Origin of the sequence: Pedobacter sp. AW31-3R, from assembly GCF_052180285.1 — a bacterium.
Classification (GTDB): domain Bacteria; phylum Bacteroidota; class Bacteroidia; order Sphingobacteriales; family Sphingobacteriaceae; genus Pedobacter.
Genome location: NZ_CP197475.1, coordinates 3171934 through 3402619 on the forward strand (window position 1 = coordinate 3171934; position 230686 = coordinate 3402619).

General features: G+C 43.1%; 216 protein-coding genes, 2 tRNA genes and 1 riboswitch (1 of these 219 cut by a window edge). Of the genes, 136 read left to right on the forward strand and 82 right to left on the reverse strand.

What is annotated here, in order from left to right; genetic code table 11:
- Both nrdE and nrdF read left to right on the forward strand, forming a co-directional pair.
- Window positions 1-1697, forward strand: the 3' portion of a protein-coding gene (nrdE, locus tag ACSBL2_RS12945; protein WP_442592120.1) for a class 1b ribonucleoside-diphosphate reductase subunit alpha. It extends 394 nt beyond the left edge of the window; 1697 of the gene's 2091 nt are visible here — the last part of the coding sequence; the start codon falls outside the window, past its left edge; its stop codon occupies window positions 1695-1697.
- A gap of 29 nt (window positions 1698-1726) precedes the next feature.
- A complete protein-coding gene (gene nrdF, locus ACSBL2_RS12950; RefSeq protein ID WP_442592121.1) occupies window positions 1727-2713 on the forward strand; it encodes a class 1b ribonucleoside-diphosphate reductase subunit beta in 987 nt (328 codons plus the stop codon).
- Window positions 2714-2769: 56 nt separating this feature from the next.
- Here nrdF and ACSBL2_RS12955 read toward each other — a convergent pair whose 3' ends face one another.
- Window positions 2770-3402 carry a hypothetical protein gene (locus tag ACSBL2_RS12955; protein ID WP_442592122.1) on the reverse strand — a complete coding sequence of 211 codons (633 nt, stop codon included), beginning with the start codon at window positions 3400-3402 and terminating at the stop codon, window positions 2770-2772.
- A 351-nt stretch (window positions 3403-3753) separates the two neighbouring features.
- Window positions 3754-4005: a hypothetical protein gene (locus tag ACSBL2_RS12960; protein WP_442592123.1), complete on the reverse strand. Its 252-nt coding sequence runs from the start codon at window positions 4003-4005 to the stop codon at window positions 3754-3756.
- Window positions 4006-4131: 126 nt separating this feature from the next.
- Between ACSBL2_RS12960 and ACSBL2_RS12965 the strand changes: the two genes are divergently transcribed.
- The 18 genes from ACSBL2_RS12965 (at window position 4132) to ACSBL2_RS13050 (ending at window position 20880) form a co-directional block, all read left to right on the forward strand.
- A complete protein-coding gene (locus ACSBL2_RS12965; protein WP_442592124.1) occupies window positions 4132-4608 on the forward strand; it encodes a GAF domain-containing protein in 477 nt (158 codons plus the stop codon).
- A 95-nt stretch (window positions 4609-4703) separates the two neighbouring features.
- The gene (kynU, locus tag ACSBL2_RS12970) at window positions 4704-5993 is read left to right on the forward strand and encodes a kynureninase (protein ID WP_442592125.1); all 1290 of its coding nucleotides are present in this window, start codon (window positions 4704-4706) and stop codon (window positions 5991-5993) included.
- Window positions 5990-6850 (forward strand): bestrophin family protein, encoded by an 861-nt coding sequence (locus ACSBL2_RS12975; protein WP_442592126.1) that lies wholly within the window; start codon window positions 5990-5992, stop codon window positions 6848-6850. Before kynU ends, ACSBL2_RS12975 begins: the two co-directional genes overlap by 4 nt.
- Window positions 6850-7755 carry a histone deacetylase family protein gene (locus ACSBL2_RS12980; protein ID WP_442592127.1) on the forward strand — a complete coding sequence of 302 codons (906 nt, stop codon included), beginning with the start codon at window positions 6850-6852 and terminating at the stop codon, window positions 7753-7755. The genes ACSBL2_RS12975 and ACSBL2_RS12980 overlap by 1 nt, the downstream gene beginning before the upstream one ends.
- A gap of 107 nt (window positions 7756-7862) precedes the next feature.
- A complete protein-coding gene (locus ACSBL2_RS12985; RefSeq protein ID WP_442592128.1) occupies window positions 7863-9722 on the forward strand; it encodes a DNA topoisomerase in 1860 nt (619 codons plus the stop codon).
- 186 nt (window positions 9723-9908) lie between these two features.
- The gene (locus ACSBL2_RS12990) at window positions 9909-10601 is read left to right on the forward strand and encodes an HAD family hydrolase (protein WP_442592129.1); all 693 of its coding nucleotides are present in this window, start codon (window positions 9909-9911) and stop codon (window positions 10599-10601) included.
- The gene (locus tag ACSBL2_RS12995; RefSeq protein WP_442592130.1) at window positions 10598-11437 is read left to right on the forward strand and encodes a phosphoribosyltransferase family protein; all 840 of its coding nucleotides are present in this window, start codon (window positions 10598-10600) and stop codon (window positions 11435-11437) included. The genes ACSBL2_RS12990 and ACSBL2_RS12995 overlap by 4 nt, the downstream gene beginning before the upstream one ends.
- Before the next feature lies 1 nt (window position 11438).
- Window positions 11439-11993 carry a TerD family protein gene (locus ACSBL2_RS13000; RefSeq protein WP_442592131.1) on the forward strand — a complete coding sequence of 185 codons (555 nt, stop codon included), beginning with the start codon at window positions 11439-11441 and terminating at the stop codon, window positions 11991-11993.
- Window positions 11994-11997: 4 nt separating this feature from the next.
- Window positions 11998-12612: a TerD family protein gene (locus ACSBL2_RS13005; RefSeq protein WP_442592132.1), complete on the forward strand. Its 615-nt coding sequence runs from the start codon at window positions 11998-12000 to the stop codon at window positions 12610-12612.
- A 10-nt stretch (window positions 12613-12622) separates the two neighbouring features.
- Complete coding sequence (locus ACSBL2_RS13010) at window positions 12623-13717, forward strand: toxic anion resistance protein (RefSeq protein ID WP_442592133.1); 1095 nt, start codon at window positions 12623-12625, stop codon at window positions 13715-13717.
- An 8-nt stretch (window positions 13718-13725) separates the two neighbouring features.
- Entirely contained in the window at window positions 13726-14688 is a 963-nt protein-coding gene (locus ACSBL2_RS13015) for a hypothetical protein (protein ID WP_442592134.1), read from the forward strand.
- Window positions 14689-14712: 24 nt separating this feature from the next.
- On the forward strand, window positions 14713-15732 hold the full coding sequence (locus tag ACSBL2_RS13020; RefSeq protein WP_442592135.1) for a TerC/Alx family metal homeostasis membrane protein: 1020 nt from the start codon (window positions 14713-14715) through the stop codon (window positions 15730-15732).
- 189 nt (window positions 15733-15921) lie between these two features.
- Complete coding sequence (locus tag ACSBL2_RS13025; protein WP_442592136.1) at window positions 15922-16254, forward strand: hypothetical protein; 333 nt, start codon at window positions 15922-15924, stop codon at window positions 16252-16254.
- Complete coding sequence (locus ACSBL2_RS13030) at window positions 16245-17093, forward strand: hypothetical protein (protein ID WP_442592137.1); 849 nt, start codon at window positions 16245-16247, stop codon at window positions 17091-17093. The genes ACSBL2_RS13025 and ACSBL2_RS13030 overlap by 10 nt, the downstream gene beginning before the upstream one ends.
- Window positions 17094-18035, forward strand: coding sequence for a tRNA (adenosine(37)-N6)-dimethylallyltransferase MiaA (gene miaA / locus ACSBL2_RS13035; protein ID WP_442592138.1), 942 nt, complete (start codon window positions 17094-17096; stop codon window positions 18033-18035). It abuts the gene before it with no gap.
- 278 nt (window positions 18036-18313) lie between these two features.
- On the forward strand, window positions 18314-18844 hold the full coding sequence (locus tag ACSBL2_RS13040) for a hypothetical protein (protein ID WP_442592139.1): 531 nt from the start codon (window positions 18314-18316) through the stop codon (window positions 18842-18844).
- A 95-nt stretch (window positions 18845-18939) separates the two neighbouring features.
- On the forward strand, window positions 18940-19479 hold the full coding sequence (locus ACSBL2_RS13045; RefSeq protein WP_442592140.1) for a DUF3347 domain-containing protein: 540 nt from the start codon (window positions 18940-18942) through the stop codon (window positions 19477-19479).
- 114 nt (window positions 19480-19593) lie between these two features.
- A complete protein-coding gene (locus tag ACSBL2_RS13050) occupies window positions 19594-20880 on the forward strand; it encodes a citrate synthase (RefSeq protein WP_442592141.1) in 1287 nt (428 codons plus the stop codon).
- 120 nt (window positions 20881-21000) lie between these two features.
- Here ACSBL2_RS13050 and ACSBL2_RS13055 read toward each other — a convergent pair whose 3' ends face one another.
- From ACSBL2_RS13055 to ACSBL2_RS13070, 4 genes are all read right to left on the reverse strand, one after another.
- Complete coding sequence (locus ACSBL2_RS13055) at window positions 21001-22266, reverse strand: NupC/NupG family nucleoside CNT transporter (protein ID WP_442592142.1); 1266 nt, start codon at window positions 22264-22266, stop codon at window positions 21001-21003.
- Between the two features lie 67 nt (window positions 22267-22333).
- The gene (locus tag ACSBL2_RS13060; protein ID WP_442592143.1) at window positions 22334-22951 is read right to left on the reverse strand and encodes a bifunctional nuclease domain-containing protein; all 618 of its coding nucleotides are present in this window, start codon (window positions 22949-22951) and stop codon (window positions 22334-22336) included.
- A 48-nt stretch (window positions 22952-22999) separates the two neighbouring features.
- On the reverse strand, window positions 23000-23971 hold the full coding sequence (locus ACSBL2_RS13065; RefSeq protein ID WP_442592144.1) for an electron transfer flavoprotein subunit alpha/FixB family protein: 972 nt from the start codon (window positions 23969-23971) through the stop codon (window positions 23000-23002).
- A gap of 43 nt (window positions 23972-24014) precedes the next feature.
- Complete coding sequence (locus tag ACSBL2_RS13070) at window positions 24015-24752, reverse strand: electron transfer flavoprotein subunit beta/FixA family protein (protein ID WP_442592145.1); 738 nt, start codon at window positions 24750-24752, stop codon at window positions 24015-24017.
- A 46-nt stretch (window positions 24753-24798) separates the two neighbouring features.
- Between ACSBL2_RS13070 and ACSBL2_RS13075 the strand changes: the two genes are divergently transcribed.
- Both ACSBL2_RS13075 and chrA read left to right on the forward strand, forming a co-directional pair.
- Window positions 24799-25134, forward strand: a complete 336-nt coding sequence (locus tag ACSBL2_RS13075; protein ID WP_442592146.1) for a tetratricopeptide repeat protein — start codon at window positions 24799-24801, stop codon at window positions 25132-25134.
- Between the two features lie 11 nt (window positions 25135-25145).
- Entirely contained in the window at window positions 25146-26345 is a 1200-nt protein-coding gene (chrA, locus tag ACSBL2_RS13080) for a chromate efflux transporter (protein ID WP_442592147.1), read from the forward strand.
- Window positions 26346-26475: 130 nt separating this feature from the next.
- Here the strand turns inward: chrA and dnaB are convergent, their stop codons facing one another.
- Both dnaB and ACSBL2_RS13090 read right to left on the reverse strand, forming a co-directional pair.
- The gene (gene dnaB, locus ACSBL2_RS13085) at window positions 26476-28047 is read right to left on the reverse strand and encodes a replicative DNA helicase (protein ID WP_442592236.1); all 1572 of its coding nucleotides are present in this window, start codon (window positions 28045-28047) and stop codon (window positions 26476-26478) included.
- Between the two features lie 92 nt (window positions 28048-28139).
- Entirely contained in the window at window positions 28140-28526 is a 387-nt protein-coding gene (locus ACSBL2_RS13090) for a hypothetical protein (RefSeq protein WP_442592148.1), read from the reverse strand.
- A gap of 81 nt (window positions 28527-28607) precedes the next feature.
- On the opposite strand from ACSBL2_RS13090, the gene rlmB reads away from it, so the two are divergent.
- Window positions 28608-29378: a 23S rRNA (guanosine(2251)-2'-O)-methyltransferase RlmB gene (gene rlmB / locus ACSBL2_RS13095; protein WP_442592149.1), complete on the forward strand. Its 771-nt coding sequence runs from the start codon at window positions 28608-28610 to the stop codon at window positions 29376-29378.
- A 14-nt stretch (window positions 29379-29392) separates the two neighbouring features.
- Here rlmB and ACSBL2_RS13100 read toward each other — a convergent pair whose 3' ends face one another.
- Both ACSBL2_RS13100 and ACSBL2_RS13105 read right to left on the reverse strand, forming a co-directional pair.
- Window positions 29393-30484 (reverse strand): mannose-1-phosphate guanylyltransferase, encoded by a 1092-nt coding sequence (locus tag ACSBL2_RS13100; protein WP_442592150.1) that lies wholly within the window; start codon window positions 30482-30484, stop codon window positions 29393-29395.
- A gap of 18 nt (window positions 30485-30502) precedes the next feature.
- Entirely contained in the window at window positions 30503-31468 is a 966-nt protein-coding gene (locus tag ACSBL2_RS13105) for a KpsF/GutQ family sugar-phosphate isomerase (protein WP_442592151.1), read from the reverse strand.
- A gap of 88 nt (window positions 31469-31556) precedes the next feature.
- Between ACSBL2_RS13105 and recQ the strand changes: the two genes are divergently transcribed.
- Together recQ and kdsA are read left to right on the forward strand one after the other, a co-directional pair.
- On the forward strand, window positions 31557-33749 hold the full coding sequence (recQ, locus tag ACSBL2_RS13110) for a DNA helicase RecQ (RefSeq protein ID WP_442592237.1): 2193 nt from the start codon (window positions 31557-31559) through the stop codon (window positions 33747-33749).
- An 8-nt stretch (window positions 33750-33757) separates the two neighbouring features.
- Entirely contained in the window at window positions 33758-34573 is an 816-nt protein-coding gene (gene kdsA, locus ACSBL2_RS13115; protein ID WP_442592152.1) for a 3-deoxy-8-phosphooctulonate synthase, read from the forward strand.
- 48 nt (window positions 34574-34621) lie between these two features.
- Here kdsA and ACSBL2_RS13120 read toward each other — a convergent pair whose 3' ends face one another.
- The gene (locus ACSBL2_RS13120) at window positions 34622-36517 is read right to left on the reverse strand and encodes an OmpA family protein (protein ID WP_442592153.1); all 1896 of its coding nucleotides are present in this window, start codon (window positions 36515-36517) and stop codon (window positions 34622-34624) included.
- 146 nt (window positions 36518-36663) lie between these two features.
- Window positions 36664-37287 carry a 7-carboxy-7-deazaguanine synthase QueE gene (locus ACSBL2_RS13125; RefSeq protein WP_442592154.1) on the reverse strand — a complete coding sequence of 208 codons (624 nt, stop codon included), beginning with the start codon at window positions 37285-37287 and terminating at the stop codon, window positions 36664-36666.
- 79 nt (window positions 37288-37366) lie between these two features.
- Between ACSBL2_RS13125 and ACSBL2_RS13130 the strand changes: the two genes are divergently transcribed.
- Window positions 37367-37729 carry a Rieske (2Fe-2S) protein gene (locus ACSBL2_RS13130; protein WP_442592155.1) on the forward strand — a complete coding sequence of 121 codons (363 nt, stop codon included), beginning with the start codon at window positions 37367-37369 and terminating at the stop codon, window positions 37727-37729.
- A 5-nt stretch (window positions 37730-37734) separates the two neighbouring features.
- On the opposite strand, the gene ACSBL2_RS13135 is transcribed toward ACSBL2_RS13130, so the two are convergent.
- The 8 genes from ACSBL2_RS13135 to ACSBL2_RS13170 all read right to left on the reverse strand — a co-directional run bounded on the left by ACSBL2_RS13135 (window position 37735) and on the right by ACSBL2_RS13170 (window position 45280).
- On the reverse strand, window positions 37735-38148 hold the full coding sequence (locus ACSBL2_RS13135) for a helix-turn-helix domain-containing protein (protein WP_442592156.1): 414 nt from the start codon (window positions 38146-38148) through the stop codon (window positions 37735-37737).
- Window positions 38135-38482 (reverse strand): type II toxin-antitoxin system HigB family toxin, encoded by a 348-nt coding sequence (locus ACSBL2_RS13140; protein ID WP_442592157.1) that lies wholly within the window; start codon window positions 38480-38482, stop codon window positions 38135-38137. The genes ACSBL2_RS13135 and ACSBL2_RS13140 overlap by 14 nt, the downstream gene beginning before the upstream one ends.
- Before the next feature lie 257 nt (window positions 38483-38739).
- Window positions 38740-39618, reverse strand: coding sequence for a bifunctional 5,10-methylenetetrahydrofolate dehydrogenase/5,10-methenyltetrahydrofolate cyclohydrolase (locus tag ACSBL2_RS13145; RefSeq protein WP_442592158.1), 879 nt, complete (start codon window positions 39616-39618; stop codon window positions 38740-38742).
- 23 nt (window positions 39619-39641) lie between these two features.
- Complete coding sequence (gene lepA, locus ACSBL2_RS13150) at window positions 39642-41429, reverse strand: translation elongation factor 4 (protein ID WP_442592159.1); 1788 nt, start codon at window positions 41427-41429, stop codon at window positions 39642-39644.
- Between the two features lie 30 nt (window positions 41430-41459).
- On the reverse strand, window positions 41460-42200 hold the full coding sequence (locus tag ACSBL2_RS13155) for a copper homeostasis protein CutC (protein WP_442592160.1): 741 nt from the start codon (window positions 42198-42200) through the stop codon (window positions 41460-41462).
- 70 nt (window positions 42201-42270) lie between these two features.
- Window positions 42271-43305 (reverse strand): N(4)-(beta-N-acetylglucosaminyl)-L-asparaginase, encoded by a 1035-nt coding sequence (locus tag ACSBL2_RS13160; protein ID WP_442592161.1) that lies wholly within the window; start codon window positions 43303-43305, stop codon window positions 42271-42273.
- A 7-nt stretch (window positions 43306-43312) separates the two neighbouring features.
- Window positions 43313-44104 carry a nitrilase family protein gene (locus ACSBL2_RS13165; RefSeq protein WP_442592162.1) on the reverse strand — a complete coding sequence of 264 codons (792 nt, stop codon included), beginning with the start codon at window positions 44102-44104 and terminating at the stop codon, window positions 43313-43315.
- A 30-nt stretch (window positions 44105-44134) separates the two neighbouring features.
- Window positions 44135-45280 carry a methionine aminotransferase gene (locus ACSBL2_RS13170; protein ID WP_442592163.1) on the reverse strand — a complete coding sequence of 382 codons (1146 nt, stop codon included), beginning with the start codon at window positions 45278-45280 and terminating at the stop codon, window positions 44135-44137.
- A gap of 69 nt (window positions 45281-45349) precedes the next feature.
- On the opposite strand from ACSBL2_RS13170, the gene ACSBL2_RS13175 reads away from it, so the two are divergent.
- The 4 genes from ACSBL2_RS13175 to eutC are packed head-to-tail and all read left to right on the forward strand — an operon-like array spanning window position 45350 to window position 49244.
- Window positions 45350-46120 (forward strand): queuosine precursor transporter, encoded by a 771-nt coding sequence (locus ACSBL2_RS13175; RefSeq protein ID WP_442592164.1) that lies wholly within the window; start codon window positions 45350-45352, stop codon window positions 46118-46120.
- Window positions 46121-46178: 58 nt separating this feature from the next.
- Window positions 46179-47075 (forward strand): alpha/beta hydrolase, encoded by an 897-nt coding sequence (locus tag ACSBL2_RS13180; protein WP_442592165.1) that lies wholly within the window; start codon window positions 46179-46181, stop codon window positions 47073-47075.
- Between the two features lie 40 nt (window positions 47076-47115).
- Window positions 47116-48507, forward strand: a complete 1392-nt coding sequence (locus ACSBL2_RS13185) for an ethanolamine ammonia-lyase subunit EutB (protein ID WP_442592166.1) — start codon at window positions 47116-47118, stop codon at window positions 48505-48507.
- Window positions 48492-49244 (forward strand): ethanolamine ammonia-lyase subunit EutC, encoded by a 753-nt coding sequence (gene eutC, locus ACSBL2_RS13190; RefSeq protein ID WP_442592167.1) that lies wholly within the window; start codon window positions 48492-48494, stop codon window positions 49242-49244. Before ACSBL2_RS13185 ends, eutC begins: the two co-directional genes overlap by 16 nt.
- A 34-nt stretch (window positions 49245-49278) precedes the next feature.
- On the opposite strand, the gene ACSBL2_RS13195 is transcribed toward eutC, so the two are convergent.
- Entirely contained in the window at window positions 49279-49860 is a 582-nt protein-coding gene (locus ACSBL2_RS13195) for a PhnA domain-containing protein (RefSeq protein WP_442592168.1), read from the reverse strand.
- 122 nt (window positions 49861-49982) lie between these two features.
- Here ACSBL2_RS13195 and ACSBL2_RS13200 point away from each other — a divergent pair, with 122 nt between their 5' ends.
- On the forward strand, window positions 49983-51863 hold the full coding sequence (locus ACSBL2_RS13200) for a gamma-glutamyltransferase family protein (RefSeq protein WP_442592169.1): 1881 nt from the start codon (window positions 49983-49985) through the stop codon (window positions 51861-51863).
- A 20-nt stretch (window positions 51864-51883) separates the two neighbouring features.
- Here ACSBL2_RS13200 and ACSBL2_RS13205 read toward each other — a convergent pair whose 3' ends face one another.
- The 6 genes from ACSBL2_RS13205 to ACSBL2_RS13230 form a co-directional block, all read right to left on the reverse strand.
- The gene (locus tag ACSBL2_RS13205; RefSeq protein ID WP_442592170.1) at window positions 51884-52492 is read right to left on the reverse strand and encodes a DUF1684 domain-containing protein; all 609 of its coding nucleotides are present in this window, start codon (window positions 52490-52492) and stop codon (window positions 51884-51886) included.
- A gap of 172 nt (window positions 52493-52664) precedes the next feature.
- Entirely contained in the window at window positions 52665-53825 is a 1161-nt protein-coding gene (locus ACSBL2_RS13210; protein WP_442592171.1) for an iron-containing alcohol dehydrogenase, read from the reverse strand.
- 65 nt (window positions 53826-53890) lie between these two features.
- Window positions 53891-54889 (reverse strand): NADP-dependent oxidoreductase, encoded by a 999-nt coding sequence (locus ACSBL2_RS13215; protein ID WP_442592172.1) that lies wholly within the window; start codon window positions 54887-54889, stop codon window positions 53891-53893.
- A gap of 53 nt (window positions 54890-54942) precedes the next feature.
- Window positions 54943-55380 (reverse strand): MarR family winged helix-turn-helix transcriptional regulator, encoded by a 438-nt coding sequence (locus ACSBL2_RS13220; protein ID WP_442592173.1) that lies wholly within the window; start codon window positions 55378-55380, stop codon window positions 54943-54945.
- 167 nt (window positions 55381-55547) lie between these two features.
- Window positions 55548-56588: an aldo/keto reductase gene (locus ACSBL2_RS13225; protein ID WP_442592174.1), complete on the reverse strand. Its 1041-nt coding sequence runs from the start codon at window positions 56586-56588 to the stop codon at window positions 55548-55550.
- Window positions 56589-56602: 14 nt separating this feature from the next.
- On the reverse strand, window positions 56603-57976 hold the full coding sequence (locus ACSBL2_RS13230) for an amidohydrolase family protein (RefSeq protein ID WP_442592175.1): 1374 nt from the start codon (window positions 57974-57976) through the stop codon (window positions 56603-56605).
- A gap of 230 nt (window positions 57977-58206) precedes the next feature.
- On the opposite strand from ACSBL2_RS13230, the gene ACSBL2_RS13235 reads away from it, so the two are divergent.
- Window positions 58207-59046 (forward strand): helix-turn-helix domain-containing protein, encoded by an 840-nt coding sequence (locus ACSBL2_RS13235; RefSeq protein ID WP_442592176.1) that lies wholly within the window; start codon window positions 58207-58209, stop codon window positions 59044-59046.
- On the opposite strand, the gene ACSBL2_RS13240 is transcribed toward ACSBL2_RS13235, so the two are convergent.
- A complete protein-coding gene (locus ACSBL2_RS13240; RefSeq protein WP_442592177.1) occupies window positions 59032-59484 on the reverse strand; it encodes a DUF6265 family protein in 453 nt (150 codons plus the stop codon). The genes ACSBL2_RS13235 and ACSBL2_RS13240 overlap by 15 nt on opposite strands.
- Before the next feature lie 248 nt (window positions 59485-59732).
- Between ACSBL2_RS13240 and ACSBL2_RS13245 the strand changes: the two genes are divergently transcribed.
- From ACSBL2_RS13245 to ACSBL2_RS13255, 3 genes are all read left to right on the forward strand, one after another.
- Window positions 59733-61211: a PQQ-dependent sugar dehydrogenase gene (locus ACSBL2_RS13245; protein ID WP_442592178.1), complete on the forward strand. Its 1479-nt coding sequence runs from the start codon at window positions 59733-59735 to the stop codon at window positions 61209-61211.
- Between the two features lie 45 nt (window positions 61212-61256).
- Window positions 61257-61781, forward strand: coding sequence for a protease (locus ACSBL2_RS13250; RefSeq protein WP_442592179.1), 525 nt, complete (start codon window positions 61257-61259; stop codon window positions 61779-61781).
- A gap of 315 nt (window positions 61782-62096) precedes the next feature.
- Entirely contained in the window at window positions 62097-64301 is a 2205-nt protein-coding gene (locus ACSBL2_RS13255) for a glycoside hydrolase family 3 C-terminal domain-containing protein (protein ID WP_442592180.1), read from the forward strand.
- Window positions 64302-64448: 147 nt separating this feature from the next.
- On the opposite strand, the gene ACSBL2_RS13260 is transcribed toward ACSBL2_RS13255, so the two are convergent.
- Window positions 64449-64985, reverse strand: coding sequence for a pyridoxamine 5'-phosphate oxidase family protein (locus ACSBL2_RS13260; RefSeq protein ID WP_442592181.1), 537 nt, complete (start codon window positions 64983-64985; stop codon window positions 64449-64451).
- Between the two features lie 316 nt (window positions 64986-65301).
- On the opposite strand from ACSBL2_RS13260, the gene ACSBL2_RS13265 reads away from it, so the two are divergent.
- On the forward strand, window positions 65302-66387 hold the full coding sequence (locus ACSBL2_RS13265) for a carbohydrate-binding family 9-like protein (RefSeq protein WP_442592182.1): 1086 nt from the start codon (window positions 65302-65304) through the stop codon (window positions 66385-66387).
- The gene (locus ACSBL2_RS13270; RefSeq protein WP_442592183.1) at window positions 66384-67472 is read left to right on the forward strand and encodes a family 10 glycosylhydrolase; all 1089 of its coding nucleotides are present in this window, start codon (window positions 66384-66386) and stop codon (window positions 67470-67472) included. The genes ACSBL2_RS13265 and ACSBL2_RS13270 overlap by 4 nt, the downstream gene beginning before the upstream one ends.
- Before the next feature lie 111 nt (window positions 67473-67583).
- Here the strand turns inward: ACSBL2_RS13270 and ACSBL2_RS13275 are convergent, their stop codons facing one another.
- Both ACSBL2_RS13275 and ACSBL2_RS13280 read right to left on the reverse strand, forming a co-directional pair.
- Window positions 67584-68426 carry a VOC family protein gene (locus tag ACSBL2_RS13275; RefSeq protein WP_442592184.1) on the reverse strand — a complete coding sequence of 281 codons (843 nt, stop codon included), beginning with the start codon at window positions 68424-68426 and terminating at the stop codon, window positions 67584-67586.
- 32 nt (window positions 68427-68458) lie between these two features.
- Window positions 68459-68929, reverse strand: coding sequence for a hypothetical protein (locus tag ACSBL2_RS13280; RefSeq protein WP_442592185.1), 471 nt, complete (start codon window positions 68927-68929; stop codon window positions 68459-68461).
- A gap of 127 nt (window positions 68930-69056) precedes the next feature.
- On the opposite strand from ACSBL2_RS13280, the gene ACSBL2_RS13285 reads away from it, so the two are divergent.
- A complete protein-coding gene (locus ACSBL2_RS13285; protein WP_442592186.1) occupies window positions 69057-70199 on the forward strand; it encodes an isoaspartyl peptidase/L-asparaginase family protein in 1143 nt (380 codons plus the stop codon).
- On the opposite strand, the gene ACSBL2_RS13290 is transcribed toward ACSBL2_RS13285, so the two are convergent.
- The 3 genes from ACSBL2_RS13290 to ACSBL2_RS13300 all read right to left on the reverse strand — a co-directional run bounded on the left by ACSBL2_RS13290 (window position 70196) and on the right by ACSBL2_RS13300 (window position 74353).
- Window positions 70196-72109: an ATP-dependent DNA helicase gene (locus tag ACSBL2_RS13290; RefSeq protein WP_442592187.1), complete on the reverse strand. Its 1914-nt coding sequence runs from the start codon at window positions 72107-72109 to the stop codon at window positions 70196-70198. The two genes, ACSBL2_RS13285 and ACSBL2_RS13290, sit on opposite strands and share 4 nt — an antisense overlap.
- Window positions 72110-72125: 16 nt before the next feature.
- Window positions 72126-72626: a DinB family protein gene (locus tag ACSBL2_RS13295; RefSeq protein WP_442592188.1), complete on the reverse strand. Its 501-nt coding sequence runs from the start codon at window positions 72624-72626 to the stop codon at window positions 72126-72128.
- Window positions 72627-72793: 167 nt separating this feature from the next.
- A complete protein-coding gene (locus ACSBL2_RS13300) occupies window positions 72794-74353 on the reverse strand; it encodes a carboxylesterase/lipase family protein (RefSeq protein ID WP_442592189.1) in 1560 nt (519 codons plus the stop codon).
- Between the two features lie 231 nt (window positions 74354-74584).
- Between ACSBL2_RS13300 and ACSBL2_RS13305 the strand changes: the two genes are divergently transcribed.
- The 10 genes from ACSBL2_RS13305 (at window position 74585) to ACSBL2_RS13350 (ending at window position 87823) form a co-directional block, all read left to right on the forward strand.
- The gene (locus tag ACSBL2_RS13305; protein WP_442592190.1) at window positions 74585-75112 is read left to right on the forward strand and encodes a DUF2911 domain-containing protein; all 528 of its coding nucleotides are present in this window, start codon (window positions 74585-74587) and stop codon (window positions 75110-75112) included.
- Window positions 75113-75430: 318 nt separating this feature from the next.
- Complete coding sequence (locus ACSBL2_RS13310; protein ID WP_442592191.1) at window positions 75431-75988, forward strand: RNA polymerase sigma factor; 558 nt, start codon at window positions 75431-75433, stop codon at window positions 75986-75988.
- Window positions 75989-76132: 144 nt separating this feature from the next.
- Window positions 76133-77332: a FecR family protein gene (locus ACSBL2_RS13315; protein ID WP_442592192.1), complete on the forward strand. Its 1200-nt coding sequence runs from the start codon at window positions 76133-76135 to the stop codon at window positions 77330-77332.
- Window positions 77333-77532: 200 nt separating this feature from the next.
- A complete protein-coding gene (locus tag ACSBL2_RS13320) occupies window positions 77533-80769 on the forward strand; it encodes a SusC/RagA family TonB-linked outer membrane protein (protein ID WP_442592193.1) in 3237 nt (1078 codons plus the stop codon).
- A 9-nt stretch (window positions 80770-80778) separates the two neighbouring features.
- Window positions 80779-82413 carry a RagB/SusD family nutrient uptake outer membrane protein gene (locus ACSBL2_RS13325; RefSeq protein ID WP_442592194.1) on the forward strand — a complete coding sequence of 545 codons (1635 nt, stop codon included), beginning with the start codon at window positions 80779-80781 and terminating at the stop codon, window positions 82411-82413.
- Window positions 82414-82454: 41 nt separating this feature from the next.
- A complete protein-coding gene (locus ACSBL2_RS13330) occupies window positions 82455-84293 on the forward strand; it encodes a hypothetical protein (RefSeq protein ID WP_442592195.1) in 1839 nt (612 codons plus the stop codon).
- 17 nt (window positions 84294-84310) lie between these two features.
- Complete coding sequence (locus tag ACSBL2_RS13335) at window positions 84311-84718, forward strand: hypothetical protein (protein ID WP_442592196.1); 408 nt, start codon at window positions 84311-84313, stop codon at window positions 84716-84718.
- Window positions 84719-84729: 11 nt separating this feature from the next.
- On the forward strand, window positions 84730-84879 hold the full coding sequence (locus tag ACSBL2_RS13340; RefSeq protein ID WP_442592197.1) for a DUF5989 family protein: 150 nt from the start codon (window positions 84730-84732) through the stop codon (window positions 84877-84879).
- Window positions 84880-84891: 12 nt separating this feature from the next.
- Window positions 84892-86634 (forward strand): carbamoyltransferase family protein, encoded by a 1743-nt coding sequence (locus ACSBL2_RS13345; protein WP_442592198.1) that lies wholly within the window; start codon window positions 84892-84894, stop codon window positions 86632-86634.
- A gap of 157 nt (window positions 86635-86791) precedes the next feature.
- Window positions 86792-87823: an acyltransferase family protein gene (locus ACSBL2_RS13350; RefSeq protein ID WP_442592199.1), complete on the forward strand. Its 1032-nt coding sequence runs from the start codon at window positions 86792-86794 to the stop codon at window positions 87821-87823.
- Here the strand turns inward: ACSBL2_RS13350 and ACSBL2_RS13355 are convergent.
- A complete protein-coding gene (locus ACSBL2_RS13355) occupies window positions 87793-88131 on the reverse strand; it encodes a hypothetical protein (RefSeq protein ID WP_442592200.1) in 339 nt (112 codons plus the stop codon). The genes ACSBL2_RS13350 and ACSBL2_RS13355 overlap by 31 nt on opposite strands.
- A gap of 269 nt (window positions 88132-88400) precedes the next feature.
- On the opposite strand from ACSBL2_RS13355, the gene ACSBL2_RS13360 reads away from it, so the two are divergent.
- The 5 genes from ACSBL2_RS13360 to ACSBL2_RS13380 all read left to right on the forward strand — a co-directional run bounded on the left by ACSBL2_RS13360 (window position 88401) and on the right by ACSBL2_RS13380 (window position 94652).
- Window positions 88401-90560 (forward strand): FUSC family membrane protein, encoded by a 2160-nt coding sequence (locus tag ACSBL2_RS13360; protein ID WP_442592201.1) that lies wholly within the window; start codon window positions 88401-88403, stop codon window positions 90558-90560.
- 30 nt (window positions 90561-90590) lie between these two features.
- Entirely contained in the window at window positions 90591-91148 is a 558-nt protein-coding gene (locus tag ACSBL2_RS13365; protein WP_442592202.1) for a YeeE/YedE family protein, read from the forward strand.
- Between the two features lie 10 nt (window positions 91149-91158).
- Entirely contained in the window at window positions 91159-91572 is a 414-nt protein-coding gene (locus tag ACSBL2_RS13370; RefSeq protein WP_442592203.1) for a DUF6691 family protein, read from the forward strand.
- A gap of 223 nt (window positions 91573-91795) precedes the next feature.
- On the forward strand, window positions 91796-93181 hold the full coding sequence (locus tag ACSBL2_RS13375; RefSeq protein ID WP_442592204.1) for an arylsulfatase: 1386 nt from the start codon (window positions 91796-91798) through the stop codon (window positions 93179-93181).
- Window positions 93182-93194: 13 nt separating this feature from the next.
- On the forward strand, window positions 93195-94652 hold the full coding sequence (locus ACSBL2_RS13380; protein WP_442592205.1) for a TPM domain-containing protein: 1458 nt from the start codon (window positions 93195-93197) through the stop codon (window positions 94650-94652).
- Here ACSBL2_RS13380 and ACSBL2_RS13385 read toward each other — a convergent pair.
- Window positions 94596-95519 carry a DMT family transporter gene (locus ACSBL2_RS13385; protein ID WP_442592206.1) on the reverse strand — a complete coding sequence of 308 codons (924 nt, stop codon included), beginning with the start codon at window positions 95517-95519 and terminating at the stop codon, window positions 94596-94598. The genes ACSBL2_RS13380 and ACSBL2_RS13385 overlap by 57 nt on opposite strands.
- 536 nt (window positions 95520-96055) lie before the next feature.
- On the opposite strand from ACSBL2_RS13385, the gene ACSBL2_RS13390 reads away from it, so the two are divergent.
- The 3 genes from ACSBL2_RS13390 (at window position 96056) to ACSBL2_RS13400 (ending at window position 100344) form a co-directional block, all read left to right on the forward strand.
- Window positions 96056-98428, forward strand: coding sequence for an ABC transporter permease (locus ACSBL2_RS13390; RefSeq protein WP_442592207.1), 2373 nt, complete (start codon window positions 96056-96058; stop codon window positions 98426-98428).
- A 131-nt stretch (window positions 98429-98559) separates the two neighbouring features.
- Window positions 98560-99369 carry an SDR family oxidoreductase gene (locus tag ACSBL2_RS13395; RefSeq protein ID WP_442592208.1) on the forward strand — a complete coding sequence of 270 codons (810 nt, stop codon included), beginning with the start codon at window positions 98560-98562 and terminating at the stop codon, window positions 99367-99369.
- Window positions 99370-100344 carry a helix-turn-helix domain-containing protein gene (locus ACSBL2_RS13400; protein WP_442592209.1) on the forward strand — a complete coding sequence of 325 codons (975 nt, stop codon included), beginning with the start codon at window positions 99370-99372 and terminating at the stop codon, window positions 100342-100344.
- A gap of 75 nt (window positions 100345-100419) precedes the next feature.
- On the opposite strand, the gene ACSBL2_RS13405 is transcribed toward ACSBL2_RS13400, so the two are convergent.
- A complete protein-coding gene (locus tag ACSBL2_RS13405; RefSeq protein ID WP_442592210.1) occupies window positions 100420-100542 on the reverse strand; it encodes a helix-turn-helix domain-containing protein in 123 nt (40 codons plus the stop codon).
- Between the two features lie 113 nt (window positions 100543-100655).
- Here ACSBL2_RS13405 and ACSBL2_RS13410 point away from each other — a divergent pair, with 113 nt between their 5' ends.
- From ACSBL2_RS13410 to ACSBL2_RS13435, 6 genes are all read left to right on the forward strand, one after another.
- Entirely contained in the window at window positions 100656-101162 is a 507-nt protein-coding gene (locus tag ACSBL2_RS13410; RefSeq protein ID WP_442592211.1) for an SMI1/KNR4 family protein, read from the forward strand.
- A 232-nt stretch (window positions 101163-101394) separates the two neighbouring features.
- Complete coding sequence (locus ACSBL2_RS13415) at window positions 101395-101844, forward strand: PA2169 family four-helix-bundle protein (protein WP_442592212.1); 450 nt, start codon at window positions 101395-101397, stop codon at window positions 101842-101844.
- 283 nt (window positions 101845-102127) lie between these two features.
- Entirely contained in the window at window positions 102128-103618 is a 1491-nt protein-coding gene (locus ACSBL2_RS13420; RefSeq protein ID WP_442592213.1) for a serine hydrolase, read from the forward strand.
- 241 nt (window positions 103619-103859) lie between these two features.
- Complete coding sequence (locus ACSBL2_RS13425; protein ID WP_442592214.1) at window positions 103860-104903, forward strand: SDR family oxidoreductase; 1044 nt, start codon at window positions 103860-103862, stop codon at window positions 104901-104903.
- Window positions 104904-104914: 11 nt separating this feature from the next.
- Window positions 104915-105250 carry a hypothetical protein gene (locus tag ACSBL2_RS13430; RefSeq protein WP_442592215.1) on the forward strand — a complete coding sequence of 112 codons (336 nt, stop codon included), beginning with the start codon at window positions 104915-104917 and terminating at the stop codon, window positions 105248-105250.
- A gap of 35 nt (window positions 105251-105285) precedes the next feature.
- On the forward strand, window positions 105286-106068 hold the full coding sequence (locus tag ACSBL2_RS13435) for a helix-turn-helix domain-containing protein (RefSeq protein WP_442592216.1): 783 nt from the start codon (window positions 105286-105288) through the stop codon (window positions 106066-106068).
- Between the two features lie 206 nt (window positions 106069-106274).
- Here ACSBL2_RS13435 and ACSBL2_RS13440 read toward each other — a convergent pair whose 3' ends face one another.
- Entirely contained in the window at window positions 106275-106619 is a 345-nt protein-coding gene (locus ACSBL2_RS13440) for an EthD domain-containing protein (protein ID WP_442592217.1), read from the reverse strand.
- Window positions 106620-106721: 102 nt separating this feature from the next.
- Here ACSBL2_RS13440 and ACSBL2_RS13445 point away from each other — a divergent pair, with 102 nt between their 5' ends.
- Complete coding sequence (locus ACSBL2_RS13445) at window positions 106722-107072, forward strand: winged helix-turn-helix transcriptional regulator (RefSeq protein WP_442592218.1); 351 nt, start codon at window positions 106722-106724, stop codon at window positions 107070-107072.
- Between the two features lie 190 nt (window positions 107073-107262).
- On the opposite strand, the gene ACSBL2_RS13450 is transcribed toward ACSBL2_RS13445, so the two are convergent.
- Window positions 107263-107622: a winged helix-turn-helix transcriptional regulator gene (locus ACSBL2_RS13450; protein WP_442592219.1), complete on the reverse strand. Its 360-nt coding sequence runs from the start codon at window positions 107620-107622 to the stop codon at window positions 107263-107265.
- A 100-nt stretch (window positions 107623-107722) separates the two neighbouring features.
- On the opposite strand from ACSBL2_RS13450, the gene ACSBL2_RS13455 reads away from it, so the two are divergent.
- From ACSBL2_RS13455 to ACSBL2_RS13485, 7 genes are all read left to right on the forward strand, one after another.
- Window positions 107723-108910, forward strand: a complete 1188-nt coding sequence (locus tag ACSBL2_RS13455) for an MFS transporter (RefSeq protein ID WP_442592220.1) — start codon at window positions 107723-107725, stop codon at window positions 108908-108910.
- 204 nt (window positions 108911-109114) lie between these two features.
- Window positions 109115-111928: a DUF5695 domain-containing protein gene (locus ACSBL2_RS13460; protein WP_442592221.1), complete on the forward strand. Its 2814-nt coding sequence runs from the start codon at window positions 109115-109117 to the stop codon at window positions 111926-111928.
- 475 nt (window positions 111929-112403) lie between these two features.
- Window positions 112404-112781: a hypothetical protein gene (locus ACSBL2_RS13465; RefSeq protein WP_442587049.1), complete on the forward strand. Its 378-nt coding sequence runs from the start codon at window positions 112404-112406 to the stop codon at window positions 112779-112781.
- A 207-nt stretch (window positions 112782-112988) separates the two neighbouring features.
- Complete coding sequence (locus ACSBL2_RS13470; protein ID WP_442587050.1) at window positions 112989-113882, forward strand: helix-turn-helix domain-containing protein; 894 nt, start codon at window positions 112989-112991, stop codon at window positions 113880-113882.
- Between the two features lie 78 nt (window positions 113883-113960).
- Window positions 113961-114947, forward strand: coding sequence for an aldo/keto reductase (locus ACSBL2_RS13475; protein WP_442587051.1), 987 nt, complete (start codon window positions 113961-113963; stop codon window positions 114945-114947).
- A gap of 863 nt (window positions 114948-115810) precedes the next feature.
- Window positions 115811-116281 carry a response regulator transcription factor gene (locus ACSBL2_RS13480; protein WP_442587052.1) on the forward strand — a complete coding sequence of 157 codons (471 nt, stop codon included), beginning with the start codon at window positions 115811-115813 and terminating at the stop codon, window positions 116279-116281.
- Window positions 116282-116386: 105 nt separating this feature from the next.
- Window positions 116387-116911, forward strand: coding sequence for a DUF4199 domain-containing protein (locus ACSBL2_RS13485; RefSeq protein ID WP_442587053.1), 525 nt, complete (start codon window positions 116387-116389; stop codon window positions 116909-116911).
- Between the two features lie 942 nt (window positions 116912-117853).
- On the opposite strand, the gene ACSBL2_RS13490 is transcribed toward ACSBL2_RS13485, so the two are convergent.
- On the reverse strand, window positions 117854-118291 hold the full coding sequence (locus ACSBL2_RS13490; RefSeq protein ID WP_442587054.1) for a winged helix-turn-helix transcriptional regulator: 438 nt from the start codon (window positions 118289-118291) through the stop codon (window positions 117854-117856).
- Window positions 118292-118540: 249 nt separating this feature from the next.
- On the opposite strand from ACSBL2_RS13490, the gene ACSBL2_RS13495 reads away from it, so the two are divergent.
- Both ACSBL2_RS13495 and ACSBL2_RS13500 read left to right on the forward strand, forming a co-directional pair.
- On the forward strand, window positions 118541-119521 hold the full coding sequence (locus ACSBL2_RS13495) for a zinc-dependent alcohol dehydrogenase family protein (RefSeq protein ID WP_442587055.1): 981 nt from the start codon (window positions 118541-118543) through the stop codon (window positions 119519-119521).
- A 10-nt stretch (window positions 119522-119531) separates the two neighbouring features.
- Complete coding sequence (locus ACSBL2_RS13500; RefSeq protein ID WP_442587056.1) at window positions 119532-120347, forward strand: SDR family NAD(P)-dependent oxidoreductase; 816 nt, start codon at window positions 119532-119534, stop codon at window positions 120345-120347.
- Window positions 120348-120523: 176 nt separating this feature from the next.
- Here ACSBL2_RS13500 and ACSBL2_RS13505 read toward each other — a convergent pair whose 3' ends face one another.
- The 3 genes from ACSBL2_RS13505 to ACSBL2_RS13515 form a co-directional block, all read right to left on the reverse strand.
- Entirely contained in the window at window positions 120524-120733 is a 210-nt protein-coding gene (locus tag ACSBL2_RS13505) for a SymE family type I addiction module toxin (RefSeq protein ID WP_442587057.1), read from the reverse strand.
- A gap of 346 nt (window positions 120734-121079) precedes the next feature.
- Window positions 121080-121655 carry a hypothetical protein gene (locus ACSBL2_RS13510; RefSeq protein ID WP_442587058.1) on the reverse strand — a complete coding sequence of 192 codons (576 nt, stop codon included), beginning with the start codon at window positions 121653-121655 and terminating at the stop codon, window positions 121080-121082.
- Between the two features lie 56 nt (window positions 121656-121711).
- Window positions 121712-122080, reverse strand: coding sequence for a winged helix-turn-helix transcriptional regulator (locus tag ACSBL2_RS13515; RefSeq protein ID WP_442587059.1), 369 nt, complete (start codon window positions 122078-122080; stop codon window positions 121712-121714).
- Between the two features lie 111 nt (window positions 122081-122191).
- Here ACSBL2_RS13515 and ACSBL2_RS13520 point away from each other — a divergent pair, with 111 nt between their 5' ends.
- On the forward strand, window positions 122192-122488 hold the full coding sequence (locus tag ACSBL2_RS13520; protein ID WP_442587060.1) for a hypothetical protein: 297 nt from the start codon (window positions 122192-122194) through the stop codon (window positions 122486-122488).
- Window positions 122489-122723: 235 nt separating this feature from the next.
- Entirely contained in the window at window positions 122724-123737 is a 1014-nt protein-coding gene (locus tag ACSBL2_RS13525) for an NAD-dependent epimerase/dehydratase family protein (protein ID WP_442587061.1), read from the forward strand.
- A 324-nt stretch (window positions 123738-124061) separates the two neighbouring features.
- Here the strand turns inward: ACSBL2_RS13525 and ACSBL2_RS13530 are convergent, their stop codons facing one another.
- From ACSBL2_RS13530 to ACSBL2_RS13545, 4 genes are all read right to left on the reverse strand, one after another.
- The gene (locus ACSBL2_RS13530; RefSeq protein ID WP_442587062.1) at window positions 124062-124589 is read right to left on the reverse strand and encodes a DUF892 family protein; all 528 of its coding nucleotides are present in this window, start codon (window positions 124587-124589) and stop codon (window positions 124062-124064) included.
- Window positions 124590-124605: 16 nt separating this feature from the next.
- Complete coding sequence (locus ACSBL2_RS13535) at window positions 124606-124968, reverse strand: response regulator (protein WP_442587063.1); 363 nt, start codon at window positions 124966-124968, stop codon at window positions 124606-124608.
- 67 nt (window positions 124969-125035) lie between these two features.
- A complete protein-coding gene (locus ACSBL2_RS13540) occupies window positions 125036-125872 on the reverse strand; it encodes a PAS domain S-box protein (RefSeq protein ID WP_442587064.1) in 837 nt (278 codons plus the stop codon).
- A 273-nt stretch (window positions 125873-126145) separates the two neighbouring features.
- Window positions 126146-126517: a hypothetical protein gene (locus tag ACSBL2_RS13545; RefSeq protein ID WP_442587065.1), complete on the reverse strand. Its 372-nt coding sequence runs from the start codon at window positions 126515-126517 to the stop codon at window positions 126146-126148.
- Between the two features lie 538 nt (window positions 126518-127055).
- Here ACSBL2_RS13545 and ACSBL2_RS13550 point away from each other — a divergent pair.
- Complete coding sequence (locus tag ACSBL2_RS13550) at window positions 127056-127286, forward strand: hypothetical protein (RefSeq protein WP_442587066.1); 231 nt, start codon at window positions 127056-127058, stop codon at window positions 127284-127286.
- Between the two features lie 31 nt (window positions 127287-127317).
- Here ACSBL2_RS13550 and ACSBL2_RS13555 read toward each other — a convergent pair.
- The 4 genes from ACSBL2_RS13555 to ACSBL2_RS13570 all read right to left on the reverse strand — a co-directional run bounded on the left by ACSBL2_RS13555 (window position 127318) and on the right by ACSBL2_RS13570 (window position 130953).
- Window positions 127318-127407: transfer RNA gene (locus ACSBL2_RS13555), tRNA-Ser, on the reverse strand.
- 206 nt (window positions 127408-127613) lie between these two features.
- Window positions 127614-129464, reverse strand: a complete 1851-nt coding sequence (locus tag ACSBL2_RS13560) for an MASE3 domain-containing protein (protein ID WP_442587067.1) — start codon at window positions 129462-129464, stop codon at window positions 127614-127616.
- 315 nt (window positions 129465-129779) lie between these two features.
- Window positions 129780-130034, reverse strand: coding sequence for a hypothetical protein (locus ACSBL2_RS13565; protein ID WP_442587068.1), 255 nt, complete (start codon window positions 130032-130034; stop codon window positions 129780-129782).
- Window positions 130035-130419: 385 nt separating this feature from the next.
- The gene (locus tag ACSBL2_RS13570; protein WP_442587069.1) at window positions 130420-130953 is read right to left on the reverse strand and encodes an RNA polymerase sigma factor; all 534 of its coding nucleotides are present in this window, start codon (window positions 130951-130953) and stop codon (window positions 130420-130422) included.
- A 635-nt stretch (window positions 130954-131588) separates the two neighbouring features.
- Window positions 131589-131690, forward strand: a riboswitch (SAM riboswitch).
- A 317-nt stretch (window positions 131691-132007) separates the two neighbouring features.
- Here ACSBL2_RS13570 and ACSBL2_RS13575 point away from each other — a divergent pair.
- The 15 genes from ACSBL2_RS13575 to ACSBL2_RS13645 all read left to right on the forward strand — a co-directional run bounded on the left by ACSBL2_RS13575 (window position 132008) and on the right by ACSBL2_RS13645 (window position 151409).
- A complete protein-coding gene (locus tag ACSBL2_RS13575; RefSeq protein ID WP_442587070.1) occupies window positions 132008-135217 on the forward strand; it encodes a SusC/RagA family TonB-linked outer membrane protein in 3210 nt (1069 codons plus the stop codon).
- A gap of 11 nt (window positions 135218-135228) precedes the next feature.
- Window positions 135229-136662 carry a SusD/RagB family nutrient-binding outer membrane lipoprotein gene (locus tag ACSBL2_RS13580; RefSeq protein ID WP_442587071.1) on the forward strand — a complete coding sequence of 478 codons (1434 nt, stop codon included), beginning with the start codon at window positions 135229-135231 and terminating at the stop codon, window positions 136660-136662.
- 186 nt (window positions 136663-136848) lie between these two features.
- A complete protein-coding gene (locus ACSBL2_RS13585; RefSeq protein WP_442587072.1) occupies window positions 136849-137445 on the forward strand; it encodes an RNA polymerase sigma factor in 597 nt (198 codons plus the stop codon).
- Window positions 137446-137528: 83 nt separating this feature from the next.
- Window positions 137529-138719: a FecR domain-containing protein gene (locus ACSBL2_RS13590; protein WP_442587073.1), complete on the forward strand. Its 1191-nt coding sequence runs from the start codon at window positions 137529-137531 to the stop codon at window positions 138717-138719.
- Between the two features lie 192 nt (window positions 138720-138911).
- On the forward strand, window positions 138912-142334 hold the full coding sequence (locus tag ACSBL2_RS13595) for a SusC/RagA family TonB-linked outer membrane protein (RefSeq protein WP_442587074.1): 3423 nt from the start codon (window positions 138912-138914) through the stop codon (window positions 142332-142334).
- 10 nt (window positions 142335-142344) lie between these two features.
- Complete coding sequence (locus ACSBL2_RS13600; protein ID WP_442587075.1) at window positions 142345-143859, forward strand: SusD/RagB family nutrient-binding outer membrane lipoprotein; 1515 nt, start codon at window positions 142345-142347, stop codon at window positions 143857-143859.
- A 5-nt stretch (window positions 143860-143864) separates the two neighbouring features.
- The gene (locus tag ACSBL2_RS13605; RefSeq protein ID WP_442587076.1) at window positions 143865-145790 is read left to right on the forward strand and encodes a DUF5689 domain-containing protein; all 1926 of its coding nucleotides are present in this window, start codon (window positions 143865-143867) and stop codon (window positions 145788-145790) included.
- A gap of 99 nt (window positions 145791-145889) precedes the next feature.
- The gene (locus tag ACSBL2_RS13610; protein ID WP_442587077.1) at window positions 145890-146480 is read left to right on the forward strand and encodes a hypothetical protein; all 591 of its coding nucleotides are present in this window, start codon (window positions 145890-145892) and stop codon (window positions 146478-146480) included.
- Window positions 146480-147298 (forward strand): endonuclease/exonuclease/phosphatase family protein, encoded by an 819-nt coding sequence (locus tag ACSBL2_RS13615; protein WP_442587078.1) that lies wholly within the window; start codon window positions 146480-146482, stop codon window positions 147296-147298. The genes ACSBL2_RS13610 and ACSBL2_RS13615 overlap by 1 nt, the downstream gene beginning before the upstream one ends.
- Window positions 147298-148686, forward strand: coding sequence for a sialate O-acetylesterase (locus ACSBL2_RS13620; protein ID WP_442587079.1), 1389 nt, complete (start codon window positions 147298-147300; stop codon window positions 148684-148686). The genes ACSBL2_RS13615 and ACSBL2_RS13620 overlap by 1 nt, the downstream gene beginning before the upstream one ends.
- A gap of 101 nt (window positions 148687-148787) precedes the next feature.
- Entirely contained in the window at window positions 148788-149159 is a 372-nt protein-coding gene (locus tag ACSBL2_RS13625) for a hypothetical protein (protein ID WP_442587080.1), read from the forward strand.
- The gene (locus ACSBL2_RS13630; protein ID WP_442587081.1) at window positions 149087-149476 is read left to right on the forward strand and encodes a hypothetical protein; all 390 of its coding nucleotides are present in this window, start codon (window positions 149087-149089) and stop codon (window positions 149474-149476) included. Before ACSBL2_RS13625 ends, ACSBL2_RS13630 begins: the two co-directional genes overlap by 73 nt.
- Window positions 149433-150482, forward strand: a complete 1050-nt coding sequence (locus ACSBL2_RS13635; RefSeq protein ID WP_442587082.1) for a sensor histidine kinase — start codon at window positions 149433-149435, stop codon at window positions 150480-150482. Before ACSBL2_RS13630 ends, ACSBL2_RS13635 begins: the two co-directional genes overlap by 44 nt.
- A complete protein-coding gene (locus ACSBL2_RS13640) occupies window positions 150451-151224 on the forward strand; it encodes a LytR/AlgR family response regulator transcription factor (protein ID WP_442587083.1) in 774 nt (257 codons plus the stop codon). Before ACSBL2_RS13635 ends, ACSBL2_RS13640 begins: the two co-directional genes overlap by 32 nt.
- Before the next feature lie 44 nt (window positions 151225-151268).
- Complete coding sequence (locus ACSBL2_RS13645; protein ID WP_442587084.1) at window positions 151269-151409, forward strand: hypothetical protein; 141 nt, start codon at window positions 151269-151271, stop codon at window positions 151407-151409.
- 16 nt (window positions 151410-151425) lie between these two features.
- Here the strand turns inward: ACSBL2_RS13645 and ACSBL2_RS13650 are convergent, their stop codons facing one another.
- Together ACSBL2_RS13650 and ACSBL2_RS13655 are read right to left on the reverse strand one after the other, a co-directional pair.
- Window positions 151426-151785 carry a hypothetical protein gene (locus tag ACSBL2_RS13650; protein WP_442587085.1) on the reverse strand — a complete coding sequence of 120 codons (360 nt, stop codon included), beginning with the start codon at window positions 151783-151785 and terminating at the stop codon, window positions 151426-151428.
- Between the two features lie 198 nt (window positions 151786-151983).
- Window positions 151984-153489: a hypothetical protein gene (locus ACSBL2_RS13655; protein WP_442587086.1), complete on the reverse strand. Its 1506-nt coding sequence runs from the start codon at window positions 153487-153489 to the stop codon at window positions 151984-151986.
- A gap of 132 nt (window positions 153490-153621) precedes the next feature.
- On the opposite strand from ACSBL2_RS13655, the gene yiaA reads away from it, so the two are divergent.
- The gene (yiaA, locus tag ACSBL2_RS13660) at window positions 153622-154089 is read left to right on the forward strand and encodes an inner membrane protein YiaA (protein WP_442587087.1); all 468 of its coding nucleotides are present in this window, start codon (window positions 153622-153624) and stop codon (window positions 154087-154089) included.
- 243 nt (window positions 154090-154332) lie between these two features.
- Window positions 154333-155502, forward strand: coding sequence for a retropepsin-like aspartic protease (locus ACSBL2_RS13665; RefSeq protein ID WP_442587088.1), 1170 nt, complete (start codon window positions 154333-154335; stop codon window positions 155500-155502).
- Window positions 155503-155678: 176 nt separating this feature from the next.
- Here the strand turns inward: ACSBL2_RS13665 and ACSBL2_RS13670 are convergent, their stop codons facing one another.
- Window positions 155679-155963, reverse strand: a complete 285-nt coding sequence (locus ACSBL2_RS13670; protein ID WP_442587089.1) for a winged helix-turn-helix transcriptional regulator — start codon at window positions 155961-155963, stop codon at window positions 155679-155681.
- 137 nt (window positions 155964-156100) lie between these two features.
- Here ACSBL2_RS13670 and ACSBL2_RS13675 point away from each other — a divergent pair, with 137 nt between their 5' ends.
- Window positions 156101-157042, forward strand: a complete 942-nt coding sequence (locus tag ACSBL2_RS13675) for an MBL fold metallo-hydrolase (RefSeq protein WP_442587090.1) — start codon at window positions 156101-156103, stop codon at window positions 157040-157042.
- 403 nt (window positions 157043-157445) lie between these two features.
- Here ACSBL2_RS13675 and ACSBL2_RS13680 read toward each other — a convergent pair whose 3' ends face one another.
- A complete protein-coding gene (locus ACSBL2_RS13680; RefSeq protein ID WP_442587091.1) occupies window positions 157446-158399 on the reverse strand; it encodes an aldo/keto reductase in 954 nt (317 codons plus the stop codon).
- A 112-nt stretch (window positions 158400-158511) separates the two neighbouring features.
- Between ACSBL2_RS13680 and ACSBL2_RS13685 the strand changes: the two genes are divergently transcribed.
- The 5 genes from ACSBL2_RS13685 (at window position 158512) to ACSBL2_RS13705 (ending at window position 160628) form a co-directional block, all read left to right on the forward strand.
- A complete protein-coding gene (locus ACSBL2_RS13685) occupies window positions 158512-158871 on the forward strand; it encodes a winged helix-turn-helix transcriptional regulator (protein ID WP_442587092.1) in 360 nt (119 codons plus the stop codon).
- Between the two features lie 289 nt (window positions 158872-159160).
- The gene (locus ACSBL2_RS13690) at window positions 159161-159517 is read left to right on the forward strand and encodes a hypothetical protein (RefSeq protein ID WP_442587093.1); all 357 of its coding nucleotides are present in this window, start codon (window positions 159161-159163) and stop codon (window positions 159515-159517) included.
- A gap of 108 nt (window positions 159518-159625) precedes the next feature.
- Window positions 159626-159850 carry a hypothetical protein gene (locus ACSBL2_RS13695; RefSeq protein WP_442587094.1) on the forward strand — a complete coding sequence of 75 codons (225 nt, stop codon included), beginning with the start codon at window positions 159626-159628 and terminating at the stop codon, window positions 159848-159850.
- Window positions 159850-160152 (forward strand): type II toxin-antitoxin system RelE/ParE family toxin, encoded by a 303-nt coding sequence (locus ACSBL2_RS13700; RefSeq protein ID WP_442587095.1) that lies wholly within the window; start codon window positions 159850-159852, stop codon window positions 160150-160152. The genes ACSBL2_RS13695 and ACSBL2_RS13700 overlap by 1 nt, the downstream gene beginning before the upstream one ends.
- 11 nt (window positions 160153-160163) lie before the next feature.
- Entirely contained in the window at window positions 160164-160628 is a 465-nt protein-coding gene (locus tag ACSBL2_RS13705) for an SRPBCC family protein (protein ID WP_442587096.1), read from the forward strand.
- A gap of 147 nt (window positions 160629-160775) precedes the next feature.
- Here the strand turns inward: ACSBL2_RS13705 and ACSBL2_RS13710 are convergent.
- The 5 genes from ACSBL2_RS13710 to ACSBL2_RS13730 form a co-directional block, all read right to left on the reverse strand.
- Window positions 160776-160862: transfer RNA gene (locus ACSBL2_RS13710), tRNA-Ser, on the reverse strand.
- Window positions 160863-160958: 96 nt separating this feature from the next.
- Window positions 160959-161948 (reverse strand): YihY/virulence factor BrkB family protein, encoded by a 990-nt coding sequence (locus ACSBL2_RS13715; RefSeq protein ID WP_442587097.1) that lies wholly within the window; start codon window positions 161946-161948, stop codon window positions 160959-160961.
- Window positions 161949-162045: 97 nt separating this feature from the next.
- Entirely contained in the window at window positions 162046-162453 is a 408-nt protein-coding gene (locus ACSBL2_RS13720; RefSeq protein WP_442587098.1) for an acyl-CoA thioesterase, read from the reverse strand.
- A 1-nt stretch (window position 162454) separates the two neighbouring features.
- Window positions 162455-163510, reverse strand: coding sequence for an endolytic transglycosylase MltG (gene mltG / locus ACSBL2_RS13725; RefSeq protein ID WP_442587099.1), 1056 nt, complete (start codon window positions 163508-163510; stop codon window positions 162455-162457).
- Window positions 163511-163529: 19 nt separating this feature from the next.
- Window positions 163530-164303: a PASTA domain-containing protein gene (locus ACSBL2_RS13730; RefSeq protein ID WP_442587100.1), complete on the reverse strand. Its 774-nt coding sequence runs from the start codon at window positions 164301-164303 to the stop codon at window positions 163530-163532.
- A gap of 121 nt (window positions 164304-164424) precedes the next feature.
- Here ACSBL2_RS13730 and ACSBL2_RS13735 point away from each other — a divergent pair, with 121 nt between their 5' ends.
- Window positions 164425-165411 carry a D-alanine--D-alanine ligase gene (locus tag ACSBL2_RS13735; protein WP_442587101.1) on the forward strand — a complete coding sequence of 329 codons (987 nt, stop codon included), beginning with the start codon at window positions 164425-164427 and terminating at the stop codon, window positions 165409-165411.
- A gap of 178 nt (window positions 165412-165589) precedes the next feature.
- Here ACSBL2_RS13735 and ACSBL2_RS13740 read toward each other — a convergent pair whose 3' ends face one another.
- The 3 genes from ACSBL2_RS13740 to ACSBL2_RS13750 form a co-directional block, all read right to left on the reverse strand.
- Window positions 165590-166384: a DUF3575 domain-containing protein gene (locus tag ACSBL2_RS13740; protein ID WP_442587102.1), complete on the reverse strand. Its 795-nt coding sequence runs from the start codon at window positions 166382-166384 to the stop codon at window positions 165590-165592.
- A gap of 297 nt (window positions 166385-166681) precedes the next feature.
- On the reverse strand, window positions 166682-168109 hold the full coding sequence (locus ACSBL2_RS13745; protein WP_442587103.1) for an MATE family efflux transporter: 1428 nt from the start codon (window positions 168107-168109) through the stop codon (window positions 166682-166684).
- Window positions 168110-168210: 101 nt separating this feature from the next.
- Window positions 168211-168630 (reverse strand): acyl-CoA thioesterase, encoded by a 420-nt coding sequence (locus ACSBL2_RS13750; protein WP_442587104.1) that lies wholly within the window; start codon window positions 168628-168630, stop codon window positions 168211-168213.
- 118 nt (window positions 168631-168748) lie between these two features.
- On the opposite strand from ACSBL2_RS13750, the gene ACSBL2_RS13755 reads away from it, so the two are divergent.
- From ACSBL2_RS13755 to ACSBL2_RS13770, 4 genes are all read left to right on the forward strand, one after another.
- Window positions 168749-169624, forward strand: coding sequence for a helix-turn-helix domain-containing protein (locus ACSBL2_RS13755; protein WP_442587105.1), 876 nt, complete (start codon window positions 168749-168751; stop codon window positions 169622-169624).
- A gap of 212 nt (window positions 169625-169836) precedes the next feature.
- Complete coding sequence (locus ACSBL2_RS13760; protein ID WP_442587106.1) at window positions 169837-171141, forward strand: TolC family protein; 1305 nt, start codon at window positions 169837-169839, stop codon at window positions 171139-171141.
- Between the two features lie 48 nt (window positions 171142-171189).
- Window positions 171190-172233, forward strand: a complete 1044-nt coding sequence (locus ACSBL2_RS13765) for an HlyD family secretion protein (protein ID WP_442587107.1) — start codon at window positions 171190-171192, stop codon at window positions 172231-172233.
- 12 nt (window positions 172234-172245) lie between these two features.
- Entirely contained in the window at window positions 172246-173844 is a 1599-nt protein-coding gene (locus ACSBL2_RS13770) for an MFS transporter (protein WP_442587108.1), read from the forward strand.
- 3 nt (window positions 173845-173847) lie between these two features.
- On the opposite strand, the gene ACSBL2_RS13775 is transcribed toward ACSBL2_RS13770, so the two are convergent.
- A complete protein-coding gene (locus ACSBL2_RS13775) occupies window positions 173848-174183 on the reverse strand; it encodes a cupin domain-containing protein (RefSeq protein ID WP_442587109.1) in 336 nt (111 codons plus the stop codon).
- 91 nt (window positions 174184-174274) lie between these two features.
- Complete coding sequence (locus tag ACSBL2_RS13780) at window positions 174275-174733, reverse strand: GNAT family N-acetyltransferase (protein WP_442587110.1); 459 nt, start codon at window positions 174731-174733, stop codon at window positions 174275-174277.
- Window positions 174734-174888: 155 nt separating this feature from the next.
- Here ACSBL2_RS13780 and modA point away from each other — a divergent pair, with 155 nt between their 5' ends.
- From modA to map, 4 genes are read left to right on the forward strand one after another with little or no spacing between them, the layout of a single operon-like run.
- Window positions 174889-175641: a molybdate ABC transporter substrate-binding protein gene (gene modA, locus ACSBL2_RS13785; protein ID WP_442587111.1), complete on the forward strand. Its 753-nt coding sequence runs from the start codon at window positions 174889-174891 to the stop codon at window positions 175639-175641.
- 27 nt (window positions 175642-175668) lie between these two features.
- The gene (gene modB / locus ACSBL2_RS13790) at window positions 175669-176340 is read left to right on the forward strand and encodes a molybdate ABC transporter permease subunit (protein ID WP_442587112.1); all 672 of its coding nucleotides are present in this window, start codon (window positions 175669-175671) and stop codon (window positions 176338-176340) included.
- The gene (locus ACSBL2_RS13795) at window positions 176337-176960 is read left to right on the forward strand and encodes an ATP-binding cassette domain-containing protein (protein WP_442587113.1); all 624 of its coding nucleotides are present in this window, start codon (window positions 176337-176339) and stop codon (window positions 176958-176960) included. Before modB ends, ACSBL2_RS13795 begins: the two co-directional genes overlap by 4 nt.
- A gap of 48 nt (window positions 176961-177008) precedes the next feature.
- Window positions 177009-177815, forward strand: coding sequence for a type I methionyl aminopeptidase (gene map, locus ACSBL2_RS13800; protein WP_442587114.1), 807 nt, complete (start codon window positions 177009-177011; stop codon window positions 177813-177815).
- Between the two features lie 147 nt (window positions 177816-177962).
- On the opposite strand, the gene ACSBL2_RS13805 is transcribed toward map, so the two are convergent.
- Complete coding sequence (locus ACSBL2_RS13805) at window positions 177963-178961, reverse strand: cation diffusion facilitator family transporter (RefSeq protein WP_442587115.1); 999 nt, start codon at window positions 178959-178961, stop codon at window positions 177963-177965.
- A gap of 110 nt (window positions 178962-179071) precedes the next feature.
- Between ACSBL2_RS13805 and ACSBL2_RS13810 the strand changes: the two genes are divergently transcribed.
- The 5 genes from ACSBL2_RS13810 to ACSBL2_RS13830 all read left to right on the forward strand — a co-directional run bounded on the left by ACSBL2_RS13810 (window position 179072) and on the right by ACSBL2_RS13830 (window position 187048).
- The gene (locus ACSBL2_RS13810; RefSeq protein ID WP_442587116.1) at window positions 179072-181666 is read left to right on the forward strand and encodes a phosphatidylglycerol lysyltransferase domain-containing protein; all 2595 of its coding nucleotides are present in this window, start codon (window positions 179072-179074) and stop codon (window positions 181664-181666) included.
- A gap of 37 nt (window positions 181667-181703) precedes the next feature.
- Window positions 181704-183131 carry an AcvB/VirJ family lysyl-phosphatidylglycerol hydrolase gene (locus tag ACSBL2_RS13815; protein ID WP_442587117.1) on the forward strand — a complete coding sequence of 476 codons (1428 nt, stop codon included), beginning with the start codon at window positions 181704-181706 and terminating at the stop codon, window positions 183129-183131.
- Window positions 183132-183167: 36 nt separating this feature from the next.
- Entirely contained in the window at window positions 183168-184361 is a 1194-nt protein-coding gene (locus ACSBL2_RS13820) for an anhydro-N-acetylmuramic acid kinase (protein WP_442587118.1), read from the forward strand.
- Window positions 184362-184478: 117 nt separating this feature from the next.
- Window positions 184479-185774 (forward strand): NAD(P)/FAD-dependent oxidoreductase, encoded by a 1296-nt coding sequence (locus tag ACSBL2_RS13825; RefSeq protein WP_442587119.1) that lies wholly within the window; start codon window positions 184479-184481, stop codon window positions 185772-185774.
- Window positions 185775-185863: 89 nt separating this feature from the next.
- Window positions 185864-187048, forward strand: a complete 1185-nt coding sequence (locus ACSBL2_RS13830) for an aspartate aminotransferase family protein (protein WP_442587120.1) — start codon at window positions 185864-185866, stop codon at window positions 187046-187048.
- A gap of 11 nt (window positions 187049-187059) precedes the next feature.
- On the opposite strand, the gene ACSBL2_RS13835 is transcribed toward ACSBL2_RS13830, so the two are convergent.
- A complete protein-coding gene (locus ACSBL2_RS13835) occupies window positions 187060-187422 on the reverse strand; it encodes a response regulator (RefSeq protein ID WP_442587121.1) in 363 nt (120 codons plus the stop codon).
- 347 nt (window positions 187423-187769) lie between these two features.
- Between ACSBL2_RS13835 and cls the strand changes: the two genes are divergently transcribed.
- A complete protein-coding gene (cls, locus tag ACSBL2_RS13840; RefSeq protein WP_442587122.1) occupies window positions 187770-189230 on the forward strand; it encodes a cardiolipin synthase in 1461 nt (486 codons plus the stop codon).
- Between the two features lie 84 nt (window positions 189231-189314).
- Here the strand turns inward: cls and ACSBL2_RS13845 are convergent, their stop codons facing one another.
- Window positions 189315-189515, reverse strand: a complete 201-nt coding sequence (locus tag ACSBL2_RS13845) for a hypothetical protein (RefSeq protein ID WP_442587123.1) — start codon at window positions 189513-189515, stop codon at window positions 189315-189317.
- Window positions 189512-189685 (reverse strand): DUF3606 domain-containing protein, encoded by a 174-nt coding sequence (locus ACSBL2_RS13850; protein WP_442587124.1) that lies wholly within the window; start codon window positions 189683-189685, stop codon window positions 189512-189514. The genes ACSBL2_RS13845 and ACSBL2_RS13850 overlap by 4 nt, the downstream gene beginning before the upstream one ends.
- A gap of 383 nt (window positions 189686-190068) precedes the next feature.
- Here ACSBL2_RS13850 and ACSBL2_RS13855 point away from each other — a divergent pair, with 383 nt between their 5' ends.
- On the forward strand, window positions 190069-191253 hold the full coding sequence (locus ACSBL2_RS13855) for an esterase-like activity of phytase family protein (protein ID WP_442587125.1): 1185 nt from the start codon (window positions 190069-190071) through the stop codon (window positions 191251-191253).
- A 66-nt stretch (window positions 191254-191319) separates the two neighbouring features.
- Here the strand turns inward: ACSBL2_RS13855 and dinB are convergent, their stop codons facing one another.
- Window positions 191320-192420 carry a DNA polymerase IV gene (gene dinB / locus ACSBL2_RS13860; protein WP_442587126.1) on the reverse strand — a complete coding sequence of 367 codons (1101 nt, stop codon included), beginning with the start codon at window positions 192418-192420 and terminating at the stop codon, window positions 191320-191322.
- A gap of 288 nt (window positions 192421-192708) precedes the next feature.
- Between dinB and ACSBL2_RS13865 the strand changes: the two genes are divergently transcribed.
- Window positions 192709-193044, forward strand: coding sequence for a hypothetical protein (locus ACSBL2_RS13865; protein WP_442587127.1), 336 nt, complete (start codon window positions 192709-192711; stop codon window positions 193042-193044).
- Between the two features lie 198 nt (window positions 193045-193242).
- On the opposite strand, the gene ACSBL2_RS13870 is transcribed toward ACSBL2_RS13865, so the two are convergent.
- The 7 genes from ACSBL2_RS13870 to ACSBL2_RS13900 form a co-directional block, all read right to left on the reverse strand.
- Window positions 193243-194433 (reverse strand): metallophosphoesterase, encoded by a 1191-nt coding sequence (locus ACSBL2_RS13870; protein WP_442587128.1) that lies wholly within the window; start codon window positions 194431-194433, stop codon window positions 193243-193245.
- A 104-nt stretch (window positions 194434-194537) separates the two neighbouring features.
- Window positions 194538-195122 carry an RNA polymerase sigma factor gene (locus tag ACSBL2_RS13875; protein ID WP_442587129.1) on the reverse strand — a complete coding sequence of 195 codons (585 nt, stop codon included), beginning with the start codon at window positions 195120-195122 and terminating at the stop codon, window positions 194538-194540.
- A 93-nt stretch (window positions 195123-195215) separates the two neighbouring features.
- Entirely contained in the window at window positions 195216-196589 is a 1374-nt protein-coding gene (locus ACSBL2_RS13880; protein WP_442587130.1) for an MATE family efflux transporter, read from the reverse strand.
- Window positions 196590-196620: 31 nt separating this feature from the next.
- On the reverse strand, window positions 196621-197253 hold the full coding sequence (locus tag ACSBL2_RS13885) for an AlbA family DNA-binding domain-containing protein (protein WP_442587131.1): 633 nt from the start codon (window positions 197251-197253) through the stop codon (window positions 196621-196623).
- 28 nt (window positions 197254-197281) lie between these two features.
- Window positions 197282-197767, reverse strand: coding sequence for a DUF4442 domain-containing protein (locus ACSBL2_RS13890; protein ID WP_442587132.1), 486 nt, complete (start codon window positions 197765-197767; stop codon window positions 197282-197284).
- A gap of 72 nt (window positions 197768-197839) precedes the next feature.
- Window positions 197840-199099, reverse strand: a complete 1260-nt coding sequence (locus tag ACSBL2_RS13895) for a sensor histidine kinase (RefSeq protein WP_442587133.1) — start codon at window positions 199097-199099, stop codon at window positions 197840-197842.
- Window positions 199099-199773 carry a response regulator transcription factor gene (locus ACSBL2_RS13900; RefSeq protein WP_442587134.1) on the reverse strand — a complete coding sequence of 225 codons (675 nt, stop codon included), beginning with the start codon at window positions 199771-199773 and terminating at the stop codon, window positions 199099-199101. Before ACSBL2_RS13900 ends, ACSBL2_RS13895 begins: the two co-directional genes overlap by 1 nt.
- Before the next feature lie 143 nt (window positions 199774-199916).
- Between ACSBL2_RS13900 and ACSBL2_RS13905 the strand changes: the two genes are divergently transcribed.
- The 14 genes from ACSBL2_RS13905 to ACSBL2_RS13970 all read left to right on the forward strand — a co-directional run bounded on the left by ACSBL2_RS13905 (window position 199917) and on the right by ACSBL2_RS13970 (window position 219224).
- Window positions 199917-201020, forward strand: coding sequence for a DUF4856 domain-containing protein (locus ACSBL2_RS13905; protein WP_442587135.1), 1104 nt, complete (start codon window positions 199917-199919; stop codon window positions 201018-201020).
- A 79-nt stretch (window positions 201021-201099) separates the two neighbouring features.
- A complete protein-coding gene (locus tag ACSBL2_RS13910; protein ID WP_442587136.1) occupies window positions 201100-202200 on the forward strand; it encodes an imelysin family protein in 1101 nt (366 codons plus the stop codon).
- On the forward strand, window positions 202187-203527 hold the full coding sequence (locus tag ACSBL2_RS13915) for an HTTM domain-containing protein (RefSeq protein ID WP_442587137.1): 1341 nt from the start codon (window positions 202187-202189) through the stop codon (window positions 203525-203527). Before ACSBL2_RS13910 ends, ACSBL2_RS13915 begins: the two co-directional genes overlap by 14 nt.
- A gap of 4 nt (window positions 203528-203531) precedes the next feature.
- Entirely contained in the window at window positions 203532-205922 is a 2391-nt protein-coding gene (locus ACSBL2_RS13920) for a TonB-dependent receptor domain-containing protein (RefSeq protein ID WP_442587138.1), read from the forward strand.
- A 141-nt stretch (window positions 205923-206063) separates the two neighbouring features.
- Window positions 206064-206750 (forward strand): response regulator transcription factor, encoded by a 687-nt coding sequence (locus ACSBL2_RS13925; RefSeq protein ID WP_442587139.1) that lies wholly within the window; start codon window positions 206064-206066, stop codon window positions 206748-206750.
- A gap of 2 nt (window positions 206751-206752) precedes the next feature.
- Window positions 206753-208009 carry a sensor histidine kinase gene (locus ACSBL2_RS13930; protein WP_442587140.1) on the forward strand — a complete coding sequence of 419 codons (1257 nt, stop codon included), beginning with the start codon at window positions 206753-206755 and terminating at the stop codon, window positions 208007-208009.
- 249 nt (window positions 208010-208258) lie between these two features.
- Window positions 208259-208753 (forward strand): fasciclin domain-containing protein, encoded by a 495-nt coding sequence (locus tag ACSBL2_RS13935; protein ID WP_442592238.1) that lies wholly within the window; start codon window positions 208259-208261, stop codon window positions 208751-208753.
- A 286-nt stretch (window positions 208754-209039) separates the two neighbouring features.
- Window positions 209040-209933, forward strand: a complete 894-nt coding sequence (hemF, locus tag ACSBL2_RS13940; protein WP_442592239.1) for an oxygen-dependent coproporphyrinogen oxidase — start codon at window positions 209040-209042, stop codon at window positions 209931-209933.
- A gap of 96 nt (window positions 209934-210029) precedes the next feature.
- Window positions 210030-212666, forward strand: a complete 2637-nt coding sequence (gene gyrA, locus ACSBL2_RS13945; protein ID WP_442587141.1) for a DNA gyrase subunit A — start codon at window positions 210030-210032, stop codon at window positions 212664-212666.
- 29 nt (window positions 212667-212695) lie between these two features.
- Window positions 212696-213778, forward strand: a complete 1083-nt coding sequence (locus ACSBL2_RS13950; protein WP_442587142.1) for a tetratricopeptide repeat protein — start codon at window positions 212696-212698, stop codon at window positions 213776-213778.
- Between the two features lie 89 nt (window positions 213779-213867).
- Window positions 213868-215016 (forward strand): tetratricopeptide repeat protein, encoded by a 1149-nt coding sequence (locus ACSBL2_RS13955; protein WP_442587143.1) that lies wholly within the window; start codon window positions 213868-213870, stop codon window positions 215014-215016.
- Window positions 215017-215321: 305 nt separating this feature from the next.
- Window positions 215322-216536: a TCR/Tet family MFS transporter gene (locus ACSBL2_RS13960; RefSeq protein ID WP_442587144.1), complete on the forward strand. Its 1215-nt coding sequence runs from the start codon at window positions 215322-215324 to the stop codon at window positions 216534-216536.
- A 71-nt stretch (window positions 216537-216607) separates the two neighbouring features.
- Entirely contained in the window at window positions 216608-218767 is a 2160-nt protein-coding gene (locus ACSBL2_RS13965; RefSeq protein WP_442587145.1) for an FUSC family membrane protein, read from the forward strand.
- Between the two features lie 46 nt (window positions 218768-218813).
- Window positions 218814-219224, forward strand: a complete 411-nt coding sequence (locus ACSBL2_RS13970) for an organic hydroperoxide resistance protein (RefSeq protein ID WP_442587146.1) — start codon at window positions 218814-218816, stop codon at window positions 219222-219224.
- A gap of 92 nt (window positions 219225-219316) precedes the next feature.
- Here ACSBL2_RS13970 and mgtE read toward each other — a convergent pair whose 3' ends face one another.
- Genes mgtE through ACSBL2_RS13985 form a run of 3 tightly spaced genes read right to left on the reverse strand, consistent with a single transcriptional unit; the run spans window position 219317 to window position 222438 of the window.
- On the reverse strand, window positions 219317-220666 hold the full coding sequence (gene mgtE / locus ACSBL2_RS13975; protein WP_442587147.1) for a magnesium transporter: 1350 nt from the start codon (window positions 220664-220666) through the stop codon (window positions 219317-219319).
- A gap of 44 nt (window positions 220667-220710) precedes the next feature.
- Window positions 220711-221823 (reverse strand): magnesium/cobalt transporter CorA, encoded by a 1113-nt coding sequence (corA, locus tag ACSBL2_RS13980; protein WP_442587148.1) that lies wholly within the window; start codon window positions 221821-221823, stop codon window positions 220711-220713.
- A 3-nt stretch (window positions 221824-221826) separates the two neighbouring features.
- Window positions 221827-222438, reverse strand: coding sequence for a WbqC family protein (locus tag ACSBL2_RS13985; RefSeq protein ID WP_442587149.1), 612 nt, complete (start codon window positions 222436-222438; stop codon window positions 221827-221829).
- Window positions 222439-222503: 65 nt separating this feature from the next.
- Between ACSBL2_RS13985 and ACSBL2_RS13990 the strand changes: the two genes are divergently transcribed.
- On the forward strand, window positions 222504-223544 hold the full coding sequence (locus ACSBL2_RS13990; protein ID WP_442587150.1) for a glycosyltransferase family 2 protein: 1041 nt from the start codon (window positions 222504-222506) through the stop codon (window positions 223542-223544).
- On the opposite strand, the gene aroQ is transcribed toward ACSBL2_RS13990, so the two are convergent.
- A complete protein-coding gene (aroQ, locus tag ACSBL2_RS13995; protein ID WP_442587151.1) occupies window positions 223534-223953 on the reverse strand; it encodes a type II 3-dehydroquinate dehydratase in 420 nt (139 codons plus the stop codon). The two genes, ACSBL2_RS13990 and aroQ, sit on opposite strands and share 11 nt — an antisense overlap.
- Window positions 223954-223996: 43 nt before the next feature.
- Between aroQ and xerD the strand changes: the two genes are divergently transcribed.
- Complete coding sequence (gene xerD / locus ACSBL2_RS14000; RefSeq protein WP_442587152.1) at window positions 223997-224896, forward strand: site-specific tyrosine recombinase XerD; 900 nt, start codon at window positions 223997-223999, stop codon at window positions 224894-224896.
- A 29-nt stretch (window positions 224897-224925) separates the two neighbouring features.
- On the opposite strand, the gene prmC is transcribed toward xerD, so the two are convergent.
- Window positions 224926-225792, reverse strand: a complete 867-nt coding sequence (gene prmC, locus ACSBL2_RS14005; protein ID WP_442587153.1) for a peptide chain release factor N(5)-glutamine methyltransferase — start codon at window positions 225790-225792, stop codon at window positions 224926-224928.
- Window positions 225793-225947: 155 nt separating this feature from the next.
- Here prmC and ribD point away from each other — a divergent pair, with 155 nt between their 5' ends.
- Genes ribD through ACSBL2_RS14030 form a run of 5 tightly spaced genes read left to right on the forward strand, consistent with a single transcriptional unit; the run spans window position 225948 to window position 230644 of the window.
- Window positions 225948-227000, forward strand: coding sequence for a bifunctional diaminohydroxyphosphoribosylaminopyrimidine deaminase/5-amino-6-(5-phosphoribosylamino)uracil reductase RibD (ribD, locus tag ACSBL2_RS14010; RefSeq protein WP_442592240.1), 1053 nt, complete (start codon window positions 225948-225950; stop codon window positions 226998-227000).
- Window positions 227000-227866, forward strand: a complete 867-nt coding sequence (locus tag ACSBL2_RS14015; RefSeq protein WP_442587154.1) for an EamA family transporter — start codon at window positions 227000-227002, stop codon at window positions 227864-227866. The genes ribD and ACSBL2_RS14015 overlap by 1 nt, the downstream gene beginning before the upstream one ends.
- Window positions 227856-228470 carry an IMPACT family protein gene (locus ACSBL2_RS14020; protein WP_442587155.1) on the forward strand — a complete coding sequence of 205 codons (615 nt, stop codon included), beginning with the start codon at window positions 227856-227858 and terminating at the stop codon, window positions 228468-228470. Before ACSBL2_RS14015 ends, ACSBL2_RS14020 begins: the two co-directional genes overlap by 11 nt.
- 34 nt (window positions 228471-228504) lie before the next feature.
- Window positions 228505-229380, forward strand: coding sequence for a nucleoside phosphorylase (locus ACSBL2_RS14025; RefSeq protein WP_442587156.1), 876 nt, complete (start codon window positions 228505-228507; stop codon window positions 229378-229380).
- A gap of 34 nt (window positions 229381-229414) precedes the next feature.
- Window positions 229415-230644, forward strand: a complete 1230-nt coding sequence (locus ACSBL2_RS14030; RefSeq protein ID WP_442587157.1) for a multidrug effflux MFS transporter — start codon at window positions 229415-229417, stop codon at window positions 230642-230644.
- Window positions 230645-230686 lie beyond the last annotated feature (42 nt).

Genomic DNA, 230686 nt, shown 5'->3' on the forward strand with positions numbered 1-230686 from the left:
AGGCGAAGGATTATGCATTGATGCTGATCAACCAGGAGTACCAGCCTGCAACACCTACCTTCTTAAATTCGGGTAAAAAGCGTTCAGGGGAACTGGTGTCCTGCTTCCTTGATGAAATCGGTGATAACCTGAATGGTATCGGATATGCAATTGATTCTGCCATGAAATTATCTTCCATTGGCGGAGGGGTATCTTTTAATATTTCAAAGATCCGTGCCAGGGGGGAATCGATTAAAGATGTGGAAGGACGTGCCGGTGGGGTACTGCCGATCATGAAGATTCTGGAAGATACGTTCTCTTATGCGAACCAGCTTGGACAACGTCCCGGTGCAGGTGCCGTTTACCTGAATGTGTTCCATACCGATATCGAAGAATTCCTGGATTGTAAAAAAATCAATGTGGATGAGAAGGTGAGGATCAAGTCTCTTTCTATTGGTGTGGTCGTTCCGGATAAATTTATGGAACTGGCAGAAAAAGATGAAGCCTGTTACCTGTTCTATCCGCATACGGTGTTAAAGGAATATGGTATCTATCTGGATGAGATGGATATGGACCTGATGTATGAGGAACTGGTGACAAACTCCAATGTCAAAAAGAAAAAAATCAATGCCCGTCACCTGATGGTGAAAATTGCACAGACACAGAAGGAAAGTGGTTACCCGTATTTGTTTTTCAAAGGAAATGCCAACAGGAGTCATGCCCTGAAAGAGGTAGGAAATGTGAAGTTCTCTAACTTGTGTACAGAAATCATGCAGGTGTCTGAAGTATCTGATATCCAGATTTATGGCAAGGAAGATACCATTCGTTACGGAATTTCCTGTAACCTGGGTTCATTGAATATTGCTACGGTAATGGATAACAAAAGGATCAAGGAAGCGGTGAAAACAGCAATGCGCTCTCTGACGATTGTTTCCGATATCACCAATATCGCCATGGTGCCTTCTGTACAGAAAGCGAACAGAGAGTTGCATAGCGTGGGTTTGGGGGCAATGAATTTACATGGCTTCCTGGCCAAGAATTTCATTATGTATGAAAGTAAGGAAGCGCTCGATTTCTGTAATGTATTTTTCATGATGGTGAATTTCTATTCTATCCAGAGTTCTATGGAAATTGCGCGTGAAAGATCAGAAGCTTTCGTAGGTTTCGAAAAATCGGAGTATGCCAACGGGAATTATTTTGCACCTTACCTCCTGAAAGATATTGAACCGCAGAATGCCAAAGTGGAAAAACTGTTTGAAGGAATGTCTATTCCTACAGTGGCAGACTGGACTACATTGATGAATGAGGTGAAAGAGTTTGGTCTGTACCATGCGTACCGTCTGGCTATTGCGCCAAACCAGTCGACTTCTTATATCATGAATGCTACTGCATCCGTGATGCCGGTAGTGGACGTGATTGAAGTAAGGGAGTATGGCGACAGTACCACTTATTATCCGATGCCTTACCTGGACAATGACAATTACTTTTTCTATAAGTCTGCATACGATATGGACCAGAAGAATGTATTGCGCCTGATTTCTGTGATTCAGAAACATGTGGACCAGGGGATTTCAACGATCCTGCATACCAATACGAAGGACAATACACGTGATATTGCGAAATACTATATCTATGCCCATAAAATGGGACTGAAGTCGCTTTATTATACCCGTACCCGCAAAGCATCGATTGATGAATGTGTGTCCTGCTCGGTTTAACCAATTCCCGTTTTTTAAAGAAATTATAAATGTCACAACAATATAAAGCAGTAAACTGGAATACCCCGGAAAATGACTATGCCGGAATGTTCTGGGAACAAAATTTACGTCAGTTCTGGATTGATACGGAATATATTCCTTCAAAAGATATTGACAGCTGGAAATCCCTTCCACCGGAAATCCAGGAAGTGTATAAGAAGGCACTGGGTGGCCTGACTTTGTTGGATACCCTGCAGAGCCATACCGGTATGCCCAAGCTGCTGGACCATATCGATGGTCTGCAGAATAAGGCAGTATTGTCTTTTATGTGTATGATGGAATCCATCCACGCAAAGTCTTATTCTACCATTTTCACTACGGTAACGAGTACGCCCGATATCAATGAGCTGTTTGAATGGGTGGAGTCCAATAAACTGCTCCAGTACAAAGCAGCGACGATAGATAAGTATTACAGACAACTGGATGCACAACAGGTTTCTGATGAAGTGTTGTTTATGGGGCTGGCGGCTTCGGTTTTGTTGGAGACCTTCCTGTTTTACAGCGGCTTCTTTATGCCACTTTGGTTATCCGGACAGGGGCAGATGGTGGCCAGTGCCGATATCATCAAAAAGATCGTGGCCGATGAGTCTATCCACGGTGTTTTTGTAGGTTTACTGGCGCAGGATGTATACAGGAAATTGCCTGATCCTGAAAAATCAAAAGCAGAGCTGGTGTCCTTGCTGATGGAGTTGTATGAAAATGAACTGAAATATACCGATGAGCTGTATACGGAAGTGGGGCTGACTGCCGATGTGAAGGATTATATTCGTTACAATGCCAATAAAGCAATGATGAACCTCGGTTTTGAAGAGATCTTCGAAGTGAAACCGATCAATTCAATTGTATTGAACGGCTTGAATGGCGACACAACACAGCATGACTTTTTCTCTAAGAAGTCTACCAACTACGAGAAAAGCACCGAAGTGATCTACCTGAGGGATGAAGATTTCCAGATGGACGCAGATCCGGTATTTTAAGCTTCCTTAAGCCTTATCAAAGCCCGTTAACTGTTGTGTTGACGGGCTTTTTGTTTTTAGTTGAATAAGCGGCTTAAATTGGGCTTTATGCCAAAGGCAATGGGGATGGCATTGAAGGAGCGCTGCTGGATTTTCCCCAGTCCATGCATGTAACTGCTCTCTATAAATAGGTTGGCACCCCCGATATTGTATTCAATGCCCAGTCCGGGTTCAATGATTCCCATATGGTTGGTTTTGTTGTTTAACAGGACCACGTTTTCTTTTGCGCCGTCCAATATTCTTGGTGTAAGCACGAATCCACCCCCGCCTCCTATGAAGCCATAGAATGAAAATTTATTGAATATTTTTCTGTACCCCACTGCTACGTTCAGCAGGTAGGTGGTGGATCTTCCCCTTTCTAAAATTGCGGAAGTTCCCGTCTCGGAACTGAGTTCATCATAGCCAAAAACATGGAGGCTGATCTTGGGATACAGGAACAGATGTTCTTTTCCCAGTCCGAAGTTTGCACCAATGGTCGTGGAGAATTTGGGACGCATAAAGTCGCCCGTTTCTCCAACCGGAAGGGAGAGGCCAACACCACTCATCGAGTAAAATTTATCTTTTCGGCCAGTACTGTTCTGGGCTTTGCAAAGCTGATTAAAACTTAAAATCAGAAATAACGGGAGGGAGCTGAGTAGGTGGTTTTTCATGTATGGGCTTGAGTTGCTAATGTACAATAACATCTGTTAGGAATACCTATGTTTAAACATTCCTTTAGGTTGTACAGGAGCTTTTGTATGCGGATGGATGGTTTCCTGAATTCGGTTGTGTGAAACTGTTTTTTGTGAAAACAGTATATTATTTGGCTGTTTTGACTGGCAGAATAATATACTGTTGATTCTTTTATTTATTTGTTGATCAGTGTAGTTAAGTATTTTTGTATGAAGTGTATGTTTTTCTTAGGCAGTGTTTTTGGTTTAGAAAACCTTTTTTTTACAGAATTAAATTCTGAATTGATCTTCAAGTATCTTTTCTACAGTGATTTATGACTTTCATTTGAATCAATACTGTTGCCTTTGGTAGGCGGTCGAAAAATCAGCCCGCATCGTCTTGAATCTTTCTATAACAGTGGAGATGAATTCCTCATCAAGGATCTGGAATATCTCATTTGCACCGCCACCGCTCAGGTCCAGTTCTGATAGTTTGTAGCTTTGCTCCAGTGTTCCTTGTTCAAATTTCACGATATATTTCTGGTTCATATTGAATAGCGTGATCTTACATTCCGGGTGTGGTAATTCTGCGAGTACTCTCATGTGTGTTGTATGTTCTAATGTATGGGTGTTAAATTGTCAAACTTACTCATTTTATTCACGCTTTTACAGCATCATGGTGGCAATGAAATTCCAATTCCTTATTTTCGCTGTGTATAAAACTGAATTATGGCAGAAGATCTGAATATTATAACAGGGGAGAGCAAAGAGAAACAATACCAATCGCTCGTTCCCCAGATAAAAGCATTGGTTACCGGAGAAGAAGACCTGATCGCCAACCTGGCGAATGTCTGTGCAGCCCTCAAGGAGCAGTTTGGCTGGTTGTGGGTAGGTTTCTACCTGGTGAAAGAGGAGGAGCTGGTTCTTGGGCCATTTCAGGGGCCTGTTGCCTGTACGCGTATACGAAAAGGTAAAGGGGTGTGCGGTGCAGCCTGGTTACAGGCGCGAACATTGATTGTGGATGATGTGGAGACTTTCCCGGGGCATATTGCCTGCAGTTCGGCCTCGCGTTCTGAAATTGTTCTGCCAGTGATTAAGAATGGGGTAGTTGTTGGTGTGCTCGATGTGGACAGTGAGCAGCTGGCGCAATTTGACCAGACTGATGAACTGTACCTGAATGAGGTGATACAATTGCTGCTGTCCTGATTCTTTTCTTTTGGCGTATGGCCTTGCTGGGCTTGCGGTACTTTCTATGGTAGGCCAGTATGGCGTGGCTGCCTTTTTTTTATATTTGACATGATATGATTTTTAAGAATAAATTGACATTTGCTGCTGCACTGGATGAGCAGGATCCTTTACAACAATTCAGAAGCAGTTTCTTCTTTCCTGTACTGGATGGAAAGGAGTTTATCTATCTGTGTGGTAATTCTTTGGGATTGCAACCTAAATCTGCACGTGAAGTGATGGAGTTGCAGATGAACAACTGGCAAAACCTTGCGGTTGAAGGCTGGTTTGAGGGGGAAGAGCCCTGGATGTTTTACCACAAGGAGCTTAAAAAGTTAATGGCGCCTATAGTAGGTGCCAGTGCATCAGAGGTTTGCCCAATGAATACACTGACGGTAAACCTGCATTTACTGATGGTGAGTTTTTACAGGCCGGAAGGAAAAAGGTTTAAGATTGTAATGGAGGCCGGCGCCTTTCCTTCAGATCAGTATGCCATTGAGTCGCAGCTGCGTTTCCATGGTTATGATCCCCTTGAAGCGATTATTGAGATTGCGCCAAGGGAGGGTGAATATACACTGCGGACCGGGGATATAGAGAAGGTGATTGCAGACCATGCAGAGGATGTTGCATTGGTACTGTTTGCTGGGGTGAATTATTTTACCGGGCAGTGGTTCGATATGCAGGCCATTACGGTTGCCGGACATGCTGCGGGAGCGGTGGTGGGGTTTGACCTCGCCCATGCTGCGGGGAATGTCCCTTTGTCGCTGCATGACTGGGGAGTGGATTTTGCCTGCTGGTGCTCCTATAAATACCAGAACGGTGGTCCTGGTGGTATAAGCGGGATTTTTGTGCATGAGAAACATTTTTCCGATACTACTTTGAACCGCTTTGCGGGTTGGTGGGGTTATAAAGAGGAGCAGCGGTTCAAAATGGAAAAAGGATTTGTACCGGAGTCCGGAGCGGATGGCTGGCAGATCAGCTGTACGCAGGTGATGCCAATGGCCTTGTATTATGCTTCCCTGAAAATATTCGAAGAGGCAGGTTTTATTCCTGCCCTCCGTACTAAAAGTGAAACTTTAACTTCTTATCTTATTTTTATTGTGAATGAGGTGAATAAAGAGTTAGGTGAAGAGCTTTTCAGGGTGATTACCCCTGAAAAAGCAGCAGACCGCGGAGCACAGGTGTCTATTATTGCCAATGCACATGCGAAGCTGATTTTTGAAAAACTGGTGGAGAACCAGGTGTTGGGCGACTGGCGGGAACCCAACGTCATCCGCTTGAGTCCGGTGCCTTTGTATAATTCCTTTACGGATGTTTTCCGTACCGGAGCGTTGTTGTTGCAGGTCAGCAGGGAGGTTACAGGATGATAAATTATAACCCTAAAGATTGGATCACCTTTATATTTCATAGTCATAAGTCAGATACAATAAGGAAGTTATGGCCATTGATGTTGAGTGTTTCTGTGTATTCAGGAATCATTGCTTTTTTGGAACTCCACTTCCTGAAAATGTCCGATTCCAATTATGTGAAGAATATTGGCATGATGCATAACCTCCTTGGTTTTGTGATTTCCATGTTGCTGGTCTTTCGTACCAATACCTCATACGACAGGTGGTGGGAAGGCCGCAGAATGCTGGGGGCGCTGACCAACGTGAGCAGAAATTTTGCGATTAAACTGAAATCCCTGAAGCTTCCTGCAAGCGAAATTGAATTTTTTACTTATGCTATCCCGAAGTATGCCTTCGCGCTGAAAGAGCACCTGCGGGAAAAACAGTATTTTGGAAAGAACAGCTTGCTGATTGCGGTCGACGGCGGGAAGCATATTCCCAACCAGGTGGCGGCAAGTATTTCTTCCAGGGTTTATGAGCTGGCTGCTGCGGGAAAGATTTCCCAGGAACAGCTGATTATCCTGAGTGGCGATGTGAACCAGTTTACGGAAATTTGCGGAGGCTGCGAGCGGATTAAGAATACACCAATTCCGTATTCCTACAGTGCCTTTATCAAGAAGTTTATCTTTGTATATGTGATTACTCTTCCTTTTGGATGGGTCTTTAGTCTGAGTTATTTCGTCATTCCTATCGTGCCCTTTATTTTGTATGTCCTGGCCAGTCTGGAATTGCTTGCAGAGGAAATTGAAAATCCTTTCGGGTATGATGCCAACGATTTGCCGGTAGAGGAGATCTGTAACAATATTGAAAAACATGTGGGGGAGATTTTAGGCTGATGCTGAAGATTGCCTGGCATCCGCTTTATGCGCATCCTTTACCTGAGGGGCATCGTTTCCCGATGCTGAAGTATGAGCTGATCCCGGAGCAGCTAATGTATGAGGGGCTGATTACCCAAGCTAATCTTTTTGCGCCGGAGAAGCTGGAGGAAGAGGTGATTTTATGGTCGCATGATGCCACTTACTGGGCGCAGCTGCGTGACCTTACCTTGTCTGCCAAAGACCAGCGCCGGACGGGACTTCCGCTTTCAGCACAACTGATCGAACGGGAACTGCGGATTGCCCAAGGGACTATTTATGCCGCTGTGCATGCAAAAGTCTTTGGTATTGCTTTTAATGTTGCCGGCGGTACGCACCATGCGGGGTCCGATTGGGCGGAAGGATTCTGTCTTTTGAACGATCAGGCGATAGCAGCTAATTATTTATTACATAAAAAGTTAGCTGATCGTATATTAATTATTGATTTAGATGTGCATCAGGGCAATGGCACGGCAGAAATCCTGTCTGCTGAACCGCGTGTATTTACCTTTTCCATGCATGGGGAGAAAAACTTCCCTTTCAGGAAGGAGGTGTCCGATCTGGATATCGGCCTCGATGACGGCACCGGTGATGCGGCTTACCTGTCCATCCTGGAAAAGCAGCTTCCTGAGCTGGTCCGTATGCACCGCCCGGATTTTGTCTTTTACCTGTCGGGTGTGGATGTACTGGCCAGTGACAGGTTAGGGAAACTGTCCTTGAGCAGGGAAGGCTGCCGCGAAAGGGACAGGCTGGTGCTGCAATGCTGTAAAGACAATGGCTTGCCGGTACAGGTGAGTATGGGTGGTGGGTATTCTCCGGTCATCAGGGATATTGTAGATGCCCATTGCAATACGTTTAAATTGGGGATCGATCTTTTTGCAGGCTAGGGACTTAAAGCGGTGCAGGCCGGCCTGGAATAATCAAATGTCTTTTTTTTTGCCCGATTACAGATAATTATGATGAAATTTATCGGTTCTACAACCCAGGATATTTGATGAAGATTGTAATTGCAGAAAAGCCATCCGTTGCACGTGAATTAGCGAAAGTATTCGGAGCCACCACTAAAAAAGATGGATATATTGAAGGAAAAGGATACTCTTTTACCTGGGCATTCGGACACCTGCTGCAATTGGCTCCACCACAGGAATATGGATTTATTGGCTGGAGAAGACAGCATTTGCCAATGCTTCCCGAGAAATTCAAACTCGCTATCCGTAAGATCAAAACAAAGGATGGACTGGTAGAAGACCCTGGTGTTCGAAAACAGCTGGATATTATAAAAATGCTGTTTGATGAAGCGACAGAGATTATTGTGGCGACGGATGCGGGGCGGGAAGGGGAACTGATTTTCCGTTATATCTACTATTTTCTGAAATGCAAAAAACCTTTTAAAAGGCTTTGGATCTCTTCGCAGACTGATGAAGCCATAAAAGATGGATTCCGGAATCTAAAACCGGGTACAGATTATGATACCCTCTTCAATTCTGCCCATTGCAGGTCGGAATCGGATTGGCTGGTCGGCATGAATGCTACCCAGGCCCTGAGTATTTCTGCAGGTGCAAGATCAGTCTTGTCCCTGGGCAGGGTGCAGACCCCTACACTGGCGATGATTTGTTCCCGCTTCCTGGAGATCAAAAATTTTGTTCCCCAGTTGTACTACCAGTTGGGAATACAGCTCGATAAAGACGGAGCCTTGTTTAAGGCTGTTTCCAACGTGAATTTTAATGTGAAGGAAGAGGCACAGGTCCTGTTCGATAAAATTGAAGATGTGCCCTCCGGCTTTCCCAATGGGGGAAGGATTCTGGATGTGGAAGCCAAGCCCAGAAAAGAACCACCTCCGCTGTTGCATGACCTGAGCAGCCTGCAACAGGAGGCCAATAAACGGAAAGGATATACGGCCGACCAGACACTGAATATCTTGCAGAATCTGTATGAAAGTAAACTGGTTTCCTATCCAAGGACCGGCAGCAGGTATATCGGGGATGATGTCTTTGCGGGTGTGCCTGCGCTGATCGCGCAGCTGGCCACCCATCCTGATTTTGGCAAACAGGCAGAATTCCTGCAGACGGTACCCCTGAATAAAAGGAGTGTGAATGCCAAAAAAGTAACCGATCACCATGCCATTTTACCAACGGGTGTGGCGCCGTATCATTTGGGCAGCGATAAGCAGGCGGTATATGATATGGTCGTGGGACGCATGCTGGAGGCTTTCCACCAGGAATGTGTGAAGGAAGTCACTAAAATTACCATCGAATCCGGTTCTGTATTTATTGCCAATGGTACTGTCATCCGCTCTGCCGGCTGGCGCTCCGTATTGAACGATAAGGAGGAGGACAAAAAGGATGAGGATAATCCTTCCTTGCCAAAAGTGAAAAAAGGAGAGGAACTGCCCATTGTTCGAAAAGCTTTACTGGAGAAACAAACCAAGCCCAAAGCTTTATACAATGAAGCATCACTGTTAAAGGCACTCGAAACTTCAGGTAAAGAAATTGAAGATGAAGAATTGCGTTATGCAATGAAAGACAGTGGTTTGGGTACTCCAGCTACACGGGCAGCTATTATTGAAACCCTGATCACCAGGGAATATATCCTGCGGGAAAAACGGAATCTTGTTCCTACGTTTAAAGGACTGGCGGTGTACGATGTGGTGAAGGACCAGAAAATTGCACAGGCAGAACTCACCGGCTCATGGGAGAAAAGGTTGGAAGAAATCCGCTCCGGAGCATCAGTGACGGAATTCAAGGCAGAAATTTCTGAATATACCCGGTCGATCACGAATGAGTTGCTGGCTGCCGGATCAGGCCTGGCAGAGAAGCTGAATCCGAAGAAAGAAGAGCTTCCGGTTAATAACTGAGCCTCAGTTTGATAGTCCTGAACCCCGTTTATCCCTTTATTTGTGTAACTTACATGTTACCTGAGATAGCCGGATATTGTTGTCCGTAAAGAATTTATGTTTCTTTTTTTGCTATTTTGCCATTTGTGGATAATTTGCTATCTTATTGTTAAGGAAATGAGATCGTTTATCTGTTAAATTTTGTAAATGGAGCCATATAAACATTATTCTTTTGATCTCTGGTTAACCTTAATCAGGTCGAATCCCCAGTTTAAGCTGGAAAGGGCCAGGATCTTCCATTCCCGATTCAATACTTTTCATAAATCTTTTGAAGAAGTTGCAACAATTTTCCGTCAGGTTGATCTAATGGTAAATGGGATCAATGAAAAAACAGGCAAAAATATAGATGCAGACGAGATGTACCTGATGGTGATCAGTGTGATCAATAACTACCAGCCTGTTTTTACAGATATAGATATGGAAGAGCTCTGCGCGGAAATGGATGCCCTGCTTTTTAATTACCAGCCACTGCTGTATGGTGGGGAGACCAGGGAGCTGCTTGTCCGCTTAAAGGAATCAGGCAGGTCTACGGTAAGCCTGCTGAGCAATACCGGTTTTATCAAAGGAGTGGCCCTGAGAAAAGTGCTGCAAAACCTGGAACTGGACAGCTTGCTGGACTTTCAGCTGTATTCTGATGAAGTGAGGTTATCTAAACCGAATGTGAAGTTCTTCGAGCTGATGATCCGTACGATAGACCGAAATATACACAAGGAAATCGGCCTTCATGAGATTGTGCACATTGGTGACAATCCTGTGGCCGACATCATGGGCGCTGAGGCTGCTGGCATCAAGAGTGTCTTAATCAATTCCAATCACCAAACTATAAACTGCCTGATATGAACTTTTATAAATCATACGCCTTACACCAGATCGATAATGTAGAAGAGTTTGGATTTGATCCGGACGATTACAGCCGCTTTAAATTCGGAGATGACCTGGTTGCCCGTGAGTTTGGTGAACAGCTGGCAGATGGTTTTATTGAAGGTTACCTGGCCCAAAATTATATAGAAGAGCAGATGGTGGTGATCTCCAGTCCCTATTCTTTTATTCCCACTGCGACCTTTGCGATGAAAAATTATTTCATGCACCAGCTTAACCGCTGGCTGGTGGAGAACGGGGGATTGGTGGTGCAGGAAGCTAAAGTGCACCGGACGGTGACCTACAAGGAAGATTATGGAGCCTTATCGGCTGCCGACCGCCTGAAACTGATCGGAAATGATTCTTTTCATATTGATAAACACTTTCTGGAAGGAAAGACGTTATTGTTTCTGGATGATATCCGGATTACGGGCAGTCACGAAAGGATGATTTTGAAAATGGTGGAACAATACGGATTGAAAAATGATTTTCATATGCTCTATTTTGCAGAACTGGTGGATAAAAATATTCATCCCAGCATAGAAAATATACTGAATTACCACCAGGTAAAATCGGTTTTCGACCTGGATGATATCGTGAAAAGTGGGTTTTTCTGTTTCAATACGCGGATAGTGAAGTACATCCTGAATAGCGATACCGGCAGCTTTTCTATTTTCATCAAGAACCAAACAGATGATTTTATAAATATGTTATATAACCTGGCTATAGGAAATGGTTACCATACCATTGAAGCCTATGCCGGCAATCTGAATTTTATTAAAAAACATTTTACAACAACAACATATAAACTCATATAATATGGCTATTAACTTGCAAAAAGGGCAGCGTGAAAATATCGATGCCCCGAAATTTACGATTGGGTTGGGCTGGGATACCAACAGCTCCTCCACAGGTAGTGCTTTTGACCTTGATGCTTCATTATTTCTTTTAGGTGATAGCAAAAAAATCGTATCTGACGACCACTTTATATTTTATAATAACCTGGTTTCTCCAGATGGTGCCGTAGAGCATACCGGTGATAACCTGACCGGAGATGGTGCCGGAGATGATGAACAGGTGAAGATTGATCTTTCTAAAATTGATGCCAAAGTACAGGAAATCTGTGTAGTGGTGACCATTCATGAGGCAGAAAGCAGAAGGCAGAATTTCGGACAGGTGAGGAATTCATTTATTCGTATTTTTGATTCGGCAAGCAACCAGGAAATTCTTAAATATGAACTGGAAGAGGACTTCTCTATTGAAACAGCAGTGGAATTCGGAAGGATTTACAAACGCGAAGGCAAATGGAAGTTTGAAGCCGTAGGCGTAGGAATGAAAGGTGGTTTACAGGATTATTTAAATAAATATCAATAGAACGATGGCAATTAATCTTCAAAAAGGACAGCGGATCAGTCTTGAAAAAAGTAATGGCAGTAAACTGCAAAATATCTGCGTAGGCATAAACTGGGGTGCTATTGTGAAAAAAGGCCTTTTTGGTCTGGGTTCCTCAAAAGTAGCAGTCGACCTGGATGCCAGCTGTGCGGTATACAATGAGAACAAACAGCTGATTGAAGTGGTTTATTTTGGTAACCTTGGATCGAAAGACGGTGCGGTAAAACACAGTGGCGATGACAGGACAGGGGATACCGGCGGTGATGACGGACTGGACAATGAGGTGATTACCCTTGATTTTTCCCGTTTAACTCCAAATGCAAGTTATGTGGCCTTTGTGCTGAACAGCTTCCAGGGTCAGGATTTTGCGACCATTCCTTTTGCTTCCATCCGCATTTATGAAGGTACCCCAAAAAGGGTGAATGAGGTATTCGCCACCTATGATATTGCCAACGGTGCTGGTTTTGCCGGTCACGTTTCTATGGTACTGGGGGTATTCTACAAGAAGAACGGAGAATGGAAGTTCAATGCCATTGGTGAGCCCACCAAAGACCGTAAACTGGAGCAAACGGTGCAAACTGTCACACAAAATTACCTTTAACCTGTAATTTATGGAAACTAACGCTGAAAGTAATGCCCTAACGCCGGTTAAACTGGATAAGGAAGGGAATGTCGATCTATCGGTGATCTCTGCGGCAGAGAAACTGAAATATACAGAAATGAGTAAGTCGCTCGACCCTGCTGATGTGAATTCTATCCTGAATTATGGGGTGGAAGCACAGAATTCAATGGAAAAGTACAGCAATGACTTCCTGACTTCTGTGCGTACCTATAACAGTGGTGAGGTTGGGGGATTGATCAATGAATTGCTTACGGAGCTGAATTATATTGATGTGGATGAGTTGAACCAGAGCGGTTTTACCTCTTTTATCTCAAAGATTCCTTTCCTTAAGAATTTGGTGGTCGATGTGAAAAAGCTGTTCCAGAAATATGATGTGGTGGTCAATAACATCGACAAAATTACCAATAAGGTAAAGGCAGGCCGTCTGAACTCTATAAAGGATAACAGTTCTTTGCAGACCATGTTCGATAATAATGTGGGCTACATCAAACAGATGGAGGAACTCATTATTTCCGGTCAGCTGAAATTTGAGGAGCTTAGTGTTAAACTGGCCGAGATGGAAGGCCGTCCTGCAGATTATGAGGATTATGAGATTGCCGATCTGCGCGATTTTATCAGCCGCCTGGATAAAAGGCTGGCAGATATGAAGATCGTCCGTTTCATCATGCTGCAGTCGCTCGCTCAAATCCGTGTGGTACAGAATAACAATACTTCCATTGCGGAAAAAGCACAGTCGATTATTTCTACCACTATTCCGGTATGGAAAAATCAGCTGACCCTCGCTGTTGCCCTGCAAAGGCAGAAGGCGAATGTGGAGATGCAGAAAAAAATCTCTGATACCACAAATACCATTCTGCAGAAAAATGCGGATATGCTGAAACAGAACAGTATTGATGTAGCGAAAGAAAATGAAAAAACAGTGGTCTCCATTGATACCCTGAAAAAAACGACCCAGTCGCTGATTGAAACCCTGACAGAAGTGAAGAAAATTCATGAAGAAGGAGAGAAAAGCAGGAGAGTATTGGACGGTGAATTAAAAACCCTGGAGTCGGAGTTGAAGAAAAACGTGACGCGGGTGAATTAAGTTAAACAATGGATGAACATATTGCGGGTGTTTTAGCAGAGTCAAACAGGATAATCAACAGATTACAACTTCTTTCTGTGTTTTTCCAGGAAGAAGTTGTGCTTAAAATTTACCTGAGGAGCAAGGTGATCCACCAGCTCTTTGAGAATAATACGGAGTTGTCTATCGATAAACTCGAGCTTTTCCACCTGCAGTTTACTTCTAGTGTGATTGAATTGCTGAGAAAGATCAAGAAGAACAATGAGAAAAATGTGACGCTGATCTATGATGAAATTCAGTTGAATAAAGAGGTTATCGCCAAACTGAATGATACCGTGCTCAATGAGAAGAATTTCCTTGAAGGGAAGAAAAGTCAGTCACTGAAAGTCAATATCTCCCTCAGGAACTTATTTGAAGAACTGTCCGGCCACTCCACAGACTTTCCTTTTGTCAAGAACATTACCCGCCTGAGCGCCCGTTATGCGAAAGATTTTTATTATACCATTACTGCAGATAACCTGGCGGAACTTATTAATTATGAGGAGTCAGAAGTGTATATCAGTACGTATGGGGTCATCGAAAAAAAGCTGATGGGCCTGCTCTGTAAACTTGACTTTAAGACGGAGTTTGTCTATGGACTGAAATCCGGAATGCTGATTATTGAAATCTATAAATTCGTTGAAACCGAGCAGCATTTCCTGTTTTTTCCCAGCCGGAACCTGTTCCTGTTTTGCAATGCTGACGATCTCGCGGGCATTGGGATCTCAACGAATGTATCAGAAAAAGGACGACTCATACAGGAGTTGTCGTATCAGAATGATAAGCTGGAAAGCAATGCCGCAAGCGTAAAAACATATATTCCTGCAGAGATCATCAGTTTGCTGGAAGATAATTATACCAAAATATCTGACCTCAATTTCCTTAACCACCTGAACAATTTTGATGTGCAGGCCAATATCTTAAAGGCAATGTTGAATACAGACCTGATGTAAATAAATTTTTAAAATGTTGTTATTATGGATAATATGATGAATCACCCGGGACTGATAGCGAGCTTTGCCGTATTGGTTACCGTGATGTTACTGCTGGACCTCGGCGTTTTTAACCGGAAGACACACGCTGTGTCGACCAAGGAAGCCGCCATCTGGTCGGTGGTGTGGATTTCGCTCTCCATGGGCTTCAGTGCGGTTATTTATTACTTTGCCGGTTTTGAGAAGTTTACCCAGTTCCAATCGGCCTATTGGATTGAAAAAGCCTTGTCGGTGGACAACCTGTTTGTCTTTATCCTGGTGTTCGGCTTCTTCAATGTGCCCAAAGAGTTGCACCATAAAGTGCTTTTCTGGGGCATTATAGGTGCTTTGGTGTTCAGGGCCATCTTCATCTTTTCCGGTGTAGGACTGATTAACCTGACCTACCTGCCGGAAATGGAAATGTTCGGACATGCGATCAGGATCAATGTTGTTTTGCTGGCTTTCGGGATTTTTCTCATCTATGCCGGAATTAAATCGGGCCTGGGCAGTGATGATGATGACGAGAACAAAGATTTCACGAAAAGTGCAGGGGCAAGGCTGGTGTATAAGTTTTTCAAGGTCAGCAAGGACTTTGATGGAGATAAATTTTTCACGGTAGAGAATGGTATTAAGCTGGCTACGCCACTTTTGGTTGTGGTAGGGGTGATTGAGTTCACCGATTTACTTTTTGCGGTAGATTCGATCCCTGCGATTTTTGCCATTGCTCCGGATGACCCAATGATACTGTATACCTCCAATATATTTGCGATCCTGGGTTTAAGGGCTTTGTATTTCTTGCTGGCGAACTTTATCCATATGTTCAGTTACCTGAAATACGGACTGGCGATTATCCTGACTTTTATCGGAGTGAAAATGGTGATTTCACCGGTTTACCATATCTCTTCTCCCTTGTCGCTGTCGGTAGTCGGCGGGGTACTGGTACTTTCCGTGATTGCTTCTATTGCATTTTCGGCCAAGGAAGAGGAGGCTAAGCCAGAGCCGCCCCAGAATACATTTAAAGACTAAAATAATACCTGGTTGGCCAACCAGTATTGATGTGGTCATTTAAAACTGCTTTTATCATTTAAAAATAGCCGGTATCCGATTCATCAGATACCGGCTATTTGTTCAAATCGGCCGATTTTAATTTCTGGTATTAATACGCGTTCGACACAAAATGACGCTACATTTGTTATCCTTAAAAAAACTCATTTTATGAAAACGGATCCTATAGAAATATTTCAAACCATCAGAGCTGTCCTGCAGCCTTATGCAACGCTTGGCTTTAGCAATAAAACAAACAGTGACGCTGTGTATGATCTCTGGTCGGATAAAAATGCCCTGATTGACGGGGAAAAATATACCGAAGTATTTTTTTGCAGCCTGGAGATTCAATCTGGCCATGTGGAACTCGATATTTTGCCGGATTTCCTTCCGCAGCATGAATCCCCCCTGTTGATTAAGGAACTGGATGAGGTGTACCTGAACCAGATTGAAGGGAAGGTGGCTGCCGGATATAAAGTATTTAAAGAAAACGAGTGGATCTAGAAAACTCCCGCTGGAAAGAAGATTTTTTCGGCAGTCTGAAACATCAGGGAATAAACAGCACTGTAGTGTCCTTTCAGTCGGTCGAACTGGTCAGGCTGAATGAAAATGAAAAACTGCTGATCCATTTGATATCAGTCAGTCAGGTAGTTCTTCCTGAAGAGTTAATAGAGATACAGGAGGAGGGAAAGAAAAGAGGGGTACAGGTCATCCACCTTTGGGAGGATGTCTGGCTGAGCAGGCCTGAACAGGTATTGGGCAGGCTCTCTTCCGTACTCGGACTAAACAAGACCGTTCATGGGCGCAAGACAAAAATTGTGGAAGTCCGCCAGGAGACCGCAAATTCCTTTTTTAAGCAGTACCATTTGCAGGGCACTGCAGGCTGCAAATTTAGGTACGGACTTGAACTGGATCAGCGCCTGGTGGCTGTTGCAGGATTCAGCGCCAAGAGGCCGATGCACCATACCCCAGGATATACCTCGGCAGAGCTGATTCGTTTTGCAACAGTGAATGGGTTTACGGTAACAGGCGGGCTGAGTAAACTGATCCGGCATTTCATCAAGACGGCCGCACCCAATGATATCATGAGTTATGCCGATATGGACTGGTCGGATGGCAATGGTTATACCCGGCTGGGCTTTACAGCGGTGGCAAGGACTCCGCCAATGCACATTCTCCTGCACAGCCCTTCACTCCGGCGCTTTCTTCCACATCGATTGCCTGTTGTCGTCAGGGATAAATTATCTGTTATTGAAGAAGATAGCAGGTTAATCTATCTTAAAACTATACATTATACCCCGGTATATAACTCCGGGAATATCAAATACATTTTATATTTATAAATGGATACACATCCTCTCCTGGTTATCCTGGGGCCTACGGCTTCGGGAAAGACAAAATTGGCGGTTCGTATGGCCGACCACCTGAATACAGAAATTATCAGTGCCGATAGCCGGCAGGTGTTTAAAGGGATGGATATCGGTACAGGGAAGGACCTGCAGGAATACCGTTTGGAGGAGCGGACTGTTCCCCATCACCTGATCAATATCAGGGAGGCGGGCGACAATTACAATGTAAATGAGTTTAAGGACGGTTTTTACGAGGTTTTTGAGCAGCTTACCGCAATGCATAAGTTGCCGGTATTGTGTGGCGGGACCGGAATGTATATCCATAGTATATTACAGCACCAGCCATTTACTGCTATACCGGTAAATATGGAACTGAGGGCAGGTCTCCCAGGCAAGGATATCCTTGCGCTGAGAAGGATTCTTGCTAAATATCCCACTTCCAATACTTCACATGCTGACCTGTCTTCTGCCAAAAGGATTGTCAGGGCCATTGAGATTGCAGACTATTTAAGCAGGCATACCTTTGTGGAAACGAAAAGAGCCCCAATTACCCCACTGGTGATAGGTCTGCGCAGCGATGTGCCTTCCAGAAGGGAGCGTATTCTTCAGCGCCTAATTGAGCGCTTTGACCAGGGATTGATTGAAGAGGTAGAAGCCTTGCTGACCCAGGGGATTGCCGCTGAAATGCTTACTTTTTACGGTCTGGAGTATAAATTCATTACCGCTTACCTCCATAAAGAGCATACTTTACAGGAATTAAAGGAAAAACTGTACATCGCCATTTGCCAGTTTTCCAAAAGGCAGATGACCTTTTTCAGAAAAATGGAGAAAGATGGCATTAAAATTCATTGGCTAGAGGTTGGGGAAGATCCGGAAAATCATCAAAAAGATATCCTCAAACTATTTCCTGGTTATTTGCCCTCATACCAGCTATAATTGCCTGTGATTAAATCGTATATCGCAGATTACCTAAATCACCTCAATTGTGTTTAAGTTAATAGAATAAGGTGTTTGTTAATTGTTACGATACTTGTTGTGAAGGTGTTTTAGCAATTGTTTTGATAAATTATATCATAGTAAAGCTGGTAATGGCATACAATTTGTAAATGACCAATCAATTCATAGATTGATCCTGGGTGGGTAACATTAAGATGTAACATTCGGATAGGTTGAATGGCCCTGAAGGATCTGAACAATTGATAAAATAAATACAAATGAAAAAGTCTACAAAATTTCTTGCTTCAGCAGTAGCTGCCGTAGCAATATTCTTTACAACAAATGCAAGTGCACAAAAAGTAGGTATAGGAGCTAACCTTGGGATACCCACAAGCGATCTTTATAGTTTTGCTGCAGGGGTAGACCTGCGTGTGCAATTTGACGTTACCAAACAGTTATCGGTACCGATTGCCACAGGGTATAACCATTTCTTTGCTAAGGATGACAATATCGGTTATCCAGGTAGCGGAGAACTTCCTGATTACGGATATATCCCGGTAAAAACAGGTTTAAAGTATTTCATTAACCCAAGCGGTTCCGGATTATATGCAATGGGTGAGGTGGGTGCTGCAATTGGTGTTTCTGACCATGCAAAAACCACTTTCCTTTATGCACCTACTTTAGGATACTCCTGGAGCAATGGCCTTGACCTGGGCGTTAAGTATGAGAATGCCGGTAAGGGTGTTGACTTCCTTGGCAATGAATCGGGCCAGGTTGCCTTACGTATTGCATATGGCTTCAAATTATAATATTATTGTGATATAATCACAAAAGCCTCCGATTTGTCGGGGGCTTTTTTATTTATTTAAAATTAAAATAGTATTTTGACCACAAAACCAAATACATGAAGAAATATATTGGCATAGCGGTTTTGTCCACCTTCATTGCCTGCACAAATTCGCAGCAGCAGCAATCTGCAGAGACGGACACGACCTCTACAAAAACAGCGGCAGCAACCACTCCGGTTGAATTGGCCGATCCGGAAATTGAAAATATCTATAATGGATACATCAGCTTAAAAAATGCGCTGGTGAATTCCAACCCCGCAGCGTCGAAAACGGCTGCAGCAGCATTGGTCAAAAGTCTCAATAGCCATGAAGGCTGTGAGAATACCGCATTGATTGCAGAAAAAATTGCAGGGACAGATGACCTGAAATCACAACGGAAGGATTTTACGGCGCTTAGTTCGGACGTGATTGCCTTATTCAAGCATGCCGACCTGAAAGCAGGAAAGATCTATGTTCAGCATTGCCCAATGGCCAATAATGGCGATGGGGGCGACTGGCTGTCTTCAGAAGCGAAGATCCGTAATCCCTATTACGGCGATGAGATGATGGAATGCGGAAATGTGCTGGAAGAAATTCAGACAGCCGCAGTGAAATAATCCCTGGATGGATATAACCAGCCACTTAACAATAGTTTAACAGCATTGTTATCTTTGTTGTGGGGCGATTAAGAATAGAATAGTTATTTTTGTTATTTATAAATTAGAAGATATATGTCAGATATTGCAGAAATTAAGATTGATGGTAAAGTATATGAGTTTCCCATTATAACTGGAACAGAAGGAGAAAAGTCAATTGATATTTCGAAATTGAGAGAATTAACAGGTCACATTACTTTGGATTTGGGCTATAAAAACACCGGATCTACCAAGAGTGCGATTACGTTTTTAGACGGGGAAAAAGGAATCCTGAAATACAGGGGATATCCTATAGAGCAACTTGCCGAAAAATCAAACTTTCTTGAGGTTGCGTATTTGCTTATTTACGGAGATTTACCTACAGAAGAACAGATTGTTACTTTTCAATCCAAAATAACGAAACAAACGCTGATCCATGAGGATATGAAAAAGTTCCTTGACGGATATCCTTCACGAGCACATCCTATGGCACAGCTGGCTTCCCTGGTCTGTTCCTTGTCCTCGTTCTATCCGGAATCTATCAATGCAAATTCTTCTCCGGAAGCAATGGATCATACGATCATTAAATTACTGGCTAAACTTCCGACTATTGTATCTTTTATTTACAAGAAAGGCCTGGGCCATCCGCTGATCTATCCGAAGAACAAATTTGATTATGTCAGCAACTACCTGCATATGACATTCGGACAAAGGACTGAGGAAGTTGAAATTGATCCGGTTGTGGTTAAAGCGATGAATACCCTGCTGATCCTGCACGCTGATCACGAACAGAACTGTTCTGCATCAACAGTACGAATGGTAGGTTCTTCAGATTGTAATTTATTTGCATCTGTTTCAGCAGGTATTGATGCTTTATGGGGCCCACTGCATGGTGGAGCAAACCAGGCCGTGATTGAAATGCTGGAAACTATCAAAGAAGATGGTGGTGATACAGAAAAATGGATCAATAAAGCAAAAGATAAAAATGATCCTTTCCGTATGATGGGCTTTGGACACAGGGTGTACAAAAACTTTGACCCGCGTGCCAAGATCATCAAGAAAGCCTGTGATGATATCCTGGATAAATTAGGCATCAATGACCCAGTATTGGAAATCGCTAAAAAACTGGAAGAAGCTGCTTTAAGCGATCCATACTTTGTGGAACGTAAGTTATATCCTAACGTAGATTTTTACTCAGGTATTATTTACAGGGCTTTAGGTTTCCCTACAGATATGTTCACCGTATTGTTTGCCCTGGGCCGTTTACCAGGATGGATTGCACAATGGAAAGAAATGCATACCAACAAAGAGCCTATCGGCCGTCCGCGCCAGGTATATGTTGGCCATACCAACAGGGAATTTGTTGAAATTGAGCAACGTTAATTATTGCCTCAGCTCATTATAAAAAACAAGCTTAAACAAGAAAGCCGGAGAAATTAATTTCTCCGGCTTTCTTGTTTAAAGTATATCCATCCTGAATGGTATTCAAGGATGTGCTTTCTTTTACATTAATATACCGGCAATGGAAGCGGAAAGGTAAGAGGCCAATGTTCCGCACATTAGGGCTTTTAACCCTAATTTGGCAAGATCTGCCCTTCTTTCGGGAGCAAGCTCACCGATTCCACCAATCTGCATGCCTACACTGCTGAAATTCGCAAAACCACAGATCGCAATACTGATGATCAGTACACCTTTTTCTGTCACGATCGGAACGGCTTTGGTGGTTAGATTTTTAAAAGCTAAAAATTCATTTACCGTCAGCTTCTGGCCCAGAAGGGTAGCCGCATTGCTCACATCGGCTTCAGGGACACCCATAGCCCATGCAAACGGATAGAATATCTTGCCGAAGATCCAGTCGAGCGACAAATTGAAGTTCGGGTTAAACAGGTGGCCGATGTTGACTAATGTGTAATCCAGCAGGGCAATCAGTGCAATAAAGCCGATCAGCATGGCAATCACGTTCATCGCGATCTTAAAACCTTCACCGGCACCATGGGAAATGGCATCGATAAGATTGGTATACTCGCTTTTTACTTCCAGTTTCACTTTTCCCATGGTCTGGGAAACTTCGGTCTCAGGAAATACGATCTTGGAAATGATCAATGCACCGGGAGCAGCCATTAAACTGGCCATAATCAGTTTAGGAGCCAGGTTCATCCCTGCCTGGGCACCCATATTGGCATATACAATGAGGATACCCCCTGCAATACAGGCTAAACTTCCACTCATGGAAGCCAGCAACTCACTTTTGGTCATCCCTTTTAGATAAGGTTTAATCATGACCTGTGCCTCTACCTGGCCTACAAAAGCACTGGCTACGTTACTCAGTGCCTCAGCACCACTCACACGCATGATAAAGTTCATTCCCTTGGCAATTACAGCAACAATACGCTGCATGATTCCAAAATGATAAAATATGGCGACCAATACACATACCAGGATAATGGTTGCCGTGACATTAAAGGCGAAAACAAAACTGTCTGGTGCAGCATAAGATTTGGGTTGTCCGTCGTAGCCAATGACTGCTACACCCCCATAAACAAAATCGACCCCCTTTTTAGCAAATTCCTCGATTTTCTGCATGCCCTTACCCAGGGCTTCAAAAAAGTGTTGCACAGGGCTAACGCGTAAGATTAAAATGGCAATGATGAATTGAAGCGTAAGACCACTCAGGACGAGTCGGTAATTGATCCTTTTCTTGTTATTTGAAAATAGATAAGCGAGGCCCAAAATAAAAATGATGCCCAAAATTCCGTGAAAACGCTCCATAAAAGTACTCCGATAAAGGTTTAGAATAGAAAAATCTAAAGATGTGTAATAATAAATTAATAAAAGGTTATTGAGATGAATTTCTTTTGTTCAGTTCATCCCTTATTCTTGCAGCTTTTTCATAGGCTTCTTCTGCAATAGCCTCTTGTAATTTGTGATTTAACTCTTCTAAGCTTAAAGAACCGTAATTGGAGGCAGGAATTGAGGTTCCTATGTCTTCCTGGCCTTCTTCTTTACTCATATTGTCCATATTCTGCAGAAATAAAAGATCATTTCCTTCGATCACAATGCCTGCAGAGGATAAAATAAATTCATAAGTATAAATTGCAGCATTGAAACGTACTGCAAGTGCAATCGCGTCAGAGGTCCTGGCATCGATTTCTTCTGTCTGCTCGCCATTGGTGCAGATTAATTTGGCGAAAAATACACCGTCTACCAGGTTATAAATCAGGATCTCCTTGATTTCAATTTTATAGGTTTGGGCAAATGTCTTGAACAGGTCGTGTGTTAAAGGCCTGCTGGGTGTCATCTTCTCAATCTCGATGGCAATGGCCTGAGCTTCAAATGCACCAATGATGATAGGCAAACGTCTTCTGCCGTTTACTTCTCCAAGAACCAGGGCATACGCACCTGATTGGGTTTGGCTATAGGATAGACCAACAATATCTAGTTTTACTTTTTTCATATGAAAGAATATCTGGCAAAGAGGTTTTCTCTCTGCCAGATATTATATTTAAGCCTTGTGTGCTTTTAATGCTTCTATTAATTGGGGAACAACCTCGAAGGCATCACCAACGATACCATAATCGGCCACCTTGAAGAAAGGTGCTTCCGGGTCTTTATTGATCACAACGATCACTTTGGATGAGCTTACGCCCGCCAGGTGCTGTATCGCACCAGAGATTCCTATAGCAATATATAAATTTGGGCTGATGGTAATACCGGTTTGGCCAACATGCTCTGCATGTGGTCTCCAGTCTGCATCCGATACCGGTTTGGAACAAGCTGTCGCCGCACCCAGCAAACCTGCCAGCTCTTCAATCATTCCCCAGTTTTCAGGTCCTTTTAATCCCCTTCCTGCAGAAACAACTACCTCTGCATCCGGAAGGGATACTTTATCGGTTGCCCTTACAATTTCTTTCACAATGGCAGTCAGGTCGGTTGCCTTTAAGGCAGGACTGAAGCTGCTGATGCTCAGTTCAACCGGGTTTTCTTTTAGTCCAAAAGCATTCGGGTTTAAGGCGATTACCTTAATGGCTGAAGTCAGTTCAGTTACGGCAAAAGCTTTTCCGGAAAAAGCAGTTTTTTTCACCCTAAAAGTTCCACCCTGCAGGTCAGGCAATTCAATTGCACCGTCTGCTAAACCTGCTTTTAATTTCACGGCTACACGTGGTGCAAGCCCTTTTCCTGAGAAGGAGTTGGATAAAACCACTACCGATGCATTTTCTTTCTCCGCTGCTTCAGCAATTACTGAAGCGTAAGCCTGGTTGACAAAGTTTTTTAATTCTGCGGCAGTGACACTGAGAACAGCTGAAGCACCATATTTACCCAATGCATTCAACTCAGCCTCTTCAACACTTCCTATTGAAATAGCGGAAAGTGTGGTACTCAGTTGATCTGCTATGGCTTTAGCATAAGAAACTGCTTCAAATACAGATTTCTTAAACTTGCCTTCAACTTGTTCTACATATACTAAAACTGACATAATCTCTTTTCTTAAATTTAAATAATTATAAGTTGAAGAGGGCTTAGATAACTTTAGCCTCTTCGTGCAACAAGCTGATTAATTTTTCTGTTTCTTCCGCTGGTACCAGTTTCACGGTACCGCGTGGGGCAGGGGTTTCAAAAGAAATGATCTTTGCTACCTCTTCCAGTGCAGTTGCTTCAACGACCTGCAAGGGTTTGGTTCTTGCGGACATGATCCCTCTCATGTTCGGTATTTTGGCTTCAGCAGTACCTTCAGAGCAACTGGCAATGAATTTACCGGTGATGGAGATGACTTCTTTTCCACCTTCAATTTCACGCTCTATCGTGGCAGTGCTGCCATCATAACTTAAATTCTTAATGATAGAAACCGAAGGGATGTCCAGGAACTCTGCAATCATTGCCGGTACCTGTGCGCCATTATAATCAATCGACTCGCGGCCACATAGGATGATGTCGAAATCTGTTGTTTTTGCATATTCAGCGATCTGGTAGGCAGTGAAATAGGCATCACGTGGTGCTGCATTGATTCTCACCGCATCATCAGCACCAATAGCCAATGCTTTACGTATCGTAGGGTCTGTCGTGCTTTCGCCAACATTCACTACGGTTATGGTACCCTTACCACCTTCGCATAACTCAATCGCTTTTGATAAGGCAATCTCGTCATACGGGTTAACTATAAATTGAACTCCTGACGTATTGAATTGTGTATTATCATTAGTAAAAGTTATTTTTGTCGTTGTGTCGGGCACATTACTGATACAAACTAATATTTTCATAATAATTGTCTTTTTGCAAATCTAATTAAAAAAGCAGGGATTTAAAATGCAAAGTACCCGATTAACCAAGTTATTAAATTTTTTAGCAACTCAACCGAATGATCCATTTATTTTATATGCTTTAGCTACTGAATATAACTCATTAAATGATACGAAAGAGGCTTTTTATTACTACCTGAAGTTGGTAGAAGAACATCCTTCCTATATAGGTACGTATTATCACCTGGGGAAGTTGTATGAAAAAGAACAACAGGCGGAGAAAGCGATTGCGATTTACCAGACAGGGATGCAGCGGGCACGTGAAAAAGGCGACAGGCATGCATTTTCTGAACTTCAGGGTGCCTATCATATAGCTGCCGGAACGGATTATGAGGACGATTAAGCGCATGGTAAATGGCAAAAAGACAGCTATTATTCATTAAGGATGTTTTTCTTTTTACTTTAACCGCATTTGGCGGTGCACAGGCACACATTTCCCTGCTGCTGAAGTATTTCGTTAAGAATAACCATTATATTTCCGAAGAAGATTTACTGGAACTGAATGCCCTGGCACAGGTTCTTCCCGGTCCGGCCTCAACGCAGACCCTGGTGGGGATTGGGTATAAGGTCGGGGGATTGAAACTTGCGATCCTGACTTTCCTGATCTGGATTGTTCCCTCTGCTGCGGTGATGACTTTTGCCGCGATCAGTTTTGCCGGACTGGACCAGAAGGCACAGTTTGGCGTGATCTTAAAATATATCCAGCCTATTGCCCTGGGAATTGTAGCCTTTGGTGCCTTTAATCTCGCAAGGAAGGTGCTGATTACCCAGGTGTCCGTATTCCTGGCGGTTTCTGCAGTCGTCGCTACCCTGGTCCTCAGAAATGCCTATGTTTTTCCGATGGCTATACTGATTGGCGGGATGATCTCCTCCTCCCTGGAAACTCCCGGCGAGGAAAGTGAAATCAGGGTGAAGCTCTTCTCCAATATCAACCGCAACAAGCTGATCTATTATCTGGGGGTATTGATGGTGCTGGCCTTATTGGGAGCCATTATCAACAGGACTTCGCCCTTCAGTCTGCCCATCAGGCTTTTTGAGAACTTTTACAGGAACGGTATTTTTATTTTTGGAGGGGGACAGGTACTGGTCCCGCTGATGTTTACTGAATTTGTCCAGATGAAACATTACCTCAGTTCGCAGGAGTTCCTTTCCGGGTTTGCCCTGCAACAGGCTATTCCAGGGCCTACATTCTCTTTTACCAGTTACCTGGGCACATTAAGCATGAAAAACTTTGGCCATGGCCTTGGGGGGCAGATTGTAGGTGGGATTGTCGGCGTGCTGGGGATTAATCTTCCGGGACTGATCCTGGTTCTTTTTATTGTTCCTTTCTGGGATGACCTGAAAAAAATTACACGCATCAAACATTCGCTGTCGGGCATCAATGCCGTGAGTATCGGTTTTATCATTGCTGCATTTTTCCTGCTGCTGAAACCTGTGGGACTTGATTTTTTGTCTGTCTCACTCATCATTGGTACTTTCCTTATCCTGAATTTCACCAGGATTAGTCCACCCTTTATTGTGCTTGCCGGAATTTTACTGGGTTATTTTATTTAGTGAAAGTACATCTGGACATGCCACTATGGCAAAGCGATATTTATACATCACAAAGCCCCCGAATTTTTAATTCCGGGGGCTTTGTAGCTGAGGACTCAGCCTGTATTTTTTATTTAATTTCTGTTTCTAATTAAAAAGGAGCATCATCATCCTGCATATCATCCATACGGGAGGGCTTGATGATCACATTTCCTGATGGCCTGTCGAAGTCAGCCGAAGGCATCATTCCGGCACTCGGACTGTCCATAGAGAAACTGTTCGGTGGCATAAAATCTTCTTCAAGGTCGGCAAACTTCACATATTTACCAATAAAGCGCAAGGGCACAATACCGGTTTCACCATTCCTGTGTTTGGCGATAATCACCTCACCAACACCGGCCTGTGAACGTCCGTTTTCATCCTCTGTAATTCCGTAATACTCCGGACGGTAAAGGAACAATACCATATCCGCATCCTGCTCAATGGAACCAGACTCCCTCAAATCGGACAGCAATGGCCGTTTACCATTTACTCCCGGTCTGTTTTCTACCGCACGGCTCAACTGGGAGAGTGCCAGTACAGGTACATTCAGTTCTTTGGCCACCGACTTCAGTGCCCTGGATATACTACCGATCTCCTGTTCACGGTTACCGCCGCCACTTTGTCCTTCTCCCTTACCATGCATGAGTTGGAGGTAATCGATGATGACCATCTGGATATCGTATTGTGATTTGAGCCTCCTGCATTTTGCGCGGAACTCAAAAATATTCAGTGCCGGGGTATCATCAATCAGCAAGGGCGCTTCTGTAAGCGTACTGATCTTACTGTGGAGCTGCTGCCATTCCCATTCGGCTAAATTCCCTTTCCTGATTTTCTCCTGTTCAATTTCCGTTTCTCCGGAAATCAGACGATTGACCAGCTGTACGGAAGACATCTCCAGAGAGAACACTACTGTTGGTTTTTTAAATTCTACCGAAGCATTTCTCGCACAGGTCAGTACAAAAGCCGTTTTACCCATGGCGGGCCTTGCAGCGATGATCACCAGATCGGATGGCTGCCATCCGCCGGTAATCCTGTCTAATGCGGTGAACCCGGAAGGTACACCGGTCAGTCCGTCAGATTTTGTCCTGAGTTCCTCCAGTGTGGCGAGCGACTGCTTGATGATCTCGTCCATCTTCTGGGTATCTCTGCGCAGGTTATTCTGGGCAATATCAAATAACCCTTTTTCTGCGGTATCCAGCAAGTCGAAGATATCTGTGGTATCTTCATAGGCATTCTGAATAATCTCTGAAGAGATCCTGATCAGTTCGCGCTGTATATATTTCTGGGAAATGATACGTGCATGGTATTCAATATTTGCTGCTGAGGCTACCCGGTTGGTCAAGTTGGTCACGTAATAAGCTCCGCCAACCATTTCAAGTGTACCCAGTGTCCTCAGCTCAGAGGTTACTGTTAGAATATCCACCGGTTTTGATTTCTGGAAGAGGAGGGCGATCGCCTCAAATATTTTCTTGTGTGCTTCTGCATAAAAGACATCCGGTTTTAGGATGTCGATAACTGTAGATAAGGCATCCTTTTCCAGCATCAGTGCACCCAGCACTGCTTCTTCAAGGTCAATTGCCTGCGGGGGGATTTTTCCACCCTGCACCATCGTTGTATTTAACCTGTTTTTTCTTGATGAGGTGTAATTCTGTTTATCCTGCCCCTGTGTGCCGTTATCCATATTCATAGTCTACAAAAATAAAGAAAAAAACACTCTGATGAAGATTTCTTTATAAACATTCGGCAGTGATTCGGGGATCTTTAGATCCCCGCTTAATTCATCGTTGGCCCAACCATAATTACTATAGCGACCAACCCTGCTACAAATAAACCCGCGGCTGTACCCAAGCCTACCAACACATAATGTCCTGCGGTACGCCGGTGCCTGTTTCTTTTAAAAGCCGCCTTGCGATAGGCCATTACGAATACCGAATCGCTGAGCAGCGTCGTGTTTTTGACATTATTTTCCCGGGGTTTGAAGTAATCGGAAGTGTAAGGCGGCTGACGGCGGTACTTTTTCCATATGATATCGTCCAGCCTGAAGTTTTTAGCCTCATTGCGGGCGGCTCTGATTAGGCTGTCACGGTGTTCTTTTGGCTGGCCTGAAACTGTAGATAGACAGGCAGACAGCAGCAGCAATAGTAAGGTTGTTTTCAGCATTTTATGTAGTAAAACGCAAAAATAACAAACTACAGTCCATATTCTCATAATTTCGCCTATTTTTGCAGGCTAATTAAAACAATGGAAAATTTTAGAAGATCGTCCAGGCCTAAAGAAAATAATGAGTTTGTATTCGGTATTCGTGCGGTCATAGAAGCGATCAAAGCGGGTAAAGATATTGAAAGTATATATATACAAAGAGGATTAACAGGGGAGATTATTCCTGAACTGAAAGGTTTACTCAGGGAAACCGATATCCCTGTTCATAATGTTCCTGTGGAAAAATTAAACAGGATGACCCTCAAAAACCACCAGGGTGTAATTGCCGTAATTTCGGCCATTACCTTCCAGAAAATCGAGGATATTATTCCTGCGATCTATGAGAAAGGTGAAACACCGCTCATATTGATTCTTGATGGGATCACAGATGTAAGGAATATGGGAGCCATTGCACGGACAGCAGCCTGTACCGGTGTACATGCAATCGTTGTTCCAGCTAAAAATTCTGCACAGATAAATGCGGATGCCATAAAGACTTCTGCGGGTGCTCTGTTTAGCATTCCGGTTTGCCGTCACCAGAATTTACACAAAACGGCTTTATACCTGCAGGAATGTGGATTGCAGATTGTAGCCTGTACTGAAAAAACGAATGACCTGATTTATGCCCCGGATTATACTGCTCCGACAGCGATTGTTATGGGAGCGGAGGATGAAGGGATTTCCAATGAAATCATGCGGATGGCCAACTATTTGGCGAAAATCCCGATGTTCGGGGAAATAGGTTCCTTAAATGTATCGGTTTCTACCGGAGTAATATTGTACGAAGCCATCAGGCAACGTACAATATCATAAGCTGAACGGCAACCCTAGATAAACCGGGTGCCGAAATTAGATTTTACATCTGCAACAATCTGTTTTACACTCTGTTCTTCTGTCCTCGGACAGATCAGCAGGGTGTTATTGGATTCCACCACGATGTAATCGTGCAGGCCCTGAAGGATAACCAGTTTGTCCTCAGGGACATTCACCATACAATTGGAGGAGTTGAACATCATGACCTGTTCCGATGGGATCACTGCATTACCCACGTAATCCTTATCAGCCATATCATAGATAGACGCCCAGGTACCTAAATCTGACCAGCCAAAGTCGGTCGGCAGCACATATACATTGTCCGCTTTTTCCATGATGGCAAAATCGATCGATATATTGGTACACTGCAGATAGGCATTGCTGATGAACCCTTTCTCATCTGTGGTATTGTAGGCAGAAACGCCCAGGTGAAAAATATCATACATATCGGGCAGGTATTTGCTGAAAGCATCATTGATAGCCCTGGCCGACCAGATAAAGATTCCTGCATTCCAGAGGAAGTCGCCGCTCTGTACAAATGACTTTGCCAGTTCAAGATTTGGCTTCTCGGTAAATATTTTCACTTTGTGGATCTGGTCATCGGCAGGCAGGGTTTTTTCCATATACTGGATATACCCATAACCGGTATCAGGCCTGCTTGGCTTAATTCCCAGGGTAATCAGGCAGTCGTTCTCTGCTGCAGCCTCAAGCGATTGTGTTATAGCAGCAATAAAACCGTCCATGTTAGAGATCGTATGGTCTGACGGAGCCACCACAATGTTCGCATTGGGATTAATTTCCGCTATTTTCATGGAACCATAAGCAATACAGGGTGCGGTATTGCGCATAATCGGTTCCGCAAGAATCTGGTTGGGGTCTAAATCAGGTAATTGCTCTGTGATCAGGTCAGCATAGATCTCATTCGTGACAATAAAAATATTCTCCGGGGGACATATTTTCAGAAAGCGGTCATACGTGCTTTGTATCAATGTCCGTCCAACGCCAAAGAAGTCAATGAATTGTTTGGGATGTTCTACTCTGCTTACCGGCCAAAAGCGGCTACCAACGCCACCAGCCATAATTAATGCATAATTGTCTTTATTCATCTTAGAATTTGAAATAAATTAAATTAAACCTTCCTGAAGGAGGTCGTGTAAATGGACAATGCCATAATATTTATTGGCATCTGTCACCAGTAACTGTGTAATGTTGAATTTTTTGATCACTTCAAAAGCCGAGGAGGCCAGCACTTCTTTGTCTACAGTCTTGGGTGTTTGATTCATAATATCTTTAGCTGTGATACCGGTTAAAACAGGGTGCTTTTCCAGCATCCTCCTGATATCACCATCAGTAATTATTCCCAATATCAGATCACCTTGAGTAACAACTACGGCGCCTAAACGGTTTTTACTAATTGCAATTATAACGTCTTTTACGGATGAATCTGATGCAATGGATGGTTTTAAATTTTTTTCTGCAATTTCAGACACTTTCAGGTAAAGTTTTTTACCGAGTGAACCACCAGGATGGTAACGGGCAAAGTCCTGTGCATTGAAATCACGTGTATAAAGTAAGCTGACGGCAAGGGCATCACCCATGGCCAGTTGTGCTGTCGTGCTGGTAGTAGGGGCAAGGTTATTGGGGCAGGCTTCCATATCCACCGTGGTATTCAGGATCAGGTCGGCCTGCCGTCCGAGTTCGGATTCCAGCTGGCCTACCATTCCGATCAGGACATTACCAGATTGTTTGAGCAGGGGAAGGAGGACCTTGATCTCAGGGGTATTTCCGCTCTTTGAAATGCAGATAATAATGTCGTTTTGCTGGACCATTCCCAGGTCGCCATGCACGGCATCGGAGGCATGCATAAAGAAACTCGGTGTGCCCGTAGAATTAAAAGTTGCAGCAATTTTCTGCGCAATAATGGCGCTTTTGCCAATTCCAGTGATAATCACGCGGCCGCTTCCGGCGATAATAAGCTCCACAATCTTCGCAAAATCATCATTCATATGATCAATTAAGCCCAGTACCGCTTGTGATTCCAAACGTAAAGTGTTGATTCCGGCGGCTATAATAGATTTTTTACTTTTCAAAGAGAATTTTTTAGTATATTGATGCTTTAATTGGTGCAAAATTATGTTATTTTGAATGAAAAATAGCACTGAATATTTTATACAAAAAATGGATGTGAAAAAGTCGTTGTTTGACAACTTGCAAACCTTTTTCGGGTTTGACAATTTTAAGGGTGATCAGGAATCAATTATAACCAATATTCTTGAGCGAAAAAATACCTTCGTTATCATGCCAACAGGGGGAGGAAAGTCTATTTGCTACCAGCTGCCGGCATTAATGAATGAAGGTACTGCCATTGTAATTTCCCCGTTGATCGCCCTGATGAAAAATCAGGTAGATCAGTTGCGTGCCTTCGGGGGAAATGACAGTATCGCTCACTTCATGAATTCTTCATTGAATAAATCTGAATTGGCTCAGGTAAAAAGCGATTTGCTGAGCGGTCATACCAAATTACTCTATGTAGCACCGGAATCTCTGTCTAAAGCAGACAATATCGATTTCCTTAGGCTCATCAATATTTCTTTTGTCGCCGTTGACGAAGCACACTGTATTTCTGAGTGGGGGCATGACTTCCGTCCTGAATACCGTAAGATACGTCAGGTCATCAGTGGCCTCGGGGCAAATATTCCGATCATTGCCTTGACTGCTACGGCAACACCAAAAGTACAGCAGGATATCATCAAGAACCTGCAGATGTCTGACGCCACCTTATATAAATCGTCTTTTAACCGGCCGAACTTATTTTATGAGATCCGCCCCAAAAGGGATGTGCTGAAGGAGATGATCCGCTTTATCAAACAGAATACCGGTAAATCAGGTATTATTTATTGCCTGAGCAGGAAGAAGGTGGAAGAAGTTGCAGAAGCACTGAACCTGAACGGTATAAAGGCATTGCCTTACCATGCCGGGCTCGAGCCCAAGGTAAGGGCGGAAACCCAGGATAAGTTCCTGATGGAAGATGTGGAAGTAATTGTGGCAACCATTGCCTTTGGAATGGGGATCGATAAACCGGATGTGAGGTTCGTGATTCACCATGATATCCCTAAGAGCATGGAAGGATACTACCAGGAAACCGGCAGGGCAGGAAGAGATGGCGGTGAAGGTGTCTGCATTGCTTTCTATGCACAGAAAGATGTAGAGAAGCTGGCCAAGTTTATGAAAGATAAACCTGTGGCAGAACGTGAGATCGGTACACAGATCCTTAAAGAGGTGATTGACTACGCAGAATCCGGCGTATGTCGCAGAAAGCAGATCCTGCATTACTTTGGAGAGAACTTTAATGAAACCGGCTGTAACTGCATGTGTGATAACTGTAAAAAGCCTAAGAAGCTGTTTGAAGCAGAAGACCAATTGAAAACATTGCTTTCACTGATCAAAAATGCAGGCGAGAAGTTTGATGACAGCCATATCCTGAATATCCTGACTGGTAGCGAAACCGCACAGACCATTGCCTATGAACACAGTAAATTACCTGAGTTCGGCATTGGTAAGGTGGAAAACGGAGAGAACCTTTGGAAATCACTGATCAGGCAGGCGGTATTGAATAATTTCCTGTCTAAAGATATTGACAATTACGGCTTGCTGAGGCTGACGAATTCCGGACATGATTTTATTGAAAATCCGTATGCCCTGAAGTTCATCATGAATGAACCTATTGAAAGTGCAGCCGATGATGATGAGGACGATGTAAAACATGGAACTGGTGCACTCGATAACCAGTTGTTATTGCTGCTGAAGGATTTACGGAAGAAAATCGCCAAGCAAAAAAATGTGCCTCCCTTTGTGGTCTTCCAGGATCCTTCACTGGAAGAAATGTGTACACATTACCCAATCTCTATGGAGGAACTGAAACAGATTTCCGGGGTAGGAAATGGTAAAGCGGCAAAATTCGGCAGCCCTTTTCTGGAGCTGATCAAGAAATATGTGACCGATAATGATATTGAACGTCCGATTGACCTGATTATTAAAACCCAGGCAAACAAGTCGCAGCTGAAAGTATCGATTATTCAGAACGTGGACCGCCAGATTGGCCTGGAGGATATTGCCAAATCCAAAGGAATTACCTATTTCGAAATCCTGAAAGAAATAGAAGCGATTGTCAACTCCGGGACTAAACTGAACCTCAATTACTTTGTGGATGAGATCCTGGATGACGACCGCCAGGATGAGGTGTTTGATTATTTTCGTTCTGCAGAGAACGACTCTATTGATGAGGCGCTGAAAGACCTGGGAGAAACCGATTATACCCGCGAAGAAATACAGTTAATGCGAATCAAGTTCATGTCTGAACTTGGAAACTAACCTTTAGAATGATCAATTTCGAATTAGAAAAATTAAAACATACCCAGTCCGGAAATTTCTTTTTAATGGCCGGACCCTGTGCCATTGAAGGCGAGGAAATTGCCCTCCGCATTGCTGAAAAACTAGTGGCAATTACCGATAAACTGGAGATCCCTTTTATCTTTAAAGGATCCTACCGCAAGGCGAACCGTTCCAAAGGCGATTCCTTTACCGGAATAGGGGATGAAAAAGCGCTGAAGATACTGGAAAAAGTAGGGAAGACTTTTGGTGTACCTACCGTAACGGATATCCATGAAAGCACAGAGGCCGCTATGGCTGCAGCGTATGTGGACGTGTTGCAAATCCCTGCATTTCTATGCAGGCAGACCGACCTGCTGATTGCTGCTGCCCAGACGGGAAAAGTGGTGAATATCAAGAAAGGACAGTTCCTTTCTGCGGGATCCATGAAGTTTGCAGTGGAAAAAGTAAATGAAGCAGGAAATGCAAAGGTGATCCTGACAGACAGGGGAAATACTTTCGGCTACCAGGACCTGATTGTAGATTACAGGGGGCTTCCTGAAATGCAGGGTTTTGGTGTTCCTGTGGTAATGGATGTGACACACTCCCTGCAGCAGCCGAACCAGAGTTCAGGCGTAACCGGAGGAAAACCTCAGCTGATTGAAACTATTGCCAAAGCAGCCATTGCTGTAGGTGCTGATGGACTGTTTATTGAAACCCATCCGGATCCTGCAAATGCAAAATCTGATGGTGCCAATATGCTTCACCTGGATTTAATTGAAGATTTACTGGTTAAACTGATCAGGGTAAGACAAGCCGTCATATAAACTGACTTACTGAAAAGACCTCACCAACCGGCGGACTTTATTTAAGCATTACAGCTTGGTAATGATAAATGAAGTCCGCCGGTTTTGTTTTCTGCCCGCTGCCGTATCATTTGTCGCCAGTGGTTTTGTTGCGCCAAATCCCTTGAAAGTCAGCCGCTCGGCCGCAATGTTTTTCGCAATTAAGTAATCATAAACAGATTTCGACCGAAGTACAGATAATTTCTGGTTGTCTGCCACATTCCCCACATTATCGGTATGGCCCTGTATTTCTATGGTGGCCGATTTATTCTGCCGTAACAATTGTATCAGTTTGTTCAGCTCGGAGCTTGAGGCCTGCAGGAGTTCGAACTTATTGGTATCAAAGAAAATGTTCTTCAGGACGACGTTTACGCCTGGTTTTAATTTCTGGAGCAAAATCTCCAGCACATAGGGCTTTCCACCTTCCGTTTTATTCAGCTCAAAGTTGTCGGAATAAAAAAGGTATCCATCGGCTTCTGCATTAAAGGCATAGGTACTTCCAATGGGCATCACCGCCAGAAACTCCCCATCTTCCACAGAGGTATAGTCATTGAATTTGATTTTCCCGGTTTTCAGGTCGACCACCTGCACGGTTGCCTCCAGAAACAGGCGGCTTTCTGCATCGCGTACTATTCCTTTGACATAGGTGATCGGCAGGGGCCTGGCTTTGGCCGGCATGGTAAAACTATAGATGTCCATATCACCGAATCCCTCTTTCAGCACCGAAGAGAATAGTCCTTCAGTGCCATCGGGACTAACGATTAAACCTGTTTCTTCATTGCTGGTATTGATAGGATAACCAATGTTTTCAGGTTTTCCCCATTTTCCGTTGTCCTGCATTCTGCTGTAGAAAATGTCCATACTGCCCATTCCCGGCCATCCGTCAGAAGAAAAGTATAGTGTTGTCCCGTCAGGATGGACAAAAGGCGTATTTTCATTATATATGGTGTTAATGTCCGGCCCCAGATTTTCAGGTTTACCCCAGTTTCCATCCTCAGCCAGGGTGGTTTTCCATAGGTCGTATCCACCAAAACCACCGGGGCGGTTGCTCACAAAATAGAGGGTATTGCCATCGGGACTGACCGCCGGCTGGGAATCCCAGGAAGAAGAGTTTACACTTTCCCCAAGATTGAAAGGGGGATCCCAGTTCTTCCCATTTTTATGGCTGACGTACAGGTCGCAGCTGCCCATTCCGTCGGGCCTGTTGCAGCCTGTAAAAAAGAGGTACATCCCATCGGGGGAAATGGACTGTGCACCCTCATTGTAGCTGGTATTGATCTGCTCACTTAATGGCTTCGCCGTGCTCCAGGTATTCTTTACCTTGTGTGCGACATAAAAATCTTCATTGCCATTGACGGTACGGCTGAAAATCAGGCTGTTTCCATCTGCTGTCAGTGCAGGGAAATATTCCCTGTCTTTCGTGTTGATGGCAGCACCGAGGTTAACAGGTTTGAATTCCAGGGGATTTGTCAGGGCAACTGCGGCAAATTCACAGTCCTTGATATATTTATCGGCTTTCACGACCATTGCCTGGTCCCCACCTTTATATTTTTCTTTGAACAGGAGGAAGTTTTTTCTCGCCTGGGCATAGGAATTGTTGTTCATGAGGGCATCGGCATAAGAAAAGTAGATTCTTGGTGCCGGAATCGGAGAAGGAATCGCCAGGGCTTTGCTGTAATTGAGGCAAGCTCCGGTATAATTTTTCTTTAGCTTATTTATGTCTGCCAGCTGGATAAAAGCGGCCTGAAAGGCAGGATCTGCGGCTACTGCATCTTCCAGCAATTTTGATGCGGCATCATAATCCCTGTTCTGCAAGGATTTCTGTGCATATTCAAAATTTGCCTGGGCTTTCCTGTTGGCCGATTCCTGTGCCTGAAGACGGCCCAAAAATATCATGCATAAAACCAGTAATAATATCCTTCTCATAGATGGCATTCCTTAAGTTGAGTCAGGCCCTTTACGGTATAACCTGTATAAACTTAAGGAAAGCTGGATGATCTTACAACAATATCTGCTTAAAAATCCTATGCGCTAAAGGAGTCGTACGAATTGCAGGAGGGGGATGAAGACCTCTAAGGGATATTCAGATATTTATGTGTCTGCAAAGAAATTTCCCATTTCGGATTGGCCATGACATAATCAATAATCATAGGGGTAATCTCCTTGGATTTCGACCATTCCGGTTGCAGGTAAAGTTTGCAGGAAGGAGAAACCGTTTCTGCATATTTCTCTGCCCATTCAAAATCACTTTTATTAAAAACGATCACCTTCAGTTCATTAGCGAAAGGTGTGATGTCAGGGCGTGGTGCTTTAAACTTTTTAGGGGAAAGGCAAATCCAGTCCCAGGTACCTGATAGTGGATAGGCACCGGAAGTTTCAATAAAGGTAAGGATATTCCTTTCCTGTAACTTTTTGGTCAGGTAATCCATATTATAGATCAGGGGCTCTCCGCCGGTAATCACCACCGCTTTACCGGGAAAAGTATCTGCTTTTTCAACGATAGCATCAGCTGTGGTTAAAGGATGCAGTTCTGCATCCCAGCTTTCTTTGACATCACACCAGTGACAGCCGACATCACATCCCCCCAAGCGAATAAAATAGGCTGCTTTGCCTGTATTGAAACCTTCACCCTGTATAGTGTAAAACTCTTCCATCAAAGGAAGTAATGTGCCGTCTGCCGGAATGTTGTGTGCCATATAATAATTAGCAAAGGTAAAAAAATATGCATGGTAAATGGGATTATATGTATATTGATCAGTCATAAATGACCAATCTATGAATAACGGGGATAACAATGGCCGATTTCATTGGCATAAGATTGATGGAGAAATTCCTGAAGGTGATTTTATCAGGCAGGTTACTGTTGCCGGAAAAAAACTGTGTCTATTGAGGCATGCCCAAAAACTCCATCTTGTGCAAAATAGTTGTCCCCATGCTGGAGGAACCCTCAGTGGGGGATGGTGTGAGAGGGGAATGCTTATCTGTCCCATACACCGCTACAGCTACCATCTGGAAAACGGAAGAGGAGCAGAGGGACAGGGAGATTACATCAATACTTACCCCTTGCAGGAAAGGCCCGATGGTTTATATGCAGGATTCCGGCAAACGCTGTTCAGCCGATTCTTTGGAAGGGCATAAGTCGCTTACCCTGCGTTCATTAAAGTCTCTTTCATCACAGACCGCAATGGATAAGGCCTGTTGAAGGCATCCTGTCTTACTTTGAAGTGTTCGGCCAATTTCCTGATCACCTCTTTTGACAGGCCTTTTTTATAATTCAGTATATCCGATACATAACCTTTACTTACGCCAAGAAGATGGGCAAGGGCAGAGGCTGTTAGCTGTTGGTCTGTCATGAAAGAGCGCAGCAGACTTATTGGGTCCAGTGAGTTAAAGGTGCTGTGTTCCTCATCATAGCTTTCAATTAACAGGGTGAGCAAATCAATTTCATCTGCTGTATGCGTATCAGGTGCTGCAATATCAGTTAATGTTTCCAGAAGGTCGCAATAGCGGTCATATTGCTCATCATTTTTGATTACGGTATATTTAAGTGTTTCCATATGAATAATTATTTATTGTGTATTGCCTCAATTGTCCATTTAACCGGGTATAATCTGCGTGTGTACCTAACCAGCAAATAAACAAATGAACCTGTTTTGATCCAAATGCATATTTACAGATCATTCTGTATTTGTTTCCTCCTAAATTAAAAACTACTTTATGACTGCTTTTCCCTAATAAATCGGCAGAATTGTAAGTTTTCATGATATCTGCAGGTTGCTCCCAATCTGCGTTTTTTATTTTATCTAACCATTCTTCTATGGCAGCCCTGCTTTGTGCATTTGACAGGATAAAATTTTCAAGAGTCTTCGCCTTTATTAAATGAATTCTCATATCAATGGTTCAAAGGTAAGTAATGGTTCTCTAATTGTGAACATTAATATGTTTTTTTATTTTTTTCTGATAATCGTGATTGTGTTTCTTTATTGACTAATGTAATGCTGTCAGAATTAATGCAGGTAATTTATTTTTTGAAATTCCTATAAAGTTTGGCTGGTCTGCAACAGCCTGCTTTTTTTAAAAATAACCGTATACGCAAAAAGCCTGCAGAAACTAATCCGCAGGCTTTACGTTATGATTTTTTTAGGTTACTAATAGATTTCTTTCTTTGCCGAGGCCAAAGTGTTTTTCAATAATCCAACAATAGTCATCAGTCCCACCCCACCTGGTACCGGAGTGATCCATGAGGCCAAAGGAGCAACATTTTCAAAGTCCACATCACCATAGAGTTTATATCCCGATTTTGTGGTTGCTGAAGTTTCCCTGTTGATGCCTACATCAATGATCACCGCACCTGGCTTCACCATATCTGCGGTAACAAAATTCTTTTTACCGATTGCGGCCACAATAATATCTGCCTGTAAAGCCAGTTCTTTAAGGTTGGCTGTTTTACTGTGGGTAAGGGTAACGGTACAATTTCCTGGATTGGCATTGCGTGCCATTAAGATGCTCATCGGACTTCCGACAATATTACTGCGTCCGACCACCACACAGTGTTTACCGGTAGTATCAATCTCATAGGCCTTCAGCAGCAGCAATATTCCGTAAGGGGTAGCAGGAATAAAACATGGAAGGTTACGCATCATACGGCCCAGGTTTACGGGATGGAAACCATCCACATCCTTGGGGTAATCAATCGCTTCGGTAACTTTTTCAGGATCAATATGTTTAGGCAGGGGAAGCTGTACAATCAGTCCGTCCACACCTTCATCACCATTGATTTCTGCGATTTTCTGCAGTAATTCTTCTTCAGTTACGTTGACATCATAGCGGACCAGTGAAGATTTGAAACCTACTTTCTCGCAGTTTTTCATTTTGCTGGCCACATAAGTCTCACTGCCACCATCATTGCCGACCAGGATAGCCAGCAGGTGAGGCTGGCGACCACTTGTTGCCAGGAATTCCGCTGCTTCAGCAGCAATTTCCAATTTTATTTTTTCCGATGCGAATTTGCCGTCGAGTAATTGCATGTAAATACGATTTGAGCTAAAAATTAATCCAATTTCAATACTGCCATAAATGCGGTCTGTGGAATTTCCACATTACCCACCTGGCGCATACGTTTCTTACCTTTCTTCTGTTTTTCCAGTAACTTACGTTTACGGGAAATATCACCTCCATAACATTTGGCGGTTACATCCTTACGTAAGGCTTTTACCGTTTCCCTGGCGATGATCTTGGCACCGATAGAGGCTTGTACAATAATCTCAAATTGCTGGCGCGGGATCAGTTCACGTAATTTCTCACAGATCTTTTTTCCAAAATCATAGGAGTTACTGCGGTGGATCAGGGAAGAAAGGGCATCCACAGGTTCTGAATTCAGTAGGATATCCAGACGGACCAGGTCAGACTTGCGGTAACCAATCTGGTGGTAATCGAATGAAGCATACCCTTTGGAAATGGTTTTCAGCCGGTCATAGAAATCGAATACAATCTCTCCCATAGGCATTTCAAAAACCAACTCCACACGGTCGGATGTTAGGTACGACTGATTGGCAATAATTCCCCTTTTCTGAATACAAAGGGACATCACCGGTCCTACAAATTCCGATTTCGTAATGATATTTGCCTTGATATAAGGTTCTTCAACATATTGCATTTTGCTTGGATCCGGAAGGTCTGAAGGATTATTCACAATAATCAGTTCTTCCTTGGTCGTCATGGCCTGATAAGATACGTTGGGAACAGTGGTAATCACGGTCATGTCAAACTCGCGCTCCAGACGCTCCTGGATAATTTCCATGTGTAACATGCCAAGGAATCCGCAGCGGAATCCAAAACCCAGCGCTGCTGAAGATTCAGGTTCAAAAACAATGGAAGCATCATTCAGCTGCAGCTTGTGCATTGCCTCTCTCAGGTCTTCGAACTCATCGGTATCTACAGGGTAAATACCTGCGAATACCATTGGTTTAACCTCTTCAAAACCTTTAATTGGCTCTAAACTTGGTCTGTCTTTATGGGTAATGGTATCTCCGACTTTTACTTCCCTGGCTTCTTTGATGCCCGAGATGATATAACCTACATCACCGGTTTTTATGACGTCTTTAGGCGATTGTTTCAGTTTTAGGGTTCCTACTTCCTCCGCAATATATTCTTTACCTGTCGCTACAAATTTCACCCGGTCTTTCTTGCGGATTTCTCCATTAAGGATTTTAAAGTAGGCCACAATTCCACGGAAGGAATCGAATACTGAATCGAAGATGAGTGCCTGAAGTTCACCCTCAGGATTTCCCTGTGGGGCAGGAACACGGTCAACAATGGCACGCAGGATATCGTGTACCCCTAAGCCTGTTTTACCGGATGCCGGGATAATATCTTCCCTTTTACAACCGATAAGCTCAATAATCTGGTCTTTCACTTCCTCCGGCATTGCCCCGGGCAGGTCCATTTTATTCAGGATCGGGATAATCTCCAGGTCATGTTCCAGCGCCAAATAAAGGTTGGAGATCGTTTGTGCCTGGATACCCTGAGAGGCGTCAACAATTAATAATGCACCTTCACAGGCTGCAATAGAACGGGATACTTCGTAAGAAAAATCCACGTGTCCCGGCGTATCAATGAGGTTGAATATATAGGGTTGTCCATCCTGAACATAGTCCATCTGGATGGCATGACTTTTAATGGTTATCCCACGTTCACGTTCCAAATCCATATCATCCAGCAGCTGAGCCTGGGACTCACGCTGCGTGATCGTGTTCGTGTATTCTAATAAACGGTCGGCTAAAGTGCTCTTACCGTGATCAATATGTGCAATTATGCAAAAATTACGTATGTGCTTCATCAGTGCCGCAAATATATAGTTTTAGCTTGATTATTCAGCAAGATTGGCCAGCTCAATCAAATTTTTGACAAGTTGGGCATCTGTAAGCAGGTAACTGTACTCATCATCACCATTGCCCATACTGAGGTTTTCATTCCTGAAGGCCATGTGGCTCTGCACTTTGTGCCTTGCAGATGCATGGAATTCCTTCGCTCCGGTCTGACTGATCAGTGCCGCTATATTTTGTGCATTTACTCCCGCACCAGGCATAATAGTGATGCGGTTCCCGGCCTGACGGATCAGCCGCTCAATCACCGCAGCCCCTTCAATGGCCGAGGCTTTGCCTCCGGAAGTCAGGATGCGTACTGCACCAAGTTCAATCACATCCTCCAGGGCTTCCTCCAGGTTGCTGGTCATGTCGAATGCACGGTGAAAGGAAAACTCCATTGGTTTGGCCAGTTCAATCAGTTCGGCACAACGGACTTTATCCACTTTACCTGCTGCGGTAAGGATACCGCTCACAATGCCTTCACAATTCAACGCCTTACAAATCCTGATTTCTTCCTTCATCAGTTCAAACTCCATATCGGAATACAAAAAATCTCCTCCGCGGGGCCTGATAATCGGGAACACGGCTAATCCGGGTATTTGTTTTGCCAGTGCGATCTGGGCATAACTCGGCGTCGTCCCGCCATCGGCAAGGTTGGCACAAAGTTCAACGCGTATGGCACCACCTTTTTGTGCTTCTGCAGCAGAGGCAGCAGAGTTGGCACAGACTTCCATATGGATCATAATTGCTAGCTGTTAAATGATGAAAGCTATGCTGAGCAGCTACTCAGGCAGCATATCCCATCTTTTGGGTTTAATAATAACTTTTTCCGGGAATCAGTTTATCCTGGTCTTCAGCATTGCAAACGGCATAACTGAATCCCTGTTGTATGGCATAGGCACCGTATTCACCTTTTTTATTGAGGGCAAGGAAACCTACCTGTATCTTTTTTGCAGTTTCAGGTTTCTTTCTGATGATGCGCATGACCGCCTCTTTACAGGCCGCCTCCGGGGAATACCCCTGGCGCATCAGTTCCACTACCAGAAAACTTCCCACATTACGGATCACCTCTTCCCCAACACCGGTAGAGGTGGCACCACCAACCTCATTGTCGACATACAGACCGGCACCGATAATTGGGCTGTCACCCACACGGCCATGTAATTTAAAAGCCATGCCACTTGTGGTACATGCCCCGGAAATATTTCCTTTGGCATCAAGGGCCAGCATGCCTATGGTATCGTGGTTGTACTGGTTCCCCGGAAGTTTTTTGGGTGCAGCCTTGTCATACAGTTTGTTTTCTATATTCATGACAGGCTCATATTTGGCAGTTTTCAGCCATTCCTTCCATGCTTTCTCACTGGCCGGAGTGAGCAGGTTGGTTTTTTCAAAGCCATTCTCCAGGGCAAACTGTAAAGCACCATCGCCGACAAGCATGACATGCGGGGTTTTCTCCATGACCATCCTGGCTACAGAAATGGGGTGTACGATATGTTCCAGTCCCGCAACGGATCCGCAGTTGCCCTGCTCATCCATGATACAGGCATCCAGGGTGACTTTGCCATCCCTGTCGGGCATACCACCGTAACCGACCGACTGGTTATTCGGATCCGATTCCGGAACCTGGACACCTTTCTCCACGGCATCCAATGCACGTCCGCCAGCAGCCAGTACTTTCCAGGCATCATGATTGGCCGCAATACCGAAGTCCCAGGTAGAAATCACAATGGGTTTTGCTGCCTTTGAAGATTTCGGATCGGGCAGGACGGCGGCTATTCCGGATTGATCAATAGCCAGCAGGGAAGCAGAAAGAGCAGAACATTTAATGAATTTTCTACGGTCGAACATAGGGTTTTTAAGGGTTTAGGGTAAAGTGATCTGCATCTCTGAGAAATGGGAATCCGCGGCGGACTTTCACCAGTTCTTCGTAGCTGATGCTGAAGGTATAGAGGTCTTCATCCTCAGGTTTATAGTATACCGTACTTCCATAGGCATCAATGCACATGGAATGGCCGCTGTAATATACTTCATGGCCATCATGGCCTACACGGTTGGCAGCAATCACATAACTCTGGTTTTCTATGGCCCTGGCAGGGATCAGTGTTTTCCAGTGCGGAATACGTTTGTCAGGCCAGCTGGCAATCACCAGCAGGATATCATACCCGGAGTCATGGTTGCGCAGCCATACCGGGAAACGGAGGTCATAGCAAACTGCCAGCCTGATCTTCCAGCCTTTGAGGTCTACAATCACCTGTGCTGTTCCGGCGGTATAGGTTTGGTCTTCTTCACCCATTCCAAACAGGTGTTTTTTATCATAGTACTGGAAATCCCCCGAAGGAAGCATCCAGATCATGCGGTTATAATACTTGTCATTTTCCCTGATCATCAAACTTCCGGTGATCACACAGTCATATTTGATGGCAGCCTGTGCCATCCAGGACATGGTTTTACCATTCATCTCCTCAGCAAGGGATGAGGCATTCATGCTAAAACCTGTATTGAACATTTCCGGCAGAATGATCAGGTCTGTTTTTTCCTTAATCCCTGATGATAAACGTAAAGCCAGGTTCTGCAGGTTTTTATCAATATTTTCCCAGAATAAATAAGCCTGGAAAATAGTGATTTTGAGGTTTTGGGGTTGTTCCATAGGGTAATCTTATTAAGAGAAGCGTTCAGGTTAAATTTTCATTAATCTTTCAACGGCTTTTTTCAGCGTATCTTGCTTTTTGGCAAAACAAAAGCGTAACACGTGGTGATCCGTATTGCGGATATAAAATGCAGATACAGGAATGCTTGCGACTCCATATTCAGCAATCAACCGCCGTGCAATCGTAATATCAGCTTCATCGCTGATATCTTCATACGTGACACATTGGAAATACGATCCATTACAAGGTAATAATTTAAATTTTGTCTCTGCCATTAAGGAGCGGAACAGATCTCTTTTTTCCTCGAAATAACCGGATAATCCACTGTAAGTACTGGCATCTTCCAGGTAATTTGCAATTCCTACCTGCATTGGCGTGTTCACACTGAACACGTTAAACTGATGGACTTTTCTGAATTCCTTCATCAGGTAATCGGGTGCCAGGCAATAACCTACTTTCCATCCTGTCGTGTGCAGCAGTTTCCCGAAAGAGGCCACAATAAAGGCACGCTCCCGAAGCTCCGGGTATAAAGCAACCGAACGGTGTGTTTCCCCGTCATAGACCAGGTGCTCGTATACCTCATCACTCAGGATGATGATATCGGAGTCCTTTGTCAGTTTAATCAGTGCCTGGATGTCCTTTTCCCGGAGAATGGTACCTGTGGGGTTATGGGGACTATTTAAAATGATCATTTTGGTATTCGCAGTAAATAGTTTTTTTACCATTTCCCAGTCAATATCATAATCGGGTGGAGCCATTTCATAAGGTTTAACGAGTCCGCCCAGCATTTTAATGGTCGGGGCATAACTGTCATAGGCCGGTTCAAAGATAATCACTTCATCACCGGCACTGATATAAGCACTCAATGCTGTAAATATGGCCTGTGTGCCACCGGCAGTGATGGTAACTTCAGTTGCAGGATCATACTTGGCATCATATAAATGACTCACCTTGGCTGCAACCAGCTCCCTCAGTGCAGGGATTCCGGTCATGGGAGCATATTGGTTATGCCCGTCCTTCATAGCCCTGGCAACAAATTCTATCAGTTTAGGGTCGCATTCATAATCCGGAAATCCCTGGGATAGGTTAATCGCATTATGTTCTGCCGCTAATTGGGACATCACTGTAAATATAGTAGTGGCTGTCCCTGGTAATTTCGAGTAGTTAGGTATCATGTAATGCCGAAAATAGAAATTATTTCAATCTTAATGTAATTCCGAATATATTTAATAATTTCAACACGTATGACTTTTAAAACAAAAGAGAGCAAACTACTACTCGTTTTAGGTACGTTTTTCGTGGCCAATGCCATCTTATCTGAGTTTATCGGGGTAAAAATCTTCAGTGTGGAGGCTACCCTCGGCATGAAGAATTTTGACATTAACCTGTTGGGTGTGCCTAATTTATCCTTTAATATGTCTGCAGGGGTACTGACCTGGCCCGTGATCTTTATCATGACAGATATTATCAATGAATACTATGGGATCAAGCAGGTGCGGGTTTTGTCCATGATTACCTCGGTGCTGATCGCCTATGCCTTTTTAATTGTATGGGGAGCGATGGGCCTTTCGGCGTCTGACTTCTGGGTGAACCAGACCATTAACGGGGAGAAAACCAATATGAACAATGCCTTCTCCGCGATCTTCGGCCAGGGAATGTGGATTATTGTCGGCTCCATCGTTGCATTTTTAGTGGGGCAGATCGCCGATGTGATGATCTTCCACAAAATAAAAAAGATCACTGGCGAGCGGGCATTATGGCTGCGCTCCACAGGCTCTACGCTGGTCTCACAATTTATAGACAGCTTTGTGGTGATTTTTATCGCTTTTTATTTAAACCCCCAATACCACTGGAGCTGGCAGATGGTTGCCGCTATCGGACTGGTAAATTATACCTATAAGTTTATTGTAGCCATTTTAATGACCCCTGTTCTATATGTCGTCCATGCAATTATTGACCGTTACCTGGGAAAAGACTTAGCCGGAAGAATGACAAAAATGGCAGGAAGGCGATAAGTAAAAACCAAATTTTAACCGTATGAAGTGTAAACCGATCCTTTTAACTGTTGTTGTCATGAGCTTAATCCAGCAGTTTGCTGACGCGCAAACCACCTATCCGCTGTACAAAGGGAAGATCCCCAATTCCAAACCAAATACAGTGCTGGAAACTCCGGTGGACAGGCCCTCCAAAAGAACTTTCATCAGCAATACCACCCAGCCGAGGTTAATTGCTTTCCTTCCGGAAAAAAATGCCACAGGCACGGCAGTGATTATTTGTCCGGGTGGGGGATATTCAGGCATGGCCATCCAGCATGAAGGGGAGGATGTCGCCCGGGAATTTCAAAAAATAGGTGTCGCCGCATTTGTCCTGTTTTACCGTACCCCACTGGACGCAACAATGAACGATAAAAGTATTGGTCCGCTCCAGGATGCCCAGCAGGCCATTAAAATGGTAAGGGAAAGGGCTGCAGCATGGCATATTGATGCCCATAAGATTGGCATCATGGGATTTTCTGCCGGCGGTCACCTCGCTTCCACACTGGGTACACATTACGAGGTGTCCCTAGTCGATAATCAGGAGAATACCAGCCTGCGTCCGGATTTTATGCTGCTAATTTACCCAGTAATCAGCCTTTCCGACCGTCTTGCACATATGGGCTCCAGGGTAAACCTGATTGGTAAAAATCCTGAACAGCAACAGATCGATCTGTACAGCAATGAATTACAGGTCACCAAAGATACACCCATTACCTTCCTGGTACATGCCGGGGATGATAAAGCCGTTCCTGTGGGAAACAGCCTTGCTTTTTATCAGGCACTGCAACAGCAGGAAGTTCCTGCCGGTGTCGTGATCTACCCTAAAGGTGGGCATGGCTTTGGTCTGGTGAATCCGACAACGCCTGATAAATGGTTTGACCATGCAGTGAACTGGCTCAGCAGCAACAAACTGCTGCCAGAATACAATAAATAAAGTCCTTTGTCTTATCCGGGATATTTTAAACCGATTCTTTATGTCCTATCAGCATACCATCCGCGGAAAAGTTTATTCTTTTGATAGTTTGCGCGTGTTGCTGGCCAAAGCATCACCTTTCCGTACCGGAGATGCTCTGGCTGGTTTAAGTGCCGCTACCTATGAAGAACGTGTGGCCGCCCAACTGACACTTTCTGATGTTCCCTTACGGGATTTCTTACAGGAAGCAGTGGTTCCTTATGAAGAGGATGAAGTGACCAGGCTGATCATCGATGCACACGACCAGCAACAGTTTGCGCCGGTGAGTTCATTTACGGTTGGCGAACTGCGTGACTGGCTCTTAAAAGAAGAAACAGATACTGCCGTACTCCAGCAGCTGGAAGCAGGCCTCACGCCTGAAATGGTAGCCGCAGTGTCTAAACTCATGCGGAACCAGGACCTTATTGCCGTTGCCCGCAAATGTGAAGTGGTCACCCGCTTCCGGAATACGGTAGGACTGAAGGGGAGGTTTTCCACGCGCTTACAACCGAACCATCCCACCGATGATCCGCGTGGAGTGGCTGCCAGTATTATTGATGGCCTGCGCTATGGGAGCGGTGATGCGGTGATTGGAATTAATCCCGCAACGGATAGTCCTGCAGCGGTGACGAAACTCCTGGTGCTGATCGATACCTTAAGGCAGCAGTTTGATATTCCCACCCAATCCTGCGTACTCAGTCATGTCACCACCAGTATCGCACTGATCAATAACAATGTACCGCTGGATCTTTGTTTCCAGTCTATTGCGGGTACGGAAAAAGCCAATACCAGCTTCGGTGTCAATCTGGCTTTGCTGGAGGAAGCTTACCAGGCCACCTTATCTTTAAACAGGGGAACGGTTGGGAACAATGTCATGTATTTTGAAACTGGACAGGGTTCAGAATTGTCTGCAAATGCGCACCACGGCGTCGACCAGCAGACCTGTGAAGCCAGAACCTATGCCGTAGCCAGAAAATATAAGCCCTTCCTGGTAAATTCAGTGGTCGGTTTTATCGGTCCTGAATATTTGTATGATGGAAAACAGATCATCAGGGCAGCCCTGGAAGACCACTTTTGTGCAAAACTGCTTGGTCTGCCCATGGGGATGGATGTCTGTTATACGAATCATGCAGAGGCAGACCAGGATGATATGGATAATCTGCTGACCCTTCTGGGGGTGGCAGGGTGTAACTTTATCATGGGAATCCCTGGATCTGATGATATTATGCTCAACTATCAGTCGACTTCATTCCATGATGCCTTGTATGTCAGAAAAGTATTGGGACTTCAACCGGCACCGGAATTTGAACAATGGCTGATCAGGCAGGGAATAACGGATTCAATGGGTAATCTTTCCGGAACAACTCCCGGAATGCTCCTTCATCAAACCAACGCATTATGGCTGAAATCGTAACCTCTGCAGAAAATGACCCACTGAAATTCCTGAAAGACTTTACTTCGGCACGTATTGCCATTGGACATGCAGGGACCAGTATTCCAATAAAAGAATCGCTGGAATTCAAGCTGGCCCACGCCCATGCCCGGGATGCGGTTTATTCGGCCATGGATACAGACACCATCCTGGGGCAGCTGCGCCAGTTTAACCTGCCTGTTTTAACGCTGCAGAGCAGGGCGGAAAGCCGTGCTGTTTATTTACAGCGTCCTGATTTTGGGCGTGTGCTTAAGCAGGAATCTGCTGACATATTGGAGCATCAGGTTCAGGGGGCCGACATCGCTATTGTTGCTGCCGATGGCCTGTCAGCGATCGCTGTTGAGCATCACCTGGCTGAGCTGCTGTCCTTATTGCTGCCCAAATTACAGGAGGCAGGATTCAGCATCGGCCCCATCTGTCTGGTTCAACAGGGAAGGGTAGCCATAGCCGATGATATTGGGGATAAGTTAAAAGCGGGACTATCGCTGATCTTCATCGGGGAGCGTCCCGGGCTGAGTGCTGCTGACAGTATGGGGGCTTACCTCACTTACCGGCCAAGACCCGGACTGACTGACGACTCCAGGAACTGTATTTCCAACATACGGTCCGGAGGGCTGGACAAGGATGCCGCCGTTTCCAAAATATTCTATTTGATCCAGGAATCGTTCCGGCGCAAACTTTCCGGTGTCATGCTGAAGGACAATGCAGGCTTGCTGTAAGCACAAATGCCGGAGCAGCAAGCCTTACAGCCAATTAGTTTTGTTTTCTCACATATTTGGTCAGGATCACAATCACCTGGCCTTCAATTCTTCCTTCTATCTGGTCGGTATTGTTCTCCACTAAACGGATATTTTTAACCACGGTTCCGAGTTTTGCACTTAAAGAAGAACCTTTTACATCCAGTGTTTTGGTCAGTACCACGGAATCTCCGGCTGTAAGCACACTTCCCAGGCTATCTTTATGCACTTCTTCAGGTCCGTCATTCTCGTCCTCAGCAACTGCTTTTGCCCAGGCCAGTGTTTCTTCATCCAGGTACAGCATATCCAGGTTATCCAACGCCCAGTCCTCATTTTTCAGTCGGTTCAGCATACGCCATGAAATCACCTGTATCCCCGGAACTTCACTCCACATACTTGCGGTGAGGCAACGCCAATGGTTAGGGTTCATTTCTTCTTTCTTTTCAATCTGGGCAGCACAGGTATCACAGATCATGAAACAGTTATCGTCATTGTTTCCAGTTTGCTGAAGTACGTCATATTGGCTTAAAGTTCCTTCAGACTGGCATAATTCACATTTATTTTCGCTTCTTTTAAGTAGTTGTTCCTGCAGTTTCATATCTTTTAGTTAAAATGGAAAGCGCGAAGGTAATTATTTTAACGCTTATAGTATTCACATTGTGACAAGGCAATATAATTCCGGGGTTTTATGGTGCTGTTATTTTAACTATTTTAGCTCATATGAAATGTATCCTGTCCGCTTTATTGCTATTTACCCTACATACCCTGCCTGCAGCAGCCCAGAAAACACAAAAACCGGTATTACACGGCCGGAACTGGATGGCCATTACAGGAAAACCTTTGGCGGCAACAGCAGGGGCAATGATTTTTCAGCAGGGGGGGAACGCCGTTGATGCTTCCTGTGCCATGCTCGCTGCCACCTGTACCATGTGGGATACACTGAGCTGGGGCGGTGAAACCCAGGTGCTGATCTATAATCCGAAAACAAAAAAAGTAATTGCCCTCAATGCCATGGGCGTAGCTCCAACTGGGGCAACAACGGCCTTCTTTAAAAGTAAGGGATATAACTTCCCTCCGGAATATGGTCCCCTGGCAGCCACAACGCCCGGTACCCCTGGGGGACTGATCTACATGCTGATCCATTATGGGACAATGCGCCTTGAACAGGTCCTGGCACCCGCCATGGAGATGGCTGCCGGATATCCGATTGAAGCACAGGCGGCAAATACCATCGAACGTGGTAAATCCCTGCTGAAACAATGGCCATACAGCAAAAAGGTTTTTCTTACCCATGCGGGTGAAACCAGGGAAGCTCCGGAGGCTGGTGAAATATTTGTACAGAAAGACCTATTGCTTACCCTCCAAAAAATGGTGGAGGCAGAAAAGAATGCACTTCAGCAGGGGAAAAGTCGTGAAGAAGCATTAATGGCAGCATACGACCGTTTTTATAAAGGTGATATTGCTGCGGAATTTGTACGGGGAAGTAAAGAACAGGGCGGATTGATAACCATGGAAGACCTGGCTAACTGGAAACCCCTGATCGAAGAGCCCCTGATGGTCAACTACAAAGGAACTGAAGTCTACAAAATGCAGCAATGGACACAGGGGCCGGCCATGCTGCAGTCGCTCAATATCCTGGAGAACTTTAACCTGAAGGCTATGGGTTACAATAGCCCGGAATATATCCATACGGTATACCAGGCGATGAACCTTGCTTTTGCCGACCGTGATTTTTATTATGGCGACCCTTATACCACGCCAGTAACCCCCATAAAAGGTTTATTGAGCAAGGATTATGCGAAGGAAAGGGCGAAACTGATCAATAAGGACAGAAACAGTCCTGACATTGGCCCCGGAGATCCCTATCCTTTTGAAGGAAAGAAAAACCCTTACCTGAAGCTGTTGAAAAAACGGACTGAGCTGGACGATACCACCAGGAGGAACTTTGCTCCTAAACATGATTTGGGCCTGAATAGTGAGGAAGCCTATCAGGACCGGTTATGGCGGGGCACCACTTCTGTAGAAGCTGCGGATAAAGAAGGCTGGGTGGTATCGATAACCCCAAGCGGGGGATGGCTGCCTGCCTGTATTGCAGGAAATACGGGAATAGGAATGAGCCAGCGGATGCAAAGTTTTGTTCTTGATGCGGCCATCAATCCTTTCAATGTGGTTCAACCCGGAAAGAGACCGAGGGTGACCTTATCTCCCTCACTTGCTTTAAAAGATGGCAAACCTTTCTTGTCTTCCGCAGTGCAGGGGGGCGATACCCAAGACCAGAACCTGCTGCAATTCTTTTTGAATGTGGAAGAGTTTGGAATGAACGTACAACAGGCAGCAGAGGCATCAAATTTCAATACCAATCAATTATGGCTTTCCCTGGGAGGAACAAAAACGGCAGACCGAAAGCCTAAACCTGGCCAGCTGCTCTTAAATCAGGATAGCCCGAAAGTGCTGCGTGAACAACTGACAAAGATGGGATATATCCTGAGTTTTGGGGAGCGGACCAGCGGGCCAATTAATGCCATCTATTTCGATTGGAAACATGGAAGCCTCTGGGGAGGATCGAGCAACAATGGAGAGGATTATGGGATAGGTTGGTAAAAAACATGCCAGGTAATGGCTTAGTCCAGCTGTTTTCTGGTACCGCCGTATTTCTTCTCCCCAGCATTAACTTTCAGGTTCAAATGATTTTCTTCCGGTGGTTTGGGACATTGGTAACCATCACTATAGGCGCAGTAAGGGTTGTAAGCTTTATTGAAATCAATCATTACATCATTTTCAGTCATATCTTTTGCGTTCAGGTCAATATAGCGGCCACCGCCATAAGTGTCTGAACCATTACTCTCGTCCGTAAAAGGCAGGAAGAGGTAATCTTTATACGTCAATATCTTGGAGAGCGCGATGCTTTTATACACCGTCAGTTGCTGTGGTTGACCACCCAGTGTGAATTTCAGGATAGCATAACGCACATATTCCTTACTGTCACCACTATAGGTAGGCATCTGGAATGATTTTTCGTCGATCAGGAAAGCAATATTTGCCTTAACCGCATAACTGCTGTCCGCCTCAAAAAAATGAAGGTCCGCCAGGTTTTCCTTTTTCAGGGGGGATCGGGTATTGGTTATAAAATCTTGCTTATAGTGTTCGCGGTGACTGGCGATGACAGATGGATAGTCTTGTGCGAAACTTCTTAAACTGAACAGGGCAAATAGGACAAACAAATATTTCATAACGGAAGGATAAGCTCAGATAATTAATGATATAAAGATATTATTTTATAAACAAATGCAGGGTAATTACATCTTAATTAAATTGCCTGTAACCCTGCAAATAGAGGAAGGAAATAAAAAAGAGACCAGCCATCATTGATGACATGGTCTCTTTCTAAGGGGGGTATTTCAATTAATAACTCATTTCAATAATCTGCTGTACTTTAGCGGGACTAAGGTCCTTATGTTCTCCTAAACCAAGCCATCCGCGTTCTGTAAACCTGGCGGCTATTTTTTCTGCTGTACCTTTATAATCCGGTGTATATTCAGACAGCGTGGTTGGGATATCCAGCGAGTGAAAGAAAGCTTCCGTTTTCACAATCGCTTCTTTCGCAATGGCATCAATATCATCACCCTTTATGCCCCATACACGTTTGCCATACTGCGCCAGTTTTTCTTTTTTTGCTTCAAAGTTCAGTCGGTAGTGGCTTGGCGCTACGATAGCCAGCGTTCTTGCATGGTCTATACCGAACAGGGCAGTCAATTCATGGCCCATCATGTGTACTGCCCAGTCGCCCGGCACACCTTTCTGGATCAATCCGTTCAGTGCCATTGTACAGCTCCACATAAAATTGGCAGCAGCTTCATAATCTCTCGGATCCTTAATGATTTCAGGGGCTACTTCAACCAGGGTCTGCATAATACTTTCAGCAAACCTGTCCTGTAAATGCCCGCCAACAGGATAAGTCATATATTGTTCAAGGACATGCGTAAAGGCATCGGTAATCCCATTGGCCAGCTGGCGTTGTGGAATGGATGCCACCACCTGCGGATCCAGGATAGAAAATACAGGGAATAAACCGGGGCCACCCATAGAAAATTTCTCCTGGGTTTCTGCACGGGTGATTACTGCACCGGAATTCATCTCTGAAGCTGTAGCCGGTAAAGTCAGTACCGTTCCGAAAGGCATGCCTTTAGTTGTCGGGATCTTGTTGATCAGGATATCCCATGGACTGTCTCCTTCATACAATGCCGCCGCAGAAAGAAATTTGGTTCCATCAATTACGGATCCTCCGCCTACGGCAAGCAAATACGTAATGTTTTCTTCTTTGATCACCTTTAAGGCTTTCAATAATACCTCATACTCCGGGTTTGCGGGAATACCCCCAAATTCGATAAATTCGTGCCCTTGTAATGCAGCAGTAACCTGCTCATAAATGCCATTCTTCTTGATGCTTCCACCACCATACAACAGGAGGATTTTAGCGTCTTTCGGTAATTCCTTGCCCAGATTTTCGATCTGACCTTTACCAAATATAATTTTTGTGGGATTTTTTAATTCGAAATTTAACATGTTCTTTTTATTATAATTTAAGATGCGAGCGTATTTTTTTGATGGTGTTTTGTGATGGCCTGTCCTTATATTTTCACGATCATCTTTCCTTCATTTTTACCTTCAAAAAGATCTAAAAATGCCTGTGGAATCTGGTCAAAACCGTTAACAATGGTTTCCGAACTGATTAATTTTCCTTCCTGGTACCAGGCTGTCAGTTGTTGTATACCTTCAGGGAACTGGTCTGCATAATTCCCGACAATAAAACCTGTCATGGACGCGCTATTGATCACCAATTTACCTTCCACTCTGGGTGCCAGGGCAGGTTCAGTATCATTGTATAGTGAAATCGCACCACAAATGATAATGCGTGATTTGAATTTGATATTGGCCAGTACGGCATCTGACACTTCGCCGCCAACATTATCAAAATAGATATCCACTCCATCCGGACAGGCCTCTTTGATGGCCAGACTCAGGTTTTCCGTAGTCTTGTAATTGATCCCCTGATCGTATTTGAACTTATTTTTCAGGGTCTCTATTTTTTCATCTGTACCGGCAAGCCCCAGCACTTTCAGTCCCATAAGTTTTGCAATTTGCCCTACAACGTTTCCAACGGCTCCTGCAGCACCGGATACCACTATCGTTTCGCCCGGTTTGGGTAAACCTATTTCTTTTAGTCCGAGATAAGCGGTAAGCCCGGTCATGCCCAGCACGCCCAGATAGGTGCTCAGGCTGGCCGCATTTCCGTCGACTTTCATCAGGCCTTTGCCATCTGAAATCTGGTATTCCTTCCAGTCCAGGTATCCAAACAGGAAGTCTCCTTTCTGGAAATCGGTATTCCCGGAGGAGATCACTTCCGTTACCAAACCGGAGGTAATGGGTTTACCCAGTTCAAAAGGAGGGACATAAGATTTCGTATCGCGCATTCTTCCCCTTAAGTAGGGATCTACAGAAACGTATAAGGTTTTTAGCAGCAACTCACCTTCAGCAGGTACGGGCATTTCTTCTTCAATAAATTTGAAATCGGTCAGTGCCGGTTTTCCTACTGGTCTTTTGTCTAATAAGATGGCTTTATTCATCATGATCTGTTTTTTATAGAATTAACATCCATGGATGTTAATTGGTCAAATTTTTTTTACTTTCTGATTTTCTCCAGCAGCTCATTCAACAGGTCTGCTTCCACATCACTCAGTTCAATAATTCTGTTGTCAATAATAATTCTTCCCTGTTTTTTTAATTCAAGTCCCGCAGGCGTTAATTTCACATACACCACGCGCTGGTCTGATGCATTCCGTTCTTTCGCTATCAGCCCTTTTTCCAGCAATTTATTCACCAGTCTGGATACGTTGGGCATCCTGTCAATTAAGCGGTCTTTGATCAGGTTAACGGTTGCCGTGTGCCTGGGTTGCCCATGGAGAATACTGAGCACATTAAATTGCTGCAGGGATAAACCTGTCGGTTTTAAGGCGACAGCTATCCTGTTTAAAATCCAGTTGGAGGTAAAAATGATATTTGTGAACGCACGCTGCTGCGGGTTCATAAAATGATGTTTTAACTCTTCTTCAATTTTCATATCCAAAATTAGCATCCATGGATGATATTATCAACTGACATTGCCCTTTCAATGTCATATTCAGAAGAGTTGGTGAGGATGGAAGGGCAATTATGACATTCAAATTAAAAGCAGCAGCAGGTTCCGGCCTTCATGAACCTGCTGCTGTTGTTGATATTGTTCCTGGTCTAGTAAAAATCAGGCAATGGATTCAGCGTGGTATTCTGGCGTTGGTGCCAGTAGGGATAAATGGTAGGTACCTCGCTTGCGGCATCTAATTTCTTCACCTGTTCCAGGGTTAAATTCCAGCCTACGGCTTCCAGGTTTTGTTTCAGCTGTTCTTCATTCCTTGCGCCAATAATGATACTCGACACGGTTGGGCGTTGCAAGAGCCAGTTCAATGCCACCTGGGCAACTGTCTTTCCGGTTTCTTCCGCAACTTCATATAAGGCATCTACGGTATTATAGAAGATATCTTCTTTAACCACCATTTCGGGAACCGGACTTCCTCCCTGAGCCACACGGCTATCTGTTGGCAGGGGTTGATTGCGGCGGTATTTTCCTCCCAGTCTGCCTGCAGAAAGGGGAGACCATACAATGGCGCCCACCTTCTGGTCCAATGCCAGGGGCATCAGTTCCCATTCATATTCCCTGTTGGCCAGGGAATAATACACCTGGTGTGCGATGTATTTGTTCCAGGAATTTCTTTCCGAAACAGAAAGTGATTTCATCAGGTGCCATCCTGAAAAATTTGAAGCGGCGATATACCTTACTTTACCACTCTGGATCAGATCGTCCAGTGTGCGCAGCGTTTCTTCAACAGGGGTATTCCCGTCAAATCCATGCATATGGTAAACATCTATATAATCTGTTCCCAGTCGTTTCAAGCTTCCTTCCACCTGTTTCAGCAGGTGAAGCCTCGATGAACCCTGGTTGTTTTGCCCTTCGCCAAAGGTAAATGTTGCTTTGGTGGACAGGATCAGCCGGTCGCGTTGTTTGCCCGCAATGGCCTTACCCAAAACTTCTTCTGCCATGCCATCCGAGTAGATGTCAGCCGTATCAAAGAAGTTTACGCCCGATTCAAGGCAGATATCTATCAGGCGTGTGGCTTCATCTGCCTGAGTACTTCCCCAGGCTTTAAAGAAGTCATTGCTTCCACCAAATGTTGCTGTTCCAAAGCTCAATACAGGTACATGTAGTCCTGATGCGCCCAGTTGTCTGTATTCCATAGTCTATTTTTATTTTAATTGTCTCTATTTAATGGGCCTTTACTGATCTCTTTGCCATCTTTATATACTGAAATGATGCTGCGGGTATTCTTGATATCCTTTGCAGGATTGGCATTCAGAATGATAAAGTCGGCCGTTTTTCCTTTTTCCAGTGTCCCGAATTTTTTGTCTATTTTCAGTACGGCAGCTGAATTTTGTGTCGCCACGCGAATCGCTTCAAGGGGAGTCAGTCCTGCCTGAACCATCAATTCCAGTTCAAGGTGTTCGCTAAATCCCTGGGCACGCAAGGGCATTGCTCCTGAATCGGTACCCATAGAGATCAGGATACCGGCATCAAATAATTTTTTGAGGTTTTTCAGTGCAATGTCAAAAGCCCTGATGTTTTTGGCATAGGCAGGAGAGTTTTTCAGCTCATCCTGGTACTTTGGAGAGGTAATCATTTCATACACTCCTGGTTCGAGGGAATTCTTAAAGAAAGGATCATTGATCCATTCCGGTTTGCGGGCATAGATATAGGCAAATTCATCCAGGGAAAGGGTAGGGATGTAGACCACGTTCTTGGCTTTCATCTCTTTCAGCAGGACATCATCGATTACACTGTCGCGGATACTGTGTCCGATCACATCTACACCATAGGCCACCAGTTTCCTGGCATCAGAAAGGTAGTAGGCATGGGAAGCAACCCTCAGCTTGCGCTGGTGTGCTTCCTCAATGATGGCTTTGTAAATTGCCGGATCCATCTTTTTGAATTTACCCCCGAAATCGTCCAGCCACATTTTCACCATTTCCGGTTTTATTTTCAGGAGACTGTCCATTTCAGCAGGTACCTGACTGGCATTATCCGGGCGAAAAACATTGTCCATGCCAAAAGCTATGGGTGGGGCAGCATTTTTTACACCAAAACCATATCCCGCCGAGTACATCCGTGCCCCCGGTAGCAGCCCCTTTCTGGAAGAATCCAATAATCCGCTTTCCGATAACATCGGTCTGTCGGTGCCCATGATCAGGATATTTCCTACGCCATAATCCCCGTATTTTTTGGTCTGCGACAGGATATTTTCACGGGTATAATTCTCCGCTTTTGTCGTGGTGCCCTTCAGGGTCCCAATGTGTACGTGGGTGCTGATCAGTGCAGGCATGATGGTCTTGCCCTCAAGATGGATGACTGTCCTGTTGGTACTGTCCAGTTGATGTCCGATTTCAGCAATACTATCGCCCTGGACCAGGATGTCGGTATGTTCTTCAGGCTGACCACCCTTACCATCGATCAGGGTGACATCCCTGAATAAAATGCCATGGCCGGTGTTATCCTTTTTCTGCTGTGTACAAGCTATCGTCAGACTGATAGCCGTGATCACGGGAATGATGTACCTGATGTTGTTCTTCATTGCTGTATATATTAAAAATGATATTTATTTTGGTATAAATTGATGAACCTAAATTCGTTCAGCCATAAGTAAAAAGACATCCCTCCGGTTAAGCTATGTAATCAACCGTTATCGATTTCGCATTGTTTGCCGCTTCCAACAATTACTGAAACAAATGTCTTTTACAAAACTGTGCAAATGGATTTTGTACTGGCTTGTAGTATTCTTGTGTTTTATTGTAGATTTACACTATGAAAAGAACACAGTTTGAGCCGCTGGTGATCCATGATTACGAAGAAAGTGTATTTCATTTGCCAGCACACAGCCATACCTATTATGAGATGATCTATATCGTAAAGGGTAAGGGCATACACCGGATCAACAGCAATTTGCTGCCCTATCAGGAGGGCGACCTGTTTTTGATTTCCCCGGAAGATGAACATCATTTTGAGATTGGGGAACCCACACATTTTACCTTCATCAAATTCACTGACAGCTATTTCAGCAGGAAGAACCACCTTGCTCCGGATGCTTTTCTGACCACTTCGCCGGAGGAAATGATGCGCAACAAACTGCTCAAGGAAGTGAAGCTGGTGATGAATGAACCCTGCACGTCTATTCTCCGGAATACGATTGCCAACCTGGTCGCCTACAATTGCAGAAAAGATATCGCCACTTCGCCACTGGTATACTATCAGCTGCTGTCCGTTTTCGGGTTGGTCAAGGAAGCAGCTGCCAAGCTAAAGGTCAGGATAGACAACGGGCAGCCCGACAAGGAAGAGTTGATTTCTTATATCCACCAGCATGTATATGAACCTCAGCTGATCCAGATAAAAAATATTGCTGCTTATTTCAATATTGGCCTGAACTACTTCAGCAATTACTTCAGGAATAATTTTGAGATGAGCTACAGGGATTATGTCAATACCTATAAAACGCAGCTGATTGAAAAACGGATTCTCTCGGGGGCAGTGACCATGAAGGAAATTGCCGGGGAATTTGGGTTTACTGACGAAAGCCACCTGTCGAACTTCTTTAAAAGCAGGAAGAATATCTCTCCCGGAGCTTACCGAAAGTTATCTGCGAAATAGAAAATCCATATGCTGTCCATCTCCCGAGATGGTCGCTTTCATTTTGCCCTGCTGTAACCGGTAGGCTATTTTTTTAGGGAAATCATGCTGAGGGTTTTCGCAGACAAAACTGCTGTCGGTGATACTGGTGAACCTGAAATAAACAGGTGCAGCTTCTGCCGCTGCCCTGACCACATAGAAAAGGTCTTTTCCCCTGAGGGCAATAGACAGCTGTTCCAAGAATACCGTGTCTTTCCCTGCCAGTGTAAAGCCTTTTCCTTTTAAGCCCTCTGCATGGAAAGTCCAGCTTTCCATCCCCGTTTGTCCCTGCTTGTTATTGGTACGAACCCAATTGCCGGATAACCATTTTAATTTTTTGATATCGGGTTGAAGGATAGTCTGGCTGTATCCGCACAAGACCATGCAGGTCATCAACATCGCGAATAGGAATTTTTTCATAACAAATCGATTATCTGTGTGAACCCTGTAAAACCTGATCATTCAGCATATTGCCCTAAGCATTTCAGCTACCCAAATATATTCATTCTTCTCTCCAAAGAAAAACATTTTTCCGGGAACAGGTGTTGTCAGTCATGACCCGCGCCAGCCCGCAGCATAGAAGAGATGGCGGAGAGATGGAAGGAAACAGAAAATTAATGACCAAATGATATCATCTGACTTAATGTTATAATCCGGCCTACACACTTATGATGAAAAAATATATCCCTGTATACCTTTCTGTTATTCTGCTGTTTACACTTTCCCTTTCCAGCCGTAATGCAGTTGCGATTGATGACGATAATTTTGATATCCGTATTGTGGCCGATAAACTCAGTGATCCCTGGGAGGTCACCTATGGTCCTGATGGTTTTCTGTGGATCACGGAGGCAAAAGGATACCGTATCCTTCGCATCAATCCCAGGAACAATAAACGGCAGGTACTTGCCGATCTGAGTGGTCTGCGTGAATTTCCGCGTTACGATAAAATCCCTGACCAGCAGGATGGAGGAAAACCATGGCCACAGGGCGGACTGATGGGGCTCGCCCTTCATCCGGATTTATTGAAGGACAAGCCTTATGTATATGCCGCATATGTGTATCGCTTTCATGGCGCATCATTGCCCGGGGATGGAAAAGAGGGCGATGGGTATCATTTTTCCACCCGAATTGTCAGGTTTACCTACCAGCCTGAAGAAGGGAAATTAAGGGATGCAATGGTCCTTTGTGATACCATTCCCGGCAGTAACGACCATAATGGGGGAAGATTGGTGATTGCCCCGGTCAATGGTAAGCCTTACTTGTTTTACAGTGTTGGGGATATGGGCGCAGGGCAGTACATGAACGGGGGAAGAACCAATAAAGCCCAGCAGGCTTCAAGTTATGAAGGAAAGATACTGAGGTTCAATCTGGAGCCTGATGCGGATCGAAATGAAGGTGACCGGCATATTCCTGATGACAATCCTTTTAATGGGGAGGGGCAGAGTGCAGTCTGGAGTACAGGACATCGGAATCCGCAGGGACTGGCCTATGGCACTATTCAGGGGAAGGCCATCCTGTACGCGACAGAACATGGTGCCTATTCTGACGATGAAATCAACAGGATAGATGCAGGAGGCAATTATGGTCATCCCCTGGTGATGGGCTACGACGATGGAAACTATGACGGACTAGCGGCTTCGGTATCGGATAAACAGGAATACCCAGGCATCTGGCATAGCAGTTATCCTTTGATAAAAAATGAGAAACAACATGCGGCGGCAATTGGGAAAAGCTACAGGAATCCTATCAAAAGCTTTTATCCCACCAGCAATTCCATACTGTCTGCCCTGTACGAAAATATCAGGAATAAAAAAGAAGTCCATTGGCAATCCTTTGCACCATCCGGCTTAACCTTTTACCAGTCGGATGCCATACCGGGATGGAATAATTCCTTGCTGATCCCCACCCTCAAAGGACAGCGGTTATTGCGGTTAAAACTTGACAAGGATGGGAATATTGCTGATGATACCCTTCATGAATATGTAAAGGGGAATGTCCGCTACCGTGATGTCGCCGTATCAGCCGATGGGCTGCGTATTTATCTGGCGGTTGACAGTTCAGCGGTAAGCTCCGGCCCTTCGAAAGAAAAACCCAGGGATATATCTTACCGTGGATGTATCCTGGAGCTGAAATATAAGCAACGTTAACATTTTGACCATCCCAAATAAATAAAAAAAGAATACTTTTACCCTATGAAAAACTTAAAATTAATACTGCCTGTTGCGCTATTGGCTTTTTCTTCCTGTAGCCAGAATACACGCCATACGGAGAACGATAGTACCAAAACAGATACAGCCATTGTTGAAAGCCCTGAAATCCAGGAGACGAAAGGTCTGTATGCTACCCTGTATGTGAAAGACACCATCAAAATGGGTGATCCTGTAGAACTAAAATTCACAGTGTACAATAACGCAGATACGGCAATGAAATTTTGCAAATGGCATACTCCTTTTGAACCATTGCTAAGCAAGTACCTCGATGTGAAAGACGAAAATGGGCTGGAAGCAGATTACAAAGGCGCTATGGCCAAAAGAATAATGCCACCTCCGGCGAGCAGTTACACCACGGTCAATGCCAAAGACAGTATTTCGGTAAACATGGATGTCCTGAAAGGGTATAACATCAATAAGCCAGGGAAGTATACCCTTATCTACAACAGTCAGGCTGTAAGTGGCCTTGCCGTAAAGGATAGTGTTTCTTTTGTATATATCAAATAATAATACTGCTCAGACCGCAGCAGGAATACCTGCGCCATATTTGCTGAAAATACAATGCTAAAGGTGGTTCATTTATGGGCCACCTTTTTTTTGCCTTCCATTTAACAGGAGCGTGGCATGGCCTGCACCGGAATCCTGAGTTTACATTCAGGGACCCAACTGTTAACAAAACAGTACCCCGCCGAATCCATTCCCGCTGTAATTTTACGAAAGATATCCATAGGGGTTGACATTCATGGGAATATCAGCATGTTCATCCTCAAAGGTGCTATCTGACTATTAAAAAAATGTAACCAAATATTCAAACCCTTATCAATGAAACCAAATATTCTTCTCTGTTCTCTGCTGATGCTTGCAGGTGCAGTAAAGCTGCAGGCGCAATCCTTATTCAACAAGACCACAGAAAACAAAATCACCACGCTGATCCGACAGATGACGCTCGATGAAAAGCTTAGCCTCTTACATGCCAACTCTTCCTTTACTTCAGCCGGAATAAAACGGCTGGGGATTCCCGAAATCGTTACCTCCGACGGACCGCATGGGGTAAGGCCAGAACATGGGCGGGATTGGGTACTGGATGAAGGAGTGGAAGATGCCGGAACGTACCTTCCGACAGGAAATACCCTTGCTGCCTCCTGGAATCCTCAGCTGGGATATCGCTATGGTGCGGTGCTGGGTAGTGAAGCCAGTTACCGTGGCAAAGACATTATCCTTGGTCCCGGAATCAACATCATCAGAAGTCCGCTCAATGGAAGGAACTTCGAGTACCTGAGTGAAGACCCTTTCCTGATTTCAAAAATGGTGGTAGGTTATATCAAAGGGGTACAGGACCAGGGGGTCTCTGCCTGTGTCAAACACTATGCAGCAAATAATGAGGAAGCTGACCGTGGTACGGTAAACGTGATGATGTCTGAACGTGCACTCCGGGAATTATATCTTCCGGGCTTTAAAGCTGCGGTACAGGAGGCCCGGGTAAATGCCGTTATGGGTTCTTATAACAAGTTCAGGGGGCAGTATGCTACACACCACAAATACCTGATCAACGATATCCTGAAAGGGGAATGGGGCTTCAGGGGACTAGTGATGAGCGACTGGGGATCTGTGCATGATACCAAAGAAGCTTTACTGTACGGAACAGACCTGGAAATGGGTACAGATCTGATGTTGATGTACAATACGGTATCACAGACGGCTGCCAGTGGAGGGCCTGCAAAGACAGATTATTACAGCCAGTTTTTTATGGCTGATCCCGCGAAGAAAATGATCCTGGATAAAGAAATAGGGGTGGCTGTGATTGATGAAAAGGTAAGACGGATCCTGAGGGTGATGTTTGCGACGCACATGATCGATGGAAAAAGGAAAAAAGGGAGTTACCATACGGAAAGCCATCAGCAGACCGCCTTGCAGGTGGCAGAAGAAGGTATTGTCCTGTTAAAAAATCAGTCGGGCCTGTTGCCCCTTTCTGTTTCCGGTATCAGGTCACTGGCCGTCATCGGCGAAAATGCTACCCGGGAGAATGCAATGGGGGGCGGAAGCTCACAGGTAAAGGCTAAATATGAGATCACCCCACTCCAGGGACTGAAAAATTATGCCGGTAAAGAAACTGAAATACGATATGCCAGGGGATACAAAATCGCAAAAGACCAGCAGGCCGACCAGACCATGATCGCAGAAGCTGTGGCAGCGGCAGCTAAGGCCGATGCGGCCATTATTTTTTGTGGCTGGACCCATGGATATGACTATAGTAAATGGGACAACAATGCTTATGATGCCGAAGGGGTGGATAAACCAGATATGGATATGCCATTTGGACAAAATGAGCTGATCAGGGCCGTGCTGAAAGCGAATCCCAAAACGGTAATTGTTTTGATGGGAGGGGGACCCCTGGATATGTCTGCCTGGATTGATGAAGCACCTGCAGTCATTGAGGGGTGGTATCCCGGTATGGAGGGCGGAAATGCACTGGCGAAGATTATTTACGGACAGGTGAATCCCTCAGGCAAACTGCCCCTTACCTTCCCGAAAAAACTGGAGGACAGCCCTGCCCATAAATTTGGGGAATTCCCTGGACTGAACGGAGTCGTCCATTATAAAGAAGATATTTTCGTTGGCTACCGTTATTTTGATACCTATAAGGTAAAACCCCAGTTCGCCTTCGGACATGGGTTATCTTATACCACTTTTGCCTATTCAGGCATGTCGGTTCAACCGGCTGCCAAAGGCGTGATACTGAAAGCCAATGTGAAAAATAGCGGAACAAGGGATGGTGCTGAAGTCGTACAGGTCTATGTCAAACAAAACCAGTCGAAAATCAGGAAAGCCGAAAAAGAACTCAAAGGCTTCAAAAAGGTATTTCTTAAAGCTGGTGAAGAACAGCAAATAGAGGTCTTGCTGGATTCGGATGCATTCAAATATTATGATGAAGGGAAAAAGGGCTGGTTAACTGCTCCCGGCAGTTTTACCATTATGGCAGGCAGTTCTTCTGATGACATCAGGGGGGAACGGACCATTTCATTGTAAAGAACCTACTGGCTATCAGCTCCCGCTGAGCGCGTAAAACCTGCAGGCAATCCTATTCTGGTGATTGCCTGCAGGTTTTTGTTCTTTTTTATCTTATTCCTACCTGTTGCTGAACTTCCATCCGTCTTTTGCTGAAATAGGGGATGTTCAGACTTTCAGGTCTCCTTCAATAGAATCGTCAAGGGTTTTGCCAAGAACGGCACCAATGACCATTTTCACGCCGGCTACCATATTTCCATGTTTATTATCCCAGTAATACCCATCTGCCGGAGAAACTTTAATTAACGCGATACGGGGGTCATCCTCACCCTCAGTAAACCATGTTTTCATCACAGGCTCCCAGAGTTCTTTGATTTTTTCCTTATCCGCCGATAAAGCAGCCGTACCAGTAAGATATAAAAAGTCTGAATGCGAGGATCCCTGGAAATACAGTTTCACTTCGGGATCTGCACTGATTTCTTTATAGGTATAGCTATCATTGGAGACAAGGAACCACAAGGCCCCGGCTTCATCTACCTGCTGTACACTCATGGGACGTGTACCTTTAGAGGGAGATGCTCCTGCGTTTGTTGACAGGAAGCAGGTTTTAGCAATATCTGTCAGTTCCCTGATTTTTTCTATTGCACTTTCATTGCTCAGGTCCTGTCTGTTTTCTTCTTCCTGATGTTGATTGATACTGTTCATAGGTAAATGTTTTTATAATAGATGTACTAATTACAATCGGCCCAGCTGTTTTGTTTAGGATTTAAGTAGGTTTCCCGCTCCTCATGACCAAGTGTTTTGTCGCCGCTTTAAACACCAGCGGATTACCAAATTATCAAGCTTAAACAGTTTTTTGTGCCATTTAATCAAAAAAATGCTGTTTTTATGGTGATAATAGCTATTTTACGGACTCAAAAATCAGTCGTTGCTGATTTTATGAATGATTAAAGGTTAGGTTTAATTATATATTCAGCTCATTTATCAATTGAAAGTTTTAAAACACCTCAAAAGGCCCGCGATGATAGCAGGATGGTGTCCTTTTCTATTTTTATCATCTCCTTTGAATGCCCAAAATCCATTTAAAGGTTTGGAACACCTGTTTGTTCAGCCCTTACAGTATACGGCGGGTTATACGGCAAAACCACCGTTTATCGATGGAGACATTGAAACCGGGGAATGGGCAAAGGTCCCCTGGAGTACTTTGTTTACCGACATTGAAGGGGAGAAGCGAGTTGCACCAAAGTTTCAAACCCGTTTTAAAATGCAATGGGATAAGGATTTTTTATATATCGCTGCGGACATGCAGGAACCACATGTTTGGGCCTATCTGGACCAGCATGATCAGGTGGTATTCAATGACAATGATTTTGAGGTCTTCATCGATCCGGATAACAATACCCACCAATATTTTGAGATAGAGGTAAATGCGCTGAACAATGTGTTTGATCTGTTTTTAAGCAAACCCTACCGTAACCATTCCGCTCCGCTCATTAGCTGGGATGCACCCGGTATGCGCTCGGCCGTTAAAGTCTATGGTACCTTAAACGATCCTTCGGATACAGACCGGGGATGGACGGTGGAGATGGCCATTCCTTATGCAGCGGTGAGCGTAGGCAACCATCCCAATATCCCTAAGGAAGGGGATTTCTGGCGGATTAATTTTTCCAGGGTGGAATGGGAAACTGATCTGAGCAATGGCCGCTATGTCCGCAGGAAAGATAGCCTGGGTAAACAGTTGCCGGAACACAACTGGGTATGGTCGCCCCAGGGGGTGATTGATATGCACCGTCCCGAAAGATGGGGATACCTCCGGTTTGCTGCGGCAGATGAAGCAGAAAGTAGCTTTGAACTGCCCTTTGCAGAACAGCAGAAAAAATACCTTTGGCTTGTGTACTATAAACAGAAGGCCTATTTTGAACAGCACCGGTGTTACGCTTCCTCATTGAGGAAACTGGGCATTCCCAAAAAGATCAGGATACAGAAAATCTTACATACACTGGAAATGGACGCGGGTAAACACCAGTTTGATGTCCGGCTAACAGCAGATCAACAACAGACAGTATATATCAACCAGGACGGCTTAGTCCAAACTTTAAACCAATGAACAACAGAAGGAACTTTGTAAAATCGGGACTCATCAGCGGTCTTGCTGTAGCCCTGCTGCCTGTTTCAGGCATGGCCTCGGTACTGGAAAGTGCGGAAGAAAAACAGAAATTTAAACATTGGGTATGGATCAATCCCAAACATGAGGATAAAGAGAAAGACCTGGTTCTGCTTTACAGGAAATATTATGATGCCGGTGTCCGCGGGATTTTTTTTGAAGAAGACAGTGAGAAACATTTCCGCGCAGCAAAAAGTCAGGGACTGGAAGCGCACCGCTGGATGTGGACGATGAACAGGAGAGTGGAGGAGATCATGAAAAACCATCCGGAATGGTATGCGGTCAACCGTAAGGGAGAAAGTTGTGTCAACCATCCGCCTTATGTAGACTATTACCGCTGGTTATGTCCCTCAAGACCGGAAGTACAGCAATACCTCGAAAATGAAGTGAATGAAATCCTGAAAAAGGATTATGTAGATGGCATACACCTGGATTATGTGCGGTATTGTGATGTCATTCTACCGGTAAACCTTTGGGAGAATTACAAGATTGAGCAAACCAAAGAATTGCCCGAATATGATTATTGTTACTGCAAGGTTTGTCAGGAGAAATTCAAAGCTTTCCGGGGACAGGATTTGAAATCCATCACTTTCCCGGAGGCCAGCCTTTCCTGGAGACAGTTCCGTTACAATGCCATTACGAACATCGTCAACAAACTGGCGGAAGTTGCTGCAACACATAAAAAAGACATCACTGCAGCTGTTTTTCCCACGCCTGAAGTTGCGCGGAGGAATGTGCGTCAGGATTGGACGAAATGGAACCTGAGCGGGGTATGTCCGATGATCTACCATGGTTTTTATAAAGAACCGGTGGAATGGATCGGGGATGCCGTAGCCGAGGGTGTTGGATTTTTAGACGGTAAATTTCCTTTATATGCAGGTTTATATATTCCTGATTTTAAGTCTGGTAAAGAAATAGAGCAGGGGATGAAATATGCCTTACAGCATGGGGCAAAAGGGATCTCCCTGTTTGGAGATGTCAACGACCAGATTCTGGCTGCATTGAAGTCGGTTTCTGCGAATGCTTAACCTCCTGTAGCTTTGGAATCACCCGGCAGCAGCGGTCATGACGGCCATCTGTCGCCGGGTGATTTTTTTAATGAAGGGGTGATCGTCTCTATGCCGTACACCCGAAATCTGTTAAGCCTGTTCCAGATCTGAAATTATCAGTTTTTTCATCTGCATCATTACCGGTATAACCCGTGTTGCACGTTCCGGATCACTCATTAGTTTTCCTAGTATCCGCGGGACAATCTGCCAGCTGAGCCCATATTTATCCTGGAGCCAGCCACAGGCAATTTCTCTGCCGCCAGCTGTACTCAGCTCGTCCCAGTAAGCATCAATTTCTGCTTGTGTATCACATTCTACCACCAAAGAAAAGGCATCGTTGAAATTAAAGCCAAATTCAGCCGAACTGTCCATCGCCATCAGTACGTAGTCCTTGATCTTAAATTGAGCATGTTTGATGTAGTCCGGGCGGTCTCCTTCGCCTTCCCCATACTTTAATATCCCCTCTATACCAGATTGGGGAAATACCTTCATATAAAAGTCGATGGCTTCAGTGGCTTTACCGGCATTCTCCTCAATAAACATCAGTGTCGGATTGTACTTTTGGCTGAAATCATTGTCTGTAACCGTATAGAGCTGCCAGGAAACACCGTATTTATCGGCTATCCAGCCATATTTGCTGCTCCATTCATAACTATCCAGCGGCATCATCACCTTACCACCTTCCAGTAATTTCATCCAGTACTGCGTGGTCTGTTCATGGCTTTCGCACATCACCATAAATGAAACCGCTGGATTAGGCAATGACTCAGGTCCTTCATTTAGCAGCATTAATTTCTGTCCGCTAAGCTCGATCTGTACCACAAAAGGGGAGCTGGCAATAATTTTTCCTTCTCCAAAAATGTCCATATAAAAATCAGCCGCTTCTGCGGCTTTACCTTTAAGGGTAAGGCATGGATAAATTGAATTGTTCATAAACTTTTAGTTTTTGATCTGTTGGTTTTTGTTTATTCTGATTTGATGTTCAGGTATTTCTCTGTAATTGTCCGGTTTATTCCGGCTTCCTCTACTTTCTCTACCCCGGTCTGGATCAGGGTATCTTGATGGATCTTCAGCTTGAAATGAAAGGTCTTGCCTTCCCAGTTGGGATCCCCATAATAGTCAAGGTGTTCCGTATAGTCTTCTCCCCTGAGGGTATACCTTCCTCCGCCTGCATCAAAGTTATTCTTGCCCTCCTTATTTACTTTTACATCATGACGGAGAAAACTGAAATGTGTGGCATTGATAATTTTAATCATGCGCTGGTCTTTCGTGAAATCCGTCAGGGTGGTTTTGCCGTTTTCAACGGTGCTGGAAGACAATAATTTCCAGGTGCCCTGAATTGGAATGCCCGGTTTTTCGGTGGAAGGAGGCACAGGCTTGCAGGAGCACAACCATATTGCCGGGAGTAGGAATACGTAAGGTGTTTTAAAGTTCATGTCAGCTGAGATTTGATATCATGGTTCATATTTGGGTTTTGGTGCAATTGTTTCCGGGAGAATACAGCAAAAAAATTGGGGAAGCAGATGAAATCAGAAAAAGGCAATTTGAAGTTAATTGAATTCTATGGAAAAACAGCATATTCAGCTCTTTAATTATTTGCAGGTACAGTCTTTAGAAATATATCATAGCTTAGTGGGATTAAACCGCAACACAAACCTTATCTATATGTTCAGCCACCTGAAAATTACCACAGCCCTTCTTTTATGTTTCAGCACTGTTGCTTCTTTTGCACAGCATCCGGACACTAAATATGTCATGGTCATCCATGGGGGTGCGGGAACGCTGATGAAGAAAAATATGAGTCCGGAGAAGGAAAAAGCCTACCGAGATGCCTTGATTTTAGCTTTACAAACGGGATATAAGGAAATAAAAGCCGGTAAATCCAGTCTGGATGCGGTAGAAGCAACCATCCACACCCTGGAAGACAATCCCTTGTTCAATGCAGGTAAGGGAGCGGTATTCACCCATGATGGGAAAAATGAAATGGATGCCGCGATCATGGATGGCAGCACCCTGATGGCCGGCGCTGTTGCGGGGGTAACCACTATCAAAAATCCGATTTCTGCCGCACGCGCAGTCATGGAGAAATCTGAGCATGTCATGATGGTGGGGTCGGGAGCTGAAGCATTCGCCAGACAAGCCGGTTTAACCCTGGTCAGCCCGAAATACTTTTACACGAAAGAAAGATGGGAAGGACTGCAGCGTGCTTTAAAGGAAGACACCACTAAAGCGGTCCTGGACCATGGGAGCAAGAAAACCATGAAAATGGGGACCGTCAACTATGATCATAAATTTGGCACAGTGGGTGCGGTTGCGCTGGACCGGGCGGGAAACCTGGCTGCCGGAACCTCGACTGGAGGGATGACCAATAAAAAATATGGCAGGGTGGGTGATTCCCCGATTATCGGGGCAGGAACCTATGCCAACAATGCTACCGCTGGAATCTCCTGTACCGGATGGGGAGAATTTTATATCAGAAACGTGGTGGCATATGATATTTCTGCCATGATGGAATACAAAAATATGGATGTAAATGCCGCTGCCAGGGCCGCATTGGAGAAAGTTGGTGCCATGGGCGGTGACGGTGGACTGATTGCACTGGATGCGAAAGGACATGCCGCCATGCCCTTCAATACAGAAGGGATGTACCGGGGTACAGTGACCGAAGATGGTAAAATTGAAGTGCTGATTTTTAAGGAAGATTAAAACAACTGCAGGTTCACGGATTGCTGGCTTCCAGTTTGGGAATCCGGCTTCAGCCTGATTTGTGCCTTGTTTTTAATTATCCAGGTGGTATAGTCGGCCGGCTGAATAGGATCCTTCAGTAAGGATGCCGCAAACTGCAGGAGCGAAAGCCTGTTTTCAATTACCTGCCTGTATTTCTGGAACAAATGCTGTATCTGCTGTTGTACTTTATTTTTGGGTTTGATCCTGATGTTCTTGTTCACTGTATTCAGTACTGACATAGTGATTTCCTTCGTGAAATAGGCCGCAGCAGATTCGATCCGGGTTTGTATCACCTGCTGGTCACTGAAGCCATTTGTTTTATGGATGTTTCTTACCTGGGTCTGAAAGCGTTCAGCCAGGGCCATCAGGTCAGTAATCGCTTTATTGAGCTGAACCATAAGGGTCTTAAATTCAGGGTTATTCGCTTTAATAACTTCAGGGTAGGAAATGATCTGGTCGAGCCCGGTCAGCAAGCGGTGGAAAGAAAAATGACCCAGCACTTGCTGCAGCATGTAACGTTCCTGTTCCTTTATCAGGAGTTGTCCCAGTTCTTCTTCTTTTACCGGGCGCATATAGTTGATCACTTCTGTGTTCGACCTTAAGCTTTCTGTACTGATCTTCGACCTTAAAACAAGACCATTCAGTGTCCTGACGCGGCTGAGGGCTACGTACACCTGTCCCGCGATAAAAGACTTCCCTGCATCAATAATTGCATGGTCAAAGGTCAAACCCTGACTTTTATGGATGGTAACTGCCCAGGCAAGCTTGATGGGGTATTGAGAAAATTCACCCACCTGCTGTTGTACAATAGCTTCTTCCGGATCTGTTTTATACTCAAACGACTGCCAGGACATTTTTTCCAGCAGCAGGTCTTCCTCCTCTGGAAAAGAAATGTAAATTTCGTTGTCTTTCACCGACTTCACTTTACCAATCTTGCCATTGTAGAATTTACGGTCATCACCGCTGTCATTCTTGATGAACATCACCTGTGCACCTTCCTTTAACTTCAGGCTTTGTTCGGCCTGAATGCCGGTATCCCTGAATTCCCCGCTGATTTCTCCGTCAAATGTAAATGCTGTGCCCGGCAGCTCATCCAGTTTGGCCTGGTTGATGGCATTGGCTTCCGCATTGTGCGAAGTGATCACAATTGGATTTAGTCCCTCAGCAGGAATATATTCCGGTTCGTACCGCTTGTTCAGCACGCTCAGGTCATGTGTACTGATCTGGTTATTGCGTATGGAATTCAGGATATTGATAAATTCAGGTTCTGTCTGACGGAAAACCCTGGTCAGCTCAATCTGCAATAAGGGATTATTGCGGATCACATGCCCATCAAAGAAATAAGGTGAAAGATAGGCTCTGCTTAAAAAAGCCCAGTCCTCTCTTTTGGTTACCGGTGGGAGCTGGTATAAATCGCCTATCAGCAGCAATTGTACACCACCGAAAGGCAGGGTGTTTTTCCTGACCGAACGAAGGACCGCATCAATCACATCCATTAAATCACAACGTACCATGGAAACCTCATCAATAATGAGCAGCTCCAGTTCCTGCATGAGGTTGATTTTTTCCCGGTTATAACTCAGTTCCGATACCATCGACTGTATCGACATGATTCCCGACTGCAGGTTTTCCAGGCTGATATCTCCCGGAAAAAAGGAGCCCGTAGGCAACTGGAAAAAGGAATTGATGGTGGTGCCTTTTGCATTCATGGCGGCCACACCGGTAGGGGCGACCACCACTAATTTTTTTGAACATTCCTCCTTGATCCGTTTAAGCAGCGTTGTTTTACCTGTGCCAGCTTTTCCGGTAAGAAAAATATTCTGATTGGTATAGTCTATAAAAGATAAGATTTTGTCGAAAATTGAATCCGCAGTGCCCCCGTTACCCATGCTGCGAATTTAAGGATTATTCCATTGCCGGCAAGCCCATTTCTATCCATTCTTCTCTTGAAGGGCCATAAAGACCCGGAACAGGCAGGCCAAGTAACCTCATGATCACTGTCATTTGTCCCCTGTGGTGGGTCTGATGGGTTAAGATCACATGTAAAATTTTACCTTTCATCCATTCCTCTCCATACATAGGCACCAGATCAGCCAAGGCTGAATCCATCCATTTTAACTGCAGGGCATTACACAGGAGGTCAGAATTGGAGGTGTAAACTTCACAGATTTCAGCCATGGTAGCGGGAATAGCAGAATTTTCCGTTAAATCTTCCGGTAAGATCCCGGCAGCTTTGCCCATTTCCGTAATGGTTTGCGTCAGGTGCCAGGCCAACCGGTCTAACGTACGGACATATTCATGAATTTGTTTGTCTTTGACGTCATCTGTAATTACTTTAAAAATCTTTAAGGTAAGTTCTTCTTCAACTTTCCAGTCTTTCAGGAAATCATCAATGCTGCGGTACATGTCTTTCAGGTTTTTTCTGAGTTAAAAATGATAAAGATATTGTTCATTACCAAGTTTTATTTTGGAAGATTGTTACCGTCAATTGCTATCCTGTTTGAAATCAAACCTATAGCTGATGTACTGTAAATATCCGGTATAAATGTACTCAGGTCATATCATCCAATTATTTATTGGCCTGTAATGGAATACAGCAGGTCCAGCTGTAGCTGGTCGGGTACAGCCCTGGCGGAAGAACTGGTGTCAAACCACATCAATTTCTTTTGTGCAGGGTCATATGCCGGCCAGTCAGGCAGGTTTTTTCCATTGGGATGGCCATATTTTACAAAATTTATCCAGTAAGCAGACATCAGTCCGGCAAGTTGCTGATCTTCTTTTTTCCAGGGACGGTTTACAAATTTGAGGTTGTCAAAAACATAGGGAACTTCGCCGGTATGGAAAGCCCCGTATTTTGCATATTCGCCTTCTCCGGGAACTTTTCTGGCGAAGCGGTATAGGTATACCTGGCCGCTGTTTTGTCCTTTTATCCTGGCATCAGCCGCTATATTCGCCCAGGTATAATTCGGAAGGCCAAACATCAGGTCTCTGGCAAGGTCAAGCTGGGACTTTGTGGCTTCCTGCTCGGAAGATGCCGGATAATACGTTAACAACTGCTCAGCCATCGCGCCATATTGGGCTTCCAGCTGTTTTTTATATTCAGCAGCATTTTTTAGGGATCCCATCAACAAGCCTTCTTCCTCGTTCCAGCCCGTTAACAGGCTAACAGGATTTTGTCGATGGGAAGCGAAGATATTTTTCAGTTGATCAGGCAGCACATATCCGTCAATGATGGGGCCGCGTAAGTCCTGTGCTTTTTGCAGGAGCTCTTCGGCAGGCAGATTCCGCAGCTCCTGAAGAGAGCTGATGCCCATGGACTGTACGATTTTAGCGCCTTCTTTTTCTGCCTGCTGCAAGGTCAGCATTCCCCTTGAAAATCCGGCACCACTTTCTGCAATGGCCTTGCCGAATAAGCCGGAAGCCAGCGGAGAAGCCACAAGGTAACTGACACTCATGGAGCCGGCCGACTGCCCGGCAATGGTCACCTGTTCAGGGTCACCACCAAATGCCGCTATGTTATTTTTAACCCATTTCAGTGCGGCAATCTGGTCCATCAGGCCATAATTACCGGAACTTTTATAGGGCGACTCTTTACTCAATTCCGGATGCACGAAAAATCCGAATGGACCAACACGGTAATTGATGCTGACCACAACCACGCCTTTCCCGGCCATGGCTTCTCCGTCGTAAATGGGTACTCCACTGCCGCCACTTACAAATCCGCCGCCATAAATCCATACCAGTACCGGTCTTTTTTCAGTGGCTTTTTTTGCCGCTGTCCATACATTCAGGTAAAGGCAATCTTCGCTGATGGGTGTTTTGGGAATCAGGAACTCTGCACTCCACATACTAAAGGGCAGGGGTTCCGATTGTACCGGACTGGGTCCGAACTGTTCACAATGGCGAATTCCATTCCAGGGCTTCACTGGCTGTGGAGCTTTCCAGCGGAGTGCTGCAACCGGTGGTGCAGCAAATGGGATTCCCTTGAAGATGGCAATCCCCTGGTGGGCCGTCCCTGATATTTTGCCGCCTTCAACAAGGGGCTGGCTGACCTGGGCATGGACAGGACTGGAAATGACCAGCACTGCCATGAGGAGGAATAGGAAACAGGAGTTGTATATATTTTTCATCATTGAATATTTTCTTTTTAAAGGTGATGAAGCGATCATGTGCCTATTCATCGCTGTTTGTAAGCGGTAGGCTGATGAGGGTTTCATGAGGTAGATTTTTTTTTCTGTCAAAAATAGAAAATTGCAGACTTGTAAAAGAAGTGATACAAACTATTTGAGGGACATATTTATGAATTGTTCTTTTGTGGCGTATGATAAAATGCATAGCTTTAATTTAATTATAAAAAACGAAATATGAACAGTAAAAAATTAAAGGCGGGCATGCTGACCATGGTATTGCTGCTAACTTCTACAGTAATGTGGGCACAGGCACCTAAGGCAAGTCCTGCAGCAACAGCAAAAGGGACCATCAATGGTGCAAATATCAGCATCAGCTACAGTAGTCCGGCAGTAAAAGGGCGTAAAATTTATGGGGAACTTGTCCCGTTTGATAAAGTGTGGAGAGCCGGAGCCAATGAAGCAACCGTATTTACGACCGACAAAAAAGTCATGATAGGCAAAACTCCACTGGAAGCAGGATCTTACAGCATTTATGTAATTCCTGGAGAGAAAACATGGAAAGTGATTTTCAATTCACAGACCGGACAGTGGGGAAGTACCCATGGTGGCGAATCCACCCGTGTTCCGGAGAAAGATGTGGTCAGTATTCTTGTAAAACCGTCTAAAACTGCGGCATTGGAAGAACGCCTGAAATACGAAGTTACCCCTAAAGGATTTATTCTGGCCTGGGAAAACCAGTCGGTACTTGTTCCAGTAAAATAAATACCGGTACAAAGACATACCCATTGAAGGCCCCGTATTTTCCCCCTGGGAGGGAAGAATACGGGGCTTTTTCATTCCCAAAACTCCCAATAACCCACCAATAAACGTACTTCTGACGTTAAATCCTTACGAATTATTTTTTTTATAAAAAATCTGTTGCTACATTAGACCAGCCATTTATAAAATCTTTAACGGATACTGTCCTGATTCATACACTCCTGTTGATGAATACTGATCAGTCATAAATTAACCATGCCTTTCCAGGCTATACAATTTAAGCGTTGTTTTTATTGCGGCTTTATCATTTAACTAAATTGTATGAGCAGTCAATTGGATGAACGGCAATTACTGATGAATATGGGGAATGACGATCGTGAAGCTTTCAATGAGCTTTACAGGAGACATATGTCCAATGTATACAATTATGTCCACCTGATGTGTAAATCCAAAGAGGTCACTGAGGAGGTGGTTCAGGATCTTTTTGTGAAAGTATGGCTGAACAGGTACCATCTTTATAAAGTGCAGTTTTTTAAATCTTATATTTTCAGGTGTGCCCAGAATTTACTGCTCGACCAGATCCGCAAACAGCAACTGGAGTCCAGGACCATTGAAAAGGTAAAACTTCCAGAAGCGGAGGACTCAGAAAAATCCGACAGCACCCTCATTTGCAAAGAGTTCAGGAAGCATACAAAAGATGCGATCGATAAATTACCGGAAAAAAGAAAACGTATTGTGGAATTGCGTACGCATGATGAGCTTTCTCTCGACGAGATTGCCGAGCAGCTGAGTATCTCTAAATCAGTAGTTAAAAAACAGCTTTACAGCGGACTTCACTTTGTTCGGGAATATCTCCATAAAGTCGATAATATCGGCTGATGCCAGTCGCAACCGAAGCTTAGGAGGGAACCGGATAAAAAATAAAAAACATTTTATAGCTGATTATCAGTATATTGTGGAAATTTTAAAAAATATGATTACTCCGGTGGGGCTTTTTTCTTTTGCCATACGTCCCTCTGGTATATGGATGAGAAAGCACTAAATATTCTTCTTTCAAAATTTACGGCCAATGTTCTGACGGAAAAGGAACATCAGGAGTTTATTGATTGGCTGCATCAGCTGCCGGAAGACAGGGCGGAAGAAGTACTGGAAAAATATGCTTCCCATTTTGAACAGCTTCCCGAGAATAATTCCATTCCACACCCGGAACTTATGGACCGTATACAGGCAGAGATCGATCAGCATGAAGGTGTTTACCTCTTGTCAGACCATACCCCAACCGCAGAGCAGGAGCAAGTTTATCCCCTGTGGAGATATGCTGGTGTTGCCGTAGCCCTATTGTTCATGTGCAGCATCGCTTTTTATTTCCTGCAACCTGCGGCCAATTCTTCCTCCCTGGTAAAAGATAACCATCCCATCGTGCAGATTATTCCGGGGAGTGACAAGGCCACCTTAACCACAGGAAATGGGGAGAAAATGATACTGAGCAGATCCAGCAATGCAGCATTGGCCGGGAATCCTCAACTGGGCATTGATCAGGTGAGTGACGGGGAGCTCATCTATGGTCAGGCAAACCCACAGTCTTCATCTTCCCCTGCAATGAACGTACTCAGTACGCCAAGGGGAGGCAAATATAAAGTTACCCTGCCAGACGGTACAAAGGTCTGGTTAAATGCCGGAACGGTATTAAAGTATCCTTCCGCATTTACCGGGAAGAAACGTCTCGTGGAGCTCATTGGTGAAGCTTACTTTGAAGTCGCAAAAAATAAATCAATGCCTTTTGTGGTCAATGTGAACCACACACAGGTAACTGTTCTTGGTACCCATTTCAATGTGATGGCCTATGCGGATGAACCTGCGGTACAAACCACCTTGCTGGAGGGCTCCGTGCATATATCTGATGGTCAATCAGGTAAATTAATTGTACCCGGTGAGCAGGCGATAGTGATGCAGGGAATAAAAGTAATTGTGGTAGATACCGCACAAGTCATTGGATGGAAAAACGGGAATTTCACTTTCTATCATGAAGATATCCGCACCGTGATGAATAAAATTGCGAGGTGGTATGATGTCGATATCGAATACCGCGGCAATATCACTAAAGAACAGTTCGTTGGGGTGATACCAAGATCCAAAGACCTGTCGGCTGTATTGCATACACTGGAATTAACCGGACTTATACACTTTAAAATCAATGAAAGGAGAATCGTCGTTATGGAATAAACCTACCTTCCACAAAAATGGTGAATCCATAAAAGCATAAGCCAGAGTGCTGCGAACACCCTGACTTACTATTTGGATTTTACCGATATCATTAAGCAATAACAACAACCAATTATAAACCCAAACTGTACAAAGATATGAACTTTTATGCTCTTACAGGGTATAGGCTGCAGGCCTGTATTCTAAAATACCTGCTGGTTATGAAACTTACCTTTGTTTTACTGATCACCGTACTTCTCCAGGTCTCCCTGGCGAGTAATGGTCAAAACATAACCCTTTCCGTAAGGAATGCTCCTGTTGAAAAAATTTTTAAAGCCATAGAGCGCCAGACCGGCTACCAGTTCCTCTATACCAGTCAGATGCTGGCCGATACGAAGGCCGTCAACCTCCGCCTGAACAATGCCACGCTTCAGGATGCGCTTGAAATGTGCTTTAAAGGACAGCCTTTAACCTATAAGGTGGACAACAGCGTAGTGGTGATCCAGCGAAAGAAAACAATCCCTGAACCGGATGCTGAGGTCGCCATCCAGCAGTTGATGATCAATGGAACGGTAACCGACGAACAAAATTCCCCGATGCCCGGCGTGAGTGTGCTGGTGAAGGGAACAAAAAATGGAACACAGACCGATGGAAACGGAAAGTACTCCCTTAAAGTAACCGACGCAAATGTTGTCCTCGTCTTTTCATCTGTAGGATTTGTAACAGCAGAAATCCCTGCAGCGGGGAAAAACCTGATCAATGTGCAGCTGAAAAATAATCCGCAATCCCTCGATGATGTCGTGGTGATCGGTTATGGGCAGCAAAGGAAAGGAGATGTGACCAGTTCCGTTGCCACCATCAAGGCAGAGAATTTCGTCAAAGCGCCTGTGCTGGATGCAGGACAGCTGATCCAGGGAAAAGTTGCCGGACTCTCCATTTCTGCACCCAGTGGTGATCCAACCTCGGGCAGCCAGATTTTGTTGAGGGGAAGCACTACACTGATCGGAGCGAATTCAGATCCGCTGATCCTGGTAGACGGGGTACCAAGTTCCTTAAAAACCGTAGCCCCGGAAGATATCGAATCCATCGATGTACTGAAAGACGGTTCTGCGGCTGCCATCTATGGTGTGCGTGGAACCAACGGGGTAATTATCATTACCACCAAAAGGGCCAGCGGCAAATTTATCAATACGGTGGAATACAGCGGTTCTGTGAGTACCCAATCTGCCGTCAGGACACCGGAAATGCTGACTGCGGCGGATTACAGGCAACAGATTGCAGATGGGATAAGGGATAAATCGTATGACCTTGGGGCGTCGGTGGACTGGCTGGATGAAATTACAAATGCCACACCCATTACCAGTGTCCATAATTTAACCTTCAGGGGAGGCAACAGCAAAACCAATTACCTGGCCACAGTGAATTACAGGTCCCTGAACGGGATATTCAAAAAATCTGATAACCAGACCCTCACCGCCCGTACCGACATTAACCATTACATGCTGGATGATAAGCTGAAAGTCAATGTCGGCATTCTGGTGCAACAAAATAAGTTTACACAGACCGCAGACGGAGGTAGTTTTAATGGCTATGTCTATCGCCAGGCACTGATCAGGAATCCAACCTCTCCATTAAGAGACGATAACGGTCATTATTTTGAGGAACCCAATAATTTTGAATATGATAATCCCGTTGGAAGGCTGTTTGAAAGTGACGGAAGGAACCAGAATACCACACAGCGTTTAACCACACAGCTGACCTACACCCCAGTTACGGGCCTGAAGTTAAATGCCCTGGGTTCTTACACCCGTTATAACCTGAACAGTGGGTATTCGGAATCCAAATACCATATCTCAAACATCAGGGACAAAAGAAACGGTTATGCCAGTATCGGCAGTAACCAGAGTATTGACAGGCTGATGGAATTTACAGCCCAATATGATAAGGCCCTTGGCGATCATAGGCTCTCGCTCCTTGGCGGATACAGTTACCAGGAGAATGAGACACTTGCTTTTTATGAACGCAACTATGATTTCCCTACAGATATTTTCAGTTATTACAATATCGGACTTGGACGTGCTGCAGGCCGTGGATTGGGTACGCTCTACAGCAATTATTCCAATACCAACCTGGTGAGTTTATTCAGCAGGCTGACCTACAACTACAAAGACAGGTATCTGTTGCTGGCCAGTTTAAGAAGGGAAGGTGCCAGTCAGCTTTATGGCGCGAAATCTCCTTTCGGTAATTTCCCTGCCGTACAGGTAGGATGGAGAATTACCCAGGAGAAATTTATGGAAGACCAGCAGATTTTTGATGACCTTAAATTGCGTGCCGGTTATGGTATCACAGGGAATCAGCCGATCAATGGCTTCGGGGCTGTTGCCTTATTGGGATATGGAAATTTTGTTCTGTCCAACGGGCAATGGATCCAGATTTTGGAGCCCTCCCAAAATCCAAATCCGGACCTGAGATGGGAAGAAAAACATGAAACTGATATCGGTTTGGACTTTAGCCTGTTAAAAGGAAGGGTGACCGGTTCGGTAGACTTATACGATAGAAAAATCAAAGGCCTGTTGTACAATTTCCAGGTTCCCAGTCCCCCGAATTTATACCGTACCACGCAGGCGAATGTGGGCGTAATGCAAAACAAAGGGATTGAAGTCTTATTAAACATCACCCCCGTACGTACCAAAGATTTTGAATGGACCACCAGCTTCAACTTTTCTACGAATGCCAACAAACTCGTGAGCCTGTCCAACGATCTGTACCAGACCACAACAGATTACTTCACCACAGGCTCTACCGGTCCCCCGGTAACCACATTCACTAATATTGTCCGCATTGGCGAGAAAATCGGTGATTTTTATGGCTTTAAAGTCAAAGGCGTATCAGCAGATGGAAAATGGATTTATGAAGGGATCAATGGCGAAGATGTGGCCTATGATGACTTTAACCATTCTTTCGAAGAAAAGAAGGTTTTGGGCAATGGCGTACCGAAATACTATGCAGGATGGAACAATAACTTCCGCTATAAAAACTGGGACCTTGCCATCACCATGCGCGGTGCTTTTGGTTACCAGATCCTGAATTTTCAGCGCATGTATTATGAAAATACAGGGGTACAGAACTACAACCGTTTAAAATCCGCCTACGACCCGGTATTTGGCACTGCGGTATTAAATAAAAACATGGCCACAGAATTAAACAGCTATTACGTAGAAGACGGCGATTTCTGGAAAGTGGACAACATTACCCTGGGTTATACTTTCAACAACCTGAAATCGAAGTTCATCCATAACCCAAGGGTATATGCCTCAACGCTGAACACCTTTATGATTACCGGTTATAAAGGTGTTGATCCGGAAGTGGACAGGGGAGGCCTGGCTCCGGGAAATGACAGCCGTGACAAATACCCAACGGCAAGGACATTCACCATTGGTTTTTCTACAAACTTTTAAACGAATCTTATGAAAACGAGATATATAATCATTCGCCTGTTTTTTAGCTTAACGGTTCTATTCCTGGTCACTTCCTGCACGAAGCTGAAGGACCAGAACTACAGTACAATTATCACCGATCAGTTTAACCCAACGGCAGATGATGTGGATGCCCTGGTTGGTGCAGGGTATACCTACTGGCGCCCACTGATGCTGGGACGTAGCAGCAATTCTATTTTCCGGACCAATGAAATCTCCAGTGACGAAGCTGTAATTCCTGCAAGGCCAAACGGCTGGGTAGACGGAGGAGTCTACCGTCGTGTACATGAGCACCGCTGGACTTCCGATGAAGACAATACGTATCAGATCTGGAACAATGCCTTTTCCGGTATCACCACCTGCAACCGTATTCTCTATCAGATTGAAAGCGGACAGATTCCTATTGCCACAGGTAAAGAGGCCACTATTGCGGAATTAAGGGTACTCAGGGCCTCATTCTACTACGCCTTGTGCGATTTTTTCGGCAACGTACCTATTGTAGATAAATTTGACCTTCCAAAAGGATTTCTTCCTACACAAAACACCCGCAAGGAAGTGTACGACTTCATCGTCAAGGAAATTACAGAAAGTTTGCCAAACCTCACCAAAGTCAATACCCAGGCAACTTACGGACGTTTCAATTACTGGGCTGCGAATGCCCTGCTGGCGAAGATTTATATCAATGCCCAGGTATATACCGGAACGGCAGCCTGGGCGGATTGTGTGGCGGCCTGTAATGAAATTATTAACTCCAATACCTTTTTACTGGAAACCAACCAGAAAAACATCTTCCTGACACAGAATGAAAACTCCAGGGAAATCATTTTTTCCATTCCTTTCGATGAGCAGTATACCGCAGACGGGAATAACGGTTTTACTTTACATATGGAAACCCTTCAGCCTGAAAATCAGCAAACTTATGATTTCCTGAATTCTCCCTGGGGTGGAATCTGTGCAACTCCGCAGTTTGTCAACACTTTCGATCCGGAAGACAACAGGCTACAGGATAACTATATCCAGGGTACACAATACACCTCCAGCGGGTCAGTACTCAATTGTACCTTTGGTGCATTTAATGGACAGCCCCTGAAATACATCAATGAAGTGCCGGGGGTAGATTCCTCAGAAGAAGTACATGGTTACCGTCTCGGTAAATTTGAATTCAAGAAAGGTGCACTGGTAGGAATGAGCAATGATTTTCCTTTGCTGCGCTATGCAGATGTACTGATGATGAAAGCGGAATGCCTGCTAAGGACAGGTGACGCCGCTGGTGCTGCGGCATTGGTTACCCAGGTAAGGCAGCGATCCTTTACCAACAATCCGCAAAAGGCAACAGTGACTGCTGCCCAGCTGGTGCAGGGAAGCGTGTACAGCTATGGATTGAGGAACCATATCCGGAGCACGCAGGAAGGCGGCTCAGATATCGTTTACGGACGCTTTCTGGATGAGCTGGGTTGGGAATTCAATACGGAAGGACGGAGGCGACAGGATTTAATCCGCTTTGGTGTGTATACCAGGAAATCCTGGTTCTCCCATTCACCGAACGGGGAATACCGTACGCTCTTACCCATTCCCAGAAATGAAATTGCCAATAATCCCAACCTCAAACAAAATACCGGGTATTGATCGTTCCGGGTTTCTATTCTATCATTTAAATTTTGCAACAGTTGAAACTGAACAAAATATTCTGGTTTAAAACAATAGCCATCGTGCTACCCATAGTCATCTTGTGCCTGGCAGAGGTGCTGCTCCGGCTATGCGGCTATGGGTATAACACGGATTTATTCATTCAGGATCCTGATGACAGAAGCAGTACGGTAATGAACCGTACTGCCTCACGTAAATTCTTTCCCGATACCGCCAATGCCACCAAAGGCAACCAGGACCGCTTTAAAACGGTTAAACAGCCGGGTACCCTCAGGATCTTTGTGCTGGGGGAATCTACCACAGCGGGTTATCCTTACATGCACAATGGTTCCTTTCCCCGCTGGCTGCAATACCGTTTGCTGCATACTTTTCCCGACCGGAATTTCGAAATCATTAACCTGTCCCTGAACGCAGTTAACTCCTATACTGTGCTGGATTTCGGTCAGCAAATCTTGCCTTATCATCCGGATGCGGTGCTGATCTATACCGGGCACAATGAGTATTACGGTGCCCTGGGAGTAGGGTCGACAAGCCTGATCAGCGGGAGCAGGTGGTGGATCCATACCGTGCTTGTCTTAAGGAAATGCCGTCTGGTACAACTGGTGGAGAGTCTATGGCTCAATATTGGCAAACTATCCGGCAGCAAATCTGTCGATACACGGGATAACCTGATGAAAAGAATGGCTGCCAATCAGCAAATCGCCTATGGTTCTGACGCTTACCAAAGGGGAATCTATCAGTTTCAACAGAACATGGGGGAATTGTGTAAATTATTTTCCGATGCACACATACCTGTATTCCTGGGTACTTTAGTCAGCAACGAAAAAGACCTGAAACCCTTTGTCAGTCAGCCGGGTAAATACGCTGCCAATGCTGTTTATGACCAGGCCCGGCATGCTTTGGCCAACGGTCATGTGGAAGAAGCAAAAGCCTTATACAGAAAAACCCGGGAATATGATGCCTTAAGGTTCCGGGCTCCTGAGGCGATGAATGCGGCCATCAGGAAGTTGGTTAAGCTTTATCCCGGGCTATACCTTGCGGATAGCCAGAAATTCTTTGAAGCGCATTCCGCAAATGGGATTGTCGGAAAAGAGACCCTACTGGAACATGTACATCCCAACCTGTTTGGCTATGCCCTCATGAGCGAGGCCTTTTACTCGGCAATGAAGCAGGCACATTTCCTCAGCCCTGATGCTGAAAAGGAAATATCTTTTCCGGAATTATGGAAACAGATGCCGGTAACCCGAGTAGATTCCCTTTTTGGGGCCTATCAGATCATGATGTTAAAAACCGGGTGGCCTTTCAATATTCCCATCGAAAAGAGCTTCAGGAGAGGGGACAGTATGGAAGAAAAAATTGCCGGGGCACTTGCCGTAGAAAGAATTACCTGGATGAATGCCATGGATGAATTATTTAAATACAGCATGAAAAACGGAGATAAGGCCAGTGCATTGAGAGCCACTGAAGCGGTGCTGCTGGAAAAACCCTACAATATTCCCTATTATACCTATGCGGGACGCCTGGCATTTGAAACGGGTAAGGGGAAAAATGCGGCAGTCTATTTCAATAAGGCGTACCAGCTGAGTCCCACAAGGGAAAACCTTGAAAATATATACCTGTTATACCTTAAACAGGACCTGCCGGAACTGGCCATGGTACAATTAAACAAACTTCAGGAATACAGTGATCAGGCCCCGCAGCTAAGCAGGGCAAAGTTGAAGTTAGAGGAGATCATCAAACTCAAAGACAGCCTCAAAAACGGTGCTTTAAACCCAGTTGTTCAGCGGCAGATTGCTCAGGATTATGCCGAACTGAATGCAGCGGAAGCGGCAAAGAAGTATACCATAACAGGAAAATAACAATAAAAATAGCGCAGATGAATCCAGGTAAAACAGACATGAATGCAGATACGGTAAGCAACCGGAAATTTGGAATACTGGTAGGTAGCCTTTTCCTGCTGCTGGCCCTGTATCATCTTTTTTTTAAAGACCAGTTTGTGCCGGTATGGTTTGTCCTGTCGGCTGTGCTGATCATTCCGGCATTCCTCTTACCTGCGCTGTTAACACCCATCCATACCGGATGGATGAAGTTGGCTGGCTGGATGGGGATAATCAACACCTGGCTGATCCTGTTTCTTCTTTATTACCTGGTCCTGACCCCTATAGGAAGGTTCCGTGCTCTTTTTGGCCGGGCATTAAGGAAACAGAAAGCAGCTGGTCAGGCCATAAGTTATTGGGAGAAGAGTTCCGTTGGGGAAGGAAGCTCCGTGAAAACACAATTTTAAAGTAAACAAAGATGAGTATACTAATGGAATTTTGTATCTTTTTAAAAAGCAGAAAGAAATATTGGTTATGGCCGTTGTTTATCATTCTGCTTATCCTGAGCCTGGTTATTGTGCTGGCACAGGGTTCTGTTCTGGGGCCATTTATCTATTCCATATTCTAATCTATACCGGCCGTGTTCATCCTTGGGATTTCTGCTTATTTCCATGACAGTGCAGCCTGTTTGTTAAAAGACGGGCAAATTATTGCTGCGGCCCAGGAGGAACGTTTTACGCGCCTAAAAAATGAGGCCTCATTTCCTGCTTGTGCCATCCGTTTTTGTCTGGAATTTGCCGGGATAACACTTGCTGAGGTTGACCATATTGTTTTCTATGAAAAACCCTTTCTCAAGTTCGAGCGCCTGCTGGAGACCTACCTGAGTGATGCGCCTAAGGGCCTGCGATCATTCCTGAAAGCAATGCCTTTATGGCTGAACGACAAACTCTTTTTAAAAAAGCGGATGCAGGGGGAGCTGAAAAAAATTCAGTCTTCTGGGAGCGGAAACAGGGAAATTCTGTTTACGGAACACCACCATTCCCATGCAGCTTCCGCATTTTTTGCTTCTCCTTTTAGCGAAGCAGTGATCCTCACGGTTGACGGTGTAGGAGAATGGGCTACAACGACTGTTTCCATAGGAAGGGATAAGAAAATAGACATGGTACAGGAGATTAAATTCCCCCATTCCCTGGGATTACTCTATGCGGCTTTTACAGCTTACCTGGGTTTTAAGGTAAATTCAGACGAATATAAGGTCATGGGCCTGGCAGCCTATGGAACTCCGCGTTATTGTTCCCTTATCTACGAGCATTTGCTAGCTGTTAAAGCTGATGGTTCATTCTATATGAACATGGACTATTTTAATTATTGCACGGGTCTAACCATGACCAATAAAAAGTTCGACAGGTTATTCGGTGCTGCCCCAAGAAAACCGGGGGAGGAACTTACTGCTTTCCATAAAGACATTGCTGCCTCCATACAACAGGTCACGACCACAGTGTTATTGCAGCTGGCCAGCCACCTGCAGCAGCAGTTTGGGATGGACAATTTATGTATGGCAGGAGGGGTGGCATTAAACTGTGTGGCCAACAGCCAGCTAGTGGAAAAATCGGGATTTAGGAAGATCTGGATTCAGCCTGCAGCAGGAGATGCGGGTGGGGCAGTAGGTGCTGCATTGGCCATATACCATGAATATCTGGGGAAAGAAAGGGCTGTCCCGGTAGGAAAAGATCTGATGCAGAATGCCTTGCTGGGTCCATCATTTCCTGAAGCTCTTGTTGAGGAAATCTTAGTCGCCCATCACTTGTCCTTCCAAAAAACCGCGCCGGAAGATTTTCATGCCCGTGTAGCCCAGTATATTGCCGATGGGAAAGTGGTGGGTTATTTCAATGGACGTATGGAATTTGGTCCGCGTGCATTGGGTTCCCGAAGTATCCTGGCTGATCCCAGGAACCCGGATATGCAATCTATTCTCAACCGGAAGATCAAATTCCGTGAAGGCTTTAGGCCTTTCGCCCCGGCGGTACTGGAAGAATTTGCTGAAGCCTATTTTGGTTTAAAAGCTGAAAGTCCCTACATGCTTTTTGTTGGCCGGACCAGCTTTGATGATCTTCCTGCCATCACGCATCTTGATGGTACGGCACGGGTGCAAACGGTCAATGCTGCGGAACACCAGGATTTCTACCAGCTCATCCATACGTTTTACCGGCTGACGGGTTGCCCGCTGCTGATCAATACTTCATTCAATGTGATGGATGAACCCATTGTCTGTACACCTGCTGATGCCATACGTTGTTTTCAGCATACCCATATGGATGTGCTGGCCATTGAAGGGTACCTTGTCCTGAAGGCCGACCAGGAACAGCATGGGGCAGCCATTTAATATCTTTTCCAATCTCCCATTATTCACTATCTTTGCCGCCCTTACACCATGGCAAATGCACAGATTTCTTTTTATTGTCTTAAGTCCCGGAGATACTATCCGGCCCTTTTTGTATTCAGTGAGGCATATCTCCCATAGTTTGCGCTAGGACAGACCAATGAAGGGAAAATTACAAAAGCTGGAGGCCATCCGGGGATTTGCGGCGCTATATATCGTATTGTGCCACCTGGGCATTCACAAATGGAAAATAGCGGGTCATGACCTCAGTTTCCTGTTGAAATCCGGACAGGAAGCCGTGATGTTATTCTTTATTCTATCGGGTTTTGTGATTCATTATTCCTTCCAGCGTTCGGCCGACAAAAGCTTCATTGGTTTCTTTAAAAAGCGGTTTTATAGAATTTACATCCCGCTGGGCATAGTTTTTTTAACCAGTTATGTCCTGTATGCGGCTTACAGCAAGCCACTCGAAACTGATATTTTGCAACAGCTGTTTGGCAATCTATTCATGCTTCAGGACCTGGAAGAGGTGAGGCCACGTGTCCTATGTGCGCCCTTTCTCAACAATAACCCGCTCTGGTCCCTTTCTTTTGAATGGTGGTTTTATATGATTTATTTTGTGGTTCAGAAATACTACAAAGAAAAAGCATTTTTTGTAGTTTCCGTGTTATCCATAGCAGCCACGGCTTCCTACCTGATCTATCCTTTTTTCGTCAACCGCATTTTTATGTACCTGATCCTTTGGTGGGCTGGTGTAGAAATGGCGGACTTATATGGAAATGGCAAACAGATCAATTTCAGGAATCTGCGTAACCTGTACCTGGTGCTCGGCAGCTGCAGCCTGTTGCTGCTGATCAATTGTAGGGGATATTTCGGCGATATTGAAATTGGGAAGTATCCTTTTCTGGAAGTACGGCATTTCATATTTACCCTGCTGGCCATCACTATCGCTTTGTTATGGAAAAAAGCCCATTGGCTGCTGTTTGATTATACGCTGGGATTATTTGCCTTTTTGGCACCGGTATCATTTGTACTGTATATCTCGCATTGGTTCCTGGTGATCCGGCCGGACTACCTGGATTTTATGGGCGATCTTAAACTGCAGGTCATGGCAGGGATACCGATCTGCCTTCTTTACTCATTCCTCGTAGAGATGAAAATCTATCCCTTTCTGAGAAAGTGGTTGAACTGATTTTTAGGGGCCACATTAGCGGTATTCAGGCTCAGGTCGTCCTCATCATCATGGTTTAAACCAGGATATTCTTCCGCTGCGGTCTCTGTTCTCACTGGATCTGCCCCATGGTTTTCCTCGTCAATGCCTTCTCCGTCAAGAAGGTCCTCATTTTCTTCCGGAAGTTCCGGATCTGGTATTGCTGATGATGCATAAAATGAAGAAGATAATTCATCTGTCTCTGCGGTAGCTGATGAATCGATGATGACGGTCTGCTTTCCTGTTCCCGTTATTTTTTCCTGCTGATAATTTTCCTGTTCAGTTTTCATAGCTTTTTTCAGTTTATCAAATACATATAATGAATAACAGCATGTGTTAAAAGAAGTTCTTTAAAAAGAAAAACAAAATGAAGATATATGTATTTATACTAAGGAGAGCGCAGCTCAAAAAATTGGAAGCGCCAATGGAAACAATAGAAGCTACAGCCTGTCAGAAATATACACGAACATGTTGCTCTCCTGATTTTTTGTTAAATTTGTAGCTGTAAAATCAGGATTGCAGGTTTAAAGGATCCGGATTATCATTATAAACAAACTGAATGCGATCAAGCACTGGATATTTTCGATTATTTTTTAGGAATACACGTCATCTTTTCAGAAGTGAATACTTTCTGGACGCTTTGCGGATCACATTAAGTATCATTATTCCGTTTGGTGTATTTTATTACTTCAGGGATTCCCATACCGCCATTGCAGTGGGAGTGGGGGCACTGCTGATCAGTCTGACCGATTCACCGGGTACCTTAAAGGACAAGCTGATCATGTGCGTATACAGTTTATGCATATTCTTTGTCATATCGCTGGTCACGGCTCTTCTCATCAAAAACATCATCCTTTCGGGTTTGCTGATCCTGATTTGCTGTATTATATTTTCCCTTTTCACGGCCTTCGGAAAGCGTTATGCCTTACTGGGCACTATGGCCTTAATCCTGATGTCTTTCGTACAGGGACTGAAACCCGTAAATCCTTTATCATTCAGCCTCTACATAGCTTTTGGCGGATTGTGGTATTATATCATCAGTCTGGTACAGACCCGGTTATGGCCACTCAGTTCGGTGCGTCATGCCCTGGGCGAGTGTCTCATGTCTACCTCAGACTTCCTGCGGGCCAAGGCCAGTTTTTATGAGCCGGGAAAAGATCTGGAAGAAAGTTACCTCAGGGTCATTAAACTCCACAACAAAGTGAGTGAGAAACAGGAGCAGGTGCGGGACCTATTGTTAAGGAATAAGCAACTCATGCATGAAGATCATGTTCAGGGGCAGCGCCACCTGCTGGCAACCATGCAGGTGATTGACCTGTATGAACTCATCAGTGCGATCCAGTACGATTACGAATCTCTGCAGGACAGTCTGAAAGACACTGGGATACTGGCATCCATTACCCGGACTATCGGTCATCTTGCGGATGACCTCTCTGCCCTGGGCATCGCATTATCTGCCAAGTCAAGGATAAAACCCATCGACTCTTCGGGTACTGAAATACAGGGTATCAAACAGCAGATCAGCCAGCTGATTACCATTGAGCATAGTGTAAGCAACTCTATCCTGAGTAAACTACAGGACAATATTGATGATATTTATACAGGAATCAGGCAAATCAGTTCTACTTTAACCCGTAAACCTGAGGAAATAGATTTCCCGGAGGATCTTCCCGCATATCAGCTGTTTACTGTTGCAGAGACCATCAGTTTTAAGGCGGTCAAATCACAACTGACGCTGAACGCTCCGGTCTTCCGTTTTGCTTTAAGGCTGTCATTTGCCTGTCTTTTCGCCTACAGTCTGATGTTCCTTCCCGTAGGCTTTTACAGTTACTGGATTTTGCTGACGGTGATTGTCGTGATCAAACCTGGCTTTGGCCTGACGAAGAAAAGGAATATCCAGCGGCTGGCGGGTACATTTTCCGGCGTACTCATTGGTATTGTAGTACTGGCCGTAACCAGTAATGTCATCATACAGCTGGTTCTTGCAGGTATATTCCTGCTTGGATATTTCGTCTATCTCCGGTTGAACTATGCGCTGAGTATCCTATCATTGACCCCGATGGTGATTATCAGTCTCAGTATTTATACAAATAATTCATCTGTAATCCTGGAGCGGTCATTTGACACCATTGTGGGTTGTGCCATTGCCTTTGCCGCATCCTACCTTTTTCCATCCTGGGAGGTGAAGAGACATTCCCTATACATTAAAGATGTAATCACCGCCAACCTGAAATACCTTAAAAAATTACACGACCAGGCATCAGGACTCCCCTTTGATACAACCTCATTTAAACTGGCCAGGAAAGAAGTCTATACAAAACTTGCCGTACTTTCCTCGGGGGTGCAAAACATGTTGCTGGAGCCCAGGAAAGCACAAACCGAAATACAACACCTGTACAGGTTTGAAATCCTCAGTCACCAGTTGTCTGCTATCATCGCTTCCTTTTTCCCTTTCTCTGATTCCAATGGACATCCTGGACAAATCAGGGAGAAAATTACGCAGGCCATAGCGATCCTGGAATCCAGTCTGGACATCCTCGACGATTCCTTTGTCCGCAAGCTGTCAGAGATCAGCATCCTCCCTGTGGGCAAGTCTGAAACCACTTTGACAGGTGATGTGGAATACCATAAAATGGAACAGATCCTACGCATTAGTGAGGCAGTTAAAAACCAGGTTTATTTACATAAATTTGGGAAAATTGAAACGTTCTCGCCATAGCTCATTCCTGTTGAATTCATATATACGAACATGATAGAATTTCTTAGCCAGCCCTGGCCCTGGTACGTCTCCGGTCCGGCTATAGCCGCCATAATGCTGATTCTCCTTTATTTTGGAAAATCTTTCGGCTTTTCTTCCAACCTGAGAACCATCTGTGCAATGATGGGTGCAGGAAAAAGAGCCGCTCTCTTTGATTTCGACTGGAAAAGCCAGCGCTGGAACCTGATGTTTCTGCTCGGTGCTGTAGCGGGCGGGTATATATCCTCCAATTGGTTACCCTCGGAAGTTCCGCTGGCACTTTCTGCTGCCACTATTGCCGATCTGCAGAAAATGCACATCACGTTTGACGGGCAGATTGTTCCCGAACAGTTGTTCAGCTGGGAATTTTTATTCAGTGCAAAAGGATTATTGATTTTCCTTGGGGGAGGTTTTCTGGTTGGATTCGGGAGCCGTTATGCCGGGGGCTGTACTTCCGGGCATGCGATCAGTGGTTTATCCAACTTACAGCTTCCATCCCTGATTGCTGTTGTAGGTTTTTTTATAGGTGGACTGATCAGTACCCATCTGCTATTCCCTTTATTATTTTAATCCTATCCTTATGAAGTTTATCAAATACATCGTTACAGGGATCATCTTCGGCATCATCATGAGTAAATCTGAGGCCGTATCCTGGTACAGGATACAGGAAATGTTCCGTTTCCAGTCTTTCCATATGTTTGGAATCATCGGAACTGCAGTCCTATCGGGAGTACTCTTTACCTGGCTGATCAAAGCATTTCGGGGGAAAGATATCCATGGGCAGCCCATTCTCTTTAAAGACAAAGATCAATCCTGGAAAAGGTACTTATTCGGTGGGATCATTTTTGGATTGGGCTGGGCACTCACCGGTGCATGTCCGGGGCCAATATTTGTATTGCTTGGGCAGGGATATCAGGTTATGGCGGTAGTTATCTTAGGGGCTTTGCTGGGCACTTATACCTATGGTATTATTCAATCAAAACTTCCCCATTAAACGTGGCAATTTTCCGTTCGTTATGAAGGTGATGTTAGTAGCCGGACTGTTTTACTGAGGCATTGACCCTCAGGGCTAAAGCAGAAGAACAGGAAGTATTTTTCATATTGTCTACTTAATTAGTAGAATTTCTGAAATCAATAAATATATTTGTGTCCAGGTTTATTCTATTGAAAACAATGAATAAACTGAAAAAACTACCGAACTCAACGATACGATGATCATGAAAAAATCCCTTTTATTTGCATTTGTCTCCTTAATAACTGCTACAATGAGCCTTTCTGCACAGGAAGCGAAACCCAGGCCGAACATCATTTTCCTGCTGGCAGACGATCTGGGTTATGGAGATGTCGGTGTTTATGGTCAGCAATTGATGCTCACCCCAAATATTGATAAAATGGCAAATGAAGGGATCAGGTTCACAGACTTCTATGCCGGTGCACCTGTATGTTCACCGTCCAGGTGTTCCCTCTTAACAGGTTTAAACAGCGGACATGCAACCATCAGGGGAAATGCGACACAACAGGGTGGTGTTGCCGGAAAGAAAGGTAAACAAACGGTATACAGGGCAAACATCAGTTCAACCGATTACACCATTGGTAACCTGTTGCAGGATGCGGGATACACCACTTCCCTGATCGGTAAATGGCATGTAGACGGTTACGACTCTCTGGCCACACCACTGCAGCATGGTTTTGATGAATTCTCCGGTTGGCTCATCAATTACCCGGAAACCTATGCCAGTACCTACTGGCCGGATAAACGGTATAGAAATGGCAAAATCGTTTCTATTGATGAAAATAAAAATGGGAATAAGGGCTATTACTCCACCAGTCTCTGTACTGATGAAGCGATTCAGTTTCTGGACAAACAAAAGGGGGCTGAAAAACCTTTCTTCCTCATGTTGAATTACAATAACCCACATTCACCGCTGGATGTCCCTGATTATGCAATCTATAAAGATAAAGACTGGCCTGAAGATATGAAAACCTATGCGTCAATGATTTATTACCTGGACCAGTCGGTCGCTAAAATTAAAGACTACCTGATAAAAAACGGGCTGGCTGAAAACACCATTGTCTTCTTCAGTTCAGACAATGGCCCCAGGTCAGAAAACACCAGTCAGCTGGCTGCTGTTGCTGATTTCTTTAACTCCAATGGTTCTTTAAAAGGCTATAAACGTGACCTGTCAGAAGGAGGAATCAGGATTCCTTTCATCGCCTGGGCACCCTATTTAAAAGACCGGGCCAAAACTACTGCAGTTCCTGCCTACTTCGCAGATGTGATGGCAACATTTGGGGACATTTCCGGCAAGACAGCTGGTTACACCTCCGATGGTGTCAGTGTCTACCCTTATATCAAAAACACGAATTTAAAAGCCGAAGATCGATTCCTTTACTGGGAATTTTTTGAAAATGGTTTTGAACAGGCCGTGCGTTATAACCATTGGAAAGCCATCAAGAGAAAAAACAAACTTGAACTGTATGACCTGAGCAATGATCTGGGAGAGCAGGTGGACGTCGCCAAAATACACCCGGATATCGTTAAAAAAATTGAAGACTATCTCTTAACGGCAAGAACTGAATCTCCTTTCTGGTCTGTCAAATAAGCCCAGAAAAAATATGTGGAAGTATCATCATTGCGCCGTGATCCTGATCAGTCTATTGTGCTGTTTTTCACTGACTGCCCAACAAGTGACAAAGGACAAGGTATGGAATCCAAAAGATTACGGGAAGGGATATGTCAGCAATGCGGACAAGATCATCTCCCAGGAAACTGAAGTTAAGCTCAATGGACTATTGAGCAAACTGGATCAGGATAAAAAAGCCCAGGTAGCAGTTGTACTTTTAAATTCCATCGGCGATGCCGTGCCCAAAACATTTGCCCATGCGCTCTTCAACCAATGGAGTATCGGCGACAAGCAAACTCATAATGGCTTATTGATCCTCCTGGTCAAAGACCAGCGAAGGATAGAATTTGAGGTAGGGTATGGGCTTGAAGGATTGTTTCCTGATATCATCTGTTACCGTATACAGCAAAAGGCCATGGTTCCAGCGCTCAAACAGAACCACTATGATCAGGCTCTTCTGGATGGATTACAACTCATCTCCGACAGACTATACGCCTCAAAGGAAAAACTGGCCATACAGGGAAATCAACTGGCGGAAGGAAGGTCAACCTATCCATTAAGTGTATTTTTCTATGACTTTCTCGTTTCCCTGGGCTATCTCATCATCATCACCTGTTTCACGCTATCTGCTTTTGGACAGCGGCTCATCAGTACTTCCTGCTGGTGGGGCATTTTGCTCTTCATGGCGCCGGTGCTGATCATTACGCTCCTGGCTATTTTCACGAATATTTTTATGACCTGGGAAATCTTTTTGGCCGTGTTTTATGGTTGCTGGTGCATCACGACCAGCTTTTTTTTCACTATAGAGCTCAATATCAGGAAAAATGGATACTTTAAAAGGAGGCCTGAACAGTACCGAAAGATCCGTACGGAATTGCGCGATATTGGTATCTACACCATTCTGTTTCCTTTTCCATTGTTGATCTTTCAATTCATCAGGTGGAAAATGTGGTTGAAACACCTGCGTTATGACCCTTATTATTCTGAGAAATGTAAAGCTGATATGATTTTGGTGACAGGCGACAAGTCTGCCCATCTTTCTGCGGCCGAGCTGGTTGAAGAAAGGTTAGGTGCTGTGGAATATGACATCTGGATCGTTCCGGAATGCAGTGATCAACTGAAATTTGCCTATCCGGATCCTACGTCTAAAATTGTCAAGTGCAATACATGTAAAAACAAAACCGCCAAACTCCAGGGCAGAAAAACCATACTCCGGGCAACTTCCAAAAGAGAAGGCCGGCGTGAACTGGATTATGAATGTCAGTTTTGCAGGATAAAGTTCTGCCGCGGGGAAGCTATTCCCAAGCGGCAGGTATTCTTCAAGGTAAACAATGCGGGTTCTGCAACTTCGGCTGGAAGTTCCAGCTCCTCAGGCAGCAGTTCCGGTTCCTCCTCAGGCAGTTGGGGTGGGGGTTCCTCCGGTGGAGGAGGTGCTGGCAGCAACTGGTAAACTGTTTTTATACCAAACCCTGCACATCTGCAATCCCAGGGACAATAAGATCAGCAACAGGCCAATATAAAAGCTTACCGACAATACCTTATCTTCTTTATAAATAATGATCGCCAGTAAAATGGTATACAGCGGCTCGAGATTGAAAGTCAGGCTAACCGTAAAAGAAGAAATGTGTTTCAGGGCATTGATGATCAACAGGTACATTACCACGGTACAGAGGATAGCAAGTACCAGCAGCCAGCCAAAATCCTGCATGGATGGCAAGAGGCTTGTCGTTGGGCTCAGTAACAGGAAGACAGGCATGATGATCGTTAAGCCCAGTAAGCCGCCTAACATTTGATAAAGCATAATGGTCTCGCTGCGGAAAGTGCCTGCCAGGCGCTCATTGTACACTGTGTACAAGGCAGAAAATACGGAAGAGACAACACCCAGGATAATACCAGTCCTGAAACTAATATCCATACCGAAGATCAGGGCCACTCCGCAAAGTGTGATCCCACTGAGCAGCAGCTCCTGAACAGATAATTTCTTTTTATTCAGGGCGGGCTCAAACAATGCATTGAAAAAGCTGGTCAATGCAAAACAGACCACGCCGACAGAGATGTTGGAATATTTGATACTGCCATAAAAGAACAGCCAGTGCAGTCCCAGGATAGAACCCACCAGTCCGATCCGGACTTTTTGTGCCATAGGGATCTTTTCCATTTTGCCGCTTAAGCCCAGGACAACAAGCAATACGACAGCAGAAATGAAAGTTCTGTACCAGCTGATCAGTCCTTCGTTAAGGGTAATCAGTCGACCGAAAATACCGGTGAATCCAGCCAGTATTAAAGCAATATGCAATTTTATATATGCGTTTTTCATGAGGTATGAAATTAGTCTACCCAGCGCAGCAGGTAGGATTTAAAATGATCATCGGCTTGTGGCCACGACCTGTTAGGATTTCGATGGATTAAATAGGGATTGAAAAATAGGGTATACAGCTAGAAGTCGCCAAATTATTTATACGACAACTACCTGAAACAATATGATTCTGGGGGGACTAAGGCGCTGGAGGCGAAATTATCTTTCTGTTCATCACTGCTGGAATTTGATATATCGCTATTGATATATGGCTGGCGGCAAACTTATAAAACTTTATGACGGCATACAAATGTAATCTTAAAAAATACGGTGGGCGGAAATGCCGGAAAGCAGTGAAAAATACCATTTTTATGATTACTTTACCTTATCAATATGGGCAGGAGAGATTATTGTCCATCACTGTGCATTAGCGTACAATGGTTGTTCACTATTGAACATATAATTTGAAAATGATATGTAATTGGCTTATATGTAGCAATATACGTGTCTGAGATTGTTTTGGCATCCTATTCGCTAAAGCCAGCAAAAATGAACATATGATCGCACTCAACTTTAAAATAGCCGTAAGAAACATTCGCAAGAATCCGGGGTTCTCCATTATCAATATTGGTGGCCTGGCCATCGGGCTCGCTTCCTGTCTCATGCTGTTGTTGTACGTTAATTACGAATGGAATTATGATAAGCAGTTTAAGGATATTGACCGCATCTACTTTGCGCAGCTCAACCTAAAACTGGGGAACGAGATACTTACGCTGCAAGCTACCCCAACCCGGCTTGCACGTTCCGCTGCCCAGGAAATTCCTGCTATTGAAGTTGCTTCCAGGATCAGTGATGAAGAAGATAAGCTTTTTACCTACCAGCAAAATAAAATCAAATTAATTTATAACTATGTAGATCCTGAATTTCTGCAGGTGTTCGATTACACCTTTCTCAGTGGAAATCCTGCGACAGCCTTGAAACAACCCAATGCTGTTGTACTGACAGCAAGTACTGCCACCAAGTTATTTGGCCAGGAAGATCCCATAGGGAAAAGTCTGATGTGGGATAACCGCAAGCCCCTGGTGGTAACCGCTGTAATTGCCGATCCGCCTAAAAACCAAAGTCTCCAGTTTGAAGCTTTGCAAACCTGGGCCTTTCATGACCAGGAATATCCTGATCAAATAGATAGTGGCTGGGGCACTATCAACTGCTCAACTGTATTCAAACTGAGAAAAGATGCAGATTTCAATGCGGCAGATGCATCATTGAGAAATCTGGTTAAATCGCATCATAAGGATACGCAGATGGAAATATTCCTTTTCCCTTATGGTAAATACCAGCTGTATGACCAGTTTAGCAACGGAAAACTGGTTGGCGGTAGAATCGACCAGGTACGACTTTTCTTCTTCCTTGCTTTTTGTGTGCTGTTGATCGCCAGTATCAATTATATGAACCTTTCTACCGCACGATCAGAAAAACGTGCACGCGAAGTTGGGGTAAGAAAAGCATTGGGTTCAAGCAGAAAATCTTTAATCAGCCAGTTCCTGATCGAGTCCCTGTTATTGTCTTTTTTGGCGATGGTCATTGCTTTTGCGCTGATCGAACTGACACTTCCGTATTTCAATCACCTGCTGGAAATCGTCATCACCATTAACTACCAATCTCCGTTATTCTGGTGTTTGCTTCTGGCTCTTATCCTTATTACGGGTTTCCTCGCAGGCTGTTATCCTGCATTTTACCTGTCTTCTTTCAGCCCTGTAAAGGTATTAAAAGGCTTTACGAACATTGGCAAAGGTTCCTTATCGATCAGAAAGCTATTGGTGGTATTCCAGTTCAGTTTATCGATAGTGATGATCATTGGGGCTACCATTGTATATTCGCAAATTCAGCACCTGAAAAACAAACCTCTGGGTTTTGATAAAAACAATCTTGTACAGCTGAATCTGGAAGGGGAGTTTGCCCATCCCAGTAAGGTTGAAATCCTGAAAGCAGCGCTGAAGAAAGAACAAGTTATTCTATCTGCCACTGAATATACGGCAGATTTCACCTCTAGTGGCGGCTTTATCTCAGGTGATTTTAACTGGCCGGGCAAGAATGAAAAAGATGATTATATTCTGAGCTATCGTAGTGTAGGATATGACTTCGTCAATACCATCGGTGCCAAGTTAACAAGCGGTGCCGATTTCTCCCGTGTGCTGGCTTCAGATACGGCCAGCGGTATTCTTATCAACCAGGCTGCAGCAAAAATAATGGCTCTTCAGCATCCAGTGGGCACGCCAATAGACTGGGGAGATTTAAAACTGCATATTATTGGTGTGGTGAATGATTACAATAATGCAAACGTTAGAAATAGGGCAGAGCCTACTGTTTTTTACTATAATCCTAAAATAAGCAGCACTTTATTGCTGCGGTTGAACCCTGCACAATCGCTGAGTGCTGCCGTGCAGACCATCAACCTCATTAGCCAGCAGCTGAATCCTGCTTATCCACCAGCGGTAAAATATGTAAGTGAAGGCATGGAACAAAAAATAAAGAAGGAGAAATTACTGGGTGTGCTTTCCAATATTTTCGGAAGCTTTGCCATTGTCATTTCCTGTCTGGGATTACTGGGACTGGCTCTATATATGGCTGAGCAGCGTAAACGGGAGATTAGTATCAGGAAAGTCCTGGGTGCAGATTTAAAAAGTATCCTCCTGTTGCTGAATAAGGATTTTATCAAATTGGTGCTGATATCTAATGTCATTGCTACGCCCATCGCCTATATATTGTTGACGAACTGGCTTAAAACCTATGATTACAAGGTGAGTACTGGGGCATGGCCGTACCTCATGGCAGCAGGAATATCGCTGACTATTGCAGTGCTGACCATCAGTATGCAAAGTTTTAAGGTGGCAAAGGCAAATCCTGTGGATGCATTAAAATATGAATAAGCATTTAAATGCTGATATTTTCCATTAGATATTAAACCATACTTATCATTTTGGCTACAAGATTCTCCGGTTTCGCCACAAAGGCTTTACATGGCAGGAATAACTTTGTCTTCCAATAATCAATAGAAAAAATGAAAAAGACAATATTTATCACGGGAGCTTCAGCAGGTATAGGTAAGGCAACAGCAAAACTGTTTGCACAGAAAGGCTGGAATGTCATTGCGACGATGCGCAAGCCTGAAAATGAGAAAGAACTGAACCTTATAGACAACGTCACCTTGCTGCCCCTGGACGTGACAAACCTGGAACAGATAAAAGAAACGACGCAAAAAGCGTTAGCATTAGGGGATATTGATGTAGTATTTAACAACGCTGGTTATGCCTTGCTTGGCGTGCTGGAGGCCATTACAGATGAACAAATCGTTGTCCAGATGGAAACGAATTTTTTCGGTGTAGTTCGGGTAACTCAGGCTTTTATCCCTTATTTCCGTGAAAAAGGTTCCGGCCTTTTTATCACTACCGGATCATCTGCCGGCTTAATGGGGTTTCCGGTAAGTTCCATGTATGATGCCAGCAAATGGGCAATTGAAGGATGGAGCGAAAGCTTATCGTACGAATTAGCTGAATTTGGTATAGGCATTAAAACCATTGAGCCAGGTTTGGTGGCAACCGAAATCGGAGACCGGTCAGTCATCGTTTCTCACCCGGCTTATGAAAGTTTAATGGGTAAATTTATGGCCTTAATTGCCCATGGTGAAGATGTTACAACGGCGGAGCAGATTGCGGAAGTTGTTTATGGTGCCGCTACCGACGGTAAAGATACCTTGCGTTACGTGTGCGGTGAAGATGCTATTAACCTGTATACACAGCGACTGGCAAATGGTGACGAGGCCTTCAGGACAGGTATTAAACAAATGCTCGACACGAATCAGGGAATTTAAATGACATTGCCGGTAGATATCTTTGGTGATATTTACCGGCATTATTTTTTATGGAACATTATGGAACAGCGCAATAAATTACGTGTCTTTCAGTCTATTACAGAAATGCAACGTGAATTTGGTTTACCACAGCCCTTACATCCGTTGATCAGCATGCTTGATTACAGCAAAGTAGAAATCACAAGGGAGATGTTGTCCATGCCTTTCGTGATGAATATGTATAACATCACCTATAATGAATCGGCTGGCTGCAGAATGAAATACGGGCAAACCACTTACGATTTTCAGGAAGGAGGGATGTTTTTTACTTCACCCGGTCAACCCTTGACGGGTGTAGAAACCGCTGAGGCGAGTTCGGGTTTTACCTTGCTGGTTCATCCTGATTTTTTACGGAATTATACACTGGATACAAAGATTAAGACTTACGGGTTTTTCGAATACTCGGTAAATGAGTCATTACATCTATCCGGTAAAGAAAAAGCGATCATTAACGCTATTGGTAAAAATATAGGTGACGAACTGGAGGTAGCCATAGATGATATAAGCCAGGATGTACTCATTTCACTCATAGAGTTATTATTGAACTATAGCCAGCGCTATTATAAGCGGCAATTCATTACCAGAAAGCCGATAAACAATGCCTTGCTGGAAAATCTGGATAAGATACTGGATACTTATTTCAATGATAAAACAGCATTGATGCAGGGCTTGCCAACTGTTCAGTTTCTTGCGGAGAAGCTGAATATTTCACCAAAGTATTTGGGGGATGTCTTAAGGGCGCTGACGGGTCACAACACGCAGCAGCACATTCATATCAAACTTATTGAAAAAGCTAAGGAAATTCTGACCACCAGCAATCTTACCGTTGGTGAAATTGCCTTTCAGTTGGGTTTCGAACACCCGCAATCATTTAGCAAGTTGTTTAAATTAAAGACCAATCTGTCACCGCTGGAATTTAGGGCAAGTTTTAATTGAATATTTTTTGAAATTCGTTATGCTCGTCAACTGATATTGCATTCGCAGAGAGGTATTTGTATCTCTTTGCAGCCCTCATGAATTTAGTAGTTGATCAGGAGTTACATTTAATGCCTTTGCAATAATAGCCAGGGTGCTTATCGTAGTGTTACTTATACTGTGTTCAATCCTGCTTATCGTTATCACATCTACATTCATAGATCAGCCAATTCTTGTTGGTTAAGGCCTGGGGGCGATAGGATAGAGTTTTACATAAAAACTTACCAGATTAATTATTTTCCTTAGCTTAGCCGACACGGAATTAAAAACAAATGAAAGAAATCTTGTCAGAAATTTCCATCCTATCCATCAAAAATGCCGATGTCCCTTACACAGTGGATCAAATCAATAGCAACTGGATTGGTTTTGCCCCGTCCACGCCAGGAAAAATTGATCTGCTGGAGCGTAGTCTGGGAACGCTTCTACCACAGGATTATAAAGATTTCCTGCTGTTGACAAATGGTTTTTCAGCAGTGAATTATTCAACTGAGCCATCTTTTGCACCAATGGAGGAGGTGGATTACCTCATCAATCTCGATAAGGAACTGATCGATATCTGGCTGGAGCATGGTGTACCGGAAACCGGTGAAATATTGTCAAAGAGCATCCTGATTGGTGGCTTTAGGGAAGAGCAGCATTTTCTGCTCATACCACCTACTGCAGATCATCAAAAATGGCGGTACTGGAAGTTTGCCAGCTGGATTCCTGGTGAACAGGCTTTTGAAAATTTGAACGCTTATTTTCTAGATGTACTGGATTTTCTGATAAAGGAGTCTTAAGCTAAATGGATATTTTTACGCATTATTCACCAAATTCTTGACAACCTACCTCAGTCATGATTTCCCTGAGCACTCAGTGACTATGGAATTGGTGTATTATTGAGCTGGATTTATTCGGAGTCAGCTAACAAACACATCTTGCCTCAAGACCCAGGAATTACTGAATTTCTTTTTATAAAACAATATTCTTGACCCAGTGTTCTTTAGCTACAAAAACCTTAAAAAAAACACTATGTCAACTACAGGAACAGAAGTATTAAACGACCTCATTGAAATTAACAATGATAGAATAGCTGGCTTCGAAAAAGCTATTGCTGATATCAATGATGAAAACATTGACCTAAAAACATTATTCCAAGGATATGCGGAACAAAGTCGTAAAAACAGTCAGGAACTGGCGGCGCTAGTAGGTTCAGTTGATGAAGTTGAAACTGGAAATAGTGTGAGTGGAACCTTACATCGTGCATGGATTGACGTAAAAGCATTATTTGGGGGTAGCGACCGCGAAAGCATTCTATCAGAAGCTGAGCGTGGCGAAGATGCCATCAAAAAGGCATACAGAGATGCATTAGCCAGTGGAGGACTACCTGCTAATGCACTCGATACAGTGAGTAGTCAGGCATCAGATATCAATTCTGCACATGATCAGATTAAAGCACTGCGAGATACTGCAAAATTATAATTCAAAATACACCGTTTGGAAAGGCCGCTTTTTGCGGCTTTTTTTATGCACTTTATAGTAGAATTTATGAAAACAAAGGTAGAACAAAATACCCCCCGTTGCAATTAAGCCGACATTGACCAATTCGGTAAATGATGAGCAATAGTAATCGTGTTTACAGCAGAAAAACAATGCTAATATTCAATAAATTAACTCATTTACTGCTCATACATTAAAATCGCATGTAACTATTCATATCAATCACAGTCTTTAATTTATATCATCATCCACTAGTGTTATTTACATGAAAATTTTAGCGAATACCTCAATTATCCTGGTCTTATGTAGTCTGGCCACCATGTCAACCCACGCACAGAAATTATCTGCTTCTGATAGTATTGATGTTTTCCTGAAAACCAAAATGCGGGAGCGCAGTATTCCTGCACTTCAGATAGCCGTGGTGAGAGATGGCAAAATGGTAAAGGATACTACTTTCGGTACTGCGAATCTGGAATACAATATCAAGGCCACCCGCGAAACTGTTTTTTCCATCAATTCAATTACCAAGGCCTTTGTGGGTATCGCAATTATGCAACTGGTTGAAGTGGGTAAACTGAAGATTTCGGATCCCATTTCCCTGCATTTAGACGGTTTACCTGAGGCCTGGAAGAAAATCACTATTGAGCAGGCGATGAGTCATATTTCCGGACTTCCGGACATGTTGAATGCGGATGAGCAGGTGCTGGGCCATAATGATGAGCGTGAGGCTATGGCAGAGGTGAAGGCTTTGCCAGTGGCATTTGAGCCCGGTGAAAAATTCAGTTATAACCAAACCGGTTACGTATTGCTGGGGCAATTGATTACCAAATTAAGCGGCATGCATTTTACACAGTTTATCCAGGAGCATCAGTTCAACGTGGCAGGGATGTCCCTGACTCGCTTTGGAGATTCGTATGATGTTATTCCAAACTATGCGGGTGCTTATACAATGACCAGACAAGTAGGAGATAGCTTTGTGAGAAACAATGTTCCAGGTCAGGCTTATATGCAGTTCCCGGTCTTTTTTAGAACGGCTGCGGGTATTCAGTCCACTGCAACTGACCTGGCCAGCTGGATCATTGCTTTAAATACTGGCAAATTGCTCAAGGAGCGTTCCAGCATTGATTTATTATGGAAGCCGGCAGTGCTGAACAACGGTAAAATCGGCGGGTTCAACCGCCTGACCAATGGCTATGCACTGGGATGGCCTACCGTTACCAGAGAGGAACACCCTGCCGTTGGTCCGGTGGGTGGAGGGAGGTCCGCTTTATTTGTGTATCTGAAAGATAATCTTTCTATTATCGTACTCACCAACTTACTGCAGGGAAATCCAGATCAATTTATAGACGAGATCGCAGGTTATTATATTCCGGAAATGCACCAGGCTAATGGCTTTGGTCTGCCATCAAACCTGAGAACACTCCGAGCTGAACTATTAAAAAAGGGTTTCGAGAAAAGCGTAGAGGTGGTCTCTGCATTGAAAAAGAAAGACCGATCTTTTCAACTACCGGAAAATGAGCTAAACGGCTGGGGTTATCAGCTTTTGTCTCAAAAAAATATCAAAGCAGCATTATCTATTTTTAAATTAAATGTCACTATGTATCCTCAAAGCGCTAATGCTTACGATAGCTTAGCTGAAACTCTCGAAATCGTAGAGAATAAACAGGAGGCATTGGCAAATTATAAAAAGTCACTGGGACTAGATCCGAAAAATAAACACGCAGCTGACCGTATTGTGGCCCTTACCAAAAACTAGCAGAGGGCATTAATTATAAAGGCAATCGCTTCTTCCTTCAGAAGTGAATGTTCTTGTAATACCTAAGGTTGAACCATCGGGATTCTTCGATGCAACCGGTTAGCCTAACCGGTTGCATCGTTAACTTAAATATCAATCTTATCAACTATCATTTGGACCTTTCAATAAACAGCATCTGGACTTTTCAGGATAACCGCTAAAGCCTAAACAACTGATCTTTGCCTAATCAATAATTTTGAAAATGGAAAAGAAAGAAACAGTTCTTGTAACCGGTGGAACAGGCTTCGTTGCCAAGCAAATTATTTTGCAATTACTACAAAAAGGTTACCGTGTAAGAGCTACCCTGCGTAGCCTTAAACATACTGATAAAGTGTTAAGTACCCTTGTGAACAATGGGATGACGACTAGTGATGAGCTCTCGTTCATTGAAACCGAGCTGACTAGTGACGATAATTGGTTCGAAGCGATGGACGGTTGCAAATATGTGCTTAGTGTAGCATCACCTGTATTTTTTGAGGTACCCAAAGATGAGCATGAGGCCCTCCGGCCAGCGGTAGAAGGAATTTTAAGAGTGCTGAAATTTGCACAACTAGCCGGTGTAAAAAGGGTAGTGATGACCTCCAACTTCGGCGCAGTTGGCTTTAGCCAAACAGATAAACAGAGGGAAACCAAGGAATCTGACTGGACTGATCCCAATACAAAAGGATTGTCTACATATGAAAAATCAAAAACACTGGCCGAAATGGCGGCATGGGATTTTATAAAGAACAATAACGGTGGATTGGAATTTACTACTGTCAATCCGGTTGCTATTTTAGGTCCCTCATTGGACAGCCATATCTCCGGAAGTTTTCATCTGCTTCAGCATTTACTGGATGGTTCGATGAAAGCTATTCCAAACATTCAGTTGAATGTTGTAGATGTAAGAGATGTAGCTGATTTGCATATGCGTGCTATGGCCAGTCCGGAAGCCAGTGGTCAGCGGTTTATAGCCTCCGCAGATGGTCATATTTCAATGCCGGAAATCGCCAGTTTACTAAAGCTTACCTATCCCGGGGCATCACAAAAGGTTTCCTTAAAACGCCTTCCCAACTGGGTGTTAAGTTTTGCGTCTCTTTTTAATGCTAAAGCTAAGGAGGGAGTATTGCTAATGAAGATGAACCGGAATGTGAGCAATGCCAAAGCAAAACAGTTGCTGAGTTGGAAGCCTGTTGCCACACAGGAGCAAAGCATTCTTGCAGCTGTGGAGAGTATCATTAAATATAAACTAATAGATCATAAATAAGCTAAGAAAGAATGGCAATAAGAATAATTAGTGCTGTATTGATCCTGTTTTCTGTTTATATAGGTATAAGCCATGGTTCCCGGGTATTTGGTAAGCCAACAGAAAGCTATCTTGAGATGATGACCAGATTAGGAATTACTGACACGTTACGCATCGGAATAGGCGTATGGTCTATTGCATCTGGCATATTGATATTATTTCCGCCAACGTTTTTTATGGGCAACCTCTCAAGGGCTTTCTTATTGATCGCTATGATGGCACTGGCTTTGAAAGCCGGAAATTATAAATTTGCTTTGGTAGAGGTTCCCTTTTTACCTTTACTATTGATTTATCTGGGATATTCTTAAGGAAGAGAAACAGTTTAGAAATTAGAGCTTACGAAATGCGTGAATTAGCGAATCTACAGACCAATATTTTAAAAGAGCAGTTCATCCCGGACCATGTTTTTTTGTATATCACTAAGGGTGCCCTGCGCTTTTTTGATGGAAATAAGAGTCAGATATTTACAGCAGGTGAATGTGGTATCGCACGTAAAAACTCGTTTGCAAAATTTGAATTGCTTGATAGTGAAGAGGAATTTCAACCAATCGTATTCTGTTTTGATGCACCTTTTCTTCAGGCATTTCAGCTTAAGCATCAAATAGTCACATCAGTTGTGAAGAACACTGATCGCATCATTAAAATTCGAAAAACTGGTTTGATGAACAAATTCATCCGCTCATTGCAACCTTATTACAAAGGCTTGATGCAGCTGGACGAAGCATTTGAAGATTTAAAATATGAAGAACTATTAATTATTCTGTTGAAGAATAATCCGGAGCTATCAGGTCTTCTGTTTGAATTTGGTATGCCGGAAAAGATAAATTTGGAAGCATTCATGAACTGCAACTACACTTTCAATGTCAATTTGCAAAGATTTGCATTCTTAACAGGCCGTAGCCTCTCTGCTTTTAAAAGGGATTTTAAAGAAATATTCAATGAGACACCGGGCAATTGGTTGGTAAAAAAGAGATTGACGGAAGCCTATTATCATTTGGCTGAAAATAAACGAAGACCATCTGAGATTTATATGGAACTAGGATTTGAAAGTCTGTCGCATTTTTCTGTTGCCTTTAAAAAACAATTTGGATGTACTCCTTCAGAACTGATCAGGCAAAATACCTGAGTTATCGTTTTTATAGAGATTCATATTTTGAATCTTTACTGAATGGGATGTGTGTTATCTAAAATCATTTCCGTTTTTTGGTAATTTTTAAATAGAGGAATAGCTGGTGATTTGAGCAAATTCTTTTCTAATCTAATGTGTGACCCAGTAAACCCATCACGCGAATTAACCATTAGGTTAATTCGCGTGATGGATAAGGTTATTAATTATGCACCAGCTTTGATGATTGTTTCATTGGTTGCCATTGCAATATAGTTTGTAGTATCAAAAAAATTGGGCTCATCCGGATGCACCTTTGTTAAATAATTTTCTGATGTGAAGAAGGTGTTGAAATCCTCAAAGGAATCAAACGAGATTTCCACTACAGCATCATATAAAGGTTTAGGAAAACCTTCAGCTACTATTGGGTGGTTAACTACATACTTTCTAACATAAAGTTCTGTCTCAGGGATGGAACAGAATAGAGGAGCGTGTTGATTTTTGTGATAATCCACAAATTCTCCAAGGCTCATGCCTGGTAGTTTTTGTACTAAAAATGTAAATTTGATCATTGTCTATATTTATAATTTGAGACAAACTTATTTCATAACTCACATTACAGCAAGTACGCACAAATTTGTGCTTATTTGCTTTGACAATTGATTGACTAAGCGATGTACAAAAAGAAAATTCCTATTCGGATGGATTGTGGCCTGCATGTATTTAAGGAGCTTTTGAACGGAAAGTGGAAACTGATGCTGATCTATTATATTTCAGAGGAGGTAAAAAGGCCGGGAGCGCTACAGAAGAAAATGGCAGTAGACAGGCGGGTAATGACCAAGCAATTGAACGAATTGGTGCACCATGGCTTTGTAGAAAAGCTTTCTTTCGATACTAAAATTCCTAAAGTTGAATATCGGTTAACTGCTTTGGGAATTAGTCTCTTGCCTTTGATCATCAGCTTAGAGGAATGGGGCGAAAACAATAGAGCTGTTTTGGAGACAGCTCTCCATGAAAAACAATAATCGAATGATCCATATGCCGACATCTATTTCGGTTGGCTTCGTTTGCATACAATAACACCCGACTAAAAAGCATTGCTTTTTGGTTGGGCTGTTGTCAGAACAACCAGAAAACCGGGTGTCTTCAGAAATCCTACTTGAAATTTGTTTCCAAAACTTTCTGCTGTGTAAATCCGAAAGGATTGAATAATTATCACACTTGAACAAGGTTCTTATGTTTCACCGCCCAGACTTCTAATTGTCGCCAAACGGGAACTAATTCCTCGGAAATTTCCGTTAATTCATAATCTACTCTTGGTGGTACTTCAGCATAAACGGTACGCTTTACCAATCCGTCTTTTTCCAGTTCACGTAATTGCAGGGCCAGCATACGCTCGGTAATTTCTGGAATATGTCTTCTTAACTCACTGAAACGTAATTTCCCATTTTCAAGTTTGCACAAAATCAATAATTTCCAACGCCCACCAATCATACATATAGCATACATTAATTCACATTCCAAAATCACTTTTTCATTCAACATATTAGTTGAATTTTCCTTTCTATTTCCCATCACTTACAAATTTGTTAGTACCTAACATTACTATGTGTACCGTACAAAAGTAGTAATTGCAAGCTAGTTTTGCAGTTCATTTTAAACGAATTAATTACTAATGAAAAAATACGCTTACATTGGCTGCCTGGGATTTTTGGCGGTCATAACGACAGAATTTGGCATAATTGGTATTTTGCCGCAGGTTGCTGAACACTACCATATCAGCATTGACAAAGCCGGATACCTACTGAGTGCCTTTGCCTTAGTCATCGCCCTGACAGGGCCATTCATGACCTTACTGGCATCGGGCTTTGACCGTAAAAGAGTGATGCTAATGGCCATCTCTATTTTTTTGATAACTAGTGTGGTTTCTTCCTTTTCACCTCCCTTTTGGCTGTTAATGCTAGTCAGAGTATTGCCCGCCTTTCTTCAACCTGTTTACATTGCGACGGCTTTATCGATTGCCGTTTCGCAGGCAGATAAACAACGGGAGAACGAATTGATGAGCATTGTATTCAGCGGTGTGACGATCGCCATGGTTACAACAGTTCCTTTTGCGACCTTTTTGGCAAGCTTGCTATCTTGGGAATACTCTTTCATGGTTCAGGCCGTTGTGAATGTTTTGGCTTTAGCAGGGATCTACTTCGTGTTACCACCAATGCCGGTAACGGAAAAGAGATCTCACGGGAGTCAATTAAAAATACTGACTAAACCTACGTTTATCATCAGCACCGCAATGAATTTTTTTATGATTACTGCATGGTTCTCAACTTACAGCTATTTTGCAGAGTATCTGAACAAAGCAAAGGGCATGGATAGCACCATGGTTAGTTATATGCTTTTTGTATTCGGTGTTATTGGTGTATTTGCCAATTGGGTTGCTGGGAAAATGCTGAATAAGAATATTGCAAAAACTACCGCATTTTTCCTTTCGGGAACAATTTTAATACCCATATTACTAAATTTCTCAGACGGAAACACTGTGGCGACTATTATTGTGATCGGAATTTGGGGTTTCTTGTATTCGCCCAGTTTTTTGAATGCCTCTACCTATATGATTTCATCTGTACCCGACAGTTTAGAATTTGCAAATAGCTTGGCAACATCTTTCGGCAACTTAGGCGTAACATTAGGAACTACAGTAGGTGGTTGGATCATCATAACAAAAGGTGTGGGATATAATCCCTGGATCGGGTTTGTTTTTGGTGTTTTGGCCTTTCTAATGATTGGGTTTAGAAGTTTTTTGGAAACAAGAACAGCATCGGTAGAAACTAATTATTCAAATAAAACGGAAGATTGCGCGTAATGGGTAAGACATGGTTTTGCTACCATCACGCGCAATTCTTGCAGAATGAGTAAGGAAGGTGTTGCACTGGCAGGGTAAATGAAAGCGGGTCTAACCGAAATGGTTAATGGCCTGCTTTTTTCCTGTTTAATATGAGTTAATATATAAGAAGAAGGCATCAATTATGGTGTCATAAACTGCTGGCCAACAAATTATATTTGTTTTATGGCCAATATTTCCCGTTCACGTCTTCTCTTGATAAGCTTTTTTCTGTTCATCTTTTATACCGCTTCGGCGCAATCCGTTCCGCCATTACCTGGCATTGTAAAACAACTCGAAAACAAAGACTTTACCCTCCGCTTCTCTGCGCAGGGAATTTCAAGCCTGCAAAAAACCAATGATGTCTATCCGACAAACTATACACAAAGTCGCAGGCCCTTTCTGGGCGTAACCGTTCGGTACCAATTGCAAAACAAAAGGCTTGACTCCATAAAAACATCCATAAGCCCTAAAAAAATCTCTGATCAAAAGACCAGGAGCCAGATCACATACATTACACAAACAACTGCCGCTCCTATAAAATTAACAGAAAACTATACGCTAACAGAACAGGGATTAATCTGGAACATCACACTAGACAATTTATCCGAAAACGCGGTGACCATCAAAGACCTGGAGATTCCGATCAACTACAACAACCAGGGAGGTGAAAATTCGAAAGACATCTTCGAACAACACGTCATCAAACACCATTCTATAGCCGGTAATAACTCATTCCTTTTCTGGCAAAGACCAACCGGACTTGGCCCATACCTGCTGATGCTGCCTTTACCCGGAACAGCACTGGAATACTTCTCTACAAAAGCATCAGGAGAAAATGAAGGCAGATTCAAAATATTCATACATTCTGCGTACACCGCTGCGCAGGAAACCAAGGGTACATGGAGGCAGGCAAATACCTCAGCCCTAATCCCAGGAAAAGACAGTAAATCTTACCGCTTCAAATTGAAGTGGGCAGACGATTATGCTGACATCAGGAAAATCATGGTGGCCGAAGGGATGATAGACATACAAGTAATGCCCGGCATGACCGTTCCCACCGATCTTGATGTTACCATCGCCCTAAAAACCAATCAGAAAAATCTAACACTATGCCCTGAATTCCCAAAGGAAACCACCATCCAGCCACTACCTGCTATAAATCAGGGCACAAACTTATATAAAATCAGATTTACCCGTTTAGGAGAAAACAAGATCACCATTACCTATGGCGATCACCTGGAAACATTAATGGAATTCTTTGTGACAGAGCCGTTGGAAACCTTGTATAAAAAACGCGCTTCATTCCTTGTCAACCATCAGCAGCACCGTGATTCCACTAAGTGGTACAATGGCCTCTTCTCTATTTACGATATGAAAAGCAAAGTGTTAAGAGGCCCCGATGACACAGACGGATTTGAAAAAAGCCGGCTGGCTTATGTCATTGCCTCCGACGATCCTGTTTTAGGTAAAGCCCCTTTTATTGCCGCAAAGAATGTTTTCTATCCTGATGTAAAAGAAATTGAGGCTATTGAATACTATGCAAAAAACTTTGTTTGGGGTGGTCTGCAACGTACAGATGAGGAGAAACTTTACCCATATGGCCTGTATGGTACGCCAGACTGGCATCATGGCCGCGATTCTTTGAAACGCAGCCAGAATTTAACTGACGTGAACAGGAACAAAATGCACATATGGCGTTCCTACGATTACCCGCACATCATGATGCTTTATTTTGAACTCTACAAAATAGCGAAGCTTCACCCAGGAATAACACATTACCTCGATCAGGATGGTTACCTGGAAAGGGCTAAAGAAACTGCAAAGGCTTATTTTAAATACCCTTATGAAATACTTCCCTGGTATGAAACGTACAAATGGGGCTGCTATAATGAATTACTGATGGTGGATTTAATTGCTGAGCTGGAGAAAAAAGGCTTCCAAAAGGATGCCGACGAAATCAGGGCTGAATGGGAGAAAAAAGTAAAATATTTCCTATATGATGATCCATATCCTTTCCGGTCAGAGTATGCCGTTGATGCTACGGCCTATGAATCGACACATGCTTTTGCGAAATATGCGGCGTTAAATACGATGCGGCCGGATAGCAACCTGTGGTATGACAAGAATTTCGATAAATGGTATTCCCATCCTGTAATTAAAGCTGAAGATGGCCTAAAGTTCATGAAGCGGGAGATCGCAGCAAATATAGCCAGCCGTGGGTGGTTAGAGACTTCTTTTTATTATTACGGCAGTGATTTCAGGGGTAAAAGCGACAGTTTTACACTTAGCTATATGTCTCCAATGGGTGGCTGGGCTATTCTGGACAATGCCCTAAACTTTAGTGAATATCCAGCGGAAGGCTTACGACTGGGCTATGGTGCTTACCTGAGTTCTTTTGCCCTGATCAACTCAGGTACCGCAAAAAGTAATTATGGGTATTGGTATCCGGGGATTGAAAATGATGGTGCTTCTGGCTGGGCATTTGAACCACAGCAGCAAGCGAATACCTGGATTGATAAACCACAGGGCAGAGGGCCATGGTATTACGACGGAGAGGTTGATTTAGGTTTCGGCGGAGCAACACGTGCTGCGGCAACGATTATTACTGAAGATCCTGTTTTTGGCGTAGTTGCTTACGGCGGCAATATGCAGAAAAATGGAAATATACTTTCGGTTATTCCGCGAGATGGGTTAAGGGCAAGGTTTTTTTATCATACCAAAGCAGATAAAATAGATCTGGTATTGCAACAGGATGGTTTTGCAAGAGAAAAGACAATCTCAGTTGATACACAGACAAAGTCTTTAGTTTTTACACTGGAGAACAGGGGGGTAGGCGATCATGTTACATCTTTAGAAATCAAAGGTCTGGATGGGAAATATGTAGTAAAGGTGGAAGGGCAAGATGAAGTAGAGGTGGTGTTCCAGAAGGGCGAAATGAAAGCCTTGCAGATACCCATTACTACTGAGCTAACATTGGTCACTTTAAAAGCTTTTTAATATAAATGCTTATGAACAGGTCTTCCACTCATTTAATCGAGTATATCCAGTTTTTCGTAACATTTAGTAATTGTATGTTTCATAATTAATTTATATTTTCTTCACAATGAGGTTTTAAGTCTAATGCGTTTCTAAAAAGTTTATAAGTTTGTTGTGATATTATGAGATGCTTTTATCTTCTATTTATTTTACTCCCTCATTCCAACGTCAATGCTCAGGAAACTTTGGAAACTGTTACAACACATGGTGCAGTAACCGCCAATATTATAAGAACTGGTTCTTTTACAGCAGTTCCAATAAGTTCACCAAGTGGATCGTCGATAGAACTTAGTTCTCCCGATAATGATATCGGCATCATCTTTAAAAGAAGTATAGGTGGTGGTTCAGGTGGTTGCTAAAAAGCAAGCTTGGGACGGGACTTGATATAGTCCTAAAAAATAAACAAAAACATATCAAACTTATTTATTTTAGGAAAATGAAAAGGAACGGGATAATTGCTGTATCATTAGTTGGTGTTTTTTTTATAGTATTCCATTGGTACAACAATTTTTTTAGTAAAGAATCGCTGGCAGGCGAGTATATCAATAAAAATTACAATTACGAAGGTATGCTTACGGAAATCCCTTATCAACCAGATACTTTAAGGCTTTATAAAAATAATAGCTTTACGAGTTCATTTTTTGGAAATGGAAACTATAAGCTTAAATATGATATTATGGGAACAAAAATTGAGCTTATTTATGATTATGAATTTGGTAAAGCAGGTTATACGACAATAATTACAAGACTTTACGGAGTTAATCCGAAGGTCATTTTAAATAAAGAGAAAGATCATTATTTTGAAAAAAAATGACAGCTAGTCTGGTTTATTTTCTCACGTTTAGTCATCCATCATGGCCAACTAGGCTATTCCGGATAATGCCATGGTATTCCGAGGGAGGGGTTGATCTTCAAACGGAACAAATAATTTTACGATTTAGTAGCTGTTCGGATTCAACAAACATGACATTTTAGTGTTTTTCATTTAATTGCAAAATGTTTGAATTGCTTAATTTTGTGTATGGAAGTGCGAGAAGATATGATTGGGTTTTATCAGCGGATTGATCAACCGCCATATGTTCATTTAACACCTGGGAGCCCACATATTAATGTTTTTGAACGCGCATCCTGTGTTGGGATCATACCTTATTCCCGAAGGGATTATTACAAAGTAAGCCTGATTATGGGAAAAGGCTACCTGGAATTTGCTGATAAAGTTATTCCTATTGACAGGCCTGCTCTCATGTTTTCCAATCCAATGCTTCCGTATCACTGGCAGCCGGAATCACCAGATCAGCAAGGGTGGTTTTGTATTTTTAATGAGGCCTTTATTCGGCAACGTGATGAGTTGTTAACTGAGCTCCCGATGTTTCAGTTAGATACCGATAAGGTTTACTACCCAGCCGAGACAAGTGTGTTAGAAATTTCTTTTTTTTTCCACAAGATGATGGAGGAAAACCAGGGGAACTATGCCCATAAGCAAGATATTCTGCGTAACTACCTTCACCTGATCGTTCATCATGCCCTAAAGATGGAGCCTGCCAGAAACTATGAACAGGGCTTAAATGCATCAGCCCGCATTACCTCACTGTTTATAGAATTGCTGAGCCGACAGTTTCCCATTGACTCCCGACAGAACGAACTAAAGTTAAGATCTGCCAAGGATTTTGCAGATCAGCTTGCTGTGCATACCAACCACCTTAACCGGGCGGTTAAAGAAGTAACCGGTAAAACCACAACTGAACATATTGCAACGCGTATACTCCTTGAAGCAAACGACCTGCTCCGCCATAGCGACTGGGCTATTGCTGAGATCGGTTATTGCCTGGGTTTTGATTATCCGGGGTACTTCAATACCTTCTATAAAAAATATACCGGTAGAACACCGCGCGATGAACGTAAACACCTTGTTTGAATATTAGAATTTTCTGTTTGAATAGTTTTATTTTAGTAGGAGAGGATCGCCTAATTTTGCTGTCTCAATTTGAATAAAATGAAATATAGAAAATTAGGTAATACAGATATTGAACTATCTGCGATCGGTTTAGGTTGCATGAGTATGAACCATGCCTATGGTGAGCCGGATAACGATGAATCTATAGCTACTCTGGAAAAGGCCATAGAACTTGGTATTAATTTCTGGGATACTGCTGACATTTATGCCAATGGCGCAAATGAAGAATTGATTTCTAACGTATTAAAAGTTAACCGTCAAAAGATTTTTATTGCCACAAAATTTGGTTTCCAGCTCCATACGGGAGGGAAATATTCAGCGTTTGATGGTTCTCCGGCATATATGAAGAAAGCGGTAGAGGCTAGTTTGAAACGCCTTCAAACTGATGTTATTGATCTTTATTATGCGCACCGGATAGATCCGAATGTGCCTGTTGAGGATATGGTTGGCGCTATGGCCGACTTGGTTACAGAGGGTAAGGTACGCTATATTGGCCTTTCCGAGGCTTCTGCCAGTTCCATCAGGCGAGCCCATGCTGTTCATCCCATCAGTGCTTTGCAAAGCGAATATTCTCTTTTGACAAGGGAAGTCGAAATGGAAATTCTTCCTGTATGCAAGGAACTGAACATTTCCTTTGTTCCATTCAGTCCACTCGCCAGAGGTTTGGTTACCAATACATTAGATATAACGACATTGAAAGATGGAGATTTCAGGAAAACACTACCGCGTTTCCAGGAAGCCCATGCGGATAATAATAAAGGATTAACACAAGAATTTGCAGCGCTCGCAGAAAATAAAAGATGTTCAGCTGCGCAATTGGCAATTGCCTGGGTATTGGCCCAAGGTCAACATATCATACCAATTCCAGGCACTAAACGAAGAAAATATCTAATAGAGAATGCTGGGGCAGCAGATGTGGAGATCACACCTGAAGATCTTCAACAAATTGAAACTTTACTGAAGAAATATCCTGACACTGGTGAGCGATATAATGCTGCAAACAATAAGTTTGTCGATAAAAACTGATAACTGCTGCCGGTTTATAAAAGTTGAATTGTAATTGATATATATAAACAACCTGGTCATTTGATCAGGTTGTTTTGGTATGATTTTGAACTCAACACAGAATGGAAGCTATAAAGTTTTCTAAAAATAGTATTCAAGGCTTCGATTTATATGATGAATCTAAGTCATCATCCAGGAGTACAGGGTGTTTGCTGTGTCCGGAAATTTTAAACCCTGTGGCAAAAAGAAAAAGATATAACAGTAAGTGGATAAACTAATGGCATATATAATGCCTTTTTTAAGAGAGGTTAAAGTAATCATAGCCTAGAATATTTATTTGTTTCCCGGTAATCGCAATAAATATATTCTGCTTATCTATAAAATGCAAATGTATTGTATGACAATTGCTTATACGTTTTGTGAATAATTACTTACACTAAATCGTATCACCAAAGCACAGATCAGGTTTTTTTAAGACCTGGAAAATCTTTAATAAGTTTTCCACATTTTAATATATTCTTGAACTCAGCTGGAATAGCTTACAGAGATTTTTTCGACCTCATCAATTTCTTCCCGTACAATACGACCATATTCCACGAATGAATAGGAGTACTTATTTTTTCTGTGAGGAGGTGGTATGAATATCGGGGCTGAATCCTGAGGAATAGTTTCTCTATTTTGTCAGTCGTTTCTCTTCATGAATAATTATCAACACACTTTTATTTACCACTGATTGATCAGGGAAATTGAAAAAATAACACCACTTACCCATTTGGATTTGATGGCCTTATGATCGCAAGACCTTGGCGAAACCTCCACCTTGAAAGTATTTTTAAGCCTCTATAATTTTTGTATTTTTGAAGTATAAATTAAGGAGGGGATAAATGGATTTCAAATTCCTGGCGCGTAACCGTTCTGTTCTTCTCTATGGAGCATCACTGGCTATACTGTTGTTATTCATGAAATGGCTGGAATGGCGCATGATAGTTATTGACCATGTCTTTGAGTTGTATGCCGGCATCATTGCTATACTTTTTACTGGTCTTGGCATTTGGCTGGCTAATAAACTATCCCGTCCTAAGACGAATATTGTGGTTGTAGAAAAACCGGTGTTTGTTAAAACCGATCATTTTGTATTAAATGAAGCTGAGATTGCGCGACTTCGTTTAAGTAAGCGGGAGCTCGAAGTTCTGCAGTTAATGGCCGATGGACTGAGTAACCTCCAGATTGCCGAGCAGCTATTTGTATCATTAAATACTATTAAAACCCATTCGTCTAAAATATTTGAAAAGCTCGAAGTGCAGCGACGTACTCAGGCTGTTGAAATTGCGAGAAAACGGAATATTATATGTTAACCCTTTCATATTAAAACTGCTTTTTTATTCAAATCACCCTAAAGTATGAGCAAATTAATGCAGCTATAACTCAATTTTGCAGTCGAAATTTTAAACAAAATCAGTATGAAAAAAAATGTACTTGTCTACGGCTTGATATCGGGAATTTGTGTGGCCACCTTCATGTCTTTCTCTGTAGCGTATTGCTACTCTACAAATTCTTTTGATGGGAGTATGCTCTTGGGATATACAGCGATGTTGCTGTCTTTCTCGCTCATCTTTGTAGGTGTTAAAAAATACCGTGACCAGCATTATAATGGCATAATTAGCTTCGGGAATGCTTTTTTAATGGCTTTGTATATGGCACTTATAGCTTCTACTTTATACGTTATAGGATGGATGATCGCTTATTATAATTTCTTTCCGGACTTTATAGAAAAATTAGCATCCTATCAATTAAGTCCGGCCAAAGTTAGTCAAATGACTCCGGATGAAGTTGCCAATGTTCGTGAGCAAATGGAAACTTTTAAAGATTGGTATGCTACACCTATTGGGGTTGCAGGAGCTACCTATATGGAAATATTACCGGTAGGACTTGTTGTCTCTTTGATTACTGCCTTAATTTTGAAGCGAAATAAACCCATAAATTAGCTTCCTTTAATACCTCAACATAGCAAATCCCACCAACATTCAAACTGGTATTGGCAAGGGGATGCTTCCTTTTCAACCCGCTTTCTTTTAGCAACCAAAATTGCTTGTTCCCTGACTTTTTCATGATCACGGGACCGATAACTCCACGCAGGAATTTTCCATCTAACTTAGCCATCTTATGAAGAATTTTAATTTAGACAAAGGTATAGAATAAATAATAAAAATAACAAATAGTTAATAATTTATTTTAATAGTGTCGTGTGTTGTCAACATTTGTCCTTTGTTATTTACCGTAAGTTTTAAGGGAGCGTCATTGGGGTAGGTCCGTAGTAAGTCCGGCCTGAGTCCGACCTGAGTCCGACCTAAAACAACTAGCTTAAAATAGTCGGACTCAGGTCGGACTCAGCACGCAGCTAGGTCGCAGCTACCCGAACGACGGTATAGCTTTTTTAGGGATTAGACAAATGGTTGTGACTTTGCAAACCAAAATAGATCAAACAAACATTCATTTGTTTTTACACGGTTTGAATATTCGAGGATCATTCGCTCTTTTCCCTGACGAGGTAATACTGAATTGCTTAATTCCATTTTTTGTTGTCGTTGTAATCTGACAACCATTTTTGGAACGTCAGGGGTGACAAGTTTGGACAAGCTTGGACAAGTTTGGACACGCCAGGCAAAATGTATGGCAACCATTAAAATTTAACCTACTTTCGATCAATGAACCAGATGCATTGGTCCTGAAAATTGTTGTAGTGCACATTTCTAAAAAAACTAAGATGATAACGAAACCTTCAAGAAAAGATCCATTTAACAGGAAAATTTGTATCCGGGGACAAGGTAATCTGGTGACGGCATTGCATTCAGACGTTCCGTGAAAATATATTTCAATTGATAATGTGAAGAACTAACCAATCACTGAGGTCTATCAGGGTATGCCTTTTAAACTATTTGATTGTTAAGAGCAGCCTCGCGTATCGCCAGCATTTTTTCACGTAGTTCGGCTATCGTCTTTTTTTTACTGGTTTCAATTTTTTTAAGCCAATACTTGGATCCTCCATCAGGATGGTGGCGCGAACCGAATTCCATGATATCGACCATCAATGGGATCAATTCCAATCCCTTATCACTCAGATAGAATAAAAATTTGGAGGCGTTGTGAGGAGATACCTTTTTAATGATCAATTCTTGGTTGATCAGCAAATTTACCCTGTCTGTTAAAACTGATGGGGCAATATTTTCGTCTGCGGCCTTCCATTCAAGCCAGGAATTTCTATCCCTAAAAATCATATCTCTCAATATCAATAGTGTCCATTTGTCGCCAAATATATCCAGCGAATAACTAATTGGGCAGGTGGATCTAGTTCCTATTGTTTTCATATTGTCACAAGGTAAAGTAGTATTAAATTGATACTACTAATTAGTCTACGTTTGTAGTATCAATTTAATACTACAAAATTATAGAATAAATGCATTTAAGCAAATTATTTTGAGCTTATTATGCTCATAATTATTGCAGTAAAATTTGGTTTTCTTACCGCTGAAAGCGAATATATTATAGTTCGGTTTCCATAAGAATAATTCACTGATTTACATGGTATAAATTAAAAACAAATCATCCGAAACAACATGAAAGCAATTCAATTGACAACTTATGGCGACCCGCTCAACACTTTAAAGTTGGTGGAATTACCAGATCCTTCAGCCCCGGAAAATGGTGAAGTTATTATCCGTATGGAGTACAGCCCTATAGATCCAAGCGATCTGATGCTGGCCAATGGTATCTATTTGCTGCGTCCCGAACTTCCAGCAGTGATTGGTGGCCAGGGGATAGGTGTAATACAAGAAATCGGTGCTGATGTAAACAATGTAAAGGTAGGCGACAGGGTAAGCCTTGCTTTTGGCACCTATGCTTGGTCTGAGTTGGTAAAAGCACCAGCTAAAGATTTATTTATTATTGCAGAAACACTGGATCTATTACAGGCCGCCATGATCTCCATTAATCCACCCACCGCAGTTTTATTGCTTGATGAGTTTGTTAAGCTGGAAAAAGGGGAGTGGATCGCTTTAAATGCAGGTAATTCCAGTGTTGCCAATACCATCATTGCCGTAGCAAAAGACCGTGGACTAAAAACCCTGGCTATTGTAAGAAGGAAAGAGGCTGTTGAGATCGCTAAAAATGCAGGTGCTGATGTCGTACTTGTAGAATCTGACCGCACCGCAGAAGAAGCCAAAGAAGCTACAGACGGTGCAAACATCAGGTTAGGACTTGATGCCGTTGGTGGTGCCGCCGCAGGGACGCTGGCTAAAATTCTTGGGATGGATAGTCATTTTGTGGTTTATGCAGGGCAAAGTACCTTACCGCCTGCGATTAGTCAGTTTGACCTCATCTATAAACGTATGGTGATCCGCGGATTCTGGATGTTCCTGCCACAGTACCTGCCAAAACTTTTCAATGCGAAGGAACAATCTGCTGAATTGATCGCCTCAGGGGCAATCAATGTTCCTATTGCAGCAACCTATTCTCTTGCAGAAATTACCGATGCAGTGGCCCATACGATCCGTGGCGAAAAGGTGATCCTCGACTTTACACGTCATTTATCCATTTAAAAAACACACAATGTCAAAGATTATTTTTATAACCGGTGCTTCACGTGGCTTCGGTAAATTATGGGCCAAAGCCCTTTTAGAACGTGGAGACAAAGTTGCTGTAACCGCCAGAAATCTTCAGGATTTAGATGACCTGGTTGCAGAATTTGGCATTGCGGTGCTTCCTGTTAAACTCAATGTTGATGATCGGGAAGCATGTCTTGTGGCGGTGCAACAAGCCAAAGACCATTTTGGCCGGATTGATGTATTGGTTAACAATGCAGGTTTTGGTTTATTTGGCCCCATTGAGGAAACTACAGAAGCGCAGGCACGCGCCCAGATGGAGACCAATTTCTTTGGTTTGCTTTGGTTAACACAAGCGATTGTGCCAGTGATGAGGGAGCAAAAAGGGGGGCATATTATCCAGGTGTCGAGTTTCCTTGGACTCATCACTAACCCAGCCCTTGGTCTTTATAACGCCTCTAAACATGCAGTTAATGGTTTAAGTGAAACACTAGCTGCCGAGGTGGAAAGTTTCGGAATCAAGGTGAGTTTGATTGAACCAAATGGCTACTCAACCGACTGGGCAAGTGCATCGGCTGTTCAGACCATACCTTCTGAGGTTTACGATTCGCTTAGAACCGCGGTTGCTAATGCTTTAACCCCTGATAGCTGGGGTGAACCAGAAAAAACAGTATCTGCCTTTTTAGAACTTATTGATAGCAAAAACCCTCCTTTACATTTCTTAATGGGTAAAAATGCATATCCTGCTATTAAAGAAGTGTATAGCAATCGCTTATCAGAATTTGAGCAATGGAAGGAGGTTTCTATTGCGGCACATGGATAATCAGCAAGCATTCGAAGAACTTGAATTAAAGTGAAGATCATATCAGAATCTAACTGAGTACTTTTTCTCTGACAGCTGTAATTTCTCTATTAATAGGTGATTATAGATTTTTGATCAGGGGATTGGTAAAAAATACAGCCGTCAATTCTTTTTGGACTGATGGCTGTATTGCTAAGCTACTCCTCCAATCGGATAATGAGTAGTTTATTCATTGTAGTGATCGTCACTCTTTTTTTGGGAGTAAATCCCAATTCGTCAAGCCACAATCCACTCAATTTGATTTCGGGTACTGTGGTTTGGCTCCAGCGGTTAAATTTGATGATTGGTTGAATTTTTAAGCTTCTGACCTCTGGTCTTTTGCTTTCTTTCTTCTCGGGTGTTCGCATAACTATTAGAAGATTTTAAATAACTAACCTGACAGTGCTGCGAACACCCAAGATTCTTGAAATGTGCAGGACTTGCACCTGCTCTCTGCCAGGTATATTTTAAACAATAAAGTTTTCATCTTAATTTTTCTATGGGTTTGTTCGCGTAACAAATATAATAACCTAATCAGTTAAATCAAAAATGATCGAATTCGTATCGTTTTTTTCTTTTGATGCTCTATTATTCAGCCTGTTCATCATGGGTTTTATTGGCAGGATTTAGTCTTCATTATCTGCAACAGTAAATCTGGCTTTAATATGGTTTCTTGAAGACTTGAATTAAGAAAGCCATCTCAACTTTGCGGGCTTATGCTACGCCATGAACCATGAAGAGCGAACACCCCTCATCCTGTAAATTTATCAGGATGCTGAAATAGTTGTTACCACCATCCTTTACCATTAGCTCTTCCTTTTGCCAATTGTTGTCATCTATTGTAGGTCTTCTTATAAAACAATTAAAATAAATTACTTTTTCACCTTTATCATTGTAAAAACCAATGTATTGTCTATAGTAATCTGGCAGCGGCTTGATCATTTTTTTATCCACTAAAATCCCATTTGAGTCTTCTTTGCCTGTTGCGAGACATTCTTGAAGAATCTTTTCAGCTTTGAATATTTCTTCAATAGTAGGAGTGAATCTTCTGGATTTGTTATCGTATATTTTACTATTAGCAGAAAATATAATTCCTGAAAAATTTACGGTTTGCAGATATAAATTTTCACTTCCCTCTACCTCCCTGAGATTATAAGTATAGCCATTAAGAGATTTATTAGATAAATCTGTACATGCTATAAAGCACAAGGCGGAAATCAGCATTCCTGTTATATAATGCAAAATTTTGCTCGTTGAGCTTGAAAGCGCCTTACATTCCATATTTTTCAAAGTCAGCAATTTTCATCAATGTATTTACGGAAGCAAAATATTATACCACAGTATAATTATCCTTTTATGTTATCTATTACTTTCTTGCGGTGAATATAGCCCCAGTCTTTTAGTGCATTTACTAAGGGTGCTAAAGTAAACGTATGTGCGGTCGGCAGGTATTCTACCGAAGGAGAATAGGTATCGGATAATTTCCGGGTAACAAGAAAATTTAGCTCCAGTTCTTTCAGTTCCTTAGAAAGCATACGGTCGCTGATGGCCTCTACATTTCTCGCTATTTCTTTAAAACGGTGATTCCCTGCCAATATACTGATGAGGATAGGCAATTTCCATTTGCCCTGCAAGAGATAAAGGGCATCTTTCACTGCCTGCAAATCTTTTCCTGTACAGGTAGTTTCGTACACCAATTTTTGTAATTGTTCCATATCTGACTTACCTCTATGTTAGCACTAACCTTAAGTTTAGTACTTACTATTCGTAAGCAAAAATAGGTAATTTTGACCTATCATTTTAAAAGTAAAAATATGGCAACGTATATGTTAGCAGAAATACAGGTTAAATTTGGCACAAGTAATTTGGAGAAATATCAGGAAACGATGATACTCATCAAACAGATCTTTGAAAGCGAAGGCATTATGCTACGCCATGGAATGCTCACGAAAGCGGGTAAGCTCTACAAAGCTTGGAATCTTTGGCAGATTGATGATTTTGGGCATGTAAGCAGAGCAATGGAAAACGCTGCCAATCATCCGGATTTACTGGCCGCAGTTACCGGAATGGAAAACTGTGTAGAGTCCGAAACGGTTCATTATTTGGATAGCCTGCCTTTTTGACCTGGTTTTAATTGACAATAATGAACTTCCTTTTCCATCTACTTTTGAAAGTGTATATGGGCATAAAAAGATGAATAATATCGTTCACAACCGGATTAATAACTAAAAGAAAATGAAACCATCATAAGCTTACCAGTAACAGACAGCAATGAATAAGCTTATGATAGCCTCATCGCCTTTAAAAATCAATTATATACTGATGAAACCATCATAAACTTTTCACTAACAAACAGCAATGAATAAGCTTATGATAGCCTCATCACCTTTAAAAATCAATGATATACTGATGAAAAATAAAACCATATTAGTAACTGGCGCAAATGGATATATTGGGAATGCCGTATCAAAAGCTTTTGTACGTGCAGGATGGAAGACCTATGGTTTAATAAGAAATGAAAAGTCTGCCTTGGATTTAGCCCGCAATGAAATTTATCCCATCATTGGTACACTTGAAAACCTAGCATTCTTAAATTCTGTAAAGGATGTAGTTTTTGATACGGTTGTTTCTAACACCGAGGATTGGAATAATCCCGATGCCCATTTGGAGAAAGTAGAAATAATGCTTTATACCCTGGCAAAACGGAGTGTGGATGCAGGTATTCGTCCATTGATCATGTTTACCAGCGGCTGTAAAGACTACGGTAGAATGAAGGAAGTTCATGGGGACGAAAATCTTACGGGCCATACGGAGTTGAGCCCTGTCAATCCTCCTGCTGCATTGGCCAAACGCGCGGCATTGGGCATTAAATTAATGCAAGATAGGACTTCTGGTTTTGACAGCCTGGTATTAAGACCGACCATTGTTTACGGCAATTCATCAAGTCATTATGGAACACTGTTTGATCTGGCGGCTGAATCTAAATCTACCTTAACACTAATCGCAAATGCTAATGCTATTATGCATTCACTTCATGTAGATGATTGTGCGGAGGCATATGTCGCATTGGCTGAACATCCGTATCGGGAAGAAGTATCACATCAGGCATTCAACATTTCCAATACCCGATATGAAACTGCTGAAGAGATAGGAATGGCTTTGGCAAAATTCTATCATTTGAATTTAAATTTACTTGCACCAGAAGCAGAAATGAACCTGGATCTTTCAGTGCATTCGCTCGCCAATTTCTCCCAATGGGTCGATTCTTCAAAAATCAGGGAGCTTACCGGATGGAATGAAAAGAGAATCAGTTTCACAGATGGAATAGAACAATACCGTATGGCGTATGAGACATTTTCATCACAACTTTGATCCAAACAGTTGCTTTATTCTGTATGGTATTTTTTATGCTTGGGATGATTATCGACAGACCTAAAAGATATCTCCCTTATGTTGAATTTCTCAGGATGTTTGAATTGAAGGAGAGACTCCCTTTGAAAACTTTGAAAAGGACAAGAATTGGAGGCACCATAATATTCTGCTTCCATTTTTTGATATTTTTAGCAGCTGAATTACCTATTTGCTATTTTTTTGCAGGATGTAGTTTTCCGGTTTGAGGAAGAAAATAGATTGATTGATTTTCTGATGACATCCTGCTAGGAAATGGTAATCCTGAATTAAGAGCCACAGATCTACTTAACTGGTTATGTATTTAGAGGAAATTAGTAACAATAACGTACGGTCTGATTTGGCCTCGTTGTAGTTTTCTTTTAAAAGAGAACTAATTTGATTATTGTTAAACTTGACTGCGGCCATTTGCAGTATTTGGAATGAAGCCATTTCAATACTTTCTATATTCTGCAGGTAAAAAATGATTGATAGATCTTGAAGTTCGGCCTCCCCGGATTGCTCTTGAATTGCCTCATAGGCATCATTTATCAAACCTGTTAGACCGTGTATACTACCAATAGAAACTTCAGCATCCAACAAAGTATAAATCATTTGCATTCTGGCTACCTGTTTCTGCACATCATTGATGGTTTCATGGATTGCATTTTTGAGATCGGAAAACTGTGCCTGGTCAGCGATTTCTGGAAGTTTTGCCAGGAGATGCATTTTTGCAGCATATATACGATCCAGGTGCGTTAAAAAAAAACGGTTGAGCCCGCTGGGACTGAGGTTCATGCGCTCCCATGAATTTGGTCGATTTGATTTTTCAGTCATAACTTTCCTGTTTAGCCTAATATAACAATTCTTTTACTCTATCTATGAGTAAATCGAGATTGAATGGCTTAGTGATAAACGCATCTGCCCGGCAGTCTTTTGCAATTAAGTCAAGGTTGTTTTCCGCTGAGACGAGCATGACCGGAATCTGTCCGATTCCTGGAGATGACTTGAGCGCTGTACATATTTCTGCTCCATTCTTAGTGGAGCCCTTAATCCTTACGTCGAGCAGGATCAAATCTGGCTGAAGTATCATTACCTCTTCGGTACTTGTACCGTTTGGTTTCAATATGGGGCTGAATCCTTCTTCTGAGAAGAGAATCTCCAAAATGGACATGATATTAGGGTCATCTTCTATAATAAGGACTGTTTTGCTCATATGTTATGTTTAATTGGTCAGCGAACTTCATCGCGCCAAATTGTTCTTTTCCTGATTTTGTGCACATTTAAAGCAGCTCAAAAACGTCTATGCCGTAGACCTGTAGAAATAGCTTTTTGAAATGTGCGGTAGAAGTGTACCCGGCTACAGATGAAATTTCACCTAGCGTGCGGTATTTCCCGGAAGAGATGGCTTCCCAGGCTAATTGCAGACGTATAGTTCTGACCAGCTTGTTTGGCGTAGTGTTCATAATCCGGTTCACCTGGCGGAAGAGTTGCCGTTGGCTGATGGCCATATCTTCACTTAGCATTTTCAGGCTGATCTCCCGACTGCCTGTATAACGTCGGATGAGTGCTTCGAACCTGTTCAGCCAGAGTTGATCTTTAAGATCAATTGATGAATTGCCACCCATCCATTTGAGGTTGGAATCATCTGGACTGATCACGGGCATGATGAGTTCGATATCTTCCGAAAACCTTTTCATCTGCTCAGTATTTAATTGAGAAAAGATGGCTGATACCCGTTCGGGCCCGTCAATCTGTTTTTTAAAGGTTACATCTTTCGCAATAGCAAATATGAGTTTGTCGCGCTCAATGGGAACAGCAGTCCAAAAAAGCCAGACGATCACGCCATCCTTGGTGAGGAATCTGTTCTCAAAGCGGAATACCAATTCACCATTGCGCAATTCTTCCTGCTTTTTGGCAGAGAGTTCCCTGTCATTTGGATGGATGAAAGATTCGATGGGGGAGGCGAGCAGTTCCGCAACCGAAAAACCAAGAACTTTTGATACCGCCGGGTTTATTTTTTTGAAATATCCATCATATCCTGCAATGCAAAGCAAGTCTGGTGATAGGTCAAAAAATAATTCCAGATCGAACTGGTTATCTCGTATTTTGGTTGCCATTCTGGAATACATAAGTTGCCGCCTTTCCTTATCTTTTTGTGAGGCAGAACGGCAAATTAGGGTTATTGTTTCATAAACTTTACTTCCTTACCCATTTTGGCAACTTTGGAAATGAACTGGCAATTTTGTTGTGAATTTGAACTGCTTTTGCAATATGTTCATATTGGCAAAAGCAAAAATGGGCTAAGTGCTGTTGCGTAAAACTAGGATGGGGATGCCTATAAATCTAACTAAAAATTCTAAGGATAATTTCTTTCTGAAGGGATAGCCTTTTTATGGACAGGAAGCAAACTGTCTTGTATACCTTAGGACAAGCAGAGCAAGAAAGTCCATCTCAAAAGGCTTTTTTAAATAGGCGTCGAAACCCATTAATTTATAGGTTTTATCAATATCATTATTGCAACTGGAAGCGATTGTACAAACACCTGATATTAACGATTTGACTTGTTTATTCCACAACGCAGGTTTTAGCAAGTCGTAGAAACAATCGATGATAACTAAATCCGGATCATAGTGGATGAGTTTGTTCTCGAAATTAGCACCTTCTCCAGGAAAGGCGCTGACAGTATAACCTAAATCATTTAATGCAATGGTCATGACATCAAAAATAGCGGCGTTGGGCTCGTGAAGAAATATCTTTTTCATGCCTTTCGTCCGAAAAAGATAAATTCACCATGCTGGTGAAATATTTTAGGGATAATTGAAGGTACGTAAAATTATCTGATAATCAGTATTTTATTTAGCATAAACGAATGCCGTCACTTTAATTTAAGGATGTATTGGAAGTAGAGAAAAGTTAAATGAATAATCTGCCTGATGTTTCTTCCGGCAGGCAGGTTGGCTATGCTCAAAAAAACCACAATTACCGCCACAGTGACGCTACCTATCCGATGAAAGGAACATTTGGAAATTGCGGGATGTGGTAGGGAAAGAATTATTCATAGAGAATCTGCGTAGAAATGGTTTGAAGCTGGATGAGAATTTCATTATCCTTCTTTTATAGGAATCCGACAAAACCTTTGTCTTTACCCATGACTTTAAAAAGGTCTTTGATGTTAAAAGTTCAGTTCGTGATGAAAGTGAGCAGTTGAAGGAATTATCCATACTTGATTCGCTAAAGCTGTTAACTATTGACGAAATGGAAACCGTAATTGAAAAATCCCAACTATCGTTATAGTTATTTATGCCTGGACCATCAAACGAACTCATTCAAAAATTGGGGGCATTTGTAGCCCCTTTCGAGAGAAGAAATAGCCTAAGCACAAACGGAGCAAAATTGTCTGTTAAACCTGAAGAGGAGGTACAGTTGTTGGCACATTGCCTATCCAGCCTTGGTACGCCAGATGATGCACGTTTTACCACATTAACAGAATCAAAGGATTTGCAAACTGATGTTCTAAAGGTGCTGAAATAAGAAATGCCACCCAAATGGGTGGCATCCTCAGTGGCGGAGAGTGGGGGATTCGAACCCGCGGACGCTGTTACACGTCAACAGTTTTCAAGACTGCCGCAATCGACCACTCTGCCAACTCTCCGGCGCAAAAGTACAAACTCTGTTCAATTCTGCAAACTGTTCCTGCCTCAATTGTGCTTTTAAGGCTGCTAATACGCATAACCTACAGATAACGAGCAAGAATAATTTTTGAGATTTTTAACTAAAGACGGGAAAAACATAAAAAACAACGTTATCTACACTGATTCTGGTTGAAAAACAATCAAACTGAAGAGCTAAAAAAACCTTTTAGAAATTCTTCTTATCGGCTGATGGAACCGTAAAGAAGAATGTGGTCCCAAGGCCAAAATCACTTTTCAGGTAAATCTGTCCACCATTCAGCTCCACAAATTCCTTACAAAGCACCAATCCCAAGCCGGTTCCTTTTTCTGCGGCTGTACCGGGGGTAGAGAACTTATTGTCGATCTTCAGCAAATGATTCTGATGATCACCTTCAATCCCGATCCCGGTATCTGTTACAGAAAACAAGACTTCGCTGGCTTTATTTTCGGCTTTCACGGTGACCATACTATTGGCATAGCTGAATTTAATCGCATTGGAAATCAGATTTCTCAATACCGTTGCAATCATCTGGTAATCCGCCATGATGTGAAACTCTCCCACATATTCCATAGTTACTCCTATCTTTTTAGCATCGGCCATAGGAGAGTTGAGCTCTTTTATTTCTGAAAGCAATTCCGGCACAGCGATTACCTCTGGATGAGGCTTTAGTGCTCCGGTTTGGATTCTTGACCAGTCAAGCAAGTTTTCTAAAAGCGCATATGCCTGCTTTGCAGATTCATTCATACGCTGGGCCATTTGCTGTATTTTAGTCGTGTTCAATTTATCTGCATTCCGGTAAATCAATTCACTGAAAGCAAGCAACGAGGTAAAAGGGTTCTTTAAATCATGAGCAATAATAGAGAAAAGCTTATCCTTGGTACCATTCAGCTCTTTCATTTGCCCTTCAGCAAGTTTCAATTTTGTCACATCCTGGCAAATGATGAGGTAACTGGATTCTCCAGGGATAACTGAAGATTCAGGAATTACCTGGAGTGCGTAGAAATAACTTTTGCCATCCTTCTGCAGACTGAAACTACTTTCCTTCATCGTCCCACTTTCCTGAACCTGATCAATTACGGGCAACACTGCACTATAAATGCTGCTTTTTTCTGACAATGGATCAAGTGTTGTCGTTTCAGTAAGCAACTGTTTTGCTGCACTGTTCATATATATGCAGTCAAGTTTATCATTCAATCGTAAGATTAACCCTGGCATGTTCTCTGCCAGCGTACGGTAAGTTTCTTCTTTATCTTTCAGGTTTTTAAAGATCAATTGGGTAGGACTAAGGAATCCTGTTTCTACATTGGCCTTATAAATCAGAAAAAAGGAAATGAGCTTGGCATAATGTCCAATCTCATTTGCTGTACTGTAATTAGATACATATAACGTAAAACAAAACTCACTCAGAATGGTAAAAATAAGGGAACTGAATAACAGCTGATAGATCGGGGGACTAAAATTCCGTTTGTTCTTTATTAAAAGATAGCCAGCCAGAATGAGCGTCGCTATAATTACATATTCTGCATAAATTTTGAATGGCGTTTGTCCCATACCTTCAATGTAACATACCGGGAATACATTCCAGACCAGTATGGTTAATATCACCAGGGTACTTAAGAGGAAATATAAAAGGAATACGAGATCAGGCTTCAGTTTTCTGTTTGGTTTCAGAAAATAAAAACCCGCCACAAGTGTAACGGCTTCCAGAAAACGTGTAGCTACCCAAAACTGATTTGCAAAAAATGATGGTCCCTCAATTATCCTCATTCCTTTGTAGGTGAGGGTGTGCAGCAAATCAAGCGCACCAACAAAAAGATAAGATATACCGACAAAACGCAGGTAGTTGTTGTCCTGCATCACCCGGGTATTCCAGGCGACAATAAATACAGCAAAGGCTACAACAATGGAAAACAGTTCAATAACTGTATGAAAAAGCAGGTAACTCTCCTGTATGCTGAAATAAAAGATGAGTAATAAGACGATGACAGCAAATACGGTTCTATAATTGCCTTTTATAAAATGGATCAGAAATGCCAATGTTTGAGTTTAAATTTTATCAAAAAACAAATTATTATTCTAAGGTAGAATGATCTACATACTGATGCAGTATATCACCCTTGTTCTCACACAAATATAGGTGCTACCATCCATGAATAGGAAACATTTATTATGGAATATCAGACATATTATTTTTGAAATGGCTAAAACCTGTGGGAGATGTTTGAATATGAAATTGCTCCACTTTTACTGGTATCTGATTTGCCCCTGATGTATCTACAGGCATGAGTCAGAACTGAATTTCGGGAAAGGCTTGTAATGGAAAATTTTCCGGCAGCTGGTAAGCCTGGATTATTACCTGAGCAGGTAACTGTCGATGTCCAATAACAGATCGCTGGACCGGTATACCTTTAAACGATTCTTTAACTCTACAACATGGTCTTCATATGCTTTGCATTTATAAATTACTGTTCCATTGGAAGTATTGACTATACCTATAATCTGACGACTACCACTCTGAAAGTCATTGTGCTTAAAAAGATGCTCAAATAGCTCACTTTTTAAAACATGATAGTTTTTATCTGCATCAATAAATATCATCTTATACATCAGATTCGGATTTGTGGAGGAGAAGTGTTTTTATGAAGTTTATAGTATTATTAAAAAAGATCACAGGTCTTTTACCAGAAATTCACCTTACCATTGATCCAATCTTATCCGGTTAAATTAAGGTAAATTATTGTTTTGACCCAATAATGATCATGTCGGTTTTTAAAACAGCCGGACCAGCATTTTGGTTTCAAATTTCTTTTTTAGTTTCTCCTGAATAAATTGCAGGAATAGGAGTGGATATTCAATTTACTGTATACCAAATCAGCTAATGAGTTGAACAAAGAAATGGTCTTTATTCAATTCATCAGCTGACTTTATGTGATAAGCTTTACGCTATTATTTTAAATATAATTTGATTACCTACACAGTGTTTGATCACGTTTTAATCTGCATACTGGTCTTTCCCAAAATTGTCGCTGTACATTTTTAATTTGGCTTTAAGAATTTTACGGGCAACATGGATCCTGGTTTTGACAGTGCCAATTGGTATTTGCAACTCATCGGCAATCTCATGATACTTAAAGCCCTCAAAGTATTTCGTAAACGGAATATAGTATTCAGCCGTCAGGGTACCCATCGCATTTTCAATGTCCTTTCTGACAAACTTTCCTTCTCCCTGATTACTTGATGCACTGCAGGAAAGCTGTACTGATGTCAGGTCTTCTGCAGTAGTTACCACAAGACGTTTTCTGACCATACTACGGTAATCATTGATAAATGTATTTTTCATTATCGTGAACATCCAGCCTTTTAAATTGGTTCCTTCTTTATAAAGCTGTACATAACGCAACGCCTTGATCAAGGTTTCTTGTACAAGATCATCGGCATCATCCGCATTCTGGGTAAATTTAAAGGCAAATTGGTTGAGTTGGGGGCGAAGTCCGCAGATTTGTGAATTAAATGATATGTTGTTCATAGGTAGATGTATATGTTTTTCACATTAAATTATACAACTGATATGCCAGTATGACCATTCTAATCAAAAGAAGAATAAAATGCTGAAAATTTTAAGTTTTCTATGCCAATTAAATTATTTCTTGGAGTTAAAGGCATAAAGGCCAAGATTTGGCCGGATTTTTATAAGCGCATATTTGTACTCCAATCTTGAATATTTCTAATGCTGAGTACTGTAAAATGCACAGCTCATCAAATTATTGTGGCAAATGTCAGAATAGGTTCTTTTTAAACAGTTATATTTTATGCTTAAGAATAACTGTGCCGGTAGTTTATGTATCTTATTTTATGGTTATACCAAATTATCGTATTCTCCGCTATGTGTAATAATCCTCTTGTCATGTGATTTCCTCTGGATGTTTCTCAGTGTATCCTAATGGACGACTCAAATGAAATAGTTGTCGGGAAGTATATTACAGCAGTAAATCAATGAAATATGATAAAGAGCAAAAAAGAGATTCAATTGCATTATTGATAATTTGAAGACAAATGACCTAAAAATCAACCAATTACTTTGGATTGTTGAAATATATAATTAATACTACTAAAAACATAGGAATTATAGTTTTAAATAGTATCTTTGTGCCATTAATAGAATACTTATCAAGAAAGGTGGAGGGAATGGCCCTGCGAAACCTTAGCAACCGTCCTCAGGGAAATGGTGCTAATTCCTTCCCGGTTTACCGGGGTAGTTAAGTCAGTTGAATGCTATAACATTAATGTTTATGATATGCAGGCACTTCTGATTTACAGGGGTGTTTTTTTTTAGGCTGAACCAAAAATAATTGACAAGTAGTATTTGAACTTTAATAAAAAGACCAATGAAAAAAACTTACAAATTAAATTTCGACGCGCTGGTAATCATTCCTGATCATCAAACTCTTCCCATGTGTTTGGAGACCTGTTGTTGCTGACAGCTCTATAACGAAGGGCTATCGCTGCCCAATCTGTAAAATTTACTAAAAGCTATAAAAAATCGCTCCCGTAGCGAATGGGAATACTATGCCCTGTTTTTTATGGCACTCATTAACTATTACCTAAATAAGATCATCATGTTCAACAAAATCAGGCTGACAGTAATATTGTTATTGCTGCTGCTTTCACAATTTTCACAGGCACAGCAGATCGTTGCATCAGGCGCCGTGAAATCTTCAACAGGGGAAACTTTACCTGGTGTCTCGATCCTCGTAAAAGGAACGAAACAGGTCGTAACGACCGATGCAAACGGAAAGTTTTCTATCTCATTAACGGGTAAAAGTACACTTGTACTTTCCTTTATCGGGTTTTCTTCAACGGAGATCGTAGTGGATAAGAATGCCGGAAATCTAAATATCATTCTTAAAGAAAATGAAAATGCGCTGAATGAAGTTGTGGTCACGGCACTTGGCATTTCCAGGCAAAAGAAGTCACTGGGATATGCCGTTCAGGAACTCAAAGGTGATAACCTGACAGAAGCTAAGGAAACGAATCTGGTGAATGCCCTTGCCGGAAAGATTGCTGGTGTGAGGGTAACCAATAGCCAGGGAGATATGGGATCTTCCAGGATCGTGATCCGTGGCGAAACTTCCATTTCCGGAAATAACCAGCCTCTTTTTGTGGTAGATGGAATTCCGGTGGATAACTCGCAGCTGAATTCAGCCGGTGCAAGGGATTATGCCAATACCATTTCAGATATCAATCCCAATGATATTGAGTCGATGAGTGTACTTAAAGGCCCCAATGCCGCAGCACTTTATGGTTCCAGGGCAGCAGCAGGGGTAATCCTGATCAAGACGAAATCGGGCAAATCTCAGCAAGGCCTGGGAATTAATTTCAATTCTAACGCAGTGATGGAAAGTTTGCTGACCCTTCCGGAATACCAAAATGCATTCGGACAAGGTTCTGAAGGAAAGTTCAGTTATGTAGATGGTAAAGGTGCAGGAATAAACGATGGGGTGGATGAAAGCTGGGGCCCTAAACTGGATGGCCGTTTGATCCCCCAGTTTTATTCTAATGGAGAGGCTGTTCCTTTTGTCGCGCATCCTGATAACGTGCGGGATTTCTTCCAGACAGGCTATGCATTGACAAATGGGATTTCTATTGCTGATGCCAGCGGAAAGATCGATTACCGCTTGTCTTATAATAACCTGAAACAGGTGGGTATTGTACCGAACTCTGGTCAGGGGAAGAACTCTTTTGCTTTAAACACGACCCTGAGGTTAACCCCTAAGCTGACCATTACTGCAAATGCGAATTACAGTAAGCTTTCATCCGATAATCTGCCGGGAACAGGCGGATCAAGGTCGACCAGTACCATGCTGCAGTTTGCCTGGTTCGGAAGACAGGTGGATATCAACCGTCTGAAGGATTATAAAGATGAGAATGGCAATACCTTTAACTGGAATAACAGTTATTATAGTAATCCTTATTGGGTAGCCTATGAAAATACCGTATCTCAAAACAGGAACAGGCTGATTGGTAGTGTGGGATTAAATTATAAGATTATTGAAGGACTGAATTTTAACTTCCGCTCGGGAACAGATTATTACAATGACCGCCGTAAAATCAGGATCGCCTACGGGACTAATGGTACGCCATTCGGTTCGTATACAGAAAGTGCATTTACCGTAAATGAAAACAATACCGATGCGACTTTAAATTATACCAAACAATTCAATTCGGATTTCAGCTTTGAAGCCCTGATTGGTAGCAATATCCGTTCGCGGTATATTGAGCAGAATGACCAGAGCGCCCCAAGACTGGCCATCGCCGGTTTGTATACTTTAAATAATTCCAGAGACCCGCTTACTTCATCCAATATTTACAGCGACCTGAAATCGTATAGTGGATACGCATCAGGACAAGTTGGTTTCAGAAACTACCTGTTCGTGAATGTTACTGCCCGTAACGACTGGTCTTCAACTTTACCCGCGAAAAACAGGTCATATTTTTATCCTTCCTTTAATGGAAGTCTGGTGCTGACTGAAGCTTTTGATATCAAGAGTAATTTCCTTGATTATGCAAAAATCCGTGGCGGCTGGTCGAAGGTGGGTAAAGATGCAGATCCGTACCGTTTGCAAAATACCTATGTGTTCGGTGCGCCATTTGGTACCAACCCACAGCTTACCCCTTCAGCAACTGATTTGAATCCTGATCTTAAGCCGGAAACCACTACGTCTTCTGAGATTGGTGCAGAGGCTGTATTATTAGATAAAAGATTACGCCTTGATGTGAGTTTATACAATACGAACAGTTACGACCAGATCCTGAGCGTTGATGTGAGTCAGAGTACTGGTTTCCGCTCGAAATTAATGAATGCAGGTAAGATCAATAATAAAGGAATTGAAATCCAGTTGGGTGTAACCCCAGTTAGGTCTGCCTTCAAATGGGATATTGATCTGAATTATGCAGCGAACAGGAGTAAGGTGATTGAACTGGATAAAGAAGGTTTGTTACAAAATTATGTGGTGGCTACAAGTTCTGCACAGGTGATTGCTGCCGTAGGGCAACCTTATGGTACGCTTTTCGGTAATGCTTACCTGAGAAACAGCAATGGTGAGATTGTGGTGAATGCCACTGGGGCACCACAAACTGATCCGACTAAAAAAGTGCTGGGTAAATATACGCCCGACTGGATTGGTGGGATTTCAAATACCTTCAGTTATAAAGGATGGAGCCTTGGCGTGTTGGTTGACGCAAGTTTTGGCGGCTCTATTTACAACGGCACCTATGCTACAGGAACCTATACAGGGGTTCTGGCGTCGACACTTCCGGGCAGAGCGGCAGAATATGGGGGAATTTCTTATTACTATCCGGGTAACCTGAAAGCCAACGGAACAGTGAAACTGGAAACAGGTACAGCCGCTCCTGAGGGGGTAACCGTGTATGACGATGGAATTATTTTCAATGGGGTGACCGCCGATGGAAAGCGCAATGAAAAAATACTTCCTGCACAGCAATATTATAAGTCATTCCGCACAATTGATGAAGCAAATATTTTTGATGCTTCCTATGTCAAATTGCGTGAGGTAAAACTGACTTATAACCTTCCGTCTAAACTGGTTCATTCCTTAAGCCTTCAGGGCGTATCTGTCGCACTCGTAGGGCGCAATCTTGCGATTCTCCACCGCAACACTACAGATATTGATCCGGAAGTTGCCTTCAATACCGGTAATGGCCAGGGATTGGAAAGTCTGTCTAATCCAACTACACGCACCTACGGTGTCAACCTGAATATCAAATTTTAATACAACCTGTCATGAAAAAGAATAGACTCTATATATTTGCTGCATTTGCCCTTTTCCTTGCTTCCTGCAGCAAAGAGCTGGATGAGATTAATATCAATCCCAATGCAACTGAAAATGCACAACCGGATTACCTGTTAACCGGTGCGATCAAAAATACTGCAGATACCTATTGGGGAACAACCAATAATATGAATTCCAGCCTGCTGTTCGCACAGCACTGGGCAAAAGTGCAATATACGGAAGAGGACCGTTTCGTGTTCTCCAACAGCAGTTTCACGGCCTTGTGGTCTACTGGTTATTCACAAAGTATCACCGGTTTTAACAAGATTATTGAAATTGGGACGAGCACCGACAACTCCAATTACAGGGGAGTGGCTTTAACGCTGAGATCATGGGTGTTCCTGTTGCTTACAGATGCTTATGGCGATGTGCCTTATAATGAAGCCGGAAAGCTGAAACAATTTATTACACCAGCCTATGATAAACAGAAGGATGTATATTATGGATTGCTTGATGATCTGAAGGCGGCGAAAACAGCATTGGATCCTGCAGGAAAAACGATTGCAGGCGATATCATTTACAGTGGCAATATCGACAAATGGAAGAAATTTGCAAATTCCCTGAGATTGCGGATTGCGCTTCGCATTGCTGACCGTGAGCCGGTAAAAGCACAGCAGGTAATTGATGAGATTAAAGCGGATGGGGATCTGTATATCAGTGATAATACAGAAATTGCACAGCTGATTTATCAGATTTCACCACAGCAGAATCCGGTGAGTGCACAGTTTGATACACGTGACGATTACAGGATCAGCAAGACAATTGTGGATAAGCTGTTCGGCCTGAGTGATCCGCGATTAGCTGTGTTTGCGAGCAAGACCCAAACAGCTACTCCGGAAGAATATGTGGGCTTACCGAATGGACTGACCAACTCTGAAGCCAGTAACCTGGGCTTTGCGAAAACCTCTAAACCAGGAACTTATTTTCTGGCAGCCCAGGCACCTGCAGTGATCTTTAGCTATGCGGAATTGTTGTTCGACCGTGCGGAAGCAGCTGCCAGAGGATTTACTTCTGAAGATGCAGCAGCACTGTATAAACAAGCCATTACCGCTTCACTTAAACAATATGGTATTTCTGATGCCGCTATTACAACCTACCTGGCCAGAGCAGGAGTACAGTATGATGCCAGTAATTATAAGAAATCTATTGGAGAGCAAAAGTGGATCGCCTTGTTTGGTCAGGGCATGGAAGCCTGGACAGAAAGACGCAGACTGGATTATCCTGTGTTGACAGCATCGGTGAATACCGTCCTGGAAGGAAAAATCCCTGTACGGTTTATTTATCCGGGTACCGAACAATCTTTAAATACCAAAAGTTATACGAATGCTGTAGCTAGTCAGGGCGCTGATTTGTTAACAACGAAATTATGGTTTGACGTGTTTTAAACAGAAGGTCTACATTCTATAGTACATGGGGCAGTTCAAGATCAATGAACTGCCCCATTCTTTTCTGTAAAATACCCCGGATTTTCAGCGTCTTTGTTTATTCCGAAGGGATTCTAATGCAAATTGATGTGAAAGACTTAGCAATTTATTAATATACAAAAAATATAGGCCGTCTACTTTTGTCCGGTGGCACCAATACAATTAACTGTAGATTCCGTTTTATTAGCTCAGCTTCGCGATGGTGATGAAAAAGCCTTCGTCCTGGTGTACGATAAGAATTACCGTAAAATCTATCAGTTTGCCAATTCTTTGCTGAAAAATAAGGAGCAGAGCGAAGAAATTCTTCAGGAAACTTTCCTGAATGTATGGATTAACCGCGAGCGGCTGGATATTCATCTGCCCATCGAACCATTGTTATTTACGATATGTAAGCGTTTGGTGCTTGATGCCTTTAGAAAAGCAACTTCTACCAGTAAACACCTCGCTCATCTCTTTCAAATGATGGCAGATGAAGATAATGGTACCGAAGAGAACATTATTTTTTCAGACCTCATGCGTTTTACCGAAAGCGTGATTGCTGAATTGCCAAAACAGCAACAGACGGTATTCCGGCTGAATAAGTTTGAAGGCCGTTCTTATGAGGAAATTGGTCAACAACTGAACATCTCAAAAAATACCGTCAAAAATCACCTCATCGTGGCGGTTAAATCATTGAAGACACAACTGGACGGACACGGAATCTGGAGTGTGCTGTTAGTCTTGCTGCTGAAATTTTTAAAATAAATTTATTTTCAACTAGTCCATCGGCATTCTCTGAAACGTATTCTTTTATATAACGTATACTCAAACGTATGCATAAAAGATAGATGAACACAAATAAAGAAAGAATAACCTTCCTTTTTCAAGCTTATACCAGCAACCGTATCACAGAAAAAGATTTAAAAGAACTTTCTGAATTAACCCGTATACCTGAATCTGAATTCATGATTACTGAAGTCCTGAAGGAATATTGGGATACGATAGCTGTGAATGATCAGCTGGATATCCCCAGAGAGGATATCCTTAACCGTATTCAAGCAGACAAAAGATTCAGGCAGTCCCCGGTCCAAAATATTCCTGCAAAGGTTATCCGTTTGAGGAACGTATGGCCATATGCTGCAGCGGTATTGCTGGTGCTGACCGCCGGACTTACATTTTATATGCTGGAAAAGAAACCGCTAAGGGCTGTAAAGGAAGAAACCATGGCTTCAAAGACGATACAGCCCGGAAGTAAAAAGGCTATCCTGACTTTGGCTGATGGTTCCCAGGTAGCGCTGGAGCAGACGATTGTTGGGAATATACCTGGTCAGGCCAATCTTAAACAGGATAACGGACAGCTGATTTATGAGAACAATGCACGGCTTGCTCCTGCAGCTGAAAACGCGCAAAATACCATCACTACTCCGAAAGGAGGCGAATATCAGTTGATACTTCATGACGGTACAAAAGTTTGGCTGAATGCGGCAACAAGACTGAGTTATCCGGTACAGTTTAGCGGATCGGAAAGAAGGGTGAAAGTGGAAGGGGAGGCTTACTTTGAAGTCGCAAAGAACGCAGAAATGCCTTTTATTGTCCAGGGCAACGGAACGGAAGTCCGGGTGCTGGGCACCCATTTTAATGTGAGTGCCTATGCAGATGATGACTATGTAAAAACAACCCTGGTGGAAGGATCGGTGGAAGTGCGCAAGAACCAGCAGAAGGCCATGCTCAAACCTGGACAGGAAGCGTTGATCAATTTTTCCGTACCAGGGATTAAGGTAAGTGATGTCGATACGGAACAGGCACTTGCCTGGAAAAATGGTTATTTCATGTTCGACAACCAGGATATCAAAGGAGTAATGAAATTAGTCGGCAGATGGTACAACGTCGATATTGCCTATCAGGGCAACCTGGCCGGAAAAACCTTTGGCGGTACCATTTCCAGGTTTGGCGATATCAGGGAGTTGTTGAAAAGCATGGAATTAACGGGAACTATTCATTTTGAAATACAGGGAAGGAGGGTTATTGTGAAACCTTAGGTTAAGGTCAGATAACCACGGAAATAATCAGAAGCGCGGGAACGCTCCTGATTATTTTATAGCCAGGCTATAAGGTTAAATTTCAATCGCGATTAACAATTAATTTATTAAACCTGATTACAAATGTATAAAAATTTTACTGCATTTTTTTGCAGCGAACTTTCCAGTTTATTACCAAAACTTCTCTATAAAATGAAGTTATCATTGATACTGCTTCTCCTTACCATTTTACAAGTTAATGCCTCCACTTTCGCGCAGAAAATCAGTTTAAAAAAAGAGCATGCCCTTTTAGAAGAGGTGTTCAGGGATGTAAGGAAACAAAGTGGTTATAATATTTTCTATAATGCGGAAATGCTGAAGACTGCCGGATACGTTTCGGTAGATATTCGCAATGCGACCATTGAAGAGGCCATGAAAAAATGCCTTGAAGGGAAGAAACTCAACTTTAAAATCGTAAAAAAGAATATCATCATTTCTGCGAAAGATGAGGAAGCGCCACAACAACAACAACAACAAAAGGCAATCACGATCAGCGGGAAAGTCACCACTGTAAATGAGGAGCCCCTTGCAGGTACCAGCGTGAAGGAGAAAAAGACAGAGCATACGGTTTTCACCGACAAAAATGGAAATTATAAAATTACGGTATCGAATCCGGCTGCTGTGTTGGTCTATAGCTCTCTGGGCTATGCCAGCGAAGAGCGGAAGGTAGGGTCGAATCTTACAGTGAATGTTGTACTTAAAGAAAAGGACACTGAACTATCAGAGGTGGTGGTGACAGCCCTGGGCATCAAAAGGGAAGAAAAAGCCCTGGGTTATGCAATTACTACGCTTGAAGGCAAACAGCTTACCGATGCCATGTCTAATAACTGGACAGATGCCTTGTCGGGTAAAGTTGCCGGATTGAACCTGTTGCGGTCTAATGGCGGCCCGGCGGGATCCAACAGGATTATCCTCCGCGGGGAAAACTCCTTGTCTGGAACGACAGAAGCGCTGATCGTGATTGACGGTGTGGTGGTGAGTAGCTCCAGCGGCAGGGCAACAGGAAATGGCGAATCGTACATGGGCGACGATTCACCGACAGATTACGGAACCAGTGTGAATGACATTAACCCTGCAGATATTGAAAGCATCTCTGTGCTGAAAGGGCCGGGGGCAACGGCACTTTATGGCGCGCGTGGTGCCGGCGGTGCAATTATCATTACCACTAAGGTTGCCAATCCAAAGGTACGGGGCCTGGGGATCAGCTTTAATTCAAATTCTTCTTTTGAGTCGCCTTCGCGCTGGCCCGATTACCAGAACGAATATGGACAGGGGGATACTGGATTGGACTATTATTCCTATGATGATTCTGCCGATGGAATGTCCACACGGTCTACGAGTTCTGCCTGGGGGCCAAAATTTGACGGCCAAAATTTCTTCCAGTTTGATCCCAATACTTTTGGGGCCGGAACTACCAGAACCCCATGGGTGGCCTATCCTGACAATAAGAAAGACTTTTTTAAGACCGGACAAACCTATACCAATAACATCTCTCTGGAAGGGGGAACGAAAGCGACTTCGGCACGACTGAGCTATACGAATGTGAAGAATACCTGGATTATTCCGAATACCGGGTACGACCGCAATACTGTTGCCTTCAGTGTGAACCAGAAGATCACTGAAAAACTACAGTTATCTGCAAAATTTGCCTATACGAATAAAACGAGCGACAACCTGCCTTCTGTAGGGTACAACAACCAAACGATCATGTATTGGGTAACCAGGCAGATGCCCAATGTGAACCTCGACTGGCTGAAGCAATATTGGGTGCCGGGAGGAGAAGGGCTGATCCAGAATAAACCTTATGCCGCAGGGGTGGATAACCCTTACCTGATTACCTATGAAATGCTCAATAAATCGAACAGGAATACGGTAACGGGAAATATACAGGCCAATTACAATTTTAATTCTCAGCTGAGTTTGCTGTTCAGGACCTCGATGGATATGTCGTACGACTCCCGTTCACAGCAACGGCCAATGAGTACCAATAAATACAGGGAAGGAATGTTCCGCACCCAGAATATTTTTAATCAGGAAATTAATGCAGACTTTTTACTAAAATATAAACGACAGCTGACAAGGAAACTGGATATGGATTTCTCTGTCGGGGGAAGTACCTTGCGCAACAAATACATTAAGGACGAGATTCGTGCAGAACGTTTATTTGCTCCTGGTATTTTCAGCTTTGCCAATAGCAAAGATATTCCACTGGCCTTTTCAACAAGGAATGAATTTGGGGTGACCAGTGCCTATGGACTGGCAAGTTTTGGCTTCGACCGGTTTTTATACCTTGACCTAACGGGGCGCCAGGATTGGTCGAGTACACTCGTGTCACCCAATGGAAAGGTGAAAGGATTTTTCTATCCCTCGGCGAACCTGAGTGTTGTCCTGAATGAAAAACTTTCCATGCCTTCCTACGTGTCACTGTTTAAGTTAAGGGGTTCCTTTTCTAAAGTGGGAAGTGGCGGTACCACTCCATATCTCACCTCTTATGTATATGGATCGGAAACGAATTTCCCTTCCGGTTTAACCAATCCAATCACCATTACCAACCCCAACCTAAAACCGGAAAGTACGGTGAGTATTGAATTTGGTGCCGATATCCGCTTGTTTAATGGTGCGCTTGGAGCCGACGTTGCCGTGTATCAGAACAATACCAAAGACCAGATCCTGCGCGTGCCGATTGACCGTGCTTCAGGGTATTATTATTCCGTGCTGAACTCTGGGGAGGTACAGAACCGTGGACTGGAAATCACCCTTAATGCCTCACCTGTGAAAAAACCGAAAGGTGGCTTTACCTGGAATATCAATGGTACCTTTACGGCGAACAGAAACAAAGTCTTGTCCCTTGCAGACAGTGTAGAAGTGCTGGTACTCCAGAATGGGCCAGGTACAAGAGGCTCCATTGAAGCCCGCGTGGGCGGAAATATGGGCGATTTATACGGACTGGGTTACCTGCGTTCCCCGGACGGACAGATCGTATACGATGCCGGATACCCTGTGAAAACACAATCCACACGTTTGCTGGCGAATATTTATCCAAACTGGAAAGCCAGTATCAACAATGAATTCAGGTACAAACAATTCAGGCTTAATGTCCTTTTCGATGCACAGTTCGGTGCAAAAGCTTATTCCCATACCCATGCCAACAATGCGGCTAATGGAAAGTTGAACAGCACGATACCTGGCCGTTACAACGGGATTATCGGAGATGGGGTAATTCTCAATCCCGATGGTACTTACCGTAAAAATGATGTGGTCGCACCGGATATCTATACCTATTACTCAGAACATTTTATTCCTGATAACATAGAGGCCAACCTGTTCAGTACCGACTTTATCAAATTCCGCGAAGCACGGTTCGACTATGTGCTGAAAGCGAAACTGCTGAAACGCCTGGGATTGCAGCGTGCAAGTATTGGGGTTTACGGACGCGACCTGTTTATTTTCACGAAATGGCCGTCCTTCGATCCTGAATTTGGAACACTGAACAACGGATTGATCCAATCGGGATTTGAAATAGGTCAGTTTCCTGCAACCAGAACCTTTGGTGCCAATTTAAGTCTGGCTTTCTAATTATAAAAAGATGATGCTAAAAATTAAAACAACCGTATTATCAGCAGGCTTTTGCCTCCTGCTGTTTATTGTCTCTTGTACCAAGAATTACGACGAGCTGAATATCAATCCCAACGGGGTTTCCGTGGCCGTTCCGGAACGTTTGCTGAGCCCGGCCTTATACGCTGTGGTGAATAACAACATCCTGAGGAATTATAACATCAACAATGAGCTGGCACAAGTATTTGTCGCCCGCGGCGAGCTCAATGAAATCCACCGTTACATTATTCGTCCGAGCCTTTCGGATGCGATGTGGAATACCTGGTACCTGGAAAAGACGAATTTCCTGGATATGTATAACATCTCCAAGCCCCAGGAAGCCTTGAGTACGGGACAGGCGAAACCTTACATGGCCATTTCCAATATTCTGGATGCCTGGACCACTTCATTAATTACCGATACTTACGGTGATGTTCCTTATTCAGAGGCCAATAAGGGAAATACCAATTCCATGTATACGCCAAAGTTCGACGAGCAGCGTGATATTTATCAGGACCTTTTCCGCAAGCTGGAAGAATCCAATACATTGCTGAACGGACTGCTGACAGCCCAGCTGCTCACGGATTCACAGAAATCACTCGACCTGCTGTACGGCTCTTCAGCCTCAACTACGATAGAACTTGACCGCTGGCGTAAATTTGGCAATTCCTTGTACCTCCGCCTGCTCATGCGCGTATCTGCCAAGGGAGATTTAATTGCGGATGGTAAATCTGCAGTGGAAAAAATTAATGAAATGGTGATGAACCCCATCACGTATCCCATCTTCATCAGTAATGAAGAATCAGCTGTACTGCGCCTAACAGGAGATAATTATCCCTTAAGGTCTCCGTTTACGGGTTTGCGTACCGTGGCATTTAATGGCGCCGGATCATACAGCACCTTTTTTATCAATACCCTGACAGAGTGGGGAGATCCACGGATTGCACTTTGGGCAACCAGGGTGAACAATGATTATGTAGGCATCCAGAGTGGCTATCCTTCAGGACAAATCCCTGCTGCAGGTTCTACGTACAATTCAACCCTGATGCTGGAGCCTTTAATGGGAAACATTATCAATTATGCAGAGCTTCAGTTTATCCTTGCTGAAGCAGCATTGAAGGGATATATCTCGGCAGACCCTAAGGTCTATTATGACCTGGGCGTGAAGGCAGCCATAGAACATTGGGGATTAACCATGCCTGCGAATTACCTCAGCTCTGCTGCAATTGTATGGCAGGAGGAAGGGAATGAAGACCAGAAAATGGAACAGATCATGGCGCAAAAGTATTTTACACTCTTTTTTACCGATTTCCAGCAGTGGTTTGAATACCGCAGAACGGGTCACCCGGTATTGACTATCGGTCCCGGAGTAGCCAATGATGGCATAATGCCCACCCGTTTATATTATCCGGTATTTACCCAATCACTCAACAGGAGCAATTACCAGGAGGCCGTAAGCCGCATGGGTGCGGATGACATGAAGAGTAAAGTTTGGTGGCAAAAATAAATAGAATGATGAAGTCTTATAGCGCAATAAAATTGAAGAACAGCACCTTGGCCTTTTCAATACTCATGCTGGTATTGATCGTATTTTCAGGGTGTTTAAAAGAAGATGTTTTTCCTGCATCGGGTACACCAAATGACTTTATTGCATTGGTGGATGTGAGGGGTATTTATAAAGGGGAAGCCGTTACCCTTAGTCGCTCGAATATGAGCGGCGCCACGAAAATCACAGGGGTGGTCATCTCTGATGCGGCAGCGGGAAATATTCCCAAAGGGGTATTGGTGATTCAGCAAACCAGCCGGACAATCACCCGCGGTATTGAAATTCATCTCGGAGATGAAGAGGTGCCCTTTAAAATGGGTGATTCAGTCAGGCTAAATGTGGAAGGCTCATCCATTAATCGGGTGAATGGCGTACTGCAGATCAATGGCCCTCAGCCTGCTGCTGTAGAAAAAGTAGGTCAAAATATCCAGCTTCAACCTGCACAGGTGAGCCTGGCGAATTTAGATCTCCTGTTTTCCAGCTATGAAAGTACGTTGGTGAAGGTAGCGCATGTTGACGGTTCCTCTTCCGGTTCAACTACCTTAGCGGGAAATGTGCAACTGTCTGATGCAAGCGGAAAAAAGGGAATTTTGCATACGGAAAGTACTGCAGCCTTTGCTGCTGATCATGTGCCGGTTAATGCTTCTTATGTCGGCATTGCCAGATTTAATGCTTCATCTGCCAATGAAGCAGGGGAGGCTGGGAAAGAGCTGTGGCCATTGAACAGTGGAAGTATTGCGGAGCAGAGTGGTGCCTTGTATGCCGGTTTTCCGGAAGATTTTGAAAATCCGGATGCGGCATTGACCGCTGTTGCCGGTTATGGAACGAAAACGGGAAGGTTTGCGACAGGGTCTTATACGCTGACGAATGTGGCCATAGGAAAGGATGCGAACGATTATCCGGTTAGTGGAATTACGGCCTTGCGCCTCAATCAGAATTCTGCAAGCAGTTCCTGGACGGCAATGGATTATGATCTTCCAAACGGGGCAACAAAAGTGACCATTTGGGCAGGCTCTTATGGTGCCTCGGCAGATATGGGCTCTACCTGGCGTTTGGAATGCTCCCAAAACCAGGGTTTAACCTGGAGCCAGATAGGCAATGATATCCTGACGGTGAGCAAGACCAAACAGCAATTTACTTTCCTGATGGATATCAGGGGAGCGGTACGTTTCCGGGTTGGTAAGGTCGGTATTGGTACCTCTAGTACGAATAACCAGAATGGCCGCTTTAGTATGGACGATCTGGCCATCTATGAAAACCCGGTGGCTGGCGGTGGACCTGTTCCGAATCCCGTGCCTTCCTATGAGGTGCTTACGGCATGGCAGTTTGGTAGTCCGGCTACGTTTGGCAACGAATTGAGCAGTAATGCAACGACCAACCATGAGAACTTAACCACCGCTGTATTGAGTCGGGGACCTGGCCTGGGGATCAGCTCACTGGTGAGGAGTTTTGCTTCTACTGCAACAGGTACAACGATACCACTGACCAAGGAACAGGCCCTAAGTTTAGACACCTATTATCAGGTTACTTTCAGTGTGAAAGAAGGATATGAATTATCCCTTTCGGCAATTGATGTCAAGCTCAGGAGGTCGGCCGCCGGTGCAAGAAGCCACCGCTGGTATTACAGTCTGGATGGGATGAACTTCAAAGAGACATCAGGTACGGGGGATGTAAACTATGAGGGCAACGCGACCGAGGGACAGGATATGCCAACTTATCTGGTCTACCAGACACCGGAACTGCAGCACATTCCTTCAGGTACAACAGTTACCCTGCGCATGTATGCCTGGGGATTCAGCAACCTGAATTCTGGTTCTTATTCCATTGGCAGAACCCCGACAGGGACAGCAACAGCTGTCTTAAGCCTTGGTGGACAAATGATACCCAATTAACCAATTATAAGTATAAAAAGATAAATTCAACAGGGACCTTCTGATCGTGATAGCTGAAAGGATGGTTAAGATCAGAAGCCCTGGTTAAAACATAAAAAGATGAAAGCGATTAAATTTCAGATTGCCCTGAGCCTGTTACTGGCGGGTACAGCCTATAGTGTGAAAGCCCAGAAAGGGATGTTGTACCCTAAATTTCCTGAAAGCTTTGAAAGCAAGGGGGATACAGGTACAGACTACCAAACAAGAAGTATGGAACTGCTCAGTGGAAAATGGACATTTGTAGGTTCAAGGTTAGACAGTACCGGAAATGACAGGCCAACAAGCGGAGAGTTTGCCATAAGGATGATTGGTTATAATCCCCAGCCAGTGTACGCGCAAATGGATTTTGATGTTGTAGAAGGTGCCTCCAAAGTGATCATCTGGTATAGCAGTTATGGGGCAAAAGCAGATAAGCCGAGCAAGTTTACCCTGGAATACTCAACCGACAAAGGCAAAAGCTGGGAGAAGGCAGGGGAGGAAATTACCGCCAAAAGCAAGATCAAGCAGGCGGCTAAATTTGACCTCGACATTAAAGGAAGAGTGCGTTTCAGGATTGCAAAAGCTGGTCTTGGCGGTGGAAAGAAAAACCCCGGGATTGAGAATGGCCGGTTGAGTCTTGACGATTTCTCCATTTATAAAAACGAAAAGTAATGAGGAGATTATTTTTTATCGTGATGGTATGTTCCCTGCAGGTCTGTGCGGTTGCACAGGTCCGCATGGCGACCTATAACATACGTGCTGACCTGCTCAAAGATGCGCCTGCAAATACCTGGGTAGACCGGAAAGCCATGGTAAGCGGATTGATCCGTTTTCATGACTTCGATGTTTTTGGGGTTCAGGAAGCAAAATCCAACCAGTTGGCAGATTTAGAGGGCGACTTAAGCGATTATACCGTTGTGGCAACGGATAAGCGCAATGGACAAAACAGTTCCCTGATATTTTTTAAATCCGGTAAGTACAGCTTGTTAAAAAGTGGCCATTTCTGGCTTTCGGCAAATCCGGAGAGCGAAGGAAAGGGCTGGGATGCCAAGTATGCAAGAAGTTGTACCTGGGTGCAACTGAAAGATGTTAAAACCAACTTTATCTTTTTTTATTTCAATACCCATATGGATCACGTAGGTATTGAAGCACGCAGGAAAAGTACGGCACTTTTGCTTAAAAAGATTGCAGCGATTGCCGGGACAGCGCCTGCAGCTTTATGTGGCGATTTTAACTTCAGTCAGCATACCGAAAACTACCAGCTTCTGCAACAGTCGGGCTTGTTAAAAGATGCCTGTCTCCTGGCTAAAAACCCTTACCTGCCGAATGGCACCTTTAATGGTTTTAACATTACCCGCAATTCCGACGAGCGGATTGACCATATTTTTCTGACCAGGCACTTTAAAGTGTTGCGGTATGGAATTTTGACGGATGTTTTCGCCGGCAAATTCCCTTCAGATCATTTTCCTGTACTTATAGACGTTGAATAATGAAGAATTTATTTTTATATCTGCTGATGGCATGTGCTTTACCTGCCTTCGCAAAAACAAGGTTACCCCAGTTTTTTAGCCATGGTATGGTAGTACAGCAAAATGCTGAAGTCTCCATTTGGGGGACAGATGAGCCCGGAACTATCGTTCGGGTAGCCGCAGGATGGAATGACAACAGCACTGCCAGGGCAGATGAACAGGGGAAATGGCGATTAAAAATCCTGACGCCGAAGGCTGGCGGGCCATATCAGATCCGTATTTCCGGAAGTACTGAAGTTGTCATCAATGATGTGCTTGCAGGTGAAGTATGGTTTTGTTCTGGGCAATCCAATATGGAAATGCCGGTGATAGGGCGGATGAATCAGCCGGTAAAGGGCAGCAATGAAATGATCCTGAATTCTGCAAATGATCAGATCAGGCTGTTTACTGTGAAAAAAAATACAAGTGTGGTTCCTGTTGATGATGTCAAAGGCAGCTGGTTCAAAGCATCTCCCGAAAATACAGGTAGTTTTAGTGCTGTGGCCTATGCTTATGGGAAGAAGCTTCAGCAGGTATTAAATGTCCCTGTAGGCTTAATGGTAAGTTCCTGGGGCGGATCTACTGTTGAAGCCTGGATGGACCAGCAGGCGATCACTGCATTCAGTGACGTTAAAGTCCCGGCTGAGATAGACGATAAAAGGTTAAACCGAACACCTTCCTTATTGTACAATGGGATGGTTCATCCGCTTGTTGGATACACCATTAAAGGTTGTTTATGGTATCAGGGGGAAAATAATGTAGTCAACCATTGGCGGTACCAGGATTATTTCACCGGAATGATCAGTTGCTGGAGAAAGAACTGGGAACAGGGGAATTTCCCTTTTTATTTTGTACAGATTGCTCCTTTTGATTATGGGAAGAACCAGTCGGGCATGCTGAGAGATGCGCAGCTACGGGTGATGAAATCTGTTGAAAATACAGGGATGGCGGTAACGACCGACATCGGCATGTGTAACCTGATCCATCCGCCGGAAAAGGAAGTGATAGGAGATCGGCTTGCCTACTGGGCTTTGGCAAATACCTACACGATTAAAGGTATCACGTACAGCGGGCCAGTGTATAAATCTATCCATGAAATTAAGGGCAACCGGATCAGTATCAACTTTGATTATGCCGCTAATGGACTTTACTCCGCATCTACCGAAGACACAGGATTTGAAGTTGCGGGTGAGGATAAGGTTTTTTATCCTGCGCGAATTGAAATCGGGAAAAAAGGAGCCTTAGTGGTATGGAGTGATAAGGTTAGTCAGCCTGTAGCGGTGCGTTATGCATTTGCAAATTGTGCGGTAGGTACTTTGTTCAATACAGCGGGCTTGCCGGCAGCTACTTTCAGGACTGATAATTGGTAATCAATTATAGCTGTTTCGTCCTGCTCCAGCGCCAGCTCGTCGGAAAAAACTTGATGATTTAGCTTTATTCTAAGTGTTTTGCAGAGATTAATAACTAAGCTATGCATTTCATACACCATATCAATATTATCATTCATGTGATCGCCGGCACACTTGCATTGGGCTTAGGCTTTAGTGCTGCCCTCCTTTACCGGAAAACAAAATGGCATACCAGGCTGGGTCGTTGGTTCGTCTGGATGATGGCCATGGTTGTGGTTACGGGGCTTGTAGGGATTTTTATTTTTCAGCGCAATAGTTTTCTGATAGTGATTACTTTATTGAGCGGGTATAATTGTTTCAGCGGAATCCGGGCGATACAATTGAAAGGCCATAAAACAATGCTGCTGGATAGGATAGTTCTGTGTGCTTACTTGCTACCGGGGGACTTTACTATTATCATCTGCAATCCTCTTCACTTTACTGGTCGCCTGTAGTTACCTATTCCACCCTTGGTGCCTTATTACTGGTTACGGTATACGATTTGGTCAGGAGCAGGTTAAGTACTGATTTTCGCCGCCAGGCCGCCATTTACGAACATGTATATAAAATGATCAGTGCAATGAGCGGCCTGGCATCGGCGTTTGCCGGAACGGTGCTTCCACAATATCATCCTTACAGTCAGTTCCTGCCTTCAGTTCTGGGTTTATGCTGGATTGTTGTTATCTTCATCAGCTTAAATCATGCTTCAAAAGCTCAAAAAAAACAAGTTGTCAGGAAAACACTATCCACTGATTATGCATCCCGCCATTAAAACACTATTGGCCTGCCTGTTAATTGGCCTGTCTTTCGGCGGATATCTTTACATGACTTACGATCCGCACTGGCAACGTGTAGTGACTTCTCTGGTTTCGACAGTGATCATCGGTTCCCTGATGATGATCTGCATTTACAAACGCCGGTATTTCTTATGGATTACTCCCCACCAAAGTATAAAAATGCTGGTCATGATTGTGATGCTGTGTGTGATTGCCTTGAATGGTACTGAGCTAACCCTGTGGTTTCAGGTGTTATTACAAAAAGATAGTTCCTTTGTCTTATTCAGGGGAGGTAATATTTATATACTGAATATCCTGATTGTACTGGTTACCGGTATCCCGATTTATGTGAGTGAAGAAGCAAAGGAGAACCTGAATATGAGGCTGGTCACCCAGCAATACCGTCTGCTACAGTTGGAAAAGCAGCAGACTGAAGCAGAGCTGGAACTCTTAAGGGCAAAGATCAATCCGCATTTTTTATACAATGTACACAATACCATTGCCGGCCTGATCAGTACTGATCCAACACGGGCAGAGCAAATGATCTTATTGTTATCAAAATTTTTCAGGTCTACCTTAAGTAAAACCAGTGCGGGTTTACACCAGATCAACGATGAACTGGATATTATCGAGACTTACCTGCAATTGCAGCAGATACGTTATGGGAGCCGGTTGAGATATGAAATTGTTATTGACCCGGAAATCAGGTTTCAACGGATTCCCTCATTCATCTTACAGCCACTGGTTGAAAATGCGGTGAAACATGGTATTGAGCAATTGGCCTCAGCTGGATTGATTCATGTTCAGATCCGTATTGAGAATCAAAAGCTGATACTGGAGGTTGGTGATTCCGGGCCTGACTTCCCCGATTTGCCGGGTACGGGACATGGATTGACCATCATCATGAACAAGCTGAAATTGCTTTACGAAAATAATTACACACTGGAACTGATCAATAATCCCAATAAATATGTGCGCATTACCCTTCCTCAGACAAATTAATGCCGTATTGGTAGATGATGAGCCGGTTGCCATAGCGCGTTTGCGAAATGAGCTTCAGGCCCATCCCCAGATCAATATCAGTGGTGTTGCATTAGATGGTCTTTCGGCAGTAAAACTGATCAATACCCAATGTCCGGATCTGGTGTTCCTGGATATACAGATGCCGGAAATTAATGGCTTTGGGGTACTTAGCCGCTTAACCTGCCAACCCCTGATTGTATTTGTAACGGCGTACGATGAATATGCTGTGGCGGCTTTTGAGAACAATTCGCTCGACTATCTGCTCAAACCGGTCTCATCTGAACGGCTGTCGATGACGGTACAGCGTGTGCTGGATAGGAAGATTGAAAAGGCAGATGTGTATGCCCAATTAAAAGAACTGGTTAAGGGAACTGAAACAAGGGAGGCTATCAGTACAATTCCTGTGAAGTCCGGGCACAAAATACAGCTGATCCCGGTAAGTGACATTTGCTTTTTTGAAGCGAAGGATAAGTATGTGTACCTGCATACCGCTGATGATGAAAAGTTGCTGGATAATCCACTCAGTTATCTGGAAGAACGGCTGCCACCCGAGTTTATCAGGATTCACCGGAGTTATATCATCAATAAGCATAAGATCAAAGAAATACAAAAGTATTTCAAAGGGGGCTTTGTCTTTATATTAAATGATAAGCATAGTACAAGACTTAAAAGTGCTTCTTCTTTTAATGAACGGATTAAGCATAAGTTGCTGCTGATTTAGCGGTATGCTGCAGGGGAGGACTTATTTGCAATACTGCCTTACTGATGAAGCAGGCAAATCACCTGATGACGGATTGCATTATGTTCACCTATAATTCCGGAAAAGTAGTGAAGACATCATTTGCAGTAGGGGCAGAAGGAACACCTGCAAGACCCGATAGTGATTTGATTTTTATCGGTGGTTGATCTTAGCTTTGAAAAATCACATTTTCTTCATGATAAATACAACCCCACTCGTTCCGCCGCTTCCGGAATAAACATCTGTATAATCAAGAGTCTGTATAAGTTCAAATCCATTTTCCACCATATAATTCAGGATGGCTGCATATGATTTCTTGTTTGTCAGTATTTGGGAATATTCCTCGCCTGCTTTTAGTTGTTCTTCCGTGTCCCCAAAATCAACCTTCACCTTTAGTTTCTTAGACAATAGTTTGCCCTGTACCAAGATATAGGCATATATTTTATCTTGCTTTTGAATGGGCAGGTGATTTTGTGGAATGCTTTGTGAAAAACCTGCAAACGAAATTAATGCGATGAATATGAATGTTAGAATAGTTTTCATGATGATAAATGCTGTATGATTGATGAGGTAAAATACATATTTAAATTTATTGGATAGCACTTTTATTAAATTTTAAGAAGTAGTCGTACATCAATAGGTTGAAGAATGTAATGTACTGTTGTTGAAAAGATAACTTTCCGTATTTTTCCCTGTAACGACACTACGGCAAGTTTGCCGTGGAATCATGCCAATACAGTATTATGATTGCACAATATTATCACCCTCGATGAGCGTCAATACAACTTGATGCGCTGTTTTTTTCTCCCAACGTGCAATCAACCAGGCGATAAAGCTCAGAGTGAAGATATCGTTGTTTTTTACGCTTTCCAGCTGCGCTAAAACCGTATTTCTATACGCCTTATCAAAAGCCATATCAGGCTTTAATAGATATTTTTCAACCAGTTTCAGATACAACAGTACGCGTTCCTCCGAGGTTTTTAGCAGATATTTTTTATATCGTCGCCGAAAGCTGCTTAGCCTGGACATAGCAAGCTCAATATTGGAGAACTGCGCCTGAACCAAAATTTCCATCAGATTTTTTCGAATGGTCCACAACATCCCCATTTTCTTTTCATACCAGGCATCAGTGCGCGTCAGTAAGGTCAGCTGTTTTAAACTTCCCCTGTCATTGCAGAGGGCTAAAAACATGGTCAGGCATATGCGTACATCCTCGATATCTTCAGGTTTAGAACTAAGTTTTGTATTGGATAACGATGCCTGCAATAAAGTAATCGCATCGTTTGCTAAGCCTGTAAAGAATAAGTTAAGTGCAGAGAGTAACTGGTGACGTAAATAAAACAGCGTGTAGTAACGGCTATCCGTCTCCATTAAAGCCATCATTTCTTTTAAATAGGACGCACTCCTTTCAAAATCCCTTCGGCGTAGATGAAAGTTCGCCAAAAAATACAGGATGGATATATGGTAAAATAGATAAGATTGCTTTTTATGCGGCTGGTCTAGTATAAATTGATTCGTTCGGTTGATATAGCGCTCTATAAGACCATAATTCTGTTGTATGGCTGCATATTCATTCGCAATGAAAAGAATCTGGTAAATGGACTTATACGTCATCAGATCTTGTAAGGAAATTTTGTATTTCCGGATTGTCGTCAGCATCAACGCCGTCAAATTAACGATCTTTCCCTTCAGGTGGATCTCTTGCAGTTCAAGCCTCAGAAAGGCATAAGCCATATTGAGCTTGGCCTCGCGTTGCATATCCGATTGATTTCGCAGGAAACGCTCGGTCAATGTTTCGAGGTCTTGTGCTCCAGACAGATGGGCGTACTGTAGCTTTAGCAACAATAGCTCATTTAACAAATTAAATTGCTCCAGATGCTCCGCTAGGCGTTCCGCCTTATCCAAACATTTGAATGCGACCTTGACCACATCATTTTCTAACAAAAACCGTCCCACGACAACCAGGCGCAATGCATCATAGGTTTCAGAATGATTACTCTCAAAGGTTTTCTGCGACAAGAATAGGAGTAAACTATCCTGCAACCTTTTCCGTAAAGCATGGTAGGCATCGTTGTTTTTCTCAGACTCGTAGATATTTTTTAATCCATCTATATCGTCAGTTTCTATCAAATCAAGTAACTGCAGATTCTTCACGTCTGACCTTTTGTTTTTTCGTTCTAAAAACTGCCTGAAAAGCTTCTTATCTGCACTATTGAGTAACTGAATCAGTTCTTGAATGGAATCCATATGGTTAAATTGATGTCTGTAAAAGTACGATAATTATAAAATATATCGTCAGTAATTTGTGTATTCTGACTTTTACAGGTCTATTTTACAACCGACATTTGCTTCCATATTCATCACTAAAACAAAATAAATATGGAACCGCTACAACAAAGAACAGAAGAAAATTCAGCAATGGTAAAACATGGCGAAAAAACTAGAAATCCATTTAAACCCACTGCCGCATTTATTGGCGCTTCCTGGTTCGCCTTATTGACAGGAGCAGTAGGATATTGCATCGGCTTATGGAATGCAAGTATGGAGTTGAACGAAAAAGGCTATTATTTCACCATTTTATTATTCGGCTTATTCGCAGTCATCTCAGTACAAAAAAGTGTGAGGGACCGATCGGAAGGACTTGCCGTTACGGATCTTTATTACAGCCTGAGTTGGTTTGCTACCATTGCGGCAATGGTCCTGTTGACGATTGGTCTGTGGAATGCTGATATCACGCTAAGTGAGAAAGGTTTCTATGCCATGGCATTCTGTCTAAGCATGTTTTCGGCCATTGCCGTACAAAAGAATACCCGCGACGCAAAAATGTTCGACGATAAAGATCTGTAACGTAGCGGTTGCCACCCCGCAGCTCCTTGCCTGGCAAGCCTGCGGGGTTTATTCTGGTAACTCCTTTGCCCATACATTTTCATGTAGATAAAGAAGGCCTGGTTTATGGAATAAATCTATTCTTATTTTAATAGATTTCGTGATAAGAAACGTATATTGGGCCTGGAAGAGAAACCCTGGCTGGTTATTGCCTTCTAAAGTTTTTCCCGCACTAAATTTACCTTCTATACGCTGTGCTTTTCTATGAAATATTTTATATGGCCATTATTCATTCTATTCCTTAGCACTTCGTGTTTTGCCCAAAGGGTCACGTTTAATAGGGGAGGCATTAGTGTAAAAAACTATTATCAGCAAGTACCTTACGAATTTATCAACGGACGTATATACCTGACTGTTGAGTTTAATGGCGTCAGACGCAGGTTTCTTTTTGACACAGGTGCACCTACGCAGATCACCAATACGCTCTTCAGCGAACTGAAGCCACAGCTGATTAATCAGACAGAGATTACCGATGCAGCAGGAAACAAAACCTCTCTGGATATTGTCTCTTTGCCTGAATTTAAACTACATGGGCTTGTTTTTAAAGATATTCCTGCCCTGGTTGCCAACAGTGAATTGTACGGATGTATTGGTATTGATGGAGTGATTGGCAGCAATGCGATGCGCAACTCCATCATACAGTTTGTTCAGCATTCGAAGGTTATGATTATAACGGACGATCAGTCAAAAATTAAGCTGAACAACAATAACCCGACTGCACTGATCACTGGAGAACCACAGAGTTATCCTTTTTTCATCCTGCATCTTTCAGGAAAGAAAACACTTAAAGTTGGTTTTGATACGGGTACAAATAATTTTTTAAGGCTGAGTGGTAAAGATGCTTCCAAGTTGGCGAAAAGTGGTGTTTTTGAAAAGTTGGCCGTTGGTTATGGGGCAAGTCGGAGGAGTTTATTGGGCTTGCAGTCTCCCGATAGCCTATCCCGCCTGAAGATGCTGCCTATGGCGATTAATGGCTGTATTTTTGATCATGTAATGACCGAAACTGCAAAAAGTAACAACAGCAGGATCGGTACCAGGTTGTTGGATTATGGAACGGTAACTCTGGATTTCGTGAATCATTTATTCTACTTTGAACCCCTAAAATTAAGCAATGATATGCAGGAGAGGACCTGGCCCATGAAACCTGTGATTGAGCAAGGGAAACTGGTAGTGGGTGTTGTATGGGAATCTTTGAAAGGTAAATTGGATGTGGGGGATCAGATTTTAGCAATTGATGGTAAGTCCTGTGAAACTATGGATCTTTGTAAGTGGGTTAACGGAGAGTCTGAAGAGGTAATGAAAGGGAATACTGCAATCCTGAAGGTTAGGAATAGTCAGGGAAAGATCGGGGAAGTCCTGCTGAACAGAGAATAATTACAATATCAGAAGTTATAGATTTTTTAGAAACTATGAATACAAAAAGCCTGCTATCTTACGATTTTCAGACCTTTTTCTGGTAAAGAAGAGGGATTTGGTTAGCATCGACAAACCAGGGACGGTAATGAGAATCAAGCTGAAGCCTTAACATCTTCTTAATAAGCAATCTTTTATCATTGTAATTCAGATTGATGGTGCCTTGAGTTCCATTCTGTCAGCATATTTAATATTGGTAATAGCTCAATTCCTTTATCCGTCAGCATATATTCTACCCTGGGAGGCATTTCCTTGAAAGCCTCTCTTTTTACAATACCGTCTTCCTCTAATTCTTTTAATTGTTCTGTCAGGATCTTCTTACTGATCAGACCCATTTTAGCGTGGATAAGACCGAATCTTTGCTGTTTTAAGCCAATAGTATAAATGATGATCGGCTTCCACTTGGTACCAATTGTTGCCATTGTCCTGGTCATTGGACAATTGTGACAGATAAAAATTTCGTTAGCCATATTAGTTACAAAAAGGTATCCACTATTTGAAATATCAGTTTCAAAGGTAAATAAATCAATAGTAACTTTGCGTAACTAATTGATGAAAAATGAAAAAGAACAATTTATCCGTACTGATTATCGTCTTGATCAGTCTCATTTCAGGCCGTGTTAATGCACAGCAAAGAAGTAACCAGGCTGGTTATTATCATTTGTCAATTGGAGATTTTGAGATTATAGCATTAGCTGATGGTACTGTTCCTGTAGATGCTAAGGCACTGTTAAATAATGACAATAAAATCCCTGCACTTTTAAAAAAGGAATTCCTGTCAGATACGGTAGAAACATCTATCAATACCTATTTAATCAGAGCAGAAAAAAGATTGATCCTTGTAGATGCAGGATCGGGAAATCTATTTGGTCCGCATTTTGGTGGCGCACTTATTAACAGCTTCAGAAAAGCTGGCTTCAAACCTGAAGAGGTGACCGATATACTCATTACCCATATCCATCTGGATCATACAGGTGGGCTAAGTAGCAGTGGAAAGATGATTTTTCCGAATGCTATTGTCCACATTAATCAAAAAGAGGTCGATTTTTGGAAAATACACGAAAAAGTAAATGATTCGGATACTAGGGGAATAATTAGTAACAGGCAATCTTATCTAAGCTTTAAAACTTATTTAGATGCAGGACGGGTTAGGACTTTTAGCGGTGACACCACTTTGTTCCCGGGATTAAGTGCACATGAGTATGCTGGTCATACGGCAGGGCATACTGTATATGCTCTGGATAGTAAAGGGAAAAAACTGGTATTCTGGGGAGACCTTATCCATGTGACTGCTATACAATTTTCTGATGCGGGAATTCCCAATGAATATGACTTTGACAAAGTGAAGGCTGCTGCTCAGCGTAAAAAAGCATATGCTCAGGCGGCTGATGGAGGTTATTTCATTGCTGCCGACCATATCTCTTTTCCGGGAATCGGACATGTGAGACGCGATGTTGATGGTTATATATGGATACCTGTCAACTACAGTATAGAGAAATAAAATGAGCTGGATGGGGAATGAATTTGATAATATCAAAAAACAATAAAAACAGTTTTCCTATCAGCTTTTTTAATCATTACCTGCATCAATTTACAAGCGCAGAATAAACAAATCATGGAGACAACATCCTGGAGAACACGAGTATGATGTGGGTCTGAATAAAGAAGCCTTGCAAAGAGCATTAGACTAAGCCGATTTTAGTAAAGATGCTGCAAACTTTGCTAAAACTGATGAAATGGCGCGTCCAATTGTTGAAGCTCGCTTGGAGAAAAAATAGAAATCGCAATTAAAACATACAGATAGGCTGATGTTTAATTTTTTTCAAAATAGGGGCAATTATGTACAAATTGCTCCTAAAATAGGAATGGACGCTATAGTTGTACGCTGTTTTAAAAACAGCTATTTAACCTTGAACAGTAGAAAGCAAATCATGTGGATACCCTAAAGAGATAGCACTGATTTCATCAAGACTGGTAATGTTTTCAACGCTCAAATTTATGATCGTTAATGCATCGTTTAAATGTTGAAGTGTTCGCGCGCCAATTATCGGAAAGGCTCCTTTTGACAGGACCCAGGCTAACGCTACCTGACCTGCCTGAACATTAAGGTCACCTGCAATTTGGGTCAGGAGATTAATTAGCTTTGTAGTTGTCTCATTTTCCTTTACACCTACCGCAGATTGATTTAACCGTCCGTTTTCCCCTAGTCTGTACTTTCCAGTTAATAGTCCTCCCGCCAATGGTGAGTACATCATTGTTGCCAGACCTAACTGTTTAGCCATCGGTAGAAATTCACGATCTGCCGTACGCTGCACAAGATTGTATTCGATTTGGATAGCATTTAACTTACTAAGGCCAGCAATTGCTGAGATTTTCCATGCCGGAAAATTTGCAATACCTGTGTACAAAATTTTTCCAGACGTTACTAAATCTTCCAATCCCCTTGCAATTTCATCCAATGGTGTATAGCCATCATCAAAATGTGGCATATATAAATCTATATAATCTGTGCGAAGCCGTTTTAAACTGCTTTCCACAGCCTGTCTCATTGCTTTTCTGTGATTTCCATAATTACACATTCCAGGATTGGTATCACTGCTCCGCGTGTATTTGGTACTTAAGATGAAATTACTGCGTTGGTGTTCTATAAACTTTCCAACGATTTCTTCAGATTCTCCCAATTGATATCGATCCGCGGTATCTATGAAATTACCACCAGCTTCAGCGTAGCTGGTCAGGATTTTCATGGCCTCCCCGGGAGTAGCACCATATCCACTTCTGGTTCCAAAACTGGCAGCGCCTAAAATAAGCTGGCTAGCCTTTAATCCCGTATTTGCTCCAAATAAATTATAATTCATTCTTTTTCAATTTTGATACAAAAGTAGAGCTACTTAGCTGACTGTACAATTACGGGTAAATTTATCCGTATTTAAAATTATATTCATATGACCTATCTTTGGACTTGAAATTATGGCGGAATACAAAAAAAAACTATCTGTCCCATTAGAATGCGGATTACATCTGTTTATGGTGGTTATCAATGGAAAATGGAAGATCAGTCTAATCTGGTGTATACATTCGGGCTTCAAGCGTCCAAGTGAACTGCAAAGGAAAATCCCTAATGCATCGAGGAGGGTTTTGGATACACAACTCCATCAATTGATAGGACATGGTATCATTCACAAAATTACCTATAATGAACTTCCTTTAAAGGTGGAATATGAGTTAACGCCTCTAGGTAATAAACTGATTCCTGTGATCGCAGCAACTGCTCAGTGGGGGGAAGATAATCGTGAGGAACTGGAAGGATTTATTGGTATATATGAATAGCTTCATTATTTTAAGAAATAACTCGATTTACATTACCCCTTTTTATTGTAAAATGTGTCTTTATTAGTGAATTAGCCTAATGACAAGTTGAGTTTGATTCAAACGTCGAATAACCAAATAAAAGTTCGTTTGATTCTTTTTGAATGAAGGGATACATGTAGGGGTTAGCTTTTTAACATTTATATGGATAGCTGATGCTTGTAATAAATATATAGGATATAAAACAGCCTTTAAATATAAATCAAACACATTTACATTCAATAGAGACTATGCTAAAAAAATCATAAATATGAAGCAAAAAAAACAACTATTCATTCCATTTATGATTTTGATTTTTGTGACATCATGCAATCATGATACCAAACGATTGGTATCGGGTGAACCACAAAACACCAAAAATCTTATGGGCTGTCATTTACGACCAGCTGTGATCACCATTCAAGGTGATAGTAAAGCCATAGTCTGCTTTGCACAGTCCGCAGCAGTTTTTTACATGAATTTGAGAGAGAAGGGAAGTAAACGAAGACTTGAACTATTAACAAAAGCGAAGCTGAATCACACCTTGATTTGCCTTTATCTATGGGATAATCCTGATAAAGGAAGGAAAATGATTGCAGATGTAACAACAGTAAGTTATATGAAATAGACTATATACCCATTTTAATTCAGCATGTTGATCCTAAATGCTGGTGTGACCAAAACAAATCAAACAACATTTTTCATTTCTATTTAGATTTTCAGTAAATTTACTCTTATGAACAGACAGGCAGAGAAACTTAATGTGTTACAGCAGATAATCAATTCTGATGATGTGAATCTTATCAAGGATATCAAGTCGCTAATTAATAATAGAGATATGGATTGGTTTGATGGCTTAAGTAAAAGTCAACAGAATGATGTGTCAGAAGGGTTAAATCAACTTGACAGCGGAAATTTTTTTAGTCACGAAGAGGCGAAAAAAAGGTTTGGTTATAAATAATGACAATCGTCTGGTCTCAAAAAGCTGGTGAAACTTTTCAGCGGAATATTGATTATCTTAAAGAGAATTGGACTCAGACTGAGGTTGACAAATTCATTGCCAGAGTGTTCCAATATCTCGACACTTTAGGTACTGAGCCTTTTATCGCTCGTAGGACCTATAAAACTAAAAACACCTACATTGGTGTAATTATCCCTCATATTTCTGTAGTATATCGAATAAAGCCGAAGAAAGGTTTGCTGGAATTAGTGACTTTTATCGATAACAGGCAAAGTTTGAAGAAGAATGGGCGTTTTTTTTAATACCAATAGTGATGCCTAACATATATCTGACTACATTCATTCTCGCAAAGCCTAGTGTTGTATTTGATCTTTCCAGAAATATTGATCTACATCAGGTTTCTACAAAGCATACTCATGAAACAGTTATATCCGGCAGAATGTCTGGGTTGATAGAACTTGGTGAATCTGTTACCTGGCGGGCTAAGCATTTTGGCTTTTTTCAGGAGTTGACTTCTAAGATTACGGAATTCGACCAACCCAATTCTTTTACTGATGAAATGGTATCAGGTGCATTTAAATCATTTCAACACGTTCATAAGTTCCAACTAATAAATAATGGAACGAACATGATCGATATTTTTTCTTATATATCTCCATTAGGAATTCTGGGGAAACTTGCTGATTATCTTTTTCTCAAGAAATATATGGAAGAGCTTCTAATGAATCGCAATGCGACCATCAAAGAGTATGCAGAAAATAATCAAATCACTCTTTAATTATAAGAAATAACGAAAACTTCTTAGGACTCCTCCACAAGTTTATGACTTGATCCATAAAATGTGCGGTTTTGAAGATAGTCTGCAAACAAAAAACGCCTTAAACATAAGTTTAAAGCGTTTTAGTGTATTTTGATTATACATTTGCGGAGAGTGGGGGATTCGAACCCGCGGACGCTGTTACACGTCAACAGTTTTCAAGACTGCCGCAATCGACCACTCTGCCAACTCTCCGCGACAAAAGTACGAATACCTATCGGATCCACAAATAATGTTGTTGATTTTTTAACAGTAAATTGATAACTGGTTAATGCTTAGATAGAAAAACTTTTATTTCGCCAGTTTACTGCCCTCTAAAGGCACTTTTTTGAACAAATTAAAGGGTTGTTTGATGATTTTGACACTTCTTTTTGACAGGTCAACACTCGCATTCAGCTCAAATCCCAATAAAAGTATGAAGGAATTGAGGTATAACCAGATCATAATGACGATCAGTGTACCGATAGAACCATACACTTTATTATAGGAACCGAAGTTATTGATATAAAAAGAAAAGCCCCAGATCGTCAGAAAAGCAAGTATGGTGGCCAGCCAGGAACCTGCACTGAAAAACCGCCATTTCTTGGCATTGGATGGCCCATACCGGTACAAAATGGATATCGTCACAAAATAAAGTACACCAAGCAATCCCCACCTGGATAAATCAATCACATAGGAAATGAAATTTCCCTGCAGGTTCAGGCCTTTATCAATATAATTTAACAACAGCTCACCGATGGTCATCGCCGCAATCGTTACAATCAGAGAAATCGCAATCACGAAGGTCAAAACCAGGGCGATTAAACGCTGTTTAAGCCATGTTCTCTTTTCCACGATCATAGATGACTTATTAAAAGCTCTCATGAGGTTGTGGACCCCGTTAGTGGCGAAAAAAACAGAGAGGAGGATACCAAAGGACAATAATTTACCATTCTGTATTTTGATGATCTCTTCCAGTGTTGTTTCAAAAGCCTGGAAAGCTTGTGAAGGGAGGATGAGATGAAGCAGGACCATCAGCTGGTCCTGGAAACCGATGCGTTTCGGAATAAAGGGAATCAGGGTAAATAAAAAGATGATCCCCGGAAAAATAGCGAGCATAAAGTTATAGGCCAGTGAAGAGGCCTTATTGACAAGCGAATCTTTACCGATCTCTTTAAAGAAAAATACAGCTACGGTATAAATTGGGAGCGGACTAAACCCTGGGAGTACGTAAACTTTTGTCCAGTCAATAAATAAGCTGTAGAGCCTTATTTTTAAAAGTTGTTTATGTAACCAATCCATTCATAAAATTTAATAAAACTATCGTGCACTGCTGTATGCAATGGAACAACAAGTAAATGTCACAATAGTTTCATCAAATATAAATTTCTAAAACAATTTATGTAAAATATTGTGTGATCCTGTCCATGAAATATTGAGGGGGATGACAGGGTCTTTTCTTTTCCATATCAAAAAATACCAGCGTAGTACTGCCCAGGTTAATCAGCTCTTCCTTCTCATTAAATAATTCATAGCTGAACACAATACGGACACCAGGAAGATCTTTCACTGTTGTCTTTATCGTAATCTCCTGATCATAATACGCCGGTTTGATAAACTTGCTGTTCATTTCCAGCAGCGGCATCATCACACCATAAGCTTCCATAGAACCATAAGTCATATCCAGGCTCCGTAACATCTCTACCCGTCCCACTTCATAATACTGGGCGTAGTTTCCGTTGTAAACGTATCCCATCTGGTCTGTCTCGCTGTATCTAACTCTGATCTTGGTGCTATGTGTATACATGTTATCTGAATATATTTCGCTTGTTTAATGCAGCCCTGTACTTGTTGGCATTGATTTCGTGCTGCGCTTTTGTTTCGGCAAATGCATGGTATCCTGAAAAATCTTCCTTCGCACACATGTAGATGTAGTTGTTCACATTTCTGTTCAATACGGCATCAATAGCACTAATGCTCGGCATCATAATGGGGCCCGGAGGCAACCCTGCATATTTATAAGTATTGTATTTGGAATCGACCCGCAATAAAGCATTCGTCACCCTTTTTACCGTAAAATCATCATTGGCAAAGATTACTGTAGGGTCAGCCTGCAGCAGGATACCGCGGTTTAAGCGGTTCAGGTATAAGCCGGCGATAATAGGCATTTCTTTATCGTAAATGGCTTCGCCATCCACAATAGAAGCGAGTATCACCACCTGTTGCGGAGACAAATTCAATGCGGCCGCTTTTTGTTTACGTTCAGCCGTCCAGAATTTATCAAATTCCTTCTGCATCCTTTCGAAAAATTCAATAGGACTGGTGTTCCAGTACATCTCATAGGTATTCGGAATGTACATGGTATAGCTGTTTTCTGTGGTAAAACCATATTTTTCTACCAGTGCTGCAGAGTCAATCACTTTTAGGAAGGATAGGGAATCGGCCTCCAGGCTCCTGGAAAGATAGGCCGCAAAGTTTTCCTTTTTCCTGATGTTCTGGAATTTGATTTTTACCGGCTCCTGGTTTCCCGATTTGATCAGGTTAATCAGTGTCCGGTTGTTCATTCCTTTCTTCAGGCGGTAACGTCCTGGCTTAAGCTTCAATGCCAGGTCCATCTTGCCCGCCGCCTCACTGAAGGTTCCGATATCTGTCAGCAGGTCCTTGCTTTTGATCTCTTTGTAAACATCGTCCAAATGGGCGCCGGTTTTGATATACAGGTATTTTTCATTGCCGGTAATATTGGCAGCGAAATATACCTGATAAAGCTTCAGGCCATAAAATCCACCAATTGCGAGTATGACTAAAATGGCTATTAGAATAATTTTTGCAGCCGGTCTAGTGGTTTTGGTATTTTCAGTAGTCATATCAGGTAATTGGTCTGTTTTAGTTTGTTGTTTTGTTTGAAAGTGTAATGTTTACCGGTGTACCTATTTTTACAGTGGCCACACTGTCTGATAACACCGGACTCTGTGCTACTATAACGGCATTTGCTGTGTCTGTGATATTTCCCTCATAGGTTATTATTCCCAGTTTAAGGTTCGATCCTCTCAGGGAGAAGGCCGCTTCGTCTTTGGTGAAGCCCAATAAGTTTGGAATTTCTACTTCTTCATTGCCTCCGCCATCGCCCAGCAGCAGGTCAATACGTGATCCCTTAGGTATAATGTCACCTGCTTTGATGGCCTGGCCAGCAAAAGAGATATCCAGTACGACATCCCTGCTCACATCCGCTTTGTAAACCGTATCGCCCACTTTCAAGCCATAGCTGCTAATAATAGATTGCGCTTCTATGAAGGACTTGAATTGGATGTCGGGGAATTTTACGGTAGGGACCTGTGCCCTGTTCACCGTCAGGTATATGGTTCTGTTGTCTTTAACAAATGTTTCAGCTTCAGGATCCTGGTCAATTACAGTTCCGGGTGGCATGTCCATAATATAGGCAGAATCTACTTCATAACGTAATCCCAGCTCTTCCAGTTTGGCTACTGCCTGGTTGAATGAAAGACCTTTTACGGCTGGCACATTGAGTCCCTGACCATGTTTCGTATAGTACCTTAAACTAAAGAAGGCAATGATTAATAACACGATTACAGTGGTAATGGCAGCAAGAAGGTTGTTTCTGAAGGACTTAGTTTTTAAATAGGATATGAATTTAGCCATTTTTGTTTTTTATGGTAAAGTATTTGGTTCAAATTTAGATTAAAAAAATATTTTATCGGAATTTAAATGTTATCTGAATGAACTATTTGATATTTTTGGAACATATTATATACAAATCCTGATGAAGAAAACTATAGCATTATTAACAGGTGGAACCACAGGTGAGTGGGTGATATCTGTAAAAAGTGCAGCGACAATAGCGCATAACCTTGATACTGATAAGTTTGAGGTTTACAAAATAATGCTTACCCAGCAAGGCTGGTTTTATGAGCCCGCAGATTCCGTAAAAATTGAAATCGACAGAAATGATTTTTCCCTGACTTTAAAAGGCCATAAGATCACCTTCGATGGTGTGTTTATAGCCATCCATGGGTCGCCGGGTGAAGATGGAAAGCTTCAGGGCTACTTTGATATGCTTGGCTTGCCTTATACCACCTGTGATGCGCTGACTTCAGCAATTACGATGAACAAGGGCTATACCAAGTCGATTGTTCAGGATATTCCCGGATTAAACGTGGCCAAATCAGCTCAGATTTTTAAGAAGACGCCTTATCAACTGTCGGATATTAAACAGTCACTGCAACTTCCATATTTCGTGAAGCCCAATAATGGAGGCAGCAGTATTGGAATGAGCAAAGTGAAGAACCAGTATGACCTGCAGTCGGCGATTGATAAGGCATTTAAGGAAGATGCCCAGATCCTGATCGAAGAGTTTATTGAAGGAAGGGAATTCACGGTGGGTGTGGTTAAACTGGATGGGAAAATCACTGTCCTGCCTGCCACTGAAGTGGAGACTGCAAAGGAGTTTTTTGACTTCGAAGCGAAATATACCCCTGGGGTTGCCGTGGAAACTACCCCCGCGCCTTTAAGAGCGGAAACACGCAAACGCGTAGAAGAAATTGCTACGGCAGTATATATAAAGTTGAATTGCAGGGGGGTGGTCCGTATTGATTTTATCCTTACAGGCGATGAAGCTGATTTTTATTTTATCGAGATCAATACCATACCGGGACAGACCGCTACCAGTTTTATTCCCCAGCAGGTTGCTGCTGCAGGATTGAAACTAAATGACTTTTATACCAAGCTGATCAAAGAAACGATCAGTTAAGCAGATGTTTAGCTTTTTATTCTTTGCTGTTGCGCTGGGTTTGGTTGTATTCAGCTGAACTTATGGAAATGGTACCTGATACAAGTTTATAACAATGGGGCTGTTCGGCAGCCCCATTGTATTTGGCAACTGACAGCGCAATTTTTCCTGCTTTCTGAACTCAGTTTTTTCCTGTTTTTTAAAAGCGGAACCCTACATTGATTCCTGCACGTACACCTGCCCAGGGACCATCAATATCTGCTTTCACCCCATCTGCTGTTACGGTATATTTCGTGTCCACCAGCGGAATATCTCCCAGGTCATCCAGTTGCTGCCTCAAGGCAGTCTGTTCCTGTTCGTTGAGGGCCTTATTTCCTTTAAGGCTTCCTGAGGCTGTTCCATAATTAGGGCCTAAGATCCACCAATCGAGATAGACCACCTTGCTCAATTTCCATTGGGCACCAAATAGTATTCCTCCGGTAAAGGTATTGATGCTGCCGGCCATGGGAAGCGTATCATGGATGGTGTTTTCGTCCGGAGGAAGAGTATAGGAATATTCAAAAGGTAAATCTACCTGATACTTCGCAAAGCGCATAAATGGCGCTACATAGAATCCCTGAAATACGCCTTTGCCAAAATAATAGCGGAATTCCGGCGTAATTGCATAGTTGGAGGACTGGTAGTCCTTCACATGGTCCCAGGTCTCCTGATCGTCTACCAGGTCTTCAATTTTACCTTTTAATGGGGGACCTGATCTGGGCATAAAACTAAAGCCCAATGCAAGGGCTGTTTTCTTACCTATGGCGCGTTCGTATTGAAATACATAGGTCTTGAGGAATACGGAAGTCACACTCGCCTTAATCAGGTTTTGTGGTCCTGTACTTAAATCGCTGTTTACACTGCTGGTATCCCTTTGGGCGTAAAGGGACTGACTCTGTAGAGAAAAAAGAAGAGAGATCACAGCGCATAGTCTGAAAGTTGTGGAATTTTTCATAGGGAAGTGGATTTTTAGGTAGAAACATGATCAAGAGCTTCATTAATTCTGAATAGCTGAACAAAACTCAAATACTATACCACCGTTAGGAGATATGAATTATTCATCTCATTCAATTCCAAAAAGATTACCCTTGGTACAATAAATGAATTGAATAAAACTGAACAGTTAAGCACCCGCTGCATCCAATAGGGATTATTGCCCATATTATGGGCATGTTGACGGAGAACAGCTTTCACTCCACCATAGCGCAGCTTATTTTTAGGCGTTAACCCAAAGAAGGAGTGAAAAAACAGGTTACACCTTTATTGTTTTCCATTTTCCCTTTTTGAATAAGAGATACCCGGCTATAGCAATGCCGGTTTCAGCAACAGGTATAGCGATAAATACCCCTCTGGGGCCTAAATTAAAGTATTTGGAAAGGAGGTAAGCCAGGGGAATCTGAAAGAGCCAGAATCCAAAAAAGTTGACCCAACTGGGCGTTGAAGTGTCACCCGCACCATTAAAGGCATTGATCATGACCATCCCTATCCCGTAAAAGATAAAGCCGGAAGCCATAATATTTAATGCTTCGGCGGCATATTGCCTGATTTGCTGGTCTTCCGTAAAAAAGGAAATAAACACATGTCCGGCGAGAAAGATGATCACCATTGCCGTAGCCATATAGATCATAATGTACTTTGCCGTCATGTATACCGAATCTTCTGCACGCCTGATATCTTTGGCCCCCAGGTTTTGGCCGACAAGTGTAGCTGCTGCATTACTTAAGCCCATGGCAGGTAACATAAAGAACATCATTAGTCTTAAGGCAGTTTGATATCCTGCTGATCCATGGTCTCCACCCGTTGTTGCAACCAGTTGGGCAAGAAAAATCCAGCTGCAGGAGGCGATGATAAACTGGAAGATTGCCGGTGTGGCGATCTTGATCAACGCCATCATTTGCTCATACTGCGGTTGGAAATAGGAAAGTTTAACCTTGATAATCCCCTTGCCATTGACCAAATGATAGACCTGATAGAGGACACCGATTCCTCTTCCTATAGTGGTAGCCATAGCCGCACCGGTTAATCCAAATGCCGGAATGGGGCCAAGCCCGTTAATGAGAAGGGGACAAAGTATGATATTCGCAATGTTCGCTATCCACAGGCTTTTCATCGCTATGGCAGCATTTCCTGCTCCCCGGAAAATTCCGTTGATCAGGAAAAGCAGCATGATGACCAGACTGCCTCCCATCATTATCTTGATAAATGGGGTACCCAGTACGGCTGTTTCTTCCGAAGCACCCATGAGTTTCAGGATCTCTGTTGCATAAATAAATGCCGCAATACTGATGAAGGTGTTAAAGATAACAGCAAGCACTATAGCCTGCATACCCGCCTTTGAAGCGGCTACCGGATCTTTTTCACCAACCCGACGCGCCACAACAGCCGTAGCAGCCATGCTCATTCCCACAGCGATGGAATAGATAATGGTCAGCACAGATTCTGTCAGTCCCACCGTCTGTATAGCCTCACTGCCATGTTCAAGGTGCCCCACAAAATACAGGTCTACCAAAGCAAACACCGATTCCATGATCATTTCCAGCATCATGGGAATAGCCAGCAGCAATACCGCCCTGCGCATACTTCCCTGGGTGAAATCCATTTCTTTTCCCTGGAGGGACTGTTTCAGCAATGCGAAGATTCTGCCAAAGTTATTTTCTGAAGGTTGGGGCGCTGTTGTCATTTATTTTTTTCGTCAAAGGGTAGATACTTGTGAGGTCAGGAAGAATATCAACACCTATCAGGGACTAATGGTCAATCTGATCATAATATAATTAGCTTATTTTAAATGCTGTAAGCATTGATCATTTCATCACTTACTTTACATCCTTTACCTGTTGCAATATCAATTAATACGTAATCAAACCAGCCATCGGATGCTATTTTTTTTGTTCTTATATTCTCTATTTCGAACTGAACCCTGCATCCCTTTTCATTGATGCTGAGAATACCAGTGCGTACTTTAATGACATCCCCTAAAATTAAAGGTCTTTTGAAATCTACATATGCCGTCCGCACCACCCAGCCAAAACCGCTATTCAGGAAACTCTCCATCGGCATTTTGTAGAACTGCTCCATCTGGTCGTAACGCGCTGCCAGTACATAGTCAAAATATTTACTGTTATGTACGTGGTTGAACATATCGATATCATCCGGTCTCACCTTTAACTCACTCTCAAATATGCTGTATTCAGTTTTTTCCATTGTACAAAAGTAAAGTTTGCTGCTTGCATAATGAAATAAGAATTGGGTTATCCTGACCTGTTGAACCGGAGCTTTAGCAATGGTTTGTATATTTGTTTATAAATTTTTAATAGCGGCGATGGGTAAAGTCAATACAATCAAGTTTTCGCAACAGCAGAAAACCTACAAGTTATCTACTGAGGAGCGTGGGTTCTTTTATATTATTGCCGGACAAAACAGGCCCTATTATACTGAACCTTACCGTACGGAAACTTTTGGAATTGCCTTAGTGGAGAAAGGAAGTATCAATTTGCAGGCGGGACTGAATAAACATACCGTTACGGCACCTGCCATTATCTCTATGGGGCCTTCTGTGATCAGGAACTTCGAAAAGAGCAATGATGAATCGCTGATGCATATTATTTTCTTTACCAGGGAGTATCTCCTCCAGGACCAGACGAATGTTTTTCTGCTGCATCAGTATGATTTTTTCGAAAACAATGCGAAGCATGTAATTGCCCTGGATACTCCACAAAGGGATGTATTTAGGCGTATTTTCAGTCTCATAGCCGATGTGACGGCGAGGAAGCATACCTATGAAGCCTCTATTGTAAGGAGTTATATCCTGGTGCTGATCAATGAGATTGAAGTATTGGTTGAAGATGGTAAGGATCTGGAAAACCAGTCGGAGAATATGAGCCCCCTGTTTCTTAAGTTTAAATCGCTGCTGGCAGAGAAGTATCTGGAGGAACGCTCCGTAGCTTTTTATGCCGAAAGGCTTCATACAACACCAAAGTACTTATCTGCCCTGGTGAAAAAACAAACCGGACGCACGGCGGGAATGCTGATCAATGAATCTGTGGTCTTGGAAGCAAAAGTATTGTTGCAGAATCACCGGTTTTCAATAGGACAGGTTAGTCAGCACCTTAACTTTTCTGATCAGTCTGTGTTTGGAAAATATTTTAAGATCAGCACCGGTCTTTCCCCTCAGGAGTACCGCAAGAGTTTAAGCTAGCCTCATGGTGTAGGTACCGCTGCAGCGGATCAATATCAGTTGAAGAGTGTATTTGACTAATAATACAGATATTTTACCCTTTATCGGCCTCTTTCGTTTGCTGACCTTTGTGGCAGTTAAGAATAATGATGACGTTGACAAAAATTACAATTAGACCTGATCGGTTTTTTATGATCAGGGTTGTCGTGCTATTGGGCAGTATTTTATGTGCCATGATGACGAATCAGGCCAATGCCCAGCAAGAACAAATGCAGTTCACGCAGCCACAAATCCGTACCCTCAGTTTAAATGAAGCAATTGCGCTGACCAGAGCGCAAAATATAGCTGTAAAAATAGCTGAAGCAGAGCTCAATGCTGTTGATGAAGACTTAAAGGATAGTAAAAGGAGTGTTTTACCTGTGTTGACTACCGGAGGAACTTACCAGCGGTATACGAAAGCTTTATTGTTCGAGGACGGGTTAGGTGGGCTGAGGTCTGTTGGGCGCAGACCAGGCCCTAATGGAGCCAGCCTGAACCTGGAAAGTTCTTTCAATGTATTTTCCGGTGGTAAAGTCAATGCCAGTATAGCAGAGGCCAAAATCAGAAAAGATATGGCAGAAAACAACAGCGCTGATCAGACGGGGAATTCAGTGTTGCAGGCTGCTGCCCAGTACCTGGACCTTGTACGGAAGCATGATCTCGGAAATATTATCAAAGATCAGCTGACACGTGCAGAGACAAGGCTAAAGATTATCCATTCATTATATAAAAACCAGCGTGTTACACGAAGTGATGTATTGCGGGCAGAAGTTGGACTTTCGAACGCGCAGCTGAATAAAATACAGAACGACAATGATATCCTCATTCTCAACAGGAAGCTTGGCGTATTGCTTAACCTTGGAGAAGAATTGATCATTTTACCTGCAGATTCAGCAAATGCGGAAAGACCTGCTTTCGAACTGGTCGATGGGGTGGTGAAAACTGCATTGGACCATGCCTACAGTATCAAACGTGCAGAACAAAATATCCGGATTCAGGAAACGAAGCTGAAAGGAGTCCGTAGTAATTATTACCCCTCCGTTTCCCTGTTTACTGCATATGGTTTCAATTATCCGAATAATATATTCTATCCACCTATTGATCAGTTGTATTCGATAGGTTTTGTCGGTGTGAAGGTCTCTTATAATATCTCCTCCCTGTACCATGTTAGACATAAGGAAAGTGCGGCAAGAATTCGGGTAAACAACCTTGAACAGCAGAAGGAACTGGTTAAGCTGAATACCAGTCAGGAAGTGGATGCACAGTACATCAAATATAAAGAAGCATTGAACAGGGTAGAAGTGATGAAAAAATCTATTGAGCAGTCGAAAATCAATTATCGGATAATGACGACTAAGTACCAGAACCAGCTGGCCCTGCTAACGGATCTGTTGGATGCAGATAACCTGTTGCAGGAAGCCCTGTTTAGCCTGAGTAATGCGCAAACTTCAGCTTCGGTACTTTATTATCAGCTTTTATACACAACAGGCAATCTTTAAGGTGTCTGGCAATTTTAAATTTCTAACGATCAACTCATACCTTAATTAATGAAAGTAAAACAGAAAGTTCATCCTGTAAATGTCCTGATTACTGTGCTCTCTGTAGTGGTAATCTTTGCTGGTTTAATTTTTCTAATCCAGTACCTCATCAGGGATCAGCAGTTTGAAGAAACCAATGATGCACAGATTGAAGCGTTTATCAACCCTGTGTCGGCCAGGGTTGGCGGATTTATCAGGGAGGTGAGATTTCAGGAACATGAACCCGTGAAAAGAGGGGATACCCTGCTGATCCTGGATGACCGGGAATATAAGATTAAACTGCTGGAGGCAGAAGCTGCGATTCAGGATGCAAAAGGACAGCTGACCGTGCTTGAAGCCGGAATTACAGCAGCAGAGGCAGGTATATTCATTAACCGTGATCAGATCAACGCTGCCCGGTCAAGATTATGGCAGCAGGAGCAGGATATCAAAAGGTATAAAAACCTGATTAAAGAGGAAGCCGCAACAGGACAGGAGTTTGAAAGGGTGAAATCACAGTTCGACATTGCCACGAGTGACTATAATGCTACGCTGAACAATCTAAAAGCAAATTTATCTAAGATTGAAGAATTAAAATCCAGAAGGGAGCTTCTGGCCGCAGGACTGAAAAGCAAAGAAGCACAACTAGATTTTGCGCTGGTTAACCTGAGCTATACGGTAATTACGGCACCGTCAAATGGTGCCATGGGTAGAAAAACAATACTTGAAGGGCAGCAGATCCAGCCAGGGCAACCTTTGGTTTCTATCGTAAATGAAAGGGAAAAATGGGTAACTGCCAATTTCAAGGAAACACAGGTGACAGGAATGTATGTTGGACAGGCAGTTGAAGTGAGGGTGGATGCCATTCCCGATAGAATATTCACTGCAAAAATTGAAGCAATAGCTGCCTCTACTGGTGGGAAGTTCTCTTTACTCCCTGCAGATAACTCTACCGGAAACTTTGTTAAGATTGTACAGCGGGTGCCCGTTAAAATAAAATTCAGCAATACAGACCTGACTTTGGTGAAGGCCGGCATGAATGTACAGGTGGCCGTAAAAAAACAGAGGGGATAACCGGAGATAGAAATGAAACACGAATATTTCAAATCATGGATAAAAGAAAGTGAATGGGGAATAAAAATTGCCGTTTTCCTGGTGCTGTTGTGCAGCCTCGCACAGTTTGCTACATTTGCCCTGTCCCAGAACTATGTGGTTTCTTATTTCGGTGCGCAACCTGAGGATGTAACCTTTGCGGTGCAGATTACCTATATCGGTATTTTATCTACCTTACCGATTCAGTTCCGGTTTCTCAGGTACTTTGAGACGAGAAGTTACCTGTTATTGGCCATACTTGCCGGAATCGTATTGAATATACTCATTCTTTATACCCGGGATATGATGATCTTTTGTTTACTCAGGTTCCTTGTTGGGGTGGATGTCTGTATCGTAGCCGCCGGGATGCTGACATTAATCTTTTCAAGATTAAAGACGGAACAGGTACAGGCAGTCGGATTATCCGTTTTCTATGGTACTGTGCTTAGCAGTGGTGTCATGGTTGGTATAGCGGCAGCCTGGGTAAACAGTCAGCTGAACTGGACCGCGATTTATTATTTTCTGATCGGATATCAACTCTTATGCCTGCTGATTCTCCTACTGATTCTAAAACCCATATCCGGACATCAGCGCTACCCGCTTTACCAGATAGACTGGATGAGTGTCCCCATATTTATACTGGCATTTACTTCTTTGGCCTATGTGATGATTTATGGAAACAAGTATTATTGGTTCAGTGATTATCGAATCGGTCTTTTGTTTTTGGCCTTCGTTTTGGCTACGGCAGCCTTTATTTTCCGCCAGCTGACCATCAAACGACCTTTGTTTCGGATAGATCTTTTTAAGTACAAGAATTTCATGATCGGACTGATCCTATTGTTGTTTTATTATGGAATAAAAGATAGCCTTAATCTCATATACAGCTATACAGGTACTGTATTGCAATGGCCACCCGCGGAGATCATTCAGCTGGGTATTTTTAATATCATAGGTTTGGCACTGGCCATGTGGGCTTCCTCTAAATTAATTCTTTCCAACAGGCATTCTATCAAGAAGTTTCTCCTTGCGGGTTTCGGGATCATGCTTTGTTATCAATTATACGTATATTATCTTTTAACACCAGACCTGGCTTTTACCGATCTTATTTTGCCGGTTTTCCTGCAAGGTGTAGCCTCCGGAATACTGTTCGTTCCCCTGGTCGTTTTTACACTTTCATCAGTGCCTGCAACAAGTGGTACCAGTGGGACGGTATTGTGTGCTTGCGCAAGGTTTACGGCTACACTGCATTCGATTACAGGGTTTGATAACCTCCAGTTATATTTTAATCAGCACTATAAATCTGATTTTTTAAGCAATCTCAGCGCAATGGATTTTCCTTATGAAGCAAGAATATCATCCTACGTTTCTTTATTTAAAAGTAAGGGATTTAACACAGAACAGGCAAATACCCTGGCAACCTCTACCGTTGCACGACTAATGGCTGTACAAAATCAGTTGTTGACGCAAAAATCTATATTTCTTTTCGCTTCTGTCCTTGTTGTTGTGGTTATATTTTTTGTGGTTTTCATTCCTTCCCTCCGTAAAACAAGCCTTCACCTGAGAAAGCGCATGTTTATATTGCCAAGGAGATAATATTTACAAGAAATCTTCCCTGTGGGGACTAAAAACATCTATTAAAACGCCTGGTTCCAGACAAACGGTCCCGTGAACTGCTCCGGGCGGGACATAAAATCCATCGCCGGTTTTCAGGACTTTCTTTTCTTCGGCTATTGTCATTTCAAAGACGCCACTTTCTACATAACTCACCTGGGTATGGTGATGTTCATGAAGTGTGCCTACCGCACCCTTCTCAAATTTAACTTTAACCAGCATTACACGGTCATCATAACCAAATACCTGTCGTTGAATTCCGTCCCCTAAATCTTTCCAGGGTGTTTCGTCGTTAACCTGCCATAATCCGCTTCTTTCCATGTGATGAATCTATCTCTTAAATTAATGTGCTAATTATTGTTTTTTTGGACAGACTGCCGGAAGCAGTATGTGCCTGTAAAGTTTGCCTATGCTATGCAATCACTGCTTCCCTGATCATTTCAATGTGGTCAATACCATCTTCATCATAGATCTCACCCATAGCCATAAAACCAAAGGACTCATAAAATCCTTTTAAATAGAGTTGTGCACCGATTCTTATCCTTTTGTTGCCACACAACCGGATGCAGTTGTCTATCGCCAGTTGTACAAGTTGTTTGCCGAAACCTTTTCCCCTGACCGAATTGCTGCTTACAATTCTTCCGATAGAGGGTTCCGGATAGGAGAGTCCTTCAGGAACTATACGTGCATAGGCAACAAGCTCATTGCCACTATACAGCATGAGGTGCTGGCAATATTGGTCCTTATTGTCTGCATCCAGAAAAACACAATTCTGCTCCACCACAAAAATTTCACTCCTTAATCTTAAAATCTCATACAACTCTTTTGGCTTTAGTGCCGCAAAAGGTTTACACAATTCAGTAAATTCCATATTTTCTATTCGTCGCTTTAAAGGTAATAAAATTCATTGCCGCTCAGGAATTATTGGACGCAACAATTGGTAAAAATACATTTAAGAGGGGCGCAAGAGAACAATTTACAGCAGTTGGAGTTTACAATACGGTGTTTTTTTATCATATTGTCGTTATGCAAAGAGTAATTGCCTCCATCTGTCTGATCCTTTTGAATTATCTATCCGCCGCAGCACAACCGGTTAGGGTTGCTGTAGCTGCAAATGCACAGTTTGTCCTCCATAAGATCAAGGAAGATTTCAGTAAGCGGACGGGGTTGTCTGTTGAAATTGTCAGTGGTTCCTCTGGCAAGCTGAGTACCCAGATTAAAAATGGGGCGCCATATGATATCTTTCTTTCTGCAGATATGGAATTTGCAGAAAATGTTTATCAATCGGGATTTGCACTGAACAAGCCACGCATTTATGCCATGGGAAGTTTGATCATCTGCTCTGCTACAGGTGCTGACCTGAAGAACTGGAAAAAAATTATAATCTCCCCCGGGACAGGTAAAGTAGCGATAGGAAACCCAAAGCTGGCGCCTTATGGTAAGGCCGCGGAACAGGCGTTGCAGTATTATGGAGTGTATAAAAGTATAAGTCCCAGGCTGGTTTTTGGAGAAAGTATCAGTCAGGTGAATACTTATGTCCTGAAAAAGGTGGTGAAACTGGGTTTTAGCACCGAATCACTGGTTTATGAATTACCGGAAAACAGTGGGATGACCTGGCAGCGAATAGATCCTTCCTCTTACCGTCCGATTGAACAGGGAGCAGTATTGCTTAAACATGCAAAAAAGAGTAATTATGCAAATTCAAAACGCTTTTATGATTACCTGTTCTCCGTACAGGCAAAGGCTATTTTTAAGCAATTCGGTTATGGCATTCAATAGTTTCAACCCGGATCAACACTGCTGCTAATGGAATGGACACCTATAGTACTGAGCCTAAAACTGGCGGCGATTACTACAGTAATTCTCCTGATTATCGGAGTTCCCTTAGCCTATTGGCTTTCAAAAAGAAGTTCCATAGGAAAGGTCATTGTGGAAGCCCTGCTTACGATGCCGCTTGTCCTACCCCCCTCGGTCCTGGGCTTTTACCTGTTGTTGAGTTTCAGCCCGGAGAGTACAGTCGGAAGCTGGCTGTTAAGGTATTTTAATATCAGTCTCGTTTTCTCTTTTGAAGGCCTGGTGGTCGCCTCCGTGATCTACAGCCTGCCTTTTATGGTCAGTCCGGTGAAATCTGCCCTGGCCCACCTGCCGTCTTCCCTGGCACAGGCTTCCTATACCATGGGAAAGTCGGAATGGGAAACGTTTTACCGAATACTGCTCCCCAACATCAGATCCTCTTTATACACGGCTATTGTGCTGACCTTTGCGCATACCCTTGGTGAATTCGGGGTAGTGCTCATGATTGGTGGTAAGCTTGATGGAATTACAAAAGTGGCCTCCATAGCGATTTATGATGCGGTGGACAGCAACCAGTTTATGGAAGCCAACCAGTATTCCATGATATTGTTTGCGATAACTTTTGTGATTGTTATACTGGTATTTATTTTTAACAGGAATTCAGCGAGAGGGCCATTGGAATGATTGAAATATCAATTGATAAAATTATAAAAACATACAGGGGCTTAAGTAAACTTCAGGTGCAAACGCATATTGATCTGCATAGCGTAACACTGGTACAAGGTGCTTCGGGTTCAGGAAAAACTACTTTTCTTAAAATTATAGCAGGCCTCCTGAAGCCTGATCATGGCCTGATCAGTGTGGGATCGGAAGTATGGCTGGACACGGAAAAGAAAATTAATGTAAGTCCCCAGAAAAGGAGGGTTGGTTTTGTCTTTCAGGATTATGCGTTGTTCCCTCATCTGTCTGTTGAAGCACACCTTCAGTATGGCACCAATGATAAAGAATTGATCAGCAGATTATTACATTTGGGTAAAATGGAGTCCTTCACCAAACATAAGCCCTCGCAATTGTCGGGCGGACAGCAGCAGCGGCTAGCCATTTTAAGAGCCCTCGCGCTGCAGCCGCAGTTGCTGTTATTGGATGAAGCTTTCTCCGCCCTGGATGATGAACTCAGGGAAGAGCTGGTCCTGAGCCTTAAGCTGTTGTTAAAAGAATTCGGGACAACGACCCTGGTGGTGAGCCACCATGCCCAGGAGACTATCGGTTTTGCGGACAGGTCATTAAAAATTGAATTGGATTAACATACGTTTTATTAAAGAATAACATAGGATTTATTAAATTTGCATCAAATGATTATATATAAAACAGAAGACGAAATAAAATTGATGCAAACCAGCGCCCTGATGGTGAGTGCAGCTTTATCTGAAATCGCTAAGGTATTGAAACCAGGAATGACTACGCTTGATATTGACAGACTTGCTGCTGAATTTATCAGGGACAACGATGCTGTTCCTTCATTCCTTAATTACAGCGGTTATCCCCATAACATCTGTACATCGGTAAATGATGTGGTTGTTCATGGTTTTCCTAATAATGTACCGTTGCGTGATGGTGATATTGTCTCTGTTGACGTAGGGGTGTATAAAAACGGTTTTCATGGTGATCATGCCTATACTTTCATTTTGGGCGAAATAGCTCCGGAAGTGTTGAAACTGGTTCGGATTACCAAAGAATCCCTTTTTGAAGGAATTAAACATGCAGTAGTGGGTAAACGTGTGGGGGATATTTCCAATGCTATCCAAACCTATACGGAACGTGAAGGGTATGGAGTGGTAAGAGAGCTTGTAGGACACGGTTTAGGCCGCGCCATGCATGAAGATCCACAGGTGCCTAATTATGGAAGAAAAGGTTCCGGAATTATGATGAAAGAGAACCTTGTCCTTGCTATAGAGCCAATGATCAATCTGGGTACAAGACATGTATTCACTGATGAAGACGGCTGGACGATCAGGACAGAGGATGGAAAACCTTCTGTACATTTCGAACATGATGTCTGTATCAAAAAAGGAGAGGCTTTTGTATTATCAGACTATACCCCGATTGAAATCGCAGAAAAAGCAAATGCAAACCTGAATTCTTCTTATTACGAATTGTAAGCAGAATTCCAGGTCTCCGAAATGACCCTAAGAATTAACTGGAGATATGTAGTATAGAAAAGCCCTGTTTTCCCTTCTGTAGGAAGTAACAGGGCTTTTCATTTGGTGTATATTTTCTGAGCTGATGAGCTCTCCCTGTTATTCCATTTAACAGCTGGACAGCTTACAGGTTTCACCCGACAATTCAATCTGAAGTGTAGGATGCTGTATATCATGATCTGTTAGGATTTTCAAAGCGAGTTTTCTTACTTCCTGCATGTCGGCTATATCCGAACCGCTTTTTAGGACAATATGGGTGGTCAGGACATTAAATTCCCCATCCATCGTCCACACATGTAAGTCGTGGATATTATTGACCATGGGAATCTTCATCAGTGCAGCGGTAATTTCATTTTCATCAAATCTTGCAGGTACTGCCTGCATAAAGATTTTACCTGCGGCGCCCAGATTTTTAAGGGCATTGTAAAGTACATAAGCAGCAATGCCTAACGAAAGAACAGGGTCAATCCAATACCATTTGGTGAAATACATGATGAGGCTTCCCAGTAAAACAGCTGCCCAGCCCAGCACATCTTCCATCAGGTGAAGCATGATTGCTTTTTGATTGAGTGATCCTCCGTTCCTGGAAAGCTTCCAGGCGGTGAATCCATTGAAGGATAAACCTATGATAGCCAGCCAGAACATCCCCTCTGTATGAACTGTTTCAGGATGTAATAAACGTGGAACGGAAGTATAGACAATTAAAACTGACCCCGCGATAAGAATAACAGAGGTAATTGTGGCGGCAAGAATGGAATACCGTCTGTTGCCATAACTGTAAGCGCCATTCCTTCCTTTGAGGGAATGTTTTTCAAGCCATAATGCCGTACCAATGGCAATGCTGTCGCCCAGGTCATGGATGGCATCAGAGAGGATGGCCACGGAATTGGTCATGGCGCCGCCCACAAATTCTATAATGGTGAAAAACAGGTTCAGGGCCAGGGCAAGTTTTAAATTGCTCACTACAGGATGCACATGATTCAAACCACCATGGTCATGTCCGTCCTGGGAATGATGATGCCCATCAGGTGAATGATCATGTGAATGGTTACACGCAGGGCTGTGGTGGTGCGGGCTGCCATGGTCATGTTCGTGTTTTGCTTCCATTTATATTCGTTTTAAACAAAGTTAATAAACACATGGCAGAAACCATACTTCCAAAATCAGCAGAAATGTCATACTTTTATCGTTATCTACTATTTGAATCTTTTCTATCTATGAGAATACCATCGGCTTATAATCCTGTTCCTTTTCTGCGGGAACATTACAAAATTATCGGAAGTTACATCTTTACGCTTTTTTTTATCGGCCTGGCTATCTGGTTCATTAAACATGAAAAAGCAGAATTACAGCAGGTTAAGATGCTTGTCGTCACTTCCCGCTGGGAATGGATCGCCATCGGGGTAGCACTAAGCATCGCTTATATTTTCATTCATGGCCTCATGTATAAGTCTTCTTTCTCTGCGGTGGGGACGAAGGTTTCCCTGGGAGATGCCAGTATGTTGTTCCTCAAAAGGAACTTTGTGAGTGTCTTTCTTCCTGCAGGAGGAGTTTCTTCCCTTGCTTTTTTCAGCGGGACTATAGAAGAAAAAGGAGTGAGTAAGTCACAGATCAACTTTGCATCTTCGATATATGGTTTTGTGGGAATTCTCTCTGTCCTGGTTATTGCCATCCCTGTATTTGTATATGCTATTTTTCAGGGCAGTATCGGGATGGGTGAGTGGTTCGGCCTCATTGCCGCCTTTCTGCTGATTGGCCTGGTGTACCTGTTTTTCAGGTCTATTGTAAAAAATGGCCGTGTATACCGGTTACTCCTCAAATATATTCCCGTGATTGAGGTTTACCTGGGCGACTTCAGAAATAATAAAATTGAACGCAACAGCTTTATCCATACTTTTCTGTACAGTATGCTGATTGAAGTAGTGGGCATCATTCATATTTACCTGGCAATGGTGGCGCTGAATATTCCGCCTTCTCTCATTATTGCTACCGTCAGTTATGTGGTTGCCGTGGTGTTTCTCATCATTTCCCCATTTTTAAGAGGATTGGGTGCTGTAGAAGCCTCCATGACCTTCATGCTGATCCGCCTGGGATATCATGAAGCTGCTGCAGTATCAGTAACTATTCTGTACCGCTTTATGGAATTCTGGATTCCGCTGCTGCTGGGTGCCCTGAGCTTCCTCCTTAAGATCAATAAACTGCTGATGCGGATTGTTCCGGCCTTGCTGATCCTGGCCCTGGGAATTGTAAATATCGTATCGGTACTTACGCCGGCGATCCATGAAAGGCTGGTCTTCCTGAAAAATGTACTTCCCGTTTCAGCTATTGCCGCTTCCAATTATTTTGTGCTGGTGGCCGGTTTGTTTCTGCTGGTTACAGCGGCCTTTATGCTGAAAGGACTGCGGATGGCCTGGTATTTTGCAATGGCATTGTGTTTACTTTCTCTTGTAGGTAACCTCACTAAAGCAATTGATTATGAGGAAGCTGTGTTTTCCTTGGTGGTGATTGTAGGTTTGGTGGCTTCCAGAAAGGAGTATTATGTAAAGCATAACTCCAAACTGAGATATATTGGGATCCAGACCACATTGCTGAGTGTAGCCGCAGTGATTTTATATGGGGTGATCGGGTTTTATTTCCTCGATGCAAGACATTTTAATGTTGATTTCAGTCTGCTGGAATCGATCAAATATACCCTGGAAAACTTTGTCCTTATCGAAAGTGCAGACCTGATCCCTATGGATTCTTTTGCAAAAGGCTTCCTTTATTCGATCAATATCAGTGGGTTCTTATCTATGGCATTTTTGTTCTATACGCTGATCAGGCCCTATATCATGAAGGATTCTACCGATGAGGAAGAGTACGAATGGGCGAAGACCCAGCTGGAGAAATATGGGAATTCAGCAATGGATTATTTTAAGACTTACCATGATAAACTGATTTACCGTCACCCGGAAATGGAAGGTTTTGTATCCTATCGGGTATCAGGTAATTTTGCGGTGGTTCTGGAAAGTCCTGTGACCGCAGCGGAGAATTTACAGGCATTTATCAGGGCGTTCGATAAATATTGCTTTGAAAGCGGTTTGAAAAGTTTTTACTACCGTGTTCCTGAAGAAGCACTGGATACTTTCCTTGCCTGTGGCAAAAAGAGACTGTACCTGGGACAGGAAGGGGTAGTGGACCTGCGTACTTTTACTTTGGATGGCGGAAACCGGAAATCTATCCGCAATGCCCTCAAAAAAGTAGCGGAGAAAGGTTTCCATTGTCAGATTTATACCGCACCGGTTAAAGATGGGCTGCTGCAAAAGATTAAATCTGTTTCAGATGAATGGCTGGCAGACACTGGGCGTGAAGAAATAGTTTTTTCCCAGGGAATGTTCCTCTGGGAAGAACTGAAACAGCAAACCATTATTACGGTCGAGAATAATGAAGAGAAAATCGTAGCTTTTTTAAATGTCATCCCCGATTTTGCCGGCGGCGAAGGGACCTATGACCTGATCAGGAAAACTAAAGATGCCCCTAATGGAGTGATTGATTTTATCCTGGTGGAGTTGTTTAAATTCCTGAAAGATACTGGCTGCACCTCTGTAAATATTGGTTTTGCCCCTTTATCCGGATTGATGGATCCAAAAAATCTTCCGGAACGCTCTATGAAATTTGCCTATGAAAAGATCAAATCGTTTTCCCATTATAAAGGACTGAGAGACGCGAAGGATAAGTTTTCACCGGATTGGCACAATAAGTACCTCGTCTATGACCAGGACTATGACCTGATCCAGGTTCCGGCAGTATTGGCCAAAGTCATCAAACCTTAATCCGCACTACCTTTCACCTGTGATAAACCACCTTGTCATGAAAAAAATATTCTTCATTTGTGCGGTACTCCTGATCTTTCATGGCACTGCAATGTCCGTTACGGTTGACTCCTTAAATTATGGGGCATTCGGTAAAATTCTTGTCTACCATCCCTCCAAATCGCCTACTTCAGTTGCCCTGTTTGTGTCAGGAGACGGTGGCTGGAAAAATGGGGTGATCAACATGGCAAAAGATATTGCCAATCAGGGTGCCCTGGTACTGGGAATAGATGCTAAGACCTATAAAAAATCACTTTCGCGCCTGTCGTCCCCCTGTTATTATCCTGCGGCAGATTTTGAACGCCTGAGTCTGATGGTGCAGAAAAAATACAAGTTCAGCAATTATTCAAAGCCTGTATTGGTAGGTTATTCTTACGGGGCAACCCTCATTTATGGAATCCTGGTACAGGCACCGGCCAATACATTCAAGGGAGCCCTGGCCTTGGGATTCTGCCCCGATATAGAACTCAATAAGCCTTTATGTGAAGGAAATGGACTGAAACAGCATGTTTTAAAACCCGGTCGTTCCTTCTGGCTGGAGCGAACGGAAAAGCTGAGCGCTCCATTTATTGTGCTGAATGGGTTTAAAGATGAAACCTGTCCATTTGCAGCAACTGAATCTTTCTTAAAAGGAATGCCTATGGCAGAGCTGGTTCCCTTGCCGAAAGTAGGACATGGTTTTTCCATTGCAGATCACTGGTTGCCCCAGTTTAACGAGGCTTACCTGAAAATTCTTGCTGCACCCTCCTTCGCAAGCAGGAAGGAAGCGGAGAATATGGAATTAAAAAAGCAGGTGATTGTCCGTTATAAAGAGAATTTACCCCTGACGATCATTCCTGCAACAAAGAAAAGCACGCTGCCGCTGTTGTTCCTGATTTCCGGGGATGGAGGCTGGACGAGTTTTGACCAGTCCCTCGCGGAAACACTGGCGGCACATGGGATCCCGGTGATTGGCCTTGATGCCCAGAAATATTTTTGGTCGGCAACCACTCCCGATAAAACAACAGCGGAGCTGAGCAAGGCCATTGCGCATTACATGGAACAGCTGGGCAAAGATAAAGTGGCCCTGGCCGGATATTCATTTGGGGCATCTATTGTTCCTTTTATTGCCAACCGTCTGCCAGCCACCTTAAAATCACAGTTAACAGGTATAGTGGCAACTTCCCCGGATGTAGCGGCAGACTTCGAAATCCATATTGCTGATATGCTCAACTTCGGCGGATCCAAGGGGAATTATAATGTGATTGCAGAAATTAAAAAATTGAAGGCTGTACCCGCCACCAGTATCTTCGGTAAAGCTGAAGGAAGTAAGATCTCCGGACGCTTCGCTAAAGAAGGATTAAAGGTGCTGGTATTGCCCGGAAACCACCAATTCGGAAATGATTTTAATACGCTTGCTGAAGCAATGGTAAAAAATATGGAATAAGGCCAGATTATAAACAATATAACAGCAATAGAAAGCATGAATCCTCAACTGCATAAATTAACCCGGATGGCTTCCGCACCTACCAGGATGATTATTGGCTTAATGTCGGGTACCTCATTAGACGGACTGGATATTGCACTTTGTAAGTTTAGCGGTTCGGGAAGGGAAACCGGTGTGGAGGTGCTGGAGTTTACAACAATTCCCTATCCTGAAGATTTTAAAGAGGAACTAAAGGCAATTTCGTTCAAAGAACAGGTGGAATTACGGAAAGTGACCTTACTCCATAAGCTGGTAGGGAGCCGCTCTGCTGAAATGATATTGGGGGCTTTGTCGGATTGGAATGTGGCTGTACAGGATGTAGATTTGATTGCCAGCCATGGGCAGACGATCTTTCATGCACCTTTTTCCTTACACCACAATCCTGAACTCCCTGATTCTACGCTCCAGATTGGTGATGGAGACCATATTGCTGAACTGACGGGTATTATTACCCTGAGCGACTTCCGGCAGAAACACATTGCAGCAGGTGGGGAAGGGGCTCCGCTGGCAGTGTATGGCGATTATCTCCTGTTTGCGGATAGCGTAGAAAACCGCATCCTGCTGAATATTGGTGGAATATCAAATTTCAGCTGGCTGCCTTCTTCCGGCAGAATCCAGGATTTGTTTTCCACAGATGTCGGACCTGGGAATACGCTGATGGACCAGTTTGTACAGCAGCATTATCCCGGGAAATATTACGACAAGGATGCTGAAATTGCAAAAGCCGGCAGGGTGAATCCCAAACTTGTTGAGGCTTTGTGCAGCGATCCATTTTTTAACCAGCCTTTTCCAAGAACTACAGGCCCTGAACTATTTAACCTGGATTACCTGGAGCAGGCCATTTCTGCCTCAGGGCAGGAGCCCCTTTCCGGAGAGGATATCCTGGCCTCCCTGTGTAGTTTTACGGCTCAAAGTATTGTATCTGCGATTCAGCAGACTGTCGGTGATCTCGATTATGCAGTTTACCTGAGTGGTGGTGGCATGCACAATCCCTTGCTGGTAGAAATGATCCAATCGGGGCTTGGCCTTGACTTAAAGGACACCACCGCTCTGGGGATAAATCCGGATGCCAAAGAAGCTGTGCTTTTTGCATTGCTGGCCAATGAATGTGTAGCGGGCAGTGGAACATCATATGGGTATGGCAAAGGAATACCCAATGTCAGCATGGGAAAAATTAGTCTACCAGGTTAATACAGTTACCCCGCTAAATTTTACACTGTCATTTCAAAACATTACTTAGCTTTATCTGTCGTATAGAGAGCATACATTCCTGTATGCTGGAGTACAGATATGGATAATTGACACAGTATGCAAAAAAGAGTAATCATTATCGGAGGTGGCTTCGGAGGAATTAACCTCGCCATGGCGATGGGTAAAATTAAAGACTATGACATCACCCTGATTGATAAAAATAATTATAATTTCTTCCCCCCATTAATTTACCAGGTGGCCACGGCTTTCCTGGAACCTTCAGCGATAAGCTATCCTATCCGCAAACTTTTCAGGCATAAAAAGAACCTTCATTTCCGCCTTGGCGAATTGCTGAAAGTAATGCCTGAAGAAAAAAAGATCCTGTTGAGCAATGGAACCGTGGAGTATGATGAACTGGTATTTGCTACCGGTGCGGAGACCAATTATTTCGGGATGGAAAATGTGCAGAAAAACGCCATTCCGATGAAAACCCTGAGCGACGCTATACAAATGCGTAACCGTATACTGACACACCTGGAGGAAGCGGCCATTTCCAGGGACCATGATGAGGTATTGAAACACCTGAATATTGTGGTGGCAGGAGGTGGGCCAACGGGAGTGGAGATCTCGGGAATGTTTGCAGAAATGCGGATGAGCATTATCCGCAAGGATTATCCCGAACTCATCAATTCCGGTGCGCAAATTTACCTGGTTGACGGAGGAAGTACACTATTGAAACCGATGAGTGAGAAATCACAGCAACATACCTATGATGCACTGAAAAAATTAGGGGTTAAGATGTTATTGAATAACCATGTCAATGATTTTGTTGATGATCAGGTATTCCTAACTGATGGGACCATTATTCCGTCGAAAAACCTGATCTGGGCCGCAGGTGTCAGTGCGATGGTTTTTGAAGGAATTCCTGCCAGCTGTTACGGGCGCGGAAAAAGACTGAAGGTCAATGCTTTTAATCAGGTGGAAGGATTGGCGAATGTTTATGCAATAGGTGATACCTGCATACAATCGGGAGATACTGGTTTTCCTGAAGGACATCCGCAGGTCGCACAGGTAGCCATTCAGCAGGGAAAAAATATAGCGCATAATTTCAGGGAGATGGTTTCGCAAAAACCATTAAGGCCATTTTCGTATACAGACAGAGGCAGTATGGCCATCATTGGAAGAAATCAGGCCGTAGCGGATTTACCCAAGCCTAAATTGCACATGAGTGGTTTCATTGCCTGGCTGGCCTGGTTGTTTATCCACCTGCTTTCGCTGATTTCTTACCGGAACAGGTTGAATACACTCTATAACTGGACAGTGGCTTATTTCTCGAAAGACCAGTCGCTGAGAATGATTATCAGGCCTGTAGATAAACCTGCAGACCACGAGCCGGTAAAGGAAATCAGCTGAGCTGATCATTGTTGATGCGAATTTGACATTTACACTATTGGTATTGCTTAAATTATAAATAGTTTTGCGGCTTAAAGATCAGAACAACCATGATAAGCCACAAACAGCTCTTCCTCCTAAACAATGCCCAAACCTCAAACAATCCTAATTTCCTTGAAGTAGATCACGCGGAAGGACTTTACCTGTATGACATTAAAGGGAAGAGTTACATGGACCTGGTTTCGGGATTTGCCGTGAGCAATATCGGGCACAGGCATCCAAAAGTGATTGAGGCCATCAAAGCCCAGCTGGATAAGTACATGCACCTGACCGTTTATGGTGAGTTCGTTCAGTCGCCCATGGTTAAATTTGCTGAAAAGCTGATCAGCGTTCTCCCGGAGCAACTGAACAATGTTTATTTTGTGAATTCCGGGACCGAAGCTACTGAGGGTGCATTGAAGCTGTCCAAGCGTTTTACCGGCAGGTCTGGCATCATCGCCTGCCACCATTCCTATCATGGCAGTACACATGGCGCATTGAGTGTGATGGGAAATGAAGCGTATAAACAGGCCTACCGTCCGTTGTTACCCGACGTGGGGTTCATTTCGTTCGGAAAAGAAGAAGACCTGGAAAATATTACTGCAGATACTGCCTGTGTGATTATGGAAACTGTCCAAGGAGAAGCCGGAATCCGTGTTCCTTCTTTGGCCTATATGCAAAAACTGAGGCAACGTTGTACTGAAATGGGAGCTTTGCTTATTCTCGATGAGATACAGGCTGCTTTCGGGCGCACAGGTACACTCTTCGCTTTTGAAGATTATGGAATTGTTCCGGACATCCTGTTACTGGCGAAGGCACTGGGTGGGGGAATGCCTATTGGTGCTTTTGTAGCGAACAGGGAGGTGATGGGCGTGCTGAAAGAAAACCCTATTCTGGGACATATCACAACCTTTGGCGGCCATCCGGTATCGAGCGTCGCCGGACTGGCAAGTTTGACAGCTATTCTTGAGGAAAATCTGGTTGCCGGAGTGAAGGAAAAAGGAGAATTGTTCAGGTCGTTGCTCGTACATCCCATGATCAGGGAAGTACGAGGTAAAGGATTGATGATGAGCATCCAATTGGACACCTTCGAACAGGTCGAAAAAGTCAGCCAGCTTTGTGCCGCTGATGGGGTAGTTATCGACTGGTTCCTGCATTGTGAAAATGCATTGCGCATTGCACCTCCATTGATCATCACTGAAGAAGAAATCAGGACCGCCACTGGCGTGATCTTAAAGGCACTCGACAAATTGTAGGCAACAATGCTTTATGAGGCGAGCTGAAAATAGACTTTATCAATCAGATCACCTGCATTAAAAGGTTTGGCAAGAAAGTCATTGGGGCCAAAATCTTTATTCTTTATTCCGGTATTCTGAAGTCCCGAGATGAGGATGACAGGGATATGTTGTAAAGAGGAGTCTTCTTTGATATTCCTGCAGATCTCGCGGCCATCACAGCCATCCATCAGGACATCCATGAGCACGAGGTCAGGTTTCTCTTTGGTAATCACCTGCAAGGCATCCTGTCCACTGGCATAAGTCATTAAATCCCAGTCTACAAAATCAAGTACTGATTCCAGGGCTGTCAGGATTTCTTTATCATCGTCGAAGATTACAATTTTCTTGTTCATGGTCTATTTTTTTAGGTAGTAGTGTGCTGTTTTGTAGTTTTCAGCTTTTCTATCCCGCCCTGTTAACAGGCTTGCGGAGCTGATTCATGAAAACGAACAAATTAAGTTTGAATTTGTTCAGAATATATGATTTAATTTGTGGGCGGAACAGAAAATGGAGCTGTGAGAAAACACTCTTTTTCTTTTCCATGCCTTTATGAATCAGTGTCTAAAGCTACAGGACAATCTTTTATGCAGCAGTGAGAGGTGCAGGAATGCGTATTATACAGGCATAAAAAATACTGGTACAAACAATTAAGGGAATTCAGGAGATCAAATAAATACTTATAAAAACGATTCACACAAGCATGCAGGAAATCAGCTGGATACTCATACTGGAAATTCTTTACGTACTGATCATCATTGCTGTCTGTTTAAGAATCATCTATGATACCCGGTCGACCACAAAAACACTGGCTTACCTCATCCTCACCGTCTTTTTACCTGTTGCAGGAATCATTATTTACTTCTGTATCGGCACCAATTACCGTAAGCGGAAGCTGTACAGCAAGAAAATAACGACCGACGAAAGGATGCAGAAGCAGATCAAACAGCAGGTGTACAGGGAGTCCAAAAGGATCTGGGATACCGTACCAGAAAATATGCTGAAGTATAAAAAGCTGGGGCGTCTGCTGATCAATGACGGGACAAGCTTTTTGAGTGGAAGGAATAAAGTAGATATCCTGATCAATGGTGAGCATAAATTTGCAGAGCTGCTGCAATGTCTGCGGAATGCCAGGCACCATATCCATATCGAATATTACATTTATGAAGACGATGAGATCGGAAATGAGATAAAGCATATATTGATAGAAAAGGCCAGGGAAGGAGTGGACGTACGTGTGATCTATGACGACTTCGGGAGTCGCAGCATCCGCAAGCGGGTGGTTCCTGAACTGCTTGCTGCCGGGGTGATGGCCTTTCCCTTTTACAAAATACTTTTTATTGCCCTTGCCAACCGGTTGAACTACAGAAACCACAGGAAGATCATTGTCATCGACGGCACGATTGGATTCACCGGTGGGATCAATATCTGCGACCGGTATGTGAACAGCGATAAGCGCCCCGATGCGGTATACTGGCGCGACACACATGTGAAGATCACGGGTACCGGGGTCTATTACCTGCAGTATCTTTTTATATGCGACTGGAACTTTTGTACAGATGATACCCTGGAAATTGAAGATGATTTCTTTTGTGAACCGGATATCAGTGCGGGAAGCTCTATTGTTCAGGTGGCTGCAAGTGGCCCGGATTCTGATAATCCGACAATTCTGTACTCTACTATTCAGGTGATAGGAATGGCCGAAGAAGAAATACTGATTACTACCCCGTACTTTATTCCCGGTGAAAGCCTGATGGATGCCTTATGTGTAGCGGCCCTGAGTGGGGTTAAGGTAGTTTTACTGGTACCCGATCAATCAGATTCCAGGATGGTTGCTGCCGCAGCACGCTCTTATTATGGAGAACTGCTGAAGGCAGGCGTTGAAGTGTATCAGTACCAGAAGGGATTTATTCATGCAAAAACGATGGTCACGGATAAAAATCTTTCTGTTATCGGAACTGCCAACATGGATAACCGGAGTTTTGAGCTGAACTTTGAAGTGAATGCAGTGATCTATGACAGTGAGGTGGCTGCACAAATGACAAAAGTGTTTTATGAGGACCTGCGTTTTTCAAAAAAAATAGACAAATGGGAATGGGAAAAAAGACCCCTGTTCAAACAGCTGCCTGAAAAGCTGGCCCGGTTGCTTTCCCCTTTGTTGTGATCTATTGTGGTAACCACCGCTAAAATAAAAAGGGGGAGAAGAAAAAATCCTCAATCCCCCCTGTGTGAGTATTCAAATGCTTTTCTATTTCCTTCTGAATGCCTGTTTTAGGTAAAAATAAAGCAATAGAAGTATCAATACCGTAAGTACCGCTGTGAAGATTCCTGCAACGAGTCCGAGTGCAATATGCAATACCGGAAATACGATATACTTCGCCACGAAATAAACGATTACAAGTAAAGCCGCTACTATGATGATGCTGCTTAGTTTAAGATCTCTTCTCATTTATTAAAATATGTTTTACGTATATATTTTTCTACTTGTTCAGCTTCTGTACTTCCCGAATCTTTAACTGCACGCTGTAACAATTCCGGAGTGATGTCGAATTTTTTACTCCAGTATTCTACCTCATAATACTCTTCAAGATTGATGAATTTACTATCGGATATGTTCATATCATTTCTAGTATAAAAGTTTTGTCTGAGCATATATTATCTGGTTAAATTGTTTGTACTATTTCTTTAACAATACTTATGCCTAAATTTAAGCGCTTTCCTAATTGCAATATAACATATCCTGTTAATTTTTTGTAATCAGAAATGGTGTAAAATGGCCATTATTCCTGTGTTTTATTAAATTAATGTTGGCGTATGGAATTTTTGGGATGAAAACCTCGACAAACACAATCTCATTATGAGTAAGTTACACCACAAGATTGTTAAACATAAAGTGGCTGGGGCAATAATGTTAAATGTTAATTTAATGCAATGGTTTTTGAATTCCGCCCTTAAATCGGCAGAAGTGACTATATTTAGAAAGTGCGTAATAAAAGATGCAAATGAGAAAAACACCTATCAAGGCTGGTCACCAATCTTTAAAACTGATCACCTGTTCGCTTATCACTGTGCTTTTCATGGGTTGTGCAGTATCGAAATCAACAGGAGCAAGGCAGGTTACCCTAAAAACCATTACGGGCTTAAAATATGTAAACCAGTTTGTCCTCCCCAATGATGCTCAAATTAATGGCATTAAGATCGGTGGATTATCAGGTATTGATTATGATGCAAAAAATAAGGAATATTATTTGATTTGTGATGACCGCTCACACCTGGAACCTGCCCGGTTTTACAAGGCCACAATTGATATTTCTGCAACAGGAATCAACAAGGTAGCTGTTACAGCAGTGGTACCACTGCTGCAGCAGGACGGATCGTATTATCCTGAGATCAGCCGTAATGCTACGCATACGACCGATCCGGAGGCAATGCGGATGAACTGGCGTACCCGTCAGCTGACCTGGACAAGTGAAGGAGACCGGAATTTTAAACCACTGGATACCGTCCTTATCAATCCTACAATTAATGTGGTGGACACCACAGGAAAATATGTGGACCTGCTGCCCCTGCCTCCAAATCTTAAAATGCAGAAGACGGAAAATGGACCGCGCAGAAATGGCGTGCTGGAGGGGCTTAGCTTTGCGGATGATTTCAGGAGCCTGTATGTGAGCCTGGAAGAACCCAGGTTTGAAGATGGTCCTCAGGCCGACCTGACACAGAATAATGCCCAAATAAGATTATATAAATTTGAGTTGAAAGACAACCGCAATACCGCACAATATGCCTATAGGCTTGACCCTGTTCCTTTTCCCGCACAGAAGGAAGGAGGCGCAATAAACAACGGCATTCCGGATATTCTTTGGATAGGGCACAATAAATTACTGGTTACGGAACGGGCTTTTTCTACAGGAAGGACAGGAGCCAATGTGAAAGTATTTTTAGCCGATATCAGTGGGGCGGAAAATATCATCCATAAGGCGTCATTGCTCAATTCTCCAGCGAAAAAGCTGGTGTCTAAAAAACTGATCCTGAATATGGATGACCTGGGGATTTATATAGACAATATTGAAGGAGCTACATTTGGACCGCTTTTAGCGAATGGACATCAGTCGCTGATCTTTGTGGCAGATAACAATTATCTTCCGCATGAGCAGTCTCAGTTCCTGCTTTTTGAAGTTATCCCATAAAGCGTCCGCTTCTTCTTCTGCGCATTCGCTTTTTTTCCGGCAGTTGTTTGTTCCATTGATGGAGACTTAAAATAACTCCAGCTGATCCGGATCCGGATGTTTTGAATTCTGGCTATGGCCAAAATTACTTAAAGAGATACCGAGCAGGCGCACTTTTTCATCTTCCAGCGCGGCTTTTAACAGCAGTTCCTTGGCTCCTTTAACAATGGAAAGGTAATCACCTACGGGCTGTGGCATGGACTGATTTCTGGTGATCTGCCTGAAGTCGCTGAACTTTATTTTTAAGGTGAGCGTTTTACCGCTGAGTTTATTCTTTTCTAAGCGTGCCGTGACCTTCTCCGCCAGGATCTCCAGCTCTGTAAACATTTCCTCAATGGTTTCCAGGTCTTCTTCAAAGGTATCTTCAGCACCAAGTGATTTGGTTTCCCTGTTTGGCTGTACGGGTCTCTGATCTATACCGCGCACGATGTTAAAGTAGAATCTTCCGGTTTTGCCGAATTTCCTGATCAGTTCCTCTTCCGAAAGTTTTTTTAGGTCTGCTCCATGATGAAGGCCCATTTTTTTCATTTTGTCTGCCGTTACCTTCCCCACACCAAAGAACTTTTCTACCGGAAGTTTCTCCATGAAGGCACTGATCTTCGAAGGACCAATAAAGGTCAAACCATCAGGTTTGTTCATATCAGACGCGATTTTGGCCACAAACTTATTATTGGATACACCTGCAGATGCAGTGAGGTTCAGTTCATCCCTGATGGCATCCTTAATCAGCTTTGCGATTTCAAGGGCAGAGCCGATGTTCAGTTTATCTTCCGTCACATCGAGATAAGCTTCATCAAGGGATAGCGGTTCAATGAGGTCTGTATACCTGCGAAAGATTTCACGGATATGTACCGATACGCTTTTATAGGCATCAAAACGGGGCCTGACAAATAACGCATGGGGACAAAGCTGAATAGCCTTACGCGCTGACATAGCGGAGTGAATCCCATAAGCCCGTGCTTCATAACTCGCCGTAGCCACTACACCACGCCCGTCAGGCGACCCGCCCACAACCAATGGCTTTCCCCTGTATTGAGGGAAGTCACGCTGCTCCACGGCAGCATAAAATGCATCCATATCGATATGAATAATTTTACGTTGTACAGGTTTTTCTTCGGTGTTTTGCATTTGAGGATCTGGTTAACAAAAATCTGAAATATATAGGAGAATAGGGGGGAATCCATCATTTATTTACATGAACAGGGTGTTAAAAATCGCTGTACCGAAGCTGCCGGATTCAGCCACTGCAGATTTTCAAAATTATTATTCATGAATATGCCTGCAAATTTGATTCCTGATTCTATCTTTGCAAATCTCAGTCCCCTAAAAGGGATGCCTGATTCATCCAATGAGGCCATAGAGAGAAGAGAATTCAAATCATAATCACCTGTTTAATTACATCGAAAGACCAGCAATATGAGCACTATTAATCATACAAAACAAACATTTAAAGATTTTAAGGAATTTTACCTGGAAGGTGTGGAACCTTTAAAGAAAGAAAATCCTGCATACATCAGATTGGATGGCAAACTAAAAGGAAATACAAGGGTAGTATTTGGCTATTTTCTTTATCAGGATAAAAAATGGAAAGTAAATGCTGATACCCATATCGACAGGATCAAACTGGCCTACACGGAATTGGAAAAAGGCAATGACCCTTTTGTCGTAAAAGCATTACGCGATCACAAAGGAGAATACCTGGCTATTAAAGGTCAGCCAGTACGCGACAGTAAATTTTATGTTTTTGCATAAACATTGATTTCAACAGGTTTGATACTGTATTCAGCTATTCAGGCCAGTGGAGAACTTATAAATGGGCAGTATCAGAACAGGATATTGCCCATTTGTATTTTTAGGACTATGGCAAGTGGAGAATGAAATATTTGAATCAATGGAGGAATCCACAACAGACTTAAGGTTTAAACTCTTCTCTTCTGCTGGCTGATGAAATCAGCTTTTCCTTCTGAGTTCCAGAATGGTTATTTCAGGCCAGATGCCAATTCTTCCGGAGAATCCGAGGAATCCAAACCCCCTGTTGATGTTAAGGGTTCTTCCATTTTCTTCTTTAATACCCGCCCAGTGTGCATAACGGTATTTTACAGGGCTCCATTTCAGACCAAAAGCCTCGATACCGAATTGCATTCCATGTGTATGTCCAGCAAGAGTAAGATGTATTTTAGGTGCAAAAGTCTTTACCTCGGCCTCCCAGTGCGTAGGGTCATGAGAAAGGAGAATCTTAAAATCATTATTCTCAGCACCAAACATCGCCTTTTTCAAATCACCCCTTTGTCCAAAACCTACTCCCCAGTTTTCTACTCCGGCCAGGAACAAGTGCTGCTGGCCTTTATGGATTAGTGTATGGCTATCCAGGAGTAAATTGAATCCCAGTTCGGCATGGTATTGCTTGAGTTGCCTTAGATTTTCACTTTTCTCGGCTTCAGAAGTCCATTGTACATAATCTCCGTAATCATGGTTTCCAAGAATGGAGAACTGTCCGTAGGGTGCCCTGATCTGGGAAAAATACGGCATCCAGGGTTTAATTTCTTCTGCTCTGTTGTTGACCAGGTCGCCCGTGAACACAAATAAATCTGCCTGCTGCTGGTTGATTAAATCAATCCCCCGCTGTATGGCCTTCGGATTATTGAAACTTCCGGCATGAACATCAGATATCTGTGCAATTTTAAAACCATCAAATGCTTCAGGCAGGTCATCGAAGTATAATACATGTCTGATGACCCTGTACTTGTATTTACCAAAGATCATCCCATAAATAAACAGGAGGACAGTGAATGTGAACAGCAGGAAAGAGAACTCTACCCAGTATAAACTTCTTGAGGAACCGCTAAAGAGACGGTAACCATCACCCAAAAACAGGGAGAGGGATAAAACCAGCTCTGCGGTGAGCAGGATCAGCACGGTATGGGTAATCGACGTAAATAAGAAATCTACCTCCTTTTTTCTGCCAAACTGCAACAGTACATAAATGAACGCTCCGGAAATTCCGGCTATGGACATCCAGAAAACCGGGATAAGGAATTTGGAGGTACTGATCACCAGCAGACCGGAAAGGGTATACCAGTTTAAGAGGAAAATGAAGAGTGCAATAAATATAAATGGGAGCAGGTTGATTTTTCTTTTCATGTATGGAGGGCAAATGTAGCCATATAATCTGTAGGATCATACAGGCAAATCATGTACCATAAACAAGACAGGGAAAGGATATTCTACCTGAAAAAAGCTTGTTTTTAATAAAATGAGCGTAAGGTGATAATTGCATTACGTATCCTGGTTTTTATCGTACCGACAGGAATAGCCAGTTTCTCTGCTGCTTCCACTTGCGTATACCCTTCAAAATACACCAGGTCGAGAATCTTCATTTGCATAGGGGAGAGCATTTTTATCAATTTTTTGAGGTCTATGGTTTCAGGGTTAAAAGAAGATTGATATTCATGGTTTACCTCGGCAATGACATTATCCAGCTCCTCATTTCTGGAACTGTTCAACTCTCCACGGCTCCTTAAATGATCTATAGCTGTATTTCTGCATAATCTGGCCATCCAGGTGAACAATTTCCCTTTTCCTTCATCATATTGGTTAACCGATTTCCAAATTTTCACGAAGGATTCCTGCAGGATATCCTGTGCCATATCTTCATTTTTGGCAACCTTCATAATGATTCCATATAGGGAAGCGGAATAGAGCTTGTATAATTTTTCTATCCCCTTTGTTTCCCCGGCTTTCAGCTGGTCTACCAATTGTTTTTCTGCCTCCGACTGCCGGTCAATTCTTTTGTGAGGCTCTGTAAGTGTGGGAAGTATAAATGCAATCATAGTGTAGCGTTCTCTTGACGCTAAAACAATGGCAAAATTCAAGCCTAATTTATTTTTATTCCCTAAAGCTCTGTTATTTTGAGAGATAGAAGTTTAAACATGTAATGCCGTATGGGAAACCAACGCCTTTGTTTTTTTCTGAAACCGGAAAAAAAGCAGGAAAGAAGCCGTAAGTAGACCAAAGGTTAGCCCATACCAAATGCCATTTACGCCCATATTTAGCGTGATTCCAAGAAAATAGGCGAGGGGTATACCAATGATCCAGTAGGCCACGAAAGTAATGAAGGTTGGGACATTCACATCCCCGATTCCTCTCAATACACCAAGGCCAACAACCTGTGTACCATCGAATAACTGAAAGAATCCGGCAATAATCAATAACTGAGCTGCAATCTGTACAACCTGAAGATCTTCTGTATAGATAAAAGGAAGAATCGTATTTGCACAAATGAAGAATATGGCCGTGACCGACATAAATGCAATGATGACATGGTAACTTGCTATAGCCGATCTTCTCAGGTCGAGTAAATTGTTTTTACCCAGATAAGTACCCGTTTTTATGGTTGCTGCAGAGGCAATTCCACTGGCCAGCATATAAGTTATTGAAGCCAGGTTAATGGAGACCTGATGCGCAGCCTGAGGGATCGCCCCGATCGTTCCGGTGAGTATGGCCGCACCACTGAAGGCACTGATTTCAAAGGAATATTGCAAGGCTACAGGTGCCCCGATTTTCAGGATTTTCATACTCCTGACCTTATCAATTAGCGTAAAACTGAAAGTGCGCAGGTATTTCTTGAAGTTAACCGATTTGAATACATAAAAAGACATCACCACAGCCATCAGTGTACGGTCGATTAAAGTACTCAGGCCTACGCCTTTTACCCCCATCGGAGCAATGCCGAACATGCCTTTGACGAAGATAATTCCCAGGATGATATTCAGCAGGTTCCCCCAGATGGAAATAAACATGGCCTGTTTGGTAAAACCAAGTCCCTCCGTAAACTGTTTAAAAGTCTGGAAGATCATTAAAGGAATAATGGAAAGGCCCAGGTAAGAAAGGTAAGGTTTGGCATAGGCGACTACTTCCGGCGACTGACCAATATGATCAATAATGAGCAGTGTGCCGAAATGTACAAACGTATACAATAAGATACCCATGATGAAATTAATCAGCAGGCTGTTTGACAGCAGCCGTCCGCATTCTTCCTGGTTTTTACGCCCGTTTTCCTGTGCAATCAATGGCGTAAGTCCGTATGAAATGCCCAGTCCCAATACCATGACCAGCATAAAAAGACTATTCACCAGCGATACCGCTGCCAGTTGTATGGTTCCTGCAAAATGTCCTACAATCACACTGTCGGCGAGATGGACGATGGTGTGGCCGAGTTGTGATACCACAATCGGCATAGCGAGACGAAGGTTGTCTGAATAATAGGGCTTGTATTTTGCGTAGAGTGAACTTAACATGATCTTGTCGTGTGAACACGCAAAGCTAGGCTTATTTAGGTTCTAAAAGGCTAAAATATTCTTCTTTTTCTGAAAGATGCGGCTGCAGGAGTCCGGTAAGAATAAGGCTTACCAATATCCTCTGGGCCTGTTTATGTGAGATTCTGGCGAGCTTGCAAAATTGCTTCAGGGTGATTCTTCCTTCAGTATCAAGAAATTGCAGGAGCTTTTTTTCCTGATCCGTATAGGTGATCAGCTGTCCCGTCTGGGTATTGTCTTTCTTCAGTACATCGACAATAATTTTGCTGGCAAGGATACTTTTGTCCCTTACCCGGAAGTATACCCACCATTTTTTATTTTCATCCAGTGCGTAGTGCGGTTTGGTATTGCTCTGTGGAATCGTCACCACCAGCACCAGTTTACTTTCTATATAAATTTCTTCAAATTCAGGTTCTATAGCCGGACGGCAGAATTGGTGCGCAGATTTGAGGATCATGTATTTTTCCTCGTCTTCCGACTTTACTCCCTTAATCGACCCATCATCGGCAACGCCGATCAGCAGTTGCCCACCGCGGTTGTTGGCGAAAGCAACCAGACTTTTTGCTATTTTTTCATTGTTGGTAATTGTCTTCTTAAAATCGAGCGTTGTTCCCTCACCTTGCAAAATTAGTTTCCTTAAATTCATGTTCAACGGATTTTTAACAAAAAAATAACTAGTAGGCTACGCGTCCTTCTTCACCTGTATGCAGATTTCTAATGTAAACTTCATTCATTACGGTTGCACAAAGCTCGCCCTGTTTGTTTAGGATTTCCATAGGGTAAGCCATGATAAATTTACCGGTAGTATTCAATGCCGTAATGGCATCATTCAACATTTCATCCGTCACCACAATAGTGAAAAAGAGATCGGAGCGTCCTGGTTTCAAATACTGTATACTTGCACTTTTCAGCCAAACCCTGATTTTAAACCCTTCCCGTTGCAGCAGTTGATCAAATAGCAGGGCATAAAAGGGGTCGGTCGCCGCATATATGGTCCCCCCAAAGATGGATCCGTTATAATTTTTATTGAAAAGGCTCTTGTTAATCTTTACATCTACACCCCTGAATCCCTGATGAAACCTGCGAACCCAAATGCGTTGAAATAACATAGGAGGATATAGACAGAGCCCCCATTTTAGTGTTTTTTCTGATACGATCATGTCGATTTAAATATCAGAAAGATAATTGATGATTTATATTAAAAATAGAATTATTAGGAAGAAGAAAGGTTTTCAGTCATGCAGCGTTGGTCTGTCGCCAAAAAGGATTTCAAAATGATGCTGCTCCTGCCGGTAAAAGTAAGTGATTTCCCATTGATGGGTAAGACAGATCTGTCTGATGATGGATAATCCAAGTCCGTTGCCCTCATACTCATTTGTGGTCCTGCCAAAACGGCTAAACAATTTTTCCTGTGGAAAGGGCAGAGGTGCCCCCGGGTTAGAGAATACCATCCCCCGATCATCTAATCTGATGTGGACTGTTGTCCCCGGTATACCATGTACAAGCATATTGGAAAGCAGGTTTGTGAGCATAATTTCCATTAGATAAGGACTCGCCAATATTTTTTTATACTGAAGATCTGCTTGCAGGACCATGTCACGATGCTCAAAAAGATCGGTCATCTGTTCCATAAGATTACCCAGCAATTCATGGATCAGGATCTCTTTCTGATCAGGAAAAGCCGCGTTATCAAGTTTCGCCAATAAAAGTAAGCCCCTGTTCAACCTGCTCAACCGGTCTACCGAATGCTTGGCATCTATTAAGTAATCTGCTATCCTTTCATTTATTTCCAGCTGACTGATACTCTCCAGTCTCGATTTAATGATGGCTAAGGGAGTTTGGATTTCATGTGAAGCATTTTCTGTGAACTCCTTCAATCCTCTATATTCCTTCCTTGCACGTATAGTCAGATCTGTCAGTGCCAGATTCAGGTCCCTGAACTCGTCTACTGCAGAAGGCACCAATTCCAGGGACATTTCTGAAGAAACAGAATACGACTTTAACTGATCCATATTCAGCAGGAAAGGGGTCCATATTTTTCTGTTGATAAAATAGTTCACCAGGGAACCACCAAGGACAAACATCGCTGCCATGAAGATGAAAATTAACCCAATGGCCTGCTGGTATCCTCCCCATCCGATATCAATTGTCATGACCTTGATCCTAACCGGTCTTCCATTGATCTCAACGGTCTTTCTTAATACGTAATAATCTTCTTTCAGCTGCTGCAGAGGGTCATATAAAACGGTATCCTTAAATTCTGTATGCGTATAATCTGATATTTTTCCTCCGCTGATCTGTAACAATGGAAAGTTGACCATCTTTCCTTTCCGGAGCTCTTTCGCAATCATATCTGCCTGTAATTCCAATTGCTCCCTTATTTCATAAGTCATTGTTTTTAATAAAAAAAAGAACAACAACACGCCGGTAACAGCCATTATAAGCATGCTTACCCATAAATAGTTGATGCTGGTTTTGGAGAGCAGTTTCATTACACTGTAAATTTATAACCCATCCCATAAACCGTCCTGATATAATCTTTTTGGCTGCAGGTATTGAGTTTTCTCCTTAGGTTCATCAGGTGCACATAAACCGTGTCAAAATTATCTGCCTGGTCAAAATGATCTCCCCAAAGATGTTCTGCAATGGAGGGTTTACTGACTACGCGGTTTTTATTGACCGTAAAATACATCAGCAACTCATATTCCTTTCGGGTCAGGCTCACTTCTTCTCCTTTATAAAAGAGCATTTTCGACAAGGGAACGATGGTAAAATCGTCGAAACTAATCTGGTCATTTCCACGGAGTGTTTTCCTGCGGTACAGCGCATGTATCCTGGCATTCAACTCTTCCAGATAGAATGGTTTGGTCATATAATCATCCGCACCAAGGTTTAAACCTTCCAGTTTATCCGGCAGTGAATCTTTGGCTGATACAATCACAATCCCTGTATCTGTATTGTGCTCGCGGATAGAGGAAATGAGTTTCATGCCTGTACCATCCGGTAAGGTAATGTCAAGGACAACACTGTCATAGGTGTAGGCATTGATCTTTTCTCTTGCTTGTGTATAGGTTGAAGCCTGCTCACAACGGTATCCCAGTGAAGAGAAATAATTCAGCATTTCTCCAGCGAGTACCGGTTCATCTTCCACGAATAATAGTTTCATACACTTATTTGGTTAGTCGTACAATATTTTATGATTCTTTAGAATTTCTTTAGAATCGGCGCTAATATTTGCACAAGAATAGGAGTTATTTAGACTAGTTACAAATTATTCCTGCCTTATTTAATTATTTAATTACATTCAAAATGAAAAAACAATTCCTCGTAAGTTCAATGCTGGTCATGTTTGCTATGGTCTCCTTTACCTCGTGTAAAAAAGACAGTGAAGATGTTATTCCACCATACACTGTACCTGATACTTACAATTTCACAGGAGCCAATTACACCTCATCTACAAACAGGGTGAAGATGATGCTGGAACTGGACGTGTATATGAAATCTGCTACCACAGTGAAACTTGACGGTAGCAAAACCACCAATATGTTCAATAACACGAACAACCCATTTGCCAATGCGGCATTGAATAGTTCCGGAATCAAGCTGGCAGATAAAACAACAGACGCAAGCCAGTTCAAAGGATACATAGACCTGTTGGTCAGCAACAGCCAATCGAATGATGTACTTGCCAGCAAAGGTAATTTTGGATACCTGATGCGCAGTGCAACAAGTAAAATTATTGTCGGTGCTGATGGGTATGAATATGGTCAGGTGGCTTTAAAAGGCATGATGGGCAGTTTGTTCTTTAAACAAGCGATGGATATTCTTTCTGCAGTTCCGGCAGATGCTACGGTTGCCCTGCAGGAGCAGCACTGGGATGAAGCGTTCGGGTATTTGGCTGTTCCGGCAGATTATTCTCCGGATAAGGATTATACCGTTGCTCCCTTAAATGCACTTGTTTTTCCTGAAAAACCAGCATTATGGGGTGGATACCTTGCAGAAAGAGGCAAAAACATCACTGCGGGGAAAATTATCTGGGAGGCGTTCAGGAAAGGACGTGCTGCTATTGCTGTTAAAGATATCAAGGTCCGTGACCAGGCCATTACTGATATTCAGATGATCTGGGAAAAACTTGCGGCAAATGCGGCCTATGCCTATATGAACATTCCTCAGCAATCGGCCAATGTGGGTAATTTTGGAACACAGTTTCATGCCCTTTCTGAAGCACACGGGTTTATTGAAACGTTAAAATACAGGGTGAAGGCAAAGAGTAAGCTGAGTGATGCCGACTACAATACCATGTGGAATATCATCACCACAAATGATGCGTATACACTGGTTGGTGAAACAGGTTTTACCAAGTTAAAGCAAATTGCTACAATATTGAAAACAACTTACAGCCTGCCTGAATAAGATATACTTCATGCTGCCTGTAAAAACTCCCTGCACATTTTTGTTTGCAGGGAGTTTTACCATTTATTAGAAATAGATCATGATGACGCCCAATAAAAAGATTTACGGAATGCTACTGGTTTTGCTTTTGACTACTTTTTCCTGTGGTAAAAGCAGCAGCCCTGTAGACGAAGCTGTTAACAATGGTTTTGATAAAACAGCCATGTTAACCAATTATGCAGATCAACTCCTCATTCCTGCTTATGCAGATTTACAGCAAAAATTGCTGTTGCTTGTCCCGGCAATCAATACCTTTCTTGCTGCTCCTGATGTTTCCCGGCAGCAGGACTTATTACCTTCTTTCAAAGCAGCCTACCTGGCCTTCGAAAGAACATCGTTCAGTCAGTTTGGACCGGCGGAAACACTGCTGTACACCAATTTCATGAACACGCTTCCTGCAACGACCAATGACAATTCAGATCTTCAAAAGATAGAGAATAATATTTCTTCAGGCAGTTATAACCTCAGTCTGAACAGTACAGTGAACCAGCAGGGATTCCCCGCACTTGACTATCTGCTGTTCGCTCCTGATGCTATTCAGAAGTTAACCGCTGCAGGAAGTGCGAACCGGATAAAGTATGTGGGCGATATTTTAAACAGGATGCAGGAGTTAAACTCTTCGGTATGGAATACCTGGAAAAACACTTACCGTACTCAGTTTATTGCGAATACCAAATCAGACGCAGGCAGTCCAATCGGTTACCTGGTCAACCAGTTTGCCTATGAAATGGATCAGTTAAAGGGCCCGAGAATAGGATGGCCATATGGCAAGCAATCGGGAGGGATTGTCTTCGCAAACAAATGTGAAGGTTATTATTCAGGTATTTCACTGGCTTTAGCCATTGAAAATCTCAGCAGCCTAAAATTACTGTATACCGGGGGAAGTGCCGGAAACGGATTGTCGGCTTATGTAGTTGCCCTGAATAAAAAGGACCTCAACCAAGCTATTCTCAGCTATTTTGATCAGTCAATAAACAAGCTTCAGGCTATACCAGGTCCATTGTCAGCTGCACTGGTCAATCATAAAACAGAAGTAGATGCTGCCTATAAAGAGATCCAGACTTTACTGACTGCGCTGAAGACTGATATGGCTTCTGCATTAAGTGTCAGAATTACTTATGTTGACAATGACGGAGATTAAGAACTGGCTGAACAGACCGGTGTCTATTGCTCCACTGGTCACTTTCAGGATAACCTTCGGTGCCATTATGCTGTTCAGTGTATTGCGTTTCTGGTTCAATGGCTGGATCAGGACACAATACATTGATCCGCATTTTTACTTTACCTATATGGGGTTTGACTGGGTGAAACCACTGGGAATGACAGGTACATACCTCTTGTTCCTGGTGATGGGGACCGCTGCTTTTTTAATATTGATCGGTCTATGGTACCGGCTGTCCATTGTACTGTTCTTTATCACTTTCAGCTATACAGAGTTAATTGATATCACGAACTATCTCAATCATTATTATTTCATCAGTATAGTGAGTTTCCTGCTGATCTTTCTGCCGGCAGGCCGCAGTTTTGCGGTGGATGTATACCTGAAGCCAGAAAGGAAATGCACCTGTGTTCCTTTCTGGATGGTTGGGGTACTCCGGCTGCAAATGGGCCTTGTCTATTTCTTTGCGGGGCTGGCGAAGCTGAATGGTGACTGGATGCTGGAAGCCTTGCCTTTAAAAATATGGTTACCGGCAAAAAGCCATCTGCCACTGATAGGGCCGTTGATGTATAAAGAATGGATAGCCTACGCATTTAGCTGGCTAGGTGCCTGTTACGATCTGTTTATTGTTTTCTTTCTGCTGCATAAAACCACGAGGCCTTATGCTTACATTGCCGTGATTGGCTTTCATTTGTTTACCGCACTTTTTTTTCCGGCCATTGGAATGTTTCCTTATGTCATGATCTTATCAAGCCTCATTTTTATGGATGCCGGTTTTCATGAATATTGGCTTTCGTTCCTTACGGGAAAAGAATATTTTAAGCAAGGGTCTGCAAAGGCGGGGGGCAGCATTCATGTTCACTATAGCCTCTCCGTTTTACTGGGTTTGTTCTTCCTGCTGCAAGTCTTGATTCCATTCCGGTACTTGCGCTATCCCGGACCACTATTTTGGTATGAAGAGGGATACCGCTTCTCCTGGCGCGTGATGCTGATGGAAAAATCAGGAAATACCTTTTTTTATGTGAAGGATCCGGATACCGGAAGAGTATTTGAAGTCAATAATCCTGATTTTTTAACAGCCCAGCAGGAAAAAATGATGAGCACACAGCCCGACATGATTTTGCGTTATGCCCATTACCTGAAGAAAATATATCAGGAACGCCATATCCTGCGACCAGAAGTTTATGCTGAAGGATATGTGGCCCTGAATGGCCGGCGTTCCAAAGCTTTTATAGATCCAAATATCAACCTCGCCGCACAGGAACTGAGCTGGCGGCATGTCAATTTTATCCTCCCATTTTCTAACTGATCCCATGAAATATTTATTTTTATTATGCTTTTCTTTATGCTTGCGAACGGCAATAGCCCAGCAGATTACCCTAAGCGGAAAAGTTTTTTTTGAACAGCATGCCTTTGAAGGGGCAACCGTAATGCTGTTGCCGGTCCGCTTGGTCACCACTACCGATCAGCAGGGAAATTTCTCTTTTAAGGGGATAAAAAGCGGGGCTTATGTGCTGCGCCTTTCCGCTGTAGGTGCTAAAACCTTTACGCAGAAAATAAGTGTCCGGCTGGAAGACCTGAACCTTGAGATCAGGTTGAAGGAGGAAGATTCGAGGGTACTGGATAGTGTTGCCATTACGATGGTGAATGACCGGGGAGCAGACAGGTTAAAGCAGGTAGAAGGCACCGCCATTTATGCAGGCAAGAAAACTGAAGTGGTGCAGATGGCAAATATCAATGCGAACCTGGCGACGAATAATGCCAGGCAGGTGTATGCCAGAGTTGCGGGATTAAATATATGGGAATATGATGGTGGGGGATTACAACTTGGGATTGGCGGAAGGGGCTTAAACCCCAGTCGTGTTTCCAATTTCAATACCCGTCAGAACGGTTATGACATCAGCGCTGATGCCCTGGGCTATCCTGAAAGTTATTATAACCCGCCTACAGAAGCCCTGGAAAGAATTGAAATTGTCAGGGGAGCGGCGAGTCTGCAATACGGCACACAGTTCGGGGGACTGATCAATTTCCGGTTAAAAAAAGGCCCCGCAGATCGACCATTTGAATTGACCAGCCGGCAGTCTGCAGGTTCCTTTGGTTTTTTTAATTCCTTCAACAGTATCGGCGGGACGCTTAAGAAACTCAATTATTACGCCTACTATCAGCATAAGAAAGGTGACAGCTGGCGCCCGAACGGACATTATAATCAGGATGGGGCTTATGTACATCTGGATTATGATTTCAGTAGACAATTGAAGGTTACCGCAGAATATACGGATATGCATTACCTGGCCCAGCAGCCTGGAGGACTGACGGATGCGGAATTTGAGAATGACCCCTCCATTTCTACTCGTAGCCGGAATTGGTTTAAGGTGAACTGGAGTCTTTTTAACCTGTCCCTTGATTATCAACTGAACAACAGCACGAAGCTGAACTGGAGGAATTTTTACTTAAATGCCGGACGTGATGCGCTGGGTATCCTGAGTTATATCAACAGGCCGGATCCCGGAGGAGTGCGGGATTTTCTTTCTGATACTTACCAGAACCTGGGGTCTGAACTACGTGTGTTGCATACCTATAAGCTGATAGGGAAGGAGAACCATACCTTATTGACCGGAATACGCGTATTTAAAGGTTCCACAGACCGGGGGCAGGGTGATGCTGATGATGGAAGCGGCCCAAATTTTAAATTTATACATCAGGAAGCCAGTAAATCCCAGTATAATTTTCCCGGACTGAACGTAGCGGCCTTTACGGAGAATATTTTTCAGCTCAGTGAACGCTGGAGTATTACCCCGGGTGCACGATTTGAATATATTTCCACGAAGGCAAATGGATATTATTATGAAATTCAGCGTTTTGTGCCAGATATCAAAAGAGAGGAAAGCAAAGTAAACAACCGCTCCTTTGTTTTTTTCGGAATCGGGACCTCATATAAACCCTTCCGGGAAATGGAAGTCTATGCCAACATTTCCCAGAATTATAAGTCAGTCAATTTTAATGACATACGCGTACTTAATCCGAATGCAGTAGTAGATCCCGATCTTTCAGATGAATTTGGATACACTGCAGATGGCGGTTTAAGAGGAAATCTGAGAGACTGGTTATATTACGACCTGAGTGTTTTTTACCTGCGTTATAACGGAAGGATTGGTTCGATTTTTACCAAGGATGCCGATAACATGTTGTACAGACTGAGAACGAATGTGGCCGACAGCAGGAATATTGGATTTGAAAGCTTAATCGAAGCAGATCTTTTGCGGGGATTGACCAATGGACAAAGCAAATATAAACTATCCGTATTTAGTAATTTTGCCCTGATCGATGCCAAATATATCCATGCCAGGGAAGCTGCCATACAGGATAAACAGGTGGAATTCGTTCCACCCCTGTTATTCCGGACCGGCATGGCTTTTGGAAACAAACGGTTTAACCTGTCGCTCCAATATTCTTTTGTGGCGAAACAGTATTCAGACGCAACGAATGCAGAAATCACTCCTACAGCTGTTGATGGCGCAGTACCTGCCTATCAGGTAATGGATTTTAATGGCAGTTATACCTGGAAATGGTTTACCTTATCTGGAAGTATCAATAATCTTCTGGATGAGAAATACTTTACCAGAAGGGCGGATGGTTATCCCGGACCAGGTATTTTACCTTCCGATCCCAGGGCTTATTATATGACTTTACAATTTAAGCTCTGATCTCCGTGTAAATTCCTGGTGGTTCTTCCGGAATGAGGACCACCATACAGAATTAATTCAGTTTGTTTATCTTTATTTGCATTTGACAATTTTTGGCACCTGGAAGAACCATGCTTTGATCGTCCCAGTAATGACATGCATATGAAGATTTTAATAGTAGAAGATGAGAAAGAGCTTTCCATTAGTATCAGTAAATACCTGAGCTCTGAGCAATATACCTGTGAGGCCGCTTATGATTATGACAGCGCCATGGAGAAAATCCATCTCAATGAGTATTCCTGCATTATTCTTGATATCACACTGCCCAATGGAAACGGGCTTGAGCTGCTGAAAGTGCTTAAAGAAATGGACAAAGCGGAAGGCGTACTGATCGTGAGTGCAAGGAATTCGCTGGATGATAAAATCAAAGGACTCAATACGGGTGCCGATGATTACCTGGCAAAACCTTTCCATTTGCCGGAACTGGCTGCACGTGTATCTTCCATTATCCGGCGCAAATCATTCGGCGGGCGCAATCAGATCCGGTTGGGTGAATTTATACTGGATATACAGGACAAAACACTGAAATTGAACAACGAGGTCATTTCCCTTACCCGTAAGGAATACGAATTGCTGGTCTACCTGCTGAGCAATAAAGACCGGGTGGTTACGAAAGAGGCGATTGTGGAACACCTCTGGGGTGATGATATTGATCTGTCTGACAGCTATGATTTTATCTATTCCCATATTAAAAACTTACGAAAAAAAATGATGAATGCAGGGGCTCCCGACTATATTAAAGCAGTGTATGGAATGGGGTATAAGTTGACCATTCCAGTAATAGGCTAGGCATGAAATTATTCACAAAATATAACCGGATCAATCTCGCAGTAATGGTTGTCCTTTTTTTAACTGCAGGATGTACCTATTATGTGCTCATTAGTAAAGTTTTGGTGCATGAAGTAGATGAGGCGCTTGATAAGTACAAAGACCAGGTTAAAAAATATGTGAAAGCAAATGATGCTTTACCAGTGTTCAAAAATTTCGAGGAAGTGCAGGTGAATTATGAGCTGACCGACCATGAGCGAAAGAAAAAAGTAAGCCAGGAAACCCTCTATAATATCAGCGACAAAAAGAAGGAGACCTTTCTACAAATGGTTTTTACCCAGCGGGTAAAGGGTGAGATCTATAAAATTACTATTGCAAAACCCCTGGAGGGAACGAAAACACTGATCAGGACGATTGCCTATAGTACGCTGGCCATTCTTCTGGTGATCATTACCGTTTCCATATTACTGAATTATATTGTCCTTAAAAAACTCTGGAAGCCCTTTTATACAGCTATGGCGGAGATGCAGCGATTTAAACTGGGCAGTAAATCAGATCCTGTCCTGCCGGAATCTGATATTGAGGAATTCACCCTGATGAACCAAAGCCTTGCCCAGGCCATTGGGGGCGCAAAAGAAGATTACAGGATCTTAAAAGAATTTACTGAAAATGCTTCGCATGAAACTCAAACACCACTCGCCATCATCCGGTCCAAACTCGATCTGGTCATTCAGGACGAGGGGCTCTCAGAAGGGCAAACTGAAGCCCTAAAAAGTGCTTATGGAGCTTTAAGCAGGCTTTCTAAATTGAATCAGTCGCTGCTTTTACTGGCAAAGATTGAAAATCATCAGTTTACTGCAATGGAAACCATCAGCCTGGACAAAAGGATAGAAGAAAAAATTCAGCAGTTTAATGAACTTTGGGAAGGTCAAAAGATTAGCCTTGGTGCTGAACTTCAGGAGAGTTCCATCCAGGCTAATCCCGAACTGATTGACATCCTTTTGAATAATCTTTTAAGCAATGCCGGACGTCATAATGTGAATGGCGGAACCATAAGCATCCTGCTGGTTCCGGGAAAACTGGAAATCGCCAATACGGCAAAATCCAAGGGACTGGATACCACAAAATTATTTAATCGTTTTTATAAAGCGGAGCAGTACAGCAAACATAATGGACTCGGACTTTCTATTGTTAAACAAATAGCAGAGGTGTCAGGGATGCAAATCAGTTATATTTTTCATGAGCAGCAGCACCGGTTTATTTTCCAATGGCCAGTGTAAAAGACTTCCACAGGAAAGCCGGATTAAACAACTGCTGTTTAAATTCCATTACATAAAACCGTCCGGGCATAGATTTCGTTAGTTCTAAGACAATAGCCAATAAACAAAACTATACCTTAAATCAAAACGAAATCTATGAAAAAGAATTTTTTTAATGCAGCAATGGGACTTTCCTTTCTTGCATTAGTTTGCGCATGTAGTTCTTCAAAAACGAATGCTACAGACAGTACCATGACAGATAGCAGTGCAATGGATACCTCAATGGCCATGGCAGATACGACAATGCACACGCAGGAAGGGGTGATGGTAGGTGGCGCATTGATGGTGCCTACAAAAAATATAGTGGAGAATGCCCTGGGATCGAGTGACCATACCACTCTTGTTGCTGCTGTTAAGGCTGCAGGATTGGTAGAAACTTTAAGTGGAAAAGGTCCTTTTACGGTTTTTGCACCGACCAATGAAGCTTTTGCAAAATTACCTGCCGGTACAGTAGATAAACTATTAAAGCCGGAAATGAAAAAAGATCTTACCGGTATCTTGACCTACCATGTGATCGCAGGTACGTATAAAGCTGCAGATTTGAAAGATGGTCTTGAACTGACTACCGTTCAGGGACAGAAAGTGAAACTGAGTTACAAAGACAACCAGTGGTTTATCAACGATGCTAAAATCACGATTACTGATGCGGTATCTAGCAATGGCGTAACACATGTCATTGATGCTGTTTTGATGCCAAAAAAATAAGGCAGACTACTTAATTAATTAATTTTTTAAAAGGTGCAGCCCGCAAGGCTGCACCTTTTTTGTAATAAAATACCCGAAACACAAAAAGGCAATGCTTGTTTACACGAATTTAAACCTTAAATACTCCACCTTTCGGGACAAAACTCCTTAAATGAAGATGAAATGACAATAAAGGCAGGCATTGGGCAAGCCTTTATTGTTTTAGTGTAAAATTGAAGCAAGTTCTTTACCCGGAAAGGTAATCGCGCTGGTATAAAACTTAACTTTGATTATAGATTCGGAGAAGATGTTAAAAGATAAGATTGTAAAGGAATACCAGAAAATTCAGGATGAAATCTGCCACAGTTTGGAACTCGCAGATGGTAAAGGGAAGTTTGTACAGGAAATCTGGGAGCGCGAAGGAGGGGGCGGTGGCCGCACCCGTATTTTTCAGCATGGTGATGTGATTGAAAAAGGTGGAGTCAATTTCTCAGCGGTATACGGAAAGCTTCCCGAGAGCGTGAAGAATGCTTTTAAAGTAGACAATGATGAGTTTTTTGCCTGTGGTGTTTCCATTGTGATCCACCCGGTGAATCCTTTTGTACCGATTATACATATGAACATCCGTTATTTCGAAATGGATGAACAGACCAGGTGGTTTGGCGGTGGAATTGATTTAACTCCCCATTATGTCATTGATACAGACGCCCGCTATTTTCACCATATCCTTAAACAGACCTGTGATGAATTTGATGCTTCGTTCTATGCCAAATTTAAAAAACAGGCAGACGATTATTTCTTTATCAAACACCGTCAGGAAACACGGGGTGTTGGAGGAATCTTTTATGACAGGCTAAAACCTGAGAATACCGGACTGGACTGGGAACAGTTGTTTGAATTCTCCCTGGCCGTAGGCAATTCCTTTATACCCATATATACAGAACTGATCGACCGGAACCGTGATAAGGAATATACGGAGGCAGAACAGGAGTGGCAGTACCTGCGCAGGAGCCGTTATGCAGAATTTAACCTGGTCTATGATTCGGGAACAAAGTTTGGTTTAGAGACCAATGGAAGGATTGAATCTATCCTAATGAGCTTACCGCCAACGGCTAAATGGGTGTACGACCATAAACCTGCTGAAAACAGTTTAGAGGCTACAACTCTGGGTAAGTTGATAAAAGGGATAGACTGGGCTTAATTTTTTTCCACAATACGCTTAAACAGCAATATTTTCGTAGATTCGCAAGGTTATAACATTACCTTATAAAATCGTTTTTAACGAACATTACTATTTATGGCAGAAGATTTAGAAAATCAGGAGAACGACAAAATAATCAAAATTGACATAGACGAGCAGATGAAGTCTGCTTACATCGATTACTCGATGTCCGTTATTGTTTCCAGGGCTTTACCTGATGTACGTGACGGGTTAAAACCAGTACACAGACGTGTGCTTTTTGGTATGCTTGACCTGGGGCTTGCCAACAACAGACCTTACAAAAAATCTGCCCGTATTGTTGGGGAGGTACTTGGTAAGTATCACCCGCATGGTGACTCTTCCGTATACATGACAATGGTGAGGATGGCACAGGAGTGGAGCCTTCGTTACCTGCTTGTTGAGGGACAGGGTAACTACGGATCTATAGACGGTGACTCACCGGCAGCAATGCGTTATACGGAAGCAAGGTTCCAGAAAATTGCTGAGGATATGCTTGCCGATATCAATAAAGATACAGTTGATTTCCAGCTGAACTTTGATGATTCCCTGCAGGAACCCACAGTATTGCCTTCGAAAGTTCCCAACTTGCTGATCAATGGTGCTTCAGGTATCGCAGTAGGTATGGCAACCAATATGCCTCCGCATAACATTACAGAGGTTATTGGTGCTACGATAGCTTATATAGAAAATAATGAGATCACTATTCCTGAATTGATGAAGTTCGTTAAAGGACCGGATTTTCCTACCGGTGCAATAATATATGGATACAATGGAGTTCAGGAAGCTTTTGAAACGGGTCGCGGACGTATTGTGATGCGTGCCAAAGCGGAAATTGAAACGGTAAAAGACAGGGAAACCATTATCGTTACTGAAATCCCTTATCAGGTGAATAAGGCCATGATGATCGAACGTACCGCGGAACTGGTAGGAGAGAAAAAGATTGAAGGGATTTCCAATATCAAGGATGAGTCGAATAAGGATGGTATCCGTATCGTTTATGAAATTAAACGTGATGCGAATGCTTCCATCGTACTGAACAACCTGTTCAAACAAACTGCCTTACAAACTTCATTCAGCGTCAACAATATTGCTTTGGTGAATGGTCGTCCGCAGTTGCTGAACCTGAAAGACCTGATCAGGCACTTTGTGGACCACAGACATGAGGTCGTGGTTCGCCGTACGAAATTTGAATTGAATGAAGCACAGAAACGTGCACATATTCTTGAAGGTTTATTGATTGCTTTAGACCACCTCGACGAAGTCATTAAATTGATCCGCGGATCAAGTACACCGGAAGAAGCCAGGACGGGTCTGATGGATCAGTTTGCCCTGAGTGATATTCAGGCAAGAGCAATCCTGGATATGACATTGCGTCGTTTGACAGGTCTGGAAAGAGATAAGATTAAAGAGGAGTACAATGAGTTGATGAAAACCATCGACTACTTAAATTCTGTATTGAATGATGAAGGTTTGCGTATGCAGATCATTACAGACGAGCTTAAAGAGATGCTGGATAAATATGGTGATGAGCGCAGAACTCAGATCGTACATTCAGCGGAAGACATGAGCATGGAAGACTTCATTGAGGATGAAGAAGTGGTCATCACGATTTCTCATGAAGGATACATTAAACGTACACCTGCGACAGAATACCGTACACAGGCCAGGGGTGGTAAAGGCTCAAAAGGAAGTGATTCCAGAAATGAAGACTTTATTGAACACCTGTTAATTGCCTCAAACCACAACTATATGTTGTTCTTCACCGAAACAGGACGTTGTTTCTGGTTAAGGGTATATGAAATTCCTGAAGGATCACGCTTAAGTAAAGGAAGAGCTATCCAGAACATTATCAATATCCCTAAAGAGGAAAAAATTAAAGCTTATATCAAGGTGAAAAACCTGAAAGATCAGGAATATCTTGAGAATAACTATATTATCATGTGTACTAAAAAGGGAACGATTAAGAAAACTTCACTGGAAGCTTATTCGAGACCAAGGGTAAATGGTATCAATGCAATTAATATCAATGAAGGTGACCAGTTACTGGAAGCCAGTTTAACCAGCGGATCAAGCGAGATTGTGATGGCCCTGCGTTCAGGACGTGCCATCAGGTTCAATGAATCGACCGTAAGGCCAATGGGCAGGACTGCAACCGGCGTACGTGGTGTAACACTTGGACACGATAAAGATGAGGTAGTCGGTATGATCGCTGTAGATGATCCGGAAGCTACCGTAATGGTCGTTTCAGAAAAAGGTTACGGTAAACGTACTGATATCGATGATTATCGCGTTACTAACAGAGGTGGTAAAGGAGTTAAAACGATTACGATTACCGAGAAAACCGGAGATTTAATTGCTATTAAGAGTGTAACGGATGCTGACGATTTGATGATTATCAACAAATCGGGTATCGTGATCAGGATTGTATTGAGTCAGTTAAGGGTAATTGGAAGAGCTACACAAGGAGTTCGCCTGATCAATTTAAAAGGCAATGATGCCATTGCATCAGTTGCAAAAATTGAACATGAGGATGAAACAGAAGAGGAAGGCGCAGAAGATGGTGTAGTTATTGCAGGTACAGAAGAGGTAGCAGAGGGAACTGCTGTTGGAACAGTAACAGATGAAGCAGAGGCTGAGGAAGAGATCGAGGAGGAAGATGCCGAAGATGAGGAGGATACTGAAGACGAGTCTGATGATACCGATGAAAATTAATTTAATCAAATAAATTAAAAACAGATAATATGAAAAAAGTACTTTTAAGTATGCTATTAGTAGGTGCTGCCACCTATGCAAATGCTCAAAAGGGTGAAGTTACGAAAGCTAAAAATGCATGGGCTCTCGCAAGATTAGGTTCTCAGACCCAGACTTTAGATGCCACTTTAAAGACTCTTGGTGAAGGATTGGCAACGACTGACAAAGCCATTGCACACGAGAAATCTAAAGGTATGCCTGAAGCATGGTCGTACAGGGCACTGTTCGCATCAAGAATCTCTTTTATTGATTCATTGAATGTGACCAATGCATTGGCTAACGACAAAATTGCTGAAGAGGCAATCGTTAAAGCAAAAGAACTGGATACGAAAGGCGAGGAGAAGGAAAACATTCAGGAAGCTGAAGTTACCTTGTCAAATGCAGCGAGAAACAGGGCGATCTTTGCTTACAACAAAAAGGATTATAAAGCTGCACTGGAGTTCTTTAACCAGGTGACTGCTAAAAATCCTACCGATACTTCAAACTTTGTCAATGCTGGTGTAACTGCTAAACAAATTGAAAATTATCCGGAAATGGTGAAAAATTTCAAACAGGCGATCGGTCTTGGTTATAAAGAAAGCGAAGCTCTGTACAGTGAAATCATTTCTACGACGTTCGAAAAAGTAAAAGATTCAGTTGCCGGTACAGCGCTATTAGAGGAAGCGATTGCCAAATATCCTGAAAACCCTTACTTCGTAGGGATGCAGACAGACCTGTATATTAAACAAGGAAATGTAGCCAAATCACAGGAGTTGTTGAGTAAACTGATTGCCAAAGATGGTAAAAATGCTTCATATCAATATGCTATGGGCGATACCTACTACAAACAGGCCTTAGATTTACAGCCGAAGAGAAATGCACTGGATCCTAAAAAGAAAAAGGAATTTGATGCAATTACAGCTAAAATGATCGGCTTTATCGACCAGGCATTACCATACTATAAAAAAGCATATGAATTGGATCCTAAAATGACTTCTGCATTGGAGAACCTAAAAATCATTTACCTTTTTAAAGATGATAAAGTAAATTACGAAGCGACAAAAAAATTACTTGACGCTGCTGCGAAAAGCTAATATTTTTAGTTATTGAATATAAAAAGAGGGATATGTTTTATCCCTCTTTTTTTTTATATAAATTTGTACATAAGCTTAATCCCGAACATATGATTGATAAGAGATATTTTATTCCCGCTGCACTGACCTTGCTGCTTAATATAAACAACGTTCACGCACAGAAAACACAAATGCAGATCGCCAGGAACAGCGTTGGAAAGCTACAGGCCGCTATCGCCAATAAACAGGATGAAAAAGCACAGATGGCGATACTGGCAGAGGGGATAAAAGCAAGTGAATCAACAGAAAAAGACAAGAAAACAAGGAAATGGCCGGAGACCTGGGCAATTAAATCATACCTGAGTTCCTATATTTCCATTGTTGATCCCAATGAGTCCAATTCAGATAAGTATTATGACCTTGCGCTACAGGCCATAGATTCAGCTAAAAGTTTCGATAAGTTTGAAGACAATTCCGGATTGATCGCTGCGTCAATTTATAATATCAATATTAAAAAGCAACGCAAAGGAAATGCAGCATTTGAGAAGAATGATTTCAATGCGGCCTATGGTTTCCTTAAGGACGTGAGTAACTTTTTCCCTAATGACAGTACACTTGCCGTAAATACTGCATTGAGTGCTGAAGCACTGAAAAAAGACAGCGAGGCATTGACCTATTTCAAAAAGGCAAAAGATAACGGAATGAAGAATCCCGTGGTCTTCCAGAAAATGGCCAATATTTATGTGTCAAAACTGGATAATGCACAAGCCATAAAAATGATTGAAGAGGGAATACGCCTGAATCCTTACAATACTTCACTGACAAATGATTACATCAATTTACTGCTGGACAATGAACGGTATGCTGAAGCTGGAAAGGTGATTGAAAATACGTTAAAAGTAGAGACGAAAGACAAACTGTTGTATTATCTATATGGATATCTACACCAGAAAAATCTGAATTTGAGTACCTCAGAACTGGCCTATAATAAATCCATTAGCCTTGACCAGAAATATTTTGATGCCTTATACCAGTTGGGACTGGTCTACATCAGTACGGGTAACCAGGCGCTGGCATCACAGGATAAAGATGTAGCTAAGTTTTCATCTTCCTTAAACAGAGCAGAGGTGATTCTTTTACGTGCACACGATATCAGGAAGAAAGATAAAACTACCATCAATCTGCTGATCGAAATCTACACCAGAAAAAACCGCTTTGATAAAGTTCAGGAGTTACGCGCACAACTGGATGAATATTAAGTGTTAAACATCATATAGCAATCGGGCAGCGTTATTCGCTGCCTTTTTTGTTTATTGTATACAAGAGACTGGAAAGTTGATAATTTGGGAAGAGGTGATGTTGTAAACAATCGTACTTAACATAATATTAATTATGAACTGTTATGAATAACCACAATATCCGGGTAATTCAAAGAACCTGAGCGCATTCTTTAACCTGATCAATATTTTTATAAGGGTACTGGCTCACAATGGATTTCCAATATAATTGATAAAGGTTCCCAAACATCCATAAATTCCGTTAAATTTACAGATCAAACGCAATTATGGCCTCAAAAAAGAAATCCGCAATCGGATTTATCTTCATCACATTACTTATAGATTTTACAGGTTTTGGGATCATTATTCCGGTTTTCCCTAAACTCATTGAAGAACTGACTGGTGGCGGATTAAGTTTAGCGGCTGTTTACGGCGGCTGGCTGACTTTATCTTATTCCATTATGCAATTTATCAGCGCGCCTGTATTGGGTGGCCTAAGTGACAGATTTGGCCGTAGACCCGTACTTTTAGGTTCTCTGTTCGGCCTTGGGATAGATTATATTTTCCTGGCTTTTGCACCGAGCATTTTCTGGCTTTTTGTGGGAAGAATTCTTGCCGGCATTACCGGTGCCAGTTTCACCACGGCACAGGCGTATATCGCTGACGTAAGTACTCCGGAAAAAAGGGCGCAGAATTTCGGTCTTGTTGGAGCTGCATTTGGGATCGGATTTATTATCGGGCCTGTGATCGGCGGTGTTTTCAGCCAGTACGGATTACGGGTGCCTTTTATTATTTCTGCAGTTTTAGCATTGATCAACTGGCTTTATGGATATTTTATTCTGCCTGAATCCCTCGCAAAGGAAAATCGCCGTAAGTTTGAATGGAAACGCGCCAACCCTGCAGGTGCCCTGCTGCAGATTAAAAAATATCCTGCCATTACCGGTTTACTGGCTACCCTGCTCCTCCTCTATATTGCCGGCCATGCCGTACAATCGGCCTGGACTTACTATACCATGGAAAAATTCAGTTGGAATGAAGCCTGGGTGGGTTATTCCCTCGGCTTCGTTGGTGTCGTTGTGGGGATTGTCCAGGGCGGATTGATCCGTGTGATTATTCCAAAAATCGGACAGGTGAAAGCAGTGTACCTGGGGCTGATCCTGTATATCATCGGATTTATATTGTTTGCTTTCGCAACTAAAAGCTGGATGATGTTTGCCATCATCTTACCCTATTGTCTCGCAGGTATTTTTGGTCCGGCTATGCAGGGAATTATTTCCAATCAGGTGGAAGCCAATGCACAAGGGGAAATACAGGGTGTCATGGCAGGATTAATGAGTGCGGCTTCTATTGTTGGCCCCCTGATGATGACCAATCTATTTGCCTGGTTCAGCGTCAAAAACAGTGGCATGTATTTCCCTGGGGCACCATTTATTCTGGCTGCACTGCTGACCCTCGCGGGATTATTTGTCTGTTCTTCGACACTGAAAAAGTACCATAGTTAATGTTAATTTCTGCCCTAAACCTATCGTTATGGTCAGATTATTGAGGATAAAGGATTATAACCTATTTTAGAATGCTAGACCGGCCAATCAGAGATATTCAGGATTTCTTATTAAGTACTTATTTTGCTGACGGACTCCGTATTACTGTCGGTGTATTGTTTCCTTCCCTTATCCTGGCCCAATACGGAATGCTGAATTATGGGATGACCCTTTCACTCGGTGCGTTGTGCGTGAGTGTGGTGGATAGTCCAGGCCCAATTGTACACCGCAGAAATGCAATGCTGCTAACTACAGCGGTGATCACTTTACTCTCCATGCTGGTTGGACTGACCAATAAGAATCCGTATTTCATCGGATTTCTATTGGTAATTTTTAGCTTTATATTTTCCATGTTCTTCCTCTATGGAACCCGCGCTGCTTCAGTGGGTACGGCCGCATTGCTGATCCTCGTGCTCAGTATCGACGATATCAGGCCATGGGAAGATGTATTGGTGTACTCCCTGCTGATCCTCGGCGGAAGTCTCTGGTACACTTTCCTGAGTTATTTCTTTTACCGGCTCCGCCCCTTCCGCATTGTCCAGCAGACGCTGAGCGACTCCATACATGAAGTGAGCGAATTCCTGAGGGCAAAAGCAAAGTTCTACAACCAGAATGTCAATTATGAAGAGAACTATGCCGATTTGCTGGAACTTCAGATCCAGGTCCATGAAAAACAGGATGCTGTCCGCGAAGTGTTATTTAAAACCAGGGAGATCGTAAGGGATTCTACACCCGAAGGAAGGTTTTTACTGGTCGTATTCGTGGATATGGTGGACTTGTATGAACAAGTAATGTCTACCTATTACAATTACAATCTCCTCCATGAGCAATTCGATGCGGTAGGTATTTTGAAACGTTATGGAATGGTAATCACCAGGATTGCCATTGAACTGGATGAAATCGCCTTTGCCCTGAAAACCGGCGGTATCCCCCGTTCACCTGTTACCCTCGTGGAAGAAGTGGAGGCACTGAAGAACGAGATCCTTACCCTGGAGAAGGAAAATACCGATGGCAGATACAATACACTCGGCATCATCGCCCTTAAAAATATTGAGGTCAATATTGAAAATATTCTTGCCCGTGTCAAAACGATTAACGGATATTTTAATAAAAATGAAAAGAAAAAGCTGAAGAACCGGGATATCGATACGGAAAAGTTTATTACGCGCCAGACCATTGACAGTAAACTGATGTTTGAAAACCTGACCTTTAGCTCCAGTACCTTCAGGCATTCGCTAAGGGTGGCTATTGTCATGCTGATCGGCTTCCTGGTTGCACGTATGCTAAACTCTTCCCATAGTTACTGGGTATTGCTGACCATCCTGGTAATTTCCAAACCCGGATTCAGTCTCACCAAGGAAAGGAATTACCAGCGTCTGATTGGTACCGTCGTCGGGGCATTCCTCGGCATGGGAATCCTGGTGTATATCCACGATAAAAATGCACTGTTTGTAATCTTGCTGATCTGTATGATTGGGGCATATAGTTTCCAGCGTAAAAATTATGTGGTCAGCGTCTTGTTCATGACCCCCTATATCCTGGTCTTGTTTGATTTTCTTGGCATGGGAAGTCTTTCTATTGCAAGGGAAAGAATTTATGATACACTGATTGGCTCAGGTATCGCCTTGCTGGGAAGTTATACGCTCTTCCCCAATTGGGAGCATATCAACCTGAAGGAAGCGATGCTGAAAACTTTAAGTTCCAATATGGATTATTTTGAACAGATGACCTATCTCTATTTTGAAAAGGAACAAAACCTGACCAATTATAAAGTGGCAAGGAAAGAAGTGTATGTGGCTTCTGCGAATTTAGCTTCCTTATTTCAACGGATGTTTTCTGAGCCCAAAAGCAAACAATTCCTGATGAAGGAATTGCACCAGTTTACCGCGCTGAATCATCTGTTATCTTCCTATATCGCAACCCTGTCGCTATATTATAAAGAACATGCCTATACGATGACCAATCCGGAGGCCTTGAAACCTGTGGTCAGCAATACCATTTACCTGCTGAATCAGTCTTCCCAATACCTGGTGAAGAATAACGGGGAAATCAGCAATGTACCCCTGGCAAAAACTTCAGATGCCATCAAAAAAGGAATGCGTGCAGACGAAGTGCTTATTATTGAGCAGTTTGATCTGATCCAGAAGGTAGCATATGATATTTTTAAGCTTTCAGAGAAAATTAATTTGTAAAACATAAAAGCAAATCCACTGTTATCTTATTATAACAAATAATATAATGGAAAAGCTATATACCGCTGTAGTTACAGCAAAAGGTGGTCGTGACGGCCATATTAAATCGAGCGACAATACAATAGAATTTGAGGTAAGAACCCCCAAAGAACTGGGTGGCCAGGGTGGTGCAACAAACCCGGAACAGCTGTTTGCAGCTGCTTGGGGTCCCTGTTATTTAGGTGCACTGGGATCTGTGGGTAAAACTGCAGGTGTGGATACGACGGAGGCAACCGTAGATGTCCATGTATCCTTTAATCAGGATGGTAATGCTTATGTATTGTCAGCAGAGCTGGATGTACATATCCCCGGAATCAGTCAGGAAGAAGCGCAATCTATGGCCGAAAAGGCGCACAAGGCTTGTCCATACTCCAAAGCAACCAGAGGAAATATTGAGGTAAGGGTAACTGCCATTTAATTCTTAGCCGTTCAGCTTAAAATTCTTTTTTTAAATTTTAGGATTTAAGAGTGTATGGACCTGATTCATATGCTCTTTTCCTTTTTACAGAGTTACAGCAATAAGCGGCTGGCCAGTCCAAGCAACAGTAAAAATCCAAATACGTCGGTAAAGGTCGTGATGATAATGGAGGAAGCAATCGCAGGGTCAATCCCTACCCTCTTCAGGATCAATGGAATTGCTGCGCCGGTTACCCCTGCAATCAGCAGGTTGCCGGTCATCGCCAGAAAGATTACCACACCCAGCAATGGATTTTTATCAAATCCCAGAGAAAAGAGAAATACAATCATTCCTGTTACCGCTCCGTTGATTAAACCTACGGTAAACTCTTTCAAGACGGTGCGGTAGGCCTGGTTGTCCGTTAAATCATTCAGGGAAATACGCCTGACGGTTACGGCCAATGCCTGTGTGGCTGCATTTCCACCCATTCCGGCAATAATAACCATATACGCAGAAAGTACGGCAATATTCTTCAGTGCAGGCTCATAGTAACGCACTACGGAAGAAGCCAGAAAGGCGGTTGCAAGATTCAGGATCAACCAGGGTAAACGTGATTTTACCGCCTCAATCCAGTTACCACTCAGCTCTTCATCTTCTGATACCCCTGAAATTTTAAGGATATCTTCTGTATTTTCATCTTCCAGTACGTCAATTACGTCGTCAAAGGTAACCCGTCCCAGCAGTTTCATCTCTTTGTCCAATACCGGAATACTGGTGATATTGTATTGGGAAATTAAGCGCGCTACTTCTTCCTGGTCGGTATCTGCACTTACCCAGGCGACATCAGTTTTCACCAGTGCGGTGATTTCTTCATTGCCCTTTGCTTTGATGATGTCTTTTAAGGATACGATGCCCTGGAACACATTGTGGTTATCGATCACAAAAATGGTATAAAATTCTTCAATTTCCTCACTCTGCCTGATGATCTCATCAATGGCATCTTTCTTGGTCATGTGAAGGTATATCCTGATGAACTGAGTGTTCATCAGTCCGCCGGCAGTGTATTCGTCGTAGCTCAGCAGATTCCTGATGTTCGATGCATCATCTTCGTTCAGGTTGCCCAGGATTTCTTTTTGGTCATGTTCCTCCAGCTGTGAAATGATATCCGTTGCATCATCATAGTCGAGTTCTTCAACAATTTCAGTACGTTTATCAGGATGTAACTGCAGCAAAAGCTCTTCCGGATGGGCTTCCTCATGCATCTCGGAAATGATCTCCGAAGCCGTTTCCACAGGCAGAAGGTTAATGATCCGCTGACGGTCTTCCTTGGTGAGACTTTCGAATAAGATGGCAATCTCGGACGCATGATACTCATCCAGTGTGATAGCCAGCTGACTGTCACTACTGTTAAGGGCCGTCTTTAACCTGGAGACGTCTGTTTTATCAAGTTCGAATGATTGCATGTTGAGCTAAGGTAAGGATATTTTCCTTTTTAACCCTTCTAAATCTACTTAAACCAGCCTTTTCGCCAAAAATAGATCACCTGTACAATGGCAATCACCAGCATGACAATCATGGTATAGCGGTAACCATATGCCTGATAGAGTTCAGGCATATTATCAGGGAGCAGTTTTCCGGTAATCGGATCTTTATCTGCAAAATTCATCCCATATATCCCCGCAATGAAGGTCAGTGGAATAAATATAGAGGATATAATGGTCAGCACTTTCATGATTTCATTCATCCTGTTGCTGATGATGGATAAATACATATCCACATTCGTTGCCGAAATCTCCTTTAATGATTCCACCAGGTCAATGATCTGAATACAGTGGTCGTACGCATCACGGATATAGATTTTAGTCTGATCGCTGATCAGCGGACTATCACTTCTCAGCATGTCGTTTAATTTATCCCGTTCCGGCCAGGCGACCCTCCTGATATTGATGAGGTTCCGCTTGATATGTTGTGTCTCATACAGAATAGACTTTTCCGGTTTCTCCAATAAACGGTCTTCGATGACATCCAGGTCCTCACTCCATTTGCCAAGGATCTCAAAATACGTGTCGACAATGACATCCATAATGGCATACATGATGTAACTGCTTCCGGTGATGCGGATGCTCCCCTTCCCTGCCTTTAACCTTAATCTTACCGCATCCAGGCAGTCCTCGTATGTATCCTGAAAGGTGATGAGTGTATTTTCAGTGAGGATATAAGCAATCTGGTCGTTCGCCAGACTGTCTTCTTCATCCAGGAATAACATGCGGCTAACAGCGAATACATAACTGTCGTATTCTTCCATTTTTGGCCGCTGATAAGTCCTGGTGATATCCTCCAGTACCAATTTATTGATGTGAAGGTCCCTGTTCAGCGTTTCAAACAGCTCCATTGAGGCAAAGCCATGGATTTCGATCCAGTAGGTAGCGGTTTTATCGCCGGTAATTTTCAGGATCTGGTTGATGTTCTCCAGGCTTTTCTCCTCATAGCCTTCACTATTGAATCGGTGGACTGTAATTTTTGGTGGAAGGGAATTTTCATCAATATAGATCAGGCCGGGACTGGTTCCGGCTTTCGGTAAGATATACTGTTTTTTCTTCCGGAGTTTGTGTTTATCCATGACTTACAGGTAGTGTTTGGACTGTGGTCCCTGGTTAAACAACAAATCTACAATGCTCAGGTTTGGTAAAAATCCCATTCTGTCTTCGAATACCTGGAAGTAAGGTTTCACCGGCACTGTATATTCGGGATTCTTGAAATGCAGTTTAGTCCTGAAATCAGACTCAGGCGGCAATTCTTTGATATATTCTTCAGTGAACTGCAGTTCTGTATTTTTCTTCAGCTGTTTTAGTACCCATTGAAACAGCTCCAGGTTGTAATCAAACAGGTAATCGTATTTTTTTTCATAGAAAGTGACAAATTCGTCTTCGTAATATTCAAAGTAGGCCGAATTGCGGTAACAGCTTTCAATACTCAGCCAATGCAGGCGCTGCCATTTAAAATCATAGCTGATCTTTACATCTTTTACCTTAGTATGGAACTTTGAGCCTTTGATCACCGGTAAAAACAAATCCAGCTTTCCGTTCGGTGAATAAATTCTGGTCCTGTTCCTGTAGGTTTGTTTTGGGAAGTGTTCTTCCTTCTCCAGTAGAAATTCAAAATTATGGTCATTCAGGGCAGAAAAATAACTTACTGGCGGAAGATAAAAAAGTGGAAATATAGCTGAACTGTGCATCGGTTAATTTATGTTTGCATTCTCAATTGGGCAAAATAATCATAAAAAAAATGTTTTTCTTATAGATGTCAATTTTAATTAATGTCAAGCCGGTGCCAAGTGTGGCCGTTGTTATCCTGAACTGGAATGGAAAAGAGTTGTTATCCAGGTTCTTACCGGGTGTGGTCAAAACACGCTACGAACATCTTCAGGTCATTGTTGGAGATAATGGATCCACGGACGACTCTGTAGCTTTTGTAGAAGCCAATTTCCCCAGTGTCAGCGTAATTAAAAACGACAGCAATTATGGTTTTGCGGAAGGATATAACCGCGTATTGAGCCGGGTTGAGGCAGACTATTACATTTTATTGAATTCTGATGTGGAGGTGCCTGAAAACTGGATCGCACCTGTCATTGCCATGCTGGAAGCCGATCCGCAGGTCGCGGCCGCACAGCCGAAGGTGAAGTGGCAGCTGGACAAGTCTAAGTTTGAATATGCCGGTGCGGCAGGAGGTTTTCTGGATATCAATGCTTTTCCCTTTTGCCGGGGAAGGATTTTTGATACACTGGAAACTGACCTGGGACAGTACAATGATGCCCGTGAGGTATTCTGGGCCAGTGGAGCCGCATTTTTTGTCAGGAAAAAACACTGGGATGAAGTGGGCGGACTGGATCCCGATCTATTTGCCCATATGGAAGAAATTGACCTTTGCTGGCGGTTGAAAAACAAAGGATATAAGGTGATGTATTGCCCTGATGCCGAAGTATACCATGTTGGGGCAGGAACGCTTGCTGCAAACAGTCCCTACAAAGTGTTCCTGAATTTCCGCAATAACCTCATCATTATGCAAAAGAACCTTCCTTTTTTTCAGGCAGTGATGGCAATAGTTGTACGGATGACGCTCGATTTTATCGCTTTACTGCAATTCCTGGCCAGAGGGGAAACGAAATTCGCCACGGCAGTCAATAAGGCGCATTACCAGTTTGTCAAAAGAATCGGCAAAACAGCGAAGAAAAGAACAGGGCAGCAAGTATCCTTTCTGAACCACACCGGAGTGTACCACTCCAGCGTGGTATGGGCCTTCTTTATCAAAGGGGTAAGGAAATTTTCAGCGCTTAAATTTTAATCAGGCTCTCCATCGCTAAACGGTAACCGTCCATGCCAAATCCTGTGAGGACCCCCTTACAGTTTTTCCCGGTGAGGGAAACATGGCGGTATTCTTCGCGCGCATAGATATTGGATACATGAACTTCCACCACAGGTGTTTGAATGGACGCAATCGCATCTGCAAGGGCAACAGAAGTATGTGTATAACCACCCGCATTGATGATGATACCATCATAGGTAAAACCGGTTTCATGCAGTTTGTTGATCAGCTCCCCTTCTACATTGCTCTGGTAATAACTGATTTCTATAGCGGGATATTTTTCTTTAAGTTCTTTTAAATAGTCCTCGAACCCCATATTTCCATACACCCCTGGTTCCCGTATCCCCAGCAAGTTTAAGTTTGGGCCGTTAATAATTTGTATCTTCATCCCTTCAAACTTAGAGTTTAAAATTTACAATTAAAATTTTTGTGTGATTAAATATTCCTATTTAAAAGAGTTCAAAACCTACCTGAAACTGGAACGCGGACTTTCCTTAAATTCTGTCGAAGCGTATTTAAATGATATCAGTAAACTGATTCAGTACCAGGAGCTGAATGCGCAGGAGCTCAGGGTGCAGGATATCGACCACCTGGAGCTTGTCCGTTTTATTTCCTGGTTGAATGGCCTGGGCATGTTGCCCAATACCCAGGCCAGGGTGATCTCCGGTTTGAAAGCCTATTTCAGTTACCTGATGATAGAGGACATCATTACCGTTGACCCTTCCGTTTTACTGGAAGCACCCAAACTAAGCCGGAAGCTGCCCGATGTGTTGGATATCCAGGAAATCAATGCATTGGTGGAAGCGATTGATGCCTCCACACCTGAAGGTATGCGGAATAAAGCGATCATTGAACTCTTATACGGTTGTGGACTGAGGGTCACTGAGTTGGTTACGTTAAAAATATCAGATCTTCATGTGGAACTCGAATTTATCAAGGTGCTGGGAAAAGGAAATAAGGAAAGGATTATCCCAATTGGGCAGACTGCACTTAAGTACATCCGCCTCTATATCCATGAAGTGAGGAATCACCAGGAAATCAAATGTGGTCATGAGGATTTTATTTTCCTGAACCGCCTGGGGACGGGTTTGTCCAGGATCTCCGTGTTTACCATGATCAAGGCGCTGGCAGAGAAAATAGGTTTAAAAAAAAGTATCAGTCCCCATACTTTCCGCCATTCCTTCGCCACCCACCTGATCGAAGGTGGAGCCGATTTAAGGGCCGTACAGGAAATGCTTGGCCATTCGAGTATCACCACGACAGAGATCTATACCCACCTGGACCGCGAATACTTAAAGGGCGTGATTGTTCAGCACCATTCACGAATGTAAATTCAAACATGCAACCCAAGCCGGAAAGGCTATGTAGAGCTGAACTCTGGATGGCGGCAGAAAATCATCCGGTCTTTCCCCTGCATATCTTTTTTTAAGCTGGCCTGTTTAAAACCTTTTTCTTGCAACATCTCCAGGGTTTCCCTGCCCAAATATTCATTAATTTCGAAAAACAAGGCCCCTTCCGGGTGTAGGTGCTCCAATGCAAATGTGGCAATGGCTTCATAAAAAACCAAAGGACGCTCATTGCTGACAAACAAAGCCAGGTGTGGTTCATGCGACAACACATTTTCGTGCATGGCTTCCCTTTCGTCTTCTTTGATATAAGGGGGATTGCTGACGATCAGGTCATACCTGCCCCCTTCGGTATAATTCAATATATCAGCCTGGATAAACTGAACCTCCGTACGGTTACGCAGGGCATTTTCCCTTGCAATGTCCAAAGCCCGGGGAGAAATATCCAGTCCGGTTACTTCCGTTTCTTCTAAGTATTGTTTTAAAGTTACTGGAATACAGCCACTTCCTGTGCCTATGTCAAGTATAGATAAAGGTTTTATCTCACCAGATTGAATGGTGGAAAGGATCCATTCTATCAGCTCTTCCGTTTCGGGGCGGGGAATAAGCACCTCCGGGTTCACCTTAAAAGTCAGTCCGTAAAATTCCGCTTCCCCCAGGATGTATTGTATGGGTTTTCCCTGCTGCAGTTCAGTACGCATATGCATATACACCGCAATTTTCTCCTCAGTAAGTTCCATTGCCGGGTTCATCAGCACCTGCGTCCTTCCCAATCCGTCCACATGTGAGGCCAGCAGGTAAAATAATGCCCTGGCTTCTTCCTCGTCATATATTGCGGATACTTCCTTCACAAAACAATGCTGTAATTCCTGTAGGTTCATTGCCGCAAAAATAGCTAATAATAATCATTAATTTGAGGCCTCTTTCCGGGGTAATTGTAATCTGCCTACCATTTTCAGGGGTGTAAATGTGTAAGTTGCATCACTATGGTTCAATATATTTCAGCTTCTCGAAAATTGAAGGTACTTTTGCCCATATGAGCGATGAATTATATATGAAACGCTGCCTGGAACTGGCTGAAATGGGAAATGGTGCAGTAAGTCCCAATCCGCTGGTGGGTTGTGTGATCGTAAGCGATGGCAAAATCATTGGAGAAGGGTATCACAGGCAATACGGCAAGGCACATGCTGAAGTCAATGCCCTGAATGCCGTACTGGAGAAATTCGGGGAGGAAGCTCCTGCCCTCCTGAAAAATGCAGTGGCCTATGTCAGCCTGGAACCCTGTGCACATTTCGGGAAAACACCGCCATGTGCAGACCTGCTCATCAAACACCAGCTAAAAAAAGTGGTGATCGGCAACAGGGATCCTTTTCCTGATGTGGATGGTAAAGGAATTGAAAAACTCCGAAATGCCGGAATAGAAGTAGTTTCAGGGGTATTGGAAGAGGAATGCCGCTATGTCAACCGTCGCTTCTTTACCCGTATTGCCAAACAGCGCCCCTATATCATCCTGAAATGGGCGACGACAGCGAATGGTTATTTCGCCCCAAAAAATGCCGTTCAGCAATGGATCAGTGGCCCATTGGCGAAAAAGATTGTACACAAATGGAGAACGGAAGAAGATGCGATATTGGTTGGCAAACAAACGGCATTAACCGATAATCCGCAATTGAGTGCCAGGGAATGGCCCGGAAAAAATCCGGTAAGGATCCTGGTCGACCGTAACCTGGATGTTCCGCTGAGCAACCATATCTTCAGTGATATCGCGAAGACCATCGTCTTTAATGAAAAGAAAACCGATGTAGAAGGTCAGGTGCATTATGTCAGCATGGAAGATATGCAATATTACCTGCCGCAAAAAATTGCTTTTCAGCTGTACCTGATGGATATCCAATCTGTTATTATTGAAGGTGGGGGCCATATCCTGAACCAGTTTATCTCCTCCGGTTTATGGGATGAAGCCAGGGTGTTTACTTCAGCAAACAGCTGGGCAGACGGCCTGTACGCCCCGCAGATCTATGGGGAAATCACCTCGGTAATTGCGATAGATAAAGATAAACTAACTCTTTATAAAAATTTAGTAAGTTAATGATATACATATTTTTAAGTATAAGTTGTAGTGTAACTGTAGCGGTATTGCTCAAGCTGGCAAGAAGATACAGGATCAATGTATTGCAGGCTGTGCTATGGAACTACCTTTTCGCCTTTGTGTTCAGCTGTATTTTCTTCAGGCCTGCCTGGAGTAACCTGGTTGCCGCACCGAGTGCCATCGGACTGGCACTGGGATTCCTGCTGCCTCTGGTTTTCCTGATGCTTGCCGCCTCAGTAAGGAATATTGGCATCGTAAAAACAGATATCGCACAGCGTCTGTCACTCTTTATTCCCGTGCTGGCCTCGCTGTTTCTTTTTGGGGAAAGTTTCAATGGATTGAAAATAGCCGGACTATTGGTAGGCTTCGCGGCCATTTTCTTTACCCTGATCCGCAAACAGAGCACTAAGAAGGTGAAGAACAGCAGCTACCTCTACCCTTTGCTGGTCTTTTTTGGTTTTGGCGTCATTGATGTCCTGTTCAAACAGCTGGCACTTAATAAAGCCATTCCCTACACCACCTCATTGATTTTTGTCTTCTGTATGGCATTTGTTGTTGCCCTGGCTGCTGTTATCTATTCACGTACGGTTAAAAATGAAAAGCTACAGCTGGTGAACCTGCTCTGCGGAGCTATCCTGGGATTCTTTAATTTCGGAAATATCCTGTTTTATATGAAAGCACACCAGGCATTGGCGAGTAACCCCACGACCGTATTTGCAGCCATGAATATGGGGGTAATTATCCTTGGGGGACTTGTTGGTGTTTTCTTCTTCAGGGAAAAGCTCAGCAAATTAAATTATATCGGCATGGGTATGGCACTGGCAGCAATTATCCTCATTACTTTATCCCAGTTGTATGTTATTTGATGATACGTATAAAACCATAGCAGCACCAGTAGAAGCCCTCTTTAAGGACAAAGGGAGCAAGTTCCTGTCTTATGCTTACCCCCTTTCCCAGGAAAGCGAAGTGAAAGAACAGCTACTGAAGTTAAGGGCAGCACATCCCAAAGCGGTACATTTCTGTTATGCCTACCGCCTTACACCTGACAGAAACATTTTCCGGGTGAATGACGACGGAGAGCCTTCCGGTACTGCGGGACGTCCCATCCTGAATACCTTACTCTCGGCCGATCTCACGAATATTCTGGTAGTGGTCGTCCGTTATTTTGGCGGAACATTACTGGGGGTGCCGGGATTGATCCATGCCTATAAAACAGCTACTGCCGAAGCTATCCAACTAGCCGAAATCGTGGAAAAGTCGGTCAACGACATCTATGAAATTAAATTTGACTATATCATGATGAATGACATTATGCGGCTGATCAAAGAGGAACAATTGCCTGTTTTACGTCAGGAGTTCGATAATGACTGCATGATCATGGTGGAAGTCAGAAAATCACAGGTCAATAAAGTATTGCAGCGCATGGAAAAACAGGAAGGTGCGGAATTAAAATACCTATACACTGTTTAAAACAGTATTTTTGCAGCGTATCTAATGATCTGCCATGCAAAAACTATCAGAAGCCGACCTTGTTATTAATCCGGATGGAAGTGTGTATCACCTTAATCTCTTGCCTGAAGACCTTGCAGATACGGTTATTACCGTGGGTGATCCCGACAGGATTCCTGCCATTACCAAATACTTCGACCGGATTGAGCTCAAAAAAGGGAAACGTGAATTTCTAACACAGACCGGTTACCTGGGCAAAAAGAGGATCACAGTCGTATCCACAGGGATCGGGACAGACAATATCGACATTGTGTTGAATGAACTGGATGCACTGGTCAATATCGACTTCAATACCCGACAGCTGAAACCGGAGCTAACCTCATTACAGATCATCAGGATTGGCACTTCCGGTGCAATACAGCCGGATATCCCCATGGGTACCTTACTGGCTTCATCTTATGGACTTGGACTGGATGCTTTAATGCATTATTATGTGCATGAAGTACCAGAACAGGACAAGGCATTAAACGGCCACCTGAAAGCGCATTTTGAGCAGCTGACTGCCATCAGTCCCTATCTTTCTGCGGCTGATCCGGGACTGCTGTCGACCATTGGAAAAGATATGGAACAGGGGATCACTGCTACAGCTCCCGGATTCTATGCCCCACAGGGCAGGCAGGTACGTGCTGTCAATGCTGTGCCAGGTTTCATAGCGCAGCTGAATTCTTTTCGGTTTCAGCAAAATCGTATTACCAACCTGGAAATGGAAACTGCGGGAATCTATGCCTTATCTAAAGCACTTGGCCATAAAGCCTTGTCTGTAAATGCAATCCTGGCCAGCAGGGTAAACTTTCAATTCAGTAAAGAACCGGATCTGGTGGTAGAAAAAGCCATTAAAATCGTTTTGGAACGCCTGGAATCCATCTCCTGATCCACCATCATTCCGCTCTCCTTATCAACATCAAATGACAAAAAATAAGTATTTTTTCCTTATCCTATTACTGGGGTCACTCACTGCTTTGGGCCCTTTTTCTATTGACATGTATTTGCCGGGTTTTCCGGCCATTGCTAAAGACCTGAACACAACAGTTGCAAAAGTCTCCCTCTCCCTTTCCGGGTTTTTTATCGGGATTTCTGCGGGGCAATTGTTATATGGCCCTCTTCTCGATCGTTTCGGAAGGAAAAAGCCACTGTATATCGGATTGCTGGTGTATATCCTGGCTTCCCTGGGCTGTGTTTTTGCCGATACCATCAACATGCTCATCCTGATGAGGTGTATTCAGGCTATAGGGAGCTGTGCCGCCACCGTTGCAGCTATGGCCATGGTGAGGGATATCTTCCCGGTTCAGGAAAATGCAAAAATATTTGCCTTGCTCATGCTCGTCGTAGGTGTATCTCCCATGGTTGCACCCACCGTAGGTGGATATGTGACTGCAGCTTTTGGCTGGCATTCTGTATTCCTCATCCTGCTGCTGCTGGGGGTAGCCAACCTCCTGGCCAGCATATTTGGCCTGCCGGAAAGCTACCGTCCCGACAAGAGTATTTCCCTCAGACCTAAACCTATCTTGGACAACTTCATTGCCGTGTTGAAAGAACCGCAGTTTTATACCTATGCCTTTACCGGTGCTGTAGCCTTTTCTGGTCTGTTTGCTTATGTAGCGGGCTCTCCGCTCCTGTTTATGGATATCTTCGCAGTGGAAGAAGAGACCTATGGATGGATTTTCGCCTTTTTGAGTATCGGGCTAATCGGTTCCAGCCAGGTCAACACCATCATGCTGAAATACTATTCCAGTGAACAGCTCATCTTCGGATCGCTGATCTGCCAGGCGGTTACCGGACTTGTTTTCCTGACCGGCAGCATCAATGGCTGGTTTGGCCTGGCAGAGACCATAGGTTTATTATTTGTTTTTCTCAGTTGTTTGGGATTTGCCAGTCCCAATGCATCAGCCTTATCCCTTGCCCCATTCAGCAAAAATGCCGGCAGTGCTTCTGCGCTCATGGGTGCTGTACAGATGGGATTGGGAGCCCTGGCCTCAGTTGCGGTGAGCCTGTTTGACACCCGTTCCGCTGTACCGATGGTTGCCATTATGGCCTCCAGTTCCATCATTGCAATGATCATCCTTTATACCGGAAGAAAGCGGATAAAGAACAGGATCGATGTGGACAAAGACAATCCAGGTGTTGCTTTTCATTAAAAAAACAGTATTCAGTGAAGATTTTCTTCAGATTTTTGGGCT

Excerpts from the sequence above, each read along its gene's own strand:
- ACSBL2_RS13440 (WP_442592217.1), bottom strand. The coding sequence starts at position 106,619 with ATGATCAAATTTACATTTTTAGTACAAAAACTACCAGGCATGAGCCTT.
- ACSBL2_RS13720 (WP_442587098.1), bottom strand. The coding sequence starts at position 162,453 with ATGTATACACATAGCACCAAGATCAGAGTTAGATACAGCGAGACAGAC.
- ACSBL2_RS13645 (WP_442587084.1), top strand. The coding sequence starts at position 151,269 with ATGAAGCAGGCAAATCACCTGATGACGGATTGCATTATGTTCACCTAT.
- ACSBL2_RS13910 (WP_442587136.1), top strand. The coding sequence starts at position 201,100 with ATGATGACGCCCAATAAAAAGATTTACGGAATGCTACTGGTTTTGCTT.
- ACSBL2_RS13705 (WP_442587096.1), top strand. The coding sequence starts at position 160,164 with ATGCCTAACATATATCTGACTACATTCATTCTCGCAAAGCCTAGTGTT.
- ACSBL2_RS13520 (WP_442587060.1), top strand. The coding sequence starts at position 122,192 with ATGTTAGCAGAAATACAGGTTAAATTTGGCACAAGTAATTTGGAGAAA.
- ACSBL2_RS13155 (WP_442592160.1), bottom strand. The coding sequence starts at position 42,200 with ATGATCCATATGGAAGTCTGTGCCAACTCTGCTGCCTCTGCTGCAGAA.
- ACSBL2_RS13590 (WP_442587073.1), top strand. The coding sequence starts at position 137,529 with ATGAACACAAATAAAGAAAGAATAACCTTCCTTTTTCAAGCTTATACC.
- ACSBL2_RS13935 (WP_442592238.1), top strand. The coding sequence starts at position 208,259 with ATGGATACCTCAATGGCCATGGCAGATACGACAATGCACACGCAGGAA.
- ACSBL2_RS13140 (WP_442592157.1), bottom strand. The coding sequence starts at position 38,482 with ATGAGAATTCATTTAATAAAGGCGAAGACTCTTGAAAATTTTATCCTG.
- ACSBL2_RS13885 (WP_442587131.1), bottom strand. The coding sequence starts at position 197,253 with ATGAATTTAAGGAAACTAATTTTGCAAGGTGAGGGAACAACGCTCGAT.
- ACSBL2_RS13530 (WP_442587062.1), bottom strand. The coding sequence starts at position 124,589 with ATGACTGAAAAATCAAATCGACCAAATTCATGGGAGCGCATGAACCTC.
- ACSBL2_RS13295 (WP_442592188.1), bottom strand. The coding sequence starts at position 72,626 with ATGTACCGCAGCATTGATGATTTCCTGAAAGACTGGAAAGTTGAAGAA.
- ACSBL2_RS13465 (WP_442587049.1), top strand. The coding sequence starts at position 112,404 with ATGAAAAGGAACGGGATAATTGCTGTATCATTAGTTGGTGTTTTTTTT.
- ACSBL2_RS13315 (WP_442592192.1), top strand. The coding sequence starts at position 76,133 with ATGGATGAGAAAGCACTAAATATTCTTCTTTCAAAATTTACGGCCAAT.
- ACSBL2_RS13915 (WP_442587137.1), top strand. The coding sequence starts at position 202,187 with ATGACGGAGATTAAGAACTGGCTGAACAGACCGGTGTCTATTGCTCCA.
- ACSBL2_RS13430 (WP_442592215.1), top strand. The coding sequence starts at position 104,915 with ATGGCAATAAGAATAATTAGTGCTGTATTGATCCTGTTTTCTGTTTAT.
- ACSBL2_RS14025 (WP_442587156.1), top strand. The coding sequence starts at position 228,505 with ATGCAAAAACTATCAGAAGCCGACCTTGTTATTAATCCGGATGGAAGT.
- ACSBL2_RS13065 (WP_442592144.1), bottom strand. The coding sequence starts at position 23,971 with ATGTCAGTTTTAGTATATGTAGAACAAGTTGAAGGCAAGTTTAAGAAA.
- ACSBL2_RS13395 (WP_442592208.1), top strand. The coding sequence starts at position 98,560 with ATGAAAAAGACAATATTTATCACGGGAGCTTCAGCAGGTATAGGTAAG.
- ACSBL2_RS13215 (WP_442592172.1), bottom strand. The coding sequence starts at position 54,889 with ATGATGAATAAAGCCATCTTATTAGACAAAAGACCAGTAGGAAAACCG.
- ACSBL2_RS13480 (WP_442587052.1), top strand. The coding sequence starts at position 115,811 with ATGGATTTCAAATTCCTGGCGCGTAACCGTTCTGTTCTTCTCTATGGA.
- miaA (WP_442592138.1), top strand. The coding sequence starts at position 17,094 with ATGGATACACATCCTCTCCTGGTTATCCTGGGGCCTACGGCTTCGGGA.
- ACSBL2_RS13250 (WP_442592179.1), top strand. The coding sequence starts at position 61,257 with ATGAAAAACTTAAAATTAATACTGCCTGTTGCGCTATTGGCTTTTTCT.
- ACSBL2_RS13255 (WP_442592180.1), top strand. The coding sequence starts at position 62,097 with ATGAAACCAAATATTCTTCTCTGTTCTCTGCTGATGCTTGCAGGTGCA.
- chrA (WP_442592147.1), top strand. The coding sequence starts at position 25,146 with ATGGCAAAAAGACAGCTATTATTCATTAAGGATGTTTTTCTTTTTACT.
- ACSBL2_RS13060 (WP_442592143.1), bottom strand. The coding sequence starts at position 22,951 with ATGAAAAAAGTAAAACTAGATATTGTTGGTCTATCCTATAGCCAAACC.
- ACSBL2_RS12995 (WP_442592130.1), top strand. The coding sequence starts at position 10,598 with ATGAACTTTTATAAATCATACGCCTTACACCAGATCGATAATGTAGAA.
- kynU (WP_442592125.1), top strand. The coding sequence starts at position 4,704 with ATGATTTTTAAGAATAAATTGACATTTGCTGCTGCACTGGATGAGCAG.
- ACSBL2_RS13230 (WP_442592175.1), bottom strand. The coding sequence starts at position 57,976 with ATGAAGAACAACATCAGGTACATCATTCCCGTGATCACGGCTATCAGT.
- ACSBL2_RS13565 (WP_442587068.1), bottom strand. The coding sequence starts at position 130,034 with ATGTATAAGATGATATTTATTGATGCAGATAAAAACTATCATGTTTTA.
- ACSBL2_RS13700 (WP_442587095.1), top strand. The coding sequence starts at position 159,850 with ATGACAATCGTCTGGTCTCAAAAAGCTGGTGAAACTTTTCAGCGGAAT.
- ACSBL2_RS13900 (WP_442587134.1), bottom strand. The coding sequence starts at position 199,773 with ATGAAACTATTATTCGTGGAAGATGAACCGGTACTCGCTGGAGAAATG.
- ACSBL2_RS13455 (WP_442592220.1), top strand. The coding sequence starts at position 107,723 with ATGAAAAAATACGCTTACATTGGCTGCCTGGGATTTTTGGCGGTCATA.
- ACSBL2_RS13235 (WP_442592176.1), top strand. The coding sequence starts at position 58,207 with ATGAAAAGAACACAGTTTGAGCCGCTGGTGATCCATGATTACGAAGAA.
- ACSBL2_RS13020 (WP_442592135.1), top strand. The coding sequence starts at position 14,713 with ATGGATAATATGATGAATCACCCGGGACTGATAGCGAGCTTTGCCGTA.
- ACSBL2_RS13185 (WP_442592166.1), top strand. The coding sequence starts at position 47,116 with ATGTCCTATCAGCATACCATCCGCGGAAAAGTTTATTCTTTTGATAGT.
- ACSBL2_RS13130 (WP_442592155.1), top strand. The coding sequence starts at position 37,367 with ATGAATAACGGGGATAACAATGGCCGATTTCATTGGCATAAGATTGAT.
- ACSBL2_RS13365 (WP_442592202.1), top strand. The coding sequence starts at position 90,591 with ATGATAGAATTTCTTAGCCAGCCCTGGCCCTGGTACGTCTCCGGTCCG.
- ACSBL2_RS13985 (WP_442587149.1), bottom strand. The coding sequence starts at position 222,438 with ATGCACAGTTCAGCTATATTTCCACTTTTTTATCTTCCGCCAGTAAGT.
- ACSBL2_RS13970 (WP_442587146.1), top strand. The coding sequence starts at position 218,814 with ATGGAAAAGCTATATACCGCTGTAGTTACAGCAAAAGGTGGTCGTGAC.
- ACSBL2_RS13730 (WP_442587100.1), bottom strand. The coding sequence starts at position 164,303 with ATGGCTAAATTCATATCCTATTTAAAAACTAAGTCCTTCAGAAACAAC.
- ACSBL2_RS13505 (WP_442587057.1), bottom strand. The coding sequence starts at position 120,733 with ATGCGAACACCCGAGAAGAAAGAAAGCAAAAGACCAGAGGTCAGAAGC.
- aroQ (WP_442587151.1), bottom strand. The coding sequence starts at position 223,953 with ATGAAGATACAAATTATTAACGGCCCAAACTTAAACTTGCTGGGGATA.
- ACSBL2_RS13500 (WP_442587056.1), top strand. The coding sequence starts at position 119,532 with ATGTCAAAGATTATTTTTATAACCGGTGCTTCACGTGGCTTCGGTAAA.
- ACSBL2_RS13415 (WP_442592212.1), top strand. The coding sequence starts at position 101,395 with ATGTCAACTACAGGAACAGAAGTATTAAACGACCTCATTGAAATTAAC.
- ACSBL2_RS13165 (WP_442592162.1), bottom strand. The coding sequence starts at position 44,104 with ATGGAACAACCCCAAAACCTCAAAATCACTATTTTCCAGGCTTATTTA.
- ACSBL2_RS13180 (WP_442592165.1), top strand. The coding sequence starts at position 46,179 with ATGAGCTTAATCCAGCAGTTTGCTGACGCGCAAACCACCTATCCGCTG.
- ACSBL2_RS13220 (WP_442592173.1), bottom strand. The coding sequence starts at position 55,380 with ATGAAAATTGAAGAAGAGTTAAAACATCATTTTATGAACCCGCAGCAG.
- ACSBL2_RS13675 (WP_442587090.1), top strand. The coding sequence starts at position 156,101 with ATGAAAAAGAACAATTTATCCGTACTGATTATCGTCTTGATCAGTCTC.
- ACSBL2_RS13100 (WP_442592150.1), bottom strand. The coding sequence starts at position 30,484 with ATGAATAAAGACAATTATGCATTAATTATGGCTGGTGGCGTTGGTAGC.
- ACSBL2_RS13075 (WP_442592146.1), top strand. The coding sequence starts at position 24,799 with ATGCAAAGTACCCGATTAACCAAGTTATTAAATTTTTTAGCAACTCAA.
- mgtE (WP_442587147.1), bottom strand. The coding sequence starts at position 220,666 with ATGCAATCATTCGAACTTGATAAAACAGACGTCTCCAGGTTAAAGACG.
- ACSBL2_RS13470 (WP_442587050.1), top strand. The coding sequence starts at position 112,989 with ATGGAAGTGCGAGAAGATATGATTGGGTTTTATCAGCGGATTGATCAA.
- ACSBL2_RS13495 (WP_442587055.1), top strand. The coding sequence starts at position 118,541 with ATGAAAGCAATTCAATTGACAACTTATGGCGACCCGCTCAACACTTTA.
- ACSBL2_RS13475 (WP_442587051.1), top strand. The coding sequence starts at position 113,961 with ATGAAATATAGAAAATTAGGTAATACAGATATTGAACTATCTGCGATC.
- ACSBL2_RS13810 (WP_442587116.1), top strand. The coding sequence starts at position 179,072 with ATGAGAATACCATCGGCTTATAATCCTGTTCCTTTTCTGCGGGAACAT.
- ACSBL2_RS13425 (WP_442592214.1), top strand. The coding sequence starts at position 103,860 with ATGGAAAAGAAAGAAACAGTTCTTGTAACCGGTGGAACAGGCTTCGTT.
- ACSBL2_RS13340 (WP_442592197.1), top strand. The coding sequence starts at position 84,730 with ATGAGTATACTAATGGAATTTTGTATCTTTTTAAAAAGCAGAAAGAAA.
- ACSBL2_RS14030 (WP_442587157.1), top strand. The coding sequence starts at position 229,415 with ATGACAAAAAATAAGTATTTTTTCCTTATCCTATTACTGGGGTCACTC.
- ACSBL2_RS13965 (WP_442587145.1), top strand. The coding sequence starts at position 216,608 with ATGCTAGACCGGCCAATCAGAGATATTCAGGATTTCTTATTAAGTACT.
- ACSBL2_RS13895 (WP_442587133.1), bottom strand. The coding sequence starts at position 199,099 with ATGAAACTGCTCTCCAAAACCAGCATCAACTATTTATGGGTAAGCATG.
- ACSBL2_RS13120 (WP_442592153.1), bottom strand. The coding sequence starts at position 36,517 with ATGAGAAGGATATTATTACTGGTTTTATGCATGATATTTTTGGGCCGT.
- ACSBL2_RS13580 (WP_442587071.1), top strand. The coding sequence starts at position 135,229 with ATGAAAAAGAATAGACTCTATATATTTGCTGCATTTGCCCTTTTCCTT.
- ACSBL2_RS13390 (WP_442592207.1), top strand. The coding sequence starts at position 96,056 with ATGATCGCACTCAACTTTAAAATAGCCGTAAGAAACATTCGCAAGAAT.
- mltG (WP_442587099.1), bottom strand. The coding sequence starts at position 163,510 with ATGACTACTGAAAATACCAAAACCACTAGACCGGCTGCAAAAATTATT.
- ACSBL2_RS13670 (WP_442587089.1), bottom strand. The coding sequence starts at position 155,963 with ATGGCAACAATTGGTACCAAGTGGAAGCCGATCATCATTTATACTATT.
- ACSBL2_RS14020 (WP_442587155.1), top strand. The coding sequence starts at position 227,856 with ATGTTATTTGATGATACGTATAAAACCATAGCAGCACCAGTAGAAGCC.
- ribD (WP_442592240.1), top strand. The coding sequence starts at position 225,948 with ATGAGCGATGAATTATATATGAAACGCTGCCTGGAACTGGCTGAAATG.
- ACSBL2_RS13615 (WP_442587078.1), top strand. The coding sequence starts at position 146,480 with ATGAGGAGATTATTTTTTATCGTGATGGTATGTTCCCTGCAGGTCTGT.
- ACSBL2_RS13880 (WP_442587130.1), bottom strand. The coding sequence starts at position 196,589 with ATGTTAAGTTCACTCTACGCAAAATACAAGCCCTATTATTCAGACAAC.
- ACSBL2_RS13655 (WP_442587086.1), bottom strand. The coding sequence starts at position 153,489 with ATGGATTCCATTCAAGAACTGATTCAGTTACTCAATAGTGCAGATAAG.
- ACSBL2_RS13695 (WP_442587094.1), top strand. The coding sequence starts at position 159,626 with ATGAACAGACAGGCAGAGAAACTTAATGTGTTACAGCAGATAATCAAT.
- ACSBL2_RS13640 (WP_442587083.1), top strand. The coding sequence starts at position 150,451 with ATGTGCGCATTACCCTTCCTCAGACAAATTAATGCCGTATTGGTAGAT.
- ACSBL2_RS13770 (WP_442587108.1), top strand. The coding sequence starts at position 172,246 with ATGAAACACGAATATTTCAAATCATGGATAAAAGAAAGTGAATGGGGA.
- ACSBL2_RS13160 (WP_442592161.1), bottom strand. The coding sequence starts at position 43,305 with ATGTTCGACCGTAGAAAATTCATTAAATGTTCTGCTCTTTCTGCTTCC.
- lepA (WP_442592159.1), bottom strand. The coding sequence starts at position 41,429 with ATGAAGCACATACGTAATTTTTGCATAATTGCACATATTGATCACGGT.
- ACSBL2_RS13450 (WP_442592219.1), bottom strand. The coding sequence starts at position 107,622 with ATGGGAAATAGAAAGGAAAATTCAACTAATATGTTGAATGAAAAAGTG.
- ACSBL2_RS13525 (WP_442587061.1), top strand. The coding sequence starts at position 122,724 with ATGAATAAGCTTATGATAGCCTCATCACCTTTAAAAATCAATGATATA.
- ACSBL2_RS13170 (WP_442592163.1), bottom strand. The coding sequence starts at position 45,280 with ATGATACCTAACTACTCGAAATTACCAGGGACAGCCACTACTATATTT.
- ACSBL2_RS13270 (WP_442592183.1), top strand. The coding sequence starts at position 66,384 with ATGAACAACAGAAGGAACTTTGTAAAATCGGGACTCATCAGCGGTCTT.
- ACSBL2_RS13875 (WP_442587129.1), bottom strand. The coding sequence starts at position 195,122 with ATGATTGCATTTATACTTCCCACACTTACAGAGCCTCACAAAAGAATT.
- ACSBL2_RS13305 (WP_442592190.1), top strand. The coding sequence starts at position 74,585 with ATGAACAGTAAAAAATTAAAGGCGGGCATGCTGACCATGGTATTGCTG.
- ACSBL2_RS12960 (WP_442592123.1), bottom strand. The coding sequence starts at position 4,005 with ATGAGAGTACTCGCAGAATTACCACACCCGGAATGTAAGATCACGCTA.
- ACSBL2_RS13000 (WP_442592131.1), top strand. The coding sequence starts at position 11,439 with ATGGCTATTAACTTGCAAAAAGGGCAGCGTGAAAATATCGATGCCCCG.
- ACSBL2_RS13240 (WP_442592177.1), bottom strand. The coding sequence starts at position 59,484 with ATGAAAAAATTCCTATTCGCGATGTTGATGACCTGCATGGTCTTGTGC.
- ACSBL2_RS13375 (WP_442592204.1), top strand. The coding sequence starts at position 91,796 with ATGAAAAAATCCCTTTTATTTGCATTTGTCTCCTTAATAACTGCTACA.
- ACSBL2_RS12990 (WP_442592129.1), top strand. The coding sequence starts at position 9,909 with ATGGAGCCATATAAACATTATTCTTTTGATCTCTGGTTAACCTTAATC.
- ACSBL2_RS13990 (WP_442587150.1), top strand. The coding sequence starts at position 222,504 with ATGTCAATTTTAATTAATGTCAAGCCGGTGCCAAGTGTGGCCGTTGTT.
- ACSBL2_RS13360 (WP_442592201.1), top strand. The coding sequence starts at position 88,401 with ATGCGATCAAGCACTGGATATTTTCGATTATTTTTTAGGAATACACGT.
- ACSBL2_RS13435 (WP_442592216.1), top strand. The coding sequence starts at position 105,286 with ATGCGTGAATTAGCGAATCTACAGACCAATATTTTAAAAGAGCAGTTC.
- ACSBL2_RS13050 (WP_442592141.1), top strand. The coding sequence starts at position 19,594 with ATGTCAGATATTGCAGAAATTAAGATTGATGGTAAAGTATATGAGTTT.
- ACSBL2_RS12985 (WP_442592128.1), top strand. The coding sequence starts at position 7,863 with ATGAAGATTGTAATTGCAGAAAAGCCATCCGTTGCACGTGAATTAGCG.
- ACSBL2_RS13865 (WP_442587127.1), top strand. The coding sequence starts at position 192,709 with ATGAGCACTATTAATCATACAAAACAAACATTTAAAGATTTTAAGGAA.
- ACSBL2_RS13005 (WP_442592132.1), top strand. The coding sequence starts at position 11,998 with ATGGCAATTAATCTTCAAAAAGGACAGCGGATCAGTCTTGAAAAAAGT.
- nrdF (WP_442592121.1), top strand. The coding sequence starts at position 1,727 with ATGTCACAACAATATAAAGCAGTAAACTGGAATACCCCGGAAAATGAC.
- yiaA (WP_442587087.1), top strand. The coding sequence starts at position 153,622 with ATGGAACCGCTACAACAAAGAACAGAAGAAAATTCAGCAATGGTAAAA.
- ACSBL2_RS13850 (WP_442587124.1), bottom strand. The coding sequence starts at position 189,685 with ATGAACATATCCGATAGTAAATTCATCAATCTTGAAGAGTATTATGAG.
- ACSBL2_RS13370 (WP_442592203.1), top strand. The coding sequence starts at position 91,159 with ATGAAGTTTATCAAATACATCGTTACAGGGATCATCTTCGGCATCATC.
- ACSBL2_RS13380 (WP_442592205.1), top strand. The coding sequence starts at position 93,195 with ATGTGGAAGTATCATCATTGCGCCGTGATCCTGATCAGTCTATTGTGC.
- map (WP_442587114.1), top strand. The coding sequence starts at position 177,009 with ATGATTATATATAAAACAGAAGACGAAATAAAATTGATGCAAACCAGC.
- ACSBL2_RS13795 (WP_442587113.1), top strand. The coding sequence starts at position 176,337 with ATGATTGAAATATCAATTGATAAAATTATAAAAACATACAGGGGCTTA.
- ACSBL2_RS13070 (WP_442592145.1), bottom strand. The coding sequence starts at position 24,752 with ATGAAAATATTAGTTTGTATCAGTAATGTGCCCGACACAACGACAAAA.
- ACSBL2_RS13325 (WP_442592194.1), top strand. The coding sequence starts at position 80,779 with ATGAAAACGAGATATATAATCATTCGCCTGTTTTTTAGCTTAACGGTT.
- ACSBL2_RS13950 (WP_442587142.1), top strand. The coding sequence starts at position 212,696 with ATGAAAAAAGTACTTTTAAGTATGCTATTAGTAGGTGCTGCCACCTAT.
- ACSBL2_RS13830 (WP_442587120.1), top strand. The coding sequence starts at position 185,864 with ATGATAAGCCACAAACAGCTCTTCCTCCTAAACAATGCCCAAACCTCA.
- ACSBL2_RS13515 (WP_442587059.1), bottom strand. The coding sequence starts at position 122,080 with ATGGAACAATTACAAAAATTGGTGTACGAAACTACCTGTACAGGAAAA.
- ACSBL2_RS13845 (WP_442587123.1), bottom strand. The coding sequence starts at position 189,515 with ATGAGAAGAGATCTTAAACTAAGCAGCATCATCATAGTAGCGGCTTTA.
- modA (WP_442587111.1), top strand. The coding sequence starts at position 174,889 with ATGCAAAGAGTAATTGCCTCCATCTGTCTGATCCTTTTGAATTATCTA.
- dnaB (WP_442592236.1), bottom strand. The coding sequence starts at position 28,047 with ATGGATAACGGCACACAGGGGCAGGATAAACAGAATTACACCTCATCA.
- ACSBL2_RS13275 (WP_442592184.1), bottom strand. The coding sequence starts at position 68,426 with ATGAACAATTCAATTTATCCATGCCTTACCCTTAAAGGTAAAGCCGCA.
- ACSBL2_RS13135 (WP_442592156.1), bottom strand. The coding sequence starts at position 38,148 with ATGGAAACACTTAAATATACCGTAATCAAAAATGATGAGCAATATGAC.
- ACSBL2_RS12980 (WP_442592127.1), top strand. The coding sequence starts at position 6,850 with ATGCTGAAGATTGCCTGGCATCCGCTTTATGCGCATCCTTTACCTGAG.
- eutC (WP_442592167.1), top strand. The coding sequence starts at position 48,492 with ATGGCTGAAATCGTAACCTCTGCAGAAAATGACCCACTGAAATTCCTG.
- cls (WP_442587122.1), top strand. The coding sequence starts at position 187,770 with ATGCAGGAAATCAGCTGGATACTCATACTGGAAATTCTTTACGTACTG.
- ACSBL2_RS13535 (WP_442587063.1), bottom strand. The coding sequence starts at position 124,968 with ATGAGCAAAACAGTCCTTATTATAGAAGATGACCCTAATATCATGTCC.
- ACSBL2_RS13290 (WP_442592187.1), bottom strand. The coding sequence starts at position 72,109 with ATGGGTAACGGGGGCACTGCGGATTCAATTTTCGACAAAATCTTATCT.
- dinB (WP_442587126.1), bottom strand. The coding sequence starts at position 192,420 with ATGCAAAACACCGAAGAAAAACCTGTACAACGTAAAATTATTCATATC.
- ACSBL2_RS13405 (WP_442592210.1), bottom strand. The coding sequence starts at position 100,542 with ATGAATGTAGATGTGATAACGATAAGCAGGATTGAACACAGTATAAGT.
- ACSBL2_RS13835 (WP_442587121.1), bottom strand. The coding sequence starts at position 187,422 with ATGAACAAGAAAATTGTAATCTTCGACGATGATAAAGAAATCCTGACA.
- ACSBL2_RS12965 (WP_442592124.1), top strand. The coding sequence starts at position 4,132 with ATGGCAGAAGATCTGAATATTATAACAGGGGAGAGCAAAGAGAAACAA.
- ACSBL2_RS13225 (WP_442592174.1), bottom strand. The coding sequence starts at position 56,588 with ATGGAATACAGACAACTGGGCGCATCAGGACTACATGTACCTGTATTG.
- ACSBL2_RS13870 (WP_442587128.1), bottom strand. The coding sequence starts at position 194,433 with ATGAAAAGAAAAATCAACCTGCTCCCATTTATATTTATTGCACTCTTC.
- ACSBL2_RS13350 (WP_442592199.1), top strand. The coding sequence starts at position 86,792 with ATGAAGGGAAAATTACAAAAGCTGGAGGCCATCCGGGGATTTGCGGCG.
- ACSBL2_RS13620 (WP_442587079.1), top strand. The coding sequence starts at position 147,298 with ATGAAGAATTTATTTTTATATCTGCTGATGGCATGTGCTTTACCTGCC.
- ACSBL2_RS13175 (WP_442592164.1), top strand. The coding sequence starts at position 45,350 with ATGACTTTTAAAACAAAAGAGAGCAAACTACTACTCGTTTTAGGTACG.
- ACSBL2_RS14015 (WP_442587154.1), top strand. The coding sequence starts at position 227,000 with ATGATATACATATTTTTAAGTATAAGTTGTAGTGTAACTGTAGCGGTA.
- hemF (WP_442592239.1), top strand. The coding sequence starts at position 209,040 with ATGTTAAAAGATAAGATTGTAAAGGAATACCAGAAAATTCAGGATGAA.
- ACSBL2_RS13460 (WP_442592221.1), top strand. The coding sequence starts at position 109,115 with ATGGCCAATATTTCCCGTTCACGTCTTCTCTTGATAAGCTTTTTTCTG.
- ACSBL2_RS13485 (WP_442587053.1), top strand. The coding sequence starts at position 116,387 with ATGAAAAAAAATGTACTTGTCTACGGCTTGATATCGGGAATTTGTGTG.
- rlmB (WP_442592149.1), top strand. The coding sequence starts at position 28,608 with ATGGAAAATTTTAGAAGATCGTCCAGGCCTAAAGAAAATAATGAGTTT.
- ACSBL2_RS13265 (WP_442592182.1), top strand. The coding sequence starts at position 65,302 with ATGATAGCAGGATGGTGTCCTTTTCTATTTTTATCATCTCCTTTGAAT.
- ACSBL2_RS13125 (WP_442592154.1), bottom strand. The coding sequence starts at position 37,287 with ATGGCACACAACATTCCGGCAGACGGCACATTACTTCCTTTGATGGAA.
- ACSBL2_RS13055 (WP_442592142.1), bottom strand. The coding sequence starts at position 22,266 with ATGGAGCGTTTTCACGGAATTTTGGGCATCATTTTTATTTTGGGCCTC.
- ACSBL2_RS13625 (WP_442587080.1), top strand. The coding sequence starts at position 148,788 with ATGCATTTCATACACCATATCAATATTATCATTCATGTGATCGCCGGC.
- ACSBL2_RS13665 (WP_442587088.1), top strand. The coding sequence starts at position 154,333 with ATGAAATATTTTATATGGCCATTATTCATTCTATTCCTTAGCACTTCG.
- ACSBL2_RS13690 (WP_442587093.1), top strand. The coding sequence starts at position 159,161 with ATGAAGCAAAAAAAACAACTATTCATTCCATTTATGATTTTGATTTTT.
- ACSBL2_RS13015 (WP_442592134.1), top strand. The coding sequence starts at position 13,726 with ATGGATGAACATATTGCGGGTGTTTTAGCAGAGTCAAACAGGATAATC.
- ACSBL2_RS12955 (WP_442592122.1), bottom strand. The coding sequence starts at position 3,402 with ATGAAAAACCACCTACTCAGCTCCCTCCCGTTATTTCTGATTTTAAGT.
- ACSBL2_RS13925 (WP_442587139.1), top strand. The coding sequence starts at position 206,064 with ATGAAGATTTTAATAGTAGAAGATGAGAAAGAGCTTTCCATTAGTATC.
- ACSBL2_RS13750 (WP_442587104.1), bottom strand. The coding sequence starts at position 168,630 with ATGGAAAAAACTGAATACAGCATATTTGAGAGTGAGTTAAAGGTGAGA.
- kdsA (WP_442592152.1), top strand. The coding sequence starts at position 33,758 with ATGATCAATTTCGAATTAGAAAAATTAAAACATACCCAGTCCGGAAAT.
- gyrA (WP_442587141.1), top strand. The coding sequence starts at position 210,030 with ATGGCAGAAGATTTAGAAAATCAGGAGAACGACAAAATAATCAAAATT.
- ACSBL2_RS13820 (WP_442587118.1), top strand. The coding sequence starts at position 183,168 with ATGAATCCTCAACTGCATAAATTAACCCGGATGGCTTCCGCACCTACC.
- ACSBL2_RS13740 (WP_442587102.1), bottom strand. The coding sequence starts at position 166,384 with ATGAAAAATTCCACAACTTTCAGACTATGCGCTGTGATCTCTCTTCTT.
- ACSBL2_RS13760 (WP_442587106.1), top strand. The coding sequence starts at position 169,837 with ATGATGACGAATCAGGCCAATGCCCAGCAAGAACAAATGCAGTTCACG.
- ACSBL2_RS13595 (WP_442587074.1), top strand. The coding sequence starts at position 138,912 with ATGAAGTTATCATTGATACTGCTTCTCCTTACCATTTTACAAGTTAAT.
- ACSBL2_RS13410 (WP_442592211.1), top strand. The coding sequence starts at position 100,656 with ATGAAAGAAATCTTGTCAGAAATTTCCATCCTATCCATCAAAAATGCC.
- ACSBL2_RS13195 (WP_442592168.1), bottom strand. The coding sequence starts at position 49,860 with ATGAAACTGCAGGAACAACTACTTAAAAGAAGCGAAAATAAATGTGAA.
- ACSBL2_RS13805 (WP_442587115.1), bottom strand. The coding sequence starts at position 178,961 with ATGGAAGCAAAACACGAACATGACCATGGCAGCCCGCACCACCACAGC.
- ACSBL2_RS13605 (WP_442587076.1), top strand. The coding sequence starts at position 143,865 with ATGATGAAGTCTTATAGCGCAATAAAATTGAAGAACAGCACCTTGGCC.
- ACSBL2_RS13200 (WP_442592169.1), top strand. The coding sequence starts at position 49,983 with ATGAAATGTATCCTGTCCGCTTTATTGCTATTTACCCTACATACCCTG.
- ACSBL2_RS12975 (WP_442592126.1), top strand. The coding sequence starts at position 5,990 with ATGATAAATTATAACCCTAAAGATTGGATCACCTTTATATTTCATAGT.
- ACSBL2_RS13890 (WP_442587132.1), bottom strand. The coding sequence starts at position 197,767 with ATGATCGTATCAGAAAAAACACTAAAATGGGGGCTCTGTCTATATCCT.
- recQ (WP_442592237.1), top strand. The coding sequence starts at position 31,557 with ATGGATGTGAAAAAGTCGTTGTTTGACAACTTGCAAACCTTTTTCGGG.
- modB (WP_442587112.1), top strand. The coding sequence starts at position 175,669 with ATGGAATGGACACCTATAGTACTGAGCCTAAAACTGGCGGCGATTACT.
- ACSBL2_RS13385 (WP_442592206.1), bottom strand. The coding sequence starts at position 95,519 with ATGAAAAACGCATATATAAAATTGCATATTGCTTTAATACTGGCTGGA.
- ACSBL2_RS13735 (WP_442587101.1), top strand. The coding sequence starts at position 164,425 with ATGAAGAAAACTATAGCATTATTAACAGGTGGAACCACAGGTGAGTGG.
- ACSBL2_RS13955 (WP_442587143.1), top strand. The coding sequence starts at position 213,868 with ATGATTGATAAGAGATATTTTATTCCCGCTGCACTGACCTTGCTGCTT.
- ACSBL2_RS13040 (WP_442592139.1), top strand. The coding sequence starts at position 18,314 with ATGAAAAAGTCTACAAAATTTCTTGCTTCAGCAGTAGCTGCCGTAGCA.
- ACSBL2_RS13650 (WP_442587085.1), bottom strand. The coding sequence starts at position 151,785 with ATGAAAACTATTCTAACATTCATATTCATCGCATTAATTTCGTTTGCA.
- ACSBL2_RS13545 (WP_442587065.1), bottom strand. The coding sequence starts at position 126,517 with ATGAAAAAGATATTTCTTCACGAGCCCAACGCCGCTATTTTTGATGTC.
- ACSBL2_RS13745 (WP_442587103.1), bottom strand. The coding sequence starts at position 168,109 with ATGACAACAGCGCCCCAACCTTCAGAAAATAACTTTGGCAGAATCTTC.
- ACSBL2_RS13855 (WP_442587125.1), top strand. The coding sequence starts at position 190,069 with ATGAGAAAAACACCTATCAAGGCTGGTCACCAATCTTTAAAACTGATC.
- ACSBL2_RS13245 (WP_442592178.1), top strand. The coding sequence starts at position 59,733 with ATGATGAAAAAATATATCCCTGTATACCTTTCTGTTATTCTGCTGTTT.
- ACSBL2_RS13010 (WP_442592133.1), top strand. The coding sequence starts at position 12,623 with ATGGAAACTAACGCTGAAAGTAATGCCCTAACGCCGGTTAAACTGGAT.
- ACSBL2_RS13570 (WP_442587069.1), bottom strand. The coding sequence starts at position 130,953 with ATGAACAACATATCATTTAATTCACAAATCTGCGGACTTCGCCCCCAA.
- ACSBL2_RS13765 (WP_442587107.1), top strand. The coding sequence starts at position 171,190 with ATGAAAGTAAAACAGAAAGTTCATCCTGTAAATGTCCTGATTACTGTG.
- ACSBL2_RS13930 (WP_442587140.1), top strand. The coding sequence starts at position 206,753 with ATGAAATTATTCACAAAATATAACCGGATCAATCTCGCAGTAATGGTT.
- ACSBL2_RS13755 (WP_442587105.1), top strand. The coding sequence starts at position 168,749 with ATGGGTAAAGTCAATACAATCAAGTTTTCGCAACAGCAGAAAACCTAC.
- ACSBL2_RS13310 (WP_442592191.1), top strand. The coding sequence starts at position 75,431 with ATGAGCAGTCAATTGGATGAACGGCAATTACTGATGAATATGGGGAAT.
- ACSBL2_RS13905 (WP_442587135.1), top strand. The coding sequence starts at position 199,917 with ATGAAAAAACAATTCCTCGTAAGTTCAATGCTGGTCATGTTTGCTATG.
- ACSBL2_RS13420 (WP_442592213.1), top strand. The coding sequence starts at position 102,128 with ATGAAAATTTTAGCGAATACCTCAATTATCCTGGTCTTATGTAGTCTG.
- ACSBL2_RS13260 (WP_442592181.1), bottom strand. The coding sequence starts at position 64,985 with ATGAACAGTATCAATCAACATCAGGAAGAAGAAAACAGACAGGACCTG.
- ACSBL2_RS13920 (WP_442587138.1), top strand. The coding sequence starts at position 203,532 with ATGAAATATTTATTTTTATTATGCTTTTCTTTATGCTTGCGAACGGCA.
- ACSBL2_RS13490 (WP_442587054.1), bottom strand. The coding sequence starts at position 118,291 with ATGAAAACAATAGGAACTAGATCCACCTGCCCAATTAGTTATTCGCTG.
- ACSBL2_RS13445 (WP_442592218.1), top strand. The coding sequence starts at position 106,722 with ATGTACAAAAAGAAAATTCCTATTCGGATGGATTGTGGCCTGCATGTA.
- ACSBL2_RS13355 (WP_442592200.1), bottom strand. The coding sequence starts at position 88,131 with ATGAAAACTGAACAGGAAAATTATCAGCAGGAAAAAATAACGGGAACA.
- ACSBL2_RS13680 (WP_442587091.1), bottom strand. The coding sequence starts at position 158,399 with ATGAATTATAATTTATTTGGAGCAAATACGGGATTAAAGGCTAGCCAG.
- ACSBL2_RS13960 (WP_442587144.1), top strand. The coding sequence starts at position 215,322 with ATGGCCTCAAAAAAGAAATCCGCAATCGGATTTATCTTCATCACATTA.
- ACSBL2_RS13575 (WP_442587070.1), top strand. The coding sequence starts at position 132,008 with ATGGCACTCATTAACTATTACCTAAATAAGATCATCATGTTCAACAAA.
- ACSBL2_RS13400 (WP_442592209.1), top strand. The coding sequence starts at position 99,370 with ATGACATTGCCGGTAGATATCTTTGGTGATATTTACCGGCATTATTTT.
- ACSBL2_RS13090 (WP_442592148.1), bottom strand. The coding sequence starts at position 28,526 with ATGCTGAAAACAACCTTACTATTGCTGCTGCTGTCTGCCTGTCTATCT.
- ACSBL2_RS13205 (WP_442592170.1), bottom strand. The coding sequence starts at position 52,492 with ATGAAATATTTGTTTGTCCTATTTGCCCTGTTCAGTTTAAGAAGTTTC.
- ACSBL2_RS13285 (WP_442592186.1), top strand. The coding sequence starts at position 69,057 with ATGGAAAAACAGCATATTCAGCTCTTTAATTATTTGCAGGTACAGTCT.
- ACSBL2_RS13610 (WP_442587077.1), top strand. The coding sequence starts at position 145,890 with ATGAAAGCGATTAAATTTCAGATTGCCCTGAGCCTGTTACTGGCGGGT.
- ACSBL2_RS13280 (WP_442592185.1), bottom strand. The coding sequence starts at position 68,929 with ATGAACTTTAAAACACCTTACGTATTCCTACTCCCGGCAATATGGTTG.
- ACSBL2_RS13815 (WP_442587117.1), top strand. The coding sequence starts at position 181,704 with ATGAAAAAAATATTCTTCATTTGTGCGGTACTCCTGATCTTTCATGGC.
- ACSBL2_RS13550 (WP_442587066.1), top strand. The coding sequence starts at position 127,056 with ATGCCTGGACCATCAAACGAACTCATTCAAAAATTGGGGGCATTTGTA.
- corA (WP_442587148.1), bottom strand. The coding sequence starts at position 221,823 with ATGGATAAACACAAACTCCGGAAGAAAAAACAGTATATCTTACCGAAA.
- ACSBL2_RS13045 (WP_442592140.1), top strand. The coding sequence starts at position 18,940 with ATGAAGAAATATATTGGCATAGCGGTTTTGTCCACCTTCATTGCCTGC.
- ACSBL2_RS13600 (WP_442587075.1), top strand. The coding sequence starts at position 142,345 with ATGATGCTAAAAATTAAAACAACCGTATTATCAGCAGGCTTTTGCCTC.
- ACSBL2_RS13715 (WP_442587097.1), bottom strand. The coding sequence starts at position 161,948 with ATGGATTGGTTACATAAACAACTTTTAAAAATAAGGCTCTACAGCTTA.
- ACSBL2_RS13210 (WP_442592171.1), bottom strand. The coding sequence starts at position 53,825 with ATGTTAAATTTCGAATTAAAAAATCCCACAAAAATTATATTTGGTAAA.
- ACSBL2_RS13145 (WP_442592158.1), bottom strand. The coding sequence starts at position 39,618 with ATGCAATTACTCGACGGCAAATTCGCATCGGAAAAAATAAAATTGGAA.
- ACSBL2_RS13825 (WP_442587119.1), top strand. The coding sequence starts at position 184,479 with ATGCAAAAAAGAGTAATCATTATCGGAGGTGGCTTCGGAGGAATTAAC.
- ACSBL2_RS13780 (WP_442587110.1), bottom strand. The coding sequence starts at position 174,733 with ATGGAATTTACTGAATTGTGTAAACCTTTTGCGGCACTAAAGCCAAAA.
- ACSBL2_RS13685 (WP_442587092.1), top strand. The coding sequence starts at position 158,512 with ATGGCGGAATACAAAAAAAAACTATCTGTCCCATTAGAATGCGGATTA.
- ACSBL2_RS13300 (WP_442592189.1), bottom strand. The coding sequence starts at position 74,353 with ATGATGAAAAATATATACAACTCCTGTTTCCTATTCCTCCTCATGGCA.
- ACSBL2_RS13335 (WP_442592196.1), top strand. The coding sequence starts at position 84,311 with ATGAATCCAGGTAAAACAGACATGAATGCAGATACGGTAAGCAACCGG.
- ACSBL2_RS13775 (WP_442587109.1), bottom strand. The coding sequence starts at position 174,183 with ATGGAAAGAAGCGGATTATGGCAGGTTAACGACGAAACACCCTGGAAA.
- prmC (WP_442587153.1), bottom strand. The coding sequence starts at position 225,792 with ATGAACCTACAGGAATTACAGCATTGTTTTGTGAAGGAAGTATCCGCA.
- ACSBL2_RS13320 (WP_442592193.1), top strand. The coding sequence starts at position 77,533 with ATGAAACTTACCTTTGTTTTACTGATCACCGTACTTCTCCAGGTCTCC.
- ACSBL2_RS13540 (WP_442587064.1), bottom strand. The coding sequence starts at position 125,872 with ATGGCAACCAAAATACGAGATAACCAGTTCGATCTGGAATTATTTTTT.
- ACSBL2_RS13025 (WP_442592136.1), top strand. The coding sequence starts at position 15,922 with ATGAAAACGGATCCTATAGAAATATTTCAAACCATCAGAGCTGTCCTG.